Genomic DNA, 230,686 nt, shown 5'->3' with positions numbered 1-230,686 from the left:
TATCTAGATGGTGTAGATGTCCAAGTTGGGCAAGTCGTTTTATTAGAAAACGTTCGTTTTAATAAAGGTGAGAAGAAGAACGCCGTTGAATTGTCAGAAAAATACGCAGCATTGTGTGATGTTTATGTGATGGATGCATTTGGTACGGCACATCGTGCGGAATGCTCCACTGAAGGCGTTGCTAAGTTTGCAAAAATTGCATGTGCGGGCCCGCTACTCGCCGCAGAGTTAGATGCATTGGGTCGTGCAATGCAGTCTCCAGAAAAACCAATGGTTGCTATTGTTGCGGGCTCAAAAGTGTCGACTAAGCTTGACGTGCTCACCTCACTTGCTGGTATTTGTGACCAGATCATTGTAGGTGGTGGAATTGCCAATACATTCTTAGCTGCAGCAGGATTCAATGTCGGTAAATCATTATACGAAGCTGATCTGATTGAAACGGCACGTGCAATTGCTTCTAAAGTTCATGTGCCATTACCAACTGACGTGGTGGTCATTGATGCCAGTCTCTTAAGTGGTGACTTCATGGATTTCGTTGCAAAAAGTCAAGCGGTGACTAAAAAAGTATCCGAGATCAGTGACACCGATATGATTTTAGATATTGGTCCCGATACAGCTGCACAGTTTGCGACCTTAATTCAACAAGCAAAAACCATATTATGGAATGGTCCTGTCGGTGTGTTTGAAGTCGATGCATTTGGTTGTGGAACCAAAGTATTGGCTGAAGCAATTGCAGCAAGCTCAGGTTTCTCGATTGCAGGCGGCGGCGATACATTAGCGGCTATTGATAAATATGATGTTGCTGATCAAATCAGCTATATTTCTACGGGTGGTGGCGCGTTTCTTGAGTTTGTAGAAGGGAAAACGTTGCCCGCTGTAGCAGCGTTATTGGAATATGCACAATAAAAACTGAATAACTGTCGATAAATAGAACCGTATGTCGTGAAGATTATACTTTTTGTTACAGAGTAATTTTCTTGTCATATATGCTGTGCTACTCTGTCGACAGGTCTGTTTTTGACTTAATTTTTTATATCTATACAGGACATCGCTATGAAAACTTCTATTCTAATCGCAGCACTATTGGCTCTTCCTTTGGCTCTGACTGCATGTAACAAAGCAAAAGAAGCTGCTGACTCTGCTGCTTCTGGTGTTGCTGCAACTGCTGATGCTGCTGCATCAGGCGTAGCTTCTGCTGCTGACGCAACTTCTGCTGCAGGTTCTGCTGTTGCTGCTAGCGCAGACAAAGCTGCTGATGCAACTGCAACTGCTGCAAGCAAAGCTGCTGACGCAACTGCAAAAACTGCAGATGCGACTGTTGCTGATGTTAAAGACGCAGCAGCTAAAGCTGCACAAGCAACTGCTGATACTGCACAAGCAACTGCTGACAAAATCAAAGCACATTCTTAATTTTTGAATGGTTTAAGTGGATAAGGCGGTAATGCCAAGTCTATGATTTGAAAAAACCTCGCATTTTGCGAGGTTTTTTATGCTCAGCAAAACATATTCCCTGTATAAATTCAGTCAAACCGCATCCCAAACAAGCGGCAAGTAGGTTAGAATCTCACTTGGTTTTATTCACTTTGCATTTAGCATTAGCTAGCTTTTCATTATTAGATAGAGTTTTTAGTTATGGCACTTATTTCGTTACGCCAATTGCTTGATCATGCAGCCGAGCATAGCTATGGCGTTCCAGCGTTCAACGTTAATAATCTGGAGCAGATGCGCGCTATCATGGAGGCCGCTGATCAAACGAACTCCCCGGTGATTGTGCAAGCGAGTGCTGGCGCTCGAAAGTATGCAGGTGCACCATTTCTACGTCATTTGATTTTGGCTGCCATTGAAGAGTGGCCACATATTCCTGTGGTGATGCATCAGGATCATGGTACCAGCCCAGATATCTGCCAACGTTCAATTCAATTGGGCTTTAGCTCAGTGATGATGGATGGTTCACTGGGTGTAGATGGTAAAACGCCAAAAGACTATGATTACAACGTGGGTGTGACGCGTGATGTTGTTAAGCTTGCTCATGCATGTGGTGTTTCTGTAGAGGGTGAGATCGGTTGCTTAGGTAGCCTTGAGACTGGTCTGGCAGGCGAAGAAGATGGCGTCGGTGCGGAAGGTGTGCTCGATCATTCACAACTGCTTACCACAGTTGATGAAGCTGCCCGATTTGTTGCAGATACCAATGTAGATGCTTTGGCCATTGCGATTGGCACCAGCCATGGTGCGTATAAGTTTACTCGCCCACCGACAGGCGATATTCTTGCGATTGATCGCATTAAAGAAATCCATGCCAAAATCCCCAATACCCATTTGGTGATGCATGGTTCAAGTTCTGTTCCTCAAGAGTGGTTAAAAATCATTAATGAGCATGGCGGCGACATTAAAGAAACCTATGGTGTCCCTGTAGAGCAAATCGTTGAAGCGATTAAGTATGGCGTTCGTAAAGTAAACATTGATACCGATTTACGTCTGGCATCAACAGGTGCAATGCGTCGTTTTATGGCTGAGCATCCTTCTGAGTTTGACCCACGTAAATTTTTCGGTGAAACGGTTAAAGCGATGCGGGATGTTTGCATTGCACGCTATCAAGAGTTTGGTACAGCAGGACATGCAAGTCGAATCAATCCGATTTCATTAGAAAAAATGTCCAGTCGCTACGCCGCGAAATAAATTAAAAAAGCTTCTGACTTCTTCAAGTTCGAAGCTTTTTTATTGGGAATCTCCCCAAATTATGCCAATTTGACTGAGATCGAGAGCCAATCAATACACTCTTACGTGGTCTATAATGGTGCATTTTTAAAAAATGCACCATTATGAGTGCATTATATTGGGGCGATCGTGGTTATTCTTTTTTTGTCTGTACTTTTCGATTTACGAACTAAACGGATGCGTTATACTGTAAGTCGTGGCGGTGCTGGGGTAAATGGACTTAATCGACTACAAATCTGAGAGCGCATAGATTTCTGGTACGTCATTTGCTTAAAGGTAGACACCGCTGTATCGAATGGTCTGAATTGTTATATTGCAGCATCTTGGATTGGGGTTTCGCCTTCATTTTGTCTGCATATCAATGGTAATACCTGAATTGAACATAGGTCTAAAATTTTTCTAACGCTGGAGCATTGCAAGCATGAGCAACAAAGTTCTCAAACTGATTAAAGAAAACGAAGCGGAATGGGTGGATTTCCGCTTTACCGATACACGCGGTAAAGAACAGCATGTCAGTTTCCCAGCACACACTGTTGATGAAGGCACATTCGAAGACGGTAAAATGTTTGATGGTTCATCAGTTGCTGGTTGGAAAGGTATTGAAGCATCGGACATGATCCTGCTGCCTGATCCAGAAACAGCATTCATGGACCCATTCTTCTCTGCACCAACAGTCGTTGTGACCTGTGACGTAATCGAACCTTCAACCATGCAAGGTTATGAGCGTGATCCACGTTCTATCGCGCGTCGTGCAGAAGAATATCTGAAATCGACAGGTATTGGTGATACTGCATATTTTGGTCCAGAGCCAGAATTCTTCGTATTTGACGAAGTGAAATGGGACATCGACATGTCTGGCGCGCGTCATACCATTTTTGCTGAAGAAGCAGCATGGTCAACCGGTAATTCATACGAAGGTGGCAACTCAGGCCATCGTCCACGTGTAAAAGGCGGTTACTTCCCAGTACCACCAGTGGACAGCGGACAAGATCTGCGTGTTGCAATGTGTGAAGCGATTGAAGCAATGCTCGGTGAAGGCCGCGTTGAAGTTCAGCATCATGAAGTAGCATCTTGCCAATCTGAAATTGGCGTGACATTCAACACACTCGTACGTAAAGCAGACGAAGTTCAAGTTCTGAAGTATGCAGTATTGAACGTTGCCCATGAACATGGCAAAACCGCAACGTTTATGCCTAAGCCACTGGTTGGTGACAACGGTTCAGGTATGCACGTTCATATGTCGATCAGCAAAAACGGTAAAAATACCTTTTCTGGTGACGAATATGCAGGTTTATCAGAAAGCGCATTGTTCTTCATTGGCGGTATCATCAAGCATGCTCGTGCATTGAATGCGATCACCAACCCAGCTACAAACAGCTACAAACGTTTGGTTCCTCACTACGAAGCGCCAATCATGCTGGCTTACTCTGCACGTAATCGTTCAGCGTCAATCCGTATTCCATACGTGTCAAATCCAAAAGGTGCGCGTATCGAAGCACGTTTCCCAGATCCAGTTGCAAACCCATATTTAGCTTTCGCAGCCTTGTTGATGGCTGGTCTTGATGGTATCCAAAACAAGATCCATCCAGGTGCAGCGGCAGACAAAAACTTGTATGACTTGCCACCAGAAGAAGAAGCATTGATCCCAACCGTTGCTCATTCACTTGAAATGGCACTGGATGCATTGAAAGCAGATCATGAATTCTTGTTGAAAGGCGGCGTATTCACCAAGCCTATGCTTGATGCATACATTGAACTCAAAATGGAAGAAGTGCGTCGTGTAAACACTACGACTCACCCAGTTGAGTTTGAAATGTACTACAGCTGCTAATTTTTAAAGCAGTTTGAGGACGTCTTATCGCGTCCAAAGAAAGGCCGGAAAGCATTGAGAAATCTAAGCTTCCGGCCTTTTTCTTTTCCTAAGCCGTCCGATATAGTTTAATAGAATCCATCGTTAATTGTCCCCTGTTTCTTTGAAATGATGCTAAATAGGGGACAACTATTTTAAAAATAGGGAACAAAAGCTCTAAGTCCCTGATGGAGAAAACATAATGGCCTTAACTGATGTTCAACTGAGAAAACTAAAACCGACCGGCAAGGAATATCAACTTGCCGATGGCCACGGGCTGGTCATCGTTGTTCGAGCTAAGGGCACCATGCAATGGCGCTATGAGTATCGCATTGACGGGAAGAAGCAGAAGCTACCTCTTGGAACTTATCCCTCTGTATCATTGACAGAGGCGAGGAGGGATCATCAAACAGCCAAGATTCCCTACGATCAGATCATCTGGTGCATCGGCGGCAAACCCAACACCGACTATATGCGGCCAAATTTGGCCTCAACCCTGAATAGCAAGGGGCAGATCAGAGTAACGCCACAGCTGCGTGTCATCGGACGGCAGCGCTTGTTTGCACTCGGGGACATTACGGATTTGGATGAAAATAAAATGGCATGGCATATCACCGCTCAGGTCAAGAGCGCAGCATACAACATTCGGAAAGTGCTGGCCGGAAACGAAGAAAACTTCGCCCTAAAAGCTTACAAGCCACAGACAGGAATCCCGAAGATGGCAGTCACACTCGGTAGCCCGCATGGGCGTCGTTTATTTGCCAGTAATCGGGGTCGTAACATGTCCGATGATGACGCGTGCAGCAAAGGCTGGACACATGCTGGTTCCTCAATGTCGCAAAATATTGGACGTATAGCCGAAGGAATTTGTAGATGATCTACATGCCAATCTTGCATATGCCACCTTGACCCGCCTGCATTCAACAGAGTGCAAAGGGAGATCAGCCCATAAACCCCAGATATGAATCTGGGGTTTATTTATTGTAGTTATCATCACAAAGATCTCTACCCAGCCATCTTGGTGATGACTATAAATGACCTATAAATCTGACGAACGGCCGCAATGTGCAAAGCATTATTATTGACATATATCTCAATATTGAATAAATTGTCAGTTATATAGTGATCTCACATTGTCCTTGAGTCGAGTAATCGCCATGCTTCAACTCCTTACCCCACAGCCAGCGCGTCATCCTGCACCGACTGTCCATGCACAAAGTTTGGCCTTTCTCATCTTTGAGCGACCGGATCTTGCCGAGGCAGAGAAATTCCTGATGGATTTTGGCCTGCACGTGGCCTTTCGATCCGAAGATGAACTTTATTTCCGCAGTGCAGGCAGCGACCCGTATTGCTATCGGATTGTTCGCGGTGAGCAGGCGCGATTTGTGGGGTTTGGCCTCAGTGTGGCAGAGCGCAGCGATCTGGAAAAACTGACATCACTGGCCGGGGCGTCTGATATTGAAGACATCCAAGGGTTGGGCGGCGGGGCATTTGTCCAGCTACGCGATCCGTCAGGTTTCACCGTGCAGGCCGTTTGGGGCAGGGCAGCCGTGACCCCGCTGCCACATCGTGCTGCATTGGCGCTGAATCAAGGCGATACCCATCCACGGATCAATGTGACCCAGCGGCCAGCCATAGATCCGCCTGAAGTGCTGCGTGTCGGCCATGTCGTGCTAGAAGTCGCAGACTTTCAAGCGACCTGCGCGTGGTATACCGAACATTTCGGCTTTATTCCCAGTGACGTCCAAGTGCTGCCGGATGGCTCCCCAGCGGTGGCTTTTCTACGTCTCAATCTCGGCGATACACCGGCCGATCACCATACCTTGGCCTTGGCACAAGGCTTTATGCCTTGCTATAGCCATAGTGCCTTTGAAGTCATCGATACCGATGCGGTCGGCATGGGGCAGCGGATACTGCGCGAGCGGGGCTGGACGCATGCTTGGGGGATCGGGCGCCATATTCTGGGCAGTCAGATTTTTGATTACTGGCAAGATCCATGGGGCGATAAGCATGAGCATTATTGCGATGGGGATTTGTTTAGCGCCGACATACCGACCGGTATACACGAGGTCAATCGCGCGGCCATGGCGCAGTGGGGCCAACCGATGCCGGCCAGCTTTACCAAACCGAAAATATCAACCGCCAATGTCGTGGGGATGGTGCATAGCTTGCGCCATAGCCCCGATCTGTCGATTCGTAAACTCATTACCCTTGCCAAGCTGTTTGGCTAATCCTTTGCCGGAGTATCTACCATGTCATTGAATATTGTGCGCTATCAGATCGAGGAAACGGTCTCTTGGGGCGTGTTGACCCGTGATCAGATCACACCGCTGGATATCCCGTGTAGCACGACGGGTGATTTATTGGCCATCGGCTTAGACGCGTTACAGATCGCGGCGGCTCACGCCACGCCATCGATCCCTGTCAGTCAGGTCACCTTGCTGTCGCCGATCACAGCATCGGCAAAGGTACTGTGTCAGGGCGCAAACTACCGCCAGCACATCATCGACTCCGGTCTCGATCCTGATGCGCAATCCTTCAATATGTTTTTCACCAAATCCTCAGCCGCGATCACCGATCCTCAAGGCGCAATCATCAAACCGAGCCATGTCAAACTGCTCGACTACGAGATTGAGCTGACGCTGGTGCTGGATAAGAAAACCACGCAAGCCGTGCAGGTCACCGCCGACAACCTGCACGACTACGTCGCAGGGATTTGTATTGGCAACGATGTCTCAGCGCGCGATGTACAGATCCCACAGATGCAGTTTCATAAAGGCAAAAGCTATCGCACCTTCTGTCCACTGGGTCCCGTGCTGTGCTTACTGTCTCGTGACGAGATGCATTACCTCAATGAACTGAACCTGACGCTGTCAGTTAACGGGGAAGTGCGCCAGAGCGATAGCACAGCCAATCTGGTGTTTAAGCCCGCTGAAACCCTGACTGAGTTCTCCCAGATTGCTAATTTTGAACCCGGTGATGTGTTGATGACGGGCACACCGAGTGGCTGCGCGTTGGGTTTACCGCCGCCTGTGGTCGTGCGCCTGACCGGTCTATTGCCCGAGGCGAAGAAATGGCAGTTGTTTAAAAAATCACAGCAGCGCCGCAGTCAGTATCTGCAAGCAGGGGATCGCGTCGAGCTCCACATCTGCAGCAGCGATGGCTACATTGATTTGGGACGGCAGCAACATACTATTGTGGCAAGCGACGTCGCAGGCGCGCAGTCATGAAAGGCATTGCGACCCAAGCAGACGTCCTGCAGGTCGAGGCGCTCGGCCTGCCTGCCGACTTGCCCATCAGTACCTATGAGATGATTCAACGCGGCGCGGCGATCAATCCACGCGCCCCGGCACTGTCGTTCTTTCTGCGTACCGAGGATCATCGTCATCCTGAAGTCTGGAGCTATAAGACCTTACTGGCAAGGATTACCCAAACGGCAAACTTCTTTCATCAGCTCGGGGCGACCAAAGATACGGTGATTGCTTTTGTCCTGCCCAATTTACCGGAGACGCATTGCGTGATCTGGGGTGGCCAAGCCGCAGGGATCGTTACCGCGATTAACCCATTGCTCGAACCCGCAGCCATCGCAGAGCTGCTCAATGCCGCCAATGCCTCTATCGTGGTGACACTGGCGCCATTTCCCGGCACCGATGTTTGGCCCAAGATGGGGCAAGCCTTGCCACAGGTCAGCGCGTTAAAACATCTGGTGCTCATCAATTTGGCCGACAAAGTCCACGGCCTCAAAGGACTTGCGGCGCAGTTGCTTCAAAAGCGTGAAACGCTGCGCGTATATGGTCTACGAGGCGTCAGAAGTACCTTACCCCGTCATATCGGCATACATGACTTTAACAGCGGCCTGAAGCGCCAACCCAAACACACCTTGATTTCAGGCCGCCACATCGCAGCGGACGACTATGCGTCTTTCTTCTGCACCGGCGGGACGACCGGCACGCCGAAAATCGCCATGCGCAGCCATCGTAATGAAGTCGCCAATGCATGGAGCGCCGCTCAGTTTTTTGGCGAAGGTATCGGCTCAGGCAAACAGGTGTTTTGTGGTTTGCCACTGTTCCATGTCAATGGTGTACTGGTCACGGGACTGCTGCCTTTTTCCAAAGGCGCGCATGTCATTCTGGGGACAGCGCAAGGGTATCGTGGGGAAGGGGTGGTTAAACGTTTTTGGGAAATTGTGGCGCATCACCGGATCAATTTTTTTAGCGGTGTACCGACGCTGTATGCGTCACTACTACAAGTACCGATTGGGACTCATCGGATCAGCAGCTTGGAATACGGCCTCTGTGGGGCGGCGCCGTTACCGATCGAAGTGTTACGCAGTTTTCAGGAGCGGACGGGGCTTAAAATCCTTGAGGGCTACGGCCTGACGGAAGCCACCTGCGTCAGCAGTGTCAATCCGCCTCTGGGCGAGCGTCGAGTCGGCTCTATCGGCCTGCGCATCCCGGAGCAAGCCATGAAAGCCGTACGGGTCAATGAAGATGGCCGCTACGAGGGGGATTGCGCTCCCGGTGAAGTGGGCGTTTTGCTGGTCTCGGGGCCCAATGTATTTTCCGGCTATCGCATCCCCGCGCAAAACAAAGGACTGTGGCTGGATTTGGGTGATGGCAGGCAGTGGCTCAATACTGGCGATCTGGGTCAGCAAGATATTGATGGCTATTTCTTTTTAACCGGTCGCAAAAAAGAACTGATCATCCGTGGGGGTCACAACATCGATCCTGCGCTGATCGAAGAACCCTTACATAAGCACCCTGCCGTTGCACTCGCTGCTGCCGTAGGTCGACCTGATGCCCATGCCGGTGAATTACCGGTCGCCTATGTGCAGCTAAAAGCCGGGGCGCATACAACCGAAGCTGAGCTACTGACCTTCATTGAATCGCACATGACCGAACGCGCAGCCCTCCCGAAACAGATCCATATCATTGCAGAAATGCCGTTGACCGCCGTCGGCAAGATCTTTAAACCCACGCTCAAACATATCGAGATCAAGCACGCACTGACCCTCGCCCTCCATAGTGCCCATCTGTCCCAATGCACGTTGAGCGTCAGGGATGACAAATCGCGCGGTATCGTGATTGATGTCTTGCTCTCGGATCAGACGCTCGAATCGGATGTGCGCAAGGTGCTCGGACAGTTTCCATTTTTCGTCAATATTGAAAGCACAGCGCTATTAGCCGGATGCTGATCTAGGCGCGCCGAATCCATCCCCACAGGTGCGTGGAGCACTTCTATTTTTGCAGCATGCAAGGTGAGATTAACATGACGACGAGCAACGTAATTCCACTCCCGGATAAGACCGACATTCTTATCGTCGGATATGGGCCGGTCGGTGCTGCGCTTGCGGCATTACTCGGACGCTACGGGGTACAGGCATTGGTCATCGACAAAGCCACCGATGTGCTGCTGATGCCACGCGCGATTGCACTCGACAACGAAGCGCTGCGAATTTTGCAAATGATCGGTTTGGCTGACGATGCCTTTGAGAAAATCATCATCCCTGAAGTGAAAATGCATAGTCCCTATGTGAGACAGTTTGGAAGGGTGAATGCCACAGGCACGATAGACGGCCATCCGAAACTCGTGACCTTTTATCAGCCTGATCTGGAACATGCACTGCGCAAACAAGTAGAGCGCTACCCACAGGTGCAGTGCTATGGAGGGCTTGTATTAGTCGACTTCGTGCAGGATGACGCCGGGGTCATTGCGACTGTGGCAAACGAGCAGGGCGACCGCGCCACGGTGCGTGCGCAGTATCTAGTCGGTGCAGATGGTGCCAGTTCCAAAGTCCGCAGCCTGATCGGTCAGGATTTTCAAGGCCAAACCTATGCTGAAGATTGGCTCATCGTCGATGTCAATAACAGGCGGGGCAAAGCCATCGACCATGTCGAATTCATCTGTGACCCTCATCGCCCGACTCCCCATATGCCTGCACCGGGCGGCAGAGAGCGCTGGGAGTTTATGCTGCAACCCGGTGAAACCCGCGAGGAAATGGAGCATCCAGATCGGATCGCCGAACTACTGGCGCCGTGGATCGATGCCAAAGAGCTGACCATCGAGCGTACAGCCGTCTATCGATTCCATGCCCGCTGCTGCAACCGCTTCCAACAAGACCGCGTTTTCCTGATCGGTGATGCTGCGCATATCACCCCGCCATTTGTCGGTCAGGGCTTGGTCGCGGGTCTGCGCGATGCGGCTAATCTTGGGTGGAAACTGGCATGGGTCAGCCAAGGCAAAGCCGTAGCGCACATACTCGACAGCTATGATCAGGAAAGAAGGCCACACGCCAAAAAGATGATCGAACTGGCGAAATTTATGGGGCATATGGTCATGCCGAGCAACGCGCTATTGGCCGTCGCCATCCATGGTGTGATGAAAACAATACGACTGCTACCCGCAGCCAGAGCCTTCTTTGAAGAGCTCAAGATCAAACCGGCCAACCGTTTTCAGCACGGACTCTTCATAAAAGGTTCCGCTAAAAGCGGATTACAACGTGGCGGTCAAATCCCACAGGGGCGGTTGCATCTGCAAAATCTTGAAAGCAGCTTCAGCGATGACGTGCTGGGCGATGCCTTCACACTGATCGGCGTGGGCATCGACCCGCAAAGCCTGCTTGGTGCTGCCACTACCGCGCATTGGCAGCATGCCGGTGGACGGTTTCTGCATATAGCTAAGGCAGACACTAAAACCGATCCCATCGGTGCCACCCAAGGGTCAGATACGGTGACCGCCCTCGATGGCTTTATGGCAGCTATCCCGTCAGGCTGGCTTGTGATCACACGGCCGGATCGAGTCGTCATGCTGGATGGATCGAGCACGCAGGCAAATTCGCTGGTCAATCAGTGCCTCAAGATGATTAATGGTTCAATATTCTTTATGATGTGTTCGTGAATCGTTAATGAGTTTAGGAAATATCATGTCCGCACCCTTGCTGAGCGACAGCGCAACAGAATCAGCCGAGCAGTTGACCCGCGGTCACAAGAAAAAAGCACGCACGCGCCAATCCTTAGTTGATGCCGCCTTAAGAATTTATGCGCGGAAGGGCAGCGGGGAGCTGGCACTGAATGAGCTGGCGGATGAAGCCCATGTCTCACAAGGGACTATTTATAACTATTTTCGTACCCGCGAAGAAGTACTGGAAGCGGTCGGGATTGCACTGGCAGAGCAGCTTTCGCATAGCATTTCGGTATTAAGTGCCGGGATCGATAGCGGCGCGGAGCGCATGGCAATCGGCATACGCACCTTTGTCCGTCGCGCGATTGCCGATACCGACTGGGCCAATGCCGTGATTCAAGTCATCCATTATGACCAAGGCATCCGTTCCGCTGTAGCAGTCAATGTCCGCTACGATCTGCAATTGGGTCTGAAGCAAGGCTCTTTTATTTATAGCGATGAAGAAGTCGCGCTGGCACTGGTCGTCTCCTGCGCCATCGGTGCAATGAATAGCATTGTCGAGGGGCGGGGCGTCGTCGATCACGATATTAAAATCGCGGAGATGGTATTAAAAGCGCTGGGTTTGCCTTCAGTAGAAGCTCAGCGCATCGCACATTTAACGCTCCCGGCTTCCGAATCAAACTAACAAATTCCCAATGCGCCAAATCTCGCCCAAAAGTTGGGTATTAACAGCCATCATCTAATTTAAAAAACCTTACAATCTTCCCTTGACCAAAAATGCACGGGATCAGCTAGACTCACTTGCTAAACATTACAATACCAAACCATCTAAGGTTCTTGAGAAGCTTATTGATCATGCTTACTTAAACCAGCATGTATCACCAGTGTCCAAGTCAATAAGAAGGTAATGGTCCAAGACTGTCTATGGTCCATTGCCCCTTGAGTGAAAATGTTGACCATTCTTCGTTACAAAGAGTAATTGGACTTTTTATTATCTAATACAGTTGTCTATTTGCCCTCTATTTTTTCCCCTATTTCTAGAAATAGGTTATACAAGTCTTGCTGCTGCTAGTACCATGTACAACAGCTGCAATAAAATGGCCTCATAAATAAAGCTTTAAAAAAGGTCTGCATTGCAGACCTTTTTTTTATGAGTTAGCTATTATAAGTTTATTTTTGGGCTGGTTAGCGATAAAGATATCACGCTATATACAATCGCTTTATCTACTTGATACTTAAAATCTATACTCCTAAAAAGAGTTTGTGGTTTACAATAGATCTGATCAAATGCATAGGATGCTTGGAATGAAAACGTCAGGTAGGTTCGCTCAAGGTAAGACTCAATGGACTGGTGTCATGGCGATCGCTACTGCGATCTTGATGATGTCTTGTCATACTCAAGCGGCTGTCTATAAGAAGGTCGATGCTGATGGCAATGTCAGTTTTAGTGATGTGCCAGACAAATCCGCACAATTGATTAATGTTGCGCCTCTCTCCACGGTTGCAGCCCTGAGCCCTGAGCAAATTGCCAAGACATTGAAGCGTGATGATACGGTTCAACCTGCTGGGAATCGAGCTGAGAATTACACCCTGACCATTATTTCTCCGACACCTGATCAAACCTTTCAGCGCGCTGCCGATGCATTCTCTGCAAATGTACAGGTTCAGCCTGATCTAAAGAATGGTGATCGACTGGTCTTACTCGTGGATGGTAAAACATCAAGTGATCAAATCCCTGCTGGGGAACTGGATCGCGGTACACATCAATTTGAAGCTAAAGTGTTATCTTCCAATGGTCGAGTTCTGACATCCAAAGTAGTTTCATTTAATGTTCAACAGTCTAGTGTAAAACAGCAAGCCAGAATGGGGATTAATCATTAGTCAGATGCTTCATTCCAAGAGTCACTGTCGCGATCTTTTTTTTACTAACCACTGGTTTCGTGTAAAGAATAAGCATCATCGCCAATTTGATGCCAGTGTCGTTTCATTAAGACCCTGGCTGCTTGCTCAAGGTTCGTTAACCCAGCAATTGAAATCGTTCGCTGGTGGTGAATTTCATGTTTTACCTCTACACCAATCATTGCAACAACCGATGAAGAATGAAGCGCGGTTGCTGAGGATGAAGCCAGCGCAATACGCCTGGGTCCGTGAAGTCTATTTATATGGAAATGATGACGAGCCTTGGGTACACGCACGGAGCGTGATCCCTTTGACGACTTTACGCGGTTCGGGTCGTCGACTGCGCAAGCTAAAAAGTCGTTCATTGGGTTCCATTCTTTTTGAACGTGGAGGCGTGCAATTGATGCCGCTTGTGAAGCAAATGAAGTCTCGTCAAGTTGCTAAGGTTTCAGAAGGCTGGACAAGGCGGACAGCTTACCACTGGCATGGCAAGCATTTATTGGTTCAAGAAACCTTCTTACCGGCATTTATCGATGCTTTACAGCTGTCAGCGACACGTTAATAATCTCCACGTATCATTCCTCTATTAAAGTTTAGTTCTTAGGTCATTCGTCATGAGCCAACTTGCCCAGCAGCATTTAACCGTTCGTCAAAAACTTCATGCTTATGTGCAGTTGACTCGACTTGATCGACCAATTGGAAGTGAACTTTTGCTTTGGCCTACCTTATGGGCGGTTTGGCTGGCAGGCGAGCAATCACCTCAACATGCGACGTCCTGGCAAATCGTTTTGATTTTTATCTTGGGCGTCATCTTTATGCGTTCTGCAGGCTGTGCGATCAATGATTTTGCTGATCGTCATGTAGATGGGCAGATTGAACGCACTAAAAATCGTCCGCTTGCCAGCGGCAAGATATCGTCTAAAGAGGCATTAGCTGTATTTGGGGTGTTGTTACTTGCCAGCGCCAGCTTACTTTTGTTCTTGCCTTTACAGACCTTGTATTGGTCATTTGGCGCGGTATTTTTGGCAGCTTTATATCCCTTTATGAAACGGTGGACCTATTTACCGCAGTTTGTTCTGGGGGCAGCATTTTCTTGGGGGATTCCTATGGCATTTGTCGCTCAAGGACAATCTCCTGGTCTAGTCTGTTGGTTGCTTTATATCGCAAATCTGTGTTGGACGGTGGCATACGATACGCAATATGCCATGACCGATCGAGCTGATGATCTTAAGGCTGGAGTGAAGTCTACGGCGATTCTTTTTGGCCGATATGATTTATTGATTATTGGTATTTTACAAATAGTCTTTATTGTTTTGATGGTCCAGGTATTTTCACTATTACAATTAGGTTTTGTCGCGTATCTAGGTTTGGGTTTTGCCGTTATTTTATTCGTTCTCCAGTTCCTCAATACCCGCGACCGTTTACCTGCACATACGTTCAAGGCCTTTTTAAATAATGCATGGGTTGGGCGTGGCGTTTGGCTTTCTGTTGTTGTGGCTTTAGCTGTAGCGAATCAAATAAGCTGATGTAAAGTACGCCGACATAATCAGTTTAAATAATGGATGCATTCTGCGCAGGTGAGAAATTTCTGCGTGGTATAATTAAGAACATATTTTTGTGGTGATTTGATTCTGCACATGACTGACCTTAACGACACCTCACGTCTCCCTCTGGATTCGACTACGCTGTATATTAAGCTTGTGGATGAGGCCGCGACGACGATGTGCGCAGCACAGCTTGCACGCGTATTTCCTGCAGGTGTCGTGTATTTAGTGGGTGGGCTGGGTGCTGGGAAGACAACTTTAACCCGTGCATGGTTACAGGCTAAAGGTCATCAAGGATCAGTTAAAAGTCCGACTTATACTTTGGTTGAGCCTTATCTCATCCATAATCAGTCTATTTATCATTTCGATTTGTATCGTTTGAATGATCCTTTCGAGTTGGAGTTGATGGGGATACGTGATTATGTGGAAGATGAGGATGCACTACTATTGATCGAGTGGCCGCAGAAAGGTGAGCCAGTTATCCCGAGTGCAGATTTGTCTTTAACTTTAACGGTTGCAGATGATGAGGTTACGCGCCATTTAAGCCTAGAGGCATATAGTCAGCGTGGTTTCGCGGCGATTCAAGCCTTAGAATATGATCAAAATCTTCGAATTATCGAGCCATCAAACACAATGGGGCTGAGAGATAGCCCAGTAGACAATCATCATGTCTGATTCAGCACGATCCGCTTCACCTGTTTCTACGCGTATCCAGCAGCTCCCTGCGGCTCTTGCTAACCAGATTGCTGCCGGTGAGGTTGTTGAGCGACCTGCATCAGTAGTCAAGGAGCTTGTAGAGAATGCATTGGATGCGGGAGCGACACGTATCGAGGTCCGTGTCCAGCAAGGGGGCTCTACATCCATTGAGGTTCAAGATAATGGCTCAGGTATTCATCCTGATGACTTAGCGTTAGCAGTTTTACGTCATGCAACCAGTAAAATTTCGACCGCAGAGCAACTTGCTGCAATTGCGACATTGGGGTTTCGCGGTGAAGCCTTGGCGTCTATTGCAGCGATCTCACGCTTCAGTCTATCCAGTAGTCAAACCAATGATGGTTTAGGTTATGAAGTTAGTATCGAAAATAATATTGATTCTGATATGACAGCTATAACGCTTGATGATGCATTGAAAAATAGTGATCGGATCGTTCCAAAGCCCATTGCCCATGCGAGAGGTAGTCGTGTGGTTGTGCGGGATTTATTTTTCAATGTCCCCGCGCGCCGAAAGTTTCTAAAAAGTGTAGGTACGGAATATAGTCATATTGAAGAAGTGCTGAAGAGAATGGCACTTGTCCATTTCGATGTTGCTTTTGTACTGATTCATAATGATCAAAAGAAATTAGATCTACCCATCGCCGACAGTGGCGAATTACGTTTGCAACGCGTGCGTAAAATTCTCGGTGCACGTTTTGCGGATACAGCCCATTGGGTAGATGCTGAAAGTTTGGATTTGCGCTTAGCCGGTTGGCTGGGTCATCCTGCCGAAGCACGTGGTCAACCCGATTTACAGTATCTCTATGTAAATGGCCGTATTGTTAAAGATCGTAGCGTGAGTCACGCATTACGAATGGCTTATGAATCCGTCTTACATGGCCATCGTCATCCGGCTTTCTTATTATTTTTAGAACTGGACCCAGAGCGTGTGGATGTTAACGTCCATCCCACGAAACATGAGGTTCGCTTTGTCGCACAGCGTGAGGTGCATGAGTTTGTCAGGCACCATGCCAAGAAAATATTGGCACAATTTCAAACTGCCCCAGCAGAGTTGAGCGATGCACTGCATCCTAGTCAGCGTTTGCCCGAATTAACGCAATCTGCGCTGGGCCTTCATCATTTAGAAATTTATCCGAACGCGCGGACACAAGATCAGATTGGGCAGGTATTCGCTCCGACATATCGTGATTCTTTTCCAGATCGCCAGGTGAGTGGCGGCTATGCATTCAATCGTACGAATTCACCATCGAATGTGCAGTCCGCTTTAGGGCAATACTTGGAGGTTTTAAAATTTGATGAGAGTGCTCAGGCTGTACCACCAGCATTAGATGAATATCCTCTAGGCTTGGCTTTGGCTCAGTTACATGGGATTTATATCTTGGCGCAAAATCGTGATGGTCTGATTATGGTCGATATGCATGCGGCTCATGAGCGGATATTACTTGAGCAGTTGAAGATTGCATGGGATGCCAATCAGTCTGAGCAATGGCAAACACAGCCATTATTGGTTCCGCTTGCGGTCGATGTGACCTCTCAACAAGCGCATCGTGCTGAACAAATACAGGACAGCCTGCACCGTCTCGGTCTTGAAGTCGATCGCCAAGGTGAGCAAACCGTTGTGGTGCGTGCTGTCCCCGCTTTGTTAGCACGTGGGAATATTACCGCCTTGGTTCAGCAGTTGTTGTCTGACATCGATTTACCTGAGCAGGAGCGGGTAACGCTATCTTTGGAAGAGTCAACGCAATTGAATAATAGTGGTCTGATTCGCGCCCGTGATCGTATTCTAGGCACGATGGCATGCCATGGTGCAGTACGTGCCCACCGACAGCTCAGTCTGGCTGAAATGAACGCGTTGCTACGCCAGATGGAGCAAACGCCATTTGCAAGCCAATGCAATCACGGCCGTCCAACATGGCGTGCATTTCCACTATCACAGCTTGATAAGCTTTTTGCGCGAGGCGATTAATTGACGATGTTGACCAGTCATTCAGGGCATCCCCCAACGGTATGTTTGATGGGACCTACAGCAAGCGGCAAAACAGCATTAGCGTGTGAATTATATGATACGGGCCGTTATGAAATTATTTCAGTCGATTCGGCATTGGTTTATCGTGGTCTGGATATCGGAACTGCAAAGCCGACCAAGCAGGAGTTGCAGCTCTACCCGCACCATTTGATCGATATGATCGAACCAGAGGATGTTTATTCCGCAGCAAGTTTTGTGGAAGATGCAAAACGGTTGATTATGGAGATTCAGCAGCGAGGAAAAACGCCTTTGTTAGTAGGCGGCACGATGCTCTACTTCCGAAGTCTTTTGTCTGGTATGGCTGAAATGCCGGCAGCAAATCAAGATGTTCGTGCTGAGATTCTTAGACAAGCTGAACTGCATGGCTGGGATTGGATTCATGGGCAATTGGCACTTGTCGATCCACGTGCAGCACAGCGGTTTTTACCGAGTGATCGTCAACGAGTGATGCGCGCACTTGAAGTCTTTCGTATTAGTGGTCGGGCGATTAGTGATTTTCATGATGCTCAAGAAGCACAGCCGATGACTGACCAGTATACGATTTATGCTTTAGTGCCAGATCGCGCATTATTGCATGAGCGGATTGCCTTACGTCTAGAGCAAATGTGGGCTGCTGGATTTATCGATGAAGTACAAGAGTTACGCAAACGGCCAAATCTGCATGCGGAATTACCCTCAATGCGAGCGGTGGGGTATCGCCAAGTATGGGAATATCTTGATCAAATTGAAGCGGAGAGCACAAATGATCGAAAAAATGCTAAATCGACAGAATATCAATTGACTCCCCATTCCAATAAAAAGATACTAGATATGCAAGATCGCGCTCTGTTTGCAACGCGACAATTGGCAAAACGACAATACACGTGGATAAGATCGTTACGAGAGTCACACACTATTCAAATATTTAACACAGTCAATGAAGGCTTTCTTCACTTGCGTAGTTGAAAAGAATGGCTCAAAATTATACCCCCTGTTTTGTGTTAATAAAAAATTAATTAGTAGCTAATATTGGCCGCTTTTTTGTTTTGGAGAAATAAATGTCAAAAGGTCAAACACTACAAGATCCATTTTTAAACGCCTTGCGTAAAGAGCGGATTCCTGTTTCAATTTTTTTAGTCAACGGAATTAAACTACAAGGTCAAATTGAATCATTTGATCAATATGTTGTTCTTCTAAAAAATACAGTAAGCCAAATGGTTTACAAACACGCGATTTCTACAGTTGTTCCTGCACGTAACCCACGTCCAGCGGCAGGTGAGCAGCAAGCGGCTTTCCCAGCAGCAGCGGGTGGTTTTGGTGCTCAAGGTGCAGGTTTTGCAGGTCAAGCACCGAGTGGTTTTGGTGGTGCACCACGTGGCTTTGGAGCGGCTCAACCAGGTGGCTTTGGTAATCAAGGCGGCTTTGGTCAACAACCAGGCTTTGGTACTGGCTATGGTCATAACCAAGCCGGTCAAGGTAATCAGACCACAGGTTTTGAAGGCAACAAGTTTGATGGTGAAGAAGAGGGAGGGGATCACAATAATTTTTAATTATTGTTCCTTAACTTTTCAAAAAGCTGCACCGCGATTATGCGGTGCTTTTTTTTGCTCATTTTTCAATATATTGAATATTAAATAATGATTATCTTTAAAAACAAATAATGAAAAAAGATCAGCATCATGTACGTAGCTCATATACGAGCACATTATCTGGGAGCAGGATGACAAGTCTAATTTGACCGTTCAGTAAGAAGAGTAATTTGTAAAGTTTTAGGGAGAAGGAGTGGAAGCTTTAAGATCATCTGGGTTGGTATTTACCACATGTTTTAAGTTCATGGGTGATATACCCTATGAACTTAAAACACATTAGTTCGTATCACGGTTGATTTAACGCGATGTTGATCCATCCCGAATATCAACATAGGCTGCGGCGCGAATTTCGCGTAGCCAATTATCTAACTCCACAGGATATTGACGATCGTAGAGGGTTTTCTTTGCAACTTCTCTACGATATTGCTGTGTCATATCCTGATCACGCGAGGCTTCTACCTGAAGAATATGCCAGCCAAAATTGGATTGGAATGGTGCGCTTAATTGCCCTTCAGGTGTTTGTAGCATAACCTTCTCAAATGCGGGCACCATTTCACCCGTAGAAACCCAGTTTAGATCACCGCCATTTTGGGCAGAGCCTGGATCATCGGAATAGGCTTTGGCCATGTCTTCAAATGAAGCTCCAGCTTTAAGTTTGGCGTAAATATCATCAATCTTGAGCTTAGCTTCATCAACACTAACGACTTCACTGGTTTTTGCGAGAATATGGCGGACATGATACTGATGCACCTTGGCGCCAGCGGCACCGCGCTCATCATTGAGTTGTAGAAAGTCCACACCGTCAGAAGTCATAAATGGTTTACTGAACTCTCCACGTTTCAGGCTAGTCAGCGCTTCAACGAAAGGTGTAGGTAATTCATCAGACTTACGCCAACCTTGATTTCCGCCACGGAGTTGAAGGCTATTGACGACCGTTTCGATTGATTTACCCGCCTGCAATTGTTTAAGCGCTTCAGCGGCGGTTGCATTGGCTTTAGCGACTTCCGCGGCATTTTTTTCATCAGAAAAGGGAGCCTGAAGTACGGTGAAATTAAATTCTGTTTTCAGCGCTTCCACGCTTTGTGGTGAGCTCAGAAAGTTATCAATATCTTGATCTGTGATTTTGATCCGACTGGATACTCTATTTTGTTGCAAGCGATTAATATTTAAGTCGTCTTGGATTTGTTGGCGGAATTCGGCATAACCATTGGGCTTGATGCTGTCTAGTTTCGCTTGAAAGGCACTCAGTGAGGGGGCACCTTGCTGCTGAGCAATACTTGCAATGGCGCTGTTTAGGGTATTCTCATCAACGTTTGCACCACTTCGGGCAATAATTCCGAGTTGAATCTTACGTAGAATCAGTTGACGAATAACATCGTTTTGGAGCACTTCATCGCTAGGCGGTGTTTGTTTACGTGCTAAAAACTGCTGCTTGGTATCATAAATAGACCGACCAACTTCGCTTGCAAGTAAAACAGAGTCATCGACGACTGCAACGACATGGTCTAAAGGCGCGGCAACCGTATTTGTTGTCGCAGCATGGGCTACGCTTAAGGGAATCGTGCAAACGATACTCAGCGTGGCTAAAGATATCGCTGAGAACAAAACACGCAAATGGTGAGTTTTTGATGTCTCATTTTGATATTTGATTTCATCAAAATGCTGATTAAGAACACTTATTTTAAATGATTTTAGCGATTTTGCCACGTTGAGTCTACCTGGGTGAATCCATAAATTTTCTGCTTAAGCAGGGTTGCAAGATTGCTGTCGGAATTGCTAGCTAATCCCTTGAATGTAATTTGTAAGACCACGCTGCGATGAGCGTCTGTAACTTTTGGATCATCAAAATCGTTATAATAAGAACGACCAAATAACGCAATACTCCAACAACATGCATCGTAGTCAATCCCTACCAAGGCATCGCGTGTTACACGTTGCAGTAGATCGTATTGAACAGAACCGAGCACACGAAAATTATTATAAACAGGCTGGATAAAAGAAGCCGTTGCTTGCCGTGAAGCAATTTGATTGTCTTCTGTAACATTACGCCTAAAAATATAACCTAGACTCGTGACACGACCTGTATCCGTTGCATAGTGGATTGCCGTGGATGATGTTGAGAGATTTCCTGAGGGTGTCCATAGCGCACTACTATCCACAGTCAGATTCTTATTCCATGCCGCACCGATTTCTACACCAGGACCTGATGAGCTGGAGGTTCCAATGGCATCAGTTTGCGCCAATCGTGTTTTACGATCACTGAAGTACAAGCGGTCTGCAACGCCAATTCTGAAGCGCTCCAATCCATTACTATCATAGAAACGATTGGTTATGCCAAGGGTTGCAAAGTTATTATCATCTAAACGATCCATACCAATGAAACGCGACGGGCTGAAAAGTTGGTCATAGCTGTTAGATGCATAAGTGGTATCAAATACTGGAAACGCGCTTTGCTTTTGTACATAGGGTGAGTAGGCATAAAAGAAACGGGGTTCAAGAGTTTGCAAGTAGGAACCCGCATCACGCTCAAAAATAAGTCCACTGTCAAAGGTGAATTGCGGCACGATGGCAGTTGGAGATTCAGAAACACCAGTCGCGGGTTTATTGGCTTGATAGTCGGTTTGATCTTGATAGAATAACGTACGTACCGATAGAGACGGTATGGCATACCCACCTGCATCACGGAAATTATATTTTATGCCAGCGATATTATATTGACGTAAACCATTGGTTTCAGGGCCTGAGCCATCGGTAATATCACGTTGAAAATACCCAGTATCATTGGTTGCAAATCGTTGCCAGCCATTAAGCGAACCTTGGTCATAGTCTAAATGAAGCTGTATACGTCCATAAGGTCGATTAATGTCTGTAACCGTTTTATCATCTAAACGCTGATAATCCAGTCCGCGTAAATATCCGCTCAGCCCCCAGTCACTATTGTTGTAATTTAAGGTTGCGGAACGCTCCATAGTCAGCGTTGAGGTTGGCCCAATGATGGACTGTCCGACATCAGAGAAATAGTCTTTATCAGAGACATAATTCAAGTTAACGAAACTGCTCCAGTGCGGATTAAACACCATGCTGTGCTGGAAGGTGAGTTCTTTACGATCTTGATCTTTACGCCCAGCATCATCAATATATTTGGAATCATTGGGTAAAAAAGCGCCATTAATGATGCCACTACCAAAGTTCTCGGTTAAAAAGCGGAATTCACCGCCCAGCATTGGCCCACGGTTACTGATAATGCGTGGTGTGACCGTTGCATCATAGTTGGGTGCGAGATTCAGGTAGTAAGGGACGGCAAGGTCAAAGCCATTGTTCGAGGTATAGCGAACAGTGGGAATAAGAATGCCGCTTGAACGACGACCATCGATAGGGAAGTTAAAATAAGGGGTGTAAAAAATGGGAACTTGGCCAATATAGAGTTTTGCATCTCGCGCGACCCCACGACCAGTTTCCTGATTGAGATCAAGTTTACGGGACTTGAGCTTCCAACCTATCGTATCCGGCTCACAGGTTGAGTAAACCGAATCCATAATGCGTGTCAGATGATCATTTTCACGAATAACATCTGTGGCTTCACCATGTGCTTGACGATCTGAAATGATAAATTTAGGGTCTTTAATACTGCCAGTCTGAGTATCTAGGTTATAGACACCCGAATCACCATAAGTAACGAAGCCCGGGTTTGCGATTTTCACATTGCCTGTTGCCGTAGCAACTGTTTGTTCTGGATTCAAGGCAACTTTATCGGCGCTCAGCAACCGATTAGGTTGGCTGATTCGGACATTCCCCGTCAGCACAGAGCCTTCTGTGGGATCATAGTAAGCATAATCGGAACGTGTTTTTGTATCTGACTGATCCACGGGTACATTAGGCTGCGAACCATTCGTCGGAATCGGGGTGATCCAAACTCCGCGGCAAGCTGCAGGCACCTTGATGCGTTGTTCTACGGGGAGCTGAGCAAGTTGCTCTCGGTCATAGAACCCATAATTCAGAGGGGCATCTGGATTCGTATCAGGGGTACTTTGAACTTTGTTATTGGCGCTTGTGTCTGCAAAGGCAGATTGCTCTGCTAATACGGCAGAGGCTAAACCAATCGCGAAAGCGAGATTATGAAGTTTAAATCGACGCAATTTCAGATAATCCGTTTTAGAGTGAGATTTGGCTTTTCGCTGGTCATCACGATCAGAATAAGGGCTACTTGAGTCATTACCAGAATGTGTAGGCATAGAGACAAACTTTACAACAAATATAAGACAACCTGCATCATAGAGAAAAATCTGACGAGCGGCTACACTCACGCTATCATTGTGCCTAAGTAACTTAGATTTTTTTGGTAACGGACAACTTTTTTATCAAGGATTAGCCTTTTATGTCATCTGAACGTCTGTCTGCATTGACGGGGTGGGTTGTAGAGCAACTCGGGACTAAGAATATCAATATCAAACCGCTGACTGGAGATGCGAGTTTTCGAGGATATTATCGTTTACATCTATTAGATTCAGAATCGACCGTCACTGGGGCACATCGAACCTTAATTGTGATGGATGCGCCACCGCCTCGTGAAGATACCCGTCCTTTTTTGGCGGTATGTACGATGTTTGATCAGCATAAAGTGCGTGTCCCGCATGTGCTTGCAAGTGATGTGCAACAGGGTTTCATGATTCTTGAGGATTTTGGCGACACGGTGTTATCTCAAGTTCTTGATGAGGACAACGTGGATCAGTTGTATTCCCAAGCTATGAATCAGCTTATTGATCTTCAGCATGCTCCTGCTCTAGATCGGTATCCGTTGCCTGCCTATGGCGAAGCAAAGCTGATTGATGAGATGAATTTGTTTGACGAGTGGTTCTTACGTAAGTTCCTCATGCTGATTCCCTCTCAAGAGGAGCAAACCATGCTTATGACCTCTTTTGATTTCTTGGCCAATCAAGCATTGCGTCAACCGCAAGTCGTGGTCCATCGTGATTATCATTGTCGTAATCTAATGGTCCTTGACCAAAGTAAAGAGCTTGGCATCATTGATTTTCAAGATGCTGTGATTGGGCCAATTACCTATGATGTGGTGTCATTGCTGCGAGACGCTTATGTGCAATGGCCCGCGTCTAGTGTACAAGACTGGCTGAAGATTTATTGGGAGCGTCAAAGTGTACGCGGCTATTTGGGTAAAACCTCTTTGGCACAATTACAGCAGTGGTTCGACTGGATGGGGGCTCAGCGTCATTTGAAAGTTCTGGGTATTTTCGCCCGCCTTTATTTCCGTGATGGCAAAGATGGATATTTACAGAATTTACCTTTGGTATTTTTCTATTTATTGTCTGAAACCAAAGGGTATAACGAACTATCTGCATTGCACGAGTGGCTTTGTGAGCGAGTACTCCCTGCATTTTTGGTGGAGGTGCCGGAGAGTATGGATTTACTCGGGGAGTTTCTCTAAGCATATTTTTTAAAGATCGATGCTGGTGAGTGTCGTTTATACCCTTAGTAATTGTTTATTGATGAGTAGTGTAATGCGTGCAATGATTTTAGCGGCTGGTTTAGGAACACGATTGCGACCTTTGACCTTGCATACCCCAAAGCCTTTGCTTGAGGTGGGTGGTAAACCATTAATCGTTTGGCATATTGAGGCATTACAACGTGCGGGAATCACTGACATCGTGATTAACACCGCATGGCTTGGGCAAAAGCTGGTTGATGCCTTAGGTGATGGTTCAGTGTATGGTGTCAAGATTCATTGGTCGCATGAAGACGAGCCGCTGGAAACCGCAGGCGGTATTCAAAAGGCACTGCCTTTGTTGGGCGATGGACCTTTTATATTGGTCAATGGCGATATCTGGACCCGTTTCGATTTTTCTAAACTGGTGAACTGGCCTCTTAAAACTGATTTGGCTCATTTAGTTCTGGTTCAAAATCCTCCGCAGCATCCACTGGGTGATTTTGCATTGCAATCGAATCGTGTTTTGAGTGAGGGGGAGAGTAAGTTTACCTTTGCAGGGATTAGTATCTTGTCCCCAAAATTGTTTGATGGGCTCCCTGCGGGCAAAGCACCGCTGGCACCGATTCTTCGGCAAGCCATGCACTTAGGGCAAGTGAGTGGCGAACTGTTGGACGGGCATTGGGTGGATGTGGGCACGGCAGAACGTTTAGCTGAATTGGATACACAAATCCATGGTGGTCTAGTTTAGGCTCTCTCGTAAGCATAAATGGTGATTAAACTATGAGTGTTCAGTTTTTGATTAATCCGTCCATGTCGGACACTCAATTTTTAACACAGTGGCTGTCTGGTTTAACGACTCAGCAGCGTTCCCCCAATACGCTCAAGGCTTATCAACGGGATGTCAGCAAATTATTGGCTTTTTTACAATCTGAGCAAAGTAATCCGCTACATGTAGCAATTAAAAAGTTACATGAAACTAATATTAAGAAGGTAGATATTTTGGAGGATAGTCATTACTTTAAAGAACTGGATCGCCTTGCTATTACGCGATTTGCTGGCTTTCGTATGGAGGAGGGCGGGATTTCCTCTTCAAGTTTACAGCGCGAGTTGTCGGCAATTCGTCATTTTGCAGGTTGGCTGGTCGAACATGGCATTCTGACCCAGAACCCCGCACAAGACTTTAGTATTCAGCGTCCCCCTCGGCCATTGCCGAGTGTTATGGATGCGGAAGTACTGCAACAGCTCCTTGAACAGCAAGCACCGATTGATCGCGATGAAGCAAGGCTTTGGGTCAGGGATCGGGCGATTTTGGAGCTTTTATACAGTAGTGGGCTACGTCTTTCTGAACTTGCAGATTTAACATTGCCTATGCTAGATCTAGGGCAAAAACTCGTTACGGTAACGGGAAAGGGTCGCAAGACACGGATATTACCTATTGGTTCTAAAGCACTTGTTGCACTGCAAGAGTGGCTGCCACATCGTAATCTTTGGGCCGCGGAAGGAGTGTTACATGTTTTTGTAAGTGAGCAGCGTGGTGAAAAATTACATCCGCGTACTATTGAGCGACGTGTTAGCCATCAAGCACTACGTGCTGGTATAGCCCAACATCTGCACCCTCACTTGCTTCGCCACTGTTTTGCTTCTCATCTATTGGCGGGAAGCGGGGATTTACGTGCGGTACAAGAGCTTTTAGGTCATGCCAATATCAGCACAACCCAAATTTATACCCATCTTGATTTTGAGCATCTCACCAAAGTATATGATCAGGCTCATCCTCGGGCGAGGAAGTAATCCTCGAAGTCATCAGGACACTATTCATTTTTTAATTGGCAAATAATACTCCACGCCATTCATCAGCGATTGCATTGCTGTCATGCTGATTGGGATGAAAGTCATTTTTATAATAATCCAGATAAGCTGGCAGGAGTGTTTTTGCCATTGCCTTTAATTGCTGGAAAGCAAGCCAGTGCTGCTTAAATTGAAGTCGACCTTCTTTGTCATTGAGCAATAACTTCCCTGTGATATAGCTAATCCGTGAAATAAACGTTGTGGTAATGATACGCATCGTGCGTTTACGAACAACTTCATCATTGAAGACCTCGCGATAGACATCAAACGCAACAGCCTTATGCTCTGTTTCTTCCAGAGCGTGCCACATCCATAAGCGTGCAGCATCCGGATGAAGTTGCGTGTGGAAGTCATCATGTTCGAGTAAGTATTGAGCAATGATTGCGGTGAAATGCTCTAGTGCACAGGTGACGGCCAACTGTTGCTTCGGAGTCAGTACCCCCTTGATTTGCTCTACCTTCTCGTATTCAGAATCAATAATAGGCTGTACGTCCAGACCGATGCGCTTCGCGAAGTCATTAAAATCTTCATGTGCATGACTGTGCATAGCCTCTTGCCCAATAAATGCAGAAACATCAGACTTTAGCGTTGCAGTTTTCACCTGATCTCTGACATTACGTACGCTATGAACGAAAAAGCGCTCACCATTCGGGAAGGTGAGAGAAAGCGCTGTAAGTAGGTGAGATAACAATGGATTATTGTTGAAATAGTATTTGGGGAGTTGAGCGAAATTAAATTCTGGGCGGCGCACAGTAATGGGGTGATGTGAGGCGCTTTTGAAGCCTTGAGAAATGGTGTTCGTCGTATGCGCTGTGCTTTGCATGTTCAGTCGCTCCTCATTCTGTAATCAGCGTTCAGTTATTTTATTGATATGGAACTTAGGCACTATTTGTTGACATGATAAGTTGTCACTATATTGCTTATCCTGCTGTAGACAATGTTTGTTGTCAATTTAAAAGTTGATTTTTTTAGTCATAACCCAGTGTTCATCAGGGCAGAATTACGGTTTGCCACAGAATTTTACTGATTAGACATCAATTCGGCTTGACCTTGAGGCGCTCAAATAGCAATATACTGCGCACTCTAATATTTAGGCTGATCTTTTTTAACTAGGCTTTCAACTCCGCTTAAAAAAGTGAAGTCCGTCGAAAGAAAAAGTACTAAAGCTCAAAAGTTCGATTTTTTTACATCGTACTTCCAAAATTTTTGAATATATCCACTAGCCAAGCCGAGGAATTTTATGAAGGCTCTTGTTGCTGTCAAACGTGTTGTCGATTACAACGTTAAAGTTCGTGTTAAAGCGGATAAAACGGGCGTCGATTTAACCAACGTCAAAATGTCGATCAATCCATTCTGTGAAATCGCAGTTGAAGAAGCCGTACGCCTAAAAGAAAAAGGCGTAGTGACTGAAATCGTTGTGGTTTCTGTTGGCCCAACTGCTGCACAAGAGCAAATTCGCTCTGCGATGGCACTGGGTGCAGACCGTGGTATTTTGGTTCAAACTGATGATGCAGTAGGTCCTTTGGCTGTTGCTAAAATCCTGAAAGCGATTGCTGATCAAGAACAACCACAAATCATTCTGCTCGGTAAACAAGCAATTGATGATGACAACAACCAAACCGGCCAAATGCTGGCTGCGTTGATGGGTGTCGGTCAAGGTACTTTTGCATCAAAAGTGACTGTTGAAGGCACTTCATTGAAAGTAGAGCGTGAAGTTGATGGCGGCGCACAAGTGGTTGATTTGACACTTCCTGCGATTGTGACTACTGACTTGCGCTTGAACGAGCCACGTTATGCAGCATTGCCTAACATCATGAAGGCTCGCAAAAAACCACTGGAAACCAAAACTCCAGCGGATTACGGCGTGAACACTGCTCCAACGGTTAAAACTCTGAAAGTTGAGCCACCAGCAGAGCGTAAAGCAGGCATTAAAGTGAAGTCGGTCGATGAGTTGATCGAAAAACTTAAAAACGAAGCTAAAGTCATCTAATTCGATCTGAATTTAGGCTTTATTAAGTTTTAAGTGCTTTATTTTACTTAGGTTCTAAATGCATGGATTCTAAATGCATGGATTCTAATCACACAGATTTTAAACAAATGCTACAAAACGCATTCCGTTTTATAGGAGTTTTAACATGGCTATTTTGGTTTACGCCGAACATGATAATGTCAGCCTAAAACCTGCAACGTTGAACGTCGTTGCAGCTGCACAAGCCATCGGTGGCGACGTGCATATCTTGGTTGCAGGTCAAGGCGCTCAAGCAGCAGCTGATGCTGCAGCACAAGTTGCAGGTGTTTCTAAAGTTTTACTGGCTGATAACGCAGCATATGCGCATCAATTGGCTGAAAACGTAAGCTTACTGGTTGCAAGCGTTGGTAAGGCTTATACCCATATCCTCGCTGCCGCAACGTCTAATGGTAAAAACTTTTTGCCTCGCGTAGCCGCACTGCTCGATGTCAGCCAAATTTCTGACATCGTGAAAGTGATCTCCCCTGACACCTTTGAACGTCCAATCTATGCAGGTAATGCGATTGCGACCGTACAAAGTTCTGATCCAATCAAAGTGATCAGTGTACGTGGTACAGGCTTTGATCCAGTTGCTGCAACTGGTGGTTCTGCTGCAATCGAAGCGGTTGCTGAAGCGGATGACTTGGGCAAATCAAAATTTGTCAGCGAAGAGCTTGCAAAATCTGAACGTCCAGAACTGACTGCTGCACGTATCGTTGTTTCAGGTGGTCGTGGTATGGCGAATGGCGAAAACTTCGAGAAAGTTTTGGTTCCACTCGTAGACAAACTTGGCGCAGCAATGGGTGCGTCACGTGCTGCTGTTGACGCAGGCTTTGTACCAAACGATCTTCAAGTTGGTCAAACGGGTAAAATCGTTGCACCTGACCTGTATGTTGCAGTTGGTATCTCTGGTGCGATCCAGCATTTGGCGGGTATGAAAGACTCTAAAGTGATCGTTGCGATCAACAAAGATGAAGAAGCGCCGATCGGTACTGTTGCAGACTACTTCTTGGTTGGTGACTTGTTCCAAGTTGTGCCAGAACTGACCAGCAAGCTGTAATTTTTTGCTGAGTGAGCGTCAAAAAAGCCCTGAAATTTTCAGGGCTTTTTTTATGTAGGATATTTAATCCTTGTCCTTATTAATCCCCACTTGCACTTCCAGTCGACCCGGCTGTACACGCAAGCCACGAACTTCAAATTGATTGACCAACTGCTGCATGAGCTCTTTGCTTTCACGCAAAATATTTAAGCCAGGTAGAACGCTAAAATCACTGAGGCTGAGGAGCTTATCCAGCATCCAAGAGCGATTATTTAAAAAGTCGATAAAGCCTGCTTTATCTAAATCGATATACCAAACGCGATAACCTTCTTGCTGAATACCCGGAATATCGCGAATGATGTGATTGATCAGCGAGGGAATCGGTAAGCTATTAATCACATCAAAGGCTTTACTCGTGATCTTACGGGCAGCCCAGTTGGTGAGCATATTGGCATCGCGTAATTGCACATCAAGGCTTTCATCGACTTGACGTAAACGCAGGAACTTCTCTTTACTAATTTCGCACTCAAGAACATTAAAGTCCAGTTTCAGGGTGTAGAGCGCCCGCTTGTAATGACCAATAATTTCTATACTCAAACGATCATCGCCGCAATCCACGGTGATATCGTCAATGTCTGAGTTTTTTTCGATGCGTTTGCGAATTTGTTTATTGAGGATGAGTTCGGGTAAGGGGAGGGTTAGTGTCGTATTGCCCAAGAATGTACGCGCCATGAGTAACGCAACGTCACGTGCTGTTTCACTGGTACCGGATACAACGCCACGCATCGTATCCGTAGTAAAGTTTGCAGCGCCAACAACGCCACGTGCGGCACCTGAGGCAACGACATCCACGACACTCATTGCCGCATCCTTGGCATCACCAACAACCCCAACAAAGTCACGCGTGGCATCTGAAGCCATATCAGCGACATCGCGTGCGTGTCTGAGGGTATGGTCAAGTAGGCTTTTACGCCGTGATTTTTTCTCTGTCATGCTTGGATCTGAGTGATCGTTATTTAATTGTCGCGTTGAATTGTACCCACTCATATCGGCTCTCCCTAAGTATTGCGATAGCAATTATTCTGCTCAGTGTATTGTTTTAACCCATTCATTTTTGAGTATAGGTGAAGTTGACTTGTGATCTATTCTATATCCAGAATAGCACGGGCTTGTATGACCATATGTATGAAAATGCACTGCTATTTTTATGTTTTTTGGTCAGATGAGCTTGAAAATCTGAAGCATGATCGGCTAATTGCTACAAATCATTTGAAGATGTACAAAGATTCAGCAAATGGATAGGCTGCCTTTGTTCTTTTAGCCCACATCGTGTAGACTTCGGATCGGTTTTAGATGGCTTAAATGCGCCACTAGATCCTATCGTTTTAAGTAAATTGCTTTACAAATATGGGCCTGTAGCTCAGTTGGTTAGAGCAGCGGACTCATAATCCGTTGGTCCACAGTTCAAGTCTGTGCAGGCCCACCATATTCAAGAATCTTTAAAAAGCCTTTGTGTTATAGCAAAGGCTTTTTTTATTCCTTACCGCATCTAAAATTTAAAAATAAATAGTATTAATTCTAAGTGAATAGTCAGATCGCTGATCTGGTTTTAAGAATCAATTGAAAAATAACCATTCAGTCCATTACTTCAAATTAAAACCATGTCTCCACATTGTCTCCATGATTCATTCACTGTAGGGCAAGTTAACTATCAGAAAATTTCAGTCAGTAAATTACAGATGCATGCGTAATTCAATATCGTGTTCTGATTGAGGTTTTTATGTCTAAAAATGCCCAGCTACTCGCTGATGAGGCCAAGTATTGTTCTTTTGGAGATACTGTTCACTACGTTGATCCACCAAAGATTTTTGAAAATAGTGGCGGTAGTTATTTATACGATGAAAATGGTACGCCTTATCTCGATTTGCAAATGTGGTATTCCGCAGTCAATTTTGGCTATAAAAATGAACGCCTCAATAATGTACTGAAGCGTCAAATTGATCTTCTCCCGCAAGTCGCCAGTCAATATCTCCACCCGACAAAAATCGAATTAGCCAAAGTCATTGCCGAAGATATGAAAAGCAAATTTGGCATGGATGGTCGTATTCATTTCAACGTTGGTGGCTCACAGTCTATCGAGGATTCTCTTAAGATTGTCCGTAATGCTTCCAATGGCAAGAGTCTAATGTTTGCATTTGAGGGCGGCTATCACGGCCGGACTCTGGGTGCTTCTGCCATTACATCGAGCTATCGCTATCGCCGCCGTTTTGGGCATTTTGGTGATCGTGCTCATTTCGTGCCTTTCCCATATCCTTTCCGTCGTCCTAAAGGCATGACTGCAGAAGAATATGGTGATTATTGCGTCAAAGATTTTGCCCGTTTATTTGAAACCGAATATAACGGTGTTTGGGATCCAAAAACCAAACAAGCTGAATATGCTGCATTCTATGTCGAGCCGATTCAAGGAACGGGTGGATACGTGATTCCACCACGTAATTTCTTCAAAGGCTTGAAGCAGGTGCTTGACCAACACGGCGTACTACTTGTTGTTGATGAAATCCAAATGGGATTTTATCGCACTGGTAAATTGTGGTCGATTGAACATTTTGATGTGAAGCCTGATGTGCTCGTTTTTGCCAAAGCATTAACCAACGGCATGAATCCATTAGGCGGACTATGGGCGCGTGAAGAGTTGATCAATCCAACGATCTTCCCACCAGGCTCAACCCACTCCACTTTTGCGTCAAACCCATTGGGAACGGCGCTTGGTCTTGAAGTCATGAAAATGACCCGTGAAATCGACTTTGAAAGCATGGTCATGGCCAGTGGGGCCTATTTCCTTGAAGGCCTGCAAGAGCTGCAAAAACGTCACAAAGAAATTGGTGATGTCGATGGCTTAGGTCTGGCATTGCGCGCTGAAATCTGTATGGAAGATGGCTTTGCGCCCAATCGTGAGCTTCTCGATAAGATGGTTCATATCGGCCTATCGGGTGACCTCGATTGGGAAGGCAAGAAAATGGGTCTGGTGTTGGATGTTGGTGGCTATTACAAAAACGTCATTACGTTTGCACCATCACTCTATATTACTCGCGCTGAAATTGATCAAGGCATAGCGCTGCTTGATCAGTTGCTCACCCGTGCAAAACGTGAAATGTAATGGATAGAAGAATAGTGTTTATCGATTGATTGGCACTGTTTAAATGAGGGGGGGAGTGCCGAATCAGGCTCCTCCCTTTTACCCATGTTCTAGCGGATAGGTCATTTCTTATGCATTTCTTAAATCAGCTAGAACCCAATGGGTTGATTCAACATTTCTTAGATCATCCACCACAAGACTTTAAAGTCCTGCAGCAAGAGAGAGGCGGAGTCCCTTTATTCTTTGCTCACTTTGATTTATTGACGACACTTGATTTATCTCTACGTCAGAAAATTTCCAAAATTCCATTTTATCGTTATTGGTCCCAGTTACTGAAGCCTTACACCTGCTTTATGGGCACAACCGTTTCTGAGTATGTCCCGCTGTCTAAAACAGTCTCTGCAAGCGATCTGGTTTTACAGATGAAAGATCAGTATGCCTCGCACTTTCCTTTTTTGATTATTAAAGATATTCCTCAGCAATCACCGTTGTTGACGTCGCAAGATAATGATTACGCCGCAAGCCTCATGTCGGCCTGTATCGATGCAAAGTTTGTTCGGATTGAAGGCCAGGCCCTTGCATGGGTCAAGATCGATTTTGATTCGACAGCGGATTATTTGAGCCGTCTTTCAAGTAGCCGTCGCAGAAACATCCGCCGTAAACTCAGGTCACGTCAAGATTTGACTGTAGATTATATTCAGTCTGGAGACCGTCAATTTTTGGATTCGGATATCATCGATGAGTATTACCGACTCTATCTCAATGTGTATGAACAAAGTGAGATTCATTTTGATTTACTGAGTCGTGATTTTTTTGAAGCCGTATTACAAGATGGTCAGCTTAATGGCGTCATTTTTGCCTATCGAAAATCTGGACAATTGATCGCTTTCAATATTTGTTTTGTTGAGAACAATACCTTGGTGGATAAATATATTGGTCTGCTTTATCCCGAGGCAAGACACTGCAATATCTATACAGTCAGTTGGTTTGAGAATTTGCAGTATGCATTGGATCACGGATTGACGCGTTATATTGCCGGATGGACTGATCCTGAGATCAAGGCTGAACTGGGTGCACAGTTTACATGGACACAGCACGCGGTCTTTATCCGTAATCCTCTTTTACGTGGGTTACTTTATGGCTTGTCCTCGTATTTTGAAGGTGACCGCCAATGGTTTGAGCATCACGAATTAGTAATTGCACAAAAATAATCTTTATCCAGCAATATCGTCTATGAGTGTGTGATGAGCAAAAATGAATTCGATTCGAAGCGTCCCGTGGTTTTAGATTTTGATCATGCCGTGGGCGCTTTTGCCCATGAAAGTCGTATCGATCTATTTGATTGGCAGGAGCGTATCCGTTTCGGCTGTGGTCTATCGACGTTTAAGCAATTGAGTGAGTACCTTGATCATAGGCTCCCTGAATCCTATGGTACGGTGTTTATGGGCAGTGGGGATTATCATCATGTCACTTTAGCGCTGCTTGAGCGATTGAGTGGTGTTTATTCCACAGCGCATCCGATTGAGGTGGTTGTCTTTGATAATCATCCGGATAATATGCGTTTTCCTTTTGGAGTTCACTGTGGCTCTTGGGTCAAGCATGTGGCCAAGCTTCCTTTTGTTCAGCATGTTCATGTGATTGGGATTACTTCATCGGATATTGGTGTTGCACATGCTTGGGAGAACTATTTAGCACCGCTCTATCAACAGAAGGTCAGTTATTGGTGTCTTGATGTGAATGTGAATTGGGCAAAATATGTCGGTCTGGCACATGCTTTTCATCGGTTTGAGAATGCGGATGCTTTGGTTAAGGCTTTCATCATTGACCGTAATGCACGCGTTGATTCTTCGAGTCCGATTTATCTCAGCATTGATAAAGATGTATTTGCACCCGAAGTTGCCCAAACGAACTGGGATCAAGGCGTCTTATTGGAAGCGCATGTCATGCAGATTATTGATGCGCTACAAGGCGATATTATTGGCAGTGATGTGACCGGTGAAATTTCATCTTGGCAGTATACGACGTGGTGGAAGCGCTGGATGAGCTCAATGGATGGTCAAGCGCTTCCGGAAGCAGAAGATGTTCAACGCTGGCAATTGCAGCATCATGCGTTAAATGATCGGTTGCTGGCGGCCTTGAGCAAAGCTAAGCAGGTTTAATCTCGCAGTTAATGGCTAATCAGTGGATTTCGATGGCTTCTATCTGGTGTTCTGCGTTTTTAGACTCACTGACAGCAAGGCAAATTATACCGCACAGAATGAGTCCGGCACCGACTAGTTGTACAAGACTTAAATGCTCGCTGAATAGCCAATGTGAACAAAACATAACGCTGATGACATCTAAATGAGATGCCGCAAAGGCCGGACCAATCGGTGCCTTCTTGAGCAATGTCAGCCACATAAAAAAGGCCCCTAAATAACCGATCAAGGCGAGATATATCCACGGTTGACTAAGAATACGTAGTAACCAATCCGTGCTTGCGACAAGGGGAAGGGCATGGATGGCGGTATATTTTAAGCCGAGCTGTGCCAAGGTATCGAACCCCATCAGCAACAAGAATCCAATGACATAAAATCGCTTCATGATGCAAGCCCCACTAGGGCCACGCCACAAGTGACCAGCAGCACGCCGATCACACGCATCGGTGTCAAATGTTCGCTAAAGAAATAACGCCCTGCGAGGAGGATCACAACAATATTGATAGAACCGAGCAATACGCCTTGTGAGAGGGGGACTAGGGATAAAAATGCAATCCAGACAACGAATTCAATCACATAACAGAGGATGCCAAACCAGAGCCAAGGTTGTTGAAAGACGGTCATCCAATAGTGTCGTGCATTGGCTTCTGAGTGAGGCTGGCGTGCAGCGGCTTTAAAAGATAACTGCCCAGTGGTGTCGAGAATGATATTGCTTAACCAGAGTGCTAGGGTGAGGTAGCTCATGCGGCAACCTGATCAGAATCTGCTTGAATAGACTTTTCTGCGATCGCTTTAAAGAATGTCACACTATGATCAATGACTTTCTTATATTCACGATCAATGGTGATGAGATGGTAGCTATCTTCCAGCAGTACGAGTTGGCTTTCAGCATTAATTTTTTTCTGAACCAGAAGAGAGTTACTGATGTTCGCAACATCGTCTTCGCTGGCATGAATTAATAGGCAAGGTGCGGTGACTTGAGGGAGTTGATGACGGACTAGAGCAGACAATTTGAGCATTTCTGCTAATGCTGGATAAGGATTGCCAGCGAGTCCTGCTGCTGCGCTATCACCACTGAACATACTGGCAGCGACACGCGCACGGAGACGTTCATCTTTAAGCCCATAAGGAGGTTGTTCGATAAAAATACCGTTCTGAAATACATTCAATTTTTTAAACCAAATCAGTAAAAAATTGAGATAGCGCGCATAACGGGGAATACTCCAGCCATCATAACGGAACGTTGGGCCATAAACGCCTACGCCAGCAATCAGTTTGGGTTGATCTGCGGCCAGTTTAAGCGCGAGAAGGGCACCCATGGATAAACCTGCTACAAATACATGGTCAACCGTTTTCTTTAGCCGATTGACTGCCACTTCTACACTGGCATACCAATCCTGCCATGAGGTTTGATTTAAATCCGCGACATCACCACAGTGACCAGCCAGTTGCATGCCGTACACGGTAAAGCCTGCTCGATTCAATCCTTTACCCACCATTTTCATTTCATTCGGGGTGCCGGTTAAGCCATGAATAAGGAGTACGCCAATGCGCCCGCTGTCTTTGAGAGCATGCCCTTCTAAAAAATATTCATTGCTTTGAATCATATGGCTTACCTAGAGTGTTCTGCAAAATATTGAGGTTCATCAACTTTGCAGCATTCATGATGATGCGGTTGATGGCGACGTAGATTTAGACGCTTCTGCAGACTCAGCTGATAAAATTTCAGGGAGTAATGCAATGGCATCATTAAAATTTTGGATGGGAAAGTGAGCGATGCGTTGTTCTCGGCAATAATCGATCAGCTTGTCTTTCGCAAGGACTAAATCAACGCGATTGGAAACACAAAAGTCGGAGCTACCGTCCCCAATATAAAGAATCCGCTGTGAAGTGAGCTGTGGGGTAATCTTGACATTGGCGGCACGCGCACATTTGCAATTACCACTGGCTTTTAAACACTGGTCATCCGCATATGGGAATGCCAGTGACCAGTGGTTATCCTGCTCTTCAACGAGCCGATTGGCAAAAACGGGTAAATGTTCTAATCCATTGCGTTTTAAAATAAATTCAATCGCGGAATCTAAACCATCACTCACTATCTGTGTAGCGATACCGTAGCGATTTGCCAGTGCGACAAAGTCTTTAAAACTCGGATCGATTTCCATCTTGGCTAATTGTTGATAAAGCGTTTCATGGCTCACGTCCAATAAGGCAATTTGTGCACCCATGCATTCGCGTGAACCAATTTGCCCATCTAGCCAATCTTGTTCTAGGGCTTGCCAGCCCATCATGCCAAAGTTTTCAAGGAGAACGTCAGTCGTGTCTTCAAGGCTAATTGTACCGTCAAAATCACAGAGAATGATCCATGGAGACCTTATCGTGTCCTGCATGATGGCTTTGCTCGAGTGCTGATGATTTTTAGGGTTAAATAATTTAGTCATAAAATTTCACCAAGACGTTTTGGCCAATTAATAAATGCTGTGATTGAAGTTGTTGTTCTGCCGAGGAATCCAGAGTGAGTACACAGACAATGACACGATTATTTTGTTGAATCGCATCGCTGCTCAGATGGGCCGGTTCGTAGACCTTGCCGATCTGCGTCACATGTGCAGCAATTGGGGTGATTTTCGATGTGGTTGATGCGCTGTCAGGCAGTAAGCCGGCCTTCATGCCTATTTTAATTTTAGGAATAAAGCTTTCGTTGACTTCAGCACGGATAATGATCGGATGTTTAGGCAGGAGTGTAAACGCGACTCTCTGTTCACTGGTTAATATGCTACCAGGTTGTACGAAGACCTTAATCACTTCAGCATCTTGCGGTGCGCGAAGAGTACGCTTCTGCAAAGCATATTCTGCTTCAGCAACTTTCTGCTCTGCGATGTGAATTGCCGCCAATGCGATGCTATTTTCGGCTTGCGCTTGCTGGGCTGCTTGTATGGCATCATCGGCTTGTTGCTGTTGTGCAATCCCTAACGCAGCGGCTTTTTGCAAGCGTTTAGCCGAAAGTGCTGTGGCAGGGAGACGAATAGCTTGTACCGCTTGCTGGGCTTTGGCTTGTTCTAATGAGGCTTGCGCTTGCGAGACAGCAAGGAGATCCGCTTGATTATCCAACTGCGCTAATACTTGTCCATGCTTGATCACGTCTCCGACATGGACATTAACCTGATTGAATATCGCATTCTCGGGAGCAATGATATCTAAGAGTCCGCCTTCCACATCAACTTTACCGCGTGCCATCGCCACATAGTCTGTTACTGGTGCAGCTGCGGCTATGGTGTTGTCTTGATCATGGCAAGCGATCAATGTAAATGTGCTGGCGAACACCAATAATATCGAAGAATATCGAACAGTCTTTTTGAGTTTGGAGTTAATAGAGCGCAATTTTTTTATCATAAAGACCAGTCCGGCATAGGGGTCGAAGAGGAGTGGTTTTGGATGTGGTCAGCAGTACGCCAATCGCGATGGATAGCACCGTCTTCCATTTCGAGTATACGATCTGCATGCTGAATCAGGCGGTGATCATGACTGACACACAATACGGTCGCTCCTCTTTGATGGGCAATGCGGCGTAAGATATTAATGACCACTTGCCCACTTGCAGCATCGAGTGCACTGGTAGGTTCATCTGCGAATAGAAATTTAGGCTGTTTTGCCAAGGCACGCGCAATCGCGACACGTTGTTTTTCCCCACCCGAAAGTGCAGCAGGACGTTGATTGACCCGGTGTCCAAGTCCAACTTCATGCAAAGCATCCAACGCACGCGTGCGGCATTGTGCTGGAGTTAAACCTAAATAGCCCAGAGGAAGTTCTATTTGCTCGCAGGCAGTGAGTGCGGGAAACAAATTAAAACCTTGGAAAATAAAACCCGTATGATGCAGCCTGAAATATTCCAGTTCGCGTTTGGTCGCTCTACTAAGCTCTTGATCTAAAGCCCAGGTTTTACCTTGATCAGGATGTTGTAATCCACTCAGAATGGATAACAAAGTGCTTTTTCCACAGCCTGATGGTCCTGAAATGAGCGTTAACTCATTAGGAAGAATGGCGATAGATAGATTGGAGAGGATTTGGATACTGACCAATCCTGACGTGAAGGATTTGCTGATCTTATCTGCGATTAAGCTAGGCTTTGCTACAGAGGTCGATGGATGAGCTGGAGATAGAATCGTCATTTTTGGCTCCTATCGCATCAAAATTGCAGGGTCGGCACGTAGCAAACCCGACATTGCGATCAAACCCGAAACCAATGCCAGTCCCAGTACCAAACCGATGCAAACCAAAGCCACGAGGGGGGTCATTCCAATGGGAACATCGAATTGTTGTGCCGTTACAAGTAACGCAGTACTAATCACCCCGCCCACAATCATGCCGAATCCACCAATCCATGCTGCTTGTGCAAGGACCACGCGACGCAGTGCATTGATGCCTGCGCCCAGAGCGTTTAGCGTTGCGTATTCACGTGCAGAAGAAACGACAACCGCAGTTAACGCTTGACTGGCAATCACCGCACCAACCAAAAATACAATCGCTGCTAAAAACAGGACCGCAGCACCGGCTCCAGTATCCAGCATCCAATAGCGTTGCGAACGCCAAGCGAAATCTTCGGCGCTCCACAGTTCATAAGGCCCAAATGTTGTGTGATGACTTAAGCGTTGAATCACAGATGCAATCTGGTCTGGGTGAAAGATGCGTGCGATGAGATAAGTCGTTCCAGAACTATTGAGCATCTGAGCAGTTTGTTCCGATGCAATGACATTGACACCGCCAAGTGCACGAAGGCCTGAAATGGTGGCAACGACATGGACTTTTTTACCATCAATCCAAGCGTCATCACCAACCACCACACCCAACGTATCGATATCTGCACGATCAACAATAACTGCATTGGGTTCTAGTAAGCGTTGCCGTAAATCGGGTGGGAGAATGTGGTCGAACATCATGCCATTCGGTTGTGCGTTAATGCCCGTTAAATAAATGGAAACACCACCTTGCCCCAGAGCTGCACGCCAATCCCCATCGACCCAGAATACTGGCTCAACTTGAGAGACCTCACTATCCATACGTAATAGCATTTCAAGGTCACGATTAATCGGGCGTCCTAAGCTGACACTTTGGGTGCCAGGATAGCCCGCCCAAATATCAGCTGAAGAGGCATTGACATAGATGGCTGCACTGCCAAAGATGCCGAGGACTAAGGCAGCCTGCATAACCAAAAGTACTCCGGCAAAGCCTATGGCTAGAATCGCAGGAACAAAGCGAGACCATTCTCGGAAAAGTGTTTTACGCGCAAGGGCAACCATGGTTAACCCCCTAATCTAGAAAAAGATGAGGGGGCACTCTTGTTAAGATTCTTTGAGTCATTCGAAGGGAGATCCGAATCATTGATGGGTGCGCCGCCCAATGCTTTATACATGGCGATGTATGCCAGATCATGATCTTTGTGTATTTCTGCCAGCTCGAATTGGGTTTGCAGTAAGGACTGCTGATCATCCATCATATCGAGTTTGCTGGCGAGTCCAAGACTGGTTAATGATTGCCGTGCCGTTAACGCCTGCAGCGCAGTATGAGTCATTTTGAGCTGTTCAAGTGTACGTTGTCTTTGCGCATTCACACCTGCAATCGATGATTCAACTTCGTGCACCGCTTCAAGAACCGTTTCGCGATATGAATAGACAGCAGCATTTAATTCTGCACCTTGTGCATCTGCTTTTGCTTTACGCTGTCCCCAATCAAAGAGCGGGATATCGATTTCTGGTCCAAACGATCCAACACCATGTACGCTTGTGTTATGAAAAGACAACTTTCCAAGAAGCTGGACAGAATACATATATGATCCTGCGATGCTGATTGATGGATAACGCTGGGCCTTGGCAACACCGAGTTGTCCTGCCGCTTGGAGGACTGAAGCCTGGGCTTGTTGAATATCAGGTCGAATACGAATCAAGTCTGCAGGAATGCTATCGATAGAAAAATCTGTAATGACAGGCAGCACCGTGGGCGTCAGTAAAGTTTGATCGCGGGTGTCCCGTCCTTGCAGCAATGCCAATTGTTCGATGGCTTGATCGATTTCAAATTGTTTTTCAAGGCGTAGTTTGATTTGACGGGATTGACTTGATCGGAGAGCCAATAGGGCGTTGCTACTGCTTAACCCCAATTGAAGACGTTGTTCGCCAAGGGAAATTTGTTGCTGAGTTTGATCAATCATTTGATTGAGGAGGAGCACTTGCTGTTGAGCAGTACGAAGCGCCACCCATGTGCGTACGACCTCTGCGACGAGTGAGACTTGAGCCATTTGGGTTTGTGCTTCTACACTGAGCAGTTCACCTTGAGCAATTTGTTGCGTCGCTGATCGTTTTCCAAATAGCCCTAGCTCCCACGTACTATCTACCCCAGCACGAAAATAGCTTGTTGTTGCACTGGGTGAGGGTAAGTCATCGGTCCGTAAGTGCAAATCTGGCAGAAATTTGTTCGGGCTATTTTCGGTGAGTATTCGTGCTGCACGGATATGTTCACGTGCTGCCGCTAATGTCAGGTTTTGTTTGAGCGATTGATCAATCAGTGCATCTAAATCAGGTGCATGAAATGACTTCCACCATGCATGTAGATCTGGCTCGGGAAGTTTAGCTTCAGAGATTTGGTGTTGCCAGTGCTCTGGCAAATGTTGGGTTAAATCTGGAGGCGTATTATGAACACAAGCCGTGAGCAACATAACCGAAAATACGAGCGCTGTGCGTGCAAATAGCGTTGATCCATATCGCTGTCTCAATAACGGCGATTTAGTTTTCACCCGTATCGTGGCGAGCTCAGAAAGATGTGGATTCATGAATGAATCTTTGCAGCGCAAACTTTAGTAATGATTAAGGAAATGTGGAGATTTGATGAATGTCACTAAATGGTTAGTTATATTTCATGCATTAATAAATTTTACTTGCTTCAACATCACAACATAAATTAAGGTCTTAAAAGCGTTGCTTCTTTTGCATCATTTCAATACGACATCATTGTGCTGAACATGGCACTATAGATCATGTTTGATAGAGTGGGAAAGCAGTACCATGATGATTTCTAATACGCAAAAAATGACATGCAGAGTATTCAGATGACTAATCAAGACCAATTAATTCTAATCATTGAAGATGAACCTGAGATTGCAGAGATATTACAAATGTATCTACAGCATGAGGGTTTCAAAACTGAACATGTCAGTAATGGTCGACATGGTTTGCAATCGTGGCGGCAAATCAATCCAGATCTGATCCTATTAGATATACGTATGCCAGGTCCGGATGGTTTGGATATTTTGCAGACGATCCGTGGGGTCAGTAATGTCCCGATTATTATGCTGACTGCATTGACGGATGATATTAATAAATTATTAAGCCTGCGATTAGGTGCAGATGATTATATTGCAAAGCCTTTTAATCCTGCGGAGTTGATTGCACGAATCAGGACGGTACTCAGACGTAGTAATAAGTCGGTTGCGACAGATAAGTTATTACGTGTTGGACGTTTAACGATTAATCAAGATTCCTATACCGCACTTTTTATCGATGATAAAGGCGCTTCTCAAGAGTTGCCCCTGACATTGACAGAGTTCCGCTTATTAGTACATTTTGCACAGCAGCCAAAGCGTTGTTTTACACGGCTGGATTTGATCGATGCTTGCTTACCAGAGAGCGATGCTTTGGATCGTGTCATTGACTCTCATTTAAGCAAGTTACGTCGGAAACTCAGCGATGTTGGTGGCTCTGACCTGATTCAAACTGTACGGGGTGTTGGCTATCGGTTATTTGCAGAGTAATCAGATTAAAAAATGAAGAGAAGGTAGTGTTTGCCATGGCTGGAAGACTCGAGAAAACATGGATTCGCCTTGGCATATACATGACATTGTTCGTTCTGGTCACGATCAGTGTTTTTGTGATCAGTGTAGAGATTCGTGAGCAATTACAGTTTAGGGATTTTTTGGCTCAATTCCCTGCGGATAAGCGTGCTGAAGTGGCGAGGAGTGTTATTTCTCCTGATCAGAGCAGCCCCGAACTTTGTGCCTATCTCACTCAGTTTGCGATGGATGGTTCTGACGGTTTATCGGGGAATAGTGAGTTATTACCGTTAATTTTAGGGTTGATCATTAGCCTTTTAGCTGGACTTGGACTCGCATTTTTATTAACACGGATGTTTATTCGACCAGTAGCGTCCATTGCTGAAGCGGCCAGTATGATTGCGGCTGGTGATCTCACTGTACGGGCACAAATATTGACGGGAAATAATGAACTCGCCAATATGATTGCCAATTTCAATCAAATGGCAAGCTCAATTGAAGATTTAGAGCGAGAGCGTAAAGCAACTGCGGCAGCTATTTCTCACGAGTTACGTACACCATTAACCATTCTAAATGGGCGATTACATGCACTTTGTGATGGAGTCATTCCACCCAGTGCAGCAGAGCATCGTAAATTGCTAGAGCAAACCCAGCATTTAGTTCGCTTAGTCGAGGATGTACATACGCTAGGACTTGATAATGCTGAAAAGTTGACCTTGTATTGCGTTGAGTCTGACTTGGCTGAGTTGGTTCGTGATTTTGCCCCCAATTATGCAGACCGTGCTTTGGAAAGTGGAGTGACGCTGGTGGTCAACGCACAAAGTGCGAGGGTGTTTGCGGATCGAGATCGTATCAATCAGATCATTTCTAATTTGGTTGAGAATGCACTTCGCTATGCAAAAAATGGTAAGCGCGTTGAACTTAATGTTTACCCAGAGAATGATTCAGCAATATTTGAGGTACGTGATCATGGTGCAGGGTTACCGCAAGGGATGAGTGAGCGTATTTTTGATCCATTCTATCGTTTAGATCAGTCGCGCTCTCGGGCAACGGGAGGGTCGGGGCTAGGTTTAGCGGTTGTGCGTAGTTTGGTGGAGCAGCATCAAGGTGTAATATCTGCCTATAATCATCCCGAAGGCGGAGCCGTCTTTCGGGTGATATTGCCTCTTTTTCTATAGTGTATTTGGAATAAAAAACACCGCAAACTGCGGTGTTTTTTTATCATTCATGAGAAAGCTTAAACGAAGAGGCTAATCATGAAGGTTTATATTCAGATAGGGACAAATTCCTTTTCCAAACGCTTAGTAAGTGAATGGTATCGTGATCGTTTGGGTGGAAACTTGGTTTAAAGTAATCTAAGAAGTGCGGTATTGCTTTAATAAATAAACCATTGATGCCGTAAAATGTATTTGCAACTTTCAACCAATACTTTGGCGCTAACTTGCCATCTTTCTTCAGTAGACGCGCTGTAAAGTAGCTTTGCGTGCCGAGGATCAGTGTTGTGGCCATCAGAATGCCCACAACACGTAGTACATAAGCACTGCCTTTATCGGTACCATAAATGTTTTTGTAGACATCATACGCTACTGCTTTATGCTCGGTTTCTTCAACACAGTGCCATAACCATAGCTTCAGCATCACAGGATCATCAGCCATCATGCTTTGGAATTTTGGATTGTTGAGTACCTGCTCTGCAAGCAAAGCTGTAAAGTGTTCCAATGCACAAGTGGCCGCAAGGTCAATCATTTCGATGGGTGCGAAAGGAGTAAGGATTTTTCGTGCACTGAGCACTGTAGCGGTGAAGGCTTCCATCCATTCAATATCTTTATAACCGAATTCACCCGCGTGCATATTGAGTGCATGGTGTTCTTTAGAATGCATGGCTTCTTGACCAATGAAGGCACTGATTTGTGCTTGCAAATCGAAATTGTCTGCAATTTTAGGATTTTTACGAACTGCGCGTACGCTGTCCACAAAGAAGCGCTCGCCGACTGGAAATAAGGCGGATAGAGCCGTCATAAAGTGGGTTAAACCCGCATCATTATTAAACCAATATTGTTTGGTTTCCGCAAAGTCAAAATCCATACGGCGCACGGGAAAACGATTTCTGGATAAATCTGGGATACTAGTCATGATGCTAATCCTGCAATCAGATATAGAAGGATATGCCTATAAAGTGCGCTCAATTTGGCTGAAATGCTATAGTCATTTTGATCAAATTTATTAAAGCAGGCTTTATATAGACGTGTTATGTCATTGACGCTAATGGTGTCTTGATGAGAGTATATTCTGAATAATTATTCAGATTCAATTCAGATCATGATTCGCAGACAACCTCAGCAAAAACGTGCCAAAGTATCGGTAGAAGCCATCATTGAAGCGGGATTTATTTCAATTGCCAAACATGGAATTATTCATACTACGACAGTTCATATTGCTGATATAGCAGGAATAAGTCCAGGAACGTTGTACCAGTATTTTTCTAATAAAGAAGCCGTGTACGAGGCCATGGAGCGTCATTTTATTGATGACATTCTTACAATGCTCAATGCGATTACACCTGAGCTTATTCAGATGGATGTCAGAGGTGCCACTACGCAGATACTGAATACCTTTACAGAAATGCTACTCAAGGATGATGGTCGTTATTTGAAATACAGCCGTCAGGCAATGCACCTGCTAGATCCTCATTTATCTAATTACATCAAAGAAATCGAAAAGAAACTGCAAGAAGTCATTATTCAATATGTGATGCATCATCCCGATCTAATGCGGATTCGTAATATTCCGACGTTTAGCTATATGGTGATCAATGGCGGGATTTTAATCATATTGAGATACTTAAGTGATCCGACCCCTTCGATCAGTTTTGAGCAATTGATAGAAGGGCTAGGAAATATGGCAGTAAGCTATATAGCGTCTGAAATACAGAGCCAGCAATGATCCTGTATTTCGTGATGTTTAAAGACATCGACTGATGTGGTGAGGAAAAGACTCTAAATACTAGAGTGAGCGGGCAATGATCTCTTTCATGATTTCACTGGCACCACCATAGATACGTTGAACACGTGCATCTGCGTACATCTGTGTAATCGGATACTCCAGCATATAGCCATAGCCGCCGAAGAACTGGAGACATTCGTCAATGATCGTACATTCAAGCTCGCTTAAGTTCAATTTGACAATGGATGCTGTCACGGTATCAAGTTCATCATCAATCATCCGCTGAATACACTCATCGACAAAAGCGCGTGCCATGACAGCTTGAGCTTTTGCATCCGCAAGTTTAAAACGTGTATTTTGCATCTCTAATAAAGGCTTACCGAAGGCTTTGCGTTCTTTGGTATAGGTTACGGTCAAGTCTATTGCACGTTCTATACTGGCCATTGCACCAATCCCCAGCATAAGGCGCTCATAAGGCAGCTCACTCATCAGATGGGCAAAGCCTTTTCCTTCGACACCTCCCAATAGATTCTCTACTGGGACGCGGACTTCATCAAAGAACAACTCGCAGGTGTCCTGACCCTTTTGTCCCAACTTTTCAAGAATGCGCCCGACCTTGAAACCCTTTGCTTCTTTGGTTTCGACCATGATCAACGAGATGCCTTTGGCACCTGCTTCTGGATCAGTTTTGGTGACCACAACGATCAGATCAGCAAGATAACCATTTGAGATAAATATTTTGGAGCCGCTAATGACATAGTCATCGCCATCTCTTACTGCACGGGTACGAATGCCTTGCAAATCTGATCCTGCACCGGGTTCAGACATCGCAATCGCGCCAATCATCTCGCCAGAGGCGAGCAGGGGGAGATACTTTGCTTTCTGGGCATCTGTTCCTTGATTAAGGATGTAATGTGCTGCAATCGCATGCACATGTGCACCAAAGGCGCGATCACCTGCATAAGCCAACTCTTCGAAAAGAATCGCCATATGCGCAAAGTTACCACCACTGCCGCCAAACTCATCGGGGACATCGGCTAACAAGATGCCCAGTTCACCCGCTTTATTCCACAGGTTACGGTCAACATGCTGTTGCTTAGCCCATTTTTCATCATGCGCTGCAATTTCGGTTTGTACAAAACGACGGACACTGTCGCGATACATTTCCAGATCTGAGTCCATCCAGCGTTTTTTTTGTGTATTCAAAGTCTTTACTCCTCAATTAAAAAGTGATTCATTTATATCTTAAGTTCCCGATAAACCTCCACCACAGACTAGGGTTTGTCCGCTGATATAGTCAGATTCTGGGGTGCAAAGGAGATAGACAGCGTTCGCTGCTTCTTCTGGGGTTCCTGCTCGGCCTAGTGGAATGGAGCGTTCAAATGATTTGGCAAGGTCAGGGTTGAGTCCAACTTTGATGTGACGACCTTCGATATCGACTGAGGCATTTGCGTCGGCTGTGGCCTCGGTCAAGCGTGTTTTGATAAAGCCAAATGCTACGCAGTTGACGTTGACTTTCATCCGTCCCCATTCTTTCGCCAGAGCAAGTGTCAAGCCGATAATGCCTGCTTTGCCCGCAGAGTAATTGGCTTGACCTGCATTGCCCCCAAGACCCGCGATGGATGAGATATTCACGACTTTACGAAACACTTCTTGTCCTGCTTCGGCTTCAGCCTTGCTAAAGGCACGCATTATGGGCTGTGCCGCGCGAAGAATTTTGAATGGCGCCTTTAAATGCACATCCAGAATGGCATCCCATTGTTCATCGGACATTTTTTGGATGACGTTATCCCAAGTATATCCAGCGTTGTTTACGATAATGTCTAACCCTTGAAAGTGATCAACAGCCGTCTGTACAAAACGTTCCGCAAAACCTTCGGCGGTGACACTGCCTACGCAAGCGACGGCTTCACCACCTTCTAAGCGAATTGCTTCGACGACTTCAAGAGCAGGGGCTTCATCAAGGTCATTGACGACAACGCGTGCACCGTGACGTGCGAGCTTCAATGCAATCGCGCGACCAATCCCACGTCCTGACCCAGATACCAGTGCCACTTTGCCTGCAAGATTTTTCATAATATTCTCTTTATGCCATTCATTTTAAAAGTTAGATTTTGATGAGTGCATCACCAAGTATCTTGATTTCATTACTTTGATTTGTAACATGTAACTCTATTTTGAGCAGTTGTTGGCCATCAGACTCAAGCTTTTCAATTACTTTACCCGTGCAGAGCGGTGTATCTCCGAGATGCGTGATGCCTGCAAAGCGGGCATTAAATTGAACAATCTGCCGCTGAGGCACCCACTGAATGAGCAAACGACCAAGCCAAGCCATTGAGAGCATGCCATGTGCGAAGACATCGGGCGTACCTGCTTGTTTAGCAAAATCAGAATCAATATGAATGGGGTTGTGGTCACCCGATGCTCCAGCAAATAGCGCCAGTGTGGTTCTTGTAATAGGGGATAGTTGCAGTGGAGGTAACGTGTCACCCACTTGAATGGTTTGATAATTTATAGACATGATTGATCCCTTATCCATTACGCTGAACGATGGTGTTTCTCAGATCAGCAACGTGTGCGCCATGTTGATTGGTGACTTTGACCTCTTTGATGATGAACTCTAGTGCGCCGTTTTTTTTGTCATAAATATCAGCAATCCGAGATTCGAAGGTCAAGGTATCGCCAGCGCAGGCAGGCGTGTGATAAGTAAATGATTGTTCCCCATGCAATATGCGTTCGAGGCTTAGCCCTAATTCATCCAGCCATCCAAATGCGCTGTCTTGTTCAAGATCAAGGCCGAAGAGGAAAGTTGGTGGTACAGGTAAAGAATGATAACCCGCTGCATGTGCTGCAGCCTCATCCGTATAGATGGGATCGGTTTCACCAATTGCTTTGGCAAAAAAACGTAAACGGCCTTTTTCGATTTCAATGGTATGGGTCGGAAAAACGCGACCGATGTGGTTTTTGTTAATCATGGTCATTCCTTTCTATTGATCTATTTTATTGACGAGCATAAAGCGTCACGACACAAGCACCGCCAAGACCGAGGTTGTGCTGCAATGCAAGACGTGCACCATCTACTTGACGAGCTTCGGCATTTCCTCGTAATTGTTGGGTGAGTTCATAACATTGAGCCAAGCCCGTTGCTCCGAGAGGATGACCTTTAGAAAGTAACCCCCCAGAAGGATTCGTGACCACTTGTCCACCGTAGGTATTATCACCATCATTGATGAACTTCTCAGCACCACCGATTGGACATAGTCCAAGGCCTTCATAAGTTATGAGTTCATTATGGGCAAAGCAGTCATGTAGCTCTAATACGCTGATGTCTGTTGGACCAACCCCTGCAGTTTCATAAACTCGTTTGGCTGCCGCTGCGGTCATATCAAAACCAACCAGTTGCATCATGTCACGCGCCTCAAAGGTGCTCACAGTATCTGTCGTCATGGCTTGAGCCGCAATATGAACATCTGTTCGCAGACCATGACGTTTTGCAAAGCGTTCAGAAACTAAAATTGCAGCAGCGGAACCGCAGGTCGGTGGGCATGCCATAAGCCGAGTCATCACACCGGGCCACATGACTGGCGCGCTCATTACCTCGTCTTCAGTGACAATTTTTCGAAATAGTGCGAGTGGGTTGTTTACGGCATGGCGACTCGCTTTGGCTCGAATCTTGGCAAATGTTTCGAGCTTAGTGCCGTATTTATTCATATGAGACAAACCCGCTCCTCCAAACATGCGAAGTGCCATGGGTACTTCTGCCATGCCAACGAGGTCATCCGTTAGGGCATTAAAATCGGTAAAGGGATTGGGGCGATCATGAAAAACTGAGCCCAGTGCGCCGGGATTCATTTGCTCAAACCCTAAAGCCAAAACACAGTCAGCTGCACCACTTGCGATGGCTTGTCGGGCTAGGAACAATGCAGTGGAGCCTGTTGAGCAATTATTATTGACGTTGATGACGGGAATGCCGGTCATTCCTAGTGGGTATAGTGCTTTTTGACCACTGGTTGAATCCCCATAAACGTAGCCGACATAGGCTTGTTGAATATCGGAATAGTTGATTCCTGCATCTTTGAGTGCAAGACGTCCTGCTTCTGTGCCCATGACATCATAAGCAGGCCCTACACCTGGTTTACTAAAAGGGATCATGCCTACGCCTGCAACGAAAACTTTCTGACTCATATGAAAACTCCTGATGCCAAGTGTCAGCACTATTTATTGATGAGAGTTACGACCTATTTTGGTTTTACTTAAAAATAGGTCAGTTGACCTGTTGGTGTTCAAAATTATATAGGTCGGTTGACAGATTCGTCAATGACCCAGACAATCAGTACTTTCTAACGTTTTAGGTCAAGAAGCTCTATGCACAGCACAGTCATTGAGTCGTTGAAGAAAAAAGGCTCAGGCACAACAGGAAAAGGCGTTGAGCGGGCTCAGGCAATATTGAGTGCAGCACGAGAAATTTTTGCGACGGAAGGTTACGCGGGACTTTCTATGCGTAGTGTCGCAGCGCGAGTAAACGTGAGCCTAAGTACGGTACAGCACTATTATCAGGATAAAGACACACTGGTCGAGGCAGTGCTGCTTTATATGATGGATGATTATCGTGTTGCGATTGAGCAATTAAGTGAAACGATGGTTGAGCAGACCAAACTTGAGCGTCTTATCGCAGCGATGGATTTATTTCTTACTGAGGTCAGACGTCCAGATGTGGCGGGTGTGTTCATGGAAATTTGGTCATTGGCCAATCGTAATCCTGTGGCAGCGAAGATTCTGGATCGCGTTAGAGTACGCGAGCAAAAAGAATTTATGAGATTGATTGCGGGGCTGACGCCGCATTTAAGCGAGCTTGATTATGAGTTACGTGCAGCGTTGATGATTGCGCAAATTGAAGGCTTAACGGTTCAGCTTTCAAGGCAAAGTTTTGGTCATTGGACGCATGATCAACTGGTCCGTGCTGCCCGTGATGCATTGGTTCGTTTGGCGACACTGCCGATAAGTTGACGCTTTTATTTAAGCTTAAGTATGAATTTATCCGAAGAGATTTGAATCATTAATTGGAGAAACTCGGCTTTTAAAAAGAGAGTCGGGGTGTCTCTCATATTTATTCCTGATTTTGGTAAATGTGTTCATTGTAAACATTGGCATTAGAAGATAGTATTTGGCATCCAAAGACCTAGATCATATGTCTTAATGATGAAACCATATAAAGATATTTCGTGTGGTTTGCTATAGCTGATTTCCATAAATATTAAGGTGAATGGTTAGTGAAGAAGTTATCTCCTCAAGCTCAAGTTTCTCATCACGATGTCGTGATTGTGGGTAGCGGTTTTTCTGGTTTAGGTATGGGGGTTTACCTCAAGAAAGCTGGGCGCAACGATTTTGTGATTCTGGAAAAGGCGGGGGATATTGGCGGCACTTGGCGTGACAATCACTATCCTGGCGCAGCCTGCGACGTGCCTTCACATATGTATTCTTTTTCTTTTGAACAGAACCCAAATTGGTCACGTTTTTATTCAGGTCAGGCCGAAATTTTGGCTTATATGAAAGGTATTGCCGCCAAATATGATTTGATGCCGCATGTCCGTGTGAATAGCGAGTTATTAGAATCACGTTGGGATGAAGTGCAAGGTGTTTGGCATCTGAAAACAGGGGATGGCAATCAATATACCGCACGCGTAGTTGTGTCAGGAATTGGCGGTTTGAGCCGTCCTGCATTACCGAAAGTCAAAGGGTTAGATAGCTTTAAAGGCACTACATTCCACTCTGCGCAGTGGAATCATGATTATGATTTAACTGGTAAGCGTGTTGCGGTCATCGGCACTGGTGCAAGTGCCATTCAGTTTGTGCCGCAGATTGCTGAGCGAGTGAGTAAGCTCGTTTTATTACAACGTACGCCACCATGGCTGGTTCCAAAGCCTGATGGAATGATTCATGATAGTGTGAAGCAATTATTTAAATATATTCCTGTTTCCCAGCGGCTCTTCCGCAGCAGTATTTATTGGCAAGCCGAAGGTTTCGCTCTGGGATTCATTAATCCGAAGCTGATGACGGTGATTGAGAAGCTTGCGCGCTGGCATTTGTCTAATCAAGTGAAGGATCCCGTACTTCGTGCAAAACTGACTCCAAATTACACCATTGGTTGTAAACGTGTTTTGTTTTCAAACAACTATTACCCCGCATTAGCGCGTGAAAATGTTGAGGTAGTGGCGGCTGGTGCGCAAGAGATCCGTGCACATAGTGTGGTTGATGCGGAAGGTAATGAGCATGAAGTTGATGCGATTATCTTTGCGACGGGTTTTGATGTACATGATCCGCTAGGACCTTTGCATATTTATGATCGTGAGGGGATTGAAGTACGCCAGCGCCGTGGTGGTCTTAGTGCTTATTTGGGCACAACCTTGAAAGGTCTGCCAAATTTGTTCATGTTATTAGGACCCAACACCGCATTAGGTCATAACTCCATTATCTTTATGATTGAGTCACAGATTAAGTATGCGATTCAGTGCCTTGATGAAATGGATCGTAAGGAAGTGTCTGTCATGGAAGTAAAACCTGCTGCTCAAGATGCCTACAACGACAAGATCCAGGAAGAGCTTAAGCGCATGGTCTGGAGTGAAGGCGGGTGTAAGAGTTGGTATCTTGATGAAGACGGCAAGAATGTGACGATCTGGCCTGGTTTCACATGGCGCTATTGGATGAAAACTCGTCGACCAAACTTTCGCAACTTTACTTTTGGTCAGCGCCCTTCGGCTTGATGTATTGACGTTGTGAGTTGAGGTAGTGAATTGAAATGAATCATGTGAATCAGATCCATCCCTTGTAAATATGATGCTGTGATTCTTTTGATTTATTAGCTTTAGATTTAATAGATAAATCATAATGCTATGATTTATCTATCTTTGTATTCTCGGTTCAGGGTCCAGTTTTTTGATTGGATTTGCATATTTAGCGGGAACGCTGTTTTACATACTAAGTCATACTTTTTGAGTATAATCAGTAGAACAGGGTGATTGGCTAAATCATTTATTTGTGAGGAGTAGGATTATGGGCGTTCTTTCTGCCATCAAGACGAGTGTGGGTAAGCATTCTGCTTCTCATACAGCAACGCATATTGTCCCGCGTAAGGTTAAGTTTGATTGGAGTCATACTCCACTTGAATGGATTCCTGGTAGCCCCTTTGCCAGTCATTTTATCAATGAAATTAATACGATTCTGCCTGCAGGTGAATTCTGGTTTTGCAGACTTTACAATAAAGCTTTGCCATTAATTACTGACGATAAGTTGCGTGAAGACGTGCAAATGTTTATCCGTCAGGAAGCCATGCATGCCCGTGCTCATGGCAGTGCCATCGCCGAATATCTACAGTCGCATCATATCGACACCGAACGTAATACCAAAATTATGGATTGGTTGTTTGATGAGGCTTTAGCCGATGCCCCATTGGGTGTCAATGTACCTAAGTTTTTAGAAAAGCGCTGGTTGATTATTCGCCTAGGATTGATTGCGACTATCGAACATATGACCTGTGTGCTGGGCAATTATGTACTAGAGAATAAAGCATGGGATAAAGCAGGTGCTGATCCTGTCTTGCTTGACTTATTACGCTGGCATGGCGCTGAAGAAGTCGAGCACCGCAGTGTGGCATTTGATTTGTATCAGCATTTAGGTGGTGACTACCTGTCGAGATACTATCTATCCTTAGTTGCTGTTCCAATGATTTTGGGACTATGGGTGGATGGTGCAGCTCATATCATGAGCCAAGATGAGCAATACAAGAGTAAGAAGCCGAGTGTGTTCAAGCCTTGGGTGTGGCTACAATGGGCTAAAGAAAGTAAAAGTGGGCATTTGCCTCATCCATTATGGCTGATTGCTCAGCAAGTCTCTTATTTCAGTCCTTGGTACAACCCAGTGACTGAAGGCTCAACCGAGGAAGCACTCGCATATTTAGCCACATCCCCAGCGGCCAAGCGCGCAACAGAGATGGCTGCTAAACCCGTAGCTGCGGCTGCTTCTTAAGAAATAGTGTTTGATGTGAGTAAAAATCACAAAATAAAACTGCCTTAGATCACTAAGGCAGTTTTTTTATTCTTAACAAGAAGTCTTATGTAGTGGGTGATGGAGAATAGTTCAGTCAATCGTTTGTTTATTTCATATTTTGGATAGCTTTACCCTTCAAAGACCATATCTTCTGATGGCATCTGCAAGTAGTACCCTTGCAGATAGCGAGCACCCATTGACCATGCTTTAGACATGGCGGTTGGATTTTCAATATAGGCGATCATCACTTGAGAGCCATGAGTGGTGACATCAGCTGTAATCTTTTTGACGGCCTGTACATTCTCTTCGTTAGACAGGTCTTGGACAAAAGACTTGTCAATTTTAACCAGATCAATTTCAAGATGATTGAGTAAGCTCATGGAGTTCATGGATGAACCAAAGTTATTAATTGAAACTTGGCAGCCTTTTTCCCTAAAGGCATGAATATTGTCGCGGGCCAGTTTGAGATAATTGGTCGCATCACTTTCATTAAATTGCAAAATAAGAGGTTTGTTTTCAGCACCACCAATTGCGGCAGTGAGTTTACTCACCAGTAGCGGTAAGCTCGTGTCCTGTAGTGAATCTGAACTCAAATTAATGAGCAGGCGCGTGCCGGGGTGAGCAACAAGCTGACCTTTGAGTCGTTTACAGGCGTTGAGTAATATCCAGCGATCCAGTCGGCTTTCCATACCATAGCGGTGGGCGACGGGCATAAACTCATCCGGCTGCATGATTTTTCCATCAGCCAGGGGGAGGCGGGCATAGACTTCGAATAATGGATTTGCATCATTACGCGTATCGTAGATGGACTGAAACATCAGTTTGAAGTTACCCTTTTCCAAGGCTTCTTCTAAAAGTTCACGTAATGCCTGATCGGATTGGCTGGCATTTTCTGCTGGATTGTAGAGGTTGATGCCATTCCCAATCCCGTGATTTTGCAGTTTTACCTTATCGGCTGAATTAAATGCGCGGGACAATAGTTCCGTTGCATTGGGTGATGTTTCGCCAATCATGGCAATGCCAATACTCACCGTAGTCTGAATGGTACGATTTCCAATACTGATTAGTGACTTAGAAATTTGTTCAGTCGTTGCTTGGGCGTAAGCACTAATTGATTCAGGAGAGGTATTGGGAACGAGGGTAGCAAATGTGGAATCACCAAAGCGATAGTTCTGCGCGTTAGAAAATTGCGAAGATAAAATTTCAGCAACTTTTTGTACTGTTGCATCACTTCCTGCAAGTCCCGTACTCGCACTAATTTGGCCAATGTTATCGATACTGGTAAAGAGTAGAGCGTATTGCTGCTTAAACTTGATTGCAGTATCCCTGGTGGCTTCGAGGGCTTCTTCAAAAGCACGGCGATTACCAAGGTTTGTCAAACCATCGAGACGCTCAATGGCGGCAAGCTGCGCCTCAAGCAATTGGGTGTTTGCTTTAGCCTGATGCTGAATAATCATTTGGATACAGGGCTCGCCTTCAAAGCTTGCTGGCCCAATCTGCAAGGTTGCCTCAAAGCGGCTTCCATCGGCACAAACACCACAGAAGTTAAAGTCCGCAACATTGCGTCCTGTTTTTGTGTAAACCTTGAGGAAATCCTTGAACTCCATTAGATCCTTACTATCAACAAGATCAATGACAGGCATGCCAATCAATTCATCAAGTGACTCATAGCCAAAAAGCTCTAGATAGGACTCATTGGCAAATATGTGTACGCCTTCATCAATATATGAAACCGCTGTTTTAGAGTTTTTGAGGAAGAGCTGACTACGTCGCTCAGCGTCACCTAGGAGAAGTTCTAAATTGCGCTCGTTTCTACGATGCTCAAGATTACGCAGTTCACGACGAATCGATTGGATGAGCAATAACGGGCGACTAGTGGGTAAAACATCTGAAACACCCAATGTATACGCTTTAAAGAAAGAAGAGTTTGCAGATTCTTTTTGATTCAGGTCAAAGGTGGCGTGATCATTCAGGAGGAGGATCACAGGTAAATCCAGTCCATGACTTTGAATCTGACGCATCACATCTTCATAGCTAATGTCGTAGCCTGAGATGAACAAAATGATATCCCAAGTATGGCGAAAAGCTTTTTCTAGCTCTTCACGATCATCAAGGATCTGGATACGAGTCGGGATGCCTTGAGTTTTCAGTAAGTCTGTTAATTCATCAGCAATTGCAGGTGACTCATCTACTACCAGTAGACGCAGACTCTCACTTTTTCTACTCATCAATAGATAACCTTTCTTTCCATGTTTGAGGCGATAACGCTTACAAATGTTGTTGAGTGATGAACTTTTATCCGTGACCAAAGACAATGCTAGTGTGCAGCAATATCAAGGATTTAATGGATATAAAAGAAATGAGAAGTCAGCAGTTATTAAAATCTGATCAATTAAAATATAACTTCACTGTCAACATCTTCCTTATTGTAAACACGGTCACACAATCAAACTGTCATACAATTTATCATCAAAGTATGACTAGATTTGATGTTTAAGGCAAATACAGATTTTATATGTAGCCTATTTAATCGAATATATTCATTCGGTTGTCTATAGCGTATTCCAGACTTCATCGAACTCATCTTGAGCGTTATTTTTTGCAGCTTTTTTCTGTTCTGCTTTTTGTCCTGCTAAGGTGGCAAGCAGATTAGATTTGGTTTGTTCATCTTTCAGACTTTGCAATAACACAAACTCAAATTGACTAAAGCTCTGAGTGATCACCAGTTCACGCGTCAACTGTGCACGCACTTCTTCAGATCCGAGTCGAATGGAGATTTTATGTCCAGATCGAAACGCCAGAGTGGGTGTAATAATCGTTGTAGCTCGATTTTGTTCTTTTACTTCAGGAAGTAGTAATGTACGCATATACTCACTTGAGTAACCATCTTGGCGTATGACGCGTGCACCGCAGGCTTTACCTTGCTGGGAGAGAATCTCGACACCAAATTCGGCACCTGTATGCAGATGTTGCTGGACCCAGCGAATCAGTCCGATACTCCAAGTTGAGCTATTGTGCTCACGAACGGCAATAAGTTCGCCGCTTCTGAGGACCGAAGGGGTTGTCCCTTGCCAACGAATACAATAGCCGCCCATGCTGATATTGACAATTTGGCACTCATAAGACTCTAGATATTCCCGTGTCGCATTTTGGCGTATCTGTTCTTCTTGAGCGGTATAAATGACATCGCTATCAATTTGAAAGGTATTGGAAATACCTGGATGTGGCGTATTTGCAGTGAGCTGTTGATTCTGGATAACCGTCTCAAAGTTCTGCTGACCAGACGTTTGATAGTGTGTGCCAATCAAACCCAGCGACAAATAAACGGTCCCTTTACGTGGATGACGTTCGGATGAACGCTCCATAGGCGGCTTTAATGTGTGTAACAAATGCAGCTTTAAAGTCGCTGAAAGAAGAGTTTCTTCAGCAGGATTAAGTAGCTCAGGATCATTGGTGTTTAGATTTTCAAAATGGATGAGTAATGACCGAGCATCGATATAAAACATTTCGGGAGTAATTTCTTTCAACTCCGTAATGTACATTGGTGGTGCGTCGATGGATGTATCCACTAAGAATAAATCTTCTTGGCTGGGAGCAGCGGATATTTTTAGTAGATCGACCCAGATCTCACTAAGCTGGCTGATTTTTTTGATTTCAGCTTGACGTAGTTTATTGGTATTGCAAGTCGACATAAAGATGGAGCGTAGATAAGCTTGTTGTATGGTCAGGGCTTTCCCATAAATTTGATTTTCGTCACGTAAGCTGAATGATCCTAAATCGAATTGTTCCGCCAGATTAAATAACTCATGTAGACGTAGCCACATGCCTTTATAAATGGGTAAATATAAGAGCTTGGATTCTGCGAGTAGTCTAAAGAATTCGGTGAGTCCGCGATGTGTTGCTTGGCCAATCAGCTGCAACATAGATTTCTTTTTACCTATCGCGAAGAGTCCAAAGTTTTGAGTTTGATAGTTTTCTGCAGTGCGAAGTGCAATGCCACGATAAACCATGGCGGAATAAACCCGAAGCTGTTGAGCAAGTCCGGCGATACGTTCAGCACGTTGGTCCAAGAGGACATTCTGATTGATATAGTGTTTAGAAAGGGACTCTATAATCGTGTAGATTGCGGGCCTGAGCACTTCCATGAGTTCATAGCGTACAGGATCTGGAATATTGTCGACCGCGAGGAGTTCTTGCAAGGTAATATACAGTTGTTTGGCCGTTTCTCCGACATTCAACATGGATAAGCTTGCGACCCAAGTTTGCATTTCAGATTTCGTTGCACCCACTAAAGATAAGTGAGTGACTTCTTCTGGAGGTAGTTCAGCATTCAGCAGTTTGATGATATTCAGATTCATTACACGTCAGCTCCATTCCCCAAAAAACCTATAACCTTCCTTGGTATAGATTTCATTTTTAAGAATCAAATAAACAACAGATGAAAGTATGGTAAATGAAAAATCCAATTGCAAATAAAAGCGCTTTTGGAGCGTTACCACACTGCCTATTCAACCGTGTCGCATGTATTCATGATGTCTTCAAGACAGCTGTTAATCGCTGTTAAGTGATTGAAGTCACATCGAGCTTTCAATATATATTAAAAAAAATATTAAAGGTAGGCTTGTTGAATATTTGTGCAAAACATGTCAAGTGTGCCTCGTTTTTCAAACAAATATTTTAAGAAATAATATATTTCTTGAAGGATTCAGGTTAGAAGCCTTCATCGAAGCTATGGTCTCGTGTTGAGTTCTGTTGAAAGCGTTGTAATTGTTGCCGTTCGTGTTTGTTTGGACGATGGTCTGGGCGTGCCTGATTGGACAGCTTTCGCGCCGCATTCATCAATTCGCGTCGTGCAATGCTGGCTTCAGTTTCTTGGTAAAGGTGCTGAGCAGCCGTTGCGTTCCCACGCATCACTGATAATGATGCAATCTGAACAGTTTTTTCATCAAATCCTTGGCGAATTGTAAGCTCCATGCCAACACGAATTTCTTTGCTGACTTTGACACGCTCACCTTGAAAATGGACTTTCCCGCCTTCAATTGCTTCCTTCGCAAGCGTGCGGGTACGATAGAAGCGTGCGGCCCATAGCCATTTATCAATACGCACCGCACTGCTTGTAGAGGAATCATTTGAAGATGCGTGTGATGGTTTCATATGTCGAGTACCTCTATTCTTACCTGTTTTTGATGAGACTGTTTTGTAGCTCGTGAATAAACTCTGACCATTCGCTGATCGCAGGATAATGCAGATTATGACGTGCGGGTAATAGGCTATCCGGTTGTTCTATACCCAAAACATGTAAGCCAAAATGATGTGCTGCATGCAGGACGGATTCACTGTCATCCACTAAGAGACTCCGTGCTGGTGTGAATGGTTTTTGCTGCTGGAGTGATTGCCAAAAACCAGTTTGCTCCTTGGCGTAGCCGAAGTCATGACTAGAAATAATGTCTGAAAAATAGCTCGTTAATCCGGTTTTTTCAAGCTTAATGGCCAATGCCTGAGGATGAGCGTTAGTCACAAGCCATAGTATTTTGCCATGATTTCTCAACGTTTCGAGGAGGGGTTGTACCCCTGAACGTAGCGAAATGCGGTCACGATGCTGAATTTTGAGCGCTTGTAAATCAAGACCTAATAGATCACTCCAATACGGTAATGAATACCAGTTCAGTGATCCCTCTTGTTGCTTAAATATGGGGGTAAGAGTCAGCAGAGCATGTTCATGCGTGACATCTTGTTCTGTAGCCCAGGTTTTGACAACGACTTCACGCCAAAAAAAGTTGTCAAATGCGAGATCTAGTAATGTGCCGTCCATATCAAACATAATGATGTCAATTTGATTCCATGCAATACTTAAACCCATAGCAATCCGATCTGATCAATAGTAAACCTAATCGTTTATTATAAATTTTTCTAATCTAAAAGTATCGTGCGAGGCGCAGGTTTATCGTTTCCACACGTAAGACTTTAATCAATGGTTTATTTTATGACGTTAAATCAACAATCCATGCCGTCCAGCGCATTGCCCAAACTCGACTTGGAAAATTTACTGAATGCGGTGGTTAACATTACTCAAGAGACGGGTGAGCTGCTGACGGTTTTTTATAATCAACACTTACAGAGTGCGATTGATGTACAGCGTAAAGAGGATACCTCCCCAGTAACCGCAGCTGATATTGCTGCTCATGATTTGATTGAGGCTGCACTCTTAAGACTGGTACCAGAGATTCCTGTGCTATCCGAAGAGTCTGCCGATGTCTCTGAACGTACTGAGTGGTCACGATTTTGGCTGGTCGATCCGCTAGATGGTACACGTGAGTTTATCAATAAAACGGGTGAATTCACCGTGAATATCGCATTGGTTGAGGCGGGTCATGTGGTGCTCGGGGTTATCGGGGTTCCGCTTAAACAGCAAGTCTATGCGGCCATTCACGATCTCAATCCAGAGGGCCCATTAAAACAAGCTTATCGAATTGACGCAGACAAGAGCCGTCATATTTTACATACTCGTCATGTCGATGGTCAGCATTTGAATACTGCGATGTCACGCAAATCTAAGCGTCCACAATATGCGGAGTATCAAGAGCAACTGTTACAAGCGGGTTGGCAACTTAATATTGTCAATGCGGGTAGTGCTTATAAATTTTGTTTAATGGCGGACGGTTCCATTGATCTATATCCACGCTTGCACCCCACGTCAGAGTGGGATACAGCTGCTGGACAGTGTTTGCTTGAGGTTCTAGGGGGGAGCATTGTCGATTTGGCAGGAAAACCATTCCGTTATAACCAGCGGGATCATTTGTTGAATGGATCTTTTATCGCGGTAGCAGATATGAGTTTATTGCCTGAGGTCTTGCCAAAAGCATTCGTGCGGTTTGAAGAGTGATTAGCGGCTAGAGTAGTGCTCATTAACCTGTTGTATGAGTTGTTGCCAGACGTTATTGGGTGTCCAGACATCATGCAATAGAGCAAGTGCATCAAGTTCAGGCATAGCTAAATGATGAGTACGATATAAATAAACCAAACTGGATACGCGCATATTTAAGGCGCAGTGTAACCAGATCTTTTTATCTTGCGATGCGTGTAGAAAATTTAAGAGATAGAGTGCTTGGGACAAGGATGGGTGATCAAAGAGCAGAGGCAGGTTAAGGTAATCCATTCCGCACTCTAAGACGCGCCGATCCTCATTCGTTATCGCATTACTGGCATCAGTGAGCGCCAGATTAATAACAATTTCAAAACCAGCTTTTGCAATCAGGTCAAACTCGTCAAGTTGAGGTTGACCCGAGGTTGCAAGGTTGTCATGAATAGAGCGATATACCAAAATTCGTGATAAAGATTTTTGAAGATCTTCATGGTTTTGGTAATCGTTCATACACTAAACCTTTAGCATGTTTTCTTGCAATTAACGGTTAGCGATAACTTCCTTTAATGCATTGTGCATGTCTAGAATTGCATTTTCCGTTGTTTGCCAGTCGATACAACCATCGGTTACGGATTTGCCGTATTCGAGTTCAGACAGGTCTGCTGGAATATCCTGACGGCCACCATTGATATGACTTTCGACCATCAAGCCTACGATGGAGTTATTGCCGTCCAAGATTTGATTGGTGATGTTTTTTAAGACCAACGGTTGTAGATATGGGTCTTTATTAGAGTTTGCATGGCTGGCATCAATCATGATTTTGCCGCTGACCTTTGCTTTAGACAGCGCTGATTCGACACCAGCAACGGCTGTTGAGTCATAATTTGGTTTGCCTGCACCACCGCGCAGAACGACGTGTGCATAGGGATTACCTTTGGTACGAATGACCGACACTTGTCCGTCGTGATTCAGGCCTAAAAAACTATGTCCTGATGCAACCGCTTGCATTGCATTGATGGCAACGGTCATGCCGCCATCCGTACCATTTTTAAAGCCCACAGGTGATGATAATCCTGAAGACATTTCACGGTGAGTCTGGCTTTCGGTTGTACGGGCACCAATGGCTGACCAGCTAATAAGGTCTTGTAGATATTGTGGTGAGTTAGGGTCCAGCGCTTCGGTTGCACAAGGTAAGCCTTGTTCATTGAGCTCTAGTAGTAATTTACGACCAAGACGAAGCCCTTTTTCAACATCAAAAGAATCATTCATATCCGGATCGTTAATCAGACCTTTCCAGCCAACAGTCGTACGCGGCTTTTCAAAATAGACACGCATAACCAAGTACAGGGTATCTTTGACTTGTTCAGCAAGAACTTTAAGGCGGTTTGCGTAGTCGTGTGCAGCAACAGGGTCATGAATTGAACAAGGACCAATGACGACAAACAAGCGAGGATCGGTGCCATCGAGTATGGCGCGAATGGTTTGACGGCCTGATAATACGGTTGCTTTGGCTTCTTCTGAAAGTGGCAATTCTGCTTTTAATTCAGCAGGCGTAACCAGAAGATCCATGGCTTCGATATTAACATCTTCGACTTGCTTATCAATGCGGTTGATACCTGCCTGCGCTCTATTTGCTGTACTTGTTGTTGCCACGACACACTCACCAAAAAAAAGTTAACGATTAATTGCTAAGGATGGGGGCAAGCGCCGATCAGTGCAAGGGATTGACATGAAAAAAACCGCTCGAATTGAGCGGTTTCTAGACATTTTTACTGTTTTAGCTTGCTGATGGGGCTATTTGCACTTTATTGTTTGAAATCACGGCTGCTGGCGTAACGACGGCAGGAGCTTTAGCCTTGGTCGGATTGATGATGAAGTTTACGCCAAGCAGTAACAGGGTGATCCCCAAAATACGGCGGATATGATGCTCTGGCAGTCTTGAACTAATTAAGGTACCGATGATGATGGCAGGAATGGCGCCGATGAGCAGCATGGTCAGCATATGAAAATCAACGTTGCCAGAGACCAGATGCCCAAGCCCAGCGACCAAAGTCAGCAAAACGGCATGCGCTACGTCAGAACCAATCACACGGATCATCGGCAGATTAGGGAATAACAGCACTAATGCCATGACGCCAAAAGCACCTGCGCCGACAGAAGATAAAGTCACGAAAATACCCAAAACTGCGCCCATAAAAACGACCAGAGGCTTGTTTTTAAGCAGAGCTGTAGCGTGTTCGTCTTGGCTTCTTTCCGATGAGTCATGACGTTTCCGTGCAAAGAAGCGTTCGATTTGTGCGCGAAAAACAATAGATACGCCTGTTAAAACCAGCATGAATCCCAAGACCATGGTCAGCAGTTTTTTGTATTCATTGGCTGAACTAAAAAAATGATGGAGAGCCCATGTTGTTCCCAGAGATGCGGGGATACTGCCAATCGCTAGCCATAGGACAATTGGCCAAACGATATTGAGTTTTTTTGCATGAACTAGCGAGCCGCAAAATTTAGAAATTGAGGCATAGAGTAGGTCAGTACCAATCGCAACATTAGCTGGAACGCCCATGACGCTAATCAGGATTGGTGTCATCAAGGAACCACCGCCGACACCAGTTACACCGACACAAAATCCGACAAGGAGTCCCGCAAGAATGAAATAGATATCCGACATATTAGATTTTTAGATAAGTTTAGTAGAAATTGTGCGGAAGGGTAGTCTGGTTTGCTTAGACTTACAATTGAATAAATCATCTTAGCTTATGAATTATTATTATATTAAAGTTTCTTAATGATAAAAAAAATCTGCAATGAATTTATCTAGAGTCTGCAATGCTAAACTAAAGAATATTTATAGTGTGGATCGCGTGGTATGTTAACAATTGGAATGGTCGCTGGGGAGTTATCAGGAGATACTCTGGGCGCTGATCTCATTCGCGAAATAAAAAAAACGCATCCTGATGCACGATTTCTAGGCATTGGTGGGCCACAGATGCAAGCCGAAGGCTTGACCAGTTTGTATCCACTGGAAAGATTGTCACTATTTGGTTTGTTTGAAGTATTGGGCCGACTTCCAGAGCTATTTCGAATCAGAGATGGACTGGTTGAAACGTTTGAGCAAGAAAAAATTGACGTCTTTATTGGTGTTGATGCGCCTGACTTTAACCTACGTCTGTCTAAAAAATTAAAAGATCGCCAGCAACATGCTGAAAACCAAAATCTTTCAAATTCTCACCTCATCAAGACCGTGCAATATGTCAGTCCATCGGTTTGGGCATGGCGGCAGGGTCGTGTTGTAAGTATTGGTGCTTCTGTCGATTTAGTTTTGTGCTTGCTGCCTTTTGAAGTCGACTTTTATACCAAGCACGATGTGCATGCTGTTTTCGTTGGTCATCCTTTAGCGCGAATGTTGCCCCTAGACCATCAAGTAGAAACAGGGAAGCAAGAATTAGGTATTTCCCCAGAGCAAACCATTATTGGCTTATTGCCGGGAAGTCGTTCAAGCGAGGTGACGCAAGTCGGTGGCATCTTGCTTGAAAGTGCAGGGCAGTTGTTAAAGCAGTTCCCTGCTTTACGTTTTATGATTCCTGCTGCAAATGAAGCTAGGTTGACTCAGATCAAAGCTTTGGTGGCGGATCAGCCCCAGGCTGTTCAGCAGGCTGTACAAGTGCTAGAGCCCGATGATCGCGCCATGTTGTCTGGAAATCTCGGACGTCGTGTGATGGCAGCTAGCGACATTGTGATGTTGGCTTCGGGAACGGCAACGCTTGAAGCACTGTTATTGGGTAGACCGATGGTCGTCGTTGGACGAGTACATTGGCTAACCTATTTATTTGTACGCTGGATGATCAAGATTCCATGGCTTTCACTACCAAATATCTTGGCTGGTCGACGTTTGGTTCCTGAGCTTATTCAGTCACAAGCGACGGTCAGTAATGTCGTTGCCGACATGAAAAATTTACTCAGTGATCCTACTTTCCGTTTGGGGCCTTGGCAGACTCAGCATGTGGAACTTGAGCGCATTCATACCCGTCTGAAAAGTGAAAGTGTAAGCTCTGCTGCAGATGCAGTTCTTGCTCTTGTGCCAAAGGAGAGTATCGATGCCACTGTTTAACAACAATTCAAACGACTCATTAAGCATTAGCAATAGTAATATGCACGGCATTGGTGTACTGGAACGTTCGGTTCAGGCGATTCAGGTACCTCTGGATTTTTGCATTGCTGGTGTGGATGAGGCTGGGCGAGGACCTTTGGTTGGCTCCGTGGTTGCTGCAGCCGTGATTTTGGATCCTAGTCGCCCGATTCCGGGTATTAATGATTCCAAAAAATTATCCGAAAAACAGCGTAATCGATTATTCGATCTGATTATTGAGAATGCGGCAGCCTATTGCATCGCTGAAGCAACACCGGCAGAGATCGATGAACTGAATATTTTACATGCCACGATGCTGGCGATGCGAAGAGCCGTTCATGGTTTACCTATTACGCCGCGTTTGGCATTGATCGATGGGAATCGCTGCCCTGATATTAATGTACCCAGCCAAGCGTTGGTTGGCGGTGATGGTCTAGAGTCGTGTATCGGCGCTGCCAGTATTTTGGCTAAAGTCACACGTGATCGTCAGCTTGAAGCGTTGGATATCACATACCCCCTGTATGGCTTTGCCAAGCACAAAGGGTATCCCACCGCAGCGCATGTTGCGGCATTGATGACGCATGGTGTGATCGATAGTCATCGCCGTTCATTTAAACCTGTGCGTGATGCATTAGAGAAATTTTCATCGACTCGCATTTAAGTCATTGGGCCGTTATTACGTTCCTTCATTTGTGTTCTGAAAGCACCAACAAAAGAAGCATTATTTAATCAACCTATTCGCGTGGGTTTCGGAGATTTTGAATGAAACGGATTGTCGATTCACGTTTCGGTATTGTTTTAGTCCTCGCCATCACGGCATGTGTGTTATTTCTCATTTTACGAACCGCATTGTTGATCAACAATATTGCCGTTCTTGATTTAAAAGTATTGGATATTCCACTGATCTATGGCGCAGGTTTGATCTATGATTTGGCTTTTTTAAGTTATCTCTTGATCCCCGTAGTAATCTATTTAGCACTATTGCCGAATAAGCGTTATCAAGGTCGAATCCACCGTTATATTGCTTACATCATTGCGATATTTGTGATTGGCCTTATCTTTTTTGACATGGTCTCCGAATGGCTGTTCTGGGATGAGTTTCAGGTTCGTTTTAATTTTATTTCCGTTGATTATCTGGTCTATCGTCGCGAGGTAACAGGGAATATTTCTGAGTCTTATCCAGTTCCTTTATTGCTGACAGGTGTGGCGATTTGCACACTGATCGTTTTTTTCATCATTAAGCGCCCGATTGATTTGGCATTAAAAGCGACAACCTCACTCAAAAAGCGTTTAGTGGGTGCGTTAATCCTTTTGCTTATTCCAACTGGTTGCTACTTAGCTTTAACCAGTGAAACATTTAGCCATGTTTCTGAAAATAACTATAAGAATGAATTGGCCAAAAATGGACCTTATCAATTTTTCTATGCTTTTTTTGCCAATGAGCTGGATTATGAACAGTTCTATCAGACGGGTGATAAGCAAGCCCTCGATCAACGTTTACGTGGATTGGTAAAGCAAGATAATCAAACCTTTACCAGTACAGTCCCTTTCGACATTAGCCGCCAAGTGACTAATGCCGGGCCTGAGAAAAAACTGAATGTCATGATGATCGTGGTTGAGTCATTAAGTGGCGACTATATGACGCGTTTTGGCAATAAACTTAATCTCACCCCGCATCTGGATGAACTGGCAAATAATAGTTTGTTCTTTAATAATTTTTATGCCACAGGAAATCGTACAGTCCGCGGTATGGAGGCATTGACCTTATCGATTCCGCCTACACCGGGCCAGTCTGTTATTCATCGTCCACATAATGAAGGTTTGTTTTCACTTGGCAGTTTGCTCCGAGACAAAGGTTACGACAGCAAGTTCATCTATGGTGGATATGGTTACTTTGACAATATGAACTATTTCTTTAGTCATAATGGTTTTGATATTGTTGATCGTAACTCCTATGCAAAAGACGAAAGTGTTTTCGGGAATGTTTGGGGTGTTGCGGATGAATATTCATTCTTGCGTGCAAGTCGTGAAGCCGATAAATCCTATCAGGCGAAAAAGCCCTTTTATTCTTTTATCATGACAACCAGTAATCATCGTCCATACACCTTCCCTGAGGGGCGTGTTGACTCTCCTTCGGGACATTATGAAGGTGCAGTGAAGTACACGGATTACGCGATTAATAAATTTATTGAAGATTCACGCAAGAAGCCATGGTTTGACGACACGATATTTATCATCGTTGCGGATCATTGTGCAGGTTCTGCGGGTAAATCAGACTTGCCGCTAGAGCGTTATCACATCCCATTGTTTATCTATTCTCCCAAGCACGTCAAGCCAGGGCAGTTTGATGCTATCGCCAATCAGATCGACGTAGCTCCAACGATCATGGGTTTGATGAATAGCTCTTATGTCTCACGTTTCTTTGGTAAGGACGTATTGCGTATGAAACCCGAAGAGGGCGGGCGTGCGCTGATGGGTACTTATCAGAAAGTCGCGCTGTATCGTGATAATAAAATGGCGATTTTGTCTCCAAACAAAAAAGTCGATGTATTGGAAGATGTGAAGACTGTACCGACGATTCATGATCGTACGGCAGATCCTGCATTGGTTGACGATACGTTGTCATATTATCAAGGTGCAAGCTATCAACTTCATAATGGGTTGATGCTGCATAAAGCGGGTGAGAATAAGTAAGTCTCGTTTTAAGTCCTCTTTCGCAAGTGAGGAGGGCTTAGGTTAGGATGGAGCATTCAATGAATCTCCATCCTATTTTTTGTTTAGCCATCGGGTTAAAAAATAAAGTCCTAGACTTGCCAAATTGATCATCTGACTTTGAGCATTCAGGCAACCCAAAACCTCATGGTCGCATGGCAAAATCGATGCAATTCTTTTTTAGCTGTTTATATGACTATGCAACCACTTAATCCAAATTATTACACCCCAGATCACATCGCCTTTGCGGACACCATCCGCAAATTTACCGCACAAGAAATCACCCCATTTGCCCATGACTGGGAAGAAGCTGAAACCTTCCCACGTGAGCTTTACAAGAAAGCTGCGAATGTTGGACTGCTTGGTCTGGGCTTTGATGAGCAATACGGTGGTGTAGGCAAAACCGACGCATTTTATGTCTTGTTGTCATCCATCGAACTGGCCAAAGCAGGGTCAGGCGGAATCTGTGCTTCATTGCTGTCACATAGCATCGGTGCTCCGCCTATTCAACATTTCGCCAGTGATGAGGTTAAAGCGCGAGTATTGCCGAGTATATTAAGTGGCGAAAAAATTTCTGCTTTGGCGATCACTGAGCCAAATGGTGGCTCCGATGTGGCTGCATTACAAACGCGTGCCGTGCGTGATGGTGATAACTTCCTTGTGACTGGTGAGAAAATTTATATCACGTCAGGCATGCGCGCTGATTATTATTCCGTGGCCGTGCGCACTGATCCCAATGCCAAAGGTGCGGCTGGCATTTCGATGCTACTGATCGATGCCCATAGTCCTGGAATTACTAAAACGCAGCTGCACAAAACGGGCTGGTGGGCATCAGATACGGCTCAAATCCACTTTGATAATGTGCGTGTGCCTGCCTCAAATCTACTGGGTGCTGAGAATATGGGGTTCTTCGTGATTATGAATAACTTCAATATGGAACGGTTTTTCTTGGCGGCTTCTTCCTATGGTTTTGCATTGGTATGTTATGAAGAAGCTTTGGAGTGGGCGCAGCAGCGTAAGACCTTCGGCAAGCGTTTAATTGATCATCAGGTTATGCGCCACAAACTCGTCGATATGGCGACACAACTTGCAGCGACACGTGCATTGCTAGAAGACACCGCTTGGCGTTTGGGTCAGCCTGATCAGCAGGGTAGTGAGTTGATTGCCCAATTGTGCATGCTCAAGAATGTTGCGACCCGTACGATGCAGTTCTGTGCTGATGCTGGTGTGCAGACGTTAGGCGGTATGGGTTTTATGCGCGGTACGCGGATTGAGCGCATTTATCGTGATGTGAAGGTGAATATGATTGGCGGCGGTGCTGAAGAGATTATGAAGGATCTAGCGGGTAGACAACTCGGCTTTTGATCAGAGCATTGAGAATGATCTAGAGGATGGCAGGCCACCCTCTAGATTCATGTGATTAGTGTTTCTTGGCGTGCTGGCTTAACCAACGATATAAAAAGGCAATCGACAGTGCAAAAACGCTGCCACCAATCCAGATGGATGCCGTCTCAAAATCAGATCCCACCAGTGCCAAAGGTGCTGCTACACCAGAGAAAGCCACAATCGCTGCAATCACAACCCCAACCACACTCTCACCAACAATAAGTCCCGATGCGAGCAATACGCCGAGTTGCTGCGTTGCTTCTGGATTGGCAGAACGTTGCGCGCGCTTATTGAAATACCAACCGACCACTGCACCGACCACAATCATCAATGTGCTTTGTGTTGGCAGATAAATACCCAGACCAACAGCAAGTGGTGGGATGCTCATATGAAGGGTAGTACGTTTAAGTACTTCATCAATGATAATCAACGTTATGCCGATGACTATGCCGATACCAATGAGGCTCCAGTCAATGTTATTTTGAATCACACCCTGAGCCAAAGCCGAAATTAACCCTGCTTGAGGTGCAGGCAATGCTGTAGCAGGATTTGCACCCGGTACGCCAGCAAAACCGTATGCATGATTGAGTAAGTCCAAGACTGGCGGAATGACTGCTGCACCAGCGATCACACCAATGATGAGAACGACCTGCTGTTTCCAAGGCGTTGCATCAACCAATTGACCTGTTTTTAAATCTTGCAGATTGTTATTGGCAATCGATGCAACCGAGAAGATCACAGCCGTGGTAAAGAGCGCGAATGCAACGAGTGCTTTACCGGCTTCTGGGCCTACATAAGGTTTTACGCCGATGGTGAGTAGCAACGCTGCACCGATAACAACAAGAATACCCACGCCTGAGAGTGGACTATTGGATGAACCAATGAGACCAGCCATATAGCCACAAATTGTCGAAACGAAGAAGCCCATCAAGATGACATAAGCCAAGCCACCAATTGCCAATACGGCAACATGATCACCTAGGCCATTGGTCATGCTGAAATAGCCAAGCAAGTAGAGTATAGGCACACAGCACACCAGTGTGATTAAACCCACAATCCCAATGGGGATATCTTGTTCGGTTCGCGGTAATGTAGCCGCTTGGCCAGACTTGCGAACCCGTGCAGCGCCCATGGCTGAAGTTAGTCCGCTGATAACAGGTTTAATCAGCTTGCCAAGCGTCCACAGCGCGGCAATACCGATAGCACCGGCACCCACGAAACGAACTTTGTGGCTCCAAGTCGCTTGGGCAAGATCAGCGATGCCACTGGTGACAGGCTCAACCAATGAGAAGTGCGGCACACCCCAACCCCAACCAATGATTGCACCTACTAACATGGCAATACCGACAGCTAGACCACACAAATGCCCGATTGCAAACAATGCAAAGGAGAGGTTGAAGTCAAAGCCGGTGACTGAGCCTTTATTGCCGACATTAAAGTAATGCGCGACATCACTGGCAAACACTTTGGTGGCGACGATCACTGCAAAGACTGAGGAAACGATAGAGCCGTAGATCAACGCCAGTAAACCAGTTTTGTTCCCTTCTACATCCGTGCTACTGACTTTAAGAACTTCCGCACAGGCGACTCCTTCAGGATAGGGGAGATCAGAGTTGGTGACCAAAGCACGGCGTAGGGGAATCGAATACATGACGCCGAGAATGCCGCCCAGTGCACAGACCGAAAATGAAATCCAGAAAGGGAAGCCTGTCCAGCAACCGATCATGATCATGCCGGGGAGGACGAAGATAATCGAGGAGAGGGTTCCCGCTGCTGAGGCCATCGTTTGCACGATGTTGTTTTCTTGGATTGTTGAGTCTCTAAATTTACGTAAGAGCGCCATGGAGATCACGGCGGCGGGAATCGATGTAGAAAATGTCAGTCCAACTTTGAGTCCGAAGAACACATTTGCTGCAGTAAAGACGATGGTAATGATGATGCCGATAATGATGCCGCGTATAGTGAGCTCTACGCGTGATTTATTGTTGGCTTGCGGTTGCACGCTCACAAATGTACTCCAATTGAATTTCGAAAACTGTCTTCCAGATGGTCAAAGACGGTATAAGGGGGTGAATATATCCTGCTAGGCTTAAGCGATTCAAGAAATATAACTTTTCATTCATCTGATTTTCAGATAACTAATCTCTGAATGAGGGATAACGATGGGGAAACGTTAGCAAGAAGTGAGCCAGATTAGCAATTTGATTTAGATACTAAGTTTAATATATACCTTTTGTTATGATGGTCTTTTAATGATCACGCCTAAAATTTATAATGTAGTATTCGTATTTGATATGCTACTTCGAATTCATTTATTTTCTTATATGGTGATGATTTGTAAGAGATATTAACCGCTAATCCTAAACCAATCTTTAACTAGTAATTGGAAGCGCAATATTTCATCGTTATTTAATTCAACGCTATGCGCGATAACGTTTCGAACAAGATTGAACTGGCTCAAAATTTGTTGTGCGGCTTTCTGACTTCGTAATGTATCGGAAAAGTCTGTCCAATTTGAGTTAATAATGTCTATAAGCTCTCCAAAGTTAGTGTAGGTTAACGGATCCTCAGATCGAATTGACATCGGCGTGTCTTTTTCTTTTTTTTGTTTATCCGCAACACTAGTTTTGACTCCTATCGGTACTCTAAGTTCCCACCAGTTCATACCATGTTTCTCATGGAGGCGTCCGGAAATAAGTCGTCGAATTGTATTTTCAAGACTATAGTATAAAACGTAAAAATTCGCCATTTGCTTCGCAGCATGAAGAATATCTGCTTCAAATAGATCTGTATCGACTAGTTCATCTCGTTTCAGAGTCTCAGTATGGCCAATGTCAATCCCCATCTTTTCAAGTGCGACTAAGTCTGCTTCTAACATTAGATTTCGCATGCCAAATAGTCGAAGAAGATCAGATTCAGCCGTTTTAGTTGTCAAGTAAATGCTCCTTTAGACTTTTAAATATGGCATTAAAAACCTCTATTTCTGTTGTTGCAGGGAGATTTAAATTAATTGTATATGAAAGACCCAAAGAGCCTGAACCCAAATGTCGAGGATAACCTACTCCTTCATCTGCATTTTTCTCACTAACATTAGAAGGTGACGCGATCTTGGGTGCACTTGATGATTGCTTAAAGTCTGCAAGCTTAGCTAATTCTAGATAAGTTCCAATTACTGCTGGGATAATGGGATCGTCTTCAGCTGCACCTAATAGGGCACGTAACTTTGACTGTAATTCTTCTTTCTTTAGATTATGAGCATATTCATTTGCTTTATAGAGATCAGAGTAGGCAAAACGAATTTGAGCCGCCATGACACTTTCACGTTGTGTTTCGTCTCTATAGTTTCTATAAGCTTCTGTAGGAGTATTTGCGGCATCAATGAAGTTTAATTTTTTAAGTAATGGAATCAGTGCTCTATGGCTTGACGATCTCAACTCAAGTACTGTATCCATAAAATCTTGAGTAAATTTCGGTGGTACAGATGCTTTTGATATTTCTAAGAAGAGTTTGGGTATCGCTCCGTAAGCATTCACGTATGGCGGATATTTAATAGTGCTTTTTGATTTTTTATCTGCTGGTTCGACTCCTTCGGCATTGGGCATATCCGTTGTGATATTCTTTTTTACCACCATAAGATTCTCCGGAATAAGATATTTTAAATGTGTTGTTTATCATTGGTACTTTATCTGACCATATCATAAAATCCATTAATCGAAACTAAGAGTTTCATGATTTACTACTATCTAGTTTTTCAGATCAGTTTTTCTAATTACTTTGATCGAATTTGGATTAAAAAAGATCAATTTGTTCTTATCGGTTTTGTCTATTTTATTCATATCAATTGAGACTTTAACTTTGGAGAAAGAATTATCATTCTTAACTCAAATTCACTTTCTGATTGATCATTAAAAGAAAGTAAAGATCACTTCCTATCCTTCACCCACTCTTCATCACTCTCAACCCATTTATCTGAAAGTTCAGCCAGTTTAATCGCAAGCGCTACAGATTTTTCTATAAGTTCATTTTCATTGTCATCATTAAGTGGATTGGTTTGGATTAGGGATGAGAATATGGTGGCAGACATTGATGCAACGACTGATTCGCTATGCTGCAAATATAGGTAGTGTTTCTTTTCTGACATTTTTAATCCCCTGTAAATATTGGTTAAAGTATTTTAAATCCTTGGTGAAAAATTATTTAAATTCCATAAGCTAAGAATATATCCATAACCATCCAAAGGGTCAATCAAAAGAAAAGCCCCCAACTAAAGTTGAAGGCTTCTTTTATAACACTACATCACTTCTGCTTTAGATCAGTGTCTCGCACCATCTTTAACTTCAGTTGGCTTAACTAGCGCCACATCAGGGATTTCGATAGGTAGCGGTGTAGGCATCTCAACAAGTGCTGCTTTAAGCACTTCATCAATGGTCTTCACAGCACGAATCTCTATACCCGCTTTGATGTTGTCTGGAATCTCATGTAGATCACGAAGATTCTCAGTCGGGATCAGCACCAGTTTCACACCACCGCGATGCGCAGCTAGCAGTTTTTCTTTCAAGCCACCGATTGGTAGGACCAATCCGCGTAAGGTGACTTCACCAGTCATCGCCACATCAGCACGAACTGGAATGCCAGTCATTGCTGAGACGAGGGCAGTGGTCAAACCAATACCTGCGGAAGGACCATCTTTTGGTGTTGCGCCTTCTGGCATGTGTACATGGATGTCAGTCGTGCTGAATTTCTCGAAAGGAATTCCCAGACTATCACCACGTGTACGCACCACAGTCATCGCTGCTTTGATCGACTCTTGCATCACATCGCCAAGTGAACCCGTTGCGGTGTACGTGCCTTTGCCTTTAACGGCAGCGGCTTCGATGGTCAGTAGCTCACCACCCACAGAAGTCCAAGCAAGACCTGTCACACGACCAATTTGTGCATCTTCTTCGGCACGACCAAAGTCAAATTTGTACACACCAGAGTAATCCACCAAGTTGGCTTCATTGACGTCGATGTGGACATTCTTAGACTTGCTGGTCACTGCTTCTTTGACAACTTTACGACAGATCTTCGATACTTCACGCTCAAGATTACGTACACCAGCCTCACGGGTATAGCGACGAATCAATTCACGTACTGCACCTTCGTCGATGGTCAATTCTTTCAGCTTCAAGCCATTGGTCTTGATCGCTTTTGGAATCAAATAACGCTCAGCGATATTGACCTTCTCATCTTCGGTGTAACCGGGCAAGCGAATCACTTCCATCCGATCCAAGAGTGGAGCAGGAATGTTCATGGTGTTCGCTGTACAGATGAACATCACTTCAGACAAGTCTAAGTCCATATCGAGATAATGGTCATTGAACTTGTGGTTCTGCGATGGATCCAGAACTTCAAGCAGCGCTGAAGCAGGGTCGCCACGATAATCCTGCGCCATCTTGTCAATCTCATCGAGTAAGAACAGTGGGTTCTTCACACCGACTTTAGACAAGTGCTGCACAATCTTACCAGGCATCGCACCAATATAGGTACGGCGATGACCACGAATTTCAGCTTCATCGCGTACGCCGCCAAGCGCCATGCGAACAAACTCACGCCCAGTTGCTTTCGCTACAGACTCACCGAGTGAAGTTTTACCGACACCAGGAGGGCCAACCAAACACAAGATCGGACCGCGAAGTTGTTTAACGCGAGATTGCACGGCCAAGAATTCAACGATGCGTTCTTTGACTTCTTTAAGACCATAGTGATCTTCATCAAGAATCTCTTGAGCTTTATCCAGCTTAATCGATACTTTCGAAGCCTTAAGCCATGGTGTATTCAAAATCCAGTCGACATAGTTACGCACCACAGCCGCTTCGCTGGAAGCAGGTTGCATTGCTTTGAGTTTTTTGAATTCACTCTCTGCTTTTTTGCGTACGTCTTCAGGCAACTCGGCATCAAACAGGCGTTTTTCAAGTTCGCCCATTTCATCGGTATCGCCTTCATTCATGTCGGAAAGTTCACGTTGAATTACTTTCATTTTTTCATTGAGAAAGTATTCACGTTGATTCTTTTCCATTTGTCGTTTAACCGACTCATGCAGACCTTGCTCAACTTTCTGCTCTTCCGATTGACGCAATAGATAGTCGGTCAGTTCTTTAACATGATCCGCAATGTTGGCGTCTTCAAGGAACTTCTGTTTCACTTCGATCGCCAGCGGCGCGCGGGTCGCGATGAAATAGATCATTTCGAGCAAATCAGTGATTTTTTCAGATGCGGCAATCAACTCGCGGCTGTTGCGTAGTTTGGCTTCTGCATATTGGGCAAAAAGCTGTTGCAACGCTTCGCGTTCAGTTTTTTGTGCATTTACACTGATTTTAATTGGCGTTGGCTCTGGTGTCGTTTCGGCACGCATATAGTCATCTTGGTCAATAATTGCCAAGCGACGTGCACGATATAAACCTTCAATCAGCACCTTGATGCAATTGTCATCATTTTCATGATTAACAACTTGCACAATGCGGCTGACGGTGCCGTATTGATATAAGTTGCCATCATCAATGTCTTCAGTGAGCGAATCTTTTTGTGCAACTACAAAAACGAGATCATCTTCTTCGCGTGCTATTTCAACGGCGCGAATAGATTTTGGTCTGCCCACAAATAGCGCAATTTGCATATGCGGGTAAACCACCACATCACGCAAGGCTAACAGGGGTAGAACTTTGTCAGTCGCGGGGATGTGTTTTACGGTGCTGTTTTGCTTAGAATCGGTCATAAATCACTCCTATGAAACATCAGCGTATTCGCTTGTCATGATTTATTAATAAAGCATGTTTGCAAAATTACAAGGCTGCACGATGCTAAAAAACATATTTCTTGCTGCGATGACGGATCGTATGCTGTTTTTGTGTACAGTTGCAAACACGAGAAAAATTAAAAATATCCCATGAGCCATCTATTCAGCGGTCATTTGTCGCTATTCAAGAAAAAGCAAATAGCTTGCCAGAGTTGACTCAAAATGGTGCAAGCTAGATCAAATCAAAAACGATAATGCCGGGTTGGCGTTGTAACGGCATGAAGTGGAACATCCCAACTATTCTGCTGTAGCTGACCTACTTGTTGAAAGTCATAAGCCAGCCCAATGCGTAAAGGCTTTTTATAATGATGTCCATGATGGCGTTTACCATTCATGGGTGCTTTCACACATATGGATAAGGTGCGATCATAAAAACCACCACCCATCCCTAGACGCTGACCCATACGATCAAACGCCACTAAAGGCATAAATAACACATCCAGATGAGTGACCGATAGTCCTCTTTGTCGTGTGGGTTGCTGCATGCCAAAACGATGTTTCGTAAAGCGCTGCCTTTGCTGATAAATCCTTGCCCAAGCGAGGGGCTGATGATTTGAGATAACTACAGGTAAATAGACTGATTTTCTTAATGCGAAGCAAAGTTGCATGAGTGCCTGAGTTGGAAGTTCGCCAAAAGCATCTAAATAAAGCCCCACGGCTTTTGCTTGGATAAAAGCAGGCTGTTTGCGAACGTGGCGTACTACAGACCGACCAGCTCGACGTCGAAAATGGACCGAGAGTTCGCGCCGCTGGCGACGCATATTGCGTCGCAGAAGCTGACTATCTTGTGGTTGCTCAAAAGGGGGCGAATTTTTTTTCTTCATTCCCCATTGTTGGATACTTTGAGTATGAATTCAATGGCTCGGGCGCTGAAGGAGTAGAAATAAAAACACCAGCGAGAGTGCTGGTGTAAAGAATAATAGATGATTTACAAGGTATTAAAATCATTCAATGAATTAGGTCTCCAAGAATGCCGCTAATAACCGTTACCCTTGAACCCAATAAGGTTCAAGGAGGAGGCGCCGATGGCTCACAGGCTTTCTACTCAAGGCAGACTTGCACACAGAACCAACAGAGCGCATCCCTATAGGATGAAATCGGCTCAGGGGATTGGGCTACTTGGCGCGCACCTCAGAGATGAGATAAGTATAACCCCGTGATAAGAAGATGCAAGTAAAAGGCTCGGGTCTTTGGTAAAAAGTGTAATGACTGCTTCTTATTAAACCAGCTTTAGTGTTATTAAATTCAATGCAATCATCTAATTTTAGACAGTTATTTGGCCGCTATCGCTGCTTCAATATCATTGGTGAGTTGGTGGATTAATTGTAAGTTTTGATTTTTCTCTTGAACACGTTCAGCGGATAGCGCTTTAAGCTGCTGTTCGAGTTTGGCAAATTCAAGTGATAGATTGAGTGCAACCATACCTGCGACACGTTCTGATTCTAGACGGGGCATCGCAAGTCGTGCTTCACGATATTTGGTCTCCAGTGCAGTCGCTGCAGCATGAAGATTGCCCTCGTCGTTTGGGGCACATTCCAGTTTGTAAGATTTATCAAAAATAATGACTTCAGTCGGCATGAGCTTTTTCCTTCGTTACTTTTCCTGTCCATCATGCGGGGTTTTCCGCTGAATAAAAGGATATTAATTGGCAGTATCTGCAGTTGATGTCGACTGACCCAGCATTGATAATCGGTGAATAATCGCTTCTACTTTTTGCTTTGCAAATTCATTTTTACGGACTAAGCCATCGCGCTCTGCTTCAAGTTGAGCTTTGATCTGGGTAAAGTCGGCGCGTTCATTTTCAAGCGTCTGTTTCAACTGCTGAATTTCGCTGCGTAGCTGATTCTGTTCGACTTGATGCTGAGTGTGAGTCGCTTTCAGCCCCTCATGATTACTCTGGAGGTCCTGATGGCTCCGCCCAAGCTCCACCAGTCGCTCTGAAAGCGTTTCTTGGTCTTTAACGCCCTGTGCATGTTCAACCTGCAAGAGTTCGAGCTGGTGTTGCAATGCAAGCCGAGCTTGTTGTTCTTCAGGGTTAACGACTGGCGTAGCAAGTTGAGCCTGAAGTTGTATATTTTCAAGACGTTTGTCTTGTAACTGCTGCGTTAACGTTTTAATGAGTATTTGTAGACGTTGGAGTTCTGCTAACATGATTTGGTCGCACTATATTGCGTTGGACGCTAATATAGTAGGCAGAGAGTAGCTGGGTCAACTAGGTAGCTTCATATAGGTTGTTTTTAGTCAAAATTGCACCTAATCGAGTCTATCTTTTTGCTGATTGGTAAAGACTGGTTTGTTTTCATAATGATTTTTGTGACAAATGCCAATTTGGTATCGATAAGGGTAATGCAATGCATGATGATGAGTCCGGATGGACAGAGTGGGATGGTCGTTTCTCCAAAGTGCCTGATTTGTCAGGTCCCAGTGAGTTACATGGTTTATTAACTGGTATCGTGGTGGTGACTCAGCCTCCGACGTCTGATGAGTGGCAGGCAATTTTGGCCCGTATCGGCTTTGAGCCGTTGCCAGAAGATGCCCTACGCTTACTGACCGAAGAAGCGGAAGATACTGCCGCGGCATTGCTGGATGACACATTGGACTATGCTCCGCTATTACCCGACGACGATCATCCTTTGATTGAGCGTGTGGAAGCATTGGCCAATTGGTGTAGTGGTGTTTTATTAGGCTTTGGGTTAACAGGTGGCCGCATTCGTAAGGATGAGGCAGAGATTTTGCATAGCCTGAGCGATGTTGCTGGGCTGTTGTATAGCGACGAAGATGATGATGAAGAAGGTGAGGAAAGCTATACCGATTTGGTGGAGTTTGTCCGCTTGATTCCCGTGAGTTTGGCGCTAGGACGTGAGCGTTCTACGGTAGCCAGTACGTCACTGCTGACGGGTAAACCTTTAGTTGATGCCCAGGGTGATGCTCTGGATCATGTTGACGCTGATCATTCGGATCATGATCATGCCGAAGGCAGTGATACACCCATAGTTGAACACTTTAATCCAGCACGACCTTCCTAATCCATCGGCAGATTGACGTGATGATTTAAGCACCGGCTTTATTCATCACGTCAGTCATACTTTTTAATCAAATTATGGTGGACTGTTTTTAAATGAATCAAATGACAACGGCTATTCCTGCATCTGCCGAAAAAGCTGCAATACTTCCTGTTTATGCTGAACGTCGTGCCAAGTTACTTGCGCAGATGACACCAGATTCGATTGCGCTGATTTCGACCAGTGAAGTTCATCTTCGGAACCGCGATGCAGATTTTCGTTTCCGTGCAGACAGTAGCTTTTATTATTTGACTGGTTTTGCAGAACCCGAAGCTTTGGCTTTCATCCAGCATCCTCAGACGATTGATGATCAAGATGTTTCTTATGGCTTATTTTGTCGTGAGCGCAACCGTGAACGTGAGATTTGGGATGGATTACGTGCGGGAACCGCCGGTGCTGTAAATCATTACGGTGCTGATGTCGCGTATGTGATTGATGAGCTCGATGTATGGATGACAAAGCTACTTGCAGGCAAAAAACGCTTATATGTCCGTTTGGGCAACGACAGTGCATTTGACTTGAAGGTCAGTGGCTGGTTAAAAAATGCAGTGTCTAAACAGCGTCAAGGCGGATCAGTGCCGATTGAAATCATTCAACTCGATTCAATTCTTGATGAGATGCGTTTGATTAAAGATGAGCATGAAGTACAGACCATGCGTCGCGTCGCAGAAATTAGTGCGCATGCCCACGTTCGTGCAATGCAAACGGTTCGTCCTGAGATGATGGAGTATGCGCTTGAAGCAGAGCTACTCTATGAATTTGGTAAAAACGGATGCCAGACTGCTTATAACAGTATTGTGGGCGGCGGTGTGAATGCTTGTATTCTTCATTATGTAGAGAACAATGCACCCTTAAAAGACGGTGAGCTGGTGTTGATTGATGCAGGTGCGGAACTAGATCATTATGCTGCGGATATTACGCGGACTTTCCCTGTAAATGGTGTGTTTTCGCCAGAACAAAAAGCCCTGTATCAATTGGTTTTGGATGCGCAGTTAGCAGCTATTGACGCCGTAAGAGTAGGTTTACCATGTAAAGACTATGATCGTGTTGCTGTAGAAGTGCTCACGACAGGTTTGGTACAGCTAGGATTGCTCTCATTGAGCGAAGAGTTGCCAGATGTCGCTGCACTCATCAAAGCAGGCGCACATCGCCGTTTTTATATGCATGGTACCGGCCATTGGCTGGGAATGGATGTACATGATGTGGGTTCATATAAAGCAGGTGATGACTGGCGTCCGCTACAAGCTGGTATGGTGTTAACCGTTGAGCCAGGTCTCTATGTTGCTATTGATGATGAGACTGTGGAAGCGCGCTGGCGTGGTATCGGTATTCGTATAGAAGATGATATTTTGGTCACCGAAAGTGGTCCTGATGTTCTGACACGGGATGTCCCTAAAGCGATTGCAGAAATTGAATCGCTTATGCAAAAATCATAAGCAGATAAACAAGAATCACTTGAGTGATTTCGTTTTGGTCGATCATGATATTCATATAATAAGGACAGCCTGATGGTTCACGTAAGTGATTTTTTGAGTGATTCTGCAAATGATAGTTTGGGAAGTTCGGCGGTGGGTTTGCCGCTTTTAAAAGTTCCTCTGTTGATTGTTGGTGGAGGAATGGTGGGGCTAACTTTAGCGTTAATGTTGGCTCAGAAAGGGTTACCTGTAACAATTTTGGAAGCAGTGCGTTATCCTGAGCATTTTAATGATACGCCGTATTATTCGAGTTTCGATGCGAGAAATACGGCGCTATCCCGTCGTACTGTACAAATTTTTACCGATTTGGGCTTATGGCGTGAACTCCAAGAGTTTGCGACCCCAATTTTTCAGATTCATATCAGTGAACAGGGCAGTTTTGGTAAGGCTCGATTGAGTGCTGATCAAGAGGGTTTAGAAAGCTTTGGTCAAGTGATTGAGAATGCATGGCTAGGGCGTGTTTTATTGGCGCAAGTCCGTGCTAGCTCGCTCATTACCCTTATTGATGGTGTAAACGTTACACATTTAACCCAAGATGATCAGTTTGCAACGATTCAAGCTACGAAAGTAAATAGTGCTGGCGAGAGCGAAGTCTTTAGTGTCAAAACGCCAGCGCTTATTGCCGCTGATGGGCGTGATTCTTTCTGTCGCCAAGCTTTAGGTGTAGGTGTCAATGAGCATGATTATGAACAAGTCGCTTTAGTCACAACGGTTCAAACCAGTTTGCCTCATGAGCAGCAGGCCTTTGAGCGTTTTGCGCCACAAGGTCCACTGGCTTTATTACCGCTTTGCGGGCTAAACCGCCGTGCCATCGTGTGGACCGTGCCTAAAGGCAGTGAACAAGCATGGCTAGGCAGCGAAAACGACCAGCATTTTTTAGATGCACTACAAGCGGCATTTGCCAGTCGCGCGGGTCGTTTTGAGAAAACTGGAAAACGCTTTGCCTATCCTTTATCGCAAGTCCTGGCCGATCGTCAGGTAGTGGGGCGTGTGGTGTTGATGGGAAATGCTGCGCATACCTTACACCCAGTTGCAGGTCAGGGCTTTAATTTATGTATACGTGATGCCCAGGTGCTGACGCAAACATTGTCTCATCAGGCGCAAGCGGGGCGTGATTTAGGGGAAGCCTCGGTATTAAAAGCTTATGAGCAGTCCCGTTTAACGGATCAAAAACGCGTCATTCGATTTTGTGATTCAATAGTCCGTGGGTTTAGCAATCGTAATCCACTGCTTAGACTAGCGCGGAACACAGGCCTCGTCGCTTTTGATGTAATTCCAGGCGCAAAGCAATTGGTTGCAAACTATGCGATGGGGCTTAAGGTATGACGACTGCTCCCCATACTGTAGATGTTGTCATTGTTGGTGGTGGATTGGTCGGAGGTCTTTGTGCATTGCTATTGGCAGAGGGCGGTGTCAAGCCTTTGGTCATTGATGCGGCACCTGCACTGACAGAGACTGATCGTGCGCAAGATTTATTGGCAAAAAGAGATGCGCGAGTATGGGCACTCAGTCCCGCCAGTTTAAGTCTTTTATCCCGCGCCAAAGTTTGGGATCGTGTGCAACGTCATGCGCCTTATCAAGGCATGCAGGTTTGGTCGCGGGATGGTCGAGGCATTCTTAATTTCGGCAGTGCGGATCAGCACCATGGCGACTTGCTCTTTAACGATACTCAGCCTTTACTCGGCAGTATGGTTGAGCCCGGTGTTTTGTCATTAGCCTTACAAGAGGTTTTGCAAGAGCGGCTTGGATCCAGTTATTTACAATCAACACGTTTGCAGTCTTTAGAGCGTTTGAGTCAGACATGGAAAGTTACCCTTGCTGATGGGACGCAATATCAGACACCCTTAGTCATTGGGGCGGATGGTGCAGGCTCCGTGGTTCGTCAATTTGCCGGAATTCAAACCGAGCTACTTGATTACAAGCAGATGGCCGTAACCTGCGCGATTAGAACGGAAAAGCCTAACGATGGCATTGCGCGTCAAGTTTTCTTACCGACCGGCCCTTTGGCATTTTTGCCCTTAGCGAATTTACCAAATCAGGCTGAATCTGAACATGACTGCTGGCAATCCGTTGTCTGGACTCTGCCCGCAATTGTGGCGCAGGATATGATGACACTGGATGATGTGACTTTACGTGCAGAATTAGCCCATGCCAGCGGCTATATGTTAGGTCAAATTGATACGATTGAATCTCGCGGAATTTTCCCTTTGAAAGCTCAGCAAGCTAAGCAATATACCGTAGAGGGTTTGGTTCTGGTGGGTGATGCTGCGCATGTCGTTCATCCGATGGCGGGACAAGGTGTTAATCTTGGGTGTTTGGATGCTGCTGTTCTGGTGGATGCATTACTGCATGATCGTGATCGAGGATTATGGGCTCATCGTCAGACGCTCAAGCGCTATGAGCGGGCACGTAAATTGCCCAATAGTATTATGATGCATGGCCTGTCATTACTGGGTTGGCTACAAAGTTCAGATCAACAATGGATGATGTGGCTGCGCGGAGAGGGGATGCATGCGGTCGCCAAATTAGACCACCTCCGACATGTGATTGGTGCGCAGGCCAGTGGGCGTGGAGCCGTGCAAGGAACGCGTTATCAGATGCGCTCATAACGGCTTCTTAAAACGGGGCTTGCTCCCTCTAATAACACTGTTTCAAATTATAGACAAGACTAGCACTTAGTCATACGGCTTGATAAAGTAAAACCATCAATAAGACGTTTTAAAATCGGTGCTATATGGCATTGAGATATGATATAAAGCGTGGAAGTTGAGTCGTTGTGAAAAGCGTTAGGTAAGACGTAAAAGGAGATGTAGATGAGCAGTACTGAATATAGCGATGATTATGAAGGTGTTGATCCGTCAGATGAGACTGCGGATGATGATGGTATTGATGATGTCGATGCTGTCGTTGCATCGGACGATGGCGATGTAGATGCCGCTGCAGGGGCCAGCAAAGGCGACGGTGAAGGACGCCCAGCACCTGATGATGTTGCACAAGCAGAAAGCTTATCGCCAAGTGCAAAGCGCGATGAGCGCCAGAGATTAGCGGAAGAACTTGAGCGTTTTCTGGCTCAAGGTGGGCGTATTCAAGAAGTGCCTGCTGACGAAAGTATTCGCGACTAATACTGTCATTAGGCAAGATTAATGGACTGCAACGCGCATGATGACGTTGCAGTAGTTTAAGCAAAAGTTGATAGAGACGTATTTTTCGCTTATTGATCTTTCAAAGATAACGCACGCTGGTAGAGTTCATTTTTCTTAAGTCCCGTGAGTTCAGCTGCAAGCTGAGCCGCTGCCTTGACAGGCAAGTCCTGTAATAATCGTTTTAATAATTTGTCTGTGACCTCTGTATTTTCAACCTCTTGTTCCGCATCAAATCCTCCGATGACCAAAACGATTTCGCCGCGCTGTTGATTGTTATCATTTTGTACAAAAGCTAAAAGCTCTCCGAGTGTCGATTTTTTAATTGTTTCAAAGGTTTTTGTGATTTCACGCGCTAAACAAGCATCACGATTGATACCAAAAACTTCCACAAAATCTGACAAACTATCAAGGATCCGATGCGGCGCTTCGTAAAATATCAGGGTACGTGTATCTTTTTTGAGTCCTTCGAGCGTTTGTTTACGAGCATGCGTTTTTGCAGGAAGAAAACCCTCAAAGCTAAAACGATCGCTGGGTAAGCCCGAAGCTGAGAGTGCGGCAATGGCTGCACATGCGCCTGGAACTGGTACGACTTTGATGCCAGCCTCATGAGCGGCACGAACCAGGCGAAATCCTGGATCACTGATAAGCGGTGTACCTGCATCACTGATGAGGGACACATGATCGCCTTGTTGAAGTCTTGCGATCAGTTCAGGAACTTTTTGTCCTTCATTGTGGTCGTGACATGCTGTAGTCGGGGTATTAATGCTATAAGCAGAGAGTAGGTGACCTGAATGCCGTGTATCTTCAGCCGCGATGATTTGGCATGCTTTAAGTGTTTGTTCTGAGCGACGTGAAAAGTCATCAAAATTGCCGATTGGCGTGGCAACGACATAGAGAGTTCCAGCCATAAGAGATATGTTCCATGTTTAACGTGATGTTTTGATTAGTATTAAACTATAATTAAAGCATCGTATCGGATTAAAGTTCACAACAATGTCATGCATGAACGGCGTAAAATTACTTCAACTAAAAATGAATATATTTGGACAATCGATAGCAGGAGTGGGCAGTGATGCGTAAAACCTTATCACAGAAACTGTGTTCTAGCCTGATTATACCCATGCTGAGTGGCATACCTTTGGTTCATGCCGAAGTTTTGGTACTACTGCCTGAACGCGGTGTCTTAGCACCCGCAGCACAGAGTGTTAAAGATGGATTGTCCGCCGCCTATTATGCCGGAACACAGCGCCCAACGCTGCGTTTTGTTGACAGCAGTGATCAGCCGATGGATATTTTATTGGCTAAAGAAATTAAATCGGATACAGAGCTGGTGATAGGTCCCTTAGCGCGCGAGCAGGTGGGAGAGCTGGTCAACCTCTCGCCTAAAGTCCCTGTGCTGGCACTGAACCAAGTTCCCCAAAGTCAACGTAATGTTTGGCAATTTGCTCTTGCACCGGATGAAGATGCTATTACTTTGCTTAAAGCTATACAAGGTGATGGAGTCACTCAGCTTTCAATTGTTACTGAGCCTAAGTTTACCAGTGGGCAGCGATTTAAAGAGGCTTTACTCAAGTCAGGAAAACTGAAGACTATAGACATCAAAGCGATACCGACAAATTTACCTTCGAATCAAGGCTTACTCATACTTGGGGATGCGCAATGGGTGAGTCAGCAGAAGCTACCCAAGGAGCGTGTTTATATCCCGGCTTTTGCTTTTGATCGCAGGCTCCCAGTTCAGACAGGTTTACAGTTCTGCGATACTCCAGCACTCTTAAAAGCGGATTGGCCAGAACTCAATGCATTAAATAAAGCTCAGCCGGCTCCGAGTAATGTACAGCGACTGCGTGCGTTTGGTGCGGATGCGTGGCAAATTGCTTTACTCATCCGTGACCATGCACTCAGTGCAAAGTTTTCGGGACGGACAGGGTTAATGACCTTGAATAATCAGGATATCAATCGCGTGCCAATTTGCTTTCAGGCGACCTCTGGCGGGCTGGTTCCAAAGTAAGAGGCATTAAAAAGGATTTTTAAATGATACGAAAGAAAGCCCAATTTCTCTTGAGTGCGCAATGACCGTTGGACGTTCTACGAGCCCTACACATACTGCTGGGCAATATGCCGAGGAGCGTGCTTTAGCATTTTTAAAAACGCAAGGGTTTACACTCGTTGTTCAAAACTTTCATGGCAAAGTGGGTGAAATTGATCTCGTCATGACAAAAGATAAATTGCTCATTTTTGTCGAAGTGCGATTAAGACGACCCAGTCGATTTGGTAGTGCGGCAGAGAGTGTGACCTTTGCCAAGCAACGTAAGATCAGCAAAACAGCTGCATTGTTTTTACAACGCTTTTCTCAATATGAGTCCTATGATTGCCGGTTTGATGTCGTCACTATTGAAGGAAATCCAGCACTTCAGGATTCTGCGATGCCTGAGCTTAAGATCGATTGGCTAGAAGGTGCTTTTTACGCAGTGTAGCGATGAGCAATAGATACTGGATCTCCACATATGTAATGAGGTTCTCAAAACTTTCCGTTGGATTTAACACAATCAACTCATTTTGCGAGTGACTATTTTGTTAGACTTGAGAGCTAAAGAAGGATTGGTGGGTGTTGAGGCGAGATATGCAGGGTTTAAATGATTCGGTTTTAAGTCAAATTGATCTAAAAAATAAAGAGGCGATAATGCAAAGATTTAAACGGCTTTCCAAAGATCAAAAAGCTGAAAAAAGCAAACGTATAGCGCTTGTTTGGAAGAACATGTTTGCAAAAACCAATGCGCTTTTAAAGACCACCAGTTTTGCAACGGCAACGAGCATCTCTAAAGTGACGACCGTATCCGTGTTGTCTTCAACACTGCTACTTACAGGGTGTAGTTCTTTTATCGCTGCGAATACAGGAACCCAGCCTGTCGGGATAGAGTCGAGTGATCGTTCTTTTAGCCAAGTGTTACTTGATAATTCAATCGAACGTACTGCAAGTATCAACATGTACAAACTGGATTCACGCTTTAAACAATCTCGTGTGAATATCACTAGTTTTCATAGTGTTGCTCTGCTGATGGGGCAAGTGCCAGATGCTCATCTCAAACAAGTTGCAGAAGACAATTTGAAAGCGATGAGTGATGTTAAAGCCGTACAAAATTATTTAACGGTTGGCGATGAAATTGGTTATGCCCAGATTGTTCAAGATGGTATTACCACGGCAACTGTACGTAAAAACTTTTTGCTGTTGAAAGGTTTTAAAGACTCACGGGTTAAAGTCATTACTGAAAATAATGTGGTTTATTTGATGGGCAAGCTACCCAAGAGTGATATTGATTGGCTCATAGATACTTTACAGCGTACATCCAGCATCGCTAAGATCGTTTCACTGATTGATGTGTTGCCAGAAGTCGCGCCTACTTTGCAGCCTTCTACACCAGTAGAGAATAAACCGCTGACGAATGCGACTGCCATGAGCAACACCAGTATGAACAGTGATACGGTGACGACACCTGTGGCGATAGACCCGATGGCTTCGACACAGCCATTGATTGCCAATAGTTCAACCAATTTTAGTGCGACGAGTCTACCCAATTCACAATCCCAATAATGGCTTGGTGATTATTGAGTATAGTGCGGTCGTGTTTGTAAAATGGAACCATTCTTTTTGAGTTATTTTGGTTAAATCATGAATAAATCGCTACGCTTGCCTCAGTTGTCGAAATTATCAGGGTTGTCTGGATTTAAGAAAGCTGCGATCGTAGGAACCTTAGGTGGTGTGGTAGTTGGTATATTCAGCTATTCACCTGCTAAGGTATTAACGGCGTTATCCTCGATGCAAGGGTTGAAAATCTATAAAAAAATCCCGTACGGGACGCATCAGCGCCAATTCTTAGATGTTTATCAACCCACAAACCTTCCTGCGGATCTCACGATTCATGCTGAAAATGGTTTGCCAGTAGTCGTTTTTATTCATGGGGGTTCATGGCAGCATGGTGAAAAAGAAGGTCATGGTTTTATTGGCCGTAGTCTTGCTCAAGCAGGCTATCTAACGGTCGTGATTGACTATCGATTAGCACCTAAAAATATCTATCCTGATTTTATCAATGATTCAGTTAGTGCGATTGCTTGGGTCTATCAGCGTATTGCCGAATATGGCGGTGATCCGAATAAGCTATTCATTATGGGGCATTCTGCCGGTGCTTTTAATGCCGTCGTTGCTGTGGATGATGTGCGCTTCTGGCGCAATAGTCAGGTGCCAAACAGTGCCGTTAGGGCCGTGATTGGTTTAGCGGGTCCTTATTCATTTGATTATCGTCAATACCAGAGCAAGATTGCATTCCCTGCGCATTTGCATCCTGAGGGAGTCATGCCGGATCGACATGTACGTCCAGATGCACCGCCACATTATTTGATGGTTGCAGAAAATGATAATCTGGTCGGTATCAAAAATATGCTGAAAATGAAGCGCGCCCTTGAGCGCGCCAAAGTTCCAGTCAAGTCAGTGGTTATTCCAAAAGTCAATCATATGACCATGATTGTCGCCATGGCTAAACCAACGCGTTGGCTTGGAAAAACACGTGAATTGGTACTGAATTATATTGCCGAGCGGCTTGAGGCGGATGCGCTAGAACAGAAAAAGTCTGCATGATTTTCTGTTCTAGCGCTATGATGAACATTAATTTCTTTCGTTAACACGTTTAACAAGCCATTTCCCAATGGCTTTAATTTCTTCTAAATTGACTGAGTGGGCCATGTGATAGGTATGCCAAGTGATTGGGCAGCCTAACGCTTGAACACTATCACGTGCGCTTTCACCCATACTTAAACTCACCACATCGTCTTGACGTCCATGTGCTGCAAAAATAGGTGTATTTTGATTCGCAGCATCAAATTCTGTTTTGATCAATGTCGCTGAAGGAATATAGGTTGAGAGTGCAATAATTCCTGCCAGTTTCAGAGGGTGTGTTAACCCAGTCGTGTAGGCAATGGCGCCGCCTTGAGAAAAACCTGCAATCACGATACGTTCACTGGGAATACCGCGCGCATTTTCTTGTGTGATTAAGGCGCGAACCACGTTTCTGCTTGCAATAATGCCTGCTTCATCGATAACACGGCTATTACTATCTAATGTCAAAATATCATACCAGGCAGGCATCCGGTAACCGCCATTGATACTGACCGGGATAACTGGCGCATTCGGAAAAATAAAGCGAATGGCGGTATCTTTAGATAACCCCAGTTCTGGGATTATGGGCACAAAATCATTTCCATCTGCACCTAAACCATGGAGCCATATGACCGACAATGTGGGATTGGTGGCGGTTTCGATTTCGATGGGTGGTTTTGCTGCAGGCATGATGTTTTATCCTGATAAATGATATAAAGCGGCTTATACTATACGATAAGTTGCCGTTTCTAAAACAGATCGAATGTGTGTTGTTCTATTTTAGTTATATCCAAGACACATTTGATGTTTGGCAATGATTCTTTTTGTTTGCGATGAGGTTTGTGAATCATGCAGTTTGTCAGTTGTACTTATGAGTTACATGCAACGGCTATTCTTAATATTTTTAATGAAGCCATTGCTAATTCAACGGCATTATATGATTACAAGCCAAGAACACTTGAAGTGATGCAAGAGTGGTTTCGGGTTAAACAAGCGGGGGCCTTTCCGGTCATTGGTCTTATTGATGAAAACGGGCAATTAATGGGCTTTGCCAGCTATGGCACCTTCCGTGTTTGGGCCGCATATAAGTATACAGTCGAGCATGCGATATATATTCATCAAGATCATCGAGGGAAAGGATTGGGCAAGATACTGCTCAATCAACTCATTGACTGTGCGACAGAACAGCAGCTCCATGTCATGATCGGCGGGATTGATATTGCCAATCACGCCAGTATTGCTTTACATGAGAAGCTCGGCTTTAAACATTCGGGAACGATACAGCAAGCCGCGTTTAAATTTGGCCGCTGGTTAGATTTAGGCTTTTATCAGTTAATTTTACCGACACCATTGCTGCCGCTTGATGGCTAAAAAATGCTATGAATGTGCAGTTTTCATAGAGTAAAATCTGATTTGAGTTCCTCTCAACATCCTCTCCCATGATTCTTTGCTACAATCACGGGGGGCAATAAAACGAATTAGAGTGTGGGCTATGAGTGCTGTCTTTGAGCTACCGATTACCGATTGGAATCAAACTTTCCCTCAAGAATTGACTGAGCAAGCTGTACGCTCACTTGAACAGGGTGACGTTTTGATTCTGCCGCAACTCCACTTTGCTTTGAGTGAAGAGGAAAACCAGTTCTTATCTCCGTCTATTATAGGCAAAAGCAAAAACGTGAGCTTTGATCCCAAGACCGGTAAAGTGCAGGGCAGTATTGTGAATGAGGAGGCTGCCGTTTTATTGCAAAAAATGATGCAGCGCTATGCAACGTTTGCTAGAGAGCTCATGGATCATCTGTTTCCTGAGTATCAACAAGACTTGATTCAGTCTCGGACCAGTTATCGTCCTCTGGAGATAGCGGGGCGTACGACTTCATGGCGCAAAGATGATACACGCCTCCATGTCGATAGTTTTCCTGCAACGCCTGTACAAGATAAGCGCATCTTAAGGATTTTTACCAATGTCAATCCGCATGGTAAACCGCGCTCATGGCGATTGGGAGAGTCTTTTGAGAAAGTTGCTCAGCGGTTCTTACCTCATATTGCCAGCCCTACTTGGGGGGTTAGTGGTTTTTTAAATTCAGTGGGACTGACCAAAAGTCGTCGCAGTGATTATGATCATTACATGCTGCGGATGCATGATGGTATGAAAGCGGATCTAGACTATCAAGCGACTGTCGAGCATCTAGCGTATGATTTTCCAGCAGGCAGTACCTGGATCGTATTCACAGATCATGTTTCTCATGCAGCAATGGCAGGGCAATATGTCTTTGAACAAACCTTTTATCTGCCTGTACATGCCATGAATGATGAGAGCCAGGCCCCGCAGCGTATTTTAGAGCGGATGAAGCAGCAGCCCTTACTGTAAGGTGAATAAAAAAGGTTGCCGAGGGCGGGCAACCTTTTTTTGTATGTAATACAGCTAAATTTTAGATCACGCCTTAATGATCGTGACCATGCCCTTCATGCTCGCCATGACCATGTTCTCCTCGATCATGTTCCCAGCCACGACCATCGCCATGCCGATCCCAGTCGCCACGGCGCTCTTCATGACGATAGCCCCGATAATCATTACGGTATCCAACATCACGATAATGTCTTTCGCGGTAGTGCGGAACATAGACCGTGTTGTACCAATTATCGCGCACGAAATAAACGGGTCTACCGCAGGCATCATAGCGACCACAATAATAACGCCAACGTCTAGCGTGATCATAAGGTACATGTAAATAGATAGGCTCAAGTTCAACAGGGCGTCGTTCTATCCACATGGGTTGCGTATAGATGAGCTGTGGAGGGGGCGCATCACCGAGATTAATCTGACCATAGAAGCCGGGCTGTCCGACATTGACAGATACACCCACATAGGCGGTTGCTAGAATAGGGGCTGCGAGCAGGCCTGCAGTCATGATTTTTAATAAACGTTTCATCGTCTATCTCCTCTTCAATTCCAAAAAATCAAAAATAAATGGGCAGAAGAAAGCTGCCATTGTTTTTTATTTAATGATGACAGTCTAGGAGTAAGAAGATGCTGATTCTATATAAATAAGACATAGCGTCTGTAGGCACGACAAATGGCGACCTCATTAAGAAACGCTCAATGAGTAGATCTCATTGAGCGTTTCTTATGTCTGATGGATTTTAAACCAAGCGAGAGGTATTAAATTTTCGTCAGATTGCGATCTTGCTTAATGGCTTCTAAGTAACCACGAATGCGAGTGACATAGTGCATGCATTGTCCATACTGAGCATTTTTAGCTTTGTTGTCCGCCAGGTATTGAAAGACATCTGCCCAGTTATTTGGATTTTTTCCTGCCTTTTTGAGCATGGTACGTACACGTTCTAAAGTGCCTGTGCCCATATTATAGGCAGCAAGTGAAAACCATACTCGATCAGGATTCGGGACATCGGTATATTGATCCTGCATCAACTTAAGATATTGTGCTCCGCCTTTGATACTTTCAACAGGATCTCGACGATTTTTAACGCCCATCTGCATGGCAGTACCTTGGGTCAACATCATCAGACCTGTAACGCCAGTCGGGGAGATCGCAGTAGGGACCAGATGTGATTCTTGATAACTTACTGCAGCTAAAAGCTGCCAGTCAATCTTTTGCTGTTTAGCATTCATTTGAAAGGATGCTTTCAGTAGTGGCAATCGTGTTGAAAGGGCTTCTGCAAATGCAGTTCTTTCAACTTGGTCATTCATCATCGTACGGCTATAAAAAGCAGCGAGTTGCTTTGTGCTACCGACTTGACGTTGCTCACATACAAAACCATGGCTACTTCCGACTAATGGATCAAGACCATCACGGAACGCCCAATTCAAAGCAGGATCTAAGCCCTGGGTCGTCAATACTTTTGTGTTTCCGCAGGTGAGGTCAACTGCGGTTAATGATTTACTTTGCAACTGAGACGTTGTGGCGGTTGTAAGCGCAATATCCGCTTTCCCTTTTTTGATCAGGTCTAAGGCTGCGGCTGTAGTTGCAACTTGTTTAAATTCAAATTTGACATTGAGGTCACGGGCGAATTCACGTGACATTTCATAGCCAAAACCATGTAGAAAGCTGTCATGGCTAAAAAAAGTAGTATCACCAGCAACGCTGACTACGCGTAGTTTTTGGCTTTCGATTACTTGATCAAGTTGTGTCGCTTCACCAAAACCTTGCAGTGATAATCCTGCAATAATTAAACTGCTGACCAATACGGGTTTTTTGAGGGTATTAAAAGCGGCTTTTTTAGAGAAGGAGTAAGAGTGTGTGGTCTCTGTTTGTTCTAGGTTTAAACGGTTCTTAGGGTTATGAGTCGAATCGTTGTTTAAAGAAAAAAAGGCAGGCCTTAAGGCTAACCAATCGGAAATGGGGCGCATGGGTGTCTCCAGCAGTCAGGTATCGGAACGATGCTAAAAAAAAGTGCATCGTGCACGGTATGGCTCGGTTCGGCATCGCATAGCGTCACAAGTGACGGTATTTAAGTGGGGGGCAGTATGCAGATTCAGAGGTCGTTTGTCATGCTTTTTTGGATAAACGGTATGTTTTTTATGCGAAATTTATTAAATTGTTTCTAAAAATTTACAATTATTTTTCTTTTTAGTATTTTTAAATAACTGATAATTCGTATCTAAAATTTAATATGTAATAATTAACGCGACTATTGTCTGGTAACAAAATATTTACACCTTCATCGACTTTTTTTCCAATTAAAGCGCGTGCTAGAGGCGATTCAATGCTGATCCAATGTTGTTCAGGATCAAATTCATCTGAACCAACAATGCGAATATTGATGATTTCCCCTTCATCATTTTCGAGTTCTACAGACGCGCCAAAGTAGATTTTTGTCGGGTTATCGGGTAGCCGATCGATGACTTTTAAGTCTGGCAAACGCTTTTGCAAAAAGCGAATACGGCGATCAATTTCACGGAGCATTTTTTTGCCGTAGATATACTCCGCATTTTCTGAGCGATCGCCCATCGCAGCAGCTTCGCTGACGGCGCGGGTGACTTCTGGACGTCGAACCCGAAATAAAAAGTCCAGTTCATCACTTAAGCGTTTGTATCCTTCCGGGGTGATATAGGGTGCACGCATGTTCATTCCAGTTCTTTTATCCGCATAAAAAACAGGCTACCGAAGCAGCCTGTCATTCAAAGTATTTTAAAGTGGTCAGCGATCATAAAAAATGATTGCTATATTTACTATCTAAATTACTTTTCGATACCAGCAGGCTGACCTGCCAATTTCGCGTTTGCGTATTCCCAGTTGACCAATTTGTCTAGGAATGTGGTCACGTAGTCAGGACGGCGATTGCGATAGTCGATGTAGTAAGCATGTTCCCATACGTCTACAGTCAATACAGCAACTTTACCGTGTGCCAATGGTGTATCGGCATTTGCAGTTTTAACAATTGATAGTGCGCCATTTACTTGGTCGGCAACAAGCCAAGCCCAGCCAGAACCAAATTGAGTCAGTGCAGCTTGCTTGAACTCTTCTTTGAATTTTTCATAGCTACCAAACGCTTCAGTGATTTTAGCAGCGATAGGGCCAGTTGGTTCACCACCGCCATTTGGCGTGATGCTGTTCCAATAGAAGGTGTGGTTCCAGATTTGAGCAGCGTTGTTGAATACACCAGCTTTGCTTGCGTCTTTTGCAGAGATCAGGATGATTTCTTCAAGCGATTTACCTGCCAGATCAGTATCTTTGATCAGGTTATTCAGGTTGGTGACGTAGGTTTGGTGATGTTTGCCATGATGAAATTCGAGTGTTTCTGCACTGATATAAGGGACAAGTGCGTCTTTGGCGTATGGTAGCGCTGGTAGAGTAATCTCTGACATGATGCTTTCCTTAAATTGGCTGTGATTCAATAGAATCTATTGGCTGTTGTTTCTTGATAAGCAGTATCTTGATAAACAGTTTAAGCACTTGAGAGAATCAACTACTTGACTTATTTCAAGTACTTAAATTATTTATTCACACTATTTATTAAAATCATTATAACTTAAACAGCTCAGAACATGTTCTGAGCTGTTCTGTAATGCATATCGTTCGATCTTATAACGAGCTGACGATATACATTGTTGAATTATAGTTTGTCAGCATTTGCGCCTAAGTAAGCGGCAACACCTTCTGGAGATGCGGTCATGCCTGCATCGCCTTTTTTCCAGTTTGCTGGGCAAACTTCGCCGTTTTCTTCAGTGAATTGCAGTGCATCAACGATACGCAGGATTTCGTCCATGCTACGGCCGAGTGGCAAGTCATTGACGATTTGTGAGCGAACGATACCGTTTTTGTCGATGATGAATGCACCGCGGAATGCAACACCACCAGCGGATTCAACATCATAGGCTTGTGCAATTTCGTGTTTGGTATCTGCTGCCAAAGTGTATTTCACTGGACCAATACCACCTTGATCAACAGGGGTATTACGCCATGCGTTGTGGGTGAATTGTGAGTCAATTGAAACACCAACGACTTCTACACCACGAGCTTTGAATTCAGGGATTTTATGATCAAGTGCAATCAGTTCTGAAGGACATACAAAAGTGAAGTCGAGAGGGTAGAAAAATACGAGAGCATATTTGTCTTTGGTTGCTTCAGCGAAATTAAATGTATCAACGATCTCGCCAGTACCAAGTACGGCTGCAACGGTAAAATCTGGGGCTGGTTTGCCAACTAAAACTGCCATGATAAATTCCTATAAGGGACAGGTTGATGAAAAGTGATTCGATGCATTAATGCTTGCCATTGGATGCCGTTTAGACAGACCAAGAGCGCTTTAATGCGCCCCAATACCTTGCCCCAAACGACCACTCTTTGGCAAGGCGTGATATGTGTGTTTGTGTTGCTAAAGCCCAAAAAATGGGCGAATTACGATGGTATTAAACGATGATGTTAAACGGGATTTTCGATATTAATAAATTCCACATCAATTCCAAACTGTTTGGCAATGGCTTGTCCTAGTCGTTGTATCCCACCACGTTCGGTTGCATGATGTCCACATTCAAAATAATGAATGCCAAGCTCAGTGGCCTCATGAAAAGTCCGTTCACTGACTTCACCGGAGAAATAAGCATCACATCCCATTAAGGCAGCTTGAGTGAGGAAGTCTTGTGCACCGCCCGTACACCAACCGACTTTACGAATGATGACAGGTCCCCCTGCAAGGTGACGCGGTTTACGCCCTAATCTTTGTTCAAGCAAATCACACATTGCCGGAGCTGTTATGGGGTCGCAGTATCCGACATTTCCAACCGGGTATTTTTCGGCAGGATCTAATCCTGAAGTCATCGTAAACCCCATAAGATCAGCAAAAGCTTTATTGTTGCCGAGTTCCGGATGCGCATCTAAGGGGAGGTGATAGGCCAGCAAGGAAAGATGATGCTGAAATAAGCGTTGTATGCGTTTTCCTTTCATGCCTTTTAGACAAGCATCCTCACCTTTCCAGAAGTAGCCATGATGAACCAGAATAGCATCGGCTTGGGCTGCAATTGCGGCGTCTATAAATGCTAGATTTGCTGTGACGCCTGTAACGATTTTGCGAATATTTGCTTTACCTTCAACTTGTAATCCATTAGGCGCATAATCTTTGAATGCGTGGGGCGACAACGTTTGATCGCACCAGCGAAGAAGATCTGCTAGTGAAAGTTCAGGATGGGTCGTATTCGGTGATAACGGACTAGATACAGGCATAGCACAAGACATAACAGTTTGTTGATTCACAAGTTTACCTAAACTAGGTGAAAATAATGCATTGTTTATGTGAAATTTAAAAAATTATCGCGATATATTGAAGATGTCTCAGAAATGATGCAGCGCTGGTATGAGTGATGCGTCACAATGCAGTAAAAGTTGTTCACTAGTTCAGTACATGAGGGGAATGAACGTGCGGCGTGTCATGATGTTATTGCCTTGGTTTTTATTAGTTGCAGTTGTGGCATATTTTTGGCAGTTACAAGAGGGATGGAAAAAACACACGGAAACTGTGACTGTACAAAACCAGCCCCCTTTAGTCCTGCAAGGTTCAGGTGCAGCATTTTCGTATAGTGCAGCTGTTAAGGTTGCTGCACCTGCGGTGGTCAATATTTATACCACCCAAAAGGTACGTGTTCATCCTTTATTGCAAGATCCGATGTTGCGCCGTTTCTTTGAGTTTCATCAAGGGCGTTCTGATCAGGATAATTCATCTGATGGATCTTCCAATAAATCACCAGAACCGACTAGTTTGGGCTCTGGTGTCATAGTGACTGCGGATGGTTATATCCTCACGAATAATCATGTGGTTGCTAAAGCTGATAAAATTGTTGTCGCTTTGCATGATGGCAGGCGTGCGCAAGCCAAAGTGGTGGGTACTGACCCAGATAGTGATCTGGCCGTAATCAAAGTAGATTTAACCGGATTGCCGGTATTACCATTCCGTAAGTCAACGACTGAGGTTGGTGATATTGTTTTGGCTATTGGTAATCCCTTTGGCGTGGGGCAAACGGTTACGCACGGGATCATCTCCGCAACAGGCCGTTCGGGTCTTGGAATTAATGCTTATGAAGATTTTATTCAAACCGATGCAGCGATCAATCCCGGTAATTCAGGGGGAGCTTTGGTTGACGTGTCGGGGAGTCTAGTCGGCATCAATACTGCTATTTTCTCAAGATCGGGTGGGTCCATGGGGATCGGCTTCGCCATTCCGGCAAACCTAGCCCAACAGGTCTTAACTGATATTATTCAAAGCGGAAAAGTAACGCGTGGTTGGCTCGGTATTGAAGTTCGTAACCAGGCAGATCCTGCGGATGATTTGGTTGCCAGTTCCGGGACTAGTGCTGGTGTAAAAATTGTCGGTACGCAGAAGGGTGGTCCCGCAGAGAAAGGTGGGCTAAAAGCAAATGATACAATTATTGATCTGAACGGCACTCCGATTACCACGGCAGGCCAACTCATTCAATTGGTTGCGCTGCAAAAGCCAAATACTCAAATTAAATTAAATGTTAAACGTGGCGATCAGACATTGAAGCTAACCATCAATGTTGCTGAACGTCCTCCCGCAACAGCAAAGAACGATGATGACCAGAATAACGATGATGATGCCGGTCAGTTGCCATTTGGGTTGTTTGGTGGGCAGTAACGATTAAGTATCATTTGAGATTTAAGACATCAAGTGCTGATATGCAGCACTTGATGTTTATTATTAGGTGTCTGAAATAGAAAAATTTGATAAGGGAACTGTGAAAAATGAAATTATATATTGCTGATCGAGCACCGAACCCGAGGCGAGTTCTTTTGTTTTTGGCCGCCAAAGGCCTGAATCCGGTTGATATTGGACTTGAGGTGATTGGAATTAATTTGTCCGATTCAGCAAACCGTGCCCCTGACTATTTGCGGGTTCACCCTCTTGGGCAGATTCCAGCACTAGAGCTTAATGATGGGCAGGTCATCACCGAGTCAATGGCGATCTGTCGATATCTGGAAGGTAAATATCCAGATACGCCATTGTTCGGTGATGAGTTAATGACGCAGGTCTGGATCGATCAATATAGTCGTCAGGCTGAGATTGAGATTTTATTGCCGCTCATGAGTGCATTTCAGCATGGTCATCCATTTTGGGCTGGGAAGTACGAACAGGTTCCAGATGTTGCACCCGTCGCACGCCGCCGAGCTCAATCCCGTTTTTCTTATTTTGACCATCGTTTGCAAGCTGTGCCTTATTTGGCGGGAAATAACATCACCGCGGCAGATCTTACCCTTTATGCAGCATTGGATTTTGGCCGATTGGCAGGCTTAAAGGTTGACGAGCAACATCCAACATTATTACGCTTTTATCAACGTATGCATGAACAATTTAAGGATGTTCGCTAAAGGGTAGTCGTTGTTTTGGCAACAAGGCAAAATAGTGCTTGTGCGTTAAAAGCATCGAACAAGTGCTATAATGCAAACATAGTTATTTATAAATCATAGTTAGCGTTTTGTATGTCCACCGATTCGGTCGTCCCTGAAGCACCTCATTTTACGGTTCATTATCGCTGTGATGATTATTTGATCGTCAATAAGTCATCGGGTTTGCTTTCCGTGCCGGGAAAAGGCGAGCATTTATTTGATAGTTTATTAACCCGTTTACAAGCGGTTGAGTCTAATATTAAATTAGTCCATCGTTTAGATCGTGATACCTCTGGTTTAATGGTTTTTGCCTTAAATATTGAGGCGCAGCGTAATATCTCCAAACAGTTCGAAACCCGTCTGACTGATAAAATCTATCAAGCTATTTTACTCGGGGAATTAGTTGGTGAAGGGCAAATAGATGTGCCTGTGCGCTATGAGCCCCTTACTCCTCCGTTACATGTAGCGGATTCATTGCATCCCAAGGCGGCACTCACGAATTGGAAAGCTATTAATAATTTTAATATAAACAATATACTAGTCACAAAAGTGTTACTGAAACCAGTTACTGGACGTTCGCATCAATTGCGCGTGCATAGCCAATATATCGGGCATGCGATAGTGGGTGATTCGTTATATGCGGATGATGTTGGTTCTGGGCTGATAGACCGTTTGTGTCTGCATGCTGCAGCGCTTAGCTTTAATCATCCTGTGACAGGTGAGCGTGTGACCTATACGCAAGATGCAGATTTCTGGTCACTATGATCATTGCGATTGATAAAGAAATAGATACTTTATTTTTTGAAAAAGAACGATAAAAATCGTATAAATATGTGAAAATGAGCACCATGAAATTTGATTGGTTTTCCTTGTGCTCAAGTGATGTCAAAACAATCATTTTTTAGTTGCTATTCTTTAGTTCAGTTGGAAATAAAAGCGTTATGCAAGAGTTTGCAGTAGGCCAGCGGTGGTTATCAGATACCGAATCAGAGTTGGGTTTGGGCGTGCTTGTTGATGTTGATGAGCGAACCATCAGTATTTTATTTCCAAAGAGTGATGAGACGCGGGTCTACTCGCGTGCAACAGCACCATTATCACGAATTATATTTGCAGCAGGTGATTCTCTAACGGATCAAGATGGTATTGATTGGTTGGTGATTTCAACCGAAGTTAAATCAGGCGTCCTGCGCTACCATTGTTCACAAATTAGCGCGCCAGAAATCACTAAAACACTTTCAGAAACGCGTCTAGCCGCACATCTGCAGCTTGCACGACCTTTAGAGCGCTTGCTTGCCAGTCAATTAGAACCCAAAGAGTGGTATGACCTACGCATCGAAGCTTTGCTCATGCAGGCGCGTATGTCGACCAGTTTATTGCGCGGTATGATCGGTCCACGCGTAGGTTTGATCCCTCATCAGTTTTATATTGCCCACGAAGTGGGTCGCAGGCTTGCGCCACGTGTACTCCTTGCCGATGAAGTGGGTTTGGGTAAAACCATCGAAGCGGGCCTGATTATGCACCAGCAGTTGGTGACCGGTCGCAGTGAGCGCATTCTTGTTTTGGTTCCTGATTCCTTGCAGTATCAATGGATGATTGAAATGCGTCGCCGTTTCAATCTGAACTTCTCATTATTTGATCTTGAGCGTACGGCTTTTCTTAAAGAAAACGACCCGGAAGCAAATCCATTTGCGACTGAAAGCTGCATCATTGCCAGTATCGATTTATTGCTTGATCATGAAGATTTAAAAGCACAGGCTTTAGATGCAGGATTTGATCTGTTAGTCGTTGATGAAGCGCATCATCTGACCTGGCATGAAGATGTCGGAGGTAATGATCGTTATGACGTGGTGGCAGAGTTTGCTGATCAAACAGCGGGTGTGCTGCTATTAACGGCTACCCCTGAGCAATTGGGCGTGGATAGTCATTTTGCACGTTTGCGTTTGCTTGATCCAGAACGCTTTGACACGTTAAATCATTTCCTTGATGAAGAGGCAAATTACGCAAGTACTGCACAAGTCGCTGAAGCCCTGATGCAAGAGGGCTTGCTTGATGATGAACAACACGAAGCAATCGCCGCGCTCTTGGGGCATCCTGTAGAAGATACCCCAGATGCACGCTACCGCGCGATCAACGAATTACTTGATCGTCATGGAACTGGTCGTATTTTATTCCGTAATACCCGCGAAGCGATTCAGGGTTTCCAGGGTCGTGATTGTTTGCCAGCAGCTTTACCTGCACCTGAAGGCTGGCCTATCACAGGCAGCTTACGTCAGCAGATGTGGCCAGAAGAGCAGCAACTAGATGGCGAGTGGATGCAGACTGATCCTCGTGTCCCTTGGCTATTAAATCTGCTCAAGACCGAACTCAAGCATCAGAAAGTATTGCTCATTGCACGCAGCGGACCTGTTGTTGAGTCACTAGAGCTTGCTTTGCGCGTGCACGGTGGGATTCGCACGGCGATGTTCCACGAGGCGATGAGCTTGCTGGAGCGTGATCAGGCTGCTGCTTATTTTGCTGATGACACCTATGGCGCACAGATTTTATTGTGCTCTGAGATTGGTTCAGAAGGTCGCAACTTCCAGTTTGCCAGCAACCTTGTGTTGTTTGATATGCCATCCAATCCCGATGTGCTTGAGCAACGCATTGGTCGTCTGGATCGTATCGGTCAGCAAAATCGTATCCAGATACATGTACCGTATTTGATGGCGACAGCTCAAGAGCGCATGTTCCGTTGGTACAACGAAGCATTGGATATTTTTGGTCATATTTCACCGACTGCCCAAGTCCTACAAGAAAATCATTTGGTCGAGCTGAAAGATCACTTGCTGAGTGATACAGGCGAGCAGTTTGATGCGTTGCTGGCTCAAGTGAATGATGAACGCTTAGAACTGGAGACTGAATTGCAAGCGGGACGTGATCGTCTGCTAGAGTTCAACTCCTGCCGTCCAAAAGTTGCCAGCCGTATTGTACAAGCCATGCAAGAGCAAGATGCACATAATACCTTGCCCGACTTTATGCTGCGTTTCTTGTCTTCAACCAATATTGAACATGATGAACAGCATGATGGTAGCTTAATTATTCATTCTTCTGATCAGATGTTAGTCGATGGACTAGATTTGCCAGAAGATGGCATGACCGTGACATTCCATCGCGAGCAAGCGCTGACCCGTGAAGATACGGAATACCTGACGGTTGAACATCCACTGATGGGTCGTATTTTTGAACTGGTTCGGACTCAGCCTTTTGGCAATGCTAATGTGGCTGTACTGCGTAGTTCAGTGATTCCTGCAGGGAAGATCCTAATTGAGGCATGGTTCCGGGTTGAGGTAATTGCGCCCAAGGTCCTGAACTTGAACGCCAGTTTGCCACAGCAGTTGATCCGTGTTTTGATCAGTGAAAGCGGTCAGGATTTATCTGCACGTATTAACTCAGCGATGCTTCATCCACAAATCCATGCACTGGATATGAACAACGCGCGTCAAGTTGTGAAGTTGCGTCGTGATGTGATTGAAGCGCGTTATAAGCAAGCTGAAGAGCTCGCACGTGCGCAGATCAAGAGTTTTTCACAAACGGCTCAGAAGCGTTATGGCGACCATCTGCAGCAAGAGCTGGATCGCCTGATTTATCTCAAAGCACATAATCCAAGTGTACGAGATGATGAAATTGACAGATTAACGCATCAACGCGCTCAAGGCCTGCAACTGCTTGAGCAGTTGTCACTGGTACCGGATTCGATTCGGGTGTTGGTGGTGATGAAATAAGTGAGATTTTATATACTGCTGATGGTTTAGAGTCTGTTTTCTAACCATCAGCAGTATATAAATCTACTTTATCGTGGATTTAGTTTGTTAGATATTTGCTTAATTCTTTTAGTCTTGACCCTGTTGCATCTTTTTTCTCTGCCAACCCCAACGCTACACCACCCAACAACCGATACAACTCCCCAAACTCAGGCTTCCATTGTTGAAACGCCTCTAGTTGCCTAACTACAGTCTCTACATCCCCCCGAGCTATCGGTCCTGTGAGTGCTTGAGCTGTACCCAGACTAACTATATTTTGTAGCGTTCCTTGAGCAATAGGATCAATGATAGCAAGTGCTTGTTCGCGGCTGATGCCTGCTTGCATATAGCTTTGAACACCCAGTTCCATAAGTGCGGTGAGATAATTACTTACAACGACACCAGCAGCGTGATAGTAGGTTTTTTGAGCTGGATCGATGTCGAGAATCTTTCCACCAATCTTTTCAAATGCCGGGATTAAAATCTCCAGTGCATCTCGGGTGCCTTCTGCCCCGCAAAACGTACCTGTAAAACTTAAAGTTGATGCTTTAGGATCAGCAAAACTTTTAATGGGATGGATACTGGCGATCGATGCGCCGACAGCATGGACGGCATCCAAAATCGACGAGGGCATTGCACCACTACAATGAAAAACGATATTGCCGGCACGAAGAATCTTTGATGCAAGTAGTGCAGTGCAGCTTTCCGCGATATGTTGATCAGGTGTGCCGATCAGAAAGAGATCAGCAGGACGTAAGTCGGCAAATGATTGAACCACATGCCCTGCCTGTATGAAATCAACCGCAGCAATACTGCTTTGGTGAGATTGATTCAGAATGTCTTGCACCTTAAAAACATTCTGGCGAGTCCAAAGATGGCCCAATGTTTTGCCAACATTACCGCAGCCGATGATATTCAATGTCACGGGCGGTGCTTTCATAAGTCGTGCTTCATTCATTGTCGATTACACCGGAAAGTGACGAATTTCCCATGCTTTATGAATCTTGGTATTGCGTTTGAAGTCAAAACCAATGGTCGATTGAGTAATTTCTTTGATTTCAAACATTTCAGGTAATAACTCATCTAGCTCGAAACGACGGAAGTTATTTGAGAAATAAAGTACACCATCGCTGGTTAAGCGATTCATCGCACGCTTAATGAGTGACATATGATCACGTTGAATATCAAAGGTACCAAAGAATTTTTTGGAGTTAGAGAAGGTTGGTGGATCGATAAAAATCAGATCATACATTTCACTGCCTTCTTTTAACCACTCAAAGACTTCAGCAGCAAAGAATTGATGTTGCTGGTCGGGGTGATCGACAGTAAGTCCATTCAAGGCAAAGTTGTTTTTGCCCCAGTCTAGGTAAGTATTGGAAAGGTCCACACTCGTCGTACTGGCTGCTCCCCCGAGAGCTGCGTGAACGCTGGCAGTACACGTGTAAGCGTAAAGATTGAGGAAGTGTTTACCATGTGCTTCTTGCGCAATTTTAAGGCGCATTGGGCGATGATCGAGAAACAGACCCGTATCAAGATAATCGGTGAAGTTGACGTAAAGACGTGCACGTCCTTCCTGTACGATCAAGCGTTTGCCGGTATCGCTTTTCTTCTCGTACTGTTCATTACCTTTCTGACGGGCGCGCGTTTTGATATAGACGTTTTCACGCGGTAAGTTTAAGACTTGGCGAACTGCGGCTAATGCTAAATTGAAACGTGTCTTGGCTTTTTCTGGGTCAATAATCTTAGGCGGTGCATACTCTTGTACGTGAACTTGGTCGCCGTAGAGATCAACGGCAAGATTAAATTCTGGTAGGTCAGCATCGTAGATGCGTAAGTTACTGACGCCTTCGCGGACAGCCTGTTTTTTCAGATTAGCAATATTCTTGATCAGGCGATTGACAAAATCTTGGGCCGAAGCGGATTCTTCAGGCAACTGAATATTGGGCGTTTGCCAAGCTTGTAGAAATGAAGGTTTTGCTGAAGTTGGTAAAATATCACCGATACGAATATAGATCGGTAATTTGCCGTTCATCAGACGTGTATTACTGATATTAGTCAGTTGCAAGACGTCAGCTTGTTCAATCTGTGAGGCAATAATGGCTGCAGTCTGGCTTGGTGCAAATTTCTGCAAGTTATAACCTAAACCTTGATACAGTGCACGATTACTGACTTTGTCACCTAGACGCTCACCGTATGGTGGGTTGGTGATAATAAGGGCGGTATCTGGATGTTCTGCCGTGGCTGGCTGCAAGTGAAAGTCAGGCCAATCCGCAAGTGTACGTTCTTCCAGCTTAATAAATGGCAAGCAGCGCTCGAGTCCTGCAGCAATTAAGTTGGTTCGCGTCGCTTTAACTGCTTCCCAGTCGGCATCAAAAGCATAAACAATCAGTGGATATTCATCGGCATCAACAAGTTTGGAGAGCGCCGCTTCAAAGCGATCTTGTGCTTCGAGTTTGAGTTCTTTCCAGATTTGGCCATCATGCCCAGACCATCCTGTGAAACCAAAGCGACGATTTAAGCCCGCCGCACGATCAGTTGCCATCAGCAGGGCTTCGATCACAAAGGTACCTGAACCACACATCGGATCGATTAAGGTGTTGTATTTGTTGGTATGCCAATTCGCGAGACGAAGAATGGCTGCTGCCAAGTTCTCTTTGAGCGGTGCATCGGTCATCGCATGGCGATAGCCACGGCGATGTAAGCTGTCACCGGAAAGATCCAGACTAAAGGTATGGCTACGTAAGCCAGCCAGCACGGTTAAAGTGATTTCAGCATTTTGAGTATCAACACTTGGGCGGCGACCATGACTGTCCATAAAGCTGTCTACAATCGCGTCTTTTACGCGTAGTGTCGCAAACTGACTGTTCATCTTGACGTCACGTTCAGTTTGTATACGTACGACAAATGTACTTTGTGGACTGAAGATCAAGGACCAATCGAAGTCGCGTGCTGCTTCAAAGAGCTCTTCGGCAACGTCGCGGACATCCTGACGCTCAACCTCAACGGTAAAGAGTGGCAGTAGCACACGAGAGGCAAGGCGTGACCATAGACAAATGCGATAAGCCGTTTCTAAAGTGCCTTCAATAATCACACGGCCTTGTTGAAATGGGGGCTGGTGATCCACAATCGTTGCGCCAAGTTCGACGACTTCTTCTGCGAGTAAGCGCTCTAGGCCGTCGGCGCAAGTGATATGGTAAATAGAGCGGCGTGCAGAAGCAGTCATCGGGCTTTCCAAAAAAGATATGAAACAAAATAAATAGAGCAATCACAAAGCGTATAGTTTACCTGATTTTAAGATAATTCTTGGAGTAGAATGAGTGAATCGACTTATTCAAGCCGTATAAGTGAATCAAAATTGATGGATCAATTGCCAGAGGATGTCGAAATGAGTGATGTACAGAACGTTGCAAGCGGTAAACAAGTGATGCCAATCAAAGATTATGAGCAGTTTTACAAGTTCTATCTGACGGAGCACTCCAACTCAACCAGTCGAAAATTGCATTTTGCGGGCAGCACTTTTGGTCTGATTGGTCTTGGAGTGGCAGTGAAGAAAGGTAAGCTACGTTATGCACTTATGGGAATTACCGCTGGGTATGCCTGTGCATGGGTGGGTCATTTCATTTTCGAGCGAAATAAACCAGCTTCTTTTAAACAACCGCTCTATAGCTTTATTTCGGATTTTCGTATGTACAGTGATGTGTTGCGTGGACGTATTAGTTTAAAAGGTCCAGAGTTTGATAAAAAATAATTCCAGGTCCAGTAAAGCACTTCAAGGGCTCTATCTTATTACCAACGATGATCCCTTTGAGGTGCTGTTTCCGAAGTTAGAAGAAGCTCTGCGCGCGGGTGTTGCTTTATTACAATATCGCCGCAAACAAGTTTTACCAACTGATCAAGAAAGCGAAGCGTTAGATATATTATCATTATGTAAACAATATCACGTTCCATTGATTATTAATGATAATATCGCGCTCGCTGAGAAACTGTACTGTGGCGTACACTTGGGTCAGAGTGATGGTTCGTTACTTGATGCCAGAACACGTTTGGGTACCGATGCGATCATTGGTCGTACATGTCATGCATCATTAGCATTGGCTTCACAAGCCGTCGATGATGGTGCAAGTTACTTGGCGTTTGGTGCAGTTTTTCCGTCATTGACCAAGCCTCATGCGAATCGAGTTGAGCTAGAGACTTTAAGTGCCGCAGTTGAACGTTTTACATTACCCATATGCGCCATTGGTGGTTTGACTGCCGAGAATGTTGATGAGGTGCGGTCAGCAGGTGTAAATTTATTCGCAGTGGTTGGGGATGTCTTGAATCTTCCTGTTGAAAAAATTGCAGAGCGCGTTAATGGATGGCGAGACACACTCCAAAATGTGTAATGACGCTAGAATGAAATCATTCAGCAAAGTGATGCATCCTATTTAAATCCTTGTCAGCTAATGCAATACTAGGCCACGTCTTGTGGTTTGGGCACTGAGGTTTTCAGAAAAATCAATCAGGTCATTTCCGTATGAGCGTTCTGAATACGCGTAGTTTTATCTTTGGTATAAACTGCTATCTTGCGGTGGTTATGGCGCTCTTTATTGCCTATAGCCTCAATCTATCTAACCCCATGTGGGCAGTCATTACGGTATTTATTACCAGTCAGCCTTTTGCGGGAGCCATTTTATCTAAAGCATATTACCGTGTGTTGGGCACCTTGATAGGGGCTGCGGCCGCGTTGATTATTGTTCCAAGCTTTGTCGATACGCCGATTCTTTTGATGGTCGTGATGGCATGCTGGGTAGGGTTTTGTTTATATTTATCGTTACTGGACCGTACTCCGAAAGGCTATGTCATTATGCTAGCGGGGTATACCGCTGCCTTGGTGGGTCTTCCACAGATTATTGATCCTACAGGTTTGTTTGATAATGCGCTTGCGCGTGCCGAAGAAATTACCATTGGGGTTGTATGTACAACATTGACTCATAGTTTAATTTTCCCGCGCACGGCAGAGGGAGCTGTTTTAGGAAAACTCAATGCCACACTGGCAGATGTTAAGAATTGGATGATAGCGGCGCTCTCGGCTGAACCAGAGTCTGCAGCGAGAACAGCAAGACGGCGCATCGCAATTGATTTGACTGAGTTAACCATCATCGGGACTAATTTTCGTTTTGAGATTACCGCTTCTCGACCTTACATCAATGCAATTTTAGCTCTTGAAGAGCGTCTCATTACTGTTTTGCCTTTGCTCAATGCGATAGAAGACCGACTTCAAGCCCTACGTCAAAGTGGTGAAATCCCGCCTAGAACAGAACACTTGGTCAATGAGGTGAAAGCGTGGATTACAGGTCTGGATATTAAGAATATTGCAGTCAATAAGGATTTGATTGAAAGAAGTGGCCAGAGCTCAGAGCAGCTTAAGATTGCTGCATTGATTGAAGAGTGTCACGCTATTGCGGTTATGCACGTGGTATCACCCACATGGCGAGATATTTTAGAGCTTAACTTGGTTACCCGAATTAAAGATCTCGTGGAGGCTTGGGCAGATTGTTTGGCACTCTATGCTGCAATTCTCCAGCCTTATGAAAAACCAAATCGAATCATTAAAGAAATCGTTTCTATAGACAGAAAGCGACCGTTGCATGTTGATCGTGGCCTTGCAATGTTCTCTGCTGCATCAGCGGGTATTGCCGTGCTGACATGTGCAGGTTTTGCGATGGTGTTTCAGTGGACGCAAGGTATTGCAGCTGTGGGACTAGCAGCTGTGATGTGCTGTATTTTTGCCACATTTGATAATCCAGTCATGATGCAACGAAAAATGTTTATGGCGACAATCACGACATTTCCTGTTGCGGCACTTTATGTGTTTGGGATTTTCCCGGCAATAGATAGTTTTCCTTTGATGGCCTTGTCGTTATTTCCATTGATGGTGCCGATAGGAATGTTCATCAGTAATCCACCGACATTTTTAGGTGGGCTCAGTTTTGGAATTCTGGTGGTCTCTGGTATTGGTTTTTCACCGTCACTCCATCTTGATTTTCCAAATTTTGTGATAGGTAATCTTGTAGGTATGGCTGGCGTGCTGGTTGCAATTGTGGTCACACTTTTCATTCGTGTGATTCGTGTCGATGTCAGTATCCATCGTATTTTAAAAGCGGGCTGGGAAGAGCTTGCTCAGCATGCAACTGGCAAGATTCCTAAAGAATATGTGACTTGGGCTAGTTTGATGCTGGATCGATTAGGATTACTGATCCCTCGTCTTGCCATTGCTCAAAATTCAGAAAGTCTTAAGATCGATAATGCACTGAAAGACTTACCCATAGGTTTTAATATTCTTGAGCTGAGAATTGCGGCAAAAGGGATGCCACAATCTATCCAAAATAAAATCAATATTTTGCTAAAGCAATTGGAAGGATATTTTCTGGGTATGGCAAAGAAAGGCTATGAGCCACCTAAAACAGAACTTGTTGCCGAGATCGACGCAATTATTACCGAGATACTGAATTGGCGGTCTTTGCCTTATACCAAGCCAAATACCTTTGATACCAAAGATCTGCGCCTAAATGGACTGATTGCAAGTACAGGGCTTAGGCGTAATCTTTTTCCCCATGCGGCGGCGTATCAACCCGTGGAGTATTTAGCATGATTGCAGAAGTAAATATTTTCGGAGTCTTCATCAGTACGGCTTTGTTTACTGCGGGCATCGCAGGATTATTACATGTGCTTTTTAGACGTCTATTACAACGGGTCGGTTTCTACCGTTTTGTTGCGCATCAAAATTTGTTAGATATTTCTTTATTTGTCATTCTCTGGGGTGTGATCGCATTGACGATGTCAACATTCGCAGATTTTTTTCACTCGATTTTGGGCTAATCCTCCATGAATACAAAACTTGTCCAGATGACACGGTACGCAATTACCACCATCGTTGTCGTGATTGCATTGGTTATTCTGTATTTACTTTGGCAGCACTACAAAGTCCAGCCCTGGACACGTGATGGACGTATTCGTGCCAATGTCGTGCAGATTGCCCCAGATGTTTCAGGGCTAGTGACTAAAGTTTTGGTTCGAGATAACCAAGAGGTTAAAGCTGGCGATGTTCTTTTTGTGATCGATCATGAGCGCTATCGTTTAGCAGTGGATCAGGCCAAAGCATCCCTTGAAAGTGCTCGGACTCAGCTTGATCAAGCTGAGCGGGAGGTCAAACGTAATGTATCATTAAGGGATTTGGTTTCTGCAGAGCAGAGTGAACAAAGTATTTCAAAGAGAGATCAACTCAGAGCACTCATCGCCCAAGATATGACAGCGCTAGAGAGTGCCGAGCTTAATCTGTCTAGGACTGATATTAGGGCCTCTGTGAACGGTCGTGTTACCAATCTTGAGCTTAGGCCGGGGACTTATGCGACGGCTGGGAAGGCCGTTTTAGCACTTATTGACTTGCAGTCTATTTATGTAATTGGTTACTTTGAAGAAACCAAAATCGACCATATTCAGGTTGGTGATGAGGTTCATGTCCGCCTGATGGGTTGGAACAAAGTACTCAAAGGTCATGTCGACAGTATCGCTGGCGGTATCGAGGATCGTGAACTCGGTGCAAGCAGTAATTTACTGGCAAACGTGAACCCGACGTTTAACTGGGTTCGGCTTGCACAGCGTATTCCTGTGCGGATTCTGCTGGATGAGGTGCCTGAGAGTACGCAGCTCATTTTGGGACGTACGGCATCTGTTGAGGTGATCCCAAGAGATAAATCCACTGAGTCTAAGCCAGTACAAACAACGACGACAAACACAACTCAAGTTGTACCCACATCTGAGGTTAAGCCTGTGCAAGGAGCTTCATAATGCGTCGCCTCCTGCTTTGTGCTGCGGTATCTGCTGTCCTTGCTTCTTGTACGACGGTTGGGCCAAATTACCACCGCCCTGCTGATGCCGTGATTGGTCGTACCGATGCCAATGGTGCATTTCTGGGTAGTAAAAATGCAGCATTAGCCCAATCGGCACCGCCGAGTGAATGGTGGAAGCTGTATAAAGATCCTACTTTGACTGCGTTGATTGAGCAAACGATCAAAACGAATACTGATTTAAGAGTTGCCGCGGCAAATCTTGCCAGAGCTCAGACCAATCTAGAATATGCTGACTCCAGTCGTCATCCCGAAGTATCGATGTCCGCTGGTGCAGAATATGCGCGTTTCTCTGCCGAGGAAAAACTCGTTCCAACGGAAGGCAAGGCTCTACCGAATTCGTATGTATATTCTTCCGGTATATCGGTTGCGTATCAGTTGGATTTATTTGGACAGATTTCACGTACCATTGAATCGGCCAAAGCTGATCTAGGCACAGCAGTTGCTGCACAAGACGCGACTAAAATCACTGTAATTGCCGAGACTGCTAGGGCGTACATGGATGCCTGTTCAACAGGCCATGAGATCGAAGTTGCTAACAAGGTTTTGGGCATTCAGGCAAGCAGTACAAAATTGACTCAGCGTTTATTTAATGCGGGGCGCGGTACTTCTCTGGATACCACACGCTCATCAGGTCAAGAAGATCAGATCCGGGCAAATATGCCTTTACTCTATGCTCAAAAGCGGCTTGCACTTTACCGTCTTGCCGTGCTGACAGGTCATGTTCCGGCAGATTTCTCGCAAACGGTTGCGATGTGCAAGACAGAGCCGAAGCTCAGTGTATTGTTGCCCGTAGGTGATGGCATGACACTACTCAAACGTCGCCCCGATGTCAGAAAGGCCGAATATGAGCTACATTCAGCAACTGCGAAGATTGGCATATTAACTGCAGACTTGTATCCTAAAGTTACCTTTGGTGCTTCCTTGGGTTCCGTAGGTTTAGCAAGTCATTTCTTACATGATGATACAGTGAGTTTTGGAATTGGCCCATTGATCAGTTGGCAATTTCCTGAGCGTGATCGACTTGGTGCTCGTATTCGCGGTGCTGAAGCAGAGCAACAAGCTGTGTATGCAAAATTTGATGGTGTTGTGCTCAATGCACTACGTGAAACGGAAAGTGCTTTGGAGACCTATGCGCGTGATCTAGACAGACAAGCGTATTTGAAAACAGCTTTGGATAAAGCCAGAAAGTCGGCAAAAGATTCTGAGACCTTATTCAAGTTAGGCCGTCAAAGTTATCTACCTGTCTTAGATGCCGATAGAACGTTAGCAACTGCTGAACAGTCCTTGGCAAGTGTAGAAGGGAAGATTTTATTGGATCAAGTCGCCGTGTTTTTAGCATTGGGAGGAGGGTGGGAACCTGACACACCAGCGCCAAAAGCAATTATTGTCCAAGACCCACTGTCTAAATCGATTAAGTCTGAAAGTTCGGACATCACTAAAAAATAAAGAGCGGGTTAGTATTTAACCCACTCTTTAAGTGCAGTCGGATAGTCGTTCTTTAATGGATGACTGCGGTATAAAGTGCAATCGCTGCAAATGCAGCAAATACAACTGCAGCAATCCGTTGCAGTAGATGCAGTGGTACTTTGGCTTGGATGACTTTACCCAATAGTATCGCTAGCGCGGCTACACCGACCAGCGCCAACCAGGAACCTAAGCCTACCTCTAAAGGTGCATGATACTTTGCAGTCAAGGCCACGGTTAGTAGCTGTGAGGCATCTCCCCATTCCGCAGCAAATAGCACCGTAAATGAGACTACAGTCATTTTAAACGATGATGTGGTGTCTACTGATTTGACATCGTCATCCTCTTCAACAGATGCTGAACGCCATAAGACGACCGCCCCAATTGCAAACAGTGCTGCAACAATATATGCGACGACATAGGCTGGTAATAATCGCAGCAATGAACCCGCCATGACAGCAAGCATGCATTGGACGAGAAAGGCAAGGCAAACACCGACAAATACTGGCAGTTTTCGATAGCGGGTTGATAAAATGAGTGTTGCGATTAAGGTCTTATCTGGCAGCTCTACAAGTAGCATTGTGCTAAAGCTGGAAGCGAAGGCAACCCAGTTCATGCTGTAGTTCCTTCAAAAAAATAGTTACATGTAATAGTCGTTTGGTTAAAGCAATCGGAAAATCTATTTATTTCTTAACTGAGATTTTATGGTTCACTCTATGTGTTGTCAAACCATGACGGAAAATAGAAAAGTTATTTTTCGATATTCAGGTTCATGTGCTCAATCAGAAAATCAAGAAAACACACGATGCGTGCGGACAATTGTGTATTGCGGTAATACACTGCATTGATGGGTTGACGGACTAAGATGGTTTCCTCTTTGAGTACTTGTACTAATTCACCGCGTAGCTGATCGGCTAATGTCATAAAATCTGAAATACACACCAGCCCCACGCCAGCGAGTGCAAGCTGACGTACAGTTTCTCCGCTTGATGCCCGAATGCTCGGCGTGATTTGCCAGCTATCGCCATGCATATGACGTATCGGCCACTGGTTAAGGTGTTCCGGTTGATTAAAACCAATCAGACAGTGATTGGAAAGTTCCTCAGCTGTTTGAGGGACTCCAAATTTTTCCAAATAAGCGGGGCTGGCAAGAATCGAACGCTGAGATACGGGCAAAGCACGGGCATGCAACGTTGAGTCCCGAAGCGTACCGATACGAATGGCGATATCCGTGTCCTGAGCGAGTAGATCAATCAAGATATCATCAGTATTCAGTTCAAGTTCAATTTCTGGATAAAGCTCACGAAATTCAGCAACCAAAGGCACGATCACATGCAACATAAAGGGCGTTGCCGCATTTACCCTTAGACGTCCGGCTGGCTTTTGGCGACGAATCGCAATTTGGTCTTCTGCTTCATCTACAGAAGCGAGGATGCTCCGAGCATGATTCAAGAATGCAATTCCTTCTTCAGTCAGTACTAAACGCCGAGTCGTACGATTAAGCAGGGTGGTCTCAAGTTTTTCTTCTAAACGACTTAAAGCTCGGCTAATCCCAGACACCGTTTGTCCTAGAGACTCCGCTGCAGCAGTGATAGAACCTGTGTCTACAACGGTACGAAATGCCAGTAGTTCTTCAAGAGTAGTTTTCATTGTTGACTAAAATGCAAATATGTTATGCAGATTATAGTATTTTTAGAAAAATATAATCCATAGATAATGCGTCATCACATCAAAAGGAGCATTTAAAAATGCCCATTGCCTTATTAGCGTTAACTGCAGGTGCCTTTGGTATCGGTACTACAGAATTTGTCATCATGGGTTTGCTCCTGCAAGTCTCTGCTGATCTCCATGTTTCAATTGCAGCCGCGGGTCTCTTGATTTCCGCTTATGCCCTCGGTGTTGCGATCGGTGCACCGATCCTGACGATTTTGTCGAGAAAAATGCCACGTAAAACAGTGCTTCTAGCATTAATGGTCATTTTCATTTTGGGTAATGCTGCCTGTGCAATTGCGCCGGACTTTTATAGTTTGATGGCGGCTCGCGTATTGACATCATTGACGCATGGTACTTTCTTTGGTGTGGCATCAGTGGTTGCGACGACTTTGGTTCCCGCTGATCGCAAAGCCTCGGCTATTGCCATCATGTTCACAGGTCTGACTGCTGCGACCCTGTTAGGGGTACCTGCTGGTGCATGGTTAGGTTTGCACTATGGCTGGCGTGCAACGTTTTGGGCCGTGGCGTTGATTGGTGTGCTCGCCATATTGATCATTGCGATTTTTGTTCCTAAAGATGGCGAGCGTGAAGAACTGGGTTCGTTACGTGATGAGTTGACTGTTTTACATCGCCCACAAGTTTGGCTAGGCCTCTTGATGACCGTATTTGGATTTGGTGGTGTGTTTGCACTGTATACCTATATCCAGCCTATTCTGACCAAAATCACAGGTTTCTCCGATGCTGCTGTATCGCCAATCTTGCTGGTATTTGGTGGTGGCATGATCATTGGGAATCTGATCGGTGGCAAACTCGCAGATCGTCGTTTGATGCCTACATTACTGGGTTCACTTGTATTCTTGGCTGTAGTTTTGGGCTTTATGACTTTTGCAATTCACGATCAGATTGCTGCCGTTTTATTTGTGGGATTACTGGGTATCGCTGCTTTTGCAACAGTGGCACCCCTTCAAATGCGCGTACTAGAGAAAGCCCATGGTGAAGGTCAAAACCTCGCTTCAAGTTTAAATATTGCAGCATTTAACTTAGGTAATGCGATGGGGGCATGGGTTGGTGGTTTGGTCATCACCCATCAATTAGGACTCAATGCTGTGCCTTGGGTGGCAGCACTTCTCACTGTCTTCGGCTTTATCGTTGCCGTATGGAGTCTCTTACTCGATAAACGTCCTGTAAAGACACATGTCAGTATTTAATGTCTCTCTTCACAATCGTCTTAGCTTTTTAAAGTGACATGAGCTGAGACAATCTATTCAAATTTGATATCCGCTTCAACATTTAATGTAAAAGGAAAATATGATGAAAATGCCCGTAATAGGTTTAGGAACTTTTCGTTTAAAAAATCAAGTGGTGATTGACTCGGTCACCAATGGTCTAGATGTTGGATACCGTCATATCGACACTGCCCAGATTTATGGCAATGAAGCAGAAGTCGGTCAGGCGATTGCAACAAGTGGTATTGCACGTAACGACCTGTATATCACCACTAAAATTTGGACTGAAAATCTGAGCCGTGACAAGCTCATTCCAAGCCTAAAAGAAAGCCTAACTAAACTTAAAATAGATCAACTTGATTTGACGCTGATTCATTGGCCATCACCAAATGATGCACTTCCTGTTGCGGAGTATGTTGCTGCATTAGCAGAAGCCAAGGCGCAAGGTCTGACGAAAGAGATCGGTGTTTCTAACTTTACGATCAGTCAGATGCAACAAGCGATTGATACGGTCGGAGCAAGTGAAATTGCTACCAATCAGATTGAACTTCATCCATTCCTGCAAAATCATAAAGTCGTTGAATTTGCGCGTCAGCATGGTATTCATATCACGGCATATATGCCTTTGGCCTATGGCACAGTGATGGAAGATGCGGTACTGAAGCAGATTGCAGCGACTTATGGGGTGACACCGGCACAAGTGTCATTGGCGTGGTTACTTCAGCAAGGTTTTACTGTCATTCCATCATCGACCAAGCGTGAGAATCTGATCAGTAATTTGAAAGCCGATCAGATCAAATTGAGTGAAGAGCAAATGCAGGTGATTGCTGCGCTTGATCGTGGTGAGCGATTAGTGAATCCTGACTTTGCGCCAAAGTGGGATTGAAGGTAATATCTACTAAGCCAATGAATGTTGTTCATTGGCTTAACGTTCAGTGATTTATAATAAATACATAGCCATCTTATTGTTCAGTTCCCGTGAATTATTCACATCACCCATCCTCCACACGTTAAACTATCGTATCTTTTTATCTTCATCCTTAAGTCCAAAAGCTATGACCAATTTGACCGATGCTACCAGTAATCAATCTCTCTTTAATGCAGCCAGTGTCCATATCCCTGGTGGTGTGAATTCACCCGTTCGCGCTTTTAAGGGCGTCGGTGGCACGCCTGTATTTGTACAAAAAGCGAGTGGTGCATATTTGTTTGATGCCCAAGGCAAACGCTATATTGATTATGTTGGCTCATGGGGGCCGATGATTTTGGGTCATGCACATCCGGATATTGTTCAAGCTGTGATTGCAGCCGCAGCAGATGGCTTAAGTTTTGGCGCACCAACGCCAAGTGAAACCACAGTTGCTGATTTGATCTGCGAAATCATGCCATCGATGGATATGGTGCGGATGACCAGTTCTGGTACAGAAGCGTGTATGAGCGCCATTCGCCTCGCGCGTGGCTATACCGGTCGCGATAAGATCATCAAGTTTGAAGGTTGCTATCACGGCCATGCAGATTCATTACTGGTGAAAGCAGGTTCGGGTATGCTGACACTGGGTGTGCCGACTTCACTGGGTGTGCCTAAAGATTTAGCACAACATACCCTGACACTGCCTTTCAATGATATTGAAGCCGTTAAAGCCTGCTTTAAAGAATATGGTGATCAGATTGCCTGTGTAATCGTTGAGCCAGTAGCCGGCAATATGAATTTGGTACTACCGATAAAAGGCTTTCTACAAACTTTACGTGATGAATGTACCCTAGCTGGTTCGGTATTGATTTTTGATGAAGTGATGACTGGTTTCCGTGTGGCGCTCGGTGGTGCTCAAGCACATTACGGTATTACGCCTGATCTAACGACATTGGGTAAGATCATAGGTGCAGGTTTACCAGTCGGTGCTTTTGGTGGTAAAAGTGAAATCATGCATTGTATTGCGCCATTGGGCGGGGTGTATCAAGCTGGGACACTGTCTGGTAATCCGCTGGCGATGCGTGCAGGCATTGCGATGCTTAAATTGATCCGTGCCGAAGGATTCTATGATCAATTATCAATGAAACTTTCTTTCCTCCTGAATGGTCTTAAAGCGATAGCTGATGATGTTGGTATTCCATTGCAAGTCCAGCAAGCAGGCGGCATGTTTGGGATTTACTTTACGGACTCTAAAGATCTATCTAGCTATGAAGCCATGACGCATTGCGATGTCGCAGCATTTCGCGAGTTCTTCCATGGTATGTTGAAGCGTGGTGTTTATCTTGCACCTTCAGCATTTGAAGCAGGCTTTATTTCAAGTAGTCATAGTCAGGCTGATTTAGAGGAAACTTTAGTGGCGGCACAAGAAACATTGACTGAAATGAAAGCGGGCGTGAAGCAGTTGGTTGAAAGTCCTTAATTTGATTCAATATAAAATCAAGAAGATGGGATAAGGAATTATCGTCATGAGTAATGAACTTCAAGTCATTGATTTGCTCGTAGGTGAGGGAAAGGCGTGTGTCAAAGGTGCGCTGATTACGACTCAATATACGGGTCAATTAGAAGATGGCACTGTGTTTGATTCATCGTATGATCGCGGTCAGCCCTTTCAGTGTGTGATTGGTACGCGACGTGTCATTCAAGGCTGGGATCAGGGTTTGATGGGGATGAAAGTTGGCGGTAAGCGCAAACTTTTAGTGCCTGCACATTTTGGGTATGGTGAGCGTCAAATGGGAAAAATACCGCCCAACTCCAATCTGATCTTTGAAATTGAATTGCTTGAAGTATTAACGAGAGATGATTGAAATATGGATAGGGTGCGCCAGATCAAATGCTAGCGCACCCTTTTTTAATTTAGTACGCACCCATAAAATCACGTTTGCCGATCTCAACGCCATTGTGACGCAATATTGCATAGGCGGTTGTCACATGGAAAAAGAACTGCGGCAAACCATAGTTCAGAAGATAAGTTTCACCATTCAGTTTCTTTTCTTTTGGTGTACCTGGACGCAGGACAATTTCCAAAGACTCTTTTCCATCGATCTGTGCCGCAGTAATGCCTTCAAGAATTTTCAAGGTATTATCAATGCGTGTTTGCAGCTCAGCAAAAGTTTGTTCGCTATCTTCGTATGCGGGCACTTCTATACCCGCTAAGCGAGAGGGAACACTCTTTGCAAAGTCAGCAGCAATTTGAACCTGACGCACCAGAGGGAACATGTCCGGATACAAGCGCGATTGCAGCAGTACGTTAGGATCAATCTTTTTGTCTGTCGCATATGTTTCTGCGATGGTGAGGACATTTTTTAAAGCGGTCAGTAGTTGTTTAAAAACAGGTACAGAAGCAGTATAAAGCGTTGTCATAAAACATCCTTAAATATGAAATCATCAAGCACAAGCGATTTTCACGAAAAAAGCTCGCTATAAAATAGCGAGCTTAGTGTTATTTACATCTATCGAATCATTACAGCCCATGTTGCTAGAATAGCATCAATGGGCAAATTGAACACCTGCATTCGGCATCGCTTCGTCTACAAACTCATCAGCGTGTTCAGGGGTAGGCAGTTGTGACAACTCGGTTTGTTTGACCACAGGGAGCGCAGTGATTGCTGCAATCCGTGCAGAAACCAAGGCCTCTCCAATGCTTAACCCTTTTAGGTTTTCAGGTAAATCCGCAGCCCGGATTTTTCGCACGGCCACGACTGCAGCCCGCAAATAATCGGCTTGCGGATAATCTCGAGTTTCTAAACCTAAACGACCTCGTGCATCGCATAAACAGGATTGAATGTATTCTTCAACACGTTCAGGTTTGCGTAGTACATCAATGCGCTGTAATAAACGCCATACAGTACCAGGTCTTAAATCAAGTACGCGGTGACACATCAAATGTTCACGGCAAACAATCTCCGCAAGATCGCGGTAACTGCTTGGCACTTTAAGACGACTACAAACTTCACGGACGGGCACAAGTCCTCGTTCTTCATGCTGTACATGACGTGGCCATTCTTCTGATGGTGTGAGTGCTTTTCCCAAGTCGTGCAAAAGTGTCGCAAAGCGGACTTGAGTGGAGTAACCATACTCACAGGCACGCTGCAGCGCCATCATGGTATGGACACCCGTATCAATTTCCGGATGATGCTGTGGTCGTTGCGGAACTCCATATAAGGCATCGACTTCTGGAAGCAATACCGCAAGGGCGCCGCATTTACGAAGGATTTCAAAATAAACTTCTGCGTGATCTTCGCCGAGCGCACGCTCTGTTTCTTTCCAAACTCGCTCGGGAGTTAATGCGGATAGTTCACCGCTATCTGCAAGCTTACGCATCAGCGCAATGGTCTCATCTGCAACGGTAAAGCCCAGCCCAGCGTAACGTGCAGCAAAGCGTGCAACACGAAGGACTCGAAGAGGGTCTTCTACAAATGCTTCAGAGACATGGCGCAATACGCGTGCCTCAAGATCAGCTTGACCATTAAAGGGATCAAACACAGTGCCGTCTTCAGACTGAGCCATGGCATTGATGGTTAAGTCTCGACGGATTAAATCTTCTTCTAGGGTAAGATCGGGTGAGGTATAAAAGGTGAAACCACCATAGCCTTGACCAGATTTACGTTCGGTACGCGCGAGCGCATACTCTTCATGTGTTTTGGGGTGTAAAAACACGGGAAAGTCAGAACCTACAGGTTTAAAACCAAGCTCGACCATTTGCTCAGGAGTACTGCCGACCACCACATAATCGCGTTCTGTTACAGGGCGACCCAACATTGCATCCCGTACCGCACCTCCAACCAAATAAATGTTCATGGGAAATAGCCTCTTTATGCCATGAGCATGGTGCAGAATTAACTTATTAACAAGTAAAAAAAGGTATCATTTGGTTATTAATTTAACGCTTAGATGTTAGGCTTTAAATTTGAATACAAATTGCTTGTCGAGTTTAGCTAGACAAGTTTGCTTAAATTAGTGCAAGATTTATAACCCACTAAAATAGCCAATTATTTTATTCATCAATAAGATACTGTTGAAGCATCGTTCTATTGGCAGTATCTATTGCGGCTTATGTTATTCGTTATTGAAGGAAGATTATGCAAACTGAACCAAGTAGTCCTGAAATCAGTAGCATCAGTGAACAAGAGAAGCCTTTTGAGCCTCATTATCCGTATGAGGAAGTGGCAAACTCAGTGAGCCATGGCCTCGGTATGTTAGCTGCGATTGTGGCAAGCGTATTTATGCTAATGAAAGCAACGGCGCCGACTGCCCACTTATCTGATGGACAAGTGGCTGGGGTTGCTGTGTATGGCGCGAGTATGATTTTGTTATTTTTATCTTCGACGCTTTATCATAGCGCAGTTGATCCAGCGAGAAAGGCGATGTTTAACCGCTTAGATCACTGTGCAATCTATTTGTTGATCGCGGGCAGTTACACTCCGTTTTTAATGATTACCTTAAAAACGACATTGGCTGATGTACTGCTGATCATCATCTGGGCACTTGCTGTAGCGGGAATTGCGTTTAAGATTTTCTTTATTGATAAGTTCCCTAGAACATCCCTTGCAACTTATTTGATGATGGGTTGGCTCTCAATCATTGCGATTTATCAACTATATCAAGTTGCACAAATGCCATTGGTTTATTTATTGATAGCAGGTGGAGTAAGTTATAGCGTCGGGACGATTTTTTATGCCATTAACAAGATTCCCTATAATCATGCGATCTGGCATATTTTTGTACTCGTTGGCGCGGCCCTGCATTGTCTTGCGATCTGGCAGTTCGTGATTCCTTAAAATTAGACGTTCAGTATCAAAAAGCCATCATACTCTTCAAAGCATGATGGCTTTTTTTATACATAAATTTAGATGAGAGATTAGCTAACTTTTAGAGAGCTTCGACCATGAAGAATTAGCTTAATCTTAGTGATATTGACTTGGGTAAGCATCACACCGAGTAAGGTCAACATGCCACCAATCAAATGGTACCAATGCAATTGTTCATTTAAGAACACAGCAGCAATCAATGCAGTGAATACAGGGATCAGGTTCATGAAAATGCTGGTACGGCTTGGTCCTAGGTGATGAATGGCGCGGGCCCATAAGAATGGTGCGAGCAATGATGCAAAGATACCAGCATAAAGTACCAACGAAATATTATGGATATTCAATGCTGAGCCACCGCCCATGAATAAGACTACAGGCAGTTGCACCAGAACAGCGACGCAAATTTGGATGTAAAGAATTGACCAGAGGTCAATAGGCAGACGCCAAAGTCTGAGTAATACGCTATATATTGCGAACAGTAAACAGCCGATCACCATCAAGCCATCACCCAGATGTACACCCTGACGGATCAAGCTAGACGGGTCACCATGGCCGAGCAACATGCCCAAACCATATAGTGATAGCGCACCACCGATGATAATAAACAGAGTAGGTCGTTCACGGAGTACGATCATCCCCACGATCATGGTGAAGAGCGGTAGAAAAGCATTAATAATGCCCATATTCGTTGCGGTTGTCGTTTGTGCCGCAATATAGGCCATGCCTTGATACAAGACCATACCCAGTAAACCCAGCACTGCAAGCTTCCCAAGATGAGGACGGATGATATGGCGTGTGCGCCATACTTTAGGCAACATGATGGGTGTCAAAATTAAAGCAGCCACAAACCAACGATAAAAGCTGATCGCCATTGGTTCGATGACATCAGCAGCCATGCGCGTCACGATGATATTAATCGACCAAATGGCGACGGTAATAATCGGGAGTGCAATGTATTTTAGCGGCACTGACGGGGTTGCTGAAGCTGACATAATGATCTGCTCTGAAGCTTGTGGTGGGGATTGCATAATCATAGATTTTGTCTTTATTTAATGATATAGTTTTTTTCAGACATTTGGTTGTCGTATTCAGACATCGTTTAGACCGCATGGAAAAAATATCAATTTAGTAAGCAATAACAAGGTTTGTGGTGTGTTTTTAGTTGTGCTAATACCAACCCATCGATCGAGTAAATTATGCAAATAGATGACCTACAAGCGAGACTTTCTCCGGAATTACCATACCCGATTGCGTGTCATGTGCGGCGCTATGAGGCTGGCATTGCAATTTCTGAGCATCAGTCACCCTGGGGGGAGTTATCCTTTGCACTGAATGGTGTAATGGAATACATGATTGAAGGGCAGCCCTATTTGTCTCCTCCACAATACGGTTTATGGATTCCCCCTGATATTCCACATAAATGGACCAATCGTAGCGAAGTTCACTATGTGACGCTTTATCTTGCCAAAGATATTTGTGCAAATATCTCAGCAAAGCCATGTACTGCAACCCTGAGTGCTTTATTCCGTGCGATCGTGAATGATTTTTCGATGCGAGATGTGATCTATCCGGAAACTCAAGAAGACTTGAGATTGGCTCAAGTCCTTATCGATCAATTACGACTGGCGCCTACTTATTCAAGCTATTTACCATGGACAGGAGATGCCGCACTTGCATCTTTACTCAGTCAGCTCCAACAAAATCCCGGTGACAAACATAGTGCATCCTATTGGGCCGAAAAGTTTGGCATGACTGAACGCACCCTATTACGGCATTGCCAAAAGCTACTTGGGGTTTCGTTCAATGAGTGGCGACAACGTTTGAAGTTGGTCAGTGCCATGTCTTTGCTGGATGAAGGTTGGTCGGTGCAACATATCTCGGCTGAACTCGGGTATAGCACTCCCTCGGCATTTATCAGCATGTTTCAACGGCTAACAGGGATGTCACCTGAACGAATGCGTAAAACAGGTTATATGGAAATTCGTCAGCCTTAAATTTCTCAGATATTGTGATTTTCAGCTACGCTGACTTAAAGCTTTGCCAAAAGGATAACAAAGCTATTTCACATCAAAGCTTACTTCCAGTACACTCGCTGATATGATGCTTCAATCACAATGGACGATGTAGTGCAATTACCTTATCAGCAACCGAACCAACTTCCTTATAGTTTTGCTAAACGTCACGGCGTTTTACTTAAATTTGACGGTCAGCATACGACGATTGTATTACGTCAAAACGCGCCATTGCCTGCGTTGAATGAAGCACGGCGTATGGTTGGTGCGCCATCAACCTATCAGACCGTTACCGATGATGAGTTTACCCGTTTATTAGCGGGTTCCTATTCTCGCGATAGTGGACAGTCACAAGAAGTCGCTGCTGGTCTTGAAGATCACCATGATTTATTGAGCCTTGCGGATCAGGTTCCTGAGGCTGAAGACTTGATGGATCAAGAAGATGATGCACCGATCATCCGCCTGATTAATGCTTTGCTTTCCGAAGCGATCCGTTTAAATGCTTCGGATATTCATATTGAATCATTTGAGAAAAAACTGTCTGTGCGTTTGCGCGTAGATGGGCAATTGCGTGAGATTGTTCAACCACGTCGTGAACTTGCTCCTTTACTTGTTTCTCGTATTAAAGTCATGGCCCGTCTCGATATTGCTGAGAAACGCATCCCACAAGATGGTCGTATTTCTTTGCGGCTGGCTGGGCGTGAGGTTGATGTCCGCGTGTCAACATTGCCTTCCAGTCATGGTGAACGTGTTGTGATGCGTCTGCTGGATAAGCAAGCAGGGCGCTTAAACATGTCTCACTTAGGGCTTATGGATGATGATTACAAACGACTGACTCAACTGATTCATCGACCTCATGGCATCATTTTGGTCACAGGCCCGACTGGTTCGGGGAAAACAACAACCCTGTATGCTGCACTGTCTGATTTGAATGACCATACGCGTAATATTTTGACAGCCGAAGATCCTATCGAATATCAACTGGAAGGGATAGGCCAGACGCAGGTGAATACCAAAGTTGATATGACCTTTGCCCGTAGTTTACGTGCGATGCTACGTCAAGATCCAGATGTGGTGATGGTGGGTGAGATTCGAGATTTAGAAACGGCTGAAATAGCAGTTCAAGCATCGCTGACAGGGCATTTGGTCTTGTCCACACTACACACCAATACCGCAATTGGTGCAGTAACCCGTCTTAAAGATATGGGGATAGAACCTTTTCTACTCTCTAGCTCATTGATTGGGGTGGTCGCACAGCGACTCGTACGTACCTTATGCCCACATTGTCATTCATGGCGTGAAGCAGATGATTATGAAGAGGCTTTATTTACGCTCGTGAAGCATGAGCATCCACTCAAACTTCCAATTGCTGTCGGTTGTGAAAAGTGCAATGAATCAGGTTTTTCTGGTCGTACGGCAATTTATGAGGTGGTGCCTGTGGATGATGCCATGCGTCGCTTGATCCATAGTGAAGTGGCCGAGCATGAGCTCGAAGAACTGGCTCGAACGATTGCTCCTTCTATTCGTCAAGACGGTTTACAGAAAGTGCTTTTAGGTAAAACGACGATTGAGGAAGTATTGAGAGCCACCCGTGCCGAGTAAGTCATGCCAGATGTGATTATTCGTAAAGCCCAATTGGATGACGCTGCAATATTAGTGGAGTTATCTCGTCAATTGGGTTACCCCGCTACAGTTGCTGAAATCTTAAAACGACTTGAAACGATTCTCAGCCAATTTGATCAGCAGGTCTTAATTGCTGAGATTTATGGTCGGGTTGTGGGCTGGGTGCATACTTTTACTGCATATCGTGTCGAGTCGTCGCCATTTGCTGAAATCGGAGGTTTGGTCGTTGACCAAAGTTTCCGAGGTAAAGGCATCGGGCTTGAGCTCGTCTCACAATCCAGACAATGGGCACGCGATCAAGGTTTAGGACAAATTCGAGTGCGCTCCAATGTGACACGAGAGGCTGCACATCGTTTCTATCAGCGTATTGGATTCGAACAATCAAAGACGTCTATCGTCTTTTCTATGCAGATTTAACGACAGAGAATCGGGTGATGGCGATATCTTCAGCAGAAGTGGTAGTGCAACAACAGCTAGACGCGTATAACGCCAAGAATGTAGCAGCCTGGCTTGCAACTTATGCATTGACTGCTGAGCAGTTTACGTTGCATGGAGAGCGTTTTGCATTTGGACATGAGGAAATGCGAGCCCGTATCGTAGTTCGTTTTTCTGAGCCAGATCTTTATGCGGAGTTACTTCAACGTATCGTTATGGGGAATATTGTCATTGACTATGAATGCATTACTCGTAATTTTCCTGAAGGGAAGGGAACGCTTGAAATGATGTGTATTTATGAGGTGACTGATGGGCTCATTCAAAAAGCTTCTTTTGCAATAGGTTCTCAGAAGCTTTTGAAGTGAATGTATGAACCTCATACATGCTTTTAATGGGAAAGAAATACTGCGATCACTGCTAAAATAGCGGGTACTGCTTGGATGAAGAATATTTTTCGACTGACAGTGAGTGCGCCAAATAATCCGGCGACAATGACACAAGCTAAAAAGAATAATTTGATCGAGAAACCGGCATCGCCAAGACAAATTCCCCAACTTAAACCTGCCGCAAGAAATCCATTGTATAGACCTTGATTGGCAGCAAGCGCTTTTGAAGCCGTAGCAAACTCAGGGGTTAAGCCAAATGCTTTCCGACCTAACGGTTTATCCCAAAAAAACATTTCCAATATTAAAAAGTAGAAGTGTAAAGCGGCAACAAGTGCAATCAGTACGCTGGCTAAAATGATCATGCTTGCTCCTTGCAATCAATATTTTTATGGGAGCCAAAGCAACTTCCCATCGGGTCTTTGAGCAGCATAATCAAATCAGTACGCAAGTACAATCAACATTTTGAAGATAGCGTTCAGAGATTTTGACAGTTACTTTTCAGCAGTCGTTTTTCCTGTTACCTGATAGCTAGTCAAATTCAACTCATAGGACAAGTTACCATCATCTTGATGCACACGTACGGGAAGGTAGTCGAGTTTTGGCGCCAACCAAAAATAGGTTTTACGTTTTTCATTATCCTGCACTAAACGTAGCTTCACTGCTTCATATTCACCCGCCGGTGTCTCAACTTTCTCCTCACCTTCGTTCACAAATTGAATTTCGGTAATCCCTTTTTCGCTAGCAAGGAGATATGACGGGCGAAGCTGTTTGTGTTTGATATCCTCTCTGACCTGTAACTCGAGATTAAGCATATCTAAAGCCCCGACTTGGGCGGGGTAGGAGGTATCGCCATTTTTGGTCGAAGAGGCCGTGACTATCTTATTCGGCCAATCAATTTTGAAACTACTGTTTTTAATGTTATTCAGGAATTTAAAGTTATAGGCATGATCAAGGGTTTGAATCTTGGATGATTCATAACGAAAATGACTGACTTCACTTGCGGTCGCCATAGACACAACACTGGCTTTAAAGGTGTAGTTCCAAAGCCCATCTTGCTGGCTCAGCGTGCGCGAAGCATTACCATTCAGGAGACCGGCGATATTAAAGTTATAAGTTGCCTGATAGGGTTCAAATGCTTGAGCAGATTGGCTTATGAGTGCGAAACTGATTGGAATTGCGATGACAAAGCTCATTTGGGTAAATAAGCCGAATCGCTTATGAAGCGTACGATTGTGCATAATGAGTTTAAGTTCCAGTAAACATTAGATTTAGCATTTATGATAAAGAAATATATTGGGATTGACCGTTAATAAACGTTGCGTTTATAAGGTAATGTTTTTACAGCAGTACAGTTGCAGTAGTGCACATTTATTAGGGATTTGATCTATGTAAATGTAATAGGAGAGATTATTCTCGCTGAAGGAGGTGTTTTTGCAGATCCTCCACATACTGCGCTGCTGTGTGCTCAAGTGCTGAAGTAAGAGTGCGGTAATTTTTGAGCATCTCTAAACCGAGCGTACTTAATTGTGCTCCTCCTCCTTGTTTCCCACCTGCAGTTGATATCACCAAAGGTTCTTTGAAACAACGATTCATTGTATCAACCAGTAGCCATGCGCGGCGATAGCTCATACTCATGTGCTTAGCCGCTGCCGAGATGGAGCCTTTTTCAGAAATGGCTGCCAATAAATCTACTTTTCCTGGTCCAATAGCAATTTCCTCTCCATAAAGCAATCTTGCACGAATGAGCAAATGGGCTTCTTTGGTCGGATGTTGTGACATGCTGGTTTCCATACAAGGTGTGAGGCGAAAGTTCGTGAGTTTATTCTAAAACGAACCGTATTCTCTATAAAGCAAGATCAGTTAGCTTCGTATGTAATTGATCATTTATTGTTTTTACAAAAAAATATTCATGATTTCAAGACATAAATCTACTATGCTTGCGCATCATTTTCATTGTAATCGGTTAGGCGGATTTTTTCATGGCACTTAAGGCAACAATTTATAAAGCCGACCTGCAAATTGCAGATATGAATCGTCATTACTATGAAACACATAGTCAAACGATTGCACGTCATCCTTCCGAAACGGAGGAGCGGGTTATGGCTCGTGTACTGATGTTTGGTCTTTATGCCAGTGAGTCGCTGAGTTTTACAAAAGGTTTGTTTGAAGTTGATGAGCCGGACATTTGGGATAAAGATTTGACGGATGCGATTCAACTGTGGGTTGATGTCGGTCAACCTGATGAAACACGGATCAAAAAGGCATCTAATCGTTCTAAGAAAGTGGTTGTTCTCAGCTACAACACTAGTACAGATGTTTGGTGGAAGGCGCTGGAAAATAAAATTGCGCGTTTAGAGAACGTTACTATTTTACAGCTTTTACCCGAAGCCAGTGAAGCATTGACTGCATTGGTCACACGGTCAATGCGATTTAGCTTCACGATTCAAGATGACGAAATTTTAGTATCGTCGGATGATGGCTCGGTGGATGTAAAATTGGTGGTTTTAAAAGCGGGGAGTTAATTTAAAGTATTAAGCTTAAGATTATAGCAATGGTCGTTTTTGATTTACCCAGAGCTGAACGGAAGGTCTCTGCCATTGGTATTTTGCATATGCGACGAGATGCTCAGGTACGTCATCCCCTGCCAGAATCAGACGATTGAGCATTAGCGCAAGATCAATATCGGCGATACACCAGTCTTCAAATAAGTATTGTGACTGGGTCGTAATCAATTGATTGGTAGCGCGAAACAGTTTTTGGGCCGTTAAGTGTGCTTGTTCAGAGAGCGGTTGTGTTTGTGCTTGATAGAAGATCACTTCTGTAGAGCGTTCTTGTCGGATAGGCAGCAAGTCACTGCGTAACCAAGCCTGAATTTGCCGAACGCGTGCGCGTTTTTGAAGTTGTTTCGGATAAATGGCTATTTCTGGATATTTTTCCTCTAAATATTCAGTAATTGCTGAGGATTCCGACAATGAAAAATCACCATCAACAAGTGTTGGAACGCGACCTGTAATGGATGTTCCAGCATACGCTTCGGCATGATTTTCACCCCTCTCTAGATCGACAGCAGTCATGTTAAACGGTAATCTTTTTTCTGTCAGTGCAACAAACACCGACATAGCGTAAGGACTTGCATATTGAGTGTCGACATAAAGGTTTAGCTCAGACATTATGAAATCCTAAAGAGGTGTATAGATTGGTACAAATTTCATGTATTTAATCTTTATAAGAGTGATCTGCACGATCCAATCTTCTGAGTAAACCAGGCCAGTTCAATGCGCCGATACCTAATCCGGTTGTTGCCTTACTCACAGAATTTTTAACACCCGCAACGATTCTTGGATCGACTTCAACCAGTTCACTATTCCCGGATTGTGCACGGATTTGAATTGCGCAGACCGTTTCAAACAAATACATTTTGACAAAAGCATCAGCAATCGAGTCCCCCACAGTGAGTAATCCATGATTACGCAGCATCAGAAACATTTTATTATTGAGGTTGTTTACCAGTCGTGGTTTTTCATCATCGCTGAGTACGATGCCTTCATAATCATGATAGCCAAGTGACGATAAAACAAAAGTGGACTGCTGAGAGATGGGTAGTATCCCATGTTTTAGTGCGGAGACCGCGACACCGTTTAGGCTATGAATGTGTAATACACATTTGACATCCTCTCGCGCAGCGTGGATGGCGCTATGGATCACGAAGCCTGCAGGTGAAATCGGATAATTTGTCTCCATGACGATATTGCCATCTAAGTCAACTTTGACGAGACTCGATGCTGTAATTTCATCGAAAAGCATGCCATACGGATTAATTAGAAAATGATGCTCAGGCCCAGGCACTCGTGCAGAAATATGCGTAAAGGCGAGGTCATCCCAGCCAAATAAAGCGACTAGACGATAAGCAGCAGCCAAATCAATTCGGGTTTGCCATTCCGCTTCGCTAACTTGTTGTTGCACTGAAGAAGGATAATCTTGGGAGATCACGGTCATGGACATTTCCTTTTGTCATGGTGTTTGATTAAAGAGAGTAGAGAATTTGTATAGAACACAGTCATATCCATCAATGTGCTTTTGGTGAGTATCGTACTGAGTGTGGGTAGTTTAAGGAATAACCATATCCCAAGCTATTGGCGCAGTGGTATTTTTGATATAGAAAATGTGCCAGTTTTTGAAGAGTATCGAGATTAACTCTGCAAGAATTGGTCTTAAGATACTTTATTCAATCAATTGGCGGCAGGTAAATAAATATTCATGCTTGATGGCGATATGTTTTGCGATGCAAGCGTAATTAAAAAATATACAGACTGTAAAGATATCGTTGAGAGAAAGGCTTCATCACAGTGAAACCATGCTCACTGTTAATTTGAACTTTTTGAAGCCATAGTTCTACCCATTTGATCATCGATCATGTCACGAGCTTGTTGTTCCGTTTGACGACGTTCTTCTTCAGTCATCACACGGCAAGGCTTATGCTTGGAGAAGTTACTACCGATAGTTGGCTCTTCTACAGTACAAGTTTTAGTAGTACCTGATACCTGTGTTGCTGAAGAACTGGGCCCAGCAGCACACGCGCTTAAAAATACGCTTACTGAACCTATGATTAATAGATTTAGAAAGCCATGTGAGAAGGTATTGTTTTGACGAGTAGCATATAAACTTTTCATGTATCAAATCCCAGTTTGTTTTTTTGAGTGTAGATTAAGGTTTTAAATAAAACACCTAACATATTCAAATTAATATACTGTCTATTTGAAAAAGTATCCAGTCTCAGGCGAGCTTGCATTGGCGTAAGCTTTTTTAGGCATACGTCCTGCCAGGAATGCTTCACGACCCGCTTCGACAGCTTTTTTCATGGCAGAAGCCATCAAAATAGGATTCTGTGCGGCGGCAATTGCTGTATTCATGAGCACGCCAGCACATCCGAGTTCCATCGCAATTGCAGCATCTGAGGCTGTACCCACACCAGCATCAACGATAATCGGGACATTAGCATTATCAAGAATAAGGCGAATGTTATGCGGATTGGTTAAGCCAAGTCCCGAGCCGATGAGGCTGCCCAGAGGCATGACGGCCACACAGCCCATATTTTCTAATTCTTTGGCAATGATTGGATCATCAGAGGTATAAACCATGACTTCAAATCCATCATCGATTAACGTACGTGCGGCTTTGAGGGTATCTACAACATTAGGGTAAAGTGTTTTGGTATCACCAAGAACTTCAAGTTTAACTAAGTTATGGCCATCCAGTAATTCACGTGCGAGCATACATGTTCTCACCGCACTATCTGCATCAAAACATCCAGCCGTATTCGGGAGGATAGTGTAGCGTTCAGGAGGAATGACATCCAGTAAGTTGGGTTCACCTGGATTCTGCCCAATATTACTGCGTCGAATAGCAACAGTTATAATCTCAGCACCACTGGTACTGATTGCAGTACCCGTTTCTGCGAGGTCTTTATATTTGCCTGTACCAACTAATAATCGTGAAGAAAAGGTACGCGTCCCGATGATTAAGGGCTGATCTTGAAATACAGAAGGGGTGATCAAAGCATTCATCATACGGACTCTTCTTCATAAACAACGATTTGTAAGTCTTCATCGGGATCATCATCTTGCACATCAAAAGCGACAATGATCTCTAAATGAGGGAAGTCTTTAGCCAGTTTTGCTTGCCACATTGCTTGCAAACGTTGACCAAGCGTGATGAGTTCAGCTCGGGTGGGCGTCGCTTTGGCATCAAACATGGCAAAGTATTCTAATACATGACGATGATTGCATAGCGCTTGAACCGTAGTCTTGTCATATTCACAGGCGAGCAGAAGCTCAAGGTAATCGTCAGTTTCTGGTGCATGATCTAAATAGATACGCCCGTCGTGATAGACAAACTGTGGCCAGAGCAACTCACTTAGAGTGATTAAGTTTAATGATTCTTCATGACCATCGATATCACAACATGTTGCCATTAACCGCCTCCAACCGCATGAACAATTTCAATTTTTTGCATATCATGCAGTATAAACTCTGTATGACGATGTTTAGAGATGAGCGCACCATCTACTTCAATCGCATAGCGTTTTCCAGTTAATGCGAGTTCGATGACTAATTCAGCCAGCGTCTGGCAATTCGTTGAGTGAGTTTCACCATTAACGACTATCAACAAACTCATGCTTTAGCGACCTGTAGTGCGAGCGTCAACCATCCTAAGATGAATGCTAAGCCACCAATTGGCGTAATAGCACCCAACCAGCGTGGCGCGCCCAATGCCAAGAGGTACAAAGAACCACAAAATATGAAGATACCAATTTGAATAAAAATTGCAGGCCAGCGCAAAGATAGAGTAGGGAGGAGTCGAGCTAAAACACCGATGAGCAATAAACCTATTGCATGATAGAAAAAATACGCTGTAGCGGTATGCCACCAGTCGAGTTGCTCTGGGTTGACACGGGCTTTAACCGCGTGTGCGCCAAATGCACCCAATATGACTGCGAGAGCAAGATTGAGTGCAGCAATGACCAATCCATTCATTTAATTGCGCCTTAAAATATCAATCAACATCTAACCGCAGCTTTTCTATAATCAGTTTTAATTCGCTGACTTTCTAAATAACCATCTTCTTTTCTTTTGAGAATCAGCCAGCGGACATAGCAGTACGGATTTTGTCCATTGCATTCTTTTCAAGTTGACGGATACGTTCAGCAGAGACTTTATACTCGGCCGCAAGCTCATGCAGAGTGGCTTTTTCGTCATCCAGCCAACGACGTTTGAGAATCGTGCGTGAGCGATCATCCAATTTACCCATGGCAGAAGCCAATGCGCGATTGCTGTGATCTTCCCAATCGGCCTCTTCAACTTCACGTGCTGGGTCAAATCGATTGTCTTCCAAATACATGACTGGCGCGACACGACCCTCTTCATCATCTTCAGCCTGTGCTTCAAAAGAAGCATCATAAGCGGTTAGACGACCTTCCATTTCAAGAACTTGGGCTGCAGTGACGTTTAAATCACGTGCGATATCCTCAGCTTCTTGCAGGGTTAACTTACGACTGGATTTTTTTAGGGAGCGTAAGTTAAAGAACAGTTTACGTTGTGCTTTAGTCGTTGCTACTTTAACGATACGCCAATTACGAATGACAAATTCATGAATCTCGGCTTTGATCCAATGCACAGCAAAAGACACCAAACGTACGCCCATCGTGGGGTCAAAACGTTTAACGGCTTTCATCAAACCGACGTTTCCTTCTTGAATTAAGTCACCTTGAGGTAAGCCGTAACCTGCATAACTGCGCGCAATATGCACGACGAAACGTAAATGTGACAGCACGAGTTCGCGGGCAGCTTCTACATCACCATCGTAAAAATATCGTTCAGCCAGCTCTTTTTCTTGCTCAGGTGTCAGAATCGGGATTTGGCTAATCGTATTGATATACGCGCCGAGGTTGACGCCGGGTGCGTTTAACGACAAGGTATTGAGCGATAGCGTGGCAGGCGACGTGCTTGGAGACGACGCAGACACCAGCGCTTTGTTATCACTCAAAGGACTTACACTCATGAAGGTTCCTGAAAAAAATTAGATTTAATATCTGGATAAGGTCTACAGCAATAAGAGGCATATTCTGCCATATTTCACACTGCCAAATTGTAATGGAGCTGTGACTAATCCCGCATTATCAGTTTAAAGTGTACAATAAAATAACGATCAGCACGAAAATATGATGCAACTATTTTTTTGGTGTGTCTAATATTGATCCTGCTCAGATTATCCGCCGCGCACAGGTACTTCCAAGCCAAATTGAAGGTAGGCTTGAGGGGTTGCAATACGCCCACGTGCGGTTCTCATAACAAAACCTTGCTGAATGAGATAAGGCTCAACTACATCTTCCAACGTTCCACTGTCTTCAGCAAGTGACGCGGCTAGAGATTCAACGCCAGCCGGTCCGCCATCGAAACGTTCTAAAAGCATTTGTAAATAACGACGATCAAGCGTGTCTAAACCTTGTTTATCGACTGCAAGCATATCTAGGGCGCGTGCGGCAATGTCACTGGTGACTACACCATCGCCTTTTACCTCAGCATAGTCACGAACACGACGCAACAAACGATTCACAATTCGCGGAGTCCCGCGCGCGCGCCGTGCTATTTCTATAGCACCTTCGGGATGGATGGGAACATTCAGCAAGTTTGCCGAACGAGTGACAATCGTGGTCAGATCGGCGATCGAGTAAAATTCTAGGCGTTGCACGATCCCAAATCGATCTCGTAATGGGGAGGTGAGCAAACCTGCACGGGTTGTTGCGGCAACCAATGTAAAAGGGGGTAGATCCAATTTAATAGATCGCGCGGCAGGTCCTTCGCCAATCATGATGTCCAGTTGGTAGTCTTCCATCGCAGGATAGAGAATTTCTTCGATCACCGGCGATAAGCGGTGAATTTCATCGATAAACAAGACATCGCCTGCTTCTAAATTGGTAAGCAGTGCGGCCAAATCTCCTGCACGCTCAAGCACAGGGCCTGAGGTTGACTTCATATTGCCGCCCATTTCACGGGCAATAATATTTGCGAGGGTCGTTTTGCCTAGCCCAGGAGGTCCAAAAATAAGGGTGTGATCGAGTGCTTCCTGGCGTGACTTCGCCGCATGGATAAAAATTTCCATTTGTTCGCGGACAATAGGCTGACCGATATAGTCCTCAAGGCTGGTTGGCCTAATCGCACGATCAAATTGATCTTCTGGACGCGCAAGCCCAGTGATCAAACGATCTTGTTCAAATCCTGATTTTGATGCCGTTTGATTTGATGACTGGACAAACGGATTACCGGGAAAAAGAGCCATTAGGTTTTAAGCATTCCTTTCAATGCCGCTCGAATTAAATCAGCGGTTTCTTGATGATCGTTTTTAACTGCTGCAATGGCACGTTGTGCTTCTAAGGGTTTATAACCCAAAGATACCAATGCTGCTTCAGCTTCTGCTAGAGGTGATGCGGCACTAAGTGTGATTTGCGTAGAGCCAGTGATATTTGTTTGCCCTATGGTGGCGGATAGGCCTTGCAGACGATCACGCAGTTCGATCACCAGACGCTCAGCTGTTTTTTTACCAACACCCGGGATGCGGGTTAGTGTACTAATATCCTGCATTTCAATAGATTGAATGAGCATGGCTGCGCTCATGCCAGAGAGGATGCCAAGAGCTAGTTTAGGTCCGACACCATTGACTTTGAGCAGAATTCTAAACAGCGCTTTATCATCAGTATTGATGAAACCATATAACAAATGCGCGTCTTCACGCACGGTCAGATGAGTCCACAAGGTAACAACTTGTTCGTTCTTCAACTGACAGAATGTCGAAAGCGGTGTTTCCACTTCATAGCCGATACCGCCCACCTCGATCAAGATATGCGGTGCGGTGAGCAATTGAATTTTGCCAGTAAGTGAACCGATCATTGCATGTCCTATTGTTGTCTTATTACTGAGTTAATTTATGCTTCTAAGTGTATTCTTGAGCAAACATTAATAACCCATATTGCCACGGTTGCCCTTGATATCTTGTGCCAACGCATAGGCTTGATGGTCAGATAACGCGCTGATTACATCGAGGATTTGCATCATATTCTGGTAAGGATCGAGTCCCAATGTTGCACCGTGATGCTTCAGAATCACCAGAAGGCGATGCTCACGGAAAGTTTCACGTTCACGGTCAAGCGCAAGGGGCATTAACGCACCGAGTAGGACATGGAGACTGGCACTTGCAACTAATTCTAAGCGGGCTTTTTGTGGATTGGTAAAAATCCGAGTCCGAGTTAAGTTTTTTGCAGCCTCAATCCCTTCAGCAATGTCGCGTGGACAATGGTCTAGCAAACTGCCTTGCAACGTTCCGCGTAATAAGTCGGATTGTTTACGCTTGAATGCTTCTGATACTTCTTCAACCAAACGCTTCATCGCACGTCCGCGGAGAGCGGCCAGCTTTTGCGCGATGGGAACATCATTCAATACTTCATGCGGCGTGCCGTAATCACCAATCAATTTTAAAAATAGCGGCTCTACATCGGAGTAATGCAGCATACCCAGTAACAAACCATCTTCTAAGTCAATTAAGGCATAACAGATATCATCTGCAGCTTCGAGTAAGTAGGCCAGAGGGTGTCGGCAGTATGAGCTCTCACTCAATCGAATCAATCCGAGATGTTCTGCAACTTCATCGAGCAGTTCACGTTCGCTTTGATAACAACCAAATTTGGTGCGCTTATGACTCGGTTGCCCTGCTTGGGCTTCAAGCGGTGCTGCGAGTCTTGGATATTTAAGGAACGCGCCCAGTGTGGCGTAGGTGAGCCGCATTCCTCCTTCATTGGGGTGATATTCCAAACGGGTGAGGATACGAAAACCTTGCGCATTGCCTTCATACTGACATAAATCACTGAACTCTGGTGATGACAGTAGGCTCATGAGATGTTCTTGCTTTGGTTGCCCAAACCAATCTCGAACTGCGTATTCACCCGCATGCCCATAGGGCGGATTACCAATGTCATGCGCTAAGCACGCGGCTTGAATAATTGCACCGACATCAGAGGGGGTGACCCATGGTGGCAAGTCATCTGCAATCTTCTCAGCGGCAAGCATTCCTAATGAGCGACCAACACTCGACACTTCAAGCGAGTGAGTCAATCGAGTATGGACGGCATCGTTTTGTGTCAGCGGATGAACTTGAGTTTTACGATTGAGTTGTCTAAAGCTTTGCGAAAATATGATGCGATCATAGTCTTTGTGAAATGGGCTACGCGCTTGTTCTGTATGGTGTTTTCTGCTACCTAGGCGAGCAGGAGAGAGCAGTTGTGCCCAACGCATTGACATAAGAAAATCAGAATTTTATGAATGAACTTCCATCATGCCAAATTTGGTAAAAGAAATATAGCACTAGACACAATATCCCACTTAAACATGCATGCTTTTCGTGCAGGGAGTGGTAGTCTCTTCATGATCCCGAGTCATTTAAGCTTCTTTATAATGAATCTATGTTCAAAATATATAGAGCAGAAACTAGATTCAACAAAAGTATGTATTGAAAAACAGGTATGAATGAAATGAATTTAAGGGAAGTCGATCTCAACTTACTGATCGTGCTCGATGCGCTATTAATTGAAGCACATGTTTCCCGTGCTGCAGAACGTGTTGGTTTATCTCAGCCTGCGACCTCGAATGCACTCGAGCGTTGCCGCACTTTATTTAATGATCGCTTGCTTGAGCGCAGTGCTGGAGGGATGCGTTTAACCCCGAAAGCGCTTGCCTTACGGGAACCTTTAAAACAAGCCTTAAGTGCCATTGGCGCAGTTATTAATGTGCCCAATGTCCAATTTGAGAGCGTGACGCAAAATGTTCGCGTGCTTATGCCGGACTATCCCGCCATATGTATTATTTATCAGTTACAAAAGCGACTTGCAGAAAGTGCGCCTTTGGTGAGCCTTGTTATTGAGCCATGGCGAGGGGTAGCCTCAGCATTAGATGACATTGAACGTGGTCATGTTGATCTTGCGGTATCAACATTTCCTCTACTTGAGTTGCCTTTTCAGCGTAAAGAACTGCTACGAGAACATTATGTTATCGTCATGAATCGCCATCATCCTGCCGCAGCGGATTTCAATTTGTCGAATTGGTTGGCTTATCCGCATATCTTAATCTCAGATCGAGGAGAGGTGAGGGATACGATTGATGACTGCTTAGCTTTACAGGGATTATCACGTCGTGTTGGTATGGTGGTCCCAAGTATTTCGATTGCGAGTTCACTACTTTTAGATTCTGAGCTGATAGCAACTTTACCAAGCCGTTATTTATCTATACATGCTTTGCATGACTTTGTGCATTTTGAACTCCCTATCACCTATCCGGATATAAGCGTGCAAATCGTTAAACATGCACGCCGTGACCAAGATTTGGTTGTTCAGCATGTCGCGCAATTGATCGAAGAGATACTGATCTGACGATGAGTTTTTTGCGTAGATCAAATATTCACTAAGCGCCCATCTTCACAAAACCAAGTTTCTGCATCAAGAATCTTTGTTTCTTCTATTTGATGTGTCACATAGATCAGTGGAATACTGAAGTGTTTAGGAACTTGCTTGAGAAATGCCAAAATGGGTTGCTTTAAAGATTGGTTCAACGCATTTAAAGGTTCATCAAGCAAGAGAAATTGAGGCATTGCAAGGAGTGTACGTCCTAGCGCCACACGTTGACGTTCCCCTCCAGAAAGATGTCTTGGTTGCCGATCAAGAAGTGCGCCGATTTCTAAAAGGTCAATCACGGACTCTGGACTAAAACGTCGACATTGTTCTGGCTGCAATTGGTAGCCATACATTAAATTCTTACGTACAGTGAGATGGGGAAATAGTTGGCCATCCTGCCACATCAAACCAATGTGTCGCATATGTGGAGGCGTAAATAGCTGATCGCTCGTATCCACGAGCAATTGTCCATTCAGTCGAATCAAGCCTTGATCAGGTTTTAAGAGCCCTGCAAATAGTGCGAGTAGCGTTGACTTGCCAGCACCTGAAGCCCCGCACAATGCTGTAATGGGCGCTGTAAAACAACCTTGGGTATCAAGTTGAAAGCCTGTCTGGGCATCGCCACGATGTAAGCGCAAAGAAAATTCTAGGCCCTGGTTATTGGATGAATCAAGCGGTTGCATAATTCACATCGCTTGAATTGAATTGTGTTTTAAACATCACGATATCCCAAGCGGGTTTGGCTTCGACGAGCAAGCCATTGGCTCGCCCAAAGGGTTAAGAGTGCAACAATTACTGAGAGTATGACTAGACGTAAAGCCAGCGTTTCTCCATCAGGGGATTGTATTGCTGAATAAATTGCCAGTGGTAGTGTGCGTGTTTCCCCGTCTATATTTCCGACAAAAGTAATGGTTGCTCCAAATTCACCTAGACTTCTTCCAAATGATAAAACTGCACCCATGAGAATGGCAGGATAACAGAGCGGTAATGTAATGGTCAGAAAGGCCCGTATGGGGCTTGCACCTAAGGTCTGAGCCGCTTGTTCAAGTCGGATATCGACATTTTGCAGTGCCAAACGAATGGGCTGCACAAATAGCGGTAAACTCATTAACCAAGAGGCGAGTACCGCACCCGTCCAGTGAAAGGCGAGTTGAACGTCGAAGTGCTGGAGCCACTGACCGATGAAACCGTTCCGTCCAAAAAGAACGAGCAAGAGATAACCGAGAACAACAGGTGGTAAAATCATGGGCAGATAAACCAGTGCCTCAAGCAAAGATTTCCCCCAAAAGTCCCGCCTTGCAAGTAACCACGCGATACCAAGCGCTGGAAGTACCCCCATCAGAGTACACCAAAAAGCGACTTTTACGGATAAAAACAGCGCGCGTGATTCAGCGGGACTGAGGCTTGGGCTAAGGTAGCTGAGAGAATCGATCATTTAATGTTTGACAGCGCCAAATCCGTATTTACCAAATATTTTTTGAGCCGTTGGCTGCTGTAAATATTGCCAGAATTGTTGACTTGCCGGACTTGCTTGGGTTTGAGTCGCTGAAGTCTTTAGCAAGGCGAGGGGGTAAATAATAGGAGCATGGCTTTTATCCGGAAAAGTCCCAATGATCTTCACTTTATCACTGATCAGGGCATCCGTTGAATAGACCACGCCGACAGGGCACTCACCACGTGCGACAAATGCAAGTGCACTGCGGACATCCTCAGTCGGTACGACACGCGATTGGAGCTCATCCCACCAGCCTAGCGTAGTCAGCGATTGTTTACCATATTTGCCGGCTGGCACGCTATCTGGATTACCCAAACAAATTTTCCCTGTAAAAGCCCGCGCAAGATGAAAATCTTTTTCCATCATAACTGGGAAGGTGTGATCCGCAGGAGTGATTAGGACTAGCTGATTAGCAAGTAGTTTAACCCGTGATTTGTCGATCAGGACATTACTTTTTTCCAAGCTATCCATCCATGGCTCATCAGCTGAAATAAAAATCTGAGCTGGGGCGCCTGCTTGGATTTGTTTGGCAAGGACTGATGATGCAGCAAAGGAGGTTTGAATTTTGTCATTAGGATGGCTTGTCTCATACAGTTTTGAAATTTCAGTTAAGGCATTATTCAAACTTGCAGCCGCGAATACGGTAATGTTTTCAGCATGAGTCAATACAGGGAGTAAGGTAGTGAGTGCAATAATTGATTTTGTTAAGCTGTTTTTAGATATTGATCGCATCGTACTGTAACTCCTGATTGTTTTGGGTAAGAACAGAATGTTTTTAAGTCCACCGTTGTATCATGACAGATATAACGATGGACTTAAAGTGATGCACAATGTTCGTTTTAATCATTGTTAAATCATGTTAAGGACTAGAGCAGAAGCGCAAACACGCGTATCATATACACCTTCTTTCTAAGGCTTTAGCAGTCTGTGTGATTGTTAATGGAGCTCGTCCTAGTATGTTTATTGTGGCTGGTGCGCCTGCACTCTCTACCTTCAAGCAACGTCAGTTGCTCTCCCGTTTATCTAGTCTTGCGTCTGTAGAAGGAGTAGAAAGTCAATTTCTTTATTTCTTCGATCAGTCTTTAGACACCAAACAGCTTAAAGCAGCTGTCGGTTTATTAAACGATGATCAAACTTTTACAGTCCAAGTAAAATCACCCAACAGTATTCAAGTCCTTGTGACACCACGTGTGGGGACGATTTCTCCGTGGTCATCTAAAGCGATTGATATTTTTAAAAACTGTGATGTTGCGGTGAACCGTTTAGAACGAGGAATACTCTATACCTTGCATGGTGTAAACATTGCGACTAGAGAGCTCAAGGCACTTTTGCATGATCGTATGACCGAAAGCGTATTTGATAATGTTGAACAAGCTGGCCAATTGTTTCATGTAACGGAACCAAAACCTCTTAATACCATTGATATTTTAGAAAATGGACGTGATGCTTTAATTAAAGCTAATCGTGAATTCGGATTTGCACTTTCGATTGAAGAAATTGATTATTTGACGGATGCATTCACCCGCTTAGGACGTAATCCAAACGATATCGAGCTCATGATGTTTGCTCAAGCGAATTCAGAGCATTGTCGTCATAAAATTTTTAATGCAGAGTGGACGGTGAACGGTGCAAAACAGCCTTTATCACTGTTTCAAATGATCAAGAATACCTATAAAACATCTCCTGAAAATGTACTGTCAGCTTATAAAGACAATGCTTCTGTAATCGTTGGTTCTTCTGCTGCCCGTTTTTATCCGCAAAGTAAACAGCATAAATACAGCTATACCAACCAAGCCACCCATGTCTTGATGAAGGTAGAAACGCACAACCATCCTACAGCGATTGCCCCTTTTGCAGGTGCCGCAACCGGTTCAGGTGGTGAGATTCGCGATGAAGGCGCAACGGGTCGCGGTGGTAAGCCTAAGGCCGGCTTAGCTGGTTTTACGGTTTCCAACCTTAACATTCCGGGTGCACGCGAGCCGTGGGAAGACAAAGAAGGTGCAGAGTATGGCAAGCCATCGCGTATGGCATCGCCTTTTCAGATTATGACGGATGGCCCGCTTGGCGCTGCCGCATTTAATAACGAATTTGGTCGCCCCAATCTTTGCGGTTACTTCCGTACTTTTGAATTGAATTTAAATGGCAATGTCCGCGGCTTTCACAAGCCGATTATGCTTGCCGGTGGTTACGGCAATATCCGTCCTGACCATGTTGAAAAATTACCGATCCAACAAGGGGATCTGTTGATTGTGTTAGGCGGCCCTGCGCTGCTGATCGGATTAGGCGGTGGCGCCGCATCGAGTGTCGATAGCGGTACGATGGGTGAGCAGCTCGACTTTGCATCGGTTCAGCGTGAGAATCCAGAAATGGAACGCCGTTGCCAAGAGGTGATTGATGCCTGTTGGGGAATGGAGGAGTCTAATCCTATTGTTTCTATTCATGACGTCGGTGCTGGTGGCTTGTCTAATGCGATGCCAGAGTTGGTGAATGACCATAAATTGGGTGCGATTTTAAACTTGCGTAATATTCCATCGCTAGAAGCTGGGATGTCACCCATGGAAATCTGGTCAAACGAAGCACAAGAGCGTTATGTCTTGGCGATTCGCCCAGAGTCTTTGAAATTATTTGAAAGTCTATGCACCCGTGAACGTTGCCCATTTGCTGTGCTGGGTGAAGCAACTGATGTCCGTCATTTGACCGTCAGTGATACTCATTTTGGCAATAATCCTGTTGATTTGCCTATGCAGGTCATGCTGGGTGGCGCACCGAAATTACAGCGTGAATACAGCGATGTGAAGACTATCGGTACTGCATTCGATACAGCGAAAATTGATCTGAAAGATGCAATTTTCCGCGTTTTACGTCATCCAACGGTTGCCAGCAAGTCATTCTTGATTACGATTGGTGATCGCTCGATCACTGGTTTTGTTGCCCGTGATCAAATGGTTGGTCGTTGGCAGGTTCCAGTTGCGGATTGCGCTGTTACTGTAACTGGCCATCAGAGTACTACAGGCGAAGTCATGAGCATGGGCGAACGCCCGCCAGTGGCCTTACTGAATCCTTCAGCATCTGCACGTCTATGTGTCGCAGAAGCCATTACCAATTTGGCATCAACGCCGATCGAGAAGTTGAGTGATATCAAACTCTCAGCAAATTGGATGGCCGCAGCAGGCCAACCTGGTGAAGACCAAGCCCTTTTTGAAGCGGTACGCACGATTGGCATGGAGTTATGTCCTGCACTTGAAATCGCAATTCCTGTGGGCAAAGACTCCCTATCGATGCGTACGACGTGGAATGATGAAGGCGTTGAGAAAGCGGTCACTTCGCCAATGTCTTTAATTGTCACCGCGTTTGCGCCTGTACTTGATGTACAGTTACATGTAACACCTGAGTTACGCAGAGTCGATGATGAGACCGTGCTGGTTCGTGTTGATCTCTCGCGTGGTCAGTTCCGTCTAGGTGCATCTGTATTGACATTGGTTTATAACCATCTGGGTGAGGTCGCGGCCGATCTTGATGATGCGAATGACCTTAAAGTATTCTTTAATGTCATCCAAGCATGGACTAAAGCCGGCAAGCTGCTTGCATATCATGATATTTCAGATGGTGGCCTTCTCGCGACAGTCAGTGAAATGATGTTTGCAAGTCGTTTAGGGGTTGACCTTAAACTCGGTAGCGATCCAATCGCAGAGTTATTCGCTGAAGAAGTCGGTTGTGTTGTTCAAGTGCGTACCAGTGATTGGGCTGAATTGCAGACAGCTCTGAGTAGTTCTCCACTTGCAGATGCGGTGAGAGTCATAGGTACAGTGAATGATAGTGATACGTTAACCGTTGCTGGACTGAGTTTGCCACGTACCGAGCTTCAATTGGCGTGGGCTAAGGTGAGTCATCAGATTCAGCGTCAACGGGATAACAGTGAGTGTGCTGATCAAGAGTATGCACTGATCAGTGATGCCACCCATCAAGGTTTGATTGCAAAAGCAACCTTTGATCTTAATGAGCCTGTTGAAGCACCCTTTTTGAACTTAAGCCAACCTAAAGTGGCAATCTTGCGCGAACAAGGCGTCAACGGTCAGCTTGAAATGGCCGCTGCTTTTGATCGTGTTGGCTTTGAAACTTATGACGTTCATATGAGTGATTTATTGGCCGGACGCGTGCGCTTAGATGATTTCCAAGGTCTAGTCGCTTGTGGTGGTTTCAGTTACGGCGACGTACTCGGTGCCGGTGGTGGTTGGGCAAAATCAGTCATGTATCATGCGAAACTTCGGGATCAGTTTGAGAGTTTCTTTCATCGTAGCGAAACATTTACGCTTGGTGTTTGTAATGGTTGTCAAATGTTATCGCAGTTGAAAACGTTGATCCCTCAAGCAGAGCTTTTCCCACGTTTCCGTCGTAATACCAGCGAATCATTTGAAGCACGTGCGGTCAACGTTCGTGTTGAAAAATCTCGTTCAGTTTTACTGGAAGGCATGGCCGGTTCTATTTTACCGATTGCGATTGCACATGGTGAAGGCCGCGTTGATGCAACTGTGGATCAATTGGCAGCATTGAATGCGCATGAGCAAGTGACCATGCGTTTTGTTGATAGCCATGGGACACCTACTCAAATTTATCCTTTGAATCCTAATGGCTCTCCTGAAGCAATCACTGGAGTGACATCGGGTGATGGCCGGGCAACATTAGTGATGCCTCATCCCGAACGGAACTTCCGTGCATTACAACATAGTTGGAAACCAGAGGATTGGACTGAAGATGGTGCATGGCTACGTTTATTTAGAAATGCCCGTAGTTTTGCAGGTTAAACATTAAAGCAGCTCAAAGCTTATGTATAAACTGACTTTTTATGTTCCGGACACTCATGTTGAAGTCGTTAAAAGTGCGATTTTTGCTATGGGTGCTGGACGGTATGGGTCATATGATTGTTGTTGTTGGCAAGTACAAGGCCAAGGTCAGTTTAGACCATTAGCAAGCTCAAATCCTTTTCTGGGTGAAGTTGGTCAACTTGAAACTGTAACTGAGTGGCGTGTGGAGACCATTGTCGAAGACCATGATATCCATGCTGTCATTGAGGCACTCAAAATATCACATCCATATGAAATGCCTGCATTTGATGTCGTGAAAATCGAGTTTTATCAGTAAAGTTTATATCGCTGATAAAAATAAAAAAGACACGTCGATGACGTGTCTTTTTTATTTTGAACGCTATTCTTAATCAAATTGCCTAAAGTTCGGGGCACGTTTTTCTTTAAAAGCGATTAGGGCTTCTTTCATCTCTGGTGTTTTGACGCGCTGAACAAATTCAATGGCTTCTGAGTTAATGCGTTCGACAACAGTTGTCGGAGTGGTATCACGCAGCATCGCCTTAGTGAGCTTGATAGAAGCAATCGGCAATTGAGTAATGCGTATGGCTTTCTCACGTGCATATGCATAAACATCATTAGGAATGATTTGATTGACGAGTTTTGCATTTAGAGCAGCTTCAGCAGTGAATGGTTCAGCCAAAAGTAAAAATTCAGCCGCTTTTAAATACCCTGCGCGTTGTGGAAGTAGCAATGTCGAAGCGCCTTCAGGCGATAGCCCTAAACTTAAAAAAGGCATTTGAAAACGGGCAGTAGCATCGCAATAGACTAGATCTGCATGAAGCAATAACGTGGTACCAATCCCAACAGCGACTCCACGAACAGCAATGATCAAAGGCTTAGTTAATGCTGTCGCTGCGCGAAGAACGCGGAACGGTGGTGCATCAATTCCTGAGGCTGGTGAGTTTGCAAAATCTTGTAGATCATTCCCTGCACTAAAATCCTGCTCCCCCCGGAGTAAAACAACGCGAACTGCTGGATCTTGATCAGCCTCAAGAATCGCTTGTTCTAAAGCTAAATAAAACTCACCAAAGAGAGCATTCTTGCGCTCAGGGCGATTAAGGACAAGTTCTAAGATTCCATCTTGAATGGTTGCGTTGAGGTTCGGATGGGGTTGGGTAATACAAGTCAGGGACATAAAGCTTTCTCAATGGGTAGTATAGAATTTCACATCTGGTATTGTACTACGCGTTGATTCAAAAACGCGTAGTACGAGTTATTTTACCAAATCGAAGCTTTATCAGTTTTCACGGCATCTACCATCTCCGGTATACGTGCATCATCAGGTACCAGACGTTTATAGCTTTCTAAGGCACCCAAAGCTTTTGCTTTTTTATTGAGAGATAGATAGGCATTGGCAATAGATAGATAGGCTTCAGAGTACCCACCCTTCGCCGCTTTGTTCAAATAAGGAATACCTTCATTCATACCACCGCCCTCAGACAGCAAAACACCGAACCAAAAGTTTGTTTCAGGGTCATTGGGCTTCATTTTCAGAGCCCGGCGCATGAAATTATTGGCGTTAGTGGTGGTGTCTTTGCCCACGTCTAAATTGCGTGCAAGTCCATTCGCTTTGAATCCTTGCAGTAATTGTGCATGAGTGGCTTGGGGGTCATTTGCGATAACGTTGAGCGTTTCTGCCAGATCTTTTGCTTCAACTTCAGCGGCACGGCGTGCACGCTTATTGTCAAAGTGCGGTGGATAATGCTTTGCATATTTAGCAAGTAGTGCGATGCGACCATCATAGTCACTGCGATCAATTGCTTTAATTTGGAGCGCTAGCGGATCTTCATCAACAACCGGTGCTGCCGGAGGAATGAGCAGGTTACGATTATATTCTGCCGATAGCGGGACACTATTTACAGGAATTGGCGGTGGGGTTTGTTGGCAGGCACCAAGTGCAAATGCAGTAAGAATAGAGACACTAAGCAAGTGAGGTTTCAAAGTAAGTGGTCGCATATTTTCTAAGATCATCCCAATCAGAATTGAATTTATATAAGGGACTCTAAGCCCTATAAAACTGTAAGCACAGTTTGTGTTTCACCCTGAAGACTATAGCGAAAAAAATCCAAATAACAACTTAAAAACCGTATCTAATGCGTATTAATTACACCTGTCTAGAATGTAGAACTGGTTCTCTTTATTAGGATTTTTGTCTTCTTTTCATGGGTTTGGTATGTGTTGCTGCGTTGATATCTTGAATAATAGGCAAGTCATCAGCTTGGATGGGCTGATTCTTTTTGTCACAGAAAGAAGGATTCAGTTCTTGCATCGTATGACACATGGTATCGATTCTGCGATCGGTTGACTGCATATGATTCAGTAATATGCGAAAGGCTTCAGCGACAGGGTCAGGCAGATTCGGGGCAATTGCATAAGGCTGGAAACCAATAGACTTAGCATAATCTATAATAGTATTTGGGTTCGTTTCTTGATCGGTATTGCCAAGTAATTGAGAGGCAGACTTCGCAGTATTTTTCTCGACATAACGAGCAGGATTGCCTACGACAGTCACATCCGAAGGGACCGCTTTTGTAACCACGGCATTGGAACCAATTTTAGCATTTTTACCCACGATGAATGGCCCTAAAATTTTAGCGCCGGCACCCACAACCACGCCATCTTCTAAAGTGGGGTGACGTTTCCCTTTTTGCCACGTGGTACCGCCAAGCGTTACGCCATGATACAGCGTCACATCATTCCCAATTTCGGCAGTTTCTCCAATGACAACGCCCATACCATGATCAATGAATAATCGGCGACCTATTTTTGCTGCCGGATGAATTTCGATACCCGTCAGAAAACGGTTGAAGAGGGATAGTCCACGAGCCGTCGTTTTGAACTGATGTTGCCAAAGCTGATGCGCGGCACGGTGCATGAGAACCGCATGGATACCTGGGTAGGTGAGCAAGACCTCAAGCGTATTACGAGCCGCGGGATCGCGATCAAATACGGCTTGAATGTCTTCTTGAAGCTGCTTGAACATCACGGGATGCCTGTTAGAATTGATCATCATCAATTCTAATATTTCTGCTATCGATATTGTTAATTTTTATATCGATAATTTAAAAATCGATGATCGTAAAAATATCGATACTTAAATTTTTATTGATGGCCGGCAGTTTTGTCGTGGTTCTTTTGTGCATCCGTCAACGATTGCGGAGGCCATGTTCCTTTACTGAGTGCTTGCACTCGACCAAAGATTCCTCGGAGTAAATTATACTCCATCCGATCCAGTCTAATGCGTCCAAATAAACGACGTAAGCGTAAAGGTAGCAGGCGGGGGTTGTTTGGATCCAAGAAATCAATATTGGTCAACATGGCTTCAAGATGATTATAAAATTGCTGCATCATACTTTGGTCGACTAGAGGTTCATCCCACGCCATATGACCTAAGAGCGGCATCATATCTGTCGTGGTTTGCTGGTCTATTTCAAGCGGATTTTCTTGATTCAAGGCATGCATGCGTAATTCATAACAGACCACTTGAATGGCGGCAGCGACATTCAGTACGCCATATTCTTCATTGACTGGAATCGTCAGATGATATTGAGCCTGTGCTAGTTCTTCATTGGTTAGTCCTCGATCTTCTCGGCCAAAAACAATCGCAATATCGCCGTTAATGGTTTCATCAATTGCAAGCTTAGTTGCGGCTCTAGCTTCAAGCAAAGGCCAAGGAATGGTACGACTTCGGGCACTGGTACCAAACACCAATACACAGTCTGAAAGTGCTTGTTCGAGTGTATCTACGATGGTTGCATATTCAACAACATCAGCCGCCCCTGAAGCGAGAGCTATCGCATCTGGACTTGGAAAAATTTTTGGATTAACTAAAGTGAGTTGAGAGAGTCCCATGGTTTTCATGGCTCTAGCTGCTGCCCCAATATTAGCGGGTAGGGTGGTATTAACCATGACAATGCGAATACGATTTAATGGTAAACGATGATCAACAACATTTTTTTCAGAAACCAAAACACAAACTCACTCAAAATCAAGGGAAATGGTTTTAATCGACGTGCATTTAAAACCATCGGATTAAGCTTTTACAGTAGCTCACGCAGAGAACTATTTACTTTTTGCAATTCATCTTGAATTGCTTGAATAATAACATCACTATTTTTTAATTGACCGGCTTTGAATTCAATTTCCAGTTTTTGACATAGTGTTCCTAGCTCAGTCGCACCAATATTTGCGATTTCACCTTTGAGTGAGTGAACCGCGGTTAAGCCCAATGCATTGTCATTTTGCTCATACGCTGATTGAATCGTTTTCATATAGCTTTGGCTATCGTTGAGATAACTACTTAAGAAGCCCTCAAAACCATCTTTTCCCAGTAAACTCTGAAGTTCATTAATTTGTGCGTTATTTGATATAGGCATCACAGTTCTCGATTTATTGTCTATGAAATATAAGTGTTCTTTGGGACGCACTAAATTAAAAAATTATTAATGAAATGTCTGCACACAAGAAAGACATTGTGTGAAACTCCAATTTTCATATGACGTCCTGTCATTTTTAGTTTATTTACTTATTGTAAAGTATATCCAAACTAATGCTTTTTTTAATTAAGGTAAATACTATCATCCGTTGATGACATAATTATTTACAATGTAAGAGTCAGAATACGTCTACAGATTATCATTTTATCTTAATTTGAGTGTGCAGTGATTGTATTCTCAGCCGCGTGCGTTTTACGTTGATAAACAATACTGACGGCATGTTTTCCAAAGTGCTCACGCAAATGCTTCAGTAACTCATCTTCCGGTCGCACATACCAGCGTTCACCTACACTGAGAGTGGCTTTCGCATAGGTATGGTCAATCTGAAAATGGATGGGGATTCGTCTTTGCTCAGTGTCATCTTGATTAAAGAGCGGTAATGTTTTCTGTAATTGTTGTACGAGGTCTTGATTCAAACCTTTTGAAACGAGGTCTAATACAATGGCCTCTGCACGTCTTGAGCGAATATCGTTCATCGTAAAGACTTTGCGCAAGCGTCCGATTGGGCGATCATATCCCTCACGTTCACTGATCTCACCTTCAATAACAACAATCGTTTCAGGTTTTAATATTTCTTTATAACGCATGAAGTTTTCATGTTGACAATTGACGTCGATACGAGCCGTGCCATCATCTAAAGTAATGACAACCCGGTTTGGGAAGTTTGCAACATCAATCACCAATCCTGCAAATACCGTAGTCACGCCTCGCTTAGTTGCTTCAATGTCTGCAAGTTTACATTTAATGAAATTTTTAAGTTCAGGATTGTAGACGTCGATTGGATGTCCTGTGAGATAAAGACCTAAGGTATCTTTCTCACCTTTTAAGCGCACTTCGTCGGACCATATGATTGATTTGGGGGGCGCTTTACGCGCAGGAACTTCAATTTCACCAAATAAATCAAAAATACCACTATCGAGATTTTGACGATTTTGTTCCGCCGCCTGCACCGCCTCTTCTAATTGATCAGCAAGTACCGCTCGGTATTCACCCTTATTATTCTCAATTTCACTGGATGGGCATAGGCAATCCAAAGCACCTGATCGGATCAATGCTTCGAGGGTACGCTTATTAGCTTTTTTGAGGTCGATTCGTTGGCAAAAATCAAAAATATCTTTAAATTCGCCGCCTTCTTTCCGCGCTTGCATGACCGATTCCATCGCAGCTTCACCAACGCCCTTAATCGCGCCTAAACCATAAATGATTGTGCCTGAATCTGATGCCCTGAAACGATAATCAGACCAGTTTACCGAAGGCGGCAGGATCTTTAATCCGAGCTCACGGCAATCACTGATCATGAAGACGATCGTATCGGTATTTTGCATTTCAGAAGTAAGAACCGCAGCCATAAACTCTGCAGGATAGTGTGCTTTCAGCCATGCGGTATGGTAGGAGAGGAGTGCATAGGCGGCAGCGTGAGATTTATTAAAGCCATAACCCGCAAACTTCTCAATATAGTCAAATATTTCGTTGGCCTTGGCTTCATCAATCCCTTTGGTTGCTGCGCCTTCGACGAAGGTGACACGTTGCTTCACCATCTCTTCGGGTTTCTTTTTACCCATTGCTCGGCGTAGCAAATCTGCGCCGCCCAGTGAGTAACCAGCGCAAACCTGCGCGGCTTGCATAACTTGCTCTTGGTAGACCATTACACCATAAGTGGGCTTAAGGACATCGGTCAGAAGCGGGTGCAGATATTCGAATTGTCCACCATGCATACGGTAGATAAAGTCTGGGATCAGGTCCATCGGACCTGGGCGATAAAGTGCTACAAATGCAATAATTTCTTCAAACTTGCTTGGTTTTGCCTCTTTGAGCATCCGCTTCATGCCACTACTTTCAAGCTGGAATACGGCGGTTGTTTTTGCATCCTGAAGAATTTTAAAGGCTTTTTTATCATCAAGCGCGATATGCTTGAGATCGAGTATCGACTCATTATTTTGTTGATTGCGTATGTTGATTGCTTCAACAGCTTGGTCAATTACTGTTAAATTCCGCAGTCCTAAAAAGTCGAACTTAACAAGCCCTACTTTTTCGACGTCATCTTTATCAAATTGACTGACCCGAGAACCTTCTTCATCACAATAAACTGCGGAGAAGTCGCTGATTTTACTCGGTGCAATGAGAACTCCACCGGCATGTTTACCAACATTACGTGTAATGCCTTCCAACTTGGTCGCCATTTCCCAGATTTCAGTGACATCATCATAGTCATTACCCGTTGGATTGGTGACCAAGTCTTTGAGTTGAGGTTCAACTTCCAGCGCTTCAGAAAGTGTTATGCCTGGTGGTTTGGACGGAATCAGTGCTGAAATACGATTACCAAGCCCAAAGGCTTTACCCAGTACTCGGGTGACATCTCGTACTGCGCCTTTAGCAGCCATGGTTCCAAACGTAATGATCTGAGATACCGCTTCGCGACCATATGCTTGGGCAACATACTCAATCACGCGGTCCCGACCGGCAATACAAAAGTCAATGTCAAAGTCGGGCATGGATACCCGCTCAGGATTTAAGAAGCGTTCGAACAGAAGATCATATTTTAGCGGGTCTAGATCAGTAATACCCAAACTATATGCGACCAGAGACCCTGCACCTGATCCACGACCAGGTCCTACTGGGACGCCGTTATTTTTAGACCACCGAATAAAGTCCATAACGATCAAGAAATAACCTGGGAAGCCCATGTCGTTAATGGTCTTGATCTCGAAATTTAAACGTTCATCATAGACTTTACGACGTTCTAGCCAGTTTTCATCGCGTTCAGACTCTGGGTAGAGCTCACCTAGTCGAATATTGAGCCCCTCTTGAGAGGTTTCTGCAAAGAACCTTGCAATATCATAGCCTTCAGGAACAGGGAAGTCCGGTAGATAGTTTTTACCGAGCTCAATGGTTACTGTACAGCGTTTTGCAATTTCAATCGTATTAGCGATGGCTTCGGGTACATCTGCAAATAATGCGACCATTTGTTCGGTATTTTTAAAATACTGCTCACTGGAGTACTCGCGGGGGCGGCGCTCATCGGCTAGAACGTGACCGCTTGAAATACAAACTCGGGCTTCATGGGCATCAAAATCATCAGGATGCAAGAAGCGAATATCATTATGGGCAACAACAGGAATCTGTAAACGCTCTGCTAACTCAAGCACGGCCTCAACATAAGCAGCTTCACCTGAACGATCCGTGCGGGTAATTGCAAGATAAACGCGATCGCCAAAATGTTCACGCCATGCTTCAATAAGAGTTTCTGCACGCTCTGGTGTTGCACTTCTAAGAGCCTGCCCAACATCACTATATTGTCCTAATATAGCAATCAATCCGTTATTTTTATGAAAAATCCAATCTGTTTTGATTAGTGGCAGGCCGAGATTTAAGCCCTCAATAAATCCTTGAGAAACAATTTCGGTCAAGTGGCGCCAGCCTACTTGATTCATGGCCAACAGGGTGACACGACCCTGAGCGTCCTCAAGACGAACTTCGCTGCCCAAAATGGGCTTAATGCCTTTGTTGCGGCAGCCTGTATAAAACTTTACGGCAGCGTATAGATTGGATAAATCCGTAAGTGCAAGCGCGGGCATATTAAAGGCTGCAGCTTGTTTGACCAAGTCGCCAACGCGTGCAATCGAGTCCGTTATCGAGAATTCGCTATGCACACCAAGATGAATAAAAGTCATAACCGCTCCACGCCAACCACTTAAGCTTCCTTGTTATTAAGGAAAGCGAGATGATAACACGAGAGAATTCATCTATCCGATAGGATGATAGAATGAACGTAATAAATGCTGAAAAAATGAATGTAGATTGGTTGAGTAAAATGTAAGAGTTATTGATTCTATTTCTAAATTTATCACCCGTGATGATTCGTCAAAGCGTGAGGCTTAAAGCTAAAGAAGCAAGACCCATATATAGGTCTTGCTTCCTTTGAATATGTGATGACCATGTCTGGTGTTTTTAGACTTAGGGTGACTAATCGTAATAGCCATGATGATGGTGTCCAGGTGGGACAATGATACAACCGCTTAAGAATAAGACAACCAGCATCGGTATGAGAATTTTTTTCATAATACACCTCTAGATTACGCTATAAAAAAAGCGAACTGATGTTATCGGTTCGCTTTTAAGTATAGACCTGAAAATAGAGGAACTACTTGTTCAGCACAACACCTTCACTACTTTACAATCTAAACCACATAATGTGGAGAAGATGTAAGAAAATGATGGAGAAGACTTGATCATTGATTTAATCACGGCGAACGAGGAATGTACGGAGTTCCCGTGATTTGTCTAAAGAGTCCCATTTGTCAGAATCGAGATCTACGCCCCAAGCTAAGCTCCCACCGAAATAGCTGTAAGGTGTGGATGACCAATTCCAGCCATAACCCTCTGTAGATTTGAAAAACCAAGGTGCGTTACAGGCTTTTGCGGGGTTAGACATTTCTCGAAGTTTCAATGCTTTTAGTTCATATAAGGTCGGTAAGCGCCAGCCATCTTTCCCCGCATATTTAACTTTACTGACTTCGTCTTTAGCATCTTTCCAGCTTAATTTGACTGGCTCACCTGTACAGACATCTCCTGCCCATTCCTGACCCAGTGCACAACGGGACCAGATCAACTGAGTGTTAGGGTCTTTCCACATACCTTGTGATGCAAGAGTTGGCTCAGTGGTTTCTGTTGGTGCTGCAGGGGCAGGGCAGTTAGCAGGGAGCTGTGCATCATCGGCAAGAGCCAGATTATTGGCCGATCCAAATGACACCACAACGAAAAAAACGCTCAACAATTTATTATACATATCGTGCCCCATGCTGATTTTTTTCAATGACTGAAAAAACAAAATTAGATAAAAACTTTGGATATATACTGCTCTAATTTAGAGAAACTGGCAATACATAATGTGATGCAATACCCATTTTTTGAATAGAGAGAGTGGTTGCTTGGATCACTTTCTTGCTGTAGCTCATTAGCCCTCGATTTTGAGGGCAGAGTGCTTTGCCGATTATCTGCGTGTCGCTAAAAAGCGGCTAATTCGATTCATCGCTTCTTTCAATTCACTTTCAGCGGGTAAAAACACCACGCGGAAGTGATCGGGTGTGGGCCAGTTAAACCCTGTCCCCTGGACGAGTAACACTTTCTCAGCCTTTAATAAATCAAGCATAAAGGCAGTATCATCTTCTATTGGATAGACCTTGGGATCCAAACGCGGGAAGCAATACAGTGCGCCTTCAGGCTTCACACAAGAAACACCAGGAATCTCATTCAGCATTTGCCAGGCAATATTCCGCTGCTCATAAAAGCGTCCGCCGGGGCGAATTAAATCATTGATACTTTGATAACCACCAAGGGCGGTTTGGATTGCATATTGCGCTTGCACATTGGCGCATAAGCGCATTGAGGCCAGCATGTCCAAGCCTTCGATATAATCACCCGCTTTGGATTTATTTCCGGAAATCAGCATCCACCCGGAACGAAAGCCAGCTACGCGATGTGATTTTGAAAGGCCATTAAAAGTCACACAGAGCAAATCGGGTGCGAGGGTAGCGACAGAGACCTGTTCTATCCCATCGTAAATAATCTTGTCATAGATTTCATCTGCAAAAAGAATCAAATCATGTTTCCGTGCAAGATCGACAATCTGCTGCAGAATGTGTCTTGGATAGACCGAACCGGTGGGGTTATTCGGGTTGATAATGACGATACCACGAGTATGCGCCGTAATCTTCGATTCCATATCCGCAATATCAGGATACCAGTGATTTTCTTCATCGCATTTGTAGTGAACGGCCTGTCCACCAGCGAGATTGACTGATGCCGTCCACAGTGGATAATCCGGCATTGGAATCAACATTTCATCGCCACTATTCAGTAATGCTTGCATGGACATGACGATTAATTCAGAGACACCATTGCCAATATAGACGTCATTGACGTTAACGGCTTCAGTCATTCCTTTTTGTTGGTAATACTGTAAGACGGCCTTACGGGCAGAGAATATTCCCTTGGAGTCACTATAACCAACAGCATTAGGAAGATTAAATGCGATGTCAGATAAGATTTCTTGTGGCGCTTCAAAGCCAAATGGGGCAGGGTTGCCAATATTCAGTTTAATAATTTTATGACCTTGCTCCTCCATCGCATTCGCCGCTTTAAGCAAAGGTCCTCGAATGTCATAGCAAACTTTGTCTAATTTTGAAGATTTATTGATAGAACGTGACATGGTCGGACTCTTTGTGTGAGAGGTGAGAGAGGGTGCAGTTATTGAATTTGAATGATTAATTGGTGGTTGTGGTGATTTTTTTTGTTGCTTCAGTTCATCCAATTTGATTTCTATTTTTTTGAAGAGCTGATGTTTGTATGCTTGTGTTTCGGTATCATCTTCTGGATGAACTGTAATATTTTGCATTAATAAAGTAGATAGTTCTAGGCTGTCTACCTTTATAGTGCCTAAATTTTTGGATTTTGTTCTTTTTTTATCTGCATCATAGCCAGCATATACAAGAACTTGGATGTGATTTTTTTTGTTAACAAAATACATGAAACCCTCCAGAGAGCCTAGTAAAGCGACGAATGTTAGGTAAAATATCACGGTAGATAGTAAATATCAATCTCTATTTAATAGGGTTGATAGTTGTGAATACAAATAAGCAGCAGAAGTGAATAGATTTAATTAGCCGCTATCTATCTTATTTTTTACTATCTATCTTTTGCGGTTTAGGTTCCGAGAAACTGTCTGAATTAACCGATTTAACACACGCTTGGATTGAAATTTATGGCAAAGTTAACCTAAAGTAATTTGATTGTTAGCAATAGATTTAATTTGATTAAGGTGCCCATATGTCAATCCAGAAAACAGAACAGGAGTGGAAGCAAGAGCTTTCGCCTGAAGACTTTCATATTTTACGTGAAAAAGGTACTGAGCCTGCATTTACAGGTATTTATTGGGATAACCATGCCGCAGGGATTTATCGTTGCAAAGCGTGTAATGTCGAATTGTTTGAATCTACCAGTAAATATGATTCAGGTTGTGGTTGGCCGAGCTTTACTCGTCCGTTCGATGAATATGTTATTGATGAGCATGAAGACTTAAGTTTTGGTCGTGTTCGCACTGAGGTCACTTGTCATAATTGCGGCGGGCATCTGGGTCATGTGTTTCCTGATGGGCCACAAGATCAGGGCGGTTTGCGCTATTGTATTAATTCCGCATCCATAAAACTGGATGAGAAAAAGTAATCAAGGTAAACTCTATGTGGTTAAGCTATTTCATTTAATGAAGTGAACAAGGACATTAAAAATGACAACCGTATATGATTTTAGTGCTGAAAAACTTGAGGGTGGTGAGCAGAGTCTTGCTGATTATCAGGGCAAAGTTTTATTGATTGTGAATACCGCAAGCAAGTGTGGATTTACACCGCAGTTTGAAGGTTTAGAGCACGTATTCAAAGAGTACCAAGACCGTGGTTTAGTGGTTTTGGGTTTTCCATGTAATCAGTTTGCTTCTCAAGATCCAGGTTCAAATACTGAAATCGGAGAGTTCTGCCAACGCAATTACGGTGTTAGCTTCCCAATGTTTGCCAAAGTTGACGTGAATGGTGATGATGCACATCCACTCTATAAATATCTGACTAAAGAGGCGAAGGGTATTTTGGGTACTGAAGCTGTGAAGTGGAATTTCACCAAGTTTCTGGTCGGTAAAGACGGTAATGTGATTGACCGTTATGCGTCTACGACTAAGCCTGAGTCTATAGTCGGTGATATCGAAAAGGCATTAAGAGCCTAATTTCACAGTTTTCATTTTGCTAGAATATAAAAATACCTGTGTTCATTCACGGGTATTTTTATATCTATCTGTTTAATGCAAACATTCCAGCAAATCTTTCTAGCCACATGAACCAAAGCCTTAAATCTGCTATCCTTGCCGCTTCGTTTTTTAATGACTTTAGATTTCCGGCTTGGCTTTTACAATTTGATGAGCAAGTCAGTTTTATTTTTCCGATTCATATAGATCAATACGAGACACACCATGACGCAGCAAGGGCAATTTCCAGCTAATTCCGAAAAATCAGTGACCACTGAACCTCAAGTTTCTGAAAACGAACTGATTGCCCAGCGTCATGCCAAGTTAAAAGCAATTCAAGAAAAAACTGCGCTATCTGGTGGCAATGCATTTCCGAATACTTTTCGCCGCAACCATTATGCGCAGGATTTACATGAGCAGTATGCTGATGTGACTCAAGAGCAATTCGCAGATCAAGATAAAGTTGTGGTGCAGCTTGCTGGTCGTGTGATGCTCAAGCGTGTCATGGGTAAAGCAAGCTTTCTCACCATTCAAGATATGAGTGGTCGCATCCAGCTTTATGTCTCCAAAAATGACATTGACGAAACGACGTATGACGATTTTAAGACCTGGGATTTGGGCGATATCGTGGGTGTAGAGGGCTATGTATTTCGCACTAAAATGGGCGAATTGTCTGTTCATGCAACCCGTATTGAGCTTCTGACCAAATCGTTGCGTCCATTGCCTGATAAGTTTCATGGTTTGAGTGATACCGAAGCAAAATATCGTGCACGCCATTTAGATCTCATCACCAATGATGAAACACGCAAGACTTTTATTATTCGCGCGCAAGTCATTGCAGGTATTCGTCAATTCTTGCTGAATGAGCGTTTCATGGAAGTGGAAACACCAATGATGCATATTATTCCTGGTGGTGCTGCTGCACGTCCATTTGCAACTCATCATAATGCGCTTGATATGCCGTTGTACTTGCGGATTGCACCTGAGCTTTATTTAAAGCGCTTGGTTGTAGGTGGTTTTGAGCGCGTGTTTGAGATCAACCGTAATTTTCGCAATGAAGGTGTTTCTACCCGCCATAATCCCGAATTTACTATGATTGAGTTTTATCAAGCGTATGCAGATTATAAGGATTTGATGAAACTGACCGAAGATATGCTTGAACATTTGGCTCTGCAGATTCTGGGAACCACTGATGTGCCATATCAAGGTGAAGTCTTCAACTTTAAAGGTGAATATAAAAAGATTTCGATGGCTAATGCGATCCTAGAACACAATCCTGAGATCAATGCTGAGCAAGTGAATGACCGCGAGTTCTTGGCAAATTTTGTACAAACCGTACTAAAAGAAAAAGTTAAAGATGGTTTTGGTTTAGGGAAGCTGCAAACAATCGTTTTCGAAGAAACTGTTGAAACTAAACTGCGTCAACCTACATTCATTACTGAATATCCTGCGGAAACTTCGCCGCTGGCACGTCGTAATGACCATAACCCGCATATTACAGATCGCTTTGAGTTCTTTATTGGTGGACGTGAGCTTGCAAATGGTTTCAGCGAGCTAAATGACCCGATTGATCAAGCAGAACGCTTCCGCCAACAAGTGGCGGAGAAAGATGCCGGTGATGATGAAGCAATGCATTTCGATGCTGATTTCGTTGAGGCACTGGAATATGGCTTACCGCCAACAGCAGGACAAGGGATTGGGATTGATCGCTTGGTGATGCTATTTGCAGACGCTGCAAGTATCCGTGACGTGATTTTGTTCCCTCATATGAGACGTAAAGAAGGCTAATTTCCGATGACGCTTGCGGTATTGTCTGACCTTAATCAAATCACAGAAACACTTATTCAAATTCCTGCTGGCGAACGTCGCTGGCTGGGTAATTTGACGGGTGCTTTACCGTCACTGGTTCTTGCTGAACTGGTTCAACGGACTACTAACCTAGTAGTGATGGTTGCAAAAGACAGTGCTCAAGTCAGTCTGATTGATGAAGAACTGCGTTTTTTTGGCGTGACGCCGTATATCTTTCCTGATTGGGAGACACTACCTTACGATCGTCTTTCCGTTCATCAAAGTATTATTTCTGAGCGTTTATCTTTGCTGTCAAATATGCCTCAGCAAGGTGTGGTTTTGGTTGCAGCGACGACTTTAGCTCAGCGTATTGCGCCGCCAAAATGGTTGCTGGGGCAGCACTTTGATATTCGTAAAGGTCAAAAACTTAATTTTGAAAGTCAGCGTCAGCGATTAAGTCGTGCTGGATATCGCGCGGTTGAAACGGTCTTTGAACCAGGAGAGTATGCACTTCGTGGTAGCCTCATGGATATTTTTCCGATGGGGCAGACTCAACCCATTCGCATTGAGCTTTTTGATGATGAAGTGGAGTCGTTGCGGTTATTTGATGCCGAAACACAGCGTACAACAACGCATATTGAAAATTTTAGACTCTTGCCTGCGCAAGAGTTTCCTCTGATTGATGGGCGAGGTATGTTTCGTGAGCGCTTCGGTGACTTATTTCCCGATGCGAGTCCGAAGCGTATTCCCTTTTATCAAGATGTCTTGAATGGGGTATCTGCTCAGGGATTGGAGTATTACCAGCCCTTGTTTTTTGCGCGTGACGAGTTTATTGAAGGTGGTACTTTATTTGATTACCTTCCGGAATCTTCGCTGATTGTTTCTGATCAAGAAGTCGATCAAGTATTAGATCATTTCTGGGTAGATATTAATCAACGGTATGAAGATCGTCGCCATAATGTCGAGCTTCCGATATTACCGCCCAATGAGTTATTTTTAACGGTCAATGAGCTGTTTGGAAGGCTTAAAGCATTTGGCCGACTGGTGCTGTCAGAGCAGCCATTTAGCCCACGTCAGGGCACGTATAATGTCGAAGCGCATGTTCCCCCTTTATTGCCAATTGATCATAAGAGTCAATATCCATTACAAGCCTTATCGAGCTTTGTCGGGACATTTAAAGGGCGAGTATTAATCATTGCCGAAAGTGCAGGCCGACGTGAGACGCTCAAAGAGCTAATTAGCCCAGCGCTGGGAAAAATGCCCGTTGTTGAAAGTTTGGAAGAGTTCTTAAATGGAAAAATGCCTATTGCGCTCGGCATGGCAGCCCTTGAACGAGGATTGTTGCTCGATAATCAGCTAGCTGTTATTGTTGAAAATCAACTATTTGGTCAGCGGGTCATTCAGCGCCGCCGTCGTAAGGTCTCCGAAGTCTCCGAAGAATTTCTGGTAAAAAGTTTATCGGAATTGTCTATTGGTGCGCCTGTGGTTCACATCGATCATGGGGTTGGACGTTACGGTGGGTTGGTTACCCTAGAAATCGATAATCAAACGCATGAGTTTGTGCAACTTGATTATGCGGATAATGCCAAGGTTTATGTTCCGGTTGCTAACTTGCAACTGATAAGCCGCTATAGCGGCGGTGATCCAGATCATGCGCCACTGCACAAACTAGGCACCGATACTTGGAATAAAGCCAAGCGTAAAGCATTAGAAAAAATTCATGATGTTGCAGCTGAGTTATTGAATATTCAAGCGCGTAGACAAGCGCGTGAGGGACATGCCTTTGTGGTTGATGAGCATGCCTACGATATCTTCTGTAGCCAATTTTCTTTTGAAGAAACCCCTGATCAGGCCAATGCGATTACGGCAACGCTGCATGATATGGCCTTGTCCAAACCGATGGATCGTTTGGTCTGCGGGGATGTTGGTTTTGGTAAAACCGAAGTTGCGATGCGTGCCGCATTTGTTGCCGTCCATGGTGGAAAACAAGTTGCTGTCTTGGTCCCGACGACTTTGCTTGCACAACAGCACTATGAAAACTTTTTAGATCGTTTTGTCGATTGGCCAGTGCGCATAGAAGTTCTGTCGCGTTTTGGCAGCAAAAAAGACCATAATAAAATCCTCGCGGATCTTGCAGCCGGTCAGGTGGATATCATTATTGGTACCCATAAGCTGATTCAAGAGGGTGTGGAGTTCCACGATCTAGGACTCATGATTGTCGATGAAGAGCATCGTTTTGGAGTTCGTGATAAAGAGAAGATTAAAGCGATCCGTGCTGATGTGGATATGCTGACATTGACGGCAACACCGATCCCACGCACATTAAACATGGCTTTTTCAGGTATCCGTGATCTGTCGATTATTGCTACGCCACCGGCACGACGCCTCGCCGTTAAAACTTTTGTTCTAGAGAAAACTAGCGCGGCGCTGAAAGAAGCAATTTTGCGTGAGCTATTACGTGGTGGACAAGTTTATTTCTTACACAACGATGTTGATAGTATAGAGCGCGCGGCAACGGAGCTACGAACATTGATTCCTGAAGCACGCGTTGCAGTTGCGCATGGTCAGATGCGTGAGCGTGAGCTTGAGCAGGTTATGCAAGCGTTCTACCACAAGCAAGCCAATATCTTGGTTTGTTCAACGATTATTGAAACCGGGATTGATGTCCCTAATGCCAATACCATCATTATTGAACGCGCAGATAAGTTGGGCTTAGCGCAATTGCATCAATTACGTGGACGTGTAGGTCGATCGCATCATCAAGCTTATGCTTATCTCATGGTACCTTCAGTTAAAAATCTGAAAGGGGATGCTGAAAAGCGCCTCGATGCGATTCAGCGTGCATCAACGTTGGGTGCAGGATTTATTTTAGCGACTGAAGATTTGGAAATTCGTGGGGCAGGAGAGCTCCTCGGCGAAGAGCAAAGCGGCAATATGCAAGCCATCGGCTTTAGTTTGTATATGGACATGCTCGAACGTGCAACGAAAGCCATTCAAAATGGTAAAGCACCAAATCTCGATGCCCCGCTATCGTTGACCAGTGATATCAATTTAAATTTACCGGCTTTAATTCCCGATCAATATCTAGGTGACGTGCACCAGCGATTATTATTTTATAAGCGTATCAGTCATGTTTCTGATTCCGAATCACTGAATGAAATTCGCGTTGAAATGATGGATCGGTTTGGGATGCTGCCGCATCAGGCACAGAACCTGTTTCATGTCCATCGTTTACGGATTCAGGCTGAAAAGCTGGGTATTGAGAAAATGGATTTCAATGCAAAAGGCGGTATTATTGAGTTTTCAACAGAGACACCTGTTGAGGCGATGACTATCATTAAAATTATTCAAGCTAAACCGAAGTTTTTTAAGATGGAAGGCGGTCGCCGTTTGCGTGTGACAGCGAATCTTATGGATGAAAAAGAACGTTTAAACTTTGCAAAAGAGCTCCTTGAGCAAATGAGTTAAAGTATTTTGATCGTTTAGAAGTATCTATGTGATGTAGTCTAATCATTAAAGAGAAATTTTGAGCCCCTCCTTTTATTTAAGTAGGGGCTTTGCTTTATTTCATCATCCAGAAAAGCATCACTATTTTGACTCGCTTATCATTTAATCAAAAAAACTGTAAAAGTTTCTTGTCGAATCGCACAGCTTTGGGGCAATATGACGATCTTTTTTGGGGATCATCTAAGGGTCTTGGATTGCATGGTTTTGGTGCGATTAAGGTGCTTCGAAGTCTTTTCCTACGATATTGATTAAGCAATGAGGGGGTGAAATGAATAGCAGTAGTGATGTATTGTTTGTACTGTTAGGTGCTGTGATGATTTTGGCCATGCATGCTGGCTTCGCTTTTCTTGAACTCGGGACAGTGAGAGTAAAGAATCAAGTGAATGCGCTTGGTAAGATCATGACTGATTTTTCAATCTCAGCAATTGCTTATTTCTTTGTCGGATATTGGTTGGCATATGGCGTCACCTTTTTTGATTCCGCAAGTGTTCTGACTGCGGACAAAGGGTATGGGTTAGTTAAATTTTTCTTTTTATTAACTTTTGCTGCAGCTATTCCTGCGATTATTTCAGGAGGTATTGCTGAGCGCGCAAAATTCCATCCGCAATCCATTGCGACTCTACTGCTTGTTGCTTTCGTTTATCCATTTTTTGAAGGCATCAGCTGGAATAATAACTTTGGTGTGCAGCAGTGGCTAACAGATACCTTTGGTGCGCCGTTTCATGATTTTGCTGGTTCAGTGGTTGTGCATGCCGTGGGTGGCTGGATTGCACTCGTTGCTGTACTGCTACTGGGTGCTCGTCGTGGTCGCTATGGCAAAGATGGGCGCGTTGCTGCGCATCCGCCGTCATCTATTCCTTTTCTTGCACTCGGTTCATGGATTCTAATTGTGGGCTGGTTTGGCTTTAACGTCATGAGTGCACAGCGTCTAGATGCGATTTCAGGTTTGGTTGCGATTAACTCATTGATGGCGATGGTCGGCGGTACTTTGGCCGCCAACCTTGCTGGCAAGAATGATCCAGGTTTTATGCATAATGGTCCATTAGCAGGTTTAGTCGCTATTTGTGCAGGATCCAATATTGTGCATCCTTTAGGAGCACTCGTGATCGGTGCAATTGCGGGCGGGTTATTTGTCTATCTATTTACCTTTACACAAAATCGTTTAAAAATTGATGATGTGCTCGGCGTATGGCCATTGCATGGTGTATGTGGCGCTTGGGGCGGTATTGCTGCCGGTATATTTGGTATTCAAGCATTAGGTGGTTTAGGTGGCGTCTCCATCTTCTCGCAAATCATCGGTACTGTTTTGGGTATCGTGATTGCATTGGCTGGAGGCTTGATTGTCTATGGTGTACTGAAGGTGACCATGGGATTGCGCTTAACCCCAGAGGAAGAGTACGAAGGCGCTGATCTGACGATTCACAAAGTTTCTTCAACTTTTGAACGTGAGACATTTTAACAAAGTCTTATGAATAAAAAACGCAGCTGAAAGGGTGCGTTTTTTTATGACTTAAATATTTCAAGAAAATATGTCCGCTCTATATTGAAATTTTCTTATTTGCTGTATAAACGAGGATATGGGGTTGGGTGTTTTTCAGCCATTTACTTCATTTTTGAACGCTGACTGTATCATTGATCTTCAATAGTACAATTTATAAAGGATATAAAAATGAACTGGTATCTCGATGTGTTAAAAAATCGATATGCACAATTTGAGGGGCGTGCACGTCGTGAAGAGTTCTGGATGTTTGTACTGGTGAGTCTTTTGATCTCTATTGCAATTGCTGTGGTAGATGCAATTTTAGGCACTAAAATTTTAGGCATTATTTATTCTCTGGCGCTTCTGGTTCCAAATATTGCTTTAGCGACCCGCAGATTACACGACACCAATCGTAGTGGCTGGTGGCAACTTATTATTTTTGTGCCTATCATTGGCATAATCCTTTTGATTGTTTGGTATGCCACTGAAGGTCAAGCAGAAAGTAATCAGTATGGAATGAATCCTAAAGCTTAATTGAAAATAGGAAATGCTGAAGTCAAAAATAAAAAGGCCATTGGTTACTCCAATGGCCTTTTTATGATCCAGTCTCGTTTTAATGTAATTTTAAGGTCGGTCCTGAATTACGTGAAAGTAAATCTTTGAACATCAATACACCTGTTTTAAATACGCCATGTAGTGCGACTTGATGCAGGCGATATAAAGACAAGTACATGATGCGGGCAAAGAAGCCCTGAACGTTAATTTTTCCAATCAGATTGCCAACGGTATTGGTTTCACCCAAAGAAATGAGAGATCCTTTATCACTGAAACTAAACGTGGGTAACGGTTTGCCTTGCAGTTTTGCTTTGAGTATCTTTGCCAAAACAATAGCTTCTTGATTAGCTACTTGCGCGCGCGGAGGTACGGCACGTTCTGCACCTTCAGGTGTAAAACTGGCGCAATCGCCAAATGCAAAAATTGAGTCATCGCGTGTTGTTTGCAGTGTGGCGCGCACAACCAACTGATTGATTCGGTTGGTCTCAAGTCCAGCGATATCTTTTAAAACATCCGGTGCTTTGATGCCTGCTGACCAGACTTTTAGCGTAGCGGGAATAAAGATTCCGCCGTCACATTCGACTGAGTCTTTATGTATAGCTGTCACACGACGGCTGGTTAATACTTGTATATTAAAGTCCACCAATTGATCCGTTGCAGTGGAAGATGTATGTTTTGACAGGACAGGAAGAATACGATCTGCTGCCTCAATCAGGGTAATTCTGACATTCCCGGGATCAATGCTATTGAGGCCATATCGTGTAAATTCATGCGCTGCATGGTGTAGTTCCGCTGCCAATTCTACGCCTGTCGCACCAGCTCCGATAATTGCAATATTGAGATCTTGAGGACTTGGGTTCTCAATTGCACGCGCTTGAGCTTGTAAGTAGAGATTTAGAAATTCACGCTGGAATCGGTCCGCTTGGGCACGCGAATCGAGAAAAATGCAATTCTCTTTTGCCCCAGGAGTTCCGAAATCATTGGATGTTGAACCAATAGCGATCACTAAACTGTCATAACGTAAACTGCGTTCAGGAGCAATCTCATGACCCGTCTCATCAGTAAGAGGTTCTAAAATTAACCTCTTATCTACACGATTAATATCTTTCATTCGTCCTAGATGAAACTCGAAATAGTTTTTTGAAGCATGGGCAAAGTAATTTAGTTCGTCTTCAAAGGAGTTAATCGTTCCGGCTGCAACTTCGTGTAACAAGGGCTTCCAGATATGGGTCAGCGTAGCATCAACAAGGATAATCTTTGCTTTACCTTGTTTCCCTAAGCTTTTTCCGAGGCGCGTTGCCAGTTCCAAACCGCCTGCACCACCTCCAACAATAACAATGCGATGCAGTGCGTTCGAAGATTTTGTTCCAGTGGATTGCGTCATGTTTAAACACCTAGTTTTGAGAAAGCTTTAATATTTATGGGGGGGGGGCTCAAAAATGAAAATAGCCCAAAAGATAATTGTGATCAGTATGCCTATCGCTAAAATAATATGACAGTTATAGGCTTAAATAAATTTGCCAATTGTTCTACAATTAGCGCATGATTCCCGCCATTATTGCGCTAATGGCTTAAGATTAAAAATGAATCATAATCATCGTCGTATAGCAAATAGGCTGACTGACGAATGGAGTAAAGCATAAATGATGGCAGATGATGCGATGAACACCCAGCAGAATTCAGAAGTAGATGCGCTGATCAAAGATCATATCGCTAAACATTTAGTACAGCCGACCATTGCTTATACATTGTCTTTTGAAAACGTTGGGCAACATTTGATTGATGTGGTGATGACGTTTACCGCGCAAACACACCAAGAATTATGGCTACCTGCATGGGTGCCGGGTAGCTATTTAATTCGCGAATTCTCGCGTCATGTCAGTACGCCCATCGCAAAGTCCATTCTGAATAATCTTTCGGTTACGAAGTCGATTTTTATCGAGAAAATTAGCAAGAACCATTGGAGACTTGATACTGCTGCGGGTGAACAGGTTGAAATACGCTATCAAGTATATGCATTTGATTTATCGGTACGAGGAGCATATCTCGACCAAACTCGGGCTTATGCTAATCCAGCCTGCATATGTCTTGCGGTTGGGGGGCAGGAGCATCAGTCTATTTTGCTGACGATCGATCCTGGTAGCGCATTTGCAAACTTGCCCATTGCATGCTCTTTAGATCCGCTGAATGTTGAAGATAAAACAAGTCAGCAACATCACGAAGCTCATCAAAAATTCCATTTTAAAGCCTTAAATTACACTCATTTGATTGATCATCCTTTTGAAATTGCTGCGCAAACACTTGCACAATTCGAAGTCAGCGGCATCCCACATCAGATCGCAATCTCTGGTCGGCATCGTACCAACATCAAACGTCTGACAGATGATCTCTTGAAAATTTGTCGTTATGAAATTGAGTTTTTTGGCAGTGCGCCGTTTCCCCATTATTTATTTATGGTCATGGCTACAGGGTCCAGTTACGGGGGACTTGAACATCAAAATTGTACTAGTCTGATCACGCCTCGTGAAGATTTACCGCAGCCTAATGAGCCTGAACAACCTTCTGCCTCTTATCGCCGTTTTTTGGGATTATGCAGTCATGAATATTTTCATTCGTGGTTAGTTAAATTTATACGCCCGCAAGAGTTCGCGGTTTTGGATCTGGGTCGGGAAGTATATACGCGGATGCTTTGGGTCTTTGAAGGATTTACTTCATATTATGATGACTTGATCCTTTATCGTAGCGGTGTTATTGATCAGAAATCTTATTTAGAGTTGTTAGCTGAGCAACTGACCCGCTATTTACAGAATACAGGACGAACTCATCAGAGTGTGAGTGACTCAAGTTTCGATGCATGGATCAAGTACTACCGGCCTGACGAAAACTCTCAGAATGCAAGTACAAGCTATTACAATAAAGGCGCATTAATCGCGTTATGCTTAGACTTGAAATTACGTGCAAATGGCAGCTCCCTTGATGTCATTATGGGCAAACTTTATGAACTTGCGCAGCAAGGGCAATATCTCAATGCAGACACTCTTCCTGATTTATGTGAGGCTTTGATTGGTGATCGCTTGACCGATTTTTGGTCAGATTTTGTTAATGGGACCGTTGAGCTTCCCATCGTCCAATTATTAAGTGAAGTCGGTGTTAAAACTCATCTAGAGAATAAAACATGGCCGCTGGGGCTTAAAGTAGTGGAATCGTCACACGGGCTTCTGATTCAACAGGTTTTACGCAATTCGGTCGGTGCTCAAGCTGGATTATCTGCGCAGGACGTACTGATTGCTATTGACGGAATACGCGCGTCCTCAACTTTATTAAACCATTGGGCAGATATCTCTGGTTTTAATGCCGAAGCAAGCACAACCACGGGTGAGCTCATTACATGCCATGTATTTCGACGGGATGAATTAATGGCAATTCAAGTGAGGCCTGTTGCATCAGTAATCCCTCATGCCAGTTTTACTATTGAGGATACAGAGCGTTCGGCGAAGTGGCTATAAGGTTATTCGTTGCGTGTAAGTTTCGGCGTTGAAGGAGAGTTTATCAATGGAATATCTAGGATAATCATTCAAGGCGAAATCCTATGAGAGCTGTTTTTCGATCATTCATTGTCGTACTAACCCTCAGTAATTTATGGCGCGAGGGTATCTAGTGGCGCAAGCAAAAAAAAGTGTTCCATCCGTGGCCGTTCGCTCTAATCGGGACGTGGCCTTATACGTTGGTCGTGGGCGGATTGCATTCAATGGGCAAAAAACTTTACTTGATCTATTCTCAAAAGCCATAGAGGAATCCATAGATTCGCCTGCTATAACGTTTGAAAAAGATACACTCAGTTATCGTGAGCTTTCCATGAGCGCCAAGACGCTTGCGGCCTGGATGATTCACGAAGCACATATTAAACCGGGTGATCGGATTGCAATTTATTTGCCCAATAGTTTGTCCTATGGTGTAGCACTCTATGCAGCATGGTTAGCTCGTGCCGTGGTGGTGAATCTCGGTGTGGCGGTGGTGCATCACGATGTTTTGTTCCAATTACAGGATTCAAGTGCCAAACTCCTTATTACCACACCCAATTTATTAGCCGATATCCAAACTACACTTTTACAAACAGGTGTGCGGCATATCGTGACAACGCGTCGGAATGATTATTCGAGTGTGCAATCTATTTTGCGTGAACTTGTGTCCCCCAAGCGCTGGCTACAGCTTATTCAAAGTAAAGAAACATTGCTGACGCATACGCGATTACGTGAAATTTTATCAAAGCGTAGCCATCGAGTTGAATGGCCCGTGGTCGAATCTGAAGATCTGGCGGTATTACAATATACAAGTGGAACGACAGGGCGCGCTAAAGGGGCACTGTTAACGCATGGCAGTTTGCTCGCAAGCCTTCGTCAAGGACAGCATGTTTTAGGTAAAAGTTTAGAGCAGGGTAGTGTCATTTTGTGCCCAGTCACACTACAGCATATTCTTGGATTAAGTACGTTCTTGTTGACAGTGAGTGTGCGAGGTACATTGGTTTTATCCACGATCAGCACATTAATGGAAAATCCTAAGGTTTTATTAGAAAAGCCTTACGATGCGATGTTGGGTATTCCGTTGCTCTATGATCAATTATTAAAAATATCGACTAACTTTAAAGTTAATCCGAAGCTTAAATTGTTTATCTGCGGTGGCGGATCAGCTAGTTTAAGCTTGCAAAAGCAATGGCATGACCATACTGGGAACTATATTATTGAGGGGTATGGTTTAAGCGAGGCCTCGCCGATTATCTCTGCTACACCACCACACCGAGTTAGAATTGGCACTTCAGGCGTGATCACACCAGAAACAGAAGTGCGTATTGTATCGAGCCAAGGAGACCCTTTGGGTTTTAACCAAGCGGGGGAGTTATGGGTCCGTGGACCACAGCTCATGCGTGGCTATTGGCAACTTCCTCAGGCAACCAGTGATGTGCTGACACATGACGGTTGGCTACGGACTGGTGATATTGCTTCCTTAGATGAAGATGGTTACCTCAGGGTTCTTGAGCGAAAAAAAGATGTATTCTGGGTACATAATGAACTTGTTTTCCCACAGGAAATTGAAAGTGCAGTTGCAGAGCACGAAGATGTTGTGGATTGTGTCGCTGTGCAAGAAATATTGAAAAATGAGCAAGGTGATGACCCTGCACAGCGAATTATTAAATTGTTTGTGGTTGCCCGTAACGGTCTGACCCCTGAACGTTTATCGGCTTATCTGCAAAGTCACCTTAAGACGAATGAAATTCCCGATAAAATCGTATTTGTCGATAAAGTCCCACGTGGTCCAATGGGAAAGGTTCTACGCCGCCTTTTTCAGGAGTTACCTGCATCGGTTGTTTCAAAAGTAGGGAGTGTGTTAAAAATGGACGAAGTTGATGAAAAATTGATAGACGTTAAATCTGATTCTGATAAAGAAAAGTAATCAGTTACCTCCTCATACTGTAAAAACTTATAGTCTACTCATGTCTTTCGGATAGTTTTATGCGGCGTGCACTGTTTTGGTTTCGTCGCGATTTACGCTTAGATGATAATTGTGCACTTTATCATTGCTTAAAAGAGAATGATCAGGTCATTCCTATCTTCATTTTTGATCAAGACATTCTCAGCGGTGTACCCAAACAAGATAAACGAGTCGAATTCATCTGGTATTGTGTCCAAAATATAAAAAAACAATTGAATGAACAAGGCTCAGACTTGGTTGTAAATTATGGTACGGCTCAAGATGTTGTCTCACTTGCAAAACGATTGAATGTTGATACGGTTTATTGTAACGAGGATTATGAACCTTCCAGTATCAATCGGGATGACAGTATTAAAAGTGCGTTAGGGCAATTGAAGATTGCTTTCCATTCATATAAAGACACTGTGATCTTCGCAAAAAAAGAAATATTGACGCAACAGGATCAACCCTATCATGTCTATACCCATTATAAAAACGCATGGCGTAAGCGTCTTGAGTCTACAGATTATTTATCTTACCCCAGCTTAAAACTGCTGAGTAAGTTTGAAAGGCTTGATCCGACATCCATGCTGGCTCTAGACCATTTCGGTTTTGTGGAGGCCGGCATTGCCGATGCTAAAATCTCAATGGCGACCCGACATGCTGAAGTCCTTTTTGAACAATTCAAAGCGCATAAAATTCTTCTTTATAAAAATGACCGCGAGTTTCCGAGTCTCAATGGCACATCATTTCTATCAGTACATTTACGCTTTGGAACCATCTCTATTCGCAAGATTGTTCGTGATGTAGTTAGGCTTTCTCAAACACTGACTGGGGATCAAAAAGAGAGTTGTGAGGCATGGCTGAATGAATTGATCTGGCGCGATTTTTACTTCCAGATTCTGTTTAATTATCAGCACGTCACTACTTTACCATTTAAAAAGCAATATATTGATTTCCCATGGGTCGATAATCCTGCAGGCTTCGAGGCTTGGTGTAATGGGAAAACAGGCTATCCCTTAGTCGATGCCGCTATGATCCAACTCAATACCTTAGGCTTTATGCATAATCGCTTGCGCATGGTGACGGCTTCATTCCTGATTAAACTAATGCTGATTGATTATCGCTTGGGTGAACGTTACTTTGCTTTAAAATTATTGGATTTTGATCTGTCAGCGAATAGTGGAGGGTGGCAGTGGTCGGCATCGACAGGCTGTGATGCGCAGCCTTTTTTTAGGATATTTAATCCTATGACTCAAAGCCAGAAATTCGACCCTATGGGGATATTTATCAAAAAGTACTTGCCTGTATTTGCGGATGTTCCGGCAAAATTTCTACATGCACCATGGCAGTATCAAGCAGAATTACTCCAATATGGCATTGAGTTGGGCCGAGACTATCCATCACCGATTGTAGGCTATGTACAAGCCCGCAAACACGCGTTGACAGTATTTGAGCGCTTTATGGCCGTCAAAAAATCAGTGGTAATACCTGATTAAGAGCAGTTGTTCAAACTTAAACAGCAACATAGTCGACAACTCGCCATTCACCCGGTGCAATATTATTAAGTTGATAAGGTCCAATTTGTGCACGAATCAGACGTAGTGTAGGGTGTCCAACGGCCGCAGTCATACGTCTTACTTGACGATTACGGCCTTCACAAATTTGTATTTCAAGCCATGATGTCGGAATGTGTGCCCGAAAACGTACGGGAGGAGTGCGTGGCCAGATGGTTGGTGTATCCATGCGTTGGATTTTTGCGGGGAGAGTCATACCATCATTAAGCATAACGCCGTGCCTAAGTGTTGCAAGAGATTCTTCAGTCGGGTCACCATCAACTTGTACCCAATAAGTTTTAAATTGTTTTTGTTTGGGCTGTGTCAGCCTTGCATTGACCACGCCATCATTGGTTAAAAGCAATAAGCCTTCGGAGTCCCGATCTAAACGACCAGCAACACGTAGACTGGGATCATGAATAAAATCGGCAAGTGTTTTGCGTTCCCCTTCGGCGCGGAACTGAGTGAGAACATCATAAGGTTTGTTAAAAAGCACAATTTTAGGCATGGGATCATTTTCAGCTATTGGGTTTTAGCGGTATTGCACAGTGAGGTTTTTCTATCGTTCGATTTTAGAATAAGTAAATTGGAAGATAGTTTAGCGATATTTAGTGCGAAATTCTTGTATTAGTATTTTTTCTGACCAAATTGGATCGTGACTATCATCTTTGAAAATATCTCTATTTGTTATCTAAATTCCGAATGCTCCTGACTTTGTTTAACATAGTTCGTGGTTGGAAAGAGGGTTAAAGATCAGTGGTTTTAATCTGCTGACCGCGAAGAGTTCTCGTAAAATATGACTTAAAAATTAAGTTTTAGCGTTAAGAAAAGGTTTTTGTTGTAGTTGTTTTTACCGTGGTCGTAGACATTGAAATATCTGTACTATGGTTATAAATCTAAGTTTGTATCTGAAAAAGGGAGCACCTATATAATGGGTTATCAGAAGATCGTGGTTCCAACTGATGGTGACAAAATCACCGTAAACGCCGACCTATCCCTGAATGTCCCCAATCATCCGATTATCCCTTTCATTGAAGGTGATGGTATTGGTGTCGATATCACTCCAGTTATGATTAAAGTCGTTGATGCGGCAGTACAGAAAGCCTATAGCGGCAAACGTGCGATTGTGTGGATGGAAGTCTATTGTGGCGAAAAAGCCAATAAAGTATACGGCACCTACATGCCAGAAGAGACGTTTGAAGCACTTCGTGAATTTATCATTTCAATCAAGGGTCCTTTGACTACGCCAGTTGGTGGTGGCATGCGTTCGTTGAACGTTGCAATGCGTCAGGAACTTGATTTGTATGTTTGCGTACGTCCAGTCCGTTGGTTTGAAGGGGTTCCAAGTCCAGTACAACATCCTGAATTAACCGATATGGTGATCTTCCGTGAAAACTCTGAAGATATCTATGCCGGTATTGAGTGGAAAGCCGGTTCAGCTGACGCAATCAAGGTGATCAAATTTTTAAAAGAAGAAATGGGCGTCACTAAAATCCGTTTTGATGAGAACTGTGGTATCGGGGTTAAGCCTGTATCGAAAGAGGGGACACAACGTCTCGTTCGTAAAGCCATTCAATTTGCTATTGATAATGATAAGCCGAGTGTGACATTGGTTCACAAAGGTAACATCATGAAATACACCGAAGGTGCATTCAAAGAGTGGGGATATGAACTCGCTGCTGAACGCTTTGGTGGAGAGCTGATTGATGGCGGACCTTGGATGAAGATCATAAATCCAAAAACTGGCAAAGAGATCATCATTAAAGATGTCATTGCTGATGCGTTCTTGCAACAAATCTTGATGCGTCCAGCAGAATATTCAGTCATTGCGACTTTGAATCTGAATGGTGATTATATTTCTGATGCCTTGGCTGCTGAAGTCGGTGGCATCGGTATTGCACCGGGTGCAAACATCGGCGGTGCGATAGCTGTTTATGAGGCAACTCATGGTACAGCACCAAAATATGCGGGTCAAGATAAAGTTAACCCTGGTTCAATCATCCTTTCTGCTGAAATGATGTTACGTGATATGGGGTGGACTGAAGCTGCTGACTTAGTCATCAAAGGGATTTCAAATGCCATTGCTGCAAAGACTGTAACCTACGATTTTGAACGTTTAATGCCTGGTGCGACGTTGATGCGTAGTTCTGAGTTTGGTGAGGCTATAATTGCGCATATGGATGACTGATTTTTCAGTGACCTGAATGAAAAAAACCAGCGAAAGCTGGTTTTTTTATTACGTGAATCGTACAAAGATTTTTATCTATGATGATTCTAGAATATCGTTGACAGATTGTTTGAGCAGTTTAATTAATTCCGAATCCATGAATAGATATTCATCAGGGATATCGAGGACATAAACTTTTTTATTGTTTAATGCCGTACGATAAGATGCAGTAAGCCTTACTTTATGTGTTTCCTCCATGACCAATATCATATCGGCCCATTGGATATCTCTCATTGAGACGATGTATCTTGCACTGCGACTTGTGCCACCCGAACGTACTGAGTAATTCGGATGGTTACGCCAGATTTGCTCAGCGGTTGGACTCCGCCATTGATTTCGACTGCAAACAAAAAGAATATTTTTTCGGGCTAAACTTGGCAAATAGATACCTCTATCAATCAATCTTTGAGACTAATTTTGAACCCACTCAGCGAGTCCTGCACCTAGTGCAAAAACTTGCTGTTCCAAGCGCTCATCCGTAATTTTGCCTTCATGCACTTTTTGCCCAGTTACAGCCACTTGTTCAGGCAAAACAAGAAAGTTTAGGTTACTGAGATACATACGGACCATCATTAAACTGCGAAGACCGCCGACAATACCCGGACTTGAAGAAAGCAATGCAACAGGATAGCGTTTAAAGACGCGCATACCATTTCGACCATCGGGCTCATTACGTGTCATCCAGTCAAAGGTATTTTTGATTAAAGGGGTAAAGAAACCATTATATTCTGGTGATGCAAGCAGTAAGCCGTCGTGCTCCTCAAATAAGCGCAGTAGTTTTTGGGTGGTCTCCGGCATACCGTGGGCCTGTTCATCATCTCCGTTATAGAGCGGCATAGGGTAGTCGTTCAAATTAATGAGCGTCACCGTACATCCTGCAACGGATTCCGCACCTGCAATTGCAGTCTGTAGCACTTGGCTGTTTAATGAGCCGTGACGGGTGCTACCCGAAAAAGCGAGAAGACGTGTAGTCATCAAATTCTCCTAAAATTATTTTAATCACCTAAAACTGCATTGAGTCTAACCACTTATTACACCAATTCAAGAAGAAACCGCAATAAACAACAGCAGTATTTTGATTTCTACTTTAAAATCCATTCATTCAAATTTATCCTGTCATTTATTTTTATCTTATAAAGACATCGCATCTGGAGAGCCCAATGCCCCCGTTTATTTTAGTCGATGGCTCATATTATTTATTCCGTGCATTTCATGCCTTACCGCCGCTAACAACGTCGCAAGGTCAAACAACCAATGCAATTAAAGGGGCTTTGTCTGCGCTACAGAAATTGATGCGCCGTATGCAACCGACCCATATGGCTGTGGTATTTGATACGCCAGAACCGACATTTCGTCATCAGCTCTCCCCAGAGTACAAAGCCCATCGACCTGCAATGCCATCAGAGCTATCAACCCAAATTCCTTACTTACATGCCATTATTAAAGGTTTAGGGATTCCATTATTATTGCTACCTGGTGCTGAAGCTGATGATTTGATTGGTACGTTGGCTAAACGTGCCGTGACTGAAGGCCATCATGTGCTGATTTCCACGGGTGATAAAGATATGGCGCAGTTGGTCAATGACCATATCAAGTTAGAAGACAGTTTTCGTGATCAGGTGCTAGACCATGATGGCGTTATTGCAAAGTTTGGGGTACGTCCAGACCAAATCATTGACTATTTAACACTGATGGGTGATGCCTCTGATGGTATCGCAGGAGTACCCGGTGTAGGCAAAGTCACAGCGGCTAAACTCTTAAATCAATATCAAACGATAGGTGGTATCTTAGAAAATGCCCACCTCATCAAAGGTAAAGTTGGTGAAAGCATTCGTGAGAACGCTGATAAAATTCCCTTGAATCATCAACTGGCCAGTATCGTCTGTGATTTACCTTTGGCTTTAGATTGGCATGAATTAAAACTGGGTAAACCTGATGTGCCAGCACTGAAGAAGCTTTATGCCGAGCTTGAGTTCAGAGCTTTATTACAATCGTTAGAGCACCCCAATAATCCTGATAATCAACCAGACACTATTCCGCGTAATGAATCTCCAGCGCAATCTCAAACTAAAGACAGAGAGAGTGTTCCTCAAGTTTTAAATGTTGAATTAACGGTTGGATTGGAAGCTGGTGCCCCTATTACTGAAGTGAAATACCATACTGTTTTGGATCAAACCGAGTTTTTGGCTTTGGTTGAGCGTCTAAAGGTCACACCTCGTTTTGCAGTTGATACCGAAACGACGAGTCTAGATTATCGCCTTGCTCGAATTGTAGGGATCTCATTAGCGATGAAAGCAGGGGAGGCATATTACATTCCCATTGGGCACGATTATATGGGGGCACCAGAGCAATTGGATGCAACCTTTGTGCTGGAAATGCTAAAGCCAATTTTGGAGAATCCAGCGATTGGCAAAATTGGTCAACATATGAAATATGATGCCCATCTATTCAACAATCATGGGATTAGCTTACAAGGCTGGGCCTTTGACACCATGCTGGCATCCTATGTCTTAAATCCTACGGCAACACGCCATGGCATGGATGACTTAGCACAATATTATTTGGATTATAAAACAACGACATTTGAAGAGATTGCGGGTAAGGGCGTAAAGCAGCTCACTTTTAATCAAATTGAATTGGAGCGGGCGACCCCCTATGCGGCAGAAGATGCTGATATCACTTGGCGACTCTATGAGCATTTCTCTAAAGAACTGGCAAAGGTTCCAAAACTAGAGCGTTTGCTACTTGATGTGGAAATGCCTACTGCACAAGTACTGTATGAAATGGAAAACAATGGCATTCGTTTAGATATTGGTTTCTTGGCGGAATTGGGACAGCGTTTCGGTGAGCAAATCCATGGTCTTGAAGCTCAAGCAATAGAGATCGCTGGGCAGCCATTTAATGTGTCATCTCCAAAGCAACTCGGCGAAATCTTATTTGATAAGCTAGGTATCGCTGGCGGCAAAAAAACTGCTAGCGGGCAATATGCAACGGGTGAGGCCATTCTAGAAAAAATTGATCATCCGATGATTGCGACGATTTTGGAGTATCGTTCACTGTCTAAGCTGAAGAGCACCTATACTGATAGCTTAATTGCACAAAGTGATCCTGTGTCACATCGTGTGCATACCAGTTATCACCAAGCAATTGCTGCGACAGGGCGTTTATCGTCTACAGATCCTAACTTACAGAATATTCCGATTCGAGGCGAGGTTGGGCGTCAGATTCGTCAGGCTTTTATTGCGCCTCCGGGTCGGATTATTTTAGCGGCCGATTACTCACAAATTGAGTTGCGTTTAATGGCACATTTTTCACAAGATGCTGCATTGCTGACAGCCTTCCGCGAAGGGCGTGACATCCATCAGGCAACAGCTGCTGAGGTGATGGGTATTGATCTTGCTGATGTCACTTCAGATCAACGTCGTCAAGCAAAAGCTATTAATTTCGGGCTTTTATATGGCATGTCAGCATTTGGTTTGGCTAAGCAATTGAATCTATCTCGCGCAGAGGCTCAGGAATACATCACGCTTTATTTTTCTCGCTACCCAAGTGTGCACGACTATATGGAGAATACGCGTACGCTTGCAGCCGAGCAGGGATATGTTGAAACGGTTTTAGGTCGCCGCTTGTATATGGAGAATATTCGCGCAGGAAATGCGATGGTCCGTCAGGCTGCAGAACGTGCTGCAATTAATGCGCCTTTGCAAGGTTCAGCAGCAGATATTATTAAGCTCGCAATGATTTCGGTAGACCAAGCTTTACCTAAACAATATGCTAAAATGCTACTGCAAGTGCATGATGAATTGGTCTTCGAAGTGGATGAGGACAAAGCGGACGAAGTCACCGCATTGTTGAAAAAGTTGATGCCTACAGTCTTACAAGGACGAGCCGACATTGATGTGCCACTTGAAATTGAAGTTGGACGTGGCATTAATTGGGGCGTTGCACATTAAATCGTTTGACTACCGATTTATCCTAAGAAGGATAAATCGGTCATTTGATTTTAAAGCTATGATGGTTTGAGTTTTTTAGTTATTTTAAATTTTAGGTGCTTTATCGTTATGTCGTCACCCTATGCTTACACGCTACAACCCATTCCCTATGAGATCACTGCTGCTGAGCAACGTGAGGCTCAATTTGCAGCTTGGAAAAAGAACAATCGGATTAGTACCAAAGTCTGGGCTATTCTCGCTGCGATTTGCGTTGCCGCAATCGCAGGAATTGGATTTTTAAGGGGTTATTCCACAGTATTCTTTTGGATACTATTAGTGGGTGTTGCTCTGTATCTACTTTTACGTGTTTACGGCATGGCGTGGTACGTCAAACGTGAAATTGCAAAATATTCAGTGCAAGACATTAAAGGCATTAAAATTGGTGTGCAGCCTCAAGGGCTGATTATGATTCAAAAAATGGGTTTGCAAGAAGGCCGTGGAATTATTGAATGGAAGCAGGTCACGGAATGGCAGGAAACGGATAAGTTCATTTTTATCACTGCAAGTCAAAAGGGGCAAACGAGTGCCCAGATTTTGCCAAAACGCTTAGCGGCTCAAAAATTTCCGTTTGATACCGTGCGTAAGCATTTGATAGAAGTAGTCGGGCAGGCGAAGTAACCCTAATATCTGATATCCCCAGTAATGCTACTGCAATTAGTCCAGTAGCATTATTTTTTATTGAGTAATAAAATGTGATGTGTTATGCATTATTTATACATAAAACAAAAATATGTTCGTATTTTTATTATATTTACTAAATATTAATCAGTTAAATTTCTAATTTAATATGCCTACTTGATCTCAAAAAGGTTATTATTTTCTTCTGTTTTGATTTATTTTATTGAAAATAAACAATATTTTTTTTGTGGATTTGGTCGTTGATATTGGGAAATTTTATAAAAATATGCTAAGTTACTAAAGTCATCAATGTAATAACAACATTGATACTAAATTAGACTTTAGGGATGCATAAGGAATGAAAAAATCCACTTTTATTTTAACGTCGTTATTGTGCAGTATAACGACTAGTCTATATGCGGCACCGCTTTTTTCACCTGCTTTTTCTAGTAATAGTGATGCTCTTCTTCAGTCTTCCCAATCTAAGCAGTTAGCTATTGTGTTGAAGGATCCCGCAGTAAAAAGCTATAGCTTAGTTAAAATTGATCTTAATGCCCTGACTCAGCCAAATGTTGGAGTAAATGTTGCCGCCAGTGATATATCAGCGACGACCAGCCAGACGATAATTAAGCGTTCTAGTACCAATTATTCATGGTTTGGAAAAACAAGCGATGGTAATACCATTATTAGTGTTAATGGTAACGCGGTAGAAGGAATTATTCATAAAAGATCGAAAGTTTATCATCTACGTTCTTTAGGAAATGGCCTACAGGCGTTAGTTGAAGTTGATCAGTCTAAATATCCAAGTGATGAGCCATTAGGCATCAAGATACCAAGTGGCAAGGTTGCAAATCCAAAGAATACTGCAACAAAATCTGCTATCCCAATAACCTCTTCTGATGGTGTCGTACCTCCTGTTGCAGCAGACAATCCAGTGATTGATGTCCTTGTTGCCTATACCCCTTCAGTAAAAGCTTTATATACTGATGATGCTGGGGTTTTAGCACATGTCCAGCTTGCAATTGACGATGCAAACCAGACGTACTTGAACAGTGCTATCAATTCACAATTGCGCTTGGTTGATACTCAGGCCGTCAATTACGCTGGATCAAGTAACTTAAATCAAGATCTCAATGACTTGGTCGGTACTACTGATGGGAATATGGATGATATTCATGCACGATTGAATACAACAGGAGCTGATATAACGGTTCTTTTGGTGGCTAGTGATGTTCCTGCTTCTTGTGGTTTAGCATATGTTGGTGCGAATACTACAGCCTATGCATTTGGTGTTGTAGAAGATTCCTGTGCGATTGGCAATCATTCCTTTGCTCATGAAATTGGCCATTTATATGGAGCAAATCATGATGTAGCAAACTCTGGTACCGGTGGAATTGCGTATGCGCATGGTTATCATTATTTGAATGAATGGCGCACTGTTATGGCTTATCCAAGTGCATGTTCTGCCTATTGCCCTCGTATTCCATATTGGTCTAATCCAAATATTCTTACTACTGATTCGATGGGTGCAACAAAACCTACTACGCTTGGTATTGCGATGGGTACTGTTGCCACAGAAAATAATGCTAAAGTTTTAACAGATAATGCAGGCGTATTGCAGGGACTGCGCGCGCATAAGAATTGGAACTGTTTTAATGTTGCCAAAAAGAGTCTGATGTCTTTCATCAGTCAAGGAACAACATTATGCCCCTTGGATACCATCACTTCACCAAATGGGCAATATAAACTATCAGTTCTAGAAAACGGCAACCTAGCCGTTACCAATAGTCTGAATAGTCAGATATGGTCTTCAGCGACTACTCCAATTGACCCAGCTGTACCTAAAACTGAAATTCGGGCTGTTTTAGAGCCTACGGGTAATTTTGCTATCTATGATCGTGGCGATACCGTCAAATGGTCTACTGGTACAACATCTACATCTGCCTCTCTAAGAATGCAAGATGATGGAAATGTGGTTTTATATGCGGTGCAAATACCATTTAGCAGTAGTTATTCAGATCCATTGGCAGGAAGTAGTGCTAAGGGACCTTATATTTTGTCCGCAGGACAAACGCTGGCTTCCAATCAGAGTGGCTTGTCTGGCAATGGTAAATATAAAATCAGAATGCTGCCTAGCGGAAATCTGATAGTTACTCGCGTGAGTGACATCGGCATTGTATTTAGCGCAGGAACAACTGGAAATGGAAATCGAGCAGTAATGCAGGCTGATGGTAACTTTGTCATCTATAACACAGCGAACAAAGCACTTTGGAGCACGAAAACGAGTGGTCTAAAAGGGGCGAGTGCACGTTTACAAGATGATGGTAAGTTCGTGATTTACTCATCAGGTCCGAAATGGAGTTCAAAAACGGGCTTATTGAAATAATGTGTTAGCCTTTGCTAAAAAAACACCCTTAAATTCAAGGGTGTTTTTTTAGAATATCGATTTTGTAATCGAGTTGTTAAAAAGGTTTATTTCAACAAATGATTAAACGCAAAAATAATCATCAATATTTTTTAGGCTTAAATGGAGTTGCTCAAGGATGAGAAAGATTAATGCTCTACTGACCGCGTTCGCATGTTGCTTTGTTACTGCGAGTTATGCCGCACCATTATTTTCACCAGCATTTTCAAATAATGCAGATGCATTACTGTTACCGAGTCAAAGTGTACAGCTGAGTAAAGTTCTAAAAGATCCAGGAATCATGAGCTATCAGTTTGTTAAACTGAATATCAATACATTAGATCAAGCAAGTGTTGATGTAAATCCAACCCAAGCGGACGTGTTACCGACAACAACCCATACGATGGTTAAGCGTTCTAAAACCAATTATTCTTGGTTTGCTAACACGAAAGATGGAAGTACCATTCTTAGTGTAAATGGTGATGCTGTAGAAGGCATTATCCACCAAGGTGTGAACGTCTATCGTGTTCAGTCACTGGGCAAAAATTTACAAGTGATTACTGAGATTGATCAGTCAAAATTTCCAGATGGGCCAGACACGGTTAGACCGGATAAAACACTAAACCAAAAAAATGCCCCGACTCCAAGTCAATCTTTTGACTTAGGGACCATTACATCAAAACAGAGCAAGCCAGCTATAGCACAAGATGCTATACCAACAATTGATGCGACTTTAGTCTATACGCCAGAAGTTAAGGCACGCTACGCGGATGATGCTGCATTAATGGCTCATTTTCAGCTGATGATTGACGATGCAAATCAACATTATGTAAATAGTGCTATTAATGCACAAATGCGTTTGGTTGATACAGTTTTTGTTAACTATGTGGGTACAACGGATCTCGGCCAGAGCCTGAATGATCTTAGAGGTACTACTGACGGTAGTCTGGATAACATTCATGCCAGGCTGAGTCAAACGGGTACCGATATTACGGTTTTGATCACGAGTAAGCCAGGATCAAATCTATGTGGAATCGCTTATGTCGGTGTTAAGAACACCGCCTATGCATTTGGTGTAGTGGATGATGGCTGCTCAATATCGAACCATACCTTTGCTCATGAGACAGGACATATTTACGGTGCTGGTCATGATATTGCCAATAATTCTGCAACAGGTATTGCTCATGGCTTATTAGTTCCGGGGAATTGGCGTACGGTAATGTCTTATGCATGTACTTCGGGGGTATGCCCAAAGATTCCTTATTATTCAAACCCAGATATCACGCATCCAGCAACGATTGATGGTGTAAAAAAAGATATTCCAATTGGCACTGTCGCTCAGGAAAATAACGCCAAAATTTTGAACGACAACGCAGCCGTTCTTGCTGGGTTACGTGTGCATAAAAATTGGAACTGCTTTAACGTGGCCAAGCAGAATCTATCTTTTATTGTTAATTCAGGAACGACACTTTGTCCATCAGACACAGTGACATCGCCTAATGGTCTCTATAAGTTAACTGTGAATGCAAACGGAAACCTTGTCGTCATAAATAATCTTAATCAACAGTTATGGAGTTCTGCGACTACACCGATAGATCCGGCGGTTCCTGTAACTAATATTCGTGCAGTATTGCAAACTGATGGCAATTTTGTGATTTATGATCGTGGCGATGTCTTAAAGTGGTCTACTGGTACAGCATCGACATCTGCATCTTTAAGAATGCAAGATGATGGAAACGTGGTCTTATACGCGGTCCAAATACCATTTAGCAGTAGTTATTCCGATCCACTGGCAGGAAGTAGTGATAAGGGGCCTTATATCCTATCCGCTGGACAGACACTGGCGTCAGGTCAGAGTGGTTTGTCAGGCAATGGTAAATATAAAATCAGAATGTTGCCGAGTGGAAATCTCATAGTCACTCGCGTGAGTGATATCGGAATTGTCTTTAGTGCTGGGACTACTGGCAATGGCAACCGTGCGGTAATGCAGGCTGATGGCAACTTTGTGGTTTACAGCATAGCTAACAAAGCCCTTTGGAGCACGAAAACGAGTGGTTTGAAGAGCGCGAGTGCACGTTTGCAAGATGATGGTAAATTTGTGATTTACTCTTCAGGTCCGAAATGGAGCTCGAAAACAGGACTATTGAAGTAATAGAATTAATATAAAAATACCCCTTGAAATAAGGGGTATTTTTAAAATTTAAGTTAATTTACTCATAAAGCGGCTTTTAGTTCTGCAGCTTTATCAGTACGTTCCCAACTGAAGTGTAAACCATTGGCTTCACGACCAAAGTGACCATAGCTAGCTGTTTCTTGATAAATTGGGTGAAGCAAATCAAGCATACGACTGATACCGTATGGACGCAGATCAAAATGTTCACGAACTAGGGCGATGATGATCTCATCGCTGACCTTTCCCGTTCCAAAAGTATTGATTGAAATGGAAGTGGGTTCTGCAACACCAATGGCATAGCTCACTTGGATTTCGCATTTATCAGCAAGTCCAGCGGCAACGATATTTTTCGCAACATAACGTCCAGCATAAGCTGCAGAGCGGTCTACTTTGGATGGATCTTTACCAGAGAATGCACCACCGCCATGACGCGACATACCACCGTAAGTATCCACGATAATTTTACGCCCAGTCAATCCACAATCGCCTACAGGGCCACCGATCACAAAAATTCCTGTCGGATTAATATGGTATTGGGTTTTGGCATGAAGCATTTCGCTAGGGAAAATTGATTTAACAATCTCTTCCATAACGGCCTCTTTTAATGCCGTTTGAGAGATCGAAGGATCGTGCTGTGTCGACAGTACAATCGCATCAACGTATTTAGGCACGCCATTTTCATAGTGAAAGGTCACTTGACTTTTTGCATCGGGTCTTAACCACGGCAAGGTTCCATTTTTGCGCAGTTCAGCCTGTTTTTCGACCAGTCGATGTGCGAAGCAAATCGGAGCGGGCATCAGGGAGTCTGTTTCGTTTGATGCATAGCCAAACATGAGTCCTTGGTCGCCGGCACCTTGGTCTTCCGGTTTTTGACGATCAACGCCCTGTGCAATATCAGGCGACTGTTTGCCTAGAATGTTCAGGACGGCGCATGTCGAACCATCAAAACCTAAGTCTGAATGGTTGTAGCCGATACTATTCACGGTATCACGCGCAATTTTTTCAAAATCGACGTTGGCGGTGGTTGTAACTTCCCCAGCTAAAACGACAACACCGGTTTTTACCAATGTTTCACAGGCCACACGTGCATGTTTATCTTGGGCTAAAATTGCATCAAGGATAGCATCGCTGATTTGGTCAGCCATTTTATCTGGGTGGCCTTCACTGACCGATTCAGAAGTAAAAACAGAGTATTCACGCATGTAAAAACCACTTGCTTATCAAAAGTATTATCGGAGCCATGATAACGCGATTTTTTACGAGCGACTAGCATTGATCATGTAAAAACGCACTACAAACGACCAATATCACATGTACACTCATACTAAATGTGTTTCTTTATCAAGAATGCTTTACCCACTATGCCAATTCAACGACAATAGCCCATCATATTTTTGCGCAACGATCTGCCCCCTAGGTGTTTGTTATGAATCAACCAGCCCACGCTCATAGTCAGCCAGTTTTTAACCCACCTTTGAATCAACGCCCACTTGCAAATGCTATTCGTGCACTTGCTATGGATGCGGTTCAAAAGGCTAATTCAGGTCACCCAGGAGCACCCATGGGCATGGCAGATATTGCTGAGGTACTTTGGCGGCAGATTTTACGTCATAACCCCAGTAATCCAAATTGGGTGAACCGTGATCGTTTCGTTTTATCAAATGGTCATGGCTCGATGCTGCAATATGCGCTGTTGCATTTGACTGGCTATGACGTATCCATAGAAGATATCAAACAATTCCGTCAGCTACATAGTAAGACGCCAGGTCACCCTGAGTACGGTTATACCGTTGGGGTTGAGACCACCACTGGCCCATTAGGTCAAGGCATTGCGAATGCAGTGGGATTTGCTGTAGCAGAGAAAACCTTAGCGGCACAATTTAATCGCGATGGTTTGGCTGTTGTTGATCACTTCACTTATTGTTTCTTGGGCGATGGTTGTTTGATGGAAGGCATCTCACATGAAGTTTGCTCACTGGCAGGTACGTTGCAGTTAGGCAAGCTGATCGCATTCTACGACGATAATGGCATTTCTATTGATGGTGAAGTTGAAGGCTGGTTTAGCGATGATACTCAAAAACGTTTTGAGTCATATGGCTGGCATGTCATCAAGGTTGATGGTCACGATGCGCATGCAATTCGTGAAGCAACACTTGCTTCGCAGGCCGAGAGCGCTAAACCATCATTGATCATTTGTAAAACGATCATTGGCTTAGGCTCACCCAATAAACAAGGTAAAGAAGAGTCTCATGGTGCGCCATTGGGTGCTGCTGAAATTTTACTGGCCCGTGAAGAGCTCGGCTGGACCGATGATGCTTTTGTGATCAGTGATGAAATCTATGAAGCATGGGATGGCAAGGCTAAAGGTGCTGCACTTGAGCAGCATTGGGATTCTGTGTTTGATATTTATCAATCACGTTATCCTGAACTTGCTGCAGAGTTAAAGCGCCGTTTAAGTGGTACTTTACCCGCTGATTTTGAAAAAAAAGCAAATGCATTTATCGCAGAGTGCAATGAAAAAGCTGAAACCATTGCAAGCCGTAAGGCAAGTTTAAATACACTCAGTGCTTTGGGTCCAATCTTGCCTGAGTTATTGGGTGGTTCGGCTGATTTGGCAGGTTCAAACTTTACGATCTGGAAAGGTTGTGAAGGTATCCAAGATAATCCAGCAGGGAATTACATCCATTACGGTGTCCGCGAGTTTGGTATGACCGCTATGGCTAACGGCATTGCACTGCATGGTGGATTTATTCCGTATGTTGCAACTTTCCTGATTTTTATGGAATATGCACGCAATGCTGTCCGTATGTCGGCACTGATGAAACAACGTGTTATTCATGTTTATACGCATGATTCGATTGGCTTGGGTGAAGATGGTCCAACCCATCAACCCATTGAACAAATTGCATCTTTGCGTGGTACACCAAATCTGCATCTCTGGCGTCCTGCTGATACTGTTGAGTCAGCGGTTGCTTGGAAACTGGCACTGCAGCGTCAAGATGGTCCAACTGCACTGATTTTCTCACGTCAAAATCTACCGTTTCAAACTCGATCAGCTGCTCAATTGGTCGATGTCGCTAAAGGTGGTTATGTGCTCGCTGCAGAGAAGGGGGCTCTTAAGGCGATTATCATTGCAACTGGTTCTGAGATTGCTTTGGCTATGGAGGCTTATGCCCAGCTTGACGGCGTACGTGTCGTATCTATGCCATCATGTGAAGTCTTCATTGAGCAATCTGCAGAATACCGCGAGTCGGTATTACCAAGTGCAGTTCGCGCTCGTGTTGCGGTTGAGGCTGCACATGTGGACTACTGGTGGAAGTTTGTAGGGCTAGATGGTCGTGTGATTGGTATGCGCGCATTCGGTGAGTCTGCACCTGCTGGAAAATTATACGAGTATTTTAGCATCACCACTCAAGCCGTTGTTGATGCTGTTAATGAGTTGGTGGGCTAGTCGTTTAATTTAGCCTAATTTTTATTAGGCTTTAGATTGATGAATACAGACAATATAAATGAGAGTAGGGAAGGCAGTTAACATTTATTGCGCTTCCTGATCTCTTTTTTTTATTTGTATCTCAATATTTTGGCATCTTAAAGGAATTAAACTTGAATCCCGCTTTAGATCAAATTACTCCAAGACCTTTGCGCGTCGCAATTAATGGCTTTGGTCGGATCGGTCGCAATGTCCTGCGGGCATGGTTTGAAAATAACTGTATTCCTGATATTGAAATTGTTGCCATCAATGACATTGCGTCATTTGATATCTTGGCGCATCTATTGCGTTTTGACAGTGCGCATGGACGGTTTCATGGCACAGTTGGGCTAGAAGGCTCTGAACTGATTGTGGCAGGTACACTGCAAAGTCGGCGGATTCAACTATTACAGCAAGCCGATCCTTCATTGTTACCTTGGGCTGATTTGGAGATTGATTTAGTTCTCGAATGTAGTGGTCACTTCCGGTCCAGAATTGATGCATCAAGGCATTTATCTGCCGGTGCTAAGCGCGTGATTATCAGTGCGGCGCCTTTTGATACGGTAGATGCTGCCATTGTATTTGGGATCAATGAGACGCTGCTAAAGCCTTCAGATAAAGTAATTTCGAGTGTGTCGTGTACCACGCAGGCTCTCGTTCCTTTGGTTAAGATATTGGATGATGCTTTTGGAATTGAGTCTGCCTTGATGACTGAAATTCACGCCATGACGGCGGATCAGTCGGTACTCGATCATGCACATCGTGATCCCCGTCGTGCGCGCGCATCCGCACAAAATATCATTCCTACGACATCTAGTGCACTCGGCGCTTTAAAGCGTGTCTTACCGCATATGGAACACCGTATCGAAGGCTATTCCATCCGAGTACCGACATTAAATGTAGCTGCGATAGATCTTTCTTTTGTGATGGAACGCCCCGCGACGATTGAGCAAATCAATCAGACGTTAATCGACGCGGCGCAGGGTCATTTTCGACGCATTATGGATGTGACCGATCAGCCTTTGGTTTCGAGTGATTTTAATCATCAGTCGTTTTCGCTGGTAGTGGATAGTTTGCAGACCATGGTTGCAGGACGTCAGGCCAAAGTGTTGGCTTGGTATGATAATGAGTGGGGCTATGCAAATCGGTTATTGGATTTGTGCGGGGTGATGGGGTAGAGACGATATTCTTCTTTTAATAATGTTTTAAGATAACAAAATAATAGATGATATAAAGCCAGCTTAAAAAACCATGGATAATGGCCCATAGAATAGAGTGATTCGCACTCCATGATAAGGCAACTGCGATCACCACACCTAAGCTGAAGCCTGTGCTACTTTTATTCATCGACGGCTCCTAAAAATTCTGCACAGTTGACTTGTTTATAATATCAGCTGGGCATCGTTCATATCGCATCTGTATCGTAATCTTAAGTTACTAGTGCATATGTTCCCGTTGCAAATGCAACCAATTTTTTCTCACTCTCATTGGCTACACTATAAATATCAACCCGCATTACTACCGTTCGCCGACCTTGCTTCACCAAGGTGACAATTGCTCGTAAATCCTGGGCTGCAGCTGGGCGCGCCAAGAAGTGAATATGCAAATCCTGTGTTACGGACATGCGCTGCGTATCATCTAAAGCCAAAATCAATGCATACATTGCCGCATCTGCAAGCATCATCATTGTCGGACCGGAAATCGTATTTCCGGGACGGATCTGTTTTGCATGAAAGGGCAAGACACAGGTTACCGTTGGCAAGTCCACTTGATCAACTCGAAAGCCACTGGCACTCGATGCGGGTATTCCCTCTAGAATCAGCTGATTAATATATGCAGCCCGATCATTAGGTCTGTTTTCTTCCATAGCGTTCATCTTCCAAATTACGAATGTGTTTTGTCGTTGGGCTTAAGTATGATTGTGTTATCGAGTGCATTGCAATCGCAAAAACTATGACATGCTATGGCACAGTTTGCATGGAATATGAGTTATTGACGTTTAATTCGTTTAACTATTCATCAAAGGAAGTCGCATCATGTCTCTAGATAAAACGCTCTATACTGCGGTTGCAACTGCTACCGGTGGTCGTGATGGAACCGTACGCTCAAATGATGGTGTGATTGATTTTAAGTTGACCATCCCAAAAGAAATGGGAGGAAATGGGGCTGTGGGTACCAACCCCGAGCAGCTCTTTGCCGCAGGATATTCCGCGTGCTTTATTGGCGCTTTGAAAGTGGTTGCAGGACGTGAAAAAGTAAAACTACCCCAAGATGTCTCAATAGAAGGTCATATCGGTATTGGTCCAGTTGGGCAAGCTTTTAGCATAGAGGCGACACTTAATATTTCGATTCCTGGTGTGGAGCGCTCTGTTGCAGAAGACTTAGTGGCAAAGGCCCATCAAGTTTGTCCTTATTCTAATGCCACTCGTGGCAATATTGATGTGACACTTAATGTCGTCTAAGAAGTGAGCCTGATCAAATAAAAAAGACACGCCCATGCGTGTCTTTTTTATGAGTTTGGTCTTGGAGATCAAGCGTGATCAGATCCCTTTGCCATCGGAAGTACCCAGAGCATCCGCTTCTTTTAAACGCGGAGCAACCACAGGTTTAATGATCATTCGTAATACCACTGGTGCAAAGACAGTCGTAGCAATAATCATCACAACGATCTCTGCAAACAATTTATTATCAATCAATTGCGTGCTGAGCCCAATACCCACCACAATCAATCCGACTTCACCGCGAGGCACCATACCGACACCCACTTTATTGGCAACTTCAAAGCCTTGCTGAGGTGCAATAGCGAGTCCGCCCAGCCATTTGCCAAGGATGGCAATGATGGTCAGAACCGCGCCATTCCAAAGCACTTCGCTATCGGCAAGGAGCGCGAGTGGCAATTGTACACCGACCATGGCAAAGAAGACGGGTGCAAGAAAACTCTCCAGTGCATGGACTTTATCTTGGAAATCATAATTGTCACTGACTTCTGCAAGTACCATCCCGATTAGGAATGCACCGATAATTGGTGCTAATCCGACGACACCCGATAATGCTGCAAAGCCTAAACTCAGAGAAATAATAAGACCAAATCCACCGGAAATTTTTTGCGGATTTAGGTGGGATTGAATACGACGAATCAGTGGAACACCAACCAGGAGAACTGCAAAAACGAATCCGAGTGAAATGCCTAGCGTGGTTGCTACGCCAATGGCTGAAACCTCTTCACCGCTAGCCATACCCGATACAACACCGAGAATTGCTAGTCCTAAGATGTCGTCAATCACCGCAGCACCGAGGATAATTCGGGCATACTTACTGTTAATCACGCCAAGATCATTCAAGACCTGAGCAGTAATGCCTACACTGGTTGCAACCATAGCCGTACCGATGAAGATACTTTGGATCTGCGATAAATCGTGGAAGAAGCCGAAGCAATAGCCACCAAGCATGGGCAAACTAATGCCGAGAATCGCCACGATCACGGCTTCTTTGCCTACGGCAAGCAGATCACGCAAACGATTTTCAAGACCGACTGCAAACATCAAAAAGATCGCACCAAATTCAGCTAAGGCTTGCAGGGTGAGATTGACGTGCACAAACCCAAGTAGGCTTGGGCCAACAAGAACACCCGCTAATACTTGTCCAATCACACGGGGTTGACCTAATCGAGAAGCCAGCCAACCGAGTACTTGTGCGGAGAAGACTAAACAGAATAGGGAGAATAGAATTCCACCTAGTTCACCATGTGCATCTGCCGCGGCATAACTGATCGAGGGCACGAGCAATCCACTCAGCAGAATATAGAATATGAGATAGAATTTTTTCATGTGTAAGTTCCCTGATAAAGTGAATGCCTTGTCTTATTGCAATACGATGAATGATTCTTTTCATGATCAGACAATAATGAGCTAATAATTAATTCTAGTTAATTGATGCATCAAGAATAATACGCGAACTGTGAAGCTTTTAGTATTTTCATATGGTTAAAATGAACATAACTTTGATCATGCTCAATCAGTTATTGGATATTTCTAATTTTGTTCGACCTGCTAAGCTTAGTTACTTGTTGATATTATCGTTATTCACCATGAATAAATCTCAATAATGACTCCACATTGAGGCCAGTTTTTTTTACCATAGCGTCCTTTATAGATATTGAGCAAGTTGCATGAGTTCTCAGGTTGATTTATTAAAGCCTATTTATGATTTTCTTGCGTGTCGTACACCGCAAGCATGGATAGATGTTGCTTGTCAGAATATCCCTCTATTGCTACAAGACCATGCAAATTGTGAAAAAAAAGCGGCTGGTACGGCAATGAATCTGATGTTTCGCTACGGCGCTCATACGGAGTTGCAAGTCAAGCTGGCACAACTGGTCCGTGAAGAAATGCTGCACTATGAACAAGTGATAGAAATCATGCGTCAGCATGGCCAGGTCTGGGAGGCTGTCAGTGCTAGCCGATATGCTTTGGGTCTACGAAAACATATTCGTACCCATGAGCCTGCCGCATTAGTTGATGTTTTGATTGTCGGAGCTTTTGTAGAAGCGCGTTCATGTGAGCGTTTTGCAGCGTTGGCACCTTACGTCGAGGAGAGACTGGCAAAATTCTATCGCTATCTATTAAAGTCCGAGTCTCGGCATTTTGAGGATTATCTGACTTTGGCTCGAACGTTGGTTGAAGATTCAGAGCGCATTTCGATTGATGAGCGTATCGTGCTGTTTCGCGAGGTTGAGCGTGAGCTTATTGAATCAACTGATACCGAGATTCGATTTCATAGTGGAGTACCTCTTTTAAGCTAATCCATATGGATCGATTCACATTTTACGGATTAACCATAATATGTGAATCAATGATTTGCTATGATTAGGCACGCCTTTTGAGTCCGATAATAGGCCAATAATTTTGAACGTATAACAGTAGAGTGTGATGATGAGTGATGTGAACACAGCCGAAAAGCCAGCGCTGAAAAATGATCGTTTTATTCGCGCACTATTACGCCTACCTGTTGATACAACACCGGTATGGATGATGCGCCAAGCAGGTCGTTATCTACCGGAATATAAGGCAACTCGAAGTCAAGCCGGTGATTTTCTTTCATTATGCAAAAACACAGATCTGGCTTGTGAGGTGACGTTACAGCCTTTGCGTCGTTTTGCCCTCGATGCTGCAATTTTATTTAGTGATATTCTGACGGTACCCGATGCCATGGGCCTTGGACTCTATTTTGAAGAAGGCGAGGGGCCAAAGTTTAAAAAGACCGTACGTACCGAAGCTGATATTGCGGCATTACCGAAAATTAATCCCAATGATTCCTTGCAGTATGTCATGGATGCGGTCACTACGATTCGTTCGGCCCTTGGCGGTAGCGTGCCATTGATTGGTTTTTCAGGAAGCCCTTGGACGCTTGCAACCTATATGGTGGAAGGAGGAGGCTCTCGCGAATTCCGTCATACCAAGGAAATGTTATATCGCACACCGGAATTGCTACATGCCTTGCTTGAAAAACTTGCAGTTGCAGTCACGGACTACTTAAATGCCCAGATTCTAGCTGGTGCACAGGTTGTGCAGCTTTTCGACAGTTGGGGTGGAGCGCTTGCGCATCGTGAGTATGTCGAATTTTCATTGAATTACATGACCAAGATCATCTCGGGCCTGATCCGAGTGCATGAAGGACGCCCTGTTCCTGTCATTGTATTCACCAAAGGCGGGGGGCAATGGATACCGCAAATGATCGGTAGTGGTGCCGATGCATTAGGTTTAGATTGGACAACATCACTGGCAGACGCACGCAAGATTGCTGCATCACGTGTGGCACTTCAAGGTAATCTGGATCCAAATACGTTATATGGCTCCCCTGAACAAATTCGCAAATCTGTTGCTGCAATGTTGGCTGATGCATATGCAGACAATCAAGAGCGGACGGGGTATGTTGCAAATTTAGGTCACGGGATTACGCAATGGGTTGATCCGAGTCATGCAGGTGTCTTTGTTGATGCTGTTCATGAGTTAAGCGCGATTTATTTTAAATAAAATTTCTTTTGAAGCGCCCTCTTTTTAAATCAAAAAGAGGGCTAATATGTACACTGGTTATCATTTTTGTTTTTTTTAAATCAATAATTTACAATACTATTAAAAATTAATACGAAAGTCTCAAGTTGTAACTAAATTGTCATATTGGCGTTTTATGATCCTCGTTGAAATTTTATTTTGAAATTTTCATATCCTCATTTTGCCTTACTCCCTGTAAGTCAAAACGTTTTGTCTTCGCAGTTATTATTTTATTGATGATTGACTCAATCTGAAAAAGATATAGCCAAAGCAGACTCATTTCGAACACATATGTAACCGCTCTAACATCAATGCATGTGTAGTCAGTCGTTGCAAGAAAGGATGTGAAGCCAGAACATGGAAATGGAAGAGCACGTTTATGAGTAATATGATGACCAATACTGGTAAAGCCGGGTCAAATAATGCTGCGGATATATACTCGCTTGCTTTGCATATTCCTTCATTTTCTCCAACGGATACCGTGAATGATGTGGCTGCGCAATTCATGCAGCCTGATTATCAAGTGATTCTTTCCGCACCTATCGTACAAGATGGCATTCCAGTTGGGGTCATTACGCGTTACCAACTGCATAATATTTTTATGAAAAACTTTGGTCGAGAGTTATTTGGCCGTAAGCCGATTGCTGAGTTTATGCAAAAAAACTTTTTGGCCGTCGATGTTCATATGCCTGTTGCAGATGCGGCAAGTTATATCTCTGCGAATATTCAGCAGCCGCTATCCGAAGATTTTGTCATTACGGAGCAGGGGCGGTATCTCGGACTGGGCTCCGTGATTGCGCTTCTAGGCGCAATGGAACGCCAAGTGACTCAGAATGCTCATGAACTTTCAAATGCTTATCGTGAATTAAAGTCTTCCCAAGCCCAGTTAGTGCAGTCTGAAAAAATGGCGTCACTCGGGCAAATGGTTGCAGGTGTGGCGCATGAGATTAATACGCCTCTGGGCTATGTCAAAAATAATGTTGAGATTGTTCAAGAATTTATTGAACAATTACGTCAAATGAATGGCATGCATCAAGATTTGGTGAGCGTGATCCTATCTCCAGAGGGCAATGATGTTGCCATTGCTGAGAAGTTAGCTGAGCTTGATGACCTACAAAGCGTGGTTCAACCCGAGCTACTTTTTGAGGACATGTTGGCTATCTTTAATGATACTAATTATGGCTTAGAGCAGATTAATGAGTTGGTTTTAGGGCTTAAGAACTTTAGTCGCCTTGATCAGGCGATGACTGATAGCGTATCGCTCAATGATTGTGTGAATTCATCACTGCTTATTGCTAAAAATACTTTAAAAAATGGGATTCAAGTGATTAAGCAATTCGGTGAGTTGCCTAAAATTTCTTGTGCACCTTCGCAAATTAATCAAGTGTTATTAAACCTTTTGACTAATGCGGCTCAAGCCATGAACGGCAAAGGCAAAATTCTGATCAAGACTTGGGCGGATGAGAGCAATGTTTATATTTCTGTACAGGATACGGGAAAAGGCATGCCGCCCGAAGTACTTGCCAAAATTTTTGACCCGTTCTACACCACAAAACCCGTGGGAGAAGGGACGGGTCTAGGTTTGTCCATTTCCTATCAGATTATTGAACAACATGGCGGTCGTATTCGAGTTGCATCAGAGGTTGGACGGGGCACACGGTTCGGAATTACTTTGCCGAGAAAACAGAAAATGGCTCCAGTTGTCCAGGCCGTTTTAGCCGAAGCCTAATGACCTGACTCAAATTAAGCGTCATGACTAGTCACAAGCCAATACATCGGCAGGAGTAATAAGATGCAAGAAAAACCAAAGATTTTACTAGTGGATGATGAGGAGCGTATCTTGCGGTCGCTCAGTATGTTGCTTCGAACGCAATACCAAATATTTGCGACGAGTGATGGTCACGAGGCGCTAAGAATTCTGCGTCAAGAGAAAATTCACGTGATTATTTCTGATCAGCGTATGCCGATCATGACCGGTACAGAGTTACTCAGTAAAGCAAAAGAAATTGCGCCAGATACCATTCGAATTTTATTGACGGGTTATTCTGATGCCGATGCTGCATTAGATGCTCTGAATGATGGTGAGATTTTCCGTTATATTAATAAGCCTTGGGGTCCTAAAGAGCTGCGGGAAACCATTGCACAGGCCGCGAATATCGCTGGAAAACTTGAGGCTTTACCGAGTGAGCCTCTACTGCAACAAGTTCCGATCCTACGACCTGAAATTATTAGCAATCAGGGATTGGTTTGTTTGGTTTTAGATCGTGATGAGAATACTTACCTGGTTGTTAAAGAGATATTAGGAAATTCCCACGAAGTGGTCTGGAGTCAAGATGTCAATTCTGCCTTATCTATTTTGACCAGTCGTTCCGTGGCTATTATGGTGACCGAACTAAGTTTAGGGGATGTAGATCTGAGTACAATGATCAAGACACTTAAGCAAGAGCATCCAGAATTATTGACCATTATTTTGACCAATTTTAAAGATACAGCGCGACTCGTTGAGTTGATCAATCAAGCTCAAGTGTTTCGGTATTTGCCAAAGCCAGTACGGAAAGGTTTGCTCGGTAAGAGTATTGAGTCATCCATTGCACGTTATCGTACATTAAATGCTCAGCCAGAGCGCCTTGAGACACAAGTTGTAGAGAGCATTCAAGATCCGTTACAGAAAGCGGAGTCGAATAAGGTTGCAGATTTTCTTGCTCAGTTACGCGCTAAAATTAATCGCAGCTTAACTGCGGGGCTTTAAACGTCTTCTATAAACAATGATACTCCTCCAAGCGAACAAAAATGTTGTCATGGAGAGGAGTATCATTTTTAGCTGAAGTCAAATCTATAAAAAGTCTACAACGACATACTTCATTTTTGACCGATTAAAACTGTGTAATCCTTTAGCCTGAACACGAATTCATATAAACTATCGCTTATTCAAAACATGTCATGTTTCAACATATTCGAGTACCTTTGTATGTCCGATACCACCCAACAAAATTTATTAAAACAAGCGGTTGCACAGGCGGCGTTGGATCATTTGCCCAAAGGGGGAGTGATTGGTGTTGGCACAGGCAGTACGGTTAATTTTCTCATTGATTTGCTTCCCCAGCTTAAACTTGCTGGCGCTGTTGCGAGCTCTAAAGCCACAGAAGATCGCCTAAAGGCAGTTGGCATTGAGGTTGTTGAGTTAAATCAAGTGGGTAGTTTGGATGTTTATATCGATGGAGCTGATGAAATTGATCGTCATTTGCATATGATTAAAGGTGGTGGTGGCGCACTGACCCGTGAAAAAATTGTTGCATCGGTCGCTAAACGATTCATCTGTATTGCGGATGAGTCTAAATGGGTCGAACAATTGGGTCGAGCCTTTCCCTTACCTATCGAAGTGATTCCTATGGCGCGATCCGCAGTAGGCCGAAAACTCGTCACTTTAGGCGGAGCTCCTGCATATCGTCAAGGTTTCGTGACCGATAATGGCAATCTGATTCTCGATGTTCATAATCTAAATATCTTAAATGCGATTGCTTTAGAAAGTGAGCTAAATGACATTGCAGGTGTGGTATGCAATGGGCTGTTCGCTAAGCAAGGTGCAGATTTGGCATTACTCGCAGGACCCAATGGGGTGCGTGAAGTCTCTCGTTAAGTGGTAGGTTAATACATTGGCTTTTTGGGGTCGCAAAGCGGCAGATGATGAGACTGATTTACCTGAGATTGAGTGGCGGGTAAATTCTAGGGCTAAACGTTTACGGTTAACCCTCAAATCGGGTCGAGTATGGGTCACGATTCCACCACGGACGTCAGACGCGACAGTCAGAAAATTTTTAAAAGAAACCCAGCTTTGGCTTAAAGAGAGTTGGGCAAAGCAACAGCAAATCAAACGACAACATGAGCAGCATTTAGCCGATCATCCTCTGCATACCAATCATTCGATTACCAATAATACGGAGCTTAGACTTCCCGCACTGAATCAAATCTGGCGCTTGGAAACTTCAGATGCACATAAACGGGTAACCATAAGCAGTGAAACGATGTTTATCCCTGAAATCAATGCGTCAGCTTCTTTAAAGCAATGGGTAAAGCTCCAAGCACAGTCTTATCTCCCTCTTCGATTGGCAGAGCTTGCCACAATTCACCATTTTCAATATACGGGCTGCACGATACGTCATGCTCGCACGCGTTGGGGAAGCTGTACACGTCAGGGTAAGATTAACTTGAATGCATCATTGATCTTACTGGCTCCGGAGCTTCTGGATTATGTGTTGCTGCATGAACTTTGTCACACCCGACAATTTAATCATTCACCGTTATTTTGGGCTGAAATGATGGCAGTTTGCCCAACTTTTGCGAGTGATCGGCAACAGTTGAAGAAAACGGTGCTACCACAATGGTGGAACGCTTGATGCTCTCTGTCTCTTGAAAGTTGAGATTCTTGATTGAAGTCTTAGTCATGAAGCCTGTTGCCTTGCATATCTTATATTCATTTATATCACCAATCCCTCATGAATGACTAAATTGATCATTCTTCCCCATAAAAACAACAGATGTGCTATATCGCTTATTCAATGATTTTGTTATAAAGCCATGTGCATTTTAGTAAGGGCAGGATTGTCCTGCATTATGGCAATGATAGACATCAGTGATGTCATGCAATTCTAGGAAAGCATGGTGGATTGGGTTTATTAAATACTATTTAACGACATATAAAACGAGGAATGGACATGGCAACTTTTTTGACAAATGAATGGTTTGACAAAGTTGATCAACTGACTCAGGCAGCTGGTGATCTTAATCTCCCACCTGCGCTTGCCAATCTGGCATTGAATATGAACGTCAGCGGTGGTGCTGATGGTGATGTTGATCTGGCGCTTGATGGCGGAAAAATTGTCAAAGGTCTGTCCCCAAATGCAAAAGCAACATTGCAATTAGATGCAGCAACTTTGCGTAAAGTATTTTTGGAATTTGATATGGCTGCAGCAATGCAAGCGTTCATGTCAGGTAAAATCAAAGTACAAGGTGACATGACTCAATTGATGGCATTGCAAACTGCTCGCCCAAGCCAAGAACAAAAAGACTTGTTCAAAAGCGTATTGGCTGAAACAGAATAATTGAGAGAAAGATTCTCGCGCTAATGCTGATGAGATACTTTAAAAAAATAAACCCGCTGATTTATGCGGGTTTAATTTTATCAAAAATGCCTTATTTACTTTTTTCGATTGGGGCATAGACCGAGGCTTGTAGCCAGATATTACCGCGAATAAATTCACCAGCTTGAATGTTTGCAGGTGCCTCACCACGGGGGAAATAAGCTATTTGAATGATCAATGGCTTTGCATCAGGCTCGCGTAGAATAACCACATCAAGCAACTGCCCCGTTTCTGACATAAAGTTCAAGGGCTGCACACCTAGCACTTCTCCTTGGAACCATGCTTCATCTTCTTGACCGAAATTCTCACCGAATAAATAAGCCACCATATTGGATAAATCTAAGGTGACTGGTGCTTCATCCTCGGGTGTTTTGGCTTGCCATGCGGCTAGTTTTTCTTGGAGATCGTCGGGCGCCACACCATTGTTATCCGCCAGAATTTCATTGAGTGCGCGGTGATGACGTATCGCGGCCGGATCATCAACAACAATGGTCTCACCACTGTCAACGCGTTCAATTTCATAAGCAAAGGCCCCTAGATAGGCATGATAGGTGACTTTGCTCTGATAGCGATGTTGATTGACTGCATATAGTGCATCGAATGCATAGAGTGTGGCGCCATCAGAGGTTTCTAAGGTCAATACGGCCTCAAGAGAATGCTCACAATGTAGTACCCGACTTACACGAACTTCGGTATACCATTTACTGTCTAAGAAGGGATAGGCGCTGCGAAGTGCGGTAGGACGACCATCAGTAACATCTAATATTTGTGCGACTTGAATCGCGCCTTCAGGTCCTGTAATCAGCCAATGTGCGGCTTGATCATCTGAATTGGGATCAACATCAAAAGCCAGTCCACGAGGCATCACAGCATCATCAATGGAGTGTTCCAACCATTTGGGTACGACGACGTTTATATTATCGGTCAGGATTTCCCAATGTGCACCATGGTCGCCTAACGTTGCACAATCGACTTTTAAAAGTTCTGGCGGGGAGTTATGCGATGTAGATTGCTTCGAGTCCGATTGTGCTAAGTGATTTATAGTTTGATTCAGCTGTTCGGTCATTCTTAGCTCCAAGCGGGGTTATGTAGTGCAACGTATCAAGGCGTATGTACTGACTATGTAGGCCAATAACAGTTTAAAAAATCTTATTCGTCAGACTGACAAAAATAGACAAAATCACCTAAGCTACTATAGTCATAATCAGTATTCATTTAATATTAATGATTCTTGCAATAAATTTATGCAAAGTCATCTCACATTGTTAATAGGGATAGTCCAGATGGATTTCAACGATACATTACAACAGAAAGTTGCGCTGGTCACGGGTGGTGCATCAGGTTTAGGTCTAGCAACTGTAAAGCAACTGGCTGCTAAGGGCGCCAAAGTGGCAATTTTTGATCTCAATCGTGAGCAAGCAGATCAGGTTGCATCTGAATTGGGGGCAAATGTCCGTGCTTATACTGTGAATGTCAGCGATGAGGTCTCTGTTAAAACTGCCATTGATCAAGTTGTCGGAGATTTTGGTGGCCTACACATTGCGGTGAATTGCGCTGGGGTTGGATCGGCGAGTCGCACCGTTGGAAAAAATGGAGCGCATTCACTTGAGCTTTTTAGCAAAGTGATCACCATTAATTTGATTGGTACCTTTAATGTGACACGTCTTGCAGCAGAAGCCATGCAGCATAATACGCCGGACAGTACATCGGAGAATACCGACTATGAGCGTGGTGTGATTATTAATACAGCTTCTGTTGCTGCATTTGATGGTCAGATTGGGCAGGTTGCCTATGCTGCTTCTAAAGGTGGGGTAGTCGGGATGACCTTGCCTTTAGCCCGAGATCTTGCCGTGATCGGGATTCGTGTGAATACCATCGCCCCTGGTATTTTTAATACCCCTTTGATGAATGCATCTCCGGATAGTGTGAAATTACCGCTTATAGAAATGACTCAATTTCCAAAACGTTTGGGGTATCCTGAAGAGTACGCGAAGCTTGCTTTGCATATTATTGAAAATCGTTTTATGAATGGCGAGACGATTAGATTAGATGGTGCCATCCGGATGCAACCTCGCTAATGAGCCATACTCCTGTTAACCCACCCTCTCAACCTTTACCTGAGTCATCGAGTAGTTTGTCTACGATGACTTTGTGGATTGATGCGGATGCGTGCCCCCGAATCCTGCGTGAAGTGATTTTTCGTGCGGCGGATCGCCATCGCTTACCGACGATTTTTGTAGCGAATCAACCTGTGGGTATTACGCCTTCGACATTGATCAGATCGATTCAGGTTTCTGGCGGTGCTGATATGGCGGATCAAGAAATCGTATCGCGTATGAAAGCCGGCGATTTAGTGATGACTCAGGATATTCCTTTAGCGGCACAAGTGATCGAGAAGGGTGGTACAGCATTGCATCCTAGAGGGGAGGTGTTCACCACAGAGAATGTTCGTGCTCGATTACATTTACGCGATTTTATGGATAGTCTTCGTGGCGCAGGTGTTCAGACTGGTGGACCACCTCCACTTAATGATCGTGATAAAAAGCAGTTTGCTGATGGCTTAGAAAAAACCATTGTTCGTTTAAAGCGTATCGCACAGCAGAAAATGCTAGCGGAACAAGCAAAACTTGCAAATAGTGACTTAAAGGATTAAACACGGAAAATACGTATCCATCATGACAAACGATAGCTTGGCAACAGAACCTGATTTGAATGATTCAATCTACGATTTGGTCGTTATTGGTGGTGGCATTAATGGTGTGGGAATAGCGCGCGATGCAGCTGGGCGTGGTTTACGTGTATTGTTGGTTGAGAGGGGGGATTTTGCAGGAGCGACCTCCAGCGCATCTAGTAAGCTTATTCATGGTGGTTTACGCTATCTTGAATATTATGAGTTCCGTTTAGTTCGAGAGGCCTTGGCTGAACGTGAACGTCTCCTTGCCATCGCTCCTCATATTGCATGGCCGATGAGTTTTGTCATGCCGCATATCGCAGGCTTACGTCCGCGTTGGATGATTCGTACAGGACTTTTTTTGTATGATCGATTGGGTGGTCGCATTTCATTGGCAAAATCCAAAGCAGTCACTTTAACGAATACCCTGTTGGGAAAGCCACTCAAAACTTTATTCAGTCAAGGATTCACGTATTCTGATGCATGGGTTGATGATGCGCGACTTGTCGTATTAAACGCGCTGTCTGCGCAGCAGCATGGGGCTGAGATGTTGCCGCGAGTGAGCTTCGAGCAAGCAAAGCGAGTAGGTCATCTTTGGCATATCGAGATTAAACCGACTGAAATCCATCCATCACCAGAAAAGATTCCTACCCATATCCGAGCTCGCATGTTGGTCAATGCCAGTGGGCCATGGGTAGAAAAAGTGCGGACTCGTATTGCACTGAATGATTATAGTCATGATGAGGAGATTCTTGAATCTAGCGTCGAGATTCAAAAACAGACTGGACTCGGGCAATTACGATTAGTCCAAGGCTCGCATATGGTGGTTGCGCGATGTTATGACGGAAATCATGCTTATATCCTGCAGCATACTGATCGACGCGTTATTTTTATGCTGCCCTATGAGCATGATTATACGTTGATCGGGACGACTGATTTACCCCTTAATGATCCAAATCAGCTCCCATCTATGACCGATGCTGAAGTTGACTATTTATGTGATGCTGTCAACCAATATCTAGAGCACTCTGTCAAACCTTCAGATGTGATCTGGCGCTATAGTGGCGTGCGTCCACTCATGGATCAAGGGGATACTGATAATCCATCTGCGGTTTCTCGTGATTATGAGCTTAAAATAGAAGCATTAAATGAAGCAGTGCCGTTACTGACTGTGTTAGGCGGGAAGCTGACAACCTATCGCAAACTTGCTGAACATGCGCTGGATGATTTATCAGATTATTGTATTGATTTGTCTAAAGGTTGGACGGATCAGGAAGTCTTACCCGGTGGGGATATTCCTGATGGCTGGCATGGTTTTGAAGCTTGGCAGACCCATTTTATCGCTCAATATCCAGATATTGATCCAGAATGGCTTGCCAGTATCACTCGGCGGTATGGCACATGGACACCTCAAGTCCTCAGTAGTCTTAAGTCACAATCTCTGACCTTTGGTGTGAGCGACTTAGGCTTGTATTTTGGTGGTGGTTTATATGAGTGTGAAGTACGTTATTTAAGACAAAAAGAATGGGCGTGGCAAGCAGAAGATATTCTATGGCGTAGAACGAAATGCGGTTTACACATGACGGTTGATGAGCGTATTTCCTTTGAAAAATGGTTCAAACAACACGGTGTTTAAACCATGGATGATGTGGAGGTCATTCGTTTCTGCAAGGGCATCATTCCGATGCCGCTCATATGATATGGCGGGAAATTAATGTCATATCATCACGAAAATGCACCTTGCCAAATCCCCAGTGAATCCCCATAAATGCTATAATAGCAAGCATTGATCGATGCCGCTGGGATTGGATGATTGATAATCCCACGAGTAGAGGTCGCTAAATACGTTTCAATTCGGTTTGCGCTGTGCAAATTAAATATTGCGAGGAATCAAAATGTCAGATGTAGAAAGCGAAACTGCTATTTTAGACGCCCTAGAGACGATTACGGTAGATACGACTGCTAATATGGTCATTACCGCATCGGCGCAGGAATATCTGAAAGATCTACTCGCCAAACAAAATACGCCTGGCATTGGTGTACGTATTTTTGTTGAAAATGCAGGTACACCACGTGCGGAATGCTGCATGGCATACAGTACACCGGGTGAAGAAGATTTTAATGATGCCAAGATTGATTATGCCGATTTTTCTGCATATCTTGATAGCCCAAGCATCCCTTACCTTAAGGATGCAGTGATTGATTACAACAAAGATCGTTTTGGTGGTCAGCTCACATTTAAAGCACCGAACTCAAAGATTCCTCGTATCGGTGCAGATGCGTCTATTGAAGAGCGTATTGGTTATGTTTTGCAAGCTGAAATTAATCCAGGCTTAGCGGCACATGGCGGTAATGTTTCATTGGTTGAATTGTTTGATGATCCAGCGGATGGGTTGACAGCGGTACTGCAATTTGGCGGTGGATGCCAAGGGTGTTCTGCTGTAGATATGACCTTGAAACAAGGTGTTGAAACATCATTGAAAGAACATATTCCAGAGCTTGGCAGAGTTATTGATAAAACGGATCATACCAAACGCGAAGGCGCATATTTTAAATAATACCCTCATGTTCATTGGGATATCTGTTTTATCAATGTCGCTTAAGAACAGACCAACTGTAGTGATTTCGCAGTTGGTTTTTTTTATGGGGAAATGGTTTGAGTCTTTGAAGTACGTATGTGGCTGTTAAAAATATTTCTTTTTAGAAATATTTGGTATAAATATTGCTGATAAATTTATACTATTTATACGTTTTTGCGCTTGACCCATCATTGCAATCGACGGTATAAATATAAAACGTTGGCATTGTTTCGTGAAAGAAGTTACCAAACTACTGAAAAACAAAGAACTAGATATTGTTATGCTTCTGTGATTGGATTGCAGTCAGTCATATATAAGGTCCACATGTCTAGATTATCATGAGTTTTTTCATTCAATTGCAATGAATATGTCACATTAATATCATGCAAATATGGTTTTATGGTGGCGTACCTTTTGGTGCTTGGTAATGACAACGCGGTGAATGTGTTGTGTCGTATATGCTGTAAATGGTGGCGAGACCCCTTCGTAATATCTATACGACAAAAATAATGAATTGGTTGATATTTTGACACAAGATTAAATGTTTGATTTTGATTAGTTATATTGATAACTAAAATGGTGGTGTATATCCCTCGTGGCACTGGTCAGGAGGATCTCGATATCGAATATCGAGATCTATCATCACTAAGTTCATCTCAAGAACTTTAATTCATTCATTTTTAGTGATCAACGTACAACCGTCACTTTAAAATAGAAATAGTGAGGTATATGGACTATGTTAAAAATGAATGTCAATGCGGCTTTCGAATATGAAGTTGAAGAGCTGGATTTGGAATTTGAAAATGGTGGTTATGATGTGGCAGATGATGCCGTAGAGCTTTAATCAAGATAAAGACACTTTTGTAAAGTTGCGGCAAAAGTGTCAACCTTCAAGATCATGTTTATTTGAAGTATTTTTATTTTTTGGATATTTTCTTTTATTAAAGAAACATGAATACAACATATAAATTCATCTAATTGTATAGATAAAGTACTCCTTTGTAGGGTCTTGCTTACACGATAGTATGAGAGCTGTGGTAACATTACTGACTTTGAAATTCTTGACTTTGGTTTGTTTATGTTTAGTTTGCATCCAAAACTCGCACAGGATACATTCCTGATCGGCGACTTTCCGTTATCAACCTGTCGTTTGATGAATGACATGCAGTTTCCTTGGCTGATTCTGGTTCCACGTGTGCCCCAGATCACCGAGCTTTATGAATTGTCTCAGCAGGATCAAGCTCAATTTTTGCGCGAATCAAGTTGGCTATCTAGTCAGTTGGCGCGTATTTTCCGTGCAGACAAAATGAATGTTGCTGCCTTGGGTAATCAAGTCTCTCAGTTACATTTTCACCATATTGTCCGTTATCAGAATGACCAAGCTTGGCCAAATCCAGTTTGGGGCAATCGTTCTGTCGATTATACAGTGGAAGCATTGGCAAGAATGCGTCAGACATTGATGCTCGCGTTAAGAGGGCAAAGTGAAATGCCTTTTGATTGGAAGATGGATTAAGGATTATCGAAAATGTGACAGAATTCTGTTACATTTGGGGTAGATATAATTCTTACTTATTTGTTTCTTATAGTTTGCCAGCAGCTGTAAAAGCAAAGCTCATTGATTTTGAATGAGCCACAATCAGCATTTCATGATAAGAATCTTCATAATGCAAATAAAAATAGCGTTATCGCAGATATCATTTAACTAACACGAGCATGACGACGATGGCATCTGATACTCCAATCAGCTTCTTACAGCGGTTTGGCCAACAACGCCGTATCGTCGCATATTTGGTATTCGTGGTAGTTTTCTTAATCAGTTTAAATGACCGCACTGATATCTCACTTTTAAGTTTTAAGTCCATCTTTTTTCTGACACTCATGCTTGCAATGCCTTATTTGCAATTCAAACTGGCAAATTATTTGCTCAAGCGGCATGGCAAAAATCATCAAATCGTCGCATCGACAACTTATACCGAATTTGATCACTCTAAAAATATCCAATTGATGTGGCCAATCGTTTGCATTGATGCGATTTGTGTAGGCTTAGCGATAGGCTACTTGCAGTTCTCTCTGACACCTTCGATGATCTTTATGGTGATGTTGATTGTCAGATTGGTTGAATTGAATAACCTGCTATTTTCTATCGTGAGCGTCTTGGTATGTGTCTTGAGCGCATATATCTCTGCATATGTTCTAGGGGTAAACACCCATACGTTTGGTTTCCATGAGGGGGCGTCTGATGGTTCTGCGCTATTGCGTGTGGGCAGTATTGTCTGTTTTGCCACTTATATTATCTTTGCGTTGAATTATGCTGAGAAGCATGTAGCGGTTTTGAAGAAAAAATTCATTGAGTCTGAAAAGAAGAATCATCAATACATTAAGATGGCCAATAAAATTGCGCGTTATGCTCCGAGTCAGGTCTGGCAAGCCATTGTGAATGGAACATTTGAGTCTAGAATTTATAACAAGCGTAAAAAACTTACCATCTTTTTCTCTGATATTGAGGGGTTTACGGAGTTATCGGATCGTCTTTCATCAGATGATCTCGCTGCTTTGCTGAACACCTATTTTGAGAAGATGTCCAATATCGCACGCAAATATGGCGGCACCATTGATAAGTTCGTCGGCGATGCTTTGGTCATTTTTTTCGGCGATCCAACAAGTAGTGGCACCAAAAATGATGCGATTGCATGTATTGATATGGCTATTGCAATGCAGCAAGAAATGAAGCGTTTACGACAGAAAAGTAATAATTCAGAATTAGGCCAATTACATGTTCGGATGGGCGTAACCACAGGGTATTGCCACGTTGGCAACTTTGGCAGCGCTTCTAGAATGAGTTATACCGTAATAGGCAGGGAAGCAAATCTTGCCGCACGTTTGCAAGCCGCAGCAGCACCAAATGAAATCTTGATGTCTCAAGAGACCTATGAACAAGTCCGAGATCAAGTCAACTGTATTGATCAAGGGGAGATCATGCTCCGTGGTATTGCTCAACCTGTGCAGGCTTGGCAAGTAGCGGGTCGTTACGAGAATGTACCCACCCATCAGCGCCGCTGGAGCGAATACGAGCTAGAAGGATTTAACTTACAGTTGGATATGGATTTGGTGAAATCGTATGACCGAGATCGGATCAAACGTGCTTTACAGCATGCGATCGAGAATCTCGACCGCCCTGGACTTAATTAAAGCGAGTTATATTTTAATGACGCTCTGATGCGTGATTAATGGTGTAGCGCGGTATTTCAATCAATAGATCCGTATCATTGACCTCAACTTGACAAGATAAGCGAGAGTCTGGTTCTAAACCCCATGCACGATCAAGCAAGTCGGCCTCAACATCATCCATCTCATTTAATGCATTAAATCCTTTACGAACGACCACATGGCATGTCGTACAAGCGGCTGACATATCACAGGCATGTTCAATTGAAACACCGTTATCGAGTAATAGCTGACATAAATTCTGCCCTGATTTTGCTTCAAACTCTGCGCCCTCTGGACAGAACTGGGCATGTGGCATTACTTTGATACGCGTCATAATCGCAAACTTCCAATTCGTTTTCGTTTAATATCTACAGTTCTATCGCCTGCTGAGCCGATGCTTAGCGCCAATCACTTAAAGCGGTACCCTTCAAGGCTTGGCTTACACTTCGATTCATTCGATGTGCTGCAAACTCATCACTATGCCGTTTTAGGGCATCAATTGCGGTTTGAATCACTTGTAATTCATCGGTCTTCAGTGCATCTTTAAGCCCTGTAACCGCATGTTTTAATGCAGTGAGTCCACTGTCTGTAAGCAGTGTACTATCTTGATGTATTGCTTGCTCAAGCGCGAGAAGTTCACGTTCAGCTTCCACTTTGGTCTCGGAGAGGTTGCGTAAATCCTTATCCCCTTGCGCATTTTGGAATCCTTCCGTGAGAAAGCGTTCCGCGTCTTCATGTGATAGACCATAAGAGGGCTTGATCACAATCTCACTTTGAATGCCTGTCGTCATTTCTTTGGCTGAGACTGAAAGTAAGCCATCTGCATCAATTTGAAAGCTGACTTGAATGCGTGCTGCACCAGCCATCATTGGAGGGATTCCACGAAGTTCGAAGCGGCCTAAAGAGCGATTGTGTTCAATCGTTTCCCGTTCACCCTGTAGCACGTGGATGAGCATTGCGCTTTGACCATCTTTATAGGTTGTGAATTCTTGTTGACGTGTAATGGGAATTGGAGAGTTACGTGGGATCAATCGTTCAACTAATCCCCCCATGGTTTCTAAGCCCAATGACAATGGGGTAACATCGAGTAGCAATGCGCCATCTTTACCATTACCAACCAATTGATCCGCTGATATCGCAGCACCTAGTGCAACGACTTGATCGGGATCTAGTGTACAAAGTGGCTCTCTCTTGAAGAAGTGAGCGACAGAGCGTTGAACCAAGGGAATTCGTGTGGAGCCGCCAACCAGCACTACCGCATCTACTTCATTTATGGAGTGTTTTGAGTCACGAAGCGCGCGTTTACATACAGCGATCGTACGCTCAACGAGAGGTCTAATCAGTGTTTCAAGTACCGTTACAGCTAACACTACCGATTTATTTTGGATAGTTACGGTAACGTTTTCTTGACGACTTAATGACTCTTTTGCATGACGTGCGGCTTTAAGTAGCGCTTGTTGATCTGAGCGGGAGGGATTGGTTAATCCGATTTCTTCACTTAACCAGGTTACGATCAAGCGATCAATGTCGTCACCACCTAATGCGGTATGTCCGCCCGTTGCAAGCACTTCATAAACGCCCTTGCTTAAGCGCAATACAGAGACATCAAATGTACCACCGCCAAAATCATAGACAACCTGAATACGTTCACTCTGAGCATCCATATTATCGAGTGTTTGATCTAGTCCATAAGCAATCGCAGCGGCGGTGGGCTCATTTAAAAGACGGAGAACATTAATTCCTGAGAGTTCGGCTGCATCGCGTGTTGCTTGGCGCTGCGCTTCATCAAAATAAGCAGGAACAGTAATGACGGCGCCCATAAGTGCGCCGCCCAAGGCAAGTTCGGCACGTATTTTCAGTGTTTTTAGAATTTCAGCAGAGATTTCAACAGGTGTTTTTCTGCCTTGTGCGGTGATGAATGCAGGCATTTCATCATCTTGACCTGTGAGTTCGTAAGGATGATCAAATTGGATATCATTTTTCGAACGTCCCATAAAACGCTTGATAGAGATCAGTGTATTTGTCGGATCAAGGACGGCAGCATCAAGTGCTTTGTGTCCAACAGATATTTTTGAGACTAAATGTTCATCTGCTCCACTGAGTTCATAGCGAACAACAGAAGGCAGTAATAGGTCGCCTTGTTCATCGGCAAGAATCATGGGGCGACCAGAGCGTACGCTTGCCACCAAAGAGTGAGTCGTTCCCAAATCGATTCCCACCGCAAGACGATGTTGATGTGGGGCTGTCGTTTGACCGGGTTCTGCAATCTGAAGCAAAGCCATGGCGCGCTTAAATCCTAAATGTATATATGGAGTGAGTCGTGTGACTATTGGTTTGCAGATGCTTAATTAAAATGGGGTCGTTTAATATAAGTCATCAAGATCATCAAACCGGTCTTCAGCCGAATCAATGTCGTTTAAAATACGCTGCATGAAGGCAAGCTTTCGACTAGTATCCCGTGCTTCAGGCCAGTCTTCTGCGGCATAATCGATCTTAAATTCATTCGATAGCGCGCTGATCCATTGGTTGATTTCTACGCGTAAACTTTCGAGTGCATCAGTTGAGTCCGCTTCATCTAATTGTTCTCTTACTTCCATAGCATTGGATAGGAAATCCACATCACCAATAGATTGCTCTAATGCGATGGCTTGTCCTTTCAGGTCAAGTAGATATGCGGCACGTTTAGCCGCGATACGGAGTGTATCGTATGCGTCATTGACTAACGCCGAATTCAGAGCGTCGGATAGCACTGCGGAGGCGTCACTATGCTGAGACTGCAGAATTTGATCGGGATGATGCTGGCGTTGTAGTTCGCGATAGCGCGCCGTAAGATGACCTGCGTCGAGATCAAAAGCCGGCGTTAAATTGAAGAGTTCAAAAAAATTCAAAAGCAAATACCTACTGTTTTCGCACAGGTTTTATGGAGGTGAGACTGTGTCTTAAACCGTAAATGATTCGCCGCAGCCGCACTCGCCTTTTTTGTTTGGATTCTCGAAACGAAAACCCTCATTCAAACCATCTTTTACATAATCCATTTCTAATCCATCTAAGTAAACCATACTTTTCGGATCGATAAAAACATTGACGCCATGTGCTTCAAATTTTTGGTCATGCGGATCAACCTGATCAACAAATTCAAGTACATAAGCGAGTCCAGAACAGCCAGATGTTTTTACACCGACGCGAATGCCTTCACCTTTACCGCGATGGGTCAGATAGTCACGTACATGAGCAGCTGCGCGTTCGCTTAGGCTAATACCTGAGGTCGCTGTTACCATTGATGTCATCTGGGTTACTCCTACATTTTCATAAAATCTTACCCGATAAGGGTAAGATTATTGATCTAAACGCGCTGTAATGAAGTTCGAGCAAAATACAATCAAACGGCTTCTTTGATCTGTTTCTTACTGCGATAGTCTTCAATTGCTGCTTTGATCGCATCTTCTGCAAGTACCGAGCAATGAATTTTTACTGGCGGCAACGCCAATTCTTCAGCAATTGCAGAGTTTTTAATTTGACTGGCTTCATCCAGATTCTTGCCTTTTAGCCACTCAGTTACGAGTGAACTTGATGCAATTGCAGAGCCGCAGCCGTAAGTCTTGAAGCGTGCATCTTCGATAATTCCAGCATCATTGACTTGGATTTGTAAACGCATCACATCACCACAAGCAGGGGCGCCAACCATACCTGTACCAACATCTGCAGAGTTTTTATCCAACACGCCAACATTGCGTGGGTTTTCGTAGTGGTCGATGACCTTTTCACTATAAGCCATGATACGTCTCCTGTTTTCCCGTAAGGGGAGTAGTAGCGTCTATCTAATTAATAGATGGGGCGCGTTATGCAAAATTGCATCTTTTTACGCCCCGCTCAATTGTATTTCTACCGCATATTCTAAAAAAATTATTCTACGTTACATGTATTTATATGAGGTGATACATGTAACGTATGAATGGTTAATGTGCAGCCCACTCAACTGTTGATAAATCAATACCTTCCTGATGCATATCCCAAAGTGGAGATAGTGCACGGAGTTTATCAACCGCGAAGCGTGCGAAATCGAGAACTTGATCGATTTCTTCTTGAGTGGTGAAGCGACCTATACTGAAGCGTATTGAACTGTGAGCCATTTCATCTGAAAGACCCAAAGCACGCAGCACGTAAGAAGGCTCAAGAGTTGCTGAAGTACAAGCAGATCCACTGGAGACAGCGAGATCTTTCAATGCCATCATTAAGGATTCACCTTCAACAAAGTTAAAGCTGACATTCAAATTATTGGCAACACGTGCCGTTGCATCACCATTTAAATAGACTTCTTCCAATGTTTTGAAGCCGTTCCATAGTTGGTCACGTAAAACTTTTAGGCGTGCTTGTTCGGCAACCATTTCTTGCCCAGCAATCTCAAACGCTTCGCCCATACCAACAATTTGATGGGTCGGAAGTGTACCTGAACGCATACCGCGCTCATGACCGCCGCCATGCATTTGTGCTTGTAAACGTACGCGTGGTGAGCGACGAACGAAGAGTGCACCGATTCCTTTCGGACCATACGTTTTATGTGCAGAAAAGCTCATGAGATCGACTTTCAATTTAGATAAATCAATTTCAACTTTGCCTGTCGCTTGAGCAGCATCAACATGGAAGTAGATACCACGTGCACGGGTTAATTCGCCAATTGCTGCGACATCAGTAATCGTTCCAATTTCGTTGTTCACCATCATCAATGAAACCAGAATAGTGTCTTCGCGGAAAGCAGCGGCTACAGCACTGGGATGGATCAAGCCAGTAGTGGGCTCTGGATCTAAATAAGTGACTTCATAGCCTTCATCTTCAAGCTGGCGACATGGATCAAGAACAGCTTTATGCTCGATCTTGCTGGTAATAATGTGTTTGCCTTTTTTTGCATAAAAATGCGCAACACCTTTGATTGCCAGATTATTCGACTCAGTTGCGCCAGAGGTCCATACGATTTCCCGCGGATCAGCTTTTACCAAATTTGCAACCTGGTCGCGGGCGTGTTCAACCGCTTCTTCAGCTTGCCAGCCGTAACCATGTGAACGTGACGCTGGATTACCAAAATCGCCATCTAAGGTCAGAAACTGCATCATGCGCTTAGCGACACGTGGATCAACAGGGGTGGTCGCAGCATAATCAAGATAAATTGGGCGTTTCATATCAAGCACTCGTTGGGTGTTCATGCAATTATTAATCAATGACAATTATTTCAAACAACATATTCAAAATCATAAACTGGGGACACTAGACTGTTGGGCATGGGGAATTAGTCCCGTAATCACATGCACTCCACTTTTTATGCCATTTTGAGAATCAGCTCTATCAACAAGATCGGCAAGTGTGACACCAGCAAGATAGTTTTCAATTTGCATGGATAATTCATGCCAGAGATCATGGGTTAGGCATTTCGCACCTTTACGGCAATTGCCTTGACCTTCACAAGCTGTAGCATCAACTGACTCATTAACGGCTTCAATGATATCTAGAATGGCAATTTCATGACTGGGTTTAGCGAGTCGATAACCACCTAAAGCTCCGCGGCTACTTGCAACTAGACCTTGACGTTTCAGCTTGCTGAAAAGTTGTTCTAGATAAGCAATAGAGATCGACTGACGATCCGCAATTTCAGCAAGCGTAATCGGTTGCTGTTCAGAAGATTGCTGGAGCGTTAAGTCAAGCATGGCGGTCACAGCGTAACGACCGCGAGTGGTCAGGCGCATAAGCTTAAATTCCAGACCTAAAGATCTGTTTTGAGTGGGACTATGCGTATTTTAGTTAATTCCGACTAAATTAGTCAAGATTAAAATAGAAGATATTTGTGATGAGTGAGGGTGTTCGGAATAGCTATCCGCACGTTAGTTAGATACGGGCTTATTATTTTTACACAGGCTCTAGTGCGGCGTAGATAATACAAGAAATTGATATCAAATAAAATCATTACTAGAGTGATTGTGGTCTAAATTGATCGATAGCTTAAGTCAGGAAGTAAATCAGAGTGCCGATCAAACTGGCAATTAAGCAGCCCATTAAGACAATACCAGCTACGATGAGCATTTTAATTTGACGATTCAACTGATGAATAACAAAAGCATTTTCTTTAGCCTGTAAGCTCATTTGATCAACTAAGATTTGTTGTTCATTGAGTTTCTTGAGGAGTTGACGGTGACGGCTTGAGGCTCGACCATGATGCGCAATAGGCTCACCATTTTCATCAATATCTTTAGTAGGAAGGAGCAGGGACTTAAACCAGTCTGATTGAATCCAGTGGTTAATAATTTGCTGTAAGTTAAAGCTACCCATGAGTACCCTCAAATCATCAATAAGTTCAATAGGACCATCAATATCAATTTTTTTTAATGATGAAGCTGGCGCAGTCATAAAGCTGTGCAGTAAGTCTTTAAATGAAGCTGAAATAACGGCATCAATAGGCCGTGCAGGTTTTTTTGCATCAAGCAGAACGCCGCGTGAGGTAAATGTCACGAATATGACCATTGAAGGCAGGGATGTTCTGAGCTCGACAAGCGCTTGTTGTTTAATGAGATTTTGAGCAAGTTTTTTTGACTCTTGATCGGATTTCAGTAAAAAAGTTAATAATGCTTCCAAAACGATCAGCACAATTGATTGCACTAAATCCACAAGACTTATGTGCTCTGATCGATCTACCATGAACATCCAGCTCCATCAACAAAGTCAGCTAGCATACAAGCTTAGTAGGCTGATCAAATTCTAATTTTTGATGTGACATAGTTGTACTTTTGTCAAACAATCTCACGAGTATGCCAAAGATATCACAAGCCCCCTCTTGACGCTAACATAAGTTAGCGAGTTTTTTTAGTGCCTTCAATTTAAATACAAGGCATGACCAGTATCAGACTCATATTGTTGCAAATAAAAAATGATGCTTTTTTTTCACGACTCACCAAGAGAAATGGTCTATGCTACAATTAGAAGAGCCAATACTGTTTATTGAACGTTTGAAGTTGTCGAAAAGGCTTGCCAATCTCGGTGGACCCATCAATTTCATGCCGTGCTTAAATGTGACATGCGCCTCTAATCAGCACGATTCATGCAAAGGATAGATTTGTAATTATGAACCAAAAATCTTCAAAAGACCAAAATCTACAAATAGAAAATGATCAAAGCGTTACTGAGACAGATCCGTCTGTTCAAGATGAGCAGCCACGCCGTAAAGCCGGACTCGATTTTAGAAAATATACCCAACAAATTTGGTTGGCTGGCTTGGGTGCTTTCTCACGTGCTGAAGAAGAGGGGACTCGACTTTTTGATTCTTTGGTCAAAGTTGGTGAAGAATTAGAATCAAAAACCACAGAAATTGTCGATACAACGACGGAAGCAGTTGATGAAGTGCGTGAGAAAGTGAATGAGCGCGTGACTGGAACACGAAATAAAGTTGAAAAAGCGTTAGATGACAGTATTAATCAGGCTATTTCTCGTTTAGGATTTGCTTCACATCGTGAAATTAATGAGTTGACAGCCAATATTCAAAATTTGACTGCTCAAGTTGAAAATTTAACGAAGGATATTAATGCATTACAAGATTCATTTAGGAAAAAATAATTTTACATATGATTCTATACTTCTAATCAGTATGTAATAATATTCATCTTATTTCTAACGTTCTGCTCAGGTATTGCTTGCCAAGCCTTAAACTCATTGATATAAAGGGCGCACGTCCCTTGTAGGACACAATTTTTTAACAACGATATAGGATATTTTTTTTATGAACAAATCTGAACTGATTGACGCGATTGCCTCTACAGCTTCTCTTTCTAAAGCGGACGCGACTAAAGCATTGGATGCTGTAATCTCTTCTGTAGGCGAAGCGCTAAAGAAAGGTGATACTGTGACACTCGTAGGCTTTGGTACTTTCAGTGTTAAAGAACGTGCTGCGCGCACTGGCCGTAATCCTAAAACTGGCGCTGCAATTCAAATTGCTGCAAGCAAAGTTCCAGGCTTTAAAGCGGGTAAGGGTTTAAAAGATATCGTTGCTTAAGAAACAATTCACTCTTATGAATTAAGAGTAGAATATCTTGAGGCTACGCTTTCTCAGTTGTTGTGTTTCAAGAGGCGCGCCCATTGGCGCGTTTTTCATTTTTTAATTGCCTGCTGAACTGGAAATAGGATTTATGGAAGGCTTTAGAACATTAGTACGGGGTTGGCTGGGCAAAGTGCTCATGGTAATTCTAGCATTACCATTCGTATTATTCGGCGTTGAAAGTTACTTCAGTGGAGGTAGTACCAATAGTGAAATTGCCGCAACCGTTGATAAAACTAAGATCACAAGACTTGAGCTTGAGCAAGGTGTTAGCAATGAGCGCAAATCCTTGCTGGCTAAAGTGGGTGGCAATGAAGATTTGATCGATGAGACTGTGCTGAATCAGCAAATCTTAGATAAAATGATTGCGCAGAATGTAGTCCTTGCGAAAGCGCAGCGCTTAGGTTTTACCATGAGTGATAATCAGATTATCGGAGTAATCCATAAAGTACCAAATTTTCAGCAGGACGGTAAGTTTTCTGAAGAGCTATTTCAAGCGTATTTAAAAAATAGTGGAAATGACCGTAATTCACTTTTTAAAATGATTCGTGATCAGTCTGCTCAGAATTTGTTGATCGAAGGGATCTCTCATTCAAGCTTAATTAGCGGTCCTGAGACTGATCGCATTTTGGCATTAGAGTCTGAAAAGCGTGATGTTGAGCTTGCAACAGTTTTGGCCTCTCCTTATCTTCCTCAAGTGAATGTTACTGATGCGCAAATTGCGAGTTATTACGATACGCATAAAACTGAGCTGAAGAGTACAGAGCAAGTCAATCTAGATTATTTGGCTTTAGATAGCAGTAGCTTAAATGAGCAAGTGAAAGTAACTGATGCTGACTTGCAAGCACGTTATCAAGATATGATTAAAGCTTCGGCGGGAGATGAGCAACGTCGTGCGCAGCATATTTTGGTTTCAACTGATAAGCTGAGTGCGGATGCAGCCAAGAAGAAAATTGATGGCATCGCTGCTCAGCTTAAGGCTGGCGCAGATTTTGGTGCTTTAGCAAAAGCAAATTCGGATGATCCGGGTTCTGCGGCTAATAATGGTGACTTGGGTTTTGCAGGTCATGGGATGTATGTCCCTGAGTTTGAGAAAACCTTGTTTGCTTTGCAGCCAAATCAGGTTTCTGAACCGATTAAAACCCAATTCGGCTACCACATTATTAAGTTGCTTGAGATTAAAAAAGGCAATGTTCCTTCGTTTGATAGTCTGAAAGCTCAACTTGCAACTGAAGTGCATCAAGCCAAATTAGATGCAATTTATGCAGATACGCTCAGTCAGATTAATGAGCAAGCCGCAAGTTCAGATTCACTTATAGACTTGGCTAAAGCGCATAATCTTTCAATTTCTCATTCTGGGTTAATTGGTCGTGTTGGTGGCAGTGGTGATTTTGCAAACAAAGATTTACTGAGTACTGCATTCAGCGATGAAACTGTTAAAGATCGTAAAGTGACGAGTGGTATTACTGTTTCTCCTACGCGCACAGTCTGGTTGCAAGCGACCCAATACTTGCCTGTGAAGCCGCTGACGCTTGCAGAAGCATCACCGAAAATTCGCACTATATTGCAATTGCAAGGTGCTTTAGCAATTGCGAAAGCAAAAGCTCAGGAGATTGCTACAGCTTTAAATTCTGGAAAGTCGTTGGCAGAAACTGCACAGACCTTTGCGACAATCTTTCAGAATATGGCTGGGGTAGGACGTCAAGGGGGGTTACCAACCAAGGCGTTATCACAAGCTGCGTTTAGTTTGGCGGCACCTGCGGAAGGTCGTGTGAATGCAACTGTTGTTGAAGCGCCTAGCGGTGTGACTGTTGTCGCAGTGAGTAAAGTGACTAGTGGTGTTTCTCCTGAGATGCTTCAGCAACGCCCACAACTACAGAAGTCTTTGAATAGCTTAAGTGGTCAGTTGGAACTTGATGATTATGTTGAATACTTGAAAGGTCACGCTAAAATTGAAAAATTCAGTGCAAAGAGTAAAAGTGGTTCTTAATCGCTACTGATCTTTTGATTGATAAAAAAACCTGTCTTGTGATGGGTTTTTTTATTTTTAAGGATTCGTTATTCCAATGATTTCATCTCACTAATTAACGCTTTGCATCTTGCACATGGACTTAAATTCCCTACAATGAAAAAAGGAAATTAATGCATAAGTATAAGGCGAAACGAATGCCCTCCATATTGAAACCCATCACTTATATTTTTAGACAGACTCGCATGGGGCTGCGCAATTCAATCAATCGTCGTAGCCACCCTGAGCGGTATTGGTTGCAGGATAAGACGGAACGGATTGAGCTTTTACGTGAGGGTTTGTTTTCAGTTCATTATTATCCACCGCTACCAGAGAATCGCATTGATATTGAGGGGGAGATACTTCCTGTTAATAAAAAGCATTTTCCGATCCCCTTAATTCTTGTTCCACCATTGGGTGTTTATGCGTGGATTTTTGATTTAATGGCTGAGCGTTCATTGGTGCGTTATTTTCTCGTTCGTGGTTTTCAGGTTTATTTGATTGATTGGGGAAAACCAGGTCGCGGCGAAGCAGAATTGTCATTAGAAACCTATACACTGAACTGGTTTCCAAAAGCTGTTAAAGCGATACAAGCCCATAGTGGTCAAACCGAGGTTTCAGTTTTAGGGTACTGCATGGGGGGATTGTTGTCTCTGATGTATACCGCAGCTCGAGGGACGGATGCTGTGCGGAATCTCATTACGATTGCATCACCTGTGAACCTGCATCAGATGGGAAATGGGATTGGGAAGTTATCGTTGTTGATTTCCGGGCCGACAGGTTTAATTCGACGGGTAACGGGGTCGCAGCTTTCCAAGCTTGATCCTAATTTATTTCATGTGGATGGTAAGATTCTGTCTGTTCTGTTTAAGGCCTCATCACCTGCTGCTACGGTGTTAAGTTATATCGATTTAATCAGGAATTTAGCGGATGATGATTATGTCAGCCGTTATATGACGATGAATGAGTGGTTTAGCAATATGCCCGATTATCCGGGTGCGACAGTGCTTGAAATGATTCAAAAGCTTGGCATTGCCAACCGAATGAATCGGGGTCATTTTAATTTAGGTGGTCATGAGGTGAGCTTTAGTCGTATAAAAAGCGCTTTGCTGGCTTTCGCTGGAGATCGTGATGCCATTACCAGTATTTCTTCTGCAAGCGCAGTCATGAATGTTGTGGGTTCATTAGACAAGACCTTTCAGGTCGTTTCTGGTGGACATGCTGGAATTTTTACAGGAAGTCGGGCTGCTCATTCCACATGGGTGATTGCTGCAGATTGGCTTGCGTTAAGGTCAGATATTGCAGAAGTTGAACCCACATGAAAACACAAGCCGAAACGTTATTTGAAATGATTAATGCGCGTCAGTCTGATGGAATGTTATCTGCACCTGCGCCAAGTTCGCATGAGCTGCAATTAGCTATACAGGCAGCGTTGACCGCACCGGATCATCATCGACTGCAACCTTGGCGTTTTTTGACAGTCAGTGGGGATGCACGACTAAAAATGGGTGAGGTTTTAAGGCAAGCCTTAATTGCACGTGGTGAGACTGATGAAACTGCTTTAAATAAGGTTCGTGGGCAGCCCTTACGTGCGCCAATGATTTTAGTTTGCGTTGTTGATACGAAAGAGCACCCTAAAGTTCCTCTTGTCGAGCAAGTCCTGAGTATGGGGGCGGCAATTCAAAATATATTATTGATGTTAAAAGCATTAGGTTATGGTTCGATGTGGCGTACGGGGGCGATTACAGAGTCTCCAGTGCTGAAAGCCGCGTTTGGATTAAAAGAACATGATGTGATTGCGGGCTTTGTTTATATCGGTTCCTTATCGCGTGACATTGCAGCACGTGAGATACCTGATGTTAATCACTTTCTCCATGAGTGGATTTAATGCTGATTAAATGAAAAAATAATAGTATTTGCTTTAAACCTATTGATATTAAAATGGATATTTTAGATTTATGACCGATATTGCGATCGATAAAAAAACATCACCCGAGACTTCTAGTCTCAAAGTTCCGATGCGTGTCACGGTTCTGGGTGGTGGAAGCTTTGGAACAGCAATGGCAAATGTCGCATCGCGCAATGGTTGTGATACGCGGATGTTTATTCGGGATCCGGCTATTGCTAAAGAAATGCAGGAGACTCGCCGTAATCAACGTTATTTACCTGATTTTGTAATGGATGAGAATTTGTCGTTTACCAGCGATATTGAGTTTGCCGTTCGCGATCGTGATCTCATCTTAGTTGCGATACCCAGTAGTTCATTTCGCGAGGTCTTACGTCAAATCGCACCTTTTATTACTGGGCAAGCTGTGGTCTCTCTGACTAAAGGTATCGAGCCCGATAGTTTTGCGTTGATGAGTGATATTATTCGGGAAGAGTTACCGCAAGTCGCTTATGGCGTATTGTCTGGTCCCAATCTTGCAAAAGAACTGATGGCTGGCATTCCTGCTGGAACTGTTATTGCAAGTCCGAGTGAAGCTGTACGGTTTGCTGTGCATCAAGCGCTTGCAAGTGCTTTATTTCGCGTTTTTGCGAATACCGATGTGCAAGGTGTGGAGCTTGGCGGGGCTTTAAAGAATATTTACGCTGTAGCGATGGGTATGGGGGCCGCATACCATGTGGGTGAAAATACACGCAGTATGTTGTTGACACGTGCATTGGCCGAAATGAGTCGTTTTGCTGTTCGACTCGGTGCAAATCCATTAACCTTCTTGGGCTTGTCCGGCGTTGGGGATCTAATAGCGACGTGTAGTAGCCCTTTAAGTCGAAATTATCAGATTGGTTTGGCTCTTGGACAAGGGAAAACGCTTGCTGAAGCAGTTGAAGCATTAGGGCAAACCGCAGAAGGGATTAATACGATTCGTCAAGTACGAGCCCAAGCAGAAATTTTAGATGTGTATATGCCTATTACTTGCGCGCTATACGAAGTTATTTATGAAGGTAAGCCTCCGCTTGGAATTGCATTGGCGCTTATGCAAAATGGTCATAGAAGTGATGTTGAATTTGTGTTACCTAATACAACACCAGTCTCTTAATTTCAAGCTTGCACTATTTATTGAAGTAACCTCTAAGGATAATCATCGGTTATGCAGTTAATTTTAATCCGCCACGGTGAGGCGGAGCCCTATCAGGCTGACGATGCTGGACGAAATCTGACTGCACGCGGCATTAGCCAAGCCCAGTGGACAACCCAACAAATCTTGGCTCAATATTCACCTGATTTATTGGTTGTCAGCCCATACCGAAGAGCACAGCAAACACTCTTGTCATTTCAAGGCCAATTGCCCACTGTTCCTGTCAAAATTTTGGACAGTATCACCCCAGACTCGGATCCCCGCTTAGCATTGGACCAATTGTCCATGCAGCTTGCCCAGCATGGAGCACAGTGTATTGTCGTGGTTTGTCACATGAACGTTATCGCTTATATGGCGGGACTATTGCTTGATGAAGATCCGGAAGGTTTCGAGTTAGCAGAAGCACGTGTATTTGAGCAATCTTCAATTTTGTTAGGATTTTCTGTTGAGCGTGCGCGTTTCGTGCCATCTGCGGATGTAGGCCGATGAGCCGGAGAGGAAAATAATGCTGTATTTATGGATGCCTGAACGCAGTGCTTTTCATCAGAGTGGTGATGGTGTTGTAGCGCAAGATTTATTTCGCTGGCGCGTTTCGCGCGAAGTGTTAAAGAGCACTGATTTAGTTGTCGGTTGGCAAACTGCTGTGGGCTGGGATGCTTTGCTGGCAGCCACTGCACCTGAAGCTCAATCTGAGGTTGTGGTTTTTTTTCCAACCTCAAGTGTCCAAATGCTGAACCAACCTATGACGCGCCAACAATTACGTCAGATTGGTATGGAAGGGGTGCGCTATTTACTTGAAGAGTTTTCACTGACACCTATTGATCAACTCGATGTGCGCTATCAACTACGCGATAATCTTCTGACAGTTCTTGCGAAACCCCAGCATGATGTAGCAACACTTTTATCGGCATTAGGATTAATGCCTTGGCGAGTGGTTGGGTTGTTACCGGACTTCTTACTATTACCACTGACCTCTGGACGTGCGACTTTGTTTCTGGATGGGCATAATCGTATTCTCAGACTAGACGAGTCCTATGCAGTATCTGCCGACCATTTAGACATTACGTTAGCACGTCTTAATCAAGTTAAAGAGATCCAGATTATTGGACAGCTATCTGAGGCTGATCGAGTTGTTTTGGATGCGCAGAAAAATGTCAGTGGTTTGGAGTGGACCTTGTTAGATACGCCGATATCTGAAGTTTTCTCGGTCGATCAAAAGGTGACTAAGCACGCCTATAATTTAGTCACCAATATACAAGAGAGCAGTCTCTCTTCCTATTGGAAGGTGGTTATTGCAGTTTTGGTGGCCGTTATCGCAATTCAGATGATCTATGATGCAGTGCGAATTTGGCGTTATCACGCGGTAGAGATTGCGACAAAAGCCCAGATTGAACAACAGTATCGCCAATGGTTCCCTGATGAACATCGCATTTTAAATATTAAACGTCAAATGCAAGCTCATCTTGTCGGCGCGGGCGGTGTTGATATGACTGCGTTGACATTGCTAAGCCAAGTGGGTCCTGTACTGAGTCAAGCGAACTTGCCTGCCAAGAAGATTCATTTTACAAGTTCAAGTGCTGAAGGTGCGAAAACAGGGCAGCTAGAACTTCAAGTCAATGCCTCAAGTCTACCGGCATTAGAGAGTCTCCGAACACAGATTGCTGCACAAGGGTTGGTCGCCGAGCTGGGCTCTGCCAACTCGGCTTCAGGGAAGTCCGCAGGCCAGAATCAAGCTTCCTCTGGTCAGGTCTCAGGAATTATTCGGGTGAAACAATGAACAATATCTTTAAGACGTCGATAGCAAAGATCGAGACGAGTTCATTAGTAGTATCAATGAATGCAAAATTGACGCAATTGAACGCGGCTTTTGAGCAGTTGCCAAAGCGTGATCAACTGGCTTTAAAAATCTTAGGCAGTTTTTTAGTAATATTCATTGTTTTTGGAGGCGGGTATTGGTTACATCATAAAGCTGAAGTGACCAAAGAGAATGCAGATCAGGCTCGTCAATTATTATTATGGATGCGTGGTCAAGCCCCGCATCTGCAGGCGACCACGGGTGTTTCTCAGCCGTTTTCAACAATTATACAAGACGCTGCTGCTCAGCAAGGTTTAACCGTGACTCAAACCGAAACTGCAGGGAAAATTGCAGTGAGTACGAGCCATCAAAGTTTTGCAGTATTGGGGAGCTGGCTGACCAGACTTGCCCAATCAGGTATACAAGTTGATCAGTTAGATATTGAACAACAAGCAGGCGGCGTCTTACAGTTACAGGCGACTTTGACTAAACCATAAAGCGCTTGAATTTGAGTTTTCATTCATTGATGAAAAGGGGAAAAGATTATGAGTAATGGCACTACAAACCAAACACAGTTGTTATCCCCAAATGATGATGGCTTAGTCTTTATCAACCATATTACCTATGCACTGTACTTCTTGAGTTATTTCACGGCGGGGCTGACTTGGCTTGTTGCGATTATCATCAACTATGTTAAACGTGGTGAAGCGCAAGGATCCTGGCTACAGAGTCATTTTGATTGGCAGATTCATACGTTTTGGTACAGTATTGTTTTTGCAGTCATCGCGACTTTTCTGCTGATTTTGGGGTTGCCCACAGGATTTGCAGCAGTGTTCTCTGATAATGCCGTGACAGGATTTAGTTTGTTCTCTCTGAGTGGGATACTGGTGTTTGCGGGTGTCTTACTTTGGATATTTGTGATTTTTTGGCATCTTTATCGTATTGTGCGTGGATGGTTGGCTTTGGCTTCCAGAAAGAGTGTGCCTTAAGCTATTTATTGGGGCGATGGCCATAACTGATAACGCGGGTAATTTGCCATTGATGGTTTTGATGACGCCAGAGGATTATAAAATTGGCGATACCATCGCAGGTATGGGTTGCCAGTTGACAAAAGCGATGCGTACCTTGTTCGATTGCACCAAATCCTTTGATTGGAAAAACTTCTAAGCTATTGGCAATTAGTTCTCGATGGAATTTTCCACAGACATATTTTTCAGTATTCGCAAGCATCTCTTGGCGTGTCCATGTCACACCGCCAGTATCATGATAAAACTCAACGTCTGACGAAAAGTAGCTTGCATGTTTTTGGAGCTGCTCAGAGACTTCGCAATGATTAAAGGTATCGAATACCTGCTGATCAAGAGTTGAGATTGTTTTGAATAGCGGGGCATCGTTTGGAAGTGAGCCTGATTGATGTCCGATAGAAGTACATCCGCTAAGCCAAAATAGGGTTGCAATCAAAATAAATAGGGTAGTTTTCTTCATATAACGTTCTTCATCATTAAGATTTTGTACTCAACCCATTAATCGCTTGATCGACCAGCGTGATGGCTTGTCTGATTGAGTCTTTGCGCCAACTTGCGGATTTGGGACAAAATAACTCGACTAAGCGTTGCCGAGTATATTCTGTTCTGCTGCTATTTGAGTTACCCCAAAAATAGCTTTGGTTCTCAGCTCGAAGTCCAGCAAGGACTTGTAATCCTTTATAGGTTCCAAATTCTGCTAAAGCACATATATAGTCACGATCTTTTGCATACGTCTTACAGAAATGCCCTAAACCTCCTTTCCATCCAGATTGTTCATCACTAATGGCTTCGACAGATACGGTGCCAAAATAAGATTTTAACCACGCATATTGGTTATCACTGAGTGGATGGTCGAAGAGTAATTTATAAGTTGCCCAAGCCCCTAATCCTGTATGAAAGTCCAAATGTATTACTTTTTGGCTTAAGCCTAACCAGCGGTCAAGATTGTCACTCAGTATTTTACTTAAATAAGATGGTTCTGTTCCTCCGTAAAAGAGTCCCTGCGGGTAATCATATTGACCCGCTGTGATTGCTTGCTCAAGAATAGCTTGCCCATGTTTAGCAGTAGGGCATATCAATCTAAAATTGATCCAATCCCAGCGTGATGGTGGGCGTTTGGGATTCAAGATATGGTCTATATCTTTATAAATGGCTGGACTACCATGAAAGGATTCACAAGAGAGAATAAGATTTCGATTTAAGTCGACATTATCTTCATTGGCACGGCGTCGCCATGCAAAGCCATAAGGGTTTAGAGCGTGGATTAAAATAAGTCGTTGCGTGGGGCGTAAGTGCGGGTCATCTTGCCATTGTTTCATCACGGCTAACTGCACTGCGGAGCCAAAAAAACCTTCGACGCCATGTAATCCGCTGGAAATAAGTAGTGCCTGATTGGGCATGCTTCCAGATTGAATGGCAATATCAATGCTAAGCATTTCTCCATTGGGCCCGAATTGGCCAATAGGGAAATTTTCCAGAGACATTCCTAGATTTTGGGCAGATTGCTTAAAATGTTCGCGTGCAATTGCATAATTCTTAGAAAAGAAAGCGTCCACGACCATTGTCTTCCTGAATTTAAGTTCTTTGAAAAGTTATCACGGTTCTAAAAAGCATACAATTGATAGATTATGGCATGTCGATGGTTTCAATATTATTAAAATAAAACAAAAGGTTATTTTGTTCACATAGACAATTTCGGTCACTATGTAAACATTTATAAAAAAATATCGTCATTCACTGGCAAAATAGGTAGTATTTTGCAGTACAATCACACGCCTTTGTGTAGGACTTAGCACGAAAGACTTTTATCAAAAGCTTTCATACCCACAATCATAGCTTGAGGAATACTCATGCAAATCGGAATACCAGCCGAAAGCGTTGCAGGCGAAACTCGCGTCGCTGCTACCCCTGAAACCGTTAAAAAGCTCATTGCAGTCGGTCATACCATTGTTGTCGAACGTGGTGCAGGCGTTAAAGCCTCATACATCGATAGCGCATTTGAACAAGCCGGTGCAAAGATTACGGATGATGCCTATCAAGGCAGCCAAATTATTTTGAAAGTTCGCGCGCCTAAAGCCGAAGAAATTCAAAAAATTAGTGCAAACACCATCGTGATTGGGATGTTTGATCCGTACCGCAATCCTGATTTGGATGCATTTGCGGCTCAAGGTGTCTCTGCGTTTGCATTAGAGTTGTTACCTCGCACATTGTCACGTGCACAGAATATGGACGTCTTGTCCTCGCAAGCCAACTTGGCTGGTTATAAATCAGTTTTATTGGCAGCAAATGAATATCAACGCATGTTCCCTATGCTCATGACTGCAGCAGGTACTGTGAAACCTGCACGTATCGTCATCATGGGTGTCGGTGTTGCTGGTTTGCAGGCAATTGCAACCGCAAAACGTTTGGGTGCAGTGGTTGAAGCAACTGACTTGCGTCCAACCGCAAAAGAACAAGTCGAGTCACTTGGTGCCAAATGGCTTGATGTACCCATGTCGGATGAAGAGAAAGCCAAAGCATTGGGTACTGGTGGTTATGCTTGGATTCCTTCTGAACAATATGTACAAGATCAAGCCGTTATTGTTGATAAAGCAGTCTCTAATGCGGACATCGTCATTACAACAGCACTGATCCCTGGCCGTAACGCGCCACGTCTCATCAAAGCAGCTACAGTCGCTAAAATGAAACCCGGTTCTGTCATTCTTGATATGGCTGTTGAAACGGGTGGTAACGTTGAAGGTTCGGTTGTTGGCGAAACCGTAATGACTGAAAATGGCGTGAAGATTTTAGGGATTCCTAATATTCCTGCAACGCTTGCGACTGAGTCATCTGCGTTGTATGCGCGTAACGTTTTTAACTTTGTATCAACACTCTTTGATAAAGAAGGCAATCTGCAACTTAATCAAGAAGAAGAGATCCAAAAGGCATTGCTTGTCACTCATGGTGGTCAAGTACTACTGAAGCGCGGTTAAGGAGAAAGACATGAATCCTGAAGTTCTTCCTGTTGAAATCATGAATCAAGCCGTTGCTCATGCAGCCAGTGTTCCATTCGTGAGTATATTCACTATTTTTGTTATGGCAATTTTCGTCGGTTACTACGTGGTTTGGGGGGTTACACCTGCACTGCATACGCCTTTGATGGCAGTAACGAATGCACTTTCTGGTGTTGTCATTGTCGGTGCGATGCTGCAGGTTGTTAGCAGCGGTACTGGCACTGATCCAGCAGCATTTAAAGATATTACACCAACCAGCTTGCTGGGTGCATTTGCCGTATTCTTGGCTAGCATCAATATATTCGGGGGCTTTGCGGTCACCGAACGTATGCTTGCTATGTTTAAGAAAAAGAAATAAGGAGAATACGAATTGTCAGCACTGCATGATTTTGTGTCGCAATACGCCGATTGGTTTTACCTCGTTGGTGCCGTATTGTTTATTCTGACCTTACGTGGTTTGTCTGGTCCAAAAACGGCGATTCAAGGTAATCGCTACGGTATGATCGGGATGACTATCGCGATTATTACGACTTTCTTCGTTGTTCCTGCTCCTGCGAGTCCAGTGGTTTGGCTGATTATTGCTGCTATGGTTGCTGGTGGTGCGATTGGTTTTTATCGCGCGCGTACTGTAGCCATGACTCATATGCCCGAAACTGTGGCGATGATGCACTCTGCAGTGGGTCTATCTGCGGTCTGTATCGCTATTGCGGCTGTTTTGCATGAAGGTGTCTACCACGATGGTATTCATCGCTTTGAGTTGTTCATTGGTTGTTTTGTCGGTGCGATTACGTTTACTGCATCATTATTTGCTTATGGTAAATTAGCAGCCAAGAAGTGGGCAAAAACCATCAAGGGCGGCTGGGTTAAACCTGTACAAGCTATCTTGTTTATTGCCATGATTGGTTTTGGTATTCATTACTTCACCACTGAGTCAATGACATCGTTCTATGCCATGACTGCATTTGCATTGGCATTTGGTTATGTGTGGATCGCCCCTATTGGTGGTGGTGATATGCCTGTGGTTGTGTCTTTACTGAATTCATTTTCAGGTTGGGCGGCAGCAGGTATTGGTTTTACTCTAAACAACTCCATGTTGATCATTGCGGGCTCACTGGTCGGTTCATCTGGTGCGATTCTGTCGTATGTGATGTGCCGTGCAATGAATCGTTCATTGTTCAACGTATTATTCGGTGGCTTTGGTGCCGCTGCTGCAACTGTCGTTGCGGACGGTGAACAAAAGCAAAAGAATTACCGTTCAGGTTCTGCAGAAGATGCTGGTTTCTTGATGTCCAATGCGGACAGCGTGGTGATTGTACCGGGTTATGGTATGGCTCAAGCACGTGCTCAAAATGCGGTTAAAGAACTTGCAGATACCTTGAAGGAAAAAGGCGTAAAAGTACGCTTTGCAATTCATCCAGTTGCGGGTCGTATGCCTGGTCATATGAACGTTCTATTGGCTGAAGCAGACGTACCATACGAAGACATTCTGGAAATGGATGAGATCAACTCTGACTTTGCTGGGACTGATGTTGTACTCGTTATCGGTGCGAATGATGTGGTAAACCCTGCAGCTAAAGATGATCCAAGCTCACCAATCTATGGCATGCCGATCTTGGAAGCAAGCAAAGCCCGTACAGTCATGATCATTAAGCGTTCTATGGCTACTGGTTATGCGGGTCTAGACAATGATCTGTTCTATCTCGATAAATCGATGATGGTTTTCGGTGATGCGAAGAAAGTCATCGAAGACATGTATAAAGCAGTTAATGGCGGCGGTCATTAATTTCTAAACCTGTCGAATGAAAAACCGCTCTTATCAGAGCGGTTTTTTATGGAGAGAGCTCATAGCTCACCGATGTCTTCATTCCAAATCTCAGGATGCTCATGAATAAACCCACTTAAGAGCTGTTTGCATTCAATGGAGTCCATCTGAATAATTTTAACGCCACGTTCGGTCAGCCAATCAATCCCGCCCTGAAATGTCTCTGATTCACCAACGACCACTGTTCCTATGCCGAATTGGGTAATTAATCCACTACAGTACCAACATGGGGCGAGAGTAGTGACCATGACCGTATCTCGATAACTGCGCTGTCTGCCGGCATTGCGAAAGGCGTCGGTTTCACCGTGGGATGATGGGTCACCATCCTGAACGCGTTTGTTATGCCCACGCCCTAGAAGTTTTCCTGTGATGCGATCAAAGAGGGCTGCACCTATAGGAACACCGCCTTCTGCATGCCCAATTTTGGCTTCCTCAAGTGCGATTTCTAGCATAGCCTCATAACTGATCATTTCTTGCATCCTGATTTTCAATCGTTACTTATGCCGATGTATTTCTATAAGCATTTGTCATGCCACCATTAAGTCTACATAAGACACTGTTTTATATGTAGTGTTAGCAGAACTAAGTTCTTTAGTCACCATAAGACCTAGGGCTCAAGCCAAAATCATTAATATTGCATGATTTGTGCATGTTAGAAACAGATAAAAGCTGTTCAGTCAACGTTGTTCTTTAGTTCACTGTCAGTTATTCTCTGCCGTTTAAATTAATGACTGACTTGATGGGGGAAGGGGAATGTTATTTGGGTTTGTCATTGCTTACTGGGTAATTTCTGTTGCCATTGGTTTATGGGCTGGTCGTCTTGTTCATAATGCACGCGACTTTGCGATTGCTGGACGTAATTTGCCCTTTTATGTCGTCACAGCCACAGTTTTTGCAACTTGGTTTGGCTCAGAAACGGTACTGGGAATTCCTGCTACCTTTTTGCAAGGTGGTTTAAACAGTATTGTCGCCGACCCATTCGGTGCTTCTTTATGCCTGATTTTAGTAGGATTGTTTTTTGCAGCGCCACTGTATCGCATGAAGTTACTGACCATTGGAGATTTTTATAAACTCCGTTATGGTCGTAAAGTTGAATTTATGACAACGATTGCGATCGTTATCTCTTATCTGGGCTGGGTTGGTGCACAAATCACCGCACTAGGTCTAGTCTTCAATCTCCTTTCCGATGGAGCAATTACGAATGTGCAAGGCATGTGGATCGGCTCAATTACTATTTTAATTTATACCTTCTTTGGCGGTATGTGGGCCGTTGCAATTACTGACTTTATTCAAATGATTGTAATTGTTTTGGGAATGCTATGGATTGGTGGGGAAATTTCTGGGCAGGTTGGTGGTGTGGGTGTTGTTGCTGAGCATGCTTGGAACGCAGGCAAGTTTAATTTTTGGCCAGAACATAATTTTGCTGCAATAGCTGGCTTTATTGCAGCGTGGTGCACCATGATGTTTGGTTCAATACCACAGCAGGATGTTTTTCAGCGTGTCCAATCTGCGAAGACGATTAAAATCGCTGTATGGGCAACTGTGCTGGGCGGTGTCATGTATTTTGTATTTGCCTTTATCCCCATGTTTTTGGCTTATTCGGCAACGCTTCTTGATCCTCACATGGTCTCAAGTTTGATTGATTCGGAACCTCAAAAGATTTTACCGACCTTGGTGATGACTAAAGCTCCGTTGATTGCGCAGATCTTATTTTTTGGTGCGTTGCTGTCGGCAATCAAGAGTTGTGCTTCTGCAACATTGCTTGCGCCTTCAGTGACCTTTACTGAAAATATTTTAAAGCCTATGTTTCCGAACATGACCGACAAACAATTACTGCGCAATATGCGTATTGTGACGGTCTGTTTTACGATTATCGTAACCTTATATGCAATGCATTCTAAAGCGAGTATTTTTAAGATGGTTGAAAATGCATATCAAGTGACTTTGGTAGCTGCATTTATTCCATTGTTATGTGGTGTCTATTGGCCTAAAGCAACCAATCAAGGGGCTTTATTAGCGGTCGTTATGGGCCTGGTCACTTGGATTACGATGCTGATTGGCCCTGCTTTTGTTGAGCCACTACAGGTATTGACTCCGCAAGGTGTAGGCGTTATAGCGAGTGCTTTGGGCATGTTGATTGGATCACTCATTCCTCAATATGCATCGCATGATCCGCATATTCATCATAAGTTACGGACTGGGCAGCATCTGAAAGATCAAAATGTTTTAGGGGGCTAAATTAGCCATCTATTCATTCCAAGAAAAAACCTCATTTTAGTATTTTAAAATGAGGTTTTTTCTTGGGTAGATCATTTGTTTATCAAGAAACTATCGACCAGCTTCATCCTGCCAAAGCAGTTTATGCAACTGAAGTTGGAAGCGAACGGGGAGTTTATCTTCAACAATCCAATCTGCAAGCTCGCGTGCAAGTTGTGGCAGTTTAACTTGTCCAACTTCAATCGCAAAAGAAGGTGAAAACCAGACCTCGCCGACCAGCTTATCTAACGCATGCACTTTTAGCATATCCCGTGACCATTCATAATCTGTACGGCTGGTGATCACAAACTTAATTTGGTCATGCTTAGTTAAGAGCGGTAAATTGGTTAATAAATTACGCTTCATTTCGCCAGAATCTGGTGTCTTTAAATCGACAACCCGAGAGACGCGTAGATCCACTGTAGAGACATCGATTGCGCCTGAGGTTTCAAGTGATACAACATAACCAGCGTCACAAAGCGCATGTAATAAAGGAATACAGTTGGGTTGTGCCAACGGTTCACCGCCCGTCACGCAAACATGACGAACACCTTCATGCTGTGCGACTTCTGCTAAAATAGCATCCAGAGACCAACGTGTTCCGCCTTCAAATGCGTAGGCAGTATCACAGTAGGTGCAGCGTAATGGGCAGCCCGTTAAGCGTACAAAGACAGTGGGATAGCCCGAATCACGGGCTTCGCCTTGTAATGAATAAAAAATCTCAGTGATGCGCAGCCCAGCGGCTGGATCAGTGACGGGGATTTGTGTAGAGCGCAATGGGTTAATTTGCCTTATTCAAGGTGAATTGGGTTTTGCCATCAATGCGATTCTTTTAACAAGCGTTTCTCTAAATCATGAATATCAACAGCATGTTGATTAAACGTTTCATCAGCTAAAATGACATCACGGTGTAGAGGGATATTTGTTTTCACGCCCTCAATCACCATTTCATCCAGTGCTTGTCGCGCTCGAGCGAGAGCCGTGGGACGATCTTTGCCGTGAACAATCAGCTTGCCAATCAATGAATCATAAAATGGCGGGATAGTATAGCCATTATAGAGATGTGAATCCATGCGTACGCCCGCACCACCAGGAATGTGGAATTGCGTGATTTTGCCGGGGGAAGGTGCAAAAGTTTTTGGATCTTCGGCATTAATACGGCATTCGATGGCATGGCCACGAGCAACGATGTCTTCTTGTTTCAGATTAAGTCCTAATCCTGAGGCAATACGAAGTTGTTGTTCAATGATGTCGACACCTGTAATCGCTTCTGTTACAGGGTGTTCAACCTGCACACGTGTATTCATCTCAATAAAGAAGTATTGTCCATTTTCAAATAAAAATTCGAAAGTTCCTGCACCTCGATATTGCATCAATTCACATGCACGTACACAAGCAGCTAGGATATCTGCACGTGCTTGCTCTGGAATGTTTGGTGCTGGAGCCTCTTCGAGTACTTTTTGATGACGACGTTGTAAAGAGCAATCACGATCATAGAGGTGAATGGCGTGACCTCCACCATCGCCTAATACTTGAACTTCCACATGGCGCGGGGTCAGTAAGAAACGTTCCATATAAACGGTTTCATCATTAAACCACATTGCGGCTTCATGCTGAGCAGCTTGAACGGATTCAATCAGTGTTTCAGTTGAATGCACGATACGCATACCACGGCCACCACCGCCAGATGCAGCTTTGACAATCAATGGAAAGCCAATTTTCTCCGATTCGGATAATGCATTTTTTGCCGTAATGGCAATATTACAGCCAGGGACCGTTGGAACCCCGCTTTTTTTCATGGCGTTAATGGCTGATACTTTGTTGCCCATCAAACGAATATGTTCTGGACGTGGCCCGATGAAAACTATTCCTGCATTTTCAATGGCTTCTGCAAATTCGGCATTCTCAGATAAAAAGCCATAACCTGGATGGATCGCATCCGCACCAGTGAGTTCGGCTGCGGTAAGGATTGCATTGATATTCAGATAGCTTTGTTTGCTTGAGCTGGGTCCTATACAAATAGCCTCATCGACGAAGCGTAAGTGCATAAGATCTTTGTCTGCGCTTGAGTAAACACCTACAGTCTTAATTCCTAAGGTACGGCAAGCACGTGCGATACGTAGAGCGATCTCACCGCGATTGGCAATCAATACTTTACGGAGTAGCGGTTTTTCCATACTAGTCACTGGGGTTTTCCCTAAGTCTTGAGTCTGCTGGTGCGGCATCTGATTAATCCTGTAAACGAATTAAAGACTGACCAAATTGAACAACATCACCATTCTTAACTAAAATTTCAGCAACCGTACCGCTTTGAGTGGCTTGTATGGGGTTCATGATCTTCATGGCTTCAACGATACCAATGGTGTCGCCCGCTTGAATTTTTTGTCCCACTTTAATGAACGCTGGCTCACCTGGATTGGGGGCAGCATAATACACACCGACCATAGGAGAGGTTTCAAGTCGTCCTGAAGCAGGCGCAGGACTTGCGTCGGTATTTATTTTTAATGGTGCGGATGCATGAGCATAAGACTCAGTAGCGGCAACAGCTCGGCGACGTGTCAATGCAATGGATTGATCGCCTTCTTTCACCTCAATGGCCTCTAAATCGGATTCAATCATAAGGTCGATGAGTTTTTTAATTTTACGAATATCCATGTGTTCAGTCTCTTTAAAAATCAAAACGTTGATATAAAAATGTGGTCAAGATTCAGCTTTTATGTTCTATGTCCATCCACGTGGTGTTAAGCCGTGGATATGTACGTCTTTAGTTTTTTGATTGCGAATTCAATTGTGCAATGGCGTATTCTAATGCGGCGCGATAACCTGCTGCGCCTAAACCACTAATGACGGCAACGGCTTTATCGGCAAAATAAGAATGATGACGGAATGATTCCCGTGCATAGACATTGGATAAGTGAACTTCTATAAAAGGTTTTTCTGCGGCGAGTAAGGCATCTCTGATTCCAATGGAGGTGTGAGTCAGTGCACCAGCGTTAATAATGATAAAGCGAGTCCCATCTGTGCGGGCTAAATGAATTCTGTCAATTAAAGCGCCTTCCCAGTTGCTTTGGAAGCCTTCGAGTTGAAGGCCTGTTTTTTCAGCAAGAGTAGTCAGTGAGGCATTAATGTCATTTAAACTTGTATGTCCATAAAGGGTTGTTTCGCGTTGCCCTAAAAGATTTAGGTTCGGACCATGCAATACCAAAACATCGACCATCTAAAGCGCTCCTGCTAAATCACGATAAAAACCCTTCTCAACTATATACAGGGTAGATGTATACAAATTTTTAACAGAATAGGATATAAAATGTTAAAAATAGAGAATAATGCAACTAAATGTTTCTTTACAACGTAAACAGTAGTGTGCTTGGAAAACCTTCGAAGTAAAAACTCCTTCGAAATATGCCGTTTTATACCATACTTTGTAAGTAAGATACGCAAAATTGTAGAACGATGCAATGGCTTAAGTAGCCATTTACGGGTTTAAATATCGTCTATATTGAAATATTCAGATACATTTTTATGTTTAATCATCGCTTAAGAGGGAAAATTGGTGAAAGAAATGGTGCAAGGGGGTGCAATCAGTGCATTTACTGCTGATTCAATAGAAATAGTGAATAATATCTGGCATAAACAGAGCCTATTACTGATTATTTTGCTATTAACTGGGCTAGGATTAGGCTTATTGTGGCGTAAAGGATTACGTATTGAAGATATAAGCTGGATTATTGTGGTGATAATACTCACGACGGGGTTTGCATGTGTGCTACTTCGTGTTAAGCTGGGCTTGTAAATCGACCTTAATTCTTAGGTCCTTTTATCTTTTTAATAGGTTTGAACCGGAACTGCTGAATGATTCACAGAATGACAACGGAAATGAGCCCAGCTTTTGCTTCGTGTTTTCTTTGCTGTATTCAACACCGGACAAGCTTTTCTAGTTGTCTCGATAGAGGATTGCAAACATGACGACACGTGAACAAGGCGTAGTAAAGTGGTTTAACGATACCAAAGGTTTTGGTTTCATTCAACGCAAT

Annotated in this window: 210 protein-coding genes, 1 tRNA gene, 1 other RNA gene and 3 pseudogenes (1 of these 215 cut by a window edge); 117 read left to right on the top strand and 98 right to left on the bottom strand. The window is 44.2% G+C overall.

The features are described 5' to 3' along the window. The 17 genes from ACLHG7_RS13105 to hfq form a co-directional block, all read left to right on the top strand. Positions 1–906, top strand: the 3' portion of a protein-coding gene (locus ACLHG7_RS13105; RefSeq protein ID WP_410211442.1) for a phosphoglycerate kinase. It extends 282 nt beyond the left edge of the window; 906 of the gene's 1,188 nt are visible here — the last part of the coding sequence; the start codon falls outside the window, past its left edge; its stop codon occupies positions 904–906. Positions 907–1,053: 147 nt separating this feature from the next. Beyond that, the gene (locus ACLHG7_RS13100; RefSeq protein ID WP_410211441.1) at positions 1,054–1,410 is read left to right on the top strand and encodes a hypothetical protein; all 357 of its coding nucleotides are present in this window, start codon (positions 1,054–1,056) and stop codon (positions 1,408–1,410) included. Between the two features lie 222 nt (positions 1,411–1,632). Further along, complete coding sequence (gene fba, locus ACLHG7_RS13095) at positions 1,633–2,676, top strand: class II fructose-bisphosphate aldolase (RefSeq protein WP_410211440.1); 1,044 nt, start codon at positions 1,633–1,635, stop codon at positions 2,674–2,676. Between the two features lie 460 nt (positions 2,677–3,136). After that, positions 3,137–4,546, top strand: a complete 1,410-nt coding sequence (gene glnA / locus ACLHG7_RS13090; RefSeq protein ID WP_410211439.1) for a type I glutamate--ammonia ligase — start codon at positions 3,137–3,139, stop codon at positions 4,544–4,546. Positions 4,547–4,766: 220 nt separating this feature from the next. Beyond that, complete coding sequence (locus tag ACLHG7_RS13085) at positions 4,767–5,441, top strand: integrase arm-type DNA-binding domain-containing protein (protein ID WP_410211438.1); 675 nt, start codon at positions 4,767–4,769, stop codon at positions 5,439–5,441. A 280-nt stretch (positions 5,442–5,721) separates the two neighbouring features. Beyond that, the gene (locus ACLHG7_RS13080) at positions 5,722–6,795 is read left to right on the top strand and encodes a VOC family protein (RefSeq protein ID WP_410211437.1); all 1,074 of its coding nucleotides are present in this window, start codon (positions 5,722–5,724) and stop codon (positions 6,793–6,795) included. A gap of 21 nt (positions 6,796–6,816) precedes the next feature. Beyond that, positions 6,817–7,794 carry a fumarylacetoacetate hydrolase family protein gene (locus ACLHG7_RS13075; protein WP_410211436.1) on the top strand — a complete coding sequence of 326 codons (978 nt, stop codon included), beginning with the start codon at positions 6,817–6,819 and terminating at the stop codon, positions 7,792–7,794. Beyond that, complete coding sequence (locus ACLHG7_RS13070; protein ID WP_410211435.1) at positions 7,791–9,758, top strand: acyl-CoA synthetase; 1,968 nt, start codon at positions 7,791–7,793, stop codon at positions 9,756–9,758. Before ACLHG7_RS13075 ends, ACLHG7_RS13070 begins: the two co-directional genes overlap by 4 nt. Before the next feature lie 74 nt (positions 9,759–9,832). Continuing rightward, entirely contained in the window at positions 9,833–11,461 is a 1,629-nt protein-coding gene (locus ACLHG7_RS13065) for a bifunctional 3-(3-hydroxy-phenyl)propionate/3-hydroxycinnamic acid hydroxylase (protein WP_410211434.1), read from the top strand. Positions 11,462–11,486: 25 nt separating this feature from the next. Continuing rightward, on the top strand, positions 11,487–12,149 hold the full coding sequence (locus tag ACLHG7_RS13060; protein ID WP_410211433.1) for a TetR/AcrR family transcriptional regulator: 663 nt from the start codon (positions 11,487–11,489) through the stop codon (positions 12,147–12,149). Positions 12,150–12,769: 620 nt separating this feature from the next. Next, on the top strand, positions 12,770–13,345 hold the full coding sequence (locus tag ACLHG7_RS13055; protein WP_410211432.1) for a DUF4124 domain-containing protein: 576 nt from the start codon (positions 12,770–12,772) through the stop codon (positions 13,343–13,345). A gap of 4 nt (positions 13,346–13,349) precedes the next feature. Then, a complete protein-coding gene (locus ACLHG7_RS13050) occupies positions 13,350–13,925 on the top strand; it encodes a chorismate--pyruvate lyase family protein (RefSeq protein ID WP_410211431.1) in 576 nt (191 codons plus the stop codon). 52 nt (positions 13,926–13,977) lie between these two features. Next, positions 13,978–14,889, top strand: a complete 912-nt coding sequence (gene ubiA / locus ACLHG7_RS13045; protein WP_410211430.1) for a 4-hydroxybenzoate octaprenyltransferase — start codon at positions 13,978–13,980, stop codon at positions 14,887–14,889. Positions 14,890–15,000: 111 nt separating this feature from the next. Then, positions 15,001–15,582 carry a tRNA (adenosine(37)-N6)-threonylcarbamoyltransferase complex ATPase subunit type 1 TsaE gene (tsaE, locus tag ACLHG7_RS13040; protein WP_410211429.1) on the top strand — a complete coding sequence of 194 codons (582 nt, stop codon included), beginning with the start codon at positions 15,001–15,003 and terminating at the stop codon, positions 15,580–15,582. Beyond that, positions 15,575–17,587 (top strand): DNA mismatch repair endonuclease MutL, encoded by a 2,013-nt coding sequence (gene mutL, locus ACLHG7_RS13035; RefSeq protein ID WP_410211428.1) that lies wholly within the window; start codon positions 15,575–15,577, stop codon positions 17,585–17,587. Before tsaE ends, mutL begins: the two co-directional genes overlap by 8 nt. A 6-nt stretch (positions 17,588–17,593) precedes the next feature. Beyond that, on the top strand, positions 17,594–18,592 hold the full coding sequence (miaA, locus tag ACLHG7_RS13030) for a tRNA (adenosine(37)-N6)-dimethylallyltransferase MiaA (RefSeq protein ID WP_410211427.1): 999 nt from the start codon (positions 17,594–17,596) through the stop codon (positions 18,590–18,592). A gap of 92 nt (positions 18,593–18,684) precedes the next feature. Further along, positions 18,685–19,176: an RNA chaperone Hfq gene (hfq, locus tag ACLHG7_RS13025; RefSeq protein ID WP_410211426.1), complete on the top strand. Its 492-nt coding sequence runs from the start codon at positions 18,685–18,687 to the stop codon at positions 19,174–19,176. Between the two features lie 336 nt (positions 19,177–19,512). Here the strand turns inward: hfq and ACLHG7_RS13020 are convergent, their stop codons facing one another. Both ACLHG7_RS13020 and ACLHG7_RS13015 read right to left on the bottom strand, forming a co-directional pair. Next, positions 19,513–20,820 carry a peptidylprolyl isomerase gene (locus ACLHG7_RS13020; protein ID WP_410211425.1) on the bottom strand — a complete coding sequence of 436 codons (1,308 nt, stop codon included), beginning with the start codon at positions 20,818–20,820 and terminating at the stop codon, positions 19,513–19,515. A gap of 86 nt (positions 20,821–20,906) precedes the next feature. Beyond that, positions 20,907–23,447, bottom strand: a complete 2,541-nt coding sequence (locus ACLHG7_RS13015; protein ID WP_410211424.1) for an LPS-assembly protein LptD — start codon at positions 23,445–23,447, stop codon at positions 20,907–20,909. 143 nt (positions 23,448–23,590) lie between these two features. Between ACLHG7_RS13015 and ACLHG7_RS13010 the strand changes: the two genes are divergently transcribed. The 3 genes from ACLHG7_RS13010 (at position 23,591) to ACLHG7_RS13000 (ending at position 26,446) form a co-directional block, all read left to right on the top strand. Further along, complete coding sequence (locus ACLHG7_RS13010) at positions 23,591–24,655, top strand: aminoglycoside phosphotransferase family protein (RefSeq protein WP_410211423.1); 1,065 nt, start codon at positions 23,591–23,593, stop codon at positions 24,653–24,655. 73 nt (positions 24,656–24,728) lie between these two features. Further along, complete coding sequence (gene murU, locus ACLHG7_RS13005; protein ID WP_410211422.1) at positions 24,729–25,403, top strand: N-acetylmuramate alpha-1-phosphate uridylyltransferase MurU; 675 nt, start codon at positions 24,729–24,731, stop codon at positions 25,401–25,403. Positions 25,404–25,435: 32 nt separating this feature from the next. After that, positions 25,436–26,446, top strand: a complete 1,011-nt coding sequence (locus tag ACLHG7_RS13000; protein WP_410211421.1) for a tyrosine-type recombinase/integrase — start codon at positions 25,436–25,438, stop codon at positions 26,444–26,446. Between the two features lie 31 nt (positions 26,447–26,477). Here ACLHG7_RS13000 and ACLHG7_RS12995 read toward each other — a convergent pair whose 3' ends face one another. Beyond that, positions 26,478–27,326 (bottom strand): metal-dependent hydrolase, encoded by an 849-nt coding sequence (locus ACLHG7_RS12995; RefSeq protein ID WP_410211420.1) that lies wholly within the window; start codon positions 27,324–27,326, stop codon positions 26,478–26,480. Positions 27,327–27,743: 417 nt separating this feature from the next. Here ACLHG7_RS12995 and ACLHG7_RS12990 point away from each other — a divergent pair, with 417 nt between their 5' ends. Next, positions 27,744–28,493 (top strand): electron transfer flavoprotein subunit beta/FixA family protein, encoded by a 750-nt coding sequence (locus tag ACLHG7_RS12990; RefSeq protein WP_410211419.1) that lies wholly within the window; start codon positions 27,744–27,746, stop codon positions 28,491–28,493. A 145-nt stretch (positions 28,494–28,638) separates the two neighbouring features. Further along, entirely contained in the window at positions 28,639–29,571 is a 933-nt protein-coding gene (locus tag ACLHG7_RS12985; protein ID WP_410211418.1) for an electron transfer flavoprotein subunit alpha/FixB family protein, read from the top strand. Positions 29,572–29,634: 63 nt separating this feature from the next. On the opposite strand, the gene ACLHG7_RS12980 is transcribed toward ACLHG7_RS12985, so the two are convergent. Next, positions 29,635–30,543 (bottom strand): hypothetical protein, encoded by a 909-nt coding sequence (locus ACLHG7_RS12980; RefSeq protein WP_410211627.1) that lies wholly within the window; start codon positions 30,541–30,543, stop codon positions 29,635–29,637. A gap of 416 nt (positions 30,544–30,959) precedes the next feature. Here ACLHG7_RS12980 and ACLHG7_RS12975 point away from each other — a divergent pair. From ACLHG7_RS12975 to ACLHG7_RS12960, 4 genes are all read left to right on the top strand, one after another. Continuing rightward, a tRNA-Ile gene (locus ACLHG7_RS12975) sits at positions 30,960–31,036 on the top strand. Positions 31,037–31,330: 294 nt separating this feature from the next. Continuing rightward, a complete protein-coding gene (locus ACLHG7_RS12970; RefSeq protein WP_410211417.1) occupies positions 31,331–32,707 on the top strand; it encodes an aspartate aminotransferase family protein in 1,377 nt (458 codons plus the stop codon). A gap of 110 nt (positions 32,708–32,817) precedes the next feature. Continuing rightward, a complete protein-coding gene (locus tag ACLHG7_RS12965; protein ID WP_410211416.1) occupies positions 32,818–33,897 on the top strand; it encodes a GNAT family N-acetyltransferase in 1,080 nt (359 codons plus the stop codon). 33 nt (positions 33,898–33,930) lie between these two features. Then, a complete protein-coding gene (locus tag ACLHG7_RS12960; RefSeq protein WP_410211415.1) occupies positions 33,931–34,845 on the top strand; it encodes an arginase family protein in 915 nt (304 codons plus the stop codon). A 19-nt stretch (positions 34,846–34,864) separates the two neighbouring features. On the opposite strand, the gene ACLHG7_RS12955 is transcribed toward ACLHG7_RS12960, so the two are convergent. From ACLHG7_RS12955 to ACLHG7_RS12920, 8 genes are all read right to left on the bottom strand, one after another. After that, positions 34,865–35,269 (bottom strand): DMT family transporter, encoded by a 405-nt coding sequence (locus ACLHG7_RS12955; RefSeq protein ID WP_410211414.1) that lies wholly within the window; start codon positions 35,267–35,269, stop codon positions 34,865–34,867. Further along, positions 35,266–35,628: an EamA family transporter gene (locus ACLHG7_RS12950; RefSeq protein WP_410211413.1), complete on the bottom strand. Its 363-nt coding sequence runs from the start codon at positions 35,626–35,628 to the stop codon at positions 35,266–35,268. The genes ACLHG7_RS12955 and ACLHG7_RS12950 overlap by 4 nt, the downstream gene beginning before the upstream one ends. Continuing rightward, positions 35,625–36,491: an alpha/beta hydrolase gene (locus ACLHG7_RS12945; RefSeq protein WP_410211412.1), complete on the bottom strand. Its 867-nt coding sequence runs from the start codon at positions 36,489–36,491 to the stop codon at positions 35,625–35,627. The genes ACLHG7_RS12950 and ACLHG7_RS12945 overlap by 4 nt, the downstream gene beginning before the upstream one ends. 54 nt (positions 36,492–36,545) lie before the next feature. Further along, entirely contained in the window at positions 36,546–37,325 is a 780-nt protein-coding gene (locus ACLHG7_RS12940) for an MtnX-like HAD-IB family phosphatase (RefSeq protein ID WP_410211411.1), read from the bottom strand. Then, positions 37,318–38,208 (bottom strand): HlyD family secretion protein, encoded by an 891-nt coding sequence (locus ACLHG7_RS12935; RefSeq protein ID WP_410211410.1) that lies wholly within the window; start codon positions 38,206–38,208, stop codon positions 37,318–37,320. Before ACLHG7_RS12935 ends, ACLHG7_RS12940 begins: the two co-directional genes overlap by 8 nt. A 65-nt stretch (positions 38,209–38,273) precedes the next feature. Next, complete coding sequence (locus ACLHG7_RS12930; RefSeq protein WP_410211409.1) at positions 38,274–39,053, bottom strand: ABC transporter ATP-binding protein; 780 nt, start codon at positions 39,051–39,053, stop codon at positions 38,274–38,276. Positions 39,054–39,062: 9 nt separating this feature from the next. Beyond that, positions 39,063–40,181: an ABC transporter permease gene (locus ACLHG7_RS12925; RefSeq protein ID WP_410211408.1), complete on the bottom strand. Its 1,119-nt coding sequence runs from the start codon at positions 40,179–40,181 to the stop codon at positions 39,063–39,065. Between the two features lie 2 nt (positions 40,182–40,183). Then, a complete protein-coding gene (locus tag ACLHG7_RS12920) occupies positions 40,184–41,704 on the bottom strand; it encodes an efflux transporter outer membrane subunit (protein WP_410211407.1) in 1,521 nt (506 codons plus the stop codon). A gap of 276 nt (positions 41,705–41,980) precedes the next feature. On the opposite strand from ACLHG7_RS12920, the gene ACLHG7_RS12915 reads away from it, so the two are divergent. Together ACLHG7_RS12915 and ACLHG7_RS12910 are read left to right on the top strand one after the other, a co-directional pair. After that, positions 41,981–42,682, top strand: coding sequence for a response regulator (locus ACLHG7_RS12915; protein ID WP_410211406.1), 702 nt, complete (start codon positions 41,981–41,983; stop codon positions 42,680–42,682). A 35-nt stretch (positions 42,683–42,717) separates the two neighbouring features. After that, positions 42,718–43,878 (top strand): sensor histidine kinase, encoded by a 1,161-nt coding sequence (locus tag ACLHG7_RS12910; protein WP_410211405.1) that lies wholly within the window; start codon positions 42,718–42,720, stop codon positions 43,876–43,878. A 76-nt stretch (positions 43,879–43,954) separates the two neighbouring features. On the opposite strand, the gene ACLHG7_RS12905 is transcribed toward ACLHG7_RS12910, so the two are convergent. Next, on the bottom strand, positions 43,955–44,842 hold the full coding sequence (locus ACLHG7_RS12905) for a metal-dependent hydrolase (protein ID WP_410211626.1): 888 nt from the start codon (positions 44,840–44,842) through the stop codon (positions 43,955–43,957). 177 nt (positions 44,843–45,019) lie between these two features. Here ACLHG7_RS12905 and ACLHG7_RS12900 point away from each other — a divergent pair, with 177 nt between their 5' ends. Continuing rightward, complete coding sequence (locus tag ACLHG7_RS12900) at positions 45,020–45,643, top strand: TetR/AcrR family transcriptional regulator (protein WP_410211404.1); 624 nt, start codon at positions 45,020–45,022, stop codon at positions 45,641–45,643. Between the two features lie 60 nt (positions 45,644–45,703). Here the strand turns inward: ACLHG7_RS12900 and ACLHG7_RS12895 are convergent, their stop codons facing one another. The 5 genes from ACLHG7_RS12895 to ACLHG7_RS12875 form a co-directional block, all read right to left on the bottom strand. Continuing rightward, on the bottom strand, positions 45,704–46,825 hold the full coding sequence (locus ACLHG7_RS12895; RefSeq protein WP_410211625.1) for an acyl-CoA dehydrogenase family protein: 1,122 nt from the start codon (positions 46,823–46,825) through the stop codon (positions 45,704–45,706). 63 nt (positions 46,826–46,888) lie between these two features. Then, positions 46,889–47,719, bottom strand: a complete 831-nt coding sequence (locus ACLHG7_RS12890) for an SDR family NAD(P)-dependent oxidoreductase (RefSeq protein WP_410211403.1) — start codon at positions 47,717–47,719, stop codon at positions 46,889–46,891. 31 nt (positions 47,720–47,750) lie between these two features. Next, complete coding sequence (locus ACLHG7_RS12885; protein WP_410211402.1) at positions 47,751–48,164, bottom strand: MaoC family dehydratase; 414 nt, start codon at positions 48,162–48,164, stop codon at positions 47,751–47,753. Positions 48,165–48,174: 10 nt separating this feature from the next. Then, positions 48,175–48,618, bottom strand: a complete 444-nt coding sequence (locus tag ACLHG7_RS12880; protein WP_410211401.1) for a MaoC family dehydratase N-terminal domain-containing protein — start codon at positions 48,616–48,618, stop codon at positions 48,175–48,177. Positions 48,619–48,643: 25 nt separating this feature from the next. Then, positions 48,644–49,828 (bottom strand): lipid-transfer protein, encoded by a 1,185-nt coding sequence (locus ACLHG7_RS12875; RefSeq protein ID WP_410211400.1) that lies wholly within the window; start codon positions 49,826–49,828, stop codon positions 48,644–48,646. A 180-nt stretch (positions 49,829–50,008) separates the two neighbouring features. Between ACLHG7_RS12875 and ACLHG7_RS12870 the strand changes: the two genes are divergently transcribed. The 3 genes from ACLHG7_RS12870 to ACLHG7_RS12860 all read left to right on the top strand — a co-directional run bounded on the left by ACLHG7_RS12870 (position 50,009) and on the right by ACLHG7_RS12860 (position 53,665). Then, the gene (locus ACLHG7_RS12870; protein WP_410211399.1) at positions 50,009–50,650 is read left to right on the top strand and encodes a TetR/AcrR family transcriptional regulator; all 642 of its coding nucleotides are present in this window, start codon (positions 50,009–50,011) and stop codon (positions 50,648–50,650) included. 263 nt (positions 50,651–50,913) lie between these two features. Next, on the top strand, positions 50,914–52,404 hold the full coding sequence (locus ACLHG7_RS12865) for a flavin-containing monooxygenase (protein WP_410211398.1): 1,491 nt from the start codon (positions 50,914–50,916) through the stop codon (positions 52,402–52,404). A 289-nt stretch (positions 52,405–52,693) separates the two neighbouring features. Beyond that, the gene (locus tag ACLHG7_RS12860) at positions 52,694–53,665 is read left to right on the top strand and encodes a metal-dependent hydrolase (RefSeq protein ID WP_410211397.1); all 972 of its coding nucleotides are present in this window, start codon (positions 52,694–52,696) and stop codon (positions 53,663–53,665) included. A 149-nt stretch (positions 53,666–53,814) separates the two neighbouring features. On the opposite strand, the gene ACLHG7_RS12855 is transcribed toward ACLHG7_RS12860, so the two are convergent. The 4 genes from ACLHG7_RS12855 to yrfG form a co-directional block, all read right to left on the bottom strand. After that, entirely contained in the window at positions 53,815–55,914 is a 2,100-nt protein-coding gene (locus ACLHG7_RS12855; RefSeq protein ID WP_410211396.1) for an EAL domain-containing protein, read from the bottom strand. Between the two features lie 324 nt (positions 55,915–56,238). Next, complete coding sequence (locus ACLHG7_RS12850; RefSeq protein WP_410211395.1) at positions 56,239–58,044, bottom strand: hypothetical protein; 1,806 nt, start codon at positions 58,042–58,044, stop codon at positions 56,239–56,241. 352 nt (positions 58,045–58,396) lie between these two features. Beyond that, a complete protein-coding gene (locus ACLHG7_RS12845; protein ID WP_410211394.1) occupies positions 58,397–58,840 on the bottom strand; it encodes an RNA-binding S4 domain-containing protein in 444 nt (147 codons plus the stop codon). 19 nt (positions 58,841–58,859) lie between these two features. Continuing rightward, positions 58,860–59,546, bottom strand: a complete 687-nt coding sequence (gene yrfG, locus ACLHG7_RS12840) for a GMP/IMP nucleotidase (RefSeq protein WP_410211393.1) — start codon at positions 59,544–59,546, stop codon at positions 58,860–58,862. A 123-nt stretch (positions 59,547–59,669) separates the two neighbouring features. Between yrfG and cysQ the strand changes: the two genes are divergently transcribed. After that, positions 59,670–60,569, top strand: a complete 900-nt coding sequence (gene cysQ, locus ACLHG7_RS12835; protein WP_410211392.1) for a 3'(2'),5'-bisphosphate nucleotidase CysQ — start codon at positions 59,670–59,672, stop codon at positions 60,567–60,569. Here cysQ and ACLHG7_RS12830 read toward each other — a convergent pair whose 3' ends face one another. The 3 genes from ACLHG7_RS12830 to ACLHG7_RS12820 form a co-directional block, all read right to left on the bottom strand. Then, positions 60,570–61,058, bottom strand: a complete 489-nt coding sequence (locus ACLHG7_RS12830; RefSeq protein ID WP_410211391.1) for a protein tyrosine phosphatase family protein — start codon at positions 61,056–61,058, stop codon at positions 60,570–60,572. A gap of 30 nt (positions 61,059–61,088) precedes the next feature. Then, complete coding sequence (locus ACLHG7_RS12825) at positions 61,089–62,162, bottom strand: 3-deoxy-7-phosphoheptulonate synthase (protein ID WP_410211624.1); 1,074 nt, start codon at positions 62,160–62,162, stop codon at positions 61,089–61,091. 163 nt (positions 62,163–62,325) lie between these two features. Then, a complete protein-coding gene (locus ACLHG7_RS12820) occupies positions 62,326–63,216 on the bottom strand; it encodes a sulfite exporter TauE/SafE family protein (protein ID WP_410211390.1) in 891 nt (296 codons plus the stop codon). Between the two features lie 198 nt (positions 63,217–63,414). Here ACLHG7_RS12820 and lpxB point away from each other — a divergent pair, with 198 nt between their 5' ends. From lpxB to ACLHG7_RS12800, 4 genes are all read left to right on the top strand, one after another. Beyond that, complete coding sequence (gene lpxB / locus ACLHG7_RS12815) at positions 63,415–64,656, top strand: lipid-A-disaccharide synthase (RefSeq protein WP_410211389.1); 1,242 nt, start codon at positions 63,415–63,417, stop codon at positions 64,654–64,656. Beyond that, positions 64,643–65,335, top strand: a complete 693-nt coding sequence (rnhB, locus tag ACLHG7_RS12810) for a ribonuclease HII (RefSeq protein ID WP_410211388.1) — start codon at positions 64,643–64,645, stop codon at positions 65,333–65,335. Before lpxB ends, rnhB begins: the two co-directional genes overlap by 14 nt. Before the next feature lie 101 nt (positions 65,336–65,436). Next, a complete protein-coding gene (locus ACLHG7_RS12805) occupies positions 65,437–67,368 on the top strand; it encodes an LTA synthase family protein (protein ID WP_410211387.1) in 1,932 nt (643 codons plus the stop codon). Positions 67,369–67,584: 216 nt separating this feature from the next. Next, positions 67,585–68,751, top strand: a complete 1,167-nt coding sequence (locus ACLHG7_RS12800) for an acyl-CoA dehydrogenase family protein (RefSeq protein ID WP_410211623.1) — start codon at positions 67,585–67,587, stop codon at positions 68,749–68,751. A gap of 55 nt (positions 68,752–68,806) precedes the next feature. On the opposite strand, the gene ACLHG7_RS12795 is transcribed toward ACLHG7_RS12800, so the two are convergent. From ACLHG7_RS12795 to ACLHG7_RS12755, 9 genes are all read right to left on the bottom strand, one after another. After that, a complete protein-coding gene (locus ACLHG7_RS12795; RefSeq protein WP_410211386.1) occupies positions 68,807–70,780 on the bottom strand; it encodes an OPT family oligopeptide transporter in 1,974 nt (657 codons plus the stop codon). Between the two features lie 339 nt (positions 70,781–71,119). Beyond that, on the bottom strand, positions 71,120–71,707 hold the full coding sequence (locus ACLHG7_RS12790; RefSeq protein ID WP_410211385.1) for a Swt1 family HEPN domain-containing protein: 588 nt from the start codon (positions 71,705–71,707) through the stop codon (positions 71,120–71,122). Further along, positions 71,697–72,404, bottom strand: a complete 708-nt coding sequence (locus tag ACLHG7_RS12785) for a DUF5343 domain-containing protein (protein ID WP_410211384.1) — start codon at positions 72,402–72,404, stop codon at positions 71,697–71,699. Before ACLHG7_RS12785 ends, ACLHG7_RS12790 begins: the two co-directional genes overlap by 11 nt. Positions 72,405–72,694: 290 nt before the next feature. Then, positions 72,695–72,913, bottom strand: a complete 219-nt coding sequence (locus ACLHG7_RS12780) for a hypothetical protein (RefSeq protein ID WP_410211383.1) — start codon at positions 72,911–72,913, stop codon at positions 72,695–72,697. 171 nt (positions 72,914–73,084) lie between these two features. Continuing rightward, entirely contained in the window at positions 73,085–75,526 is a 2,442-nt protein-coding gene (lon, locus tag ACLHG7_RS12775) for an endopeptidase La (RefSeq protein WP_410211382.1), read from the bottom strand. 263 nt (positions 75,527–75,789) lie between these two features. Next, entirely contained in the window at positions 75,790–76,431 is a 642-nt protein-coding gene (locus tag ACLHG7_RS12770) for a 5-formyltetrahydrofolate cyclo-ligase (protein ID WP_410211381.1), read from the bottom strand. A gap of 133 nt (positions 76,432–76,564) precedes the next feature. Continuing rightward, a non-coding RNA gene (gene ssrS / locus ACLHG7_RS12765) (6S RNA) lies at positions 76,565–76,748 on the bottom strand. 131 nt (positions 76,749–76,879) lie between these two features. Then, complete coding sequence (locus ACLHG7_RS12760; RefSeq protein ID WP_410211380.1) at positions 76,880–77,185, bottom strand: cell division protein ZapA; 306 nt, start codon at positions 77,183–77,185, stop codon at positions 76,880–76,882. Positions 77,186–77,248: 63 nt separating this feature from the next. Then, positions 77,249–77,758 (bottom strand): hypothetical protein, encoded by a 510-nt coding sequence (locus ACLHG7_RS12755; RefSeq protein ID WP_410211379.1) that lies wholly within the window; start codon positions 77,756–77,758, stop codon positions 77,249–77,251. Between the two features lie 200 nt (positions 77,759–77,958). On the opposite strand from ACLHG7_RS12755, the gene ACLHG7_RS12750 reads away from it, so the two are divergent. The 5 genes from ACLHG7_RS12750 to ACLHG7_RS12730 all read left to right on the top strand — a co-directional run bounded on the left by ACLHG7_RS12750 (position 77,959) and on the right by ACLHG7_RS12730 (position 83,266). Further along, positions 77,959–78,633, top strand: coding sequence for a UPF0149 family protein (locus ACLHG7_RS12750; RefSeq protein WP_410211378.1), 675 nt, complete (start codon positions 77,959–77,961; stop codon positions 78,631–78,633). A gap of 101 nt (positions 78,634–78,734) precedes the next feature. Further along, on the top strand, positions 78,735–80,105 hold the full coding sequence (locus tag ACLHG7_RS12745) for an aminopeptidase P N-terminal domain-containing protein (protein ID WP_410211622.1): 1,371 nt from the start codon (positions 78,735–78,737) through the stop codon (positions 80,103–80,105). A gap of 180 nt (positions 80,106–80,285) precedes the next feature. Further along, positions 80,286–81,470 carry an FAD-dependent monooxygenase gene (locus ACLHG7_RS12740; protein ID WP_410211621.1) on the top strand — a complete coding sequence of 395 codons (1,185 nt, stop codon included), beginning with the start codon at positions 80,286–80,288 and terminating at the stop codon, positions 81,468–81,470. Next, on the top strand, positions 81,467–82,753 hold the full coding sequence (locus ACLHG7_RS12735; protein WP_410211377.1) for an FAD-dependent monooxygenase: 1,287 nt from the start codon (positions 81,467–81,469) through the stop codon (positions 82,751–82,753). Before ACLHG7_RS12740 ends, ACLHG7_RS12735 begins: the two co-directional genes overlap by 4 nt. 204 nt (positions 82,754–82,957) lie before the next feature. Then, entirely contained in the window at positions 82,958–83,266 is a 309-nt protein-coding gene (locus ACLHG7_RS12730) for a hypothetical protein (RefSeq protein WP_114898557.1), read from the top strand. 89 nt (positions 83,267–83,355) lie between these two features. Here ACLHG7_RS12730 and rsmI read toward each other — a convergent pair whose 3' ends face one another. Then, complete coding sequence (gene rsmI, locus ACLHG7_RS12725) at positions 83,356–84,195, bottom strand: 16S rRNA (cytidine(1402)-2'-O)-methyltransferase (RefSeq protein ID WP_410211376.1); 840 nt, start codon at positions 84,193–84,195, stop codon at positions 83,356–83,358. Between the two features lie 164 nt (positions 84,196–84,359). On the opposite strand from rsmI, the gene ACLHG7_RS12720 reads away from it, so the two are divergent. From ACLHG7_RS12720 to ACLHG7_RS12705, 4 genes are all read left to right on the top strand, one after another. Further along, entirely contained in the window at positions 84,360–85,295 is a 936-nt protein-coding gene (locus ACLHG7_RS12720) for a penicillin-binding protein activator (RefSeq protein WP_410211375.1), read from the top strand. Positions 85,296–85,356: 61 nt separating this feature from the next. Beyond that, complete coding sequence (locus tag ACLHG7_RS12715; RefSeq protein WP_410211374.1) at positions 85,357–85,761, top strand: YraN family protein; 405 nt, start codon at positions 85,357–85,359, stop codon at positions 85,759–85,761. 338 nt (positions 85,762–86,099) lie between these two features. Beyond that, on the top strand, positions 86,100–86,876 hold the full coding sequence (locus ACLHG7_RS12710; protein ID WP_410211620.1) for a BON domain-containing protein: 777 nt from the start codon (positions 86,100–86,102) through the stop codon (positions 86,874–86,876). Positions 86,877–86,954: 78 nt separating this feature from the next. Beyond that, entirely contained in the window at positions 86,955–87,917 is a 963-nt protein-coding gene (locus tag ACLHG7_RS12705; RefSeq protein WP_410211373.1) for an alpha/beta hydrolase, read from the top strand. A 27-nt stretch (positions 87,918–87,944) separates the two neighbouring features. Here the strand turns inward: ACLHG7_RS12705 and ACLHG7_RS12700 are convergent, their stop codons facing one another. Next, a complete protein-coding gene (locus ACLHG7_RS12700) occupies positions 87,945–88,625 on the bottom strand; it encodes an alpha/beta hydrolase (RefSeq protein ID WP_410211372.1) in 681 nt (226 codons plus the stop codon). Between the two features lie 159 nt (positions 88,626–88,784). Between ACLHG7_RS12700 and ACLHG7_RS12695 the strand changes: the two genes are divergently transcribed. Then, entirely contained in the window at positions 88,785–89,306 is a 522-nt protein-coding gene (locus tag ACLHG7_RS12695; protein WP_410211371.1) for an N-acetyltransferase family protein, read from the top strand. A gap of 121 nt (positions 89,307–89,427) precedes the next feature. After that, positions 89,428–90,303 carry a Kdo hydroxylase family protein gene (locus ACLHG7_RS12690; protein ID WP_410211370.1) on the top strand — a complete coding sequence of 292 codons (876 nt, stop codon included), beginning with the start codon at positions 89,428–89,430 and terminating at the stop codon, positions 90,301–90,303. A gap of 73 nt (positions 90,304–90,376) precedes the next feature. Here the strand turns inward: ACLHG7_RS12690 and ACLHG7_RS12685 are convergent, their stop codons facing one another. From ACLHG7_RS12685 to ACLHG7_RS12660, 6 genes are all read right to left on the bottom strand, one after another. After that, on the bottom strand, positions 90,377–90,865 hold the full coding sequence (locus tag ACLHG7_RS12685; protein WP_410211369.1) for a hypothetical protein: 489 nt from the start codon (positions 90,863–90,865) through the stop codon (positions 90,377–90,379). Between the two features lie 230 nt (positions 90,866–91,095). Beyond that, positions 91,096–92,304, bottom strand: coding sequence for a transglycosylase SLT domain-containing protein (locus ACLHG7_RS12680; protein WP_410211368.1), 1,209 nt, complete (start codon positions 92,302–92,304; stop codon positions 91,096–91,098). 229 nt (positions 92,305–92,533) lie between these two features. Continuing rightward, positions 92,534–93,019, bottom strand: coding sequence for a transcription elongation factor GreB (gene greB, locus ACLHG7_RS12675; protein WP_410211367.1), 486 nt, complete (start codon positions 93,017–93,019; stop codon positions 92,534–92,536). Positions 93,020–93,135: 116 nt separating this feature from the next. Further along, entirely contained in the window at positions 93,136–93,762 is a 627-nt protein-coding gene (locus tag ACLHG7_RS12670; protein WP_410211366.1) for a superoxide dismutase, read from the bottom strand. A 248-nt stretch (positions 93,763–94,010) separates the two neighbouring features. Next, positions 94,011–94,613 carry a peroxiredoxin gene (locus ACLHG7_RS12665; protein ID WP_410211365.1) on the bottom strand — a complete coding sequence of 201 codons (603 nt, stop codon included), beginning with the start codon at positions 94,611–94,613 and terminating at the stop codon, positions 94,011–94,013. Between the two features lie 206 nt (positions 94,614–94,819). Beyond that, the gene (locus tag ACLHG7_RS12660; protein ID WP_410211364.1) at positions 94,820–95,617 is read right to left on the bottom strand and encodes a Nif3-like dinuclear metal center hexameric protein; all 798 of its coding nucleotides are present in this window, start codon (positions 95,615–95,617) and stop codon (positions 94,820–94,822) included. A 193-nt stretch (positions 95,618–95,810) separates the two neighbouring features. Between ACLHG7_RS12660 and ACLHG7_RS12655 the strand changes: the two genes are divergently transcribed. The 4 genes from ACLHG7_RS12655 (at position 95,811) to rapA (ending at position 101,553) form a co-directional block, all read left to right on the top strand. Continuing rightward, positions 95,811–97,043 carry a S1C family serine protease gene (locus ACLHG7_RS12655; protein WP_410211619.1) on the top strand — a complete coding sequence of 411 codons (1,233 nt, stop codon included), beginning with the start codon at positions 95,811–95,813 and terminating at the stop codon, positions 97,041–97,043. A gap of 107 nt (positions 97,044–97,150) precedes the next feature. Beyond that, positions 97,151–97,774: a glutathione S-transferase family protein gene (locus ACLHG7_RS12650; RefSeq protein WP_410211363.1), complete on the top strand. Its 624-nt coding sequence runs from the start codon at positions 97,151–97,153 to the stop codon at positions 97,772–97,774. A 111-nt stretch (positions 97,775–97,885) separates the two neighbouring features. Next, a complete protein-coding gene (locus ACLHG7_RS12645; RefSeq protein WP_410211362.1) occupies positions 97,886–98,557 on the top strand; it encodes an RluA family pseudouridine synthase in 672 nt (223 codons plus the stop codon). A gap of 176 nt (positions 98,558–98,733) precedes the next feature. After that, positions 98,734–101,553, top strand: a complete 2,820-nt coding sequence (gene rapA, locus ACLHG7_RS12640; RefSeq protein WP_410211361.1) for an RNA polymerase-associated protein RapA — start codon at positions 98,734–98,736, stop codon at positions 101,551–101,553. 79 nt (positions 101,554–101,632) lie between these two features. On the opposite strand, the gene ACLHG7_RS12635 is transcribed toward rapA, so the two are convergent. Both ACLHG7_RS12635 and rlmKL read right to left on the bottom strand, forming a co-directional pair. Further along, complete coding sequence (locus ACLHG7_RS12635; RefSeq protein ID WP_410211360.1) at positions 101,633–102,511, bottom strand: Rossmann-like and DUF2520 domain-containing protein; 879 nt, start codon at positions 102,509–102,511, stop codon at positions 101,633–101,635. Between the two features lie 24 nt (positions 102,512–102,535). After that, positions 102,536–104,794 (bottom strand): bifunctional 23S rRNA (guanine(2069)-N(7))-methyltransferase RlmK/23S rRNA (guanine(2445)-N(2))-methyltransferase RlmL, encoded by a 2,259-nt coding sequence (gene rlmKL, locus ACLHG7_RS12630; RefSeq protein WP_410211359.1) that lies wholly within the window; start codon positions 104,792–104,794, stop codon positions 102,536–102,538. A 162-nt stretch (positions 104,795–104,956) separates the two neighbouring features. Here rlmKL and ACLHG7_RS12625 point away from each other — a divergent pair, with 162 nt between their 5' ends. From ACLHG7_RS12625 to ACLHG7_RS12600, 6 genes are all read left to right on the top strand, one after another. Beyond that, positions 104,957–105,319 carry an Mpo1-like protein gene (locus ACLHG7_RS12625; RefSeq protein WP_410211618.1) on the top strand — a complete coding sequence of 121 codons (363 nt, stop codon included), beginning with the start codon at positions 104,957–104,959 and terminating at the stop codon, positions 105,317–105,319. Beyond that, the gene (gene thiE, locus ACLHG7_RS12620; RefSeq protein WP_410211358.1) at positions 105,306–105,953 is read left to right on the top strand and encodes a thiamine phosphate synthase; all 648 of its coding nucleotides are present in this window, start codon (positions 105,306–105,308) and stop codon (positions 105,951–105,953) included. Before ACLHG7_RS12625 ends, thiE begins: the two co-directional genes overlap by 14 nt. Positions 105,954–106,084: 131 nt before the next feature. Continuing rightward, a complete protein-coding gene (locus tag ACLHG7_RS12615) occupies positions 106,085–108,202 on the top strand; it encodes an FUSC family protein (protein WP_410211357.1) in 2,118 nt (705 codons plus the stop codon). After that, positions 108,199–108,429 carry a DUF1656 domain-containing protein gene (locus ACLHG7_RS12610; protein WP_114898577.1) on the top strand — a complete coding sequence of 77 codons (231 nt, stop codon included), beginning with the start codon at positions 108,199–108,201 and terminating at the stop codon, positions 108,427–108,429. Before ACLHG7_RS12615 ends, ACLHG7_RS12610 begins: the two co-directional genes overlap by 4 nt. Before the next feature lie 6 nt (positions 108,430–108,435). Beyond that, positions 108,436–109,398 (top strand): efflux RND transporter periplasmic adaptor subunit, encoded by a 963-nt coding sequence (locus ACLHG7_RS12605; protein ID WP_410211356.1) that lies wholly within the window; start codon positions 108,436–108,438, stop codon positions 109,396–109,398. Further along, a complete protein-coding gene (locus tag ACLHG7_RS12600) occupies positions 109,398–110,906 on the top strand; it encodes an efflux transporter outer membrane subunit (protein WP_410211355.1) in 1,509 nt (502 codons plus the stop codon). Before ACLHG7_RS12605 ends, ACLHG7_RS12600 begins: the two co-directional genes overlap by 1 nt. Before the next feature lie 52 nt (positions 110,907–110,958). Here the strand turns inward: ACLHG7_RS12600 and ACLHG7_RS12595 are convergent, their stop codons facing one another. Beyond that, positions 110,959–111,540 carry a TMEM165/GDT1 family protein gene (locus ACLHG7_RS12595; protein ID WP_410211354.1) on the bottom strand — a complete coding sequence of 194 codons (582 nt, stop codon included), beginning with the start codon at positions 111,538–111,540 and terminating at the stop codon, positions 110,959–110,961. 134 nt (positions 111,541–111,674) lie between these two features. Next, positions 111,675–112,574 carry a LysR substrate-binding domain-containing protein gene (locus tag ACLHG7_RS12590; RefSeq protein WP_410211353.1) on the bottom strand — a complete coding sequence of 300 codons (900 nt, stop codon included), beginning with the start codon at positions 112,572–112,574 and terminating at the stop codon, positions 111,675–111,677. 98 nt (positions 112,575–112,672) lie between these two features. On the opposite strand from ACLHG7_RS12590, the gene ACLHG7_RS12585 reads away from it, so the two are divergent. From ACLHG7_RS12585 to ACLHG7_RS12570, 4 genes are all read left to right on the top strand, one after another. Continuing rightward, on the top strand, positions 112,673–113,845 hold the full coding sequence (locus ACLHG7_RS12585; protein ID WP_410211352.1) for an MFS transporter: 1,173 nt from the start codon (positions 112,673–112,675) through the stop codon (positions 113,843–113,845). 103 nt (positions 113,846–113,948) lie between these two features. Further along, on the top strand, positions 113,949–114,749 hold the full coding sequence (gene dkgB, locus ACLHG7_RS12580; protein WP_410211351.1) for a 2,5-didehydrogluconate reductase DkgB: 801 nt from the start codon (positions 113,949–113,951) through the stop codon (positions 114,747–114,749). Positions 114,750–114,918: 169 nt separating this feature from the next. Continuing rightward, on the top strand, positions 114,919–116,250 hold the full coding sequence (gene hemL, locus ACLHG7_RS12575; RefSeq protein WP_410211350.1) for a glutamate-1-semialdehyde 2,1-aminomutase: 1,332 nt from the start codon (positions 114,919–114,921) through the stop codon (positions 116,248–116,250). Between the two features lie 46 nt (positions 116,251–116,296). After that, positions 116,297–116,635, top strand: coding sequence for an FKBP-type peptidyl-prolyl cis-trans isomerase (locus ACLHG7_RS12570; RefSeq protein WP_410211349.1), 339 nt, complete (start codon positions 116,297–116,299; stop codon positions 116,633–116,635). A 49-nt stretch (positions 116,636–116,684) separates the two neighbouring features. Here ACLHG7_RS12570 and ACLHG7_RS12565 read toward each other — a convergent pair whose 3' ends face one another. Together ACLHG7_RS12565 and ACLHG7_RS12560 are read right to left on the bottom strand one after the other, a co-directional pair. After that, positions 116,685–117,191 (bottom strand): DUF1993 family protein, encoded by a 507-nt coding sequence (locus ACLHG7_RS12565; RefSeq protein ID WP_410211348.1) that lies wholly within the window; start codon positions 117,189–117,191, stop codon positions 116,685–116,687. Between the two features lie 231 nt (positions 117,192–117,422). After that, positions 117,423–118,628 (bottom strand): annotated as a pseudogene (locus ACLHG7_RS12560) (multifunctional CCA addition/repair protein); the annotation flags it as partial. Between the two features lie 281 nt (positions 118,629–118,909). Between ACLHG7_RS12560 and trhA the strand changes: the two are divergent. After that, positions 118,910–119,608 (top strand): PAQR family membrane homeostasis protein TrhA, encoded by a 699-nt coding sequence (gene trhA / locus ACLHG7_RS12555; RefSeq protein ID WP_410211347.1) that lies wholly within the window; start codon positions 118,910–118,912, stop codon positions 119,606–119,608. 80 nt (positions 119,609–119,688) lie between these two features. On the opposite strand, the gene ACLHG7_RS12550 is transcribed toward trhA, so the two are convergent. Further along, positions 119,689–120,630 carry a DMT family transporter gene (locus tag ACLHG7_RS12550; RefSeq protein ID WP_410211346.1) on the bottom strand — a complete coding sequence of 314 codons (942 nt, stop codon included), beginning with the start codon at positions 120,628–120,630 and terminating at the stop codon, positions 119,689–119,691. 204 nt (positions 120,631–120,834) lie between these two features. Here ACLHG7_RS12550 and ACLHG7_RS12545 point away from each other — a divergent pair, with 204 nt between their 5' ends. The 4 genes from ACLHG7_RS12545 (at position 120,835) to ACLHG7_RS12530 (ending at position 124,073) form a co-directional block, all read left to right on the top strand. Next, entirely contained in the window at positions 120,835–121,632 is a 798-nt protein-coding gene (locus ACLHG7_RS12545; RefSeq protein ID WP_410211345.1) for an AraC family transcriptional regulator, read from the top strand. Positions 121,633–121,764: 132 nt separating this feature from the next. Further along, entirely contained in the window at positions 121,765–123,252 is a 1,488-nt protein-coding gene (gene gspE / locus ACLHG7_RS12540; protein ID WP_410211344.1) for a type II secretion system ATPase GspE, read from the top strand. Positions 123,253–123,255: 3 nt separating this feature from the next. Continuing rightward, positions 123,256–123,690 (top strand): GNAT family N-acetyltransferase, encoded by a 435-nt coding sequence (locus tag ACLHG7_RS12535; protein ID WP_410211343.1) that lies wholly within the window; start codon positions 123,256–123,258, stop codon positions 123,688–123,690. A 17-nt stretch (positions 123,691–123,707) separates the two neighbouring features. Then, positions 123,708–124,073 (top strand): nuclear transport factor 2 family protein, encoded by a 366-nt coding sequence (locus tag ACLHG7_RS12530; RefSeq protein WP_410211342.1) that lies wholly within the window; start codon positions 123,708–123,710, stop codon positions 124,071–124,073. A 23-nt stretch (positions 124,074–124,096) separates the two neighbouring features. On the opposite strand, the gene ACLHG7_RS12525 is transcribed toward ACLHG7_RS12530, so the two are convergent. From ACLHG7_RS12525 to ACLHG7_RS12515, 3 genes are all read right to left on the bottom strand, one after another. After that, positions 124,097–124,450 carry a DUF1304 domain-containing protein gene (locus ACLHG7_RS12525; protein WP_410211617.1) on the bottom strand — a complete coding sequence of 118 codons (354 nt, stop codon included), beginning with the start codon at positions 124,448–124,450 and terminating at the stop codon, positions 124,097–124,099. A 135-nt stretch (positions 124,451–124,585) separates the two neighbouring features. Then, complete coding sequence (locus ACLHG7_RS12520) at positions 124,586–125,332, bottom strand: DUF3108 domain-containing protein (RefSeq protein ID WP_410211341.1); 747 nt, start codon at positions 125,330–125,332, stop codon at positions 124,586–124,588. Positions 125,333–125,501: 169 nt separating this feature from the next. Further along, a complete protein-coding gene (locus ACLHG7_RS12515; RefSeq protein ID WP_410211340.1) occupies positions 125,502–125,873 on the bottom strand; it encodes a winged helix-turn-helix domain-containing protein in 372 nt (123 codons plus the stop codon). 200 nt (positions 125,874–126,073) lie between these two features. Between ACLHG7_RS12515 and ACLHG7_RS12510 the strand changes: the two genes are divergently transcribed. After that, positions 126,074–126,616, top strand: coding sequence for a YaeQ family protein (locus tag ACLHG7_RS12510; protein WP_410211339.1), 543 nt, complete (start codon positions 126,074–126,076; stop codon positions 126,614–126,616). 21 nt (positions 126,617–126,637) lie between these two features. Here the strand turns inward: ACLHG7_RS12510 and yfcF are convergent, their stop codons facing one another. From yfcF to ACLHG7_RS12455, 11 genes are all read right to left on the bottom strand, one after another. Beyond that, on the bottom strand, positions 126,638–127,264 hold the full coding sequence (yfcF, locus tag ACLHG7_RS12505; protein WP_410211338.1) for a glutathione transferase: 627 nt from the start codon (positions 127,262–127,264) through the stop codon (positions 126,638–126,640). Between the two features lie 46 nt (positions 127,265–127,310). Further along, the gene (locus tag ACLHG7_RS12500; RefSeq protein ID WP_410211337.1) at positions 127,311–128,090 is read right to left on the bottom strand and encodes a class II aldolase/adducin family protein; all 780 of its coding nucleotides are present in this window, start codon (positions 128,088–128,090) and stop codon (positions 127,311–127,313) included. Positions 128,091–128,458: 368 nt separating this feature from the next. Further along, the gene (locus ACLHG7_RS12495) at positions 128,459–128,764 is read right to left on the bottom strand and encodes a hypothetical protein (protein ID WP_410211336.1); all 306 of its coding nucleotides are present in this window, start codon (positions 128,762–128,764) and stop codon (positions 128,459–128,461) included. Between the two features lie 81 nt (positions 128,765–128,845). After that, positions 128,846–129,658, bottom strand: coding sequence for a thiazole synthase (locus ACLHG7_RS12490; RefSeq protein ID WP_410211335.1), 813 nt, complete (start codon positions 129,656–129,658; stop codon positions 128,846–128,848). Beyond that, entirely contained in the window at positions 129,658–130,065 is a 408-nt protein-coding gene (locus ACLHG7_RS12485; protein WP_410211334.1) for a hypothetical protein, read from the bottom strand. The genes ACLHG7_RS12490 and ACLHG7_RS12485 overlap by 1 nt, the downstream gene beginning before the upstream one ends. Next, complete coding sequence (gene thiS, locus ACLHG7_RS12480; RefSeq protein ID WP_410211333.1) at positions 130,065–130,268, bottom strand: sulfur carrier protein ThiS; 204 nt, start codon at positions 130,266–130,268, stop codon at positions 130,065–130,067. Before thiS ends, ACLHG7_RS12485 begins: the two co-directional genes overlap by 1 nt. After that, positions 130,265–130,627 (bottom strand): DUF423 domain-containing protein, encoded by a 363-nt coding sequence (locus ACLHG7_RS12475; RefSeq protein ID WP_410211332.1) that lies wholly within the window; start codon positions 130,625–130,627, stop codon positions 130,265–130,267. The genes thiS and ACLHG7_RS12475 overlap by 4 nt, the downstream gene beginning before the upstream one ends. A gap of 103 nt (positions 130,628–130,730) precedes the next feature. Next, complete coding sequence (gene rpoH / locus ACLHG7_RS12470; protein WP_114898604.1) at positions 130,731–131,651, bottom strand: RNA polymerase sigma factor RpoH; 921 nt, start codon at positions 131,649–131,651, stop codon at positions 130,731–130,733. Between the two features lie 207 nt (positions 131,652–131,858). After that, positions 131,859–132,929 (bottom strand): Holliday junction branch migration DNA helicase RuvB, encoded by a 1,071-nt coding sequence (ruvB, locus tag ACLHG7_RS12465; RefSeq protein WP_410211331.1) that lies wholly within the window; start codon positions 132,927–132,929, stop codon positions 131,859–131,861. Then, the gene (ruvA, locus tag ACLHG7_RS12460) at positions 132,929–133,537 is read right to left on the bottom strand and encodes a Holliday junction branch migration protein RuvA (RefSeq protein ID WP_410211330.1); all 609 of its coding nucleotides are present in this window, start codon (positions 133,535–133,537) and stop codon (positions 132,929–132,931) included. Before ruvA ends, ruvB begins: the two co-directional genes overlap by 1 nt. 66 nt (positions 133,538–133,603) lie before the next feature. Then, entirely contained in the window at positions 133,604–134,935 is a 1,332-nt protein-coding gene (locus tag ACLHG7_RS12455) for a deoxyguanosinetriphosphate triphosphohydrolase (protein ID WP_114898607.1), read from the bottom strand. 227 nt (positions 134,936–135,162) lie between these two features. Here ACLHG7_RS12455 and ACLHG7_RS12450 point away from each other — a divergent pair, with 227 nt between their 5' ends. Next, complete coding sequence (locus ACLHG7_RS12450; RefSeq protein ID WP_410211329.1) at positions 135,163–136,065, top strand: LysR substrate-binding domain-containing protein; 903 nt, start codon at positions 135,163–135,165, stop codon at positions 136,063–136,065. Positions 136,066–136,085: 20 nt separating this feature from the next. Here ACLHG7_RS12450 and ACLHG7_RS12445 read toward each other — a convergent pair whose 3' ends face one another. The 3 genes from ACLHG7_RS12445 to modA are packed head-to-tail and all read right to left on the bottom strand — an operon-like array spanning position 136,086 to position 138,313. Beyond that, the gene (locus ACLHG7_RS12445; protein ID WP_410211328.1) at positions 136,086–136,769 is read right to left on the bottom strand and encodes an ATP-binding cassette domain-containing protein; all 684 of its coding nucleotides are present in this window, start codon (positions 136,767–136,769) and stop codon (positions 136,086–136,088) included. Between the two features lie 29 nt (positions 136,770–136,798). Then, on the bottom strand, positions 136,799–137,521 hold the full coding sequence (modB, locus tag ACLHG7_RS12440) for a molybdate ABC transporter permease subunit (RefSeq protein ID WP_410211327.1): 723 nt from the start codon (positions 137,519–137,521) through the stop codon (positions 136,799–136,801). After that, positions 137,522–138,313, bottom strand: a complete 792-nt coding sequence (gene modA / locus ACLHG7_RS12435) for a molybdate ABC transporter substrate-binding protein (protein ID WP_410211326.1) — start codon at positions 138,311–138,313, stop codon at positions 137,522–137,524. Positions 138,314–138,537: 224 nt separating this feature from the next. Between modA and purL the strand changes: the two genes are divergently transcribed. Both purL and ACLHG7_RS12425 read left to right on the top strand, forming a co-directional pair. Beyond that, positions 138,538–142,383, top strand: a complete 3,846-nt coding sequence (gene purL, locus ACLHG7_RS12430) for a phosphoribosylformylglycinamidine synthase (RefSeq protein WP_410211325.1) — start codon at positions 138,538–138,540, stop codon at positions 142,381–142,383. 22 nt (positions 142,384–142,405) lie between these two features. Beyond that, the gene (locus ACLHG7_RS12425; protein WP_410211324.1) at positions 142,406–142,720 is read left to right on the top strand and encodes an NGG1p interacting factor NIF3; all 315 of its coding nucleotides are present in this window, start codon (positions 142,406–142,408) and stop codon (positions 142,718–142,720) included. A 69-nt stretch (positions 142,721–142,789) separates the two neighbouring features. Here the strand turns inward: ACLHG7_RS12425 and ACLHG7_RS12420 are convergent, their stop codons facing one another. The 8 genes and pseudogenes from ACLHG7_RS12420 to ACLHG7_RS12385 form a co-directional block, all read right to left on the bottom strand. After that, positions 142,790–143,578 (bottom strand): enoyl-CoA hydratase-related protein, encoded by a 789-nt coding sequence (locus tag ACLHG7_RS12420; protein ID WP_410211323.1) that lies wholly within the window; start codon positions 143,576–143,578, stop codon positions 142,790–142,792. Between the two features lie 83 nt (positions 143,579–143,661). Beyond that, entirely contained in the window at positions 143,662–144,399 is a 738-nt protein-coding gene (locus tag ACLHG7_RS12415) for a tetratricopeptide repeat protein (RefSeq protein WP_410211322.1), read from the bottom strand. A 184-nt stretch (positions 144,400–144,583) separates the two neighbouring features. Continuing rightward, the gene (cysE, locus tag ACLHG7_RS12410) at positions 144,584–145,453 is read right to left on the bottom strand and encodes a serine O-acetyltransferase (RefSeq protein WP_410211321.1); all 870 of its coding nucleotides are present in this window, start codon (positions 145,451–145,453) and stop codon (positions 144,584–144,586) included. A gap of 92 nt (positions 145,454–145,545) precedes the next feature. Continuing rightward, positions 145,546–146,412 carry an RNA methyltransferase gene (locus tag ACLHG7_RS12405; RefSeq protein WP_410211320.1) on the bottom strand — a complete coding sequence of 289 codons (867 nt, stop codon included), beginning with the start codon at positions 146,410–146,412 and terminating at the stop codon, positions 145,546–145,548. Positions 146,413–146,483: 71 nt separating this feature from the next. Continuing rightward, a complete protein-coding gene (locus ACLHG7_RS12400; RefSeq protein WP_410211319.1) occupies positions 146,484–146,819 on the bottom strand; it encodes an Hpt domain-containing protein in 336 nt (111 codons plus the stop codon). A 296-nt stretch (positions 146,820–147,115) separates the two neighbouring features. Further along, positions 147,116–150,610: pseudogene (gene dnaE, locus ACLHG7_RS12395) on the bottom strand (DNA polymerase III subunit alpha); the annotation flags it as partial. Between the two features lie 566 nt (positions 150,611–151,176). Then, positions 151,177–151,725, bottom strand: a complete 549-nt coding sequence (locus tag ACLHG7_RS12390) for a DUF1566 domain-containing protein (RefSeq protein ID WP_410211318.1) — start codon at positions 151,723–151,725, stop codon at positions 151,177–151,179. Between the two features lie 204 nt (positions 151,726–151,929). Continuing rightward, positions 151,930–153,147, bottom strand: coding sequence for a pyridoxal phosphate-dependent aminotransferase (locus tag ACLHG7_RS12385; protein ID WP_410211616.1), 1,218 nt, complete (start codon positions 153,145–153,147; stop codon positions 151,930–151,932). Between the two features lie 617 nt (positions 153,148–153,764). On the opposite strand from ACLHG7_RS12385, the gene msrB reads away from it, so the two are divergent. The 6 genes from msrB to ACLHG7_RS12355 all read left to right on the top strand — a co-directional run bounded on the left by msrB (position 153,765) and on the right by ACLHG7_RS12355 (position 162,034). Next, positions 153,765–154,160, top strand: coding sequence for a peptide-methionine (R)-S-oxide reductase MsrB (gene msrB / locus ACLHG7_RS12380; RefSeq protein WP_410211317.1), 396 nt, complete (start codon positions 153,765–153,767; stop codon positions 154,158–154,160). 61 nt (positions 154,161–154,221) lie between these two features. Further along, positions 154,222–154,707 (top strand): glutathione peroxidase, encoded by a 486-nt coding sequence (locus tag ACLHG7_RS12375; protein WP_410211316.1) that lies wholly within the window; start codon positions 154,222–154,224, stop codon positions 154,705–154,707. A gap of 243 nt (positions 154,708–154,950) precedes the next feature. After that, positions 154,951–156,513, top strand: coding sequence for a lysine--tRNA ligase (lysS, locus tag ACLHG7_RS12370; RefSeq protein WP_410211315.1), 1,563 nt, complete (start codon positions 154,951–154,953; stop codon positions 156,511–156,513). Between the two features lie 6 nt (positions 156,514–156,519). After that, positions 156,520–159,981: a transcription-repair coupling factor gene (mfd, locus tag ACLHG7_RS12365; protein WP_410211314.1), complete on the top strand. Its 3,462-nt coding sequence runs from the start codon at positions 156,520–156,522 to the stop codon at positions 159,979–159,981. 307 nt (positions 159,982–160,288) lie between these two features. Next, positions 160,289–161,479 (top strand): ammonium transporter, encoded by a 1,191-nt coding sequence (locus ACLHG7_RS12360; protein WP_410211313.1) that lies wholly within the window; start codon positions 160,289–160,291, stop codon positions 161,477–161,479. Positions 161,480–161,689: 210 nt separating this feature from the next. Next, positions 161,690–162,034 carry a DUF805 domain-containing protein gene (locus ACLHG7_RS12355; RefSeq protein ID WP_410211312.1) on the top strand — a complete coding sequence of 115 codons (345 nt, stop codon included), beginning with the start codon at positions 161,690–161,692 and terminating at the stop codon, positions 162,032–162,034. Positions 162,035–162,113: 79 nt separating this feature from the next. Here the strand turns inward: ACLHG7_RS12355 and ACLHG7_RS12350 are convergent, their stop codons facing one another. Beyond that, a complete protein-coding gene (locus tag ACLHG7_RS12350; protein ID WP_410211311.1) occupies positions 162,114–163,439 on the bottom strand; it encodes an NAD(P)/FAD-dependent oxidoreductase in 1,326 nt (441 codons plus the stop codon). A 259-nt stretch (positions 163,440–163,698) separates the two neighbouring features. On the opposite strand from ACLHG7_RS12350, the gene ACLHG7_RS12345 reads away from it, so the two are divergent. From ACLHG7_RS12345 to ACLHG7_RS12335, 3 genes are all read left to right on the top strand, one after another. Continuing rightward, on the top strand, positions 163,699–165,561 hold the full coding sequence (locus tag ACLHG7_RS12345) for a M61 family metallopeptidase (RefSeq protein ID WP_410211310.1): 1,863 nt from the start codon (positions 163,699–163,701) through the stop codon (positions 165,559–165,561). Between the two features lie 181 nt (positions 165,562–165,742). Further along, the gene (locus ACLHG7_RS12340) at positions 165,743–167,503 is read left to right on the top strand and encodes an AMP-binding protein (protein WP_410211309.1); all 1,761 of its coding nucleotides are present in this window, start codon (positions 165,743–165,745) and stop codon (positions 167,501–167,503) included. Positions 167,504–167,562: 59 nt separating this feature from the next. Next, a complete protein-coding gene (locus ACLHG7_RS12335) occupies positions 167,563–169,020 on the top strand; it encodes a cryptochrome/photolyase family protein (protein WP_410211308.1) in 1,458 nt (485 codons plus the stop codon). A 31-nt stretch (positions 169,021–169,051) separates the two neighbouring features. Here the strand turns inward: ACLHG7_RS12335 and ACLHG7_RS12330 are convergent. Further along, positions 169,052–169,585 (bottom strand): annotated as a pseudogene (locus ACLHG7_RS12330) (pseudouridine synthase); the annotation flags it as partial. A 423-nt stretch (positions 169,586–170,008) separates the two neighbouring features. Between ACLHG7_RS12330 and icd the strand changes: the two are divergent. Then, complete coding sequence (gene icd / locus ACLHG7_RS12325) at positions 170,009–171,265, top strand: NADP-dependent isocitrate dehydrogenase (protein ID WP_410211307.1); 1,257 nt, start codon at positions 170,009–170,011, stop codon at positions 171,263–171,265. 75 nt (positions 171,266–171,340) lie between these two features. On the opposite strand, the gene ACLHG7_RS12320 is transcribed toward icd, so the two are convergent. Together ACLHG7_RS12320 and ACLHG7_RS12315 are read right to left on the bottom strand one after the other, a co-directional pair. Next, positions 171,341–171,685 (bottom strand): low molecular weight protein tyrosine phosphatase family protein, encoded by a 345-nt coding sequence (locus ACLHG7_RS12320; RefSeq protein ID WP_410211306.1) that lies wholly within the window; start codon positions 171,683–171,685, stop codon positions 171,341–171,343. Positions 171,686–171,715: 30 nt separating this feature from the next. Further along, the gene (locus ACLHG7_RS12315; RefSeq protein WP_410211305.1) at positions 171,716–172,279 is read right to left on the bottom strand and encodes an NADPH-dependent FMN reductase; all 564 of its coding nucleotides are present in this window, start codon (positions 172,277–172,279) and stop codon (positions 171,716–171,718) included. A gap of 185 nt (positions 172,280–172,464) precedes the next feature. Between ACLHG7_RS12315 and polA the strand changes: the two genes are divergently transcribed. The 4 genes from polA to ACLHG7_RS12295 all read left to right on the top strand — a co-directional run bounded on the left by polA (position 172,465) and on the right by ACLHG7_RS12295 (position 180,470). Beyond that, the gene (polA, locus tag ACLHG7_RS12310; RefSeq protein ID WP_410211304.1) at positions 172,465–175,257 is read left to right on the top strand and encodes a DNA polymerase I; all 2,793 of its coding nucleotides are present in this window, start codon (positions 172,465–172,467) and stop codon (positions 175,255–175,257) included. Positions 175,258–175,365: 108 nt separating this feature from the next. Beyond that, the gene (locus ACLHG7_RS12305; protein ID WP_410211303.1) at positions 175,366–175,914 is read left to right on the top strand and encodes a YcxB family protein; all 549 of its coding nucleotides are present in this window, start codon (positions 175,366–175,368) and stop codon (positions 175,912–175,914) included. Between the two features lie 358 nt (positions 175,915–176,272). After that, positions 176,273–178,300, top strand: a complete 2,028-nt coding sequence (locus tag ACLHG7_RS12300) for a reprolysin-like metallopeptidase (RefSeq protein WP_410211302.1) — start codon at positions 176,273–176,275, stop codon at positions 178,298–178,300. A 157-nt stretch (positions 178,301–178,457) separates the two neighbouring features. Next, a complete protein-coding gene (locus tag ACLHG7_RS12295) occupies positions 178,458–180,470 on the top strand; it encodes a reprolysin-like metallopeptidase (protein WP_410211301.1) in 2,013 nt (670 codons plus the stop codon). Positions 180,471–180,532: 62 nt separating this feature from the next. Here the strand turns inward: ACLHG7_RS12295 and metK are convergent, their stop codons facing one another. Continuing rightward, positions 180,533–181,693 (bottom strand): methionine adenosyltransferase, encoded by a 1,161-nt coding sequence (metK, locus tag ACLHG7_RS12290; RefSeq protein WP_410211300.1) that lies wholly within the window; start codon positions 181,691–181,693, stop codon positions 180,533–180,535. A 224-nt stretch (positions 181,694–181,917) separates the two neighbouring features. Between metK and tkt the strand changes: the two genes are divergently transcribed. Continuing rightward, on the top strand, positions 181,918–183,942 hold the full coding sequence (gene tkt / locus ACLHG7_RS12285; protein ID WP_410211299.1) for a transketolase: 2,025 nt from the start codon (positions 181,918–181,920) through the stop codon (positions 183,940–183,942). A gap of 188 nt (positions 183,943–184,130) precedes the next feature. Beyond that, positions 184,131–185,138: a type I glyceraldehyde-3-phosphate dehydrogenase gene (locus ACLHG7_RS12280; RefSeq protein ID WP_410211615.1), complete on the top strand. Its 1,008-nt coding sequence runs from the start codon at positions 184,131–184,133 to the stop codon at positions 185,136–185,138. Positions 185,139–185,154: 16 nt separating this feature from the next. Here ACLHG7_RS12280 and ACLHG7_RS12275 read toward each other — a convergent pair whose 3' ends face one another. Continuing rightward, positions 185,155–185,307 carry a hypothetical protein gene (locus ACLHG7_RS12275; protein WP_410211298.1) on the bottom strand — a complete coding sequence of 51 codons (153 nt, stop codon included), beginning with the start codon at positions 185,305–185,307 and terminating at the stop codon, positions 185,155–185,157. 82 nt (positions 185,308–185,389) lie between these two features. Next, positions 185,390–185,827: a PaaI family thioesterase gene (locus ACLHG7_RS12270; RefSeq protein ID WP_410211297.1), complete on the bottom strand. Its 438-nt coding sequence runs from the start codon at positions 185,825–185,827 to the stop codon at positions 185,390–185,392. A 169-nt stretch (positions 185,828–185,996) separates the two neighbouring features. Here ACLHG7_RS12270 and ACLHG7_RS12265 point away from each other — a divergent pair, with 169 nt between their 5' ends. Further along, entirely contained in the window at positions 185,997–186,422 is a 426-nt protein-coding gene (locus ACLHG7_RS12265; protein ID WP_410211296.1) for an organic hydroperoxide resistance protein, read from the top strand. Positions 186,423–186,500: 78 nt separating this feature from the next. Here ACLHG7_RS12265 and ACLHG7_RS12260 read toward each other — a convergent pair whose 3' ends face one another. Next, the gene (locus ACLHG7_RS12260) at positions 186,501–187,787 is read right to left on the bottom strand and encodes a cation:proton antiporter (protein WP_410211295.1); all 1,287 of its coding nucleotides are present in this window, start codon (positions 187,785–187,787) and stop codon (positions 186,501–186,503) included. A 341-nt stretch (positions 187,788–188,128) separates the two neighbouring features. On the opposite strand from ACLHG7_RS12260, the gene ACLHG7_RS12255 reads away from it, so the two are divergent. The 7 genes from ACLHG7_RS12255 to ACLHG7_RS12225 all read left to right on the top strand — a co-directional run bounded on the left by ACLHG7_RS12255 (position 188,129) and on the right by ACLHG7_RS12225 (position 195,109). Then, entirely contained in the window at positions 188,129–188,761 is a 633-nt protein-coding gene (locus ACLHG7_RS12255) for a tRNA-(ms[2]io[6]A)-hydroxylase (RefSeq protein WP_410211294.1), read from the top strand. A gap of 130 nt (positions 188,762–188,891) precedes the next feature. Next, positions 188,892–189,992: a uroporphyrinogen decarboxylase gene (hemE, locus tag ACLHG7_RS12250; RefSeq protein ID WP_410211293.1), complete on the top strand. Its 1,101-nt coding sequence runs from the start codon at positions 188,892–188,894 to the stop codon at positions 189,990–189,992. 397 nt (positions 189,993–190,389) lie between these two features. Beyond that, a complete protein-coding gene (locus ACLHG7_RS12245; protein ID WP_410211292.1) occupies positions 190,390–191,739 on the top strand; it encodes an ATP-binding protein in 1,350 nt (449 codons plus the stop codon). Positions 191,740–191,802: 63 nt separating this feature from the next. After that, positions 191,803–192,759 carry a response regulator gene (locus ACLHG7_RS12240; protein WP_410211291.1) on the top strand — a complete coding sequence of 319 codons (957 nt, stop codon included), beginning with the start codon at positions 191,803–191,805 and terminating at the stop codon, positions 192,757–192,759. A 219-nt stretch (positions 192,760–192,978) separates the two neighbouring features. Further along, positions 192,979–193,647 (top strand): ribose-5-phosphate isomerase RpiA, encoded by a 669-nt coding sequence (gene rpiA / locus ACLHG7_RS12235; protein ID WP_410211290.1) that lies wholly within the window; start codon positions 192,979–192,981, stop codon positions 193,645–193,647. A gap of 16 nt (positions 193,648–193,663) precedes the next feature. Then, complete coding sequence (locus ACLHG7_RS12230) at positions 193,664–194,404, top strand: M48 family metallopeptidase (RefSeq protein ID WP_410211289.1); 741 nt, start codon at positions 193,664–193,666, stop codon at positions 194,402–194,404. A 318-nt stretch (positions 194,405–194,722) separates the two neighbouring features. Beyond that, a complete protein-coding gene (locus tag ACLHG7_RS12225; RefSeq protein ID WP_114898646.1) occupies positions 194,723–195,109 on the top strand; it encodes an SCP2 sterol-binding domain-containing protein in 387 nt (128 codons plus the stop codon). Positions 195,110–195,200: 91 nt separating this feature from the next. Here ACLHG7_RS12225 and ACLHG7_RS12220 read toward each other — a convergent pair whose 3' ends face one another. Further along, positions 195,201–196,214, bottom strand: coding sequence for a hypothetical protein (locus ACLHG7_RS12220; RefSeq protein WP_410211288.1), 1,014 nt, complete (start codon positions 196,212–196,214; stop codon positions 195,201–195,203). A 217-nt stretch (positions 196,215–196,431) separates the two neighbouring features. Between ACLHG7_RS12220 and ACLHG7_RS12215 the strand changes: the two genes are divergently transcribed. The 6 genes from ACLHG7_RS12215 to ACLHG7_RS12190 all read left to right on the top strand — a co-directional run bounded on the left by ACLHG7_RS12215 (position 196,432) and on the right by ACLHG7_RS12190 (position 203,587). Then, positions 196,432–197,226 (top strand): 3-hydroxyacyl-CoA dehydrogenase, encoded by a 795-nt coding sequence (locus ACLHG7_RS12215; RefSeq protein WP_410211287.1) that lies wholly within the window; start codon positions 196,432–196,434, stop codon positions 197,224–197,226. A gap of 65 nt (positions 197,227–197,291) precedes the next feature. Next, on the top strand, positions 197,292–197,801 hold the full coding sequence (locus tag ACLHG7_RS12210) for a YaiI/YqxD family protein (RefSeq protein ID WP_410211614.1): 510 nt from the start codon (positions 197,292–197,294) through the stop codon (positions 197,799–197,801). 22 nt (positions 197,802–197,823) lie between these two features. Continuing rightward, on the top strand, positions 197,824–199,455 hold the full coding sequence (gene glpD, locus ACLHG7_RS12205; RefSeq protein WP_410211286.1) for a glycerol-3-phosphate dehydrogenase: 1,632 nt from the start codon (positions 197,824–197,826) through the stop codon (positions 199,453–199,455). Between the two features lie 331 nt (positions 199,456–199,786). Continuing rightward, positions 199,787–200,377, top strand: coding sequence for a Fe-S biogenesis protein NfuA (nfuA, locus tag ACLHG7_RS12200; protein ID WP_410211613.1), 591 nt, complete (start codon positions 199,787–199,789; stop codon positions 200,375–200,377). Positions 200,378–201,476: 1,099 nt separating this feature from the next. Continuing rightward, the gene (locus ACLHG7_RS12195) at positions 201,477–201,911 is read left to right on the top strand and encodes an HIT domain-containing protein (RefSeq protein WP_114898651.1); all 435 of its coding nucleotides are present in this window, start codon (positions 201,477–201,479) and stop codon (positions 201,909–201,911) included. A 209-nt stretch (positions 201,912–202,120) separates the two neighbouring features. Then, positions 202,121–203,587, top strand: coding sequence for an adenylate/guanylate cyclase domain-containing protein (locus tag ACLHG7_RS12190; RefSeq protein ID WP_410211285.1), 1,467 nt, complete (start codon positions 202,121–202,123; stop codon positions 203,585–203,587). 13 nt (positions 203,588–203,600) lie between these two features. On the opposite strand, the gene fdx is transcribed toward ACLHG7_RS12190, so the two are convergent. From fdx to ACLHG7_RS12150, 8 genes are all read right to left on the bottom strand, one after another. After that, the gene (gene fdx, locus ACLHG7_RS12185) at positions 203,601–203,939 is read right to left on the bottom strand and encodes an ISC system 2Fe-2S type ferredoxin (RefSeq protein WP_410211284.1); all 339 of its coding nucleotides are present in this window, start codon (positions 203,937–203,939) and stop codon (positions 203,601–203,603) included. A gap of 64 nt (positions 203,940–204,003) precedes the next feature. After that, positions 204,004–205,887 carry a Fe-S protein assembly chaperone HscA gene (gene hscA, locus ACLHG7_RS12180; protein ID WP_410211283.1) on the bottom strand — a complete coding sequence of 628 codons (1,884 nt, stop codon included), beginning with the start codon at positions 205,885–205,887 and terminating at the stop codon, positions 204,004–204,006. Between the two features lie 81 nt (positions 205,888–205,968). Then, a complete protein-coding gene (gene hscB, locus ACLHG7_RS12175) occupies positions 205,969–206,493 on the bottom strand; it encodes a Fe-S protein assembly co-chaperone HscB (RefSeq protein ID WP_410211282.1) in 525 nt (174 codons plus the stop codon). A gap of 51 nt (positions 206,494–206,544) precedes the next feature. Beyond that, a complete protein-coding gene (gene iscA / locus ACLHG7_RS12170) occupies positions 206,545–206,883 on the bottom strand; it encodes an iron-sulfur cluster assembly protein IscA (RefSeq protein ID WP_114900661.1) in 339 nt (112 codons plus the stop codon). 101 nt (positions 206,884–206,984) lie between these two features. Further along, positions 206,985–207,380, bottom strand: coding sequence for a Fe-S cluster assembly scaffold IscU (gene iscU / locus ACLHG7_RS12165; RefSeq protein WP_410211281.1), 396 nt, complete (start codon positions 207,378–207,380; stop codon positions 206,985–206,987). A gap of 181 nt (positions 207,381–207,561) precedes the next feature. Next, a complete protein-coding gene (locus ACLHG7_RS12160; RefSeq protein ID WP_410211280.1) occupies positions 207,562–208,779 on the bottom strand; it encodes an IscS subfamily cysteine desulfurase in 1,218 nt (405 codons plus the stop codon). 69 nt (positions 208,780–208,848) lie between these two features. Next, positions 208,849–209,340 carry an Rrf2 family transcriptional regulator gene (locus ACLHG7_RS12155; RefSeq protein WP_410211279.1) on the bottom strand — a complete coding sequence of 164 codons (492 nt, stop codon included), beginning with the start codon at positions 209,338–209,340 and terminating at the stop codon, positions 208,849–208,851. A gap of 253 nt (positions 209,341–209,593) precedes the next feature. Beyond that, positions 209,594–210,286: a hypothetical protein gene (locus tag ACLHG7_RS12150; protein WP_410211278.1), complete on the bottom strand. Its 693-nt coding sequence runs from the start codon at positions 210,284–210,286 to the stop codon at positions 209,594–209,596. A gap of 423 nt (positions 210,287–210,709) precedes the next feature. Between ACLHG7_RS12150 and ACLHG7_RS12145 the strand changes: the two genes are divergently transcribed. The 10 genes from ACLHG7_RS12145 (at position 210,710) to ACLHG7_RS12100 (ending at position 219,545) form a co-directional block, all read left to right on the top strand. Further along, positions 210,710–211,198: a phasin family protein gene (locus ACLHG7_RS12145; protein ID WP_410211277.1), complete on the top strand. Its 489-nt coding sequence runs from the start codon at positions 210,710–210,712 to the stop codon at positions 211,196–211,198. A 163-nt stretch (positions 211,199–211,361) separates the two neighbouring features. Beyond that, the gene (locus ACLHG7_RS12140) at positions 211,362–211,634 is read left to right on the top strand and encodes an HU family DNA-binding protein (protein ID WP_114898661.1); all 273 of its coding nucleotides are present in this window, start codon (positions 211,362–211,364) and stop codon (positions 211,632–211,634) included. 133 nt (positions 211,635–211,767) lie between these two features. After that, a complete protein-coding gene (locus ACLHG7_RS12135) occupies positions 211,768–213,666 on the top strand; it encodes a SurA N-terminal domain-containing protein (RefSeq protein WP_410211276.1) in 1,899 nt (632 codons plus the stop codon). Between the two features lie 176 nt (positions 213,667–213,842). After that, positions 213,843–215,006 (top strand): alpha/beta fold hydrolase, encoded by a 1,164-nt coding sequence (locus ACLHG7_RS12130; protein WP_410211275.1) that lies wholly within the window; start codon positions 213,843–213,845, stop codon positions 215,004–215,006. Continuing rightward, positions 215,003–215,572 carry a nitroreductase gene (locus tag ACLHG7_RS12125; RefSeq protein WP_410211274.1) on the top strand — a complete coding sequence of 190 codons (570 nt, stop codon included), beginning with the start codon at positions 215,003–215,005 and terminating at the stop codon, positions 215,570–215,572. Before ACLHG7_RS12130 ends, ACLHG7_RS12125 begins: the two co-directional genes overlap by 4 nt. Before the next feature lie 70 nt (positions 215,573–215,642). Then, entirely contained in the window at positions 215,643–216,722 is a 1,080-nt protein-coding gene (locus ACLHG7_RS12120; RefSeq protein WP_410211273.1) for an NAD(P)H-dependent glycerol-3-phosphate dehydrogenase, read from the top strand. A 51-nt stretch (positions 216,723–216,773) separates the two neighbouring features. Continuing rightward, positions 216,774–217,250, top strand: coding sequence for a phosphohistidine phosphatase SixA (gene sixA / locus ACLHG7_RS12115; protein ID WP_410211272.1), 477 nt, complete (start codon positions 216,774–216,776; stop codon positions 217,248–217,250). Positions 217,251–217,266: 16 nt separating this feature from the next. Further along, entirely contained in the window at positions 217,267–218,538 is a 1,272-nt protein-coding gene (gene gspL, locus ACLHG7_RS12110) for a type II secretion system protein GspL (protein ID WP_410211271.1), read from the top strand. Between the two features lie 56 nt (positions 218,539–218,594). Further along, positions 218,595–219,053: a type II secretion system protein GspM gene (gene gspM / locus ACLHG7_RS12105; protein WP_410211270.1), complete on the top strand. Its 459-nt coding sequence runs from the start codon at positions 218,595–218,597 to the stop codon at positions 219,051–219,053. A gap of 48 nt (positions 219,054–219,101) precedes the next feature. Continuing rightward, positions 219,102–219,545 (top strand): DUF4870 family protein, encoded by a 444-nt coding sequence (locus ACLHG7_RS12100; RefSeq protein ID WP_410211269.1) that lies wholly within the window; start codon positions 219,102–219,104, stop codon positions 219,543–219,545. Position 219,546: 1 nt separating this feature from the next. Here ACLHG7_RS12100 and ACLHG7_RS12095 read toward each other — a convergent pair whose 3' ends face one another. Next, complete coding sequence (locus ACLHG7_RS12095; RefSeq protein WP_410211268.1) at positions 219,547–220,041, bottom strand: nuclear transport factor 2 family protein; 495 nt, start codon at positions 220,039–220,041, stop codon at positions 219,547–219,549. Between the two features lie 16 nt (positions 220,042–220,057). After that, positions 220,058–221,137 (bottom strand): M14 family metallopeptidase, encoded by a 1,080-nt coding sequence (locus ACLHG7_RS12090; protein WP_410211267.1) that lies wholly within the window; start codon positions 221,135–221,137, stop codon positions 220,058–220,060. Positions 221,138–221,431: 294 nt separating this feature from the next. On the opposite strand from ACLHG7_RS12090, the gene ACLHG7_RS12085 reads away from it, so the two are divergent. Genes ACLHG7_RS12085 through ACLHG7_RS12075 form a run of 3 tightly spaced genes read left to right on the top strand, consistent with a single transcriptional unit; the run spans position 221,432 to position 224,357 of the window. Further along, positions 221,432–222,553, top strand: coding sequence for a Re/Si-specific NAD(P)(+) transhydrogenase subunit alpha (locus tag ACLHG7_RS12085; protein WP_410211266.1), 1,122 nt, complete (start codon positions 221,432–221,434; stop codon positions 222,551–222,553). A gap of 40 nt (positions 222,554–222,593) precedes the next feature. Continuing rightward, the gene (locus ACLHG7_RS12080; RefSeq protein ID WP_410211612.1) at positions 222,594–222,932 is read left to right on the top strand and encodes a proton-translocating transhydrogenase family protein; all 339 of its coding nucleotides are present in this window, start codon (positions 222,594–222,596) and stop codon (positions 222,930–222,932) included. A gap of 33 nt (positions 222,933–222,965) precedes the next feature. After that, on the top strand, positions 222,966–224,357 hold the full coding sequence (locus ACLHG7_RS12075) for an NAD(P)(+) transhydrogenase (Re/Si-specific) subunit beta (RefSeq protein WP_410211611.1): 1,392 nt from the start codon (positions 222,966–222,968) through the stop codon (positions 224,355–224,357). 59 nt (positions 224,358–224,416) lie between these two features. On the opposite strand, the gene ACLHG7_RS12070 is transcribed toward ACLHG7_RS12075, so the two are convergent. After that, positions 224,417–224,866: a nucleoside deaminase gene (locus ACLHG7_RS12070; RefSeq protein ID WP_410211265.1), complete on the bottom strand. Its 450-nt coding sequence runs from the start codon at positions 224,864–224,866 to the stop codon at positions 224,417–224,419. 283 nt (positions 224,867–225,149) lie between these two features. Here ACLHG7_RS12070 and ACLHG7_RS12065 point away from each other — a divergent pair, with 283 nt between their 5' ends. After that, positions 225,150–226,634: a sodium:solute symporter family protein gene (locus tag ACLHG7_RS12065; protein ID WP_410211264.1), complete on the top strand. Its 1,485-nt coding sequence runs from the start codon at positions 225,150–225,152 to the stop codon at positions 226,632–226,634. Positions 226,635–226,724: 90 nt separating this feature from the next. Here the strand turns inward: ACLHG7_RS12065 and queE are convergent, their stop codons facing one another. The 4 genes from queE to aroQ form a co-directional block, all read right to left on the bottom strand. Then, on the bottom strand, positions 226,725–227,438 hold the full coding sequence (gene queE / locus ACLHG7_RS12060; protein WP_410211610.1) for a 7-carboxy-7-deazaguanine synthase QueE: 714 nt from the start codon (positions 227,436–227,438) through the stop codon (positions 226,725–226,727). A 32-nt stretch (positions 227,439–227,470) separates the two neighbouring features. After that, on the bottom strand, positions 227,471–228,829 hold the full coding sequence (accC, locus tag ACLHG7_RS12055; RefSeq protein WP_410211609.1) for an acetyl-CoA carboxylase biotin carboxylase subunit: 1,359 nt from the start codon (positions 228,827–228,829) through the stop codon (positions 227,471–227,473). A gap of 52 nt (positions 228,830–228,881) precedes the next feature. Next, positions 228,882–229,307: an acetyl-CoA carboxylase biotin carboxyl carrier protein gene (accB, locus tag ACLHG7_RS12050; protein WP_410211263.1), complete on the bottom strand. Its 426-nt coding sequence runs from the start codon at positions 229,305–229,307 to the stop codon at positions 228,882–228,884. A 109-nt stretch (positions 229,308–229,416) separates the two neighbouring features. Beyond that, positions 229,417–229,869, bottom strand: coding sequence for a type II 3-dehydroquinate dehydratase (aroQ, locus tag ACLHG7_RS12045; protein WP_410211262.1), 453 nt, complete (start codon positions 229,867–229,869; stop codon positions 229,417–229,419). A gap of 336 nt (positions 229,870–230,205) precedes the next feature. On the opposite strand from aroQ, the gene ACLHG7_RS12040 reads away from it, so the two are divergent. Both ACLHG7_RS12040 and ACLHG7_RS12035 read left to right on the top strand, forming a co-directional pair. After that, complete coding sequence (locus tag ACLHG7_RS12040) at positions 230,206–230,445, top strand: hypothetical protein (protein ID WP_410211261.1); 240 nt, start codon at positions 230,206–230,208, stop codon at positions 230,443–230,445. Between the two features lie 169 nt (positions 230,446–230,614). Then, positions 230,615–230,686: cold-shock protein (locus ACLHG7_RS12035; protein WP_410211608.1), on the top strand; the 72-nt coding region annotated here is incomplete at its 3' end.

The sequence above is a fragment of the Aquirhabdus sp. genome (genome assembly GCF_046462495.1).
In the GTDB taxonomy this organism is placed as follows: domain Bacteria; phylum Pseudomonadota; class Gammaproteobacteria; order Pseudomonadales; family Moraxellaceae; genus Aquirhabdus.
Note: the sequence above shows the minus strand (reverse complement) of the source record. Positions and strands in the feature narration are given on the sequence as shown.

Coding starts and splice junctions, on each gene's coding strand:
- ACLHG7_RS13100 (WP_410211441.1), top strand. CDS start 1,054: ATGAAAACTTCTATTCTAATCGCAGCACTATTGGCTCTTCCTTTGGCT.
- fba (WP_410211440.1), top strand. CDS start 1,633: ATGGCACTTATTTCGTTACGCCAATTGCTTGATCATGCAGCCGAGCAT.
- glnA (WP_410211439.1), top strand. CDS start 3,137: ATGAGCAACAAAGTTCTCAAACTGATTAAAGAAAACGAAGCGGAATGG.
- ACLHG7_RS13085 (WP_410211438.1), top strand. CDS start 4,767: ATGGCCTTAACTGATGTTCAACTGAGAAAACTAAAACCGACCGGCAAG.
- ACLHG7_RS13080 (WP_410211437.1), top strand. CDS start 5,722: ATGCTTCAACTCCTTACCCCACAGCCAGCGCGTCATCCTGCACCGACT.
- ACLHG7_RS13075 (WP_410211436.1), top strand. CDS start 6,817: ATGTCATTGAATATTGTGCGCTATCAGATCGAGGAAACGGTCTCTTGG.
- ACLHG7_RS13070 (WP_410211435.1), top strand. CDS start 7,791: ATGAAAGGCATTGCGACCCAAGCAGACGTCCTGCAGGTCGAGGCGCTC.
- ACLHG7_RS13065 (WP_410211434.1), top strand. CDS start 9,833: ATGACGACGAGCAACGTAATTCCACTCCCGGATAAGACCGACATTCTT.
- ACLHG7_RS13060 (WP_410211433.1), top strand. CDS start 11,487: ATGTCCGCACCCTTGCTGAGCGACAGCGCAACAGAATCAGCCGAGCAG.
- ACLHG7_RS13055 (WP_410211432.1), top strand. CDS start 12,770: ATGAAAACGTCAGGTAGGTTCGCTCAAGGTAAGACTCAATGGACTGGT.
- ACLHG7_RS13050 (WP_410211431.1), top strand. CDS start 13,350: ATGCTTCATTCCAAGAGTCACTGTCGCGATCTTTTTTTTACTAACCAC.
- ubiA (WP_410211430.1), top strand. CDS start 13,978: ATGAGCCAACTTGCCCAGCAGCATTTAACCGTTCGTCAAAAACTTCAT.
- tsaE (WP_410211429.1), top strand. CDS start 15,001: ATGACTGACCTTAACGACACCTCACGTCTCCCTCTGGATTCGACTACG.
- mutL (WP_410211428.1), top strand. CDS start 15,575: ATGTCTGATTCAGCACGATCCGCTTCACCTGTTTCTACGCGTATCCAG.
- miaA (WP_410211427.1), top strand. CDS start 17,594: ATGTTGACCAGTCATTCAGGGCATCCCCCAACGGTATGTTTGATGGGA.
- hfq (WP_410211426.1), top strand. CDS start 18,685: ATGTCAAAAGGTCAAACACTACAAGATCCATTTTTAAACGCCTTGCGT.
- ACLHG7_RS13015 (WP_410211424.1), bottom strand. CDS start 23,447: ATGCCTACACATTCTGGTAATGACTCAAGTAGCCCTTATTCTGATCGT.
- ACLHG7_RS13010 (WP_410211423.1), top strand. CDS start 23,591: ATGTCATCTGAACGTCTGTCTGCATTGACGGGGTGGGTTGTAGAGCAA.
- murU (WP_410211422.1), top strand. CDS start 24,729: ATGCGTGCAATGATTTTAGCGGCTGGTTTAGGAACACGATTGCGACCT.
- ACLHG7_RS13000 (WP_410211421.1), top strand. CDS start 25,436: ATGAGTGTTCAGTTTTTGATTAATCCGTCCATGTCGGACACTCAATTT.
- ACLHG7_RS12995 (WP_410211420.1), bottom strand. CDS start 27,326: ATGCAAAGCACAGCGCATACGACGAACACCATTTCTCAAGGCTTCAAA.
- ACLHG7_RS12990 (WP_410211419.1), top strand. CDS start 27,744: ATGAAGGCTCTTGTTGCTGTCAAACGTGTTGTCGATTACAACGTTAAA.
- ACLHG7_RS12985 (WP_410211418.1), top strand. CDS start 28,639: ATGGCTATTTTGGTTTACGCCGAACATGATAATGTCAGCCTAAAACCT.
- ACLHG7_RS12980 (WP_410211627.1), bottom strand. CDS start 30,543: ATGACAGAGAAAAAATCACGGCGTAAAAGCCTACTTGACCATACCCTC.
- ACLHG7_RS12970 (WP_410211417.1), top strand. CDS start 31,331: ATGTCTAAAAATGCCCAGCTACTCGCTGATGAGGCCAAGTATTGTTCT.
- ACLHG7_RS12965 (WP_410211416.1), top strand. CDS start 32,818: ATGCATTTCTTAAATCAGCTAGAACCCAATGGGTTGATTCAACATTTC.
- ACLHG7_RS12960 (WP_410211415.1), top strand. CDS start 33,931: ATGAGCAAAAATGAATTCGATTCGAAGCGTCCCGTGGTTTTAGATTTT.
- ACLHG7_RS12955 (WP_410211414.1), bottom strand. CDS start 35,269: ATGAAGCGATTTTATGTCATTGGATTCTTGTTGCTGATGGGGTTCGAT.
- ACLHG7_RS12950 (WP_410211413.1), bottom strand. CDS start 35,628: ATGAGCTACCTCACCCTAGCACTCTGGTTAAGCAATATCATTCTCGAC.
- ACLHG7_RS12945 (WP_410211412.1), bottom strand. CDS start 36,491: ATGATTCAAAGCAATGAATATTTTTTAGAAGGGCATGCTCTCAAAGAC.
- ACLHG7_RS12940 (WP_410211411.1), bottom strand. CDS start 37,325: ATGACTAAATTATTTAACCCTAAAAATCATCAGCACTCGAGCAAAGCC.
- ACLHG7_RS12930 (WP_410211409.1), bottom strand. CDS start 39,053: ATGACGATTCTATCTCCAGCTCATCCATCGACCTCTGTAGCAAAGCCT.
- ACLHG7_RS12925 (WP_410211408.1), bottom strand. CDS start 40,181: ATGGTTGCCCTTGCGCGTAAAACACTTTTCCGAGAATGGTCTCGCTTT.
- ACLHG7_RS12920 (WP_410211407.1), bottom strand. CDS start 41,704: ATGAATCCACATCTTTCTGAGCTCGCCACGATACGGGTGAAAACTAAA.
- ACLHG7_RS12915 (WP_410211406.1), top strand. CDS start 41,981: ATGACTAATCAAGACCAATTAATTCTAATCATTGAAGATGAACCTGAG.
- ACLHG7_RS12910 (WP_410211405.1), top strand. CDS start 42,718: ATGGCTGGAAGACTCGAGAAAACATGGATTCGCCTTGGCATATACATG.
- ACLHG7_RS12900 (WP_410211404.1), top strand. CDS start 45,020: ATGATTCGCAGACAACCTCAGCAAAAACGTGCCAAAGTATCGGTAGAA.
- ACLHG7_RS12895 (WP_410211625.1), bottom strand. CDS start 46,825: ATGGACTCAGATCTGGAAATGTATCGCGACAGTGTCCGTCGTTTTGTA.
- ACLHG7_RS12890 (WP_410211403.1), bottom strand. CDS start 47,719: ATGAAAAATCTTGCAGGCAAAGTGGCACTGGTATCTGGGTCAGGACGT.
- ACLHG7_RS12885 (WP_410211402.1), bottom strand. CDS start 48,164: ATGTCTATAAATTATCAAACCATTCAAGTGGGTGACACGTTACCTCCA.
- ACLHG7_RS12880 (WP_410211401.1), bottom strand. CDS start 48,618: ATGATTAACAAAAACCACATCGGTCGCGTTTTTCCGACCCATACCATT.
- ACLHG7_RS12875 (WP_410211400.1), bottom strand. CDS start 49,828: ATGAGTCAGAAAGTTTTCGTTGCAGGCGTAGGCATGATCCCTTTTAGT.
- ACLHG7_RS12870 (WP_410211399.1), top strand. CDS start 50,009: ATGCACAGCACAGTCATTGAGTCGTTGAAGAAAAAAGGCTCAGGCACA.
- ACLHG7_RS12860 (WP_410211397.1), top strand. CDS start 52,694: ATGGGCGTTCTTTCTGCCATCAAGACGAGTGTGGGTAAGCATTCTGCT.
- ACLHG7_RS12855 (WP_410211396.1), bottom strand. CDS start 55,914: ATGAGTAGAAAAAGTGAGAGTCTGCGTCTACTGGTAGTAGATGAGTCA.
- ACLHG7_RS12850 (WP_410211395.1), bottom strand. CDS start 58,044: ATGAATCTGAATATCATCAAACTGCTGAATGCTGAACTACCTCCAGAA.
- ACLHG7_RS12845 (WP_410211394.1), bottom strand. CDS start 58,840: ATGAAACCATCACACGCATCTTCAAATGATTCCTCTACAAGCAGTGCG.
- yrfG (WP_410211393.1), bottom strand. CDS start 59,546: ATGGGTTTAAGTATTGCATGGAATCAAATTGACATCATTATGTTTGAT.
- cysQ (WP_410211392.1), top strand. CDS start 59,670: ATGACGTTAAATCAACAATCCATGCCGTCCAGCGCATTGCCCAAACTC.
- ACLHG7_RS12830 (WP_410211391.1), bottom strand. CDS start 61,058: ATGAACGATTACCAAAACCATGAAGATCTTCAAAAATCTTTATCACGA.
- ACLHG7_RS12820 (WP_410211390.1), bottom strand. CDS start 63,216: ATGTCGGATATCTATTTCATTCTTGCGGGACTCCTTGTCGGATTTTGT.
- lpxB (WP_410211389.1), top strand. CDS start 63,415: ATGTTAACAATTGGAATGGTCGCTGGGGAGTTATCAGGAGATACTCTG.
- rnhB (WP_410211388.1), top strand. CDS start 64,643: ATGCCACTGTTTAACAACAATTCAAACGACTCATTAAGCATTAGCAAT.
- ACLHG7_RS12805 (WP_410211387.1), top strand. CDS start 65,437: ATGAAACGGATTGTCGATTCACGTTTCGGTATTGTTTTAGTCCTCGCC.
- ACLHG7_RS12800 (WP_410211623.1), top strand. CDS start 67,585: ATGCAACCACTTAATCCAAATTATTACACCCCAGATCACATCGCCTTT.
- ACLHG7_RS12785 (WP_410211384.1), bottom strand. CDS start 72,404: ATGGTGGTAAAAAAGAATATCACAACGGATATGCCCAATGCCGAAGGA.
- ACLHG7_RS12780 (WP_410211383.1), bottom strand. CDS start 72,913: ATGTCAGAAAAGAAACACTACCTATATTTGCAGCATAGCGAATCAGTC.
- lon (WP_410211382.1), bottom strand. CDS start 75,526: ATGACCGATTCTAAGCAAAACAGCACCGTAAAACACATCCCCGCGACT.
- ACLHG7_RS12770 (WP_410211381.1), bottom strand. CDS start 76,431: ATGAAGAAAAAAAATTCGCCCCCTTTTGAGCAACCACAAGATAGTCAG.
- ACLHG7_RS12760 (WP_410211380.1), bottom strand. CDS start 77,185: ATGCCGACTGAAGTCATTATTTTTGATAAATCTTACAAACTGGAATGT.
- ACLHG7_RS12755 (WP_410211379.1), bottom strand. CDS start 77,758: ATGTTAGCAGAACTCCAACGTCTACAAATACTCATTAAAACGTTAACG.
- ACLHG7_RS12750 (WP_410211378.1), top strand. CDS start 77,959: ATGCATGATGATGAGTCCGGATGGACAGAGTGGGATGGTCGTTTCTCC.
- ACLHG7_RS12745 (WP_410211622.1), top strand. CDS start 78,735: ATGACAACGGCTATTCCTGCATCTGCCGAAAAAGCTGCAATACTTCCT.
- ACLHG7_RS12740 (WP_410211621.1), top strand. CDS start 80,286: ATGGTGGGGCTAACTTTAGCGTTAATGTTGGCTCAGAAAGGGTTACCT.
- ACLHG7_RS12735 (WP_410211377.1), top strand. CDS start 81,467: ATGACGACTGCTCCCCATACTGTAGATGTTGTCATTGTTGGTGGTGGA.
- ACLHG7_RS12730 (WP_114898557.1), top strand. CDS start 82,958: ATGAGCAGTACTGAATATAGCGATGATTATGAAGGTGTTGATCCGTCA.
- rsmI (WP_410211376.1), bottom strand. CDS start 84,195: ATGGCTGGAACTCTCTATGTCGTTGCCACGCCAATCGGCAATTTTGAT.
- ACLHG7_RS12720 (WP_410211375.1), top strand. CDS start 84,360: ATGCGTAAAACCTTATCACAGAAACTGTGTTCTAGCCTGATTATACCC.
- ACLHG7_RS12715 (WP_410211374.1), top strand. CDS start 85,357: ATGACCGTTGGACGTTCTACGAGCCCTACACATACTGCTGGGCAATAT.
- ACLHG7_RS12705 (WP_410211373.1), top strand. CDS start 86,955: ATGAATAAATCGCTACGCTTGCCTCAGTTGTCGAAATTATCAGGGTTG.
- ACLHG7_RS12700 (WP_410211372.1), bottom strand. CDS start 88,625: ATGCCTGCAGCAAAACCACCCATCGAAATCGAAACCGCCACCAATCCC.
- ACLHG7_RS12695 (WP_410211371.1), top strand. CDS start 88,785: ATGCAGTTTGTCAGTTGTACTTATGAGTTACATGCAACGGCTATTCTT.
- ACLHG7_RS12690 (WP_410211370.1), top strand. CDS start 89,428: ATGAGTGCTGTCTTTGAGCTACCGATTACCGATTGGAATCAAACTTTC.
- ACLHG7_RS12685 (WP_410211369.1), bottom strand. CDS start 90,865: ATGAAACGTTTATTAAAAATCATGACTGCAGGCCTGCTCGCAGCCCCT.
- ACLHG7_RS12680 (WP_410211368.1), bottom strand. CDS start 92,304: ATGCGCCCCATTTCCGATTGGTTAGCCTTAAGGCCTGCCTTTTTTTCT.
- greB (WP_410211367.1), bottom strand. CDS start 93,019: ATGCGTGCACCCTATATCACCCCGGAAGGATACAAACGCTTAAGTGAT.
- ACLHG7_RS12670 (WP_410211366.1), bottom strand. CDS start 93,762: ATGTCAGAGATTACTCTACCAGCGCTACCATACGCCAAAGACGCACTT.
- ACLHG7_RS12665 (WP_410211365.1), bottom strand. CDS start 94,613: ATGGCAGTTTTAGTTGGCAAACCAGCCCCAGATTTTACCGTTGCAGCC.
- ACLHG7_RS12660 (WP_410211364.1), bottom strand. CDS start 95,617: ATGCCTGTATCTAGTCCGTTATCACCGAATACGACCCATCCTGAACTT.
- ACLHG7_RS12650 (WP_410211363.1), top strand. CDS start 97,151: ATGAAATTATATATTGCTGATCGAGCACCGAACCCGAGGCGAGTTCTT.
- ACLHG7_RS12645 (WP_410211362.1), top strand. CDS start 97,886: ATGTCCACCGATTCGGTCGTCCCTGAAGCACCTCATTTTACGGTTCAT.
- rapA (WP_410211361.1), top strand. CDS start 98,734: ATGCAAGAGTTTGCAGTAGGCCAGCGGTGGTTATCAGATACCGAATCA.
- ACLHG7_RS12635 (WP_410211360.1), bottom strand. CDS start 102,511: ATGAAAGCACCGCCCGTGACATTGAATATCATCGGCTGCGGTAATGTT.
- rlmKL (WP_410211359.1), bottom strand. CDS start 104,794: ATGACTGCTTCTGCACGCCGCTCTATTTACCATATCACTTGCGCCGAC.
- ACLHG7_RS12625 (WP_410211618.1), top strand. CDS start 104,957: ATGAGTGATGTACAGAACGTTGCAAGCGGTAAACAAGTGATGCCAATC.
- ACLHG7_RS12615 (WP_410211357.1), top strand. CDS start 106,085: ATGAGCGTTCTGAATACGCGTAGTTTTATCTTTGGTATAAACTGCTAT.
- ACLHG7_RS12610 (WP_114898577.1), top strand. CDS start 108,199: ATGATTGCAGAAGTAAATATTTTCGGAGTCTTCATCAGTACGGCTTTG.
- ACLHG7_RS12605 (WP_410211356.1), top strand. CDS start 108,436: ATGAATACAAAACTTGTCCAGATGACACGGTACGCAATTACCACCATC.
- ACLHG7_RS12600 (WP_410211355.1), top strand. CDS start 109,398: ATGCGTCGCCTCCTGCTTTGTGCTGCGGTATCTGCTGTCCTTGCTTCT.
- ACLHG7_RS12595 (WP_410211354.1), bottom strand. CDS start 111,540: ATGAACTGGGTTGCCTTCGCTTCCAGCTTTAGCACAATGCTACTTGTA.
- ACLHG7_RS12590 (WP_410211353.1), bottom strand. CDS start 112,574: ATGAAAACTACTCTTGAAGAACTACTGGCATTTCGTACCGTTGTAGAC.
- ACLHG7_RS12585 (WP_410211352.1), top strand. CDS start 112,673: ATGCCCATTGCCTTATTAGCGTTAACTGCAGGTGCCTTTGGTATCGGT.
- dkgB (WP_410211351.1), top strand. CDS start 113,949: ATGAAAATGCCCGTAATAGGTTTAGGAACTTTTCGTTTAAAAAATCAA.
- hemL (WP_410211350.1), top strand. CDS start 114,919: ATGACCAATTTGACCGATGCTACCAGTAATCAATCTCTCTTTAATGCA.
- ACLHG7_RS12570 (WP_410211349.1), top strand. CDS start 116,297: ATGAGTAATGAACTTCAAGTCATTGATTTGCTCGTAGGTGAGGGAAAG.
- ACLHG7_RS12565 (WP_410211348.1), bottom strand. CDS start 117,191: ATGACAACGCTTTATACTGCTTCTGTACCTGTTTTTAAACAACTACTG.
- trhA (WP_410211347.1), top strand. CDS start 118,910: ATGCAAACTGAACCAAGTAGTCCTGAAATCAGTAGCATCAGTGAACAA.
- ACLHG7_RS12550 (WP_410211346.1), bottom strand. CDS start 120,630: ATGTCAGCTTCAGCAACCCCGTCAGTGCCGCTAAAATACATTGCACTC.
- ACLHG7_RS12545 (WP_410211345.1), top strand. CDS start 120,835: ATGCAAATAGATGACCTACAAGCGAGACTTTCTCCGGAATTACCATAC.
- ACLHG7_RS12535 (WP_410211343.1), top strand. CDS start 123,256: ATGCCAGATGTGATTATTCGTAAAGCCCAATTGGATGACGCTGCAATA.
- ACLHG7_RS12530 (WP_410211342.1), top strand. CDS start 123,708: ATGGCGATATCTTCAGCAGAAGTGGTAGTGCAACAACAGCTAGACGCG.
- ACLHG7_RS12520 (WP_410211341.1), bottom strand. CDS start 125,332: ATGCACAATCGTACGCTTCATAAGCGATTCGGCTTATTTACCCAAATG.
- ACLHG7_RS12515 (WP_410211340.1), bottom strand. CDS start 125,873: ATGTCACAACATCCGACCAAAGAAGCCCATTTGCTCATTCGTGCAAGA.
- ACLHG7_RS12510 (WP_410211339.1), top strand. CDS start 126,074: ATGGCACTTAAGGCAACAATTTATAAAGCCGACCTGCAAATTGCAGAT.
- yfcF (WP_410211338.1), bottom strand. CDS start 127,264: ATGTCTGAGCTAAACCTTTATGTCGACACTCAATATGCAAGTCCTTAC.
- ACLHG7_RS12500 (WP_410211337.1), bottom strand. CDS start 128,090: ATGACCGTGATCTCCCAAGATTATCCTTCTTCAGTGCAACAACAAGTT.
- ACLHG7_RS12495 (WP_410211336.1), bottom strand. CDS start 128,764: ATGAAAAGTTTATATGCTACTCGTCAAAACAATACCTTCTCACATGGC.
- ACLHG7_RS12490 (WP_410211335.1), bottom strand. CDS start 129,658: ATGAATGCTTTGATCACCCCTTCTGTATTTCAAGATCAGCCCTTAATC.
- ACLHG7_RS12485 (WP_410211334.1), bottom strand. CDS start 130,065: ATGGCAACATGTTGTGATATCGATGGTCATGAAGAATCATTAAACTTA.
- thiS (WP_410211333.1), bottom strand. CDS start 130,268: ATGAGTTTGTTGATAGTCGTTAATGGTGAAACTCACTCAACGAATTGC.
- ACLHG7_RS12475 (WP_410211332.1), bottom strand. CDS start 130,627: ATGAATGGATTGGTCATTGCTGCACTCAATCTTGCTCTCGCAGTCATA.
- rpoH (WP_114898604.1), bottom strand. CDS start 131,651: ATGAGTGTAAGTCCTTTGAGTGATAACAAAGCGCTGGTGTCTGCGTCG.
- ruvB (WP_410211331.1), bottom strand. CDS start 132,929: ATGGCTCTTTTTCCCGGTAATCCGTTTGTCCAGTCATCAAATCAAACG.
- ruvA (WP_410211330.1), bottom strand. CDS start 133,537: ATGATCGGTTCACTTACTGGCAAAATTCAATTGCTCACCGCACCGCAT.
- ACLHG7_RS12455 (WP_114898607.1), bottom strand. CDS start 134,935: ATGCGTTGGGCACAACTGCTCTCTCCTGCTCGCCTAGGTAGCAGAAAA.
- ACLHG7_RS12450 (WP_410211329.1), top strand. CDS start 135,163: ATGAATGAAATGAATTTAAGGGAAGTCGATCTCAACTTACTGATCGTG.
- ACLHG7_RS12445 (WP_410211328.1), bottom strand. CDS start 136,769: ATGCAACCGCTTGATTCATCCAATAACCAGGGCCTAGAATTTTCTTTG.
- modB (WP_410211327.1), bottom strand. CDS start 137,521: ATGATCGATTCTCTCAGCTACCTTAGCCCAAGCCTCAGTCCCGCTGAA.
- modA (WP_410211326.1), bottom strand. CDS start 138,313: ATGCGATCAATATCTAAAAACAGCTTAACAAAATCAATTATTGCACTC.
- purL (WP_410211325.1), top strand. CDS start 138,538: ATGTTTATTGTGGCTGGTGCGCCTGCACTCTCTACCTTCAAGCAACGT.
- ACLHG7_RS12425 (WP_410211324.1), top strand. CDS start 142,406: ATGTATAAACTGACTTTTTATGTTCCGGACACTCATGTTGAAGTCGTT.
- ACLHG7_RS12420 (WP_410211323.1), bottom strand. CDS start 143,578: ATGTCCCTGACTTGTATTACCCAACCCCATCCGAACCTCAACGCAACC.
- ACLHG7_RS12415 (WP_410211322.1), bottom strand. CDS start 144,399: ATGCGACCACTTACTTTGAAACCTCACTTGCTTAGTGTCTCTATTCTT.
- cysE (WP_410211321.1), bottom strand. CDS start 145,453: ATGATCAATTCTAACAGGCATCCCGTGATGTTCAAGCAGCTTCAAGAA.
- ACLHG7_RS12400 (WP_410211319.1), bottom strand. CDS start 146,819: ATGCCTATATCAAATAACGCACAAATTAATGAACTTCAGAGTTTACTG.
- ACLHG7_RS12390 (WP_410211318.1), bottom strand. CDS start 151,725: ATGTATAATAAATTGTTGAGCGTTTTTTTCGTTGTGGTGTCATTTGGA.
- ACLHG7_RS12385 (WP_410211616.1), bottom strand. CDS start 153,147: ATGTCACGTTCTATCAATAAATCTTCAAAATTAGACAAAGTTTGCTAT.
- msrB (WP_410211317.1), top strand. CDS start 153,765: ATGTCAATCCAGAAAACAGAACAGGAGTGGAAGCAAGAGCTTTCGCCT.
- ACLHG7_RS12375 (WP_410211316.1), top strand. CDS start 154,222: ATGACAACCGTATATGATTTTAGTGCTGAAAAACTTGAGGGTGGTGAG.
- lysS (WP_410211315.1), top strand. CDS start 154,951: ATGACGCAGCAAGGGCAATTTCCAGCTAATTCCGAAAAATCAGTGACC.
- mfd (WP_410211314.1), top strand. CDS start 156,520: ATGACGCTTGCGGTATTGTCTGACCTTAATCAAATCACAGAAACACTT.
- ACLHG7_RS12360 (WP_410211313.1), top strand. CDS start 160,289: ATGAATAGCAGTAGTGATGTATTGTTTGTACTGTTAGGTGCTGTGATG.
- ACLHG7_RS12355 (WP_410211312.1), top strand. CDS start 161,690: ATGAACTGGTATCTCGATGTGTTAAAAAATCGATATGCACAATTTGAG.
- ACLHG7_RS12350 (WP_410211311.1), bottom strand. CDS start 163,439: ATGACGCAATCCACTGGAACAAAATCTTCGAACGCACTGCATCGCATT.
- ACLHG7_RS12345 (WP_410211310.1), top strand. CDS start 163,699: ATGATGGCAGATGATGCGATGAACACCCAGCAGAATTCAGAAGTAGAT.
- ACLHG7_RS12335 (WP_410211308.1), top strand. CDS start 167,563: ATGCGGCGTGCACTGTTTTGGTTTCGTCGCGATTTACGCTTAGATGAT.
- icd (WP_410211307.1), top strand. CDS start 170,009: ATGGGTTATCAGAAGATCGTGGTTCCAACTGATGGTGACAAAATCACC.
- ACLHG7_RS12315 (WP_410211305.1), bottom strand. CDS start 172,279: ATGACTACACGTCTTCTCGCTTTTTCGGGTAGCACCCGTCACGGCTCA.
- polA (WP_410211304.1), top strand. CDS start 172,465: ATGCCCCCGTTTATTTTAGTCGATGGCTCATATTATTTATTCCGTGCA.
- ACLHG7_RS12305 (WP_410211303.1), top strand. CDS start 175,366: ATGTCGTCACCCTATGCTTACACGCTACAACCCATTCCCTATGAGATC.
- ACLHG7_RS12300 (WP_410211302.1), top strand. CDS start 176,273: ATGAAAAAATCCACTTTTATTTTAACGTCGTTATTGTGCAGTATAACG.
- ACLHG7_RS12295 (WP_410211301.1), top strand. CDS start 178,458: ATGAGAAAGATTAATGCTCTACTGACCGCGTTCGCATGTTGCTTTGTT.
- metK (WP_410211300.1), bottom strand. CDS start 181,693: ATGCGTGAATACTCTGTTTTTACTTCTGAATCGGTCAGTGAAGGCCAC.
- tkt (WP_410211299.1), top strand. CDS start 181,918: ATGAATCAACCAGCCCACGCTCATAGTCAGCCAGTTTTTAACCCACCT.
- ACLHG7_RS12275 (WP_410211298.1), bottom strand. CDS start 185,307: ATGAATAAAAGTAGCACAGGCTTCAGCTTAGGTGTGGTGATCGCAGTT.
- ACLHG7_RS12270 (WP_410211297.1), bottom strand. CDS start 185,827: ATGGAAGAAAACAGACCTAATGATCGGGCTGCATATATTAATCAGCTG.
- ACLHG7_RS12265 (WP_410211296.1), top strand. CDS start 185,997: ATGTCTCTAGATAAAACGCTCTATACTGCGGTTGCAACTGCTACCGGT.
- ACLHG7_RS12260 (WP_410211295.1), bottom strand. CDS start 187,787: ATGAAAAAATTCTATCTCATATTCTATATTCTGCTGAGTGGATTGCTC.
- ACLHG7_RS12255 (WP_410211294.1), top strand. CDS start 188,129: ATGAGTTCTCAGGTTGATTTATTAAAGCCTATTTATGATTTTCTTGCG.
- hemE (WP_410211293.1), top strand. CDS start 188,892: ATGAGTGATGTGAACACAGCCGAAAAGCCAGCGCTGAAAAATGATCGT.
- ACLHG7_RS12245 (WP_410211292.1), top strand. CDS start 190,390: ATGAGTAATATGATGACCAATACTGGTAAAGCCGGGTCAAATAATGCT.
- ACLHG7_RS12240 (WP_410211291.1), top strand. CDS start 191,803: ATGCAAGAAAAACCAAAGATTTTACTAGTGGATGATGAGGAGCGTATC.
- rpiA (WP_410211290.1), top strand. CDS start 192,979: ATGTCCGATACCACCCAACAAAATTTATTAAAACAAGCGGTTGCACAG.
- ACLHG7_RS12225 (WP_114898646.1), top strand. CDS start 194,723: ATGGCAACTTTTTTGACAAATGAATGGTTTGACAAAGTTGATCAACTG.
- ACLHG7_RS12220 (WP_410211288.1), bottom strand. CDS start 196,214: ATGACCGAACAGCTGAATCAAACTATAAATCACTTAGCACAATCGGAC.
- ACLHG7_RS12215 (WP_410211287.1), top strand. CDS start 196,432: ATGGATTTCAACGATACATTACAACAGAAAGTTGCGCTGGTCACGGGT.
- ACLHG7_RS12210 (WP_410211614.1), top strand. CDS start 197,292: ATGACTTTGTGGATTGATGCGGATGCGTGCCCCCGAATCCTGCGTGAA.
- glpD (WP_410211286.1), top strand. CDS start 197,824: ATGACAAACGATAGCTTGGCAACAGAACCTGATTTGAATGATTCAATC.
- nfuA (WP_410211613.1), top strand. CDS start 199,787: ATGGTCATTACCGCATCGGCGCAGGAATATCTGAAAGATCTACTCGCC.
- ACLHG7_RS12195 (WP_114898651.1), top strand. CDS start 201,477: ATGTTTAGTTTGCATCCAAAACTCGCACAGGATACATTCCTGATCGGC.
- ACLHG7_RS12190 (WP_410211285.1), top strand. CDS start 202,121: ATGGCATCTGATACTCCAATCAGCTTCTTACAGCGGTTTGGCCAACAA.
- fdx (WP_410211284.1), bottom strand. CDS start 203,939: ATGACGCGTATCAAAGTAATGCCACATGCCCAGTTCTGTCCAGAGGGC.
- hscA (WP_410211283.1), bottom strand. CDS start 205,887: ATGGCTTTGCTTCAGATTGCAGAACCCGGTCAAACGACAGCCCCACAT.
- iscA (WP_114900661.1), bottom strand. CDS start 206,883: ATGGTAACAGCGACCTCAGGTATTAGCCTAAGCGAACGCGCAGCTGCT.
- iscU (WP_410211281.1), bottom strand. CDS start 207,380: ATGGCTTATAGTGAAAAGGTCATCGACCACTACGAAAACCCACGCAAT.
- ACLHG7_RS12160 (WP_410211280.1), bottom strand. CDS start 208,779: ATGAAACGCCCAATTTATCTTGATTATGCTGCGACCACCCCTGTTGAT.
- ACLHG7_RS12155 (WP_410211279.1), bottom strand. CDS start 209,340: ATGCGCCTGACCACTCGCGGTCGTTACGCTGTGACCGCCATGCTTGAC.
- ACLHG7_RS12150 (WP_410211278.1), bottom strand. CDS start 210,286: ATGGTAGATCGATCAGAGCACATAAGTCTTGTGGATTTAGTGCAATCA.
- ACLHG7_RS12145 (WP_410211277.1), top strand. CDS start 210,710: ATGAACCAAAAATCTTCAAAAGACCAAAATCTACAAATAGAAAATGAT.
- ACLHG7_RS12140 (WP_114898661.1), top strand. CDS start 211,362: ATGAACAAATCTGAACTGATTGACGCGATTGCCTCTACAGCTTCTCTT.
- ACLHG7_RS12135 (WP_410211276.1), top strand. CDS start 211,768: ATGGAAGGCTTTAGAACATTAGTACGGGGTTGGCTGGGCAAAGTGCTC.
- ACLHG7_RS12130 (WP_410211275.1), top strand. CDS start 213,843: ATGCCCTCCATATTGAAACCCATCACTTATATTTTTAGACAGACTCGC.
- ACLHG7_RS12125 (WP_410211274.1), top strand. CDS start 215,003: ATGAAAACACAAGCCGAAACGTTATTTGAAATGATTAATGCGCGTCAG.
- ACLHG7_RS12120 (WP_410211273.1), top strand. CDS start 215,643: ATGACCGATATTGCGATCGATAAAAAAACATCACCCGAGACTTCTAGT.
- sixA (WP_410211272.1), top strand. CDS start 216,774: ATGCAGTTAATTTTAATCCGCCACGGTGAGGCGGAGCCCTATCAGGCT.
- gspL (WP_410211271.1), top strand. CDS start 217,267: ATGCTGTATTTATGGATGCCTGAACGCAGTGCTTTTCATCAGAGTGGT.
- gspM (WP_410211270.1), top strand. CDS start 218,595: ATGAATGCAAAATTGACGCAATTGAACGCGGCTTTTGAGCAGTTGCCA.
- ACLHG7_RS12100 (WP_410211269.1), top strand. CDS start 219,102: ATGAGTAATGGCACTACAAACCAAACACAGTTGTTATCCCCAAATGAT.
- ACLHG7_RS12095 (WP_410211268.1), bottom strand. CDS start 220,041: ATGAAGAAAACTACCCTATTTATTTTGATTGCAACCCTATTTTGGCTT.
- ACLHG7_RS12085 (WP_410211266.1), top strand. CDS start 221,432: ATGCAAATCGGAATACCAGCCGAAAGCGTTGCAGGCGAAACTCGCGTC.
- ACLHG7_RS12080 (WP_410211612.1), top strand. CDS start 222,594: ATGAATCAAGCCGTTGCTCATGCAGCCAGTGTTCCATTCGTGAGTATA.
- ACLHG7_RS12070 (WP_410211265.1), bottom strand. CDS start 224,866: ATGATCAGTTATGAGGCTATGCTAGAAATCGCACTTGAGGAAGCCAAA.
- ACLHG7_RS12065 (WP_410211264.1), top strand. CDS start 225,150: ATGTTATTTGGGTTTGTCATTGCTTACTGGGTAATTTCTGTTGCCATT.
- accC (WP_410211609.1), bottom strand. CDS start 228,829: ATGGAAAAACCGCTACTCCGTAAAGTATTGATTGCCAATCGCGGTGAG.
- accB (WP_410211263.1), bottom strand. CDS start 229,307: ATGGATATTCGTAAAATTAAAAAACTCATCGACCTTATGATTGAATCC.
- aroQ (WP_410211262.1), bottom strand. CDS start 229,869: ATGGTCGATGTTTTGGTATTGCATGGTCCGAACCTAAATCTTTTAGGG.